We start from the raw sequence: 230,178 nt of genomic DNA, 5'->3' as shown, positions 1-230,178 counted from the left end.
CTGCTGGCCGGCTGCACCTCGTCCGGCGACGAGGAGGCCGAGGAGGCCCAGGTGGCCGAGGCCGTCACCTCGGCACCCGACGAACGGCTGACGGTCGTCGCGGACGCCGATCCGGTGGGGACGGCGGTGAGCGCGAGCCGCGCGCTGTTCGACTCCTCCGACGTCGCGGTGCTCGCGGACGAGGACGACTCGGCGGGCCTGCTGCTGGGCGCGTCGGCCGCGGTGGCGCTGGGTGTCCCACTGCTGGTCACCGGCGGCGCCGAGGCGCCGGAGCCGGTGACCGGCGAGCTGGAGCGGCTGGGCACGGGCACCGTGCTGGCCGTCGGGGACGTCGCCCTGCCGGAGGGTGCGGAGCCGGAGGTGGTGACGGTCCAGGCGGACGCCGAGGCGGTCGCCGCCGCGACCGGCGTCGACTTCGCCGAGGACGATCCCGTCCCGGCCGACGGCGAGGCCGCGGCCGTGGCGGGGCTGGACCCCGAGCAACCCGCCGCGCTGCAGCCGGAGGGCGGCAGCGGCGGGTCGGCGGGGCAGACCGCGGAGGAGACCGGTGAGGAGGGCTCCGACGCGGAGCTCCCCGAGACCGCCCGCCCCGAACCGCTCGAGGACACGGTCGTGCTCGCCTCGGGCGAGCCCGGTTCGGTGGCCGGCATCGCGACGGCCCGCGCGGCCGGTGCCCAGGTGCTGCTGACCGGGGGCACCACCGACCCCCGGGCCTCGGCCGACGTCGTAGGCGCCCTCGGCGAGGCGCAGCCCGAGGCGGTCGTCGCCCTCGGCGCGGGGTTCGCCGCCGAGGACGGCCTGGACTGGAAGGTGGAGACCGCCGCCACCGGGGTGGAGCTCCCCGGCGGCGGCCAGACGCTCTTCCCCGGCAAGCTGCTCGTGGCCCTCTACGGGCACCCCGGCACCGCAGCGCTCGGTCTCATGGGCGAGCAGCCGGTCGACGCCGCCGTCGAGCGGGCGCGGGCGCACGCGGCGCCCTACGAGCCGCTGGTCGAGGAGACGGTGGTGCCGGCCTTCGAGATCATCGCGACCATCGCCTCGGCCTCGGCCGGGCCCGACGGCGACTACTCCGCGGAGGCCGATCCGGAGTTCCTGCGGCCGTGGGTGGACGCGGCCGGTGAGGCCGGGCTGTACGTCGTCCTCGACCTGCAGCCGGGGCGCACCGACTTCGTCACCCAGGCGGAGCTCTACCGGTCGCTGCTGGAGGAGCCGCACGTCGGCCTGGCCCTGGACCCGGAGTGGCGGCTGGGCCCGAACGAGGTGCACCTGCGGCAGATCGGGTCGGTGGACGTCGAGGAGGTCAACCGGGTGGTGCACTGGCTGGCCGACCTGACCCGCGACAACCAGCTGCCGCAGAAGCTGCTGGTGCTGCACCAGTTCCGGCTGGACATGATCCCGGGCCGCGAGCGGGTGGACCTCAGCCGCGACGAGCTGGCCGTGATGGTGCACGCCGACGGCCAGGGCGGGCAGGGCGCCAAGCAGGGCACGTGGGCGACGCTGCGGCGGGACGCCCCCGAGGGCCTGTGGTGGGGCTGGAAGAACTTCTACGACGAGGACATCCCGATGCTCACGCCGGAGCAGACGATCGAGCAGGTGGAGCCCGATCCGCAGCTGATCAGTTACCAGTAGGCCGTAGACCGTTCGCTCGGCTGTCAGCACCGATCCTTAGCGTCCCCTCCCGGATCCCCTGCGCACGGTCACGGGGACCATCGATGGAGAGGAACGACCGGATGAGACGGCGGACCACGCTGTCCGTGGCGGCTGCGGCGGCGGCGCTGACCATGGCGACCATGAGCCCCGCCGCGGCGGCGCCCGGCACGGCGGACGACCTGACGCTGACCATGCTGGCCACCACCGATCTGCACGGGCGCGTGCAGAACTGGGACTACTTCGCCGACCGGCCCTACTCGGAGCGGGCCGGCTTCGAGACCGGGCTGGCGAAGGTGGCCACGGTCGTCGACTCGGTGCGCGCCGAGCGCGGCGAGGACAGCGTCTTCGTGGTCGACAACGGCGACTTCCTGCAGGGCACGCCGCTGACCTACTACTACGCCAAGCAGGAGCCGGTCACCCGGACCCGCGTCGAGCACCCGATGGCGGCCGCCTTCGACGTGATCGGCTACGACGCCCAGGTCGTCGGCAACCACGAATTCAACTACGGCCTGGACCTGCTGCGGCGCTACGTCCGCGACGTCGACCACCCGGTGCTCGGGGCCAACGTGCTGCACGAGCCGTCGCGGCAGCCCTACCTGCCGCCGTACACGATCAAGCAGATGCGCGTGCCCGGCCACAAGCCGGTCAAGGTCGGCATCATCGGCCTGACCACCCCCGGCTCGGCGATCTGGGACAAGAACAACGTCGAGGGTCGCGTGACGTTCCAGGACATGGTGGAGGCGGCGCAGTGCTGGGTCCCGGTCGTCGACCGGAAGGCCGACGTCGTCGTCGTCCTGTCGCACGCCGGGGTCGGTGGGACGTCGTCCTACGGCCCCGAGGTGCCGACCGAGAACCCTTCAGACGTCATCGCCAGGACCGTGCCGGGCATCGACGCCATGGTGGTCGGCCACACGCACCAGAACGCCCCTTCCCAGGTGGTGACGAACGAGGTCACCGGCGAGGACGTGCTGCTCACCCAGCCCTACCGCTGGGGCGCCACCGTCTCGCAGGTCGACATCGAGCTGCAGCAGGTCCGCGGGAAGTGGGACGTCGTCGGCACGTCCGCGCAGGCGCTGAGCACCGCGGGGGTCGAGGAGTCGCCCGAGGTGCTGGCCGCCACGGCGGAGGCGCACCGGAAGACGGTGGAGTACGTCAACCAGGTGGTGGCCACCTCGGCGGAGGAGCTGTCCGCGGCGACCAGCCGGTACGAGGACACCGCAATCCTGGACTTCATCCAGGACGTGCAGACCGACACCGTGGCCGCCGCCCTGGAGGGCACCGACCGGGCCGACCTTCCGGTGCTGTCGATCGCGGCGCCGTTCAGCCGGGAGGCCGTGTTCCCGGCCGGTGACGTCACCGTCCGCGACATCGCCGGGCTCTACATCTACGACAACACCCTCGAGGCCGTGGAGCTCACCGGGGCTCAGCTGAAGGAGTACCTGGAGTTCTCCGCCCGGTACTTCGAGCAGGTGCCGGCCACCGGGGACGTCGACCCGGAGACGATCACCAACGCGGTCGTGGACGGCTTCCCGAACGGGATCCCCGACTACAACTACGACGTCCTCTCCGGCGTCGACTACGACATCGACGTGTCCCAGCCGGCCGGCTCCCGCATCGTCGGGCTCTCCTACGAAGGGGCGCCGGTGGGCGACGACGACCGGTTCGTCGTGGCGGTCAACAACTACCGCCGCAGCGGGGGCGGCAACTTCCCCGCGATCAGCACCGCGCCGGTGGTCTACAACGAGCAGCTGGAGATCCGGCAGCTGCTCATCGAGCGCGCCCAGCAGGAGGGCGTGATCGACCCGGCGGAGTTCTTCGTCGAGAACTGGCAGCTCGTCCGCGACGGTGAGCCGCTGATCCCGTGACGCCCTGACACCGACCCGCCCGACCCGGGTGGGAGCGGGCGGGAGCCCCGGAGCGCTCGTCGCGCCGGGGCTCCCGTTCTGTCGGGGGGCTGTGGTGTGCTGACGCACACATCGACCCCGCGAGGAGTGACCTCCTGTGACCAGTGCCGTCATCGGCCCCGCCGACCAGCTCGACCCCAGGCTGCTCGAGCACCGCCGTGAGCTCACCGGTTACTGCTACCGGATGCTCGGCTCGGTGTTCGACGCCGAGGACGCGGTGCAGGAGACGATGGTCCGCGCCTGGCGCGGGCTCGGGGACTTCGAGGGCCGCTCGGCGGTCCGCTCGTGGCTGTACCGGATCGCGACGAACGTCTGCCTCGACGCGCTCAACGGCCGGTCGCGCCGCGCCCTGCCGATGGACCTCGCGGGGTCGCCCTATCCGCCGGTCCCGGCGTCGCTGGCGGGCCGCAAGCCGGCGTCGGCGTGGATCGAGCCGGTGCTCGACCGCCAGGTGCTCCCCGAGGACGGCGACCCGGCCGAGCAGGCCGTGGCTCGCGAGTCGGTGCGGCTGGCCTTCGTCGCCGCCCTGCAGCACCTGCCGCCCAAGCAGCGGGCGGTGCTGATCCTGCGCGAGGTGCTGCGCTGGAAGGCCGACGAGGTGGCCGAGCTGCTCGACACCACCGTGGCCTCGGTGAACAGCGCGCTGCAGCGTGCCCGGGCGACGCTCGCCGACGTGGGCGGCCGCCCGGCGCCCCGCACCCTCGACGACGAGGACCGCGCGCTGCTGGCCCGCTACCTCGACGCCTTCGAGCGCTACGACATCGACGCGTTCGTGCAGCTGCTGCACGAGGACGCCACCCAGCACATGCCGCCGTTCGAGATGTGGCTGCGCGGTCGCGACGACATCGGCACCTGGATGCTGGGGCCCGGGGCGGGGTGCAAGGGCTCGCGGCTGATCGAGACCTCGGCGAACGGCACGCCGGCGGTCGCCCAGTACCGCCCGGCCGAGGGCGGTGGGCACGTGCCGTGGGGCCTGCACGTGCTGGAGATCGAGGACGGCCGGATCGCCCACATCTCCAGCTTCCTGAACCTCGACTGCGAGCTGTTCGCCGCGCTCGGGCTGCCGACGTCCCTGTAGGCGCCGCCCCCGATCGGCTGGCCGGCTGCTGCCTAGGGGCGCGGGGTTCCGGGGGCCCGCCGGGCGGGGCGGAGTAGTTCGCGAGGCGCAGCCCGGCCAGGACGACGACGGCGGCCGCCGTGCTGATCAGCGCCGCCTGCAGCACCATGTAGGGGGTCGAGAGGTCGGCCCGGGCGAACTGGCCGTCGAAGAACCCGGAGATGGCGGAGAGGAAGGCGCCGACGAGCAGGACCGCCGAGCCGGCGACGGCCCAGCGGTGCCGGGCGAGCACGGCCAGCAGGGAGGCGACCAGCTGGACGACGACCATCGGCCAAGGTGCCGCGAGGGTTGCGGTGGCGCTCCATGCGTCGGACCAGATGTTGGCGCCGAGCTGGACGGAGACGACGCCGCCGACCGCGCTCCAGGCGAGCAGCAGGCCGGCGCCGACGGCGAGGCGACGGGCGGCGGAGGAGAGCCGGGTGGATGATCGGGGCGTGGCTCGGGTGGTGGCCATCGTGGGGCCTTCCGGTCGGGGGACGTGCACCGCCCACCGTGGCCGCCGGCCGGTCCCGGCCGCCTGAGCCGCCGGCCCCGATCCAGCCGGGACGAGGTGTCCTGCCCTCAGTCCGCGGACCGGCCCAGCCCCGCGTCGCGGGCGCGGGCGACGGCCTCGGCGCGGTCGGCGACCTGCAGCTTCACGAAGACGTTGGACACGTGGTTGCGGACGGTCTTCTCCGACAGGAACAGCCGCTGGGCGATGGCGCCGTTGGTGAGCCCGTAGGCCACCAGGTCCAGGATCTCCCGCTCCCGCTCGGTGAGCTGCGGGAACGGGGCCACGGGTCGATCGCCACCAGCGGCGAACCAGGCCAGCACGCGGGCCGCGATCTGCGCGCTGAAGATGACCTCGCCGTGGGCCACGGTCGTGACGGCTCGCCCGATCTCGTGCCGGTCGGCTCCCTTCAGCAGGTAGCCCCGAGCGCCGGCGCGCATGGCGGCGAACACCGACTCGTCCCCCTCCAGCATCGTCAGCACGAGCACCGCGGTCGTCGGGTGACGGGAGACGATCGCGCGAGTGGCCTCGATGCCGTTGACCCCGGGCAGGTTCAGGTCCATGACGACGACGTCGGGAGCCAGCTCGCCTGCCCGGTCCACCGCCTCGGCGCCGTTCCCGGCCTCGCCGACCACCTCGATCCCGGGCAGCGCGGCGAGCGCGGTGGTGAGCCCCTCCCGGTAGAGAGGGTGGTCGTCGACGACCAGGACGCGCACGGTCACGGGGCCTCCAGGGGCAGTGTCGCCGAGATCCGGGTACCCGGCCCGCCCCGCCGGGGGTCGGCGCGGAAGGTGCCGCCGAGCTCCGCGGCGCGCTGGCGCATCGAGGCCATCCCGACACCGGGGGGCGGCGCGGCGGGCAGCCCGGACCCGTCGTCCTCGACCGACAGGGACAGGTCGCCGGGCTCCCGCCGGAGCACGAGCTCGACCCGGGAGGGCCGGCCGTGGCGCACGGCGTTGGTGAGGGCCTCGGCCGCGATCCGGTAGCCGGCGACCTCGACCGCGGCGGGGAGCGGCCCGACGTCGTCGGCCCGGACGGTGACCGTGAGCCCGGGTGCGGCGAAGCGCGAGGCCAGCTCCCGTACCGCGCCGGCCAGGCCCAGCTCGTCGAGGGCGGGTGGGCGCAGGCCGCTGACGACCCCGCGCACGTCAGCGACCGCGGTCCGCAGCCGGGGGACCACCCGGTCCAGCAGCCCGGCGGCGGCCGCCGGGTCCTCGCGCACCAGGTCGCGGGCGGTCTCGGCCTGCAGCGCCAGCGCGGCCAGCGTGGGCCCCAGGCCGTCGTGCAGCTCGCGGTGCAGCCGCCGGCGCTCCTCCTCGCGGGCGGTGACGAGGAGCTCCCGGGACCGGTCCAGGTCGCGGGTGAGCAGCACGGTGTGCACCGCCACTCCCGCCTGCTCGGCGAGACCGGCGAGCACCCGCCGCTCGCGCCGGCGAAGACCACCGGGGCGGGTGGCCAGCACGAGGCGCCCCACGTCGGCCCCGCCGTAGGTCAGGGGCACCGACTCCACCGGCCCCGACGGCCGGCCGTGGACGATCACCCCGCCGTCGCCGAGCTCGACGGCGGCGTAGGGGAGGCGGAGCGCACCGGCGACCGAGCTGACCAGCTCCGGGAGCACCTCGTCGATCACGGAGGCGGCGTCCCGGGCGTCCCCGAGTCGTTGCCCCAGCCGGCCGAGCAGGGCGTACGGGTCCTCCCGGTCGCCGTAGACCAGCCGGTTCACCGCCGTCCGCAGGCGGCGCAGCAGCGGCTCGGCCAGCACGGCGGCGAGCGTGGTGACGAGGATCGGCGCGCCGGTGGTCGGGCCGATCAGGCCGCCGAGCGTGCCGACGACTGCCGCGTAGGCGCCCAGCACGCAGGCGGTGAGCGCCCCGTAGACCAGGGAGCGGCTGATGGCGACGTCGACGTCCCACATGCCGTGACGCAGGACGGCGACGACGCAGGCGGCCGGCAGCGGCACCATCGCGAGCGCGGTCACCACCGGCCCGAGGGCGAAGCCGGCCGCGAAGACGACGATCGTGACCAGCCCGCCGAACAGCACCCAGGCCACCTGGTCCCGTCCGGCGCCGGAGGCGGCGCTCCAGCGGGCGAAGGCCCCGGCGAAGGCGACCACGACGGCTCCCACCGCCAGCAGCGTGCTGGGGACGGCGACCCAGCCGCCGGTCACCCAGTCGGCGCCCAGCGGGTTGCGCGCGCCGAGCGCGGCCAAGGTCGGCGACCAGCTCTCGTAGGGGGTGAGCGCCCAGGACGCGGCCACGCTCACCACGGCGGCTGTCGACAGGGCAAGGGCAGGCCGCCAGCGAGGGGTGAGCAGCCGCCCGTCGGGGAGCAGGAGGGGGAGCACCGTGCCGATGGTCACCAGCGCGGCTGCCCAGAGCCAGTTCGCCGCCCAGAGCGCCGCCACGGCCGTGGCCCCCGCGTTGCCCCCGGCGTGCGCGGCGACGCCGTACTCGAGGGCCAGCAGCCCCGTCGCCTGGGCGGCGCCGATGCCCAGGAGCAGCCAGCCGGTCACGAGCCGGGGCCGGGCCCTCGCCAGCCATGCGCCGGTCGAGGCGTAGGACAGCGCCGCGGTGGTCTGCATCAGCCACCAGTCGGTCACCCCCGTCGCCGAGGAGCCGGTGGACAGATGGAGCGCGACCCCGGCGGCCGTGGCCAGCACCGCCAGTGACCCGACGACGACGGGCAGGCCGGCCGTCAGCGCGTTGCGGGCGGTGGCCGGCCGCACCCCCACTGCCGTGGTCATGGTGCACATCGTGGCGGGCCGAGGTCTCGGCGTCACGGGACGGCGGGGCGCTGGGGGGGGTGGTGTGGGGGGGGGGGGGGGGGGGGGGGGGGGGGGCCCGCCCCCCCCCCCCGCCCCCCCCCCCCCCCCCCCCCCCCCGCGTCCGCACCGGCTCGCGACGCCGCACCCGTGCGCCCGGGACGGTCGCCCCGAGAACCTCCGGGTGGCCCGTCCACCGATCTCCAGGAGTTCTCCGTGACCGTGCAGTCCACCCGAGCCACCTCCGCCGTTGACCAGCCCGACCTCGACCGCACGGCGGTGCGCGGTACCGCCCTCGCCCTGGGCGCCGCAGCCGCCTTCGCCGTCCTCTCCGTCGAGTCCGTCGTCCGCGGCGGTGTGGAGCACTACCGGGACGTCTTCTGGCTCGTCCCTGGGGTGCTGACCTTTGCCGCCTTCGTCCAGCTGCACCGGCTGCACTCCGGCCGGGCCGACCGCTGGGAGCAGGTCAGCTACGCGGTCACGCAGACGGCGCTCGTGGTGATCACCGTCGTGAGCGTGGCCGTGGGTCTGGGCGTCGACGCGCTGACGTTCCTGGGCTTCCCGCTCGGCGCGCTCGCCTGGATGGGCGGGCTCGTCTCCTGGGGCGCCTCGCTGATCCGGGCCGGCGTCCTCCCGCGGTACGCGGGCTGGGCGCTCATCCTGCTGGAGCCCGGATCCATCGCGGCCGGGGTGGCCCTGGCGCCGATCGCGGGGCTGTCCGACCACGGCGGCTTCTCCGGCGCGATCGCCAAGGCGGGCGCTCTCTGCGCGGTTGCGGTGGCGATGCGCGGCCTGGCCCGCGACCGGACGCCGGCGACCGGCTCCGTGCGCAGCTCGGACTGACAGGGGTCCGGGCCGGCGCGCACCGCATCCGCTTCACCGGGCCCGGTGACGGGGCCAACCTGGGGCGATGACGGTGGTCGTGCTGCCGCCGGCGGCTGGGCCGTGCGGAAGGCCGCGCGGTGGCGCTGACCGCCGCCGCGGTGGCGCTGGTGGCCGAGATCGCCGCGCTGCGGGACCACGTGGCGCGGCTCGACGGCTCCGCCGGGGTGGGACCGCCCGGCGGCGGGGCGACCGCCGGGGGCACGGTCAGGCGCCAGCGCGCACCACCGCGCGTGGCCGACCGCGTCACGCCGTCGACCGGGACCGGCCGTCCGCGGGGACGCCGTCGGTCGCGTCCCGGCCGGGGGCACGGCGGGATCCGATCAGCACCCGCCCGAGCAGCCGCGGGTGGGTGAGCGCCTGCGGTCGGGAGAGCATCCCGACGACCCGGATGAACGCCTCGGCCACCTGCGGGTCGTGATGAGCCGCCGGGAGCAGACGCTGCAAGTAGGCGGTGGTGAGCCGCCAGGACACCGGCCGTGGTCCGTCGACGTCCGGGTGCGCCAGGTCGGAGCCGGTGGCGAGGTCCCACGCGTCCTGCACCGCCCACCGCGCGGCCGACAGCGTCCGGAGGCCGACGCGGTCCAGACCGTGCGCGTCGAGGACGCGCGCCAGTTCCAGGGCCTCGATGATCGCCACGGTCATGCCCTGTCCGAAGCGGGGGTCGAAGGAGCAGACCGCGTCGCCGGCGACGAGGTAGCGCTCGGGCAGGCGGCGCAGCCGGTCGTACCGCCGCCGGGAGAAGGCGGGGAAGGCCGTTCGCACGGCGTCTCCCACCGGCTCGGCGCCGGCGACGACGTCGTGCAGGTCGGAGCTCCACAGGCTGGCCGCGTAGTCGGTGAAGCCGGCCAGGTCCGCCGGGGGACGCTCCCCGAGCATCCCGATGAGGGTGACCAGCCACCGGCCCTCCTCGACGGCGAGCGCTGCCGCGCCCCTGCGACCGCCCGGGGGGACGTCGATCAGCACGTTGCGGCCACCGCCCAGGTCGGCGGGGTCCCGGCGGAACAGCCGCGTGGTGTAGTGCACGTCGACCTTCAGCCGCTCCTCGGCGGGGAGCTCGTAGCCCAGCTCGGCGAGCCAGTGCGGCGACCGCGAGCCGCGGCCCGTGGTGTCGACCACCAGGTCGGCGTCCAGCGTCCGCTCCTCCCCGGTGTCCGCCTCCGACCGTAGCCGCACTCCCGTGACACGGGTCCGGTCCGCGTTCGTCCGCAGGCCGCGGGCGGCCCAGCCGTCGAGCATCTCGACCCCGTCGAGCGCCCGGACGCGGTCGCGGACGATGCCCTCGATCAGCGGCCGGGTCGCTCCGGTGATGCAGAGCTCCGACCCGGTGAGGTCCAGCCGGCCGCCGCCCATGTGGAAGCGCCACTCCGGCGCCGGGATGACGTGGGCTCCGCCGGCGGCGAGGTCGTCGACGATCCCGGGCAGCAGCTGCTCCAGCCGGGTCAGCCCGCCCGGGACGAGCAGGTGGATGTGCTGCCCCTGGGGTACCCCGCGGCGGTCCGCGGGACCTTCGGGCAGCACGTCCCGGTCGACCAGCGTGACGCGGTCGAAGCGCCGGGCCAGCGGCACTGCGTGCACCAGCCCGGCCATACCGGCACCGAGCACGACGGCGTGTTCTCCGAGGTGGGTCATGGACTCCTCCTAGCGGCAGCTGCGGTGGCGTCTGCTCACGCTAGGAACGGCGGCACCGGCTCGGCATCGACCAGATGGTGCAACTGGGCGGGGGCGCGCCTGCACCGATCGGTGCAGGCGCCTACACCAGGTCGTGCTCGTACGCGTACGCCGTCGCCGCGGACCGGTTGGGGAGCGCCAGCTTGGTGAAGACGTTGTGCAGGTGCCGTGCCACGGTCTTGTCGCTGATGATCAGCTGCTCGGCGATCTCCCGGTTTGTGCGCCCTGCTGCCACGAGGCGGATCACGTCGAGCTCGCGGGGCGTCAGCCCTGCCGCCGCGTCCGGCGGAGCGGCCTCCGGGTGCCCGAGGTCGGGCGCGGCGCCGACCGCCGCGAAGACGCGCATCGCCGCGGCCACCTCCACGGCGGCCGTGTCCTCGTCGCCGAGCGCCCGCAGGGCCCGGCCGATCAGGATGCGGGTCCAGGCGGCCTCGTAGGGGGCGGGGAGCACCGTCCAGGTCGACAGGGCGTCCGACAGGTCGTCCAGCGCCGGCCGGTACCCGCCCTCGGCGAGCGACACCGCTCCCCGGGCGCGCGCGGCGGTCGCCAGGAGAACGCTCGTGCGGCCGGCGTCCGCGATGCCGTCCAGTTCGACGCAGGCGCCCCGCGCCGCCTCGACGTCTCCCGCCGCCAGCATGATCTCGACGGCGGCAGCCAGCAGCTCCGCCCGCGGCCGCGACGCGCGCACCTCGACGACGACGCCCCGAGGGCCGGGGGGCGCCCGGTCGACGGCGCAGCGGATGGCGGCCACCGCCGTCCGCGTGCGTCCCTGGGAGAGCCGCAGCAGCGCCAGCCCCGGGTGCGGGTCGTAGCCCAGGGCGACCGCCTGCAGGAAGTCGGCCTCGGCGGCGGCGTGGTCGCCGCGCAGCCGGTGCAGTTCGGCGCGCTGGTAGTGCGCCATCCCGGCCGCGGGGTCCGGTGGGTCCGACAGCCAGCGGCAGGCCCGGTCGGCCTCCACGACGGCCTCGTCCCAGTCGCCCCGCCACTGGGCCAGCTCCGACCGGTGCACGAGGCACGCCCCCCGGAAGGGGACGAGACCGCCCTGTGCCGCGCACCACTCGTTCAGCGCGGCCGTCCACTGCTGGGCCCGCCGCAGGTCCAGGATCTGCTGGCAGGCCAGGATCACGGCGCAGTAGACGAGCCCGGCCGCGACCGGCGAGACGCGTCCGGCCTGGACGGCCACCATCGCCTCGTCGAGCCGGGTCAGCCCGCGGGTGGCCGCGCCGCCCCGGATCAGCGCCTGGCCCTGCCCGAGGCAACCGAGGGTCGCCAGGTCGACGTCCCCGAACCGCCGGCCGATCGAGGTGGCCCGTGCGAAGGTGCGGTGCGCCGCCGCCGGATGCCCGTCGTCCAGCTCGCGCAGCCCCTCGGGGAGCAGCAGGTAGCCCCGCTCGGCGCAGTCGCGTGGCCCGCCCTCCTCGAGCACCCGGTGGGCCCGGGCGAGCCAGCCGCTGCCGCGCGCCTCCGCGCCGCGGGCCGAGATCAGCACCAGGCCGAGCCAGAACGCGCACCGGGCCGCAGGCAGCACGTCGCCGCGGTCGGCGAACGTCTGGTACGCCCGCTCCCACGCGGCTTCGGCGACCTGGTCGCGGCGGGTCAGCTGGGCGCTGAGTGCCAGCCGCTGGAGATCCTCCGCGCCCTGGAGCCCGCCCTGCGCGTCCGCGGCGAGCAGGAGGGTGCAGGCCTCCTCCCAGGAGCGGCGATCGACGGCCGCGCGCCCCAGCACGAGCCGGTCGGCTGCGTCGTCCATGACTCCTGGCTACACCCCGGCCGGTGGTTCGGGACAGAGTCGTCCGCGCGGCGGTGCGGGCGGATGCTCGGCGGCGGCCGGCCGAGGGGATCAGGACGGGGCGGCACCTCCGGTCGGTGCCGGCGGGTAGGACCCGCCCGGTGCACCGACCGCCCCTGGAGCGCTCAGCGGTCGCCGGACGTACGCGGCCGCGACGAGTGCGCCGACCGCCAGCAGCCCGGCCAGGATGAGCATCGCGGTGCGGAAGCCGTCGGCGAAGGTCGAGGGCTCGGTGTAGTCGGCGCCGCCGAGCCCGGCCGCGACCGGGACGACCGCCACCGCGAGCAGGCCGGCGGCGCGGGCCACCGCGTTGTTGACCCCCGACGCCACGCCGGCGTGGCGGTCGGCGGCGGAGGCGAGCACGGTGGCGGTCAGCGGGGCCACGAGCAGCGTGAGGCCCGCGCCGAAGAGCGCCACGGCCGGGAGCACGTCGCGCAGGTAGGAGGCGTCCTCACCGATCCGGAGCATCAGCAGGACTCCGGCCGCCGCCACGGCCGGTCCGCCGGTGAGCAGGGCGCGCGGCCCGATCCGCTGGGCCAGCGCCCCGACGCGGGCGGAGAACAGCAGCATGAGGACGGTGACGGGCAGCAGCGCGGTGCCGGCCAGCAGGGGGCTGAAACCGGAGACCACCTGCAGCTGGAGGACGAGCAGCACGAACAGCGCACCGAGCGCCGCGTAGACGAAGAAGGTCACGGCATTGGCGGCCGTGAACTGCCGGTCGGCGAAGAGCGCCCGGGGGATCAGGGGGTGCCGCGACCGTCGCTCGACTCCGACGAACGCCACCAGGGCGAGGGCCCCGACCGCCGCCCACAGCCACACACCCGCTCCCGCACCCGCCTCCCCGGCAGCGGTGAGGGCGTAGGTCAGCGCGCCGAGCCCCGTGACGACCAGCGCCGTCCCGACCCAGTCCAGCTGCGGGGCGGCTGCCGGGTCGCGGGACTCGGGGACGTGCCGGAGGACGACGGCGATGACCACGGCCGCCACCGGCAGGTTGACGAGGAAGACGGCCCGCCAGCTCCACTCGACCAGCCAGCCGCCGACGAACGGCCCGATCGCGGCGGCGATCCCGGAGAACCCCGACCAGGCGCCGACGGCGGCGGCGCGGTCGGGGCCGGAGAAGGACGCCGAGATGATCGCCAGGCTGCCCGGCGTCAGCAGGGCCCCGCCGACACCCTGCAGGGCGCGGGCGGCGACGAGCGTGCCGACGTCCGGGGCCAGGCCGCACAGCAGCGAGGCGAGGGCGAACCAGCAGACGCCGACGACGAAGATCCGGCGCCGCCCGTACCGGTCGCTGAGCGATCCGCCCAGCAGGATCAGCGCGGCGAGGGTGAGCGTGTAGGCGTTGACCGTCCACTGCAGCCCGGCGAAATCCGCGCCCAGGTCGGCGCCGATCCGCTCGAGGGCCACGTTGACGACCGTGGCGTCCAGCATCGCCACGCCCGTGCCGAGGACGGTCGCGAGCAGCACCCAGCGCCCCTGGGCCGTGCCCATGCGCAGACCGGTCGCCGCCGCGGCAGGTGACGTCACGGGCGACTCCCTCCGCCGGCTGCGTGCTGTCCGCCGCTGTGCAACGCCGCCGCCGACCACGGATTCCCGCCCGCCGGCCGGCCTGGGGAGATGCCGCGGCGGCGCGCATGATGTCGGGCATGGCGCCCGAGACAGACCTCGTCATCGCGGCCGGCGAGGTGCCGGGCTACCTGGGTCCGACAGCGGCGCTGGTGGTCGCCGCCGCGGTGATCGGGTACCTGTCGGCCCGGGCCCGCGTCGTCCCGATCGTCGGGTTCCTCGTAGCCGGGGTCCTGATCGGCCCGGCCCAGCTGGGGGTGGTGGACAGCAGCGAGGCCGTGGAGGCCGCCGCGGACATCGGCGTCATCCTCCTGCTGTTCACCATCGGGATCGAGTTCTCGCTGGAGCGCCTGGCCCGGGTGTGGACGTGGATCGCCGTCGCCGGCGGGCTGCAGCTGGTGCTCGCCACCGGTGCCGGGCTGGGGTTGACCATGGCGCTGGGCGGGGACTGGCGCGACGGGCTGTTCACCGGCTTCCTGCTGGCGCTGTCGTCCACGGCCATCGTGCTCAAGCTGCTGGGGGAGCGGCGGGAGAGCTCCGCCGTCCGCGGCCGCCTGGCGCTGGCCGTGCTCATCGCCCAGGACCTGGCGGTGGTGGCGATGGTGCTGGTCGTGCCGCTGCTCGGCCCGACCGCGGACGGCGGCGGCTCCGCCAGCGGCTCGCTGCTGTGGGCGGTGCTCACCGCGGTCGGGGTCATCGTCGCGGTGCTCGTGCTGGCCCGCCGGGTGATGCCCGCGCTGCTGGACGTGGTAGCCCGCACCTGCTCGCCGGAGGTGTTCCTCCTCGCGATCGTCGCCCTCTGCTTCGGCACCGCCTACCTGACCGCGCTGGCCGGGGTGAGCGTGTCGCTCGGGGCGTTCCTGGCCGGCCTGGTGGTGAGCGAGAGCCGCGCCAGCACCCAGGCCCTCGCCGAGGTGCTGCCGCTGCAGATCGTGTTCAGCGCGGTCTTCTTCGTCTCAGTGGGCATGCTGCTCGACCTGGGCTTCATGCTCGCCAACCTGCCCCTCGTGCTGGGGGTGGCCGCCGGGGTGCTGGTGCTGAAGACGCTGACCACCGCCGTCGCCGCCACCGCCGTCGGCATCCGGCTGCGCACCGCGGGCGCGACCGGGCTTCTGCTGGCGCAGGTCGGGGAGTTCTCCTTCGTGCTGCTCACCGTGGGCACGGCTGCCGGGCTGGCGCCGCTCGGGCTGGCCGACGACGGCGCGCAGGTCGCCGTCGCCGCGACGGTGCTGCTCATGCTGGTCACCCCGCAGCTGGCCGCCGCGGCGGCGCGGCTGGACCGCTCGCGCGGCGCCGCGCCCGCCTCGACGGAGGAGGCGGCGCCCGACGGCGACGGCCCTCGGGACCACGTGGCGATCATCGGGTGGGGCCCCACCGCGCTGGAGCTCGCGGCCACCCTGCGCGACCGGGGGATGGGCGTGGTGATGACGACGCTCAACCCCGATGGGGCGGCGGAGGCGGAGGCCGCCGGGCACGCCGTGGTGCGCGGCGACCCGACGAAGGGGGAGGTGCTGCGGGTGGCCGGGGTCCCCGCGGCGCGCCTCGCCGTCGTCGCCGAGGACGACCCCGAGCAGGCGGTGCGGGTGGTCGCCGCTGCCCGCGCGGCCACCACCGCGCCGATCATGACGCGCCCGCTGGGTGCGGTCGACGTCGCCGAGCTGGCCGACGCCGGCGCCGACCACATCCTCGACCGGGACCGGCTCTCCGCCCAGGCGCTGCTGCGCTCGGTGCTGGCCGAGCTGGGGCACCCCGACGGTCACCCCGGTCGGGGGCGGACCGTCGTCGACACGGCCCGGGTGGTCCGCTACGCGTGGCCGGAGGGCAGCGGCTGCGACCACGGCGCGGCGTCCCGGCCGGTGCTGCCGCAGGCGCCGGGCTGCGTGGGGTGCCTGCGGGAGGGCACCGAGTGGGTGCACCTGCGCACCTGCCTGAGCTGCGGGTACGTCGGGTGCTGCGACTCGTCGCCGGGTCGGCACGCGCGGGCGCATGCGACGGGGGAGGAGCACCCGCTGGCCGCCTCGGCCGAGCCGGGGGAGAGCTGGGCGTACTGCTTCGTCGACGACGTGACGGTGCCGGCGCCGTCCGGGGCGGCCCCGGAGGTCGAGCCCTCGTCCCACTCGAACGTATAGCGCACCCCGGGGCTTGCGGCAAGACCCGGGGAGGGCCGCACACTCGCCCGCCGAGGCCGCTGACCGGGCGTAATCGCACCCGGCGGCGGCCCCGGATCGGAGCTGCTGCCGTGCCCGTGACCACCCGTGCCTTCGACCTCCCCGAGCGCCTGGCCGCCAAGGCCGATCCGGCGCTGATCGCCGCCGACGAGCGGCACTTCGCGGCCGTCGCCGAGAGCCTCGAACGGTCGATCGCCGAGCTCTCCCGGCGGCTGGCCGCCGAGCGCGCCGCCCCTGGCGGCGCCGGCCAGGCGGCGCTGGAACGCGACCTGGAGGTGCACCGGCTCGCCGCCCGCCTGCGCACCCTGCGCCGGTTCGGGCTGGACCTCTGCCTGGGGCGCGTGGTGCCCGCCGACGGCGGCGAGCCGGTGTACGTGGGCCGGCTCGGGCTCACCGACGGAGCGGGCCGCCGGTTGCTCGTCGACTGGCGGTCGCCGGCGGCAGAGCCGTTCTTCGCCGCCACCCACGCCGACCCGATGGGCCTGGCCAGCCGCCGCCGCTACCGCTGGACCCGCGGCCGGATCACCGACTACTGGGACGAGGTCTTCACCCCCGAGGGGCTCGAGGGGCACGCCGCGCTCGACGACCAGTCCGCCTTCCTCGCCGGCCTCGGCGGCACCCGGTCGGCCCGGATGCGCGACGTGCTCGCCACCATCCAGGCCGACCAGGACGCGATCGTCCGCGCCGGCTCACGCGGCGCCCTCGTCGTCGACGGCGGGCCGGGCACCGGCAAGACCGTCGTCGCCCTGCACCGCGCCGCCTACCTGCTCTACGCCGACCCGCGCGTCGGGCACCGTGGCGGCGGCGTGCTGTTCGTGGGCCCGCACGAGCCGTACCTGGCCTACGTCGCCGACGTCCTGCCCGGCCTGGGGGAGGAGGGCGTGCGGACGTGCACCCTGCGCGACCTGGTGCCCGAGGGGGCGGCCGCGGTGGCCGAGGCCGATGCGGAGGTGGCCCGGCTGAAGTCGTCGGTGGAGATGGTCGGGGCGATCGAGGCCGCCGTCCGGTTCTACGAGGAGCCGCCGGCCCGGGGGACGACGGTGACGACGCCGTGGGACGACGTCCGGCTGACCGCGGAGGACTGGGCGGAGGCGTTCGAGGCGCCCGAGCCCGGCACCCCGCACAACGAGGCGCGCGAGCAGGTGTGGGCGGCGCTGATCGAGATCGTGGTGGACGCCCACGACGCCGACGTCGACCCCTCGCTGGTCCGCGCCGCGCTGGAGGAGGACCGGGAGCTGCGGACGGTGTTCGACCGCGCCTGGCCGCTGCTCGATCCCGGCGACCTCGTCGGTGACCTGTGGTCGGTGCCGGCCTACCTGCGGCGGTGCGCCCCGGAGCTGAGCGCCGAGGAGGTGCGCCGGCTGCAGCGCCCGGACCCGCAGGCGTGGACGGGAGCCGACCTGCCGCTGCTCGACGCGGCGCGGCAGCGGCTGGGCGACCCGGGGGCGGCCCGGCGGGCGCGGCGGGAGGCCGCCGTCGTGGCGTCGGAGCGGGAGCGCATGTCAGCGGTGATCGACGAGCTGATCGCGGCCGACGACTCCGAGCTGCTCCTGATGACGAGCCTGCGGCACGGCGACCTCCGCGACGCGCTGGTCGACCAGGCCGCGCTGCCCGCGGCGGACACCGACCCGCTGGCCGGCACGTTCGCGCACGTCGTCGTCGACGAGGCGCAGGAGCTGACCGACGCGGAGTGGCAGATGCTGCTGCGCCGCTGCCCGTCCCGGAGCTTCACGGTCGTGGGGGACCGGGCACAGGCGCGGCGCGGGTTCTCCGAGTCGTGGGAGGAGCGGCTGCAGCGGGTCGGGCTGGCGGAGGTGCGCCGGATGTCGCTGACCGTGAACTACCGGACGCCAGCGGAGGTCATGGCGGAGGCCGAGCCGGTGATCCGGGCGGTGCTGCCGGACGCCAACGTGCCGACGTCGGTGCGCAGCACCGGGGTCCCGGTCGTGCACGGGTCCGTGTCGTCGCTGCCCCGGATCGTCGACGAGTGGCTGGGCGCGCACGCGGAGGGGATCGCCTGCGTGATCGGCGACCCGGCGTTCCCGGAGATGCCCCGGGTGCGGTTGCTGAGCCCGTCGCTGGCGAAGGGGCTGGAGTTCGACCTCGTCGTCCTGGTCGACCCCGAGCGGTTCGGGACGGGCGTCGGGGGAGCGGTGGACCGCTACGTCGCGATGACCCGGGCGACCCAGCAGCTCGTCGTGCTGACGAGCGCGTGAGGGTTGCGGTCGGCCAGCGCGGAGCGGGTGACCGGGATCGAACCGGCATGGCCAGCGTGGAGGGGTGGGTTCTTCGACTAGTCCTTTCTGGTCAAGGCACAATCAGTTCAAAGCCATGCCTTCGAATTGCCTCAGCGCCGCACACGCGGCGGCGGCAAGAGTGACATCTTGTTTCTGCTCCGGGCGCTGGCAGCGCCGCCGCCGCGGGCGAAGCTGCCCGAGCCGGTTCATCGATTCATTGATGGTGCCACCATGACCGGCGGTGATGGTGGCACTCGAGCCACGCAAGTCATGGAGGGGAGAGCCGGCTGCGAGTCCGGCCGCTTCCGCTGCCGGAGCCCACGCGGAGGCGAAGTTGTTGCGTCGATCGGCGCGCCATCCGGGCCGACGAAGATCAATAGTGTGCGCCCGGTTGGGCGTGCCGGCGCGGGAGAACCGGGACCTGCGCCGGGCGATCGAGATCTCAACCCCGATCCGGGGTCGAGCCGGCCTGGGCAGTGCTGAACGACGCGGCGACGACTCTGATCGAGAAGGTGCACGCCGAGCTGCATCGGTCGGGCAGCCGCTGGCCCGCTAGACGGCAGCGCCTGATGCCTGCGCCGCCTGCACGCGATCAGCGTTCCTGTGGTCCGGGAATGGGCCAGCCTGGTCATGGATGAGCAGGTCCTCACCGAGGTCTCGTTGGAGTGGTCACGAACACGCCGGCGTCGGCGGGCCGCTGCAACTCCGAGGAGGCCACAACGACGCGAAGCATGAGAGCGACGATTCCGACGCGATGGCCTTCCCTCGGCTGGTCACCGAGCTGCGTTGGGTCCCGGGAATCAGGTGAGCCACATGCACCGGAGCAGATTCAGCCGTAGCAAGATCAAGAGGCGGATTCGACTATTCGGATATCCCGCGCGGCACCGTCGCCAAGAGCCGCGAGCGCGCGTTGGTAGGCGTCGCTGCGATACGCCGCCACGGCCTGCTCGACACTGTCAAACTCGATCAAAGTGGTCCGTTCGAGCACTCCCGATTCGAAGGCCGCGGCCGGGGTGCCCCGGGCCAGGAACCGCCCGCCGCCGGCGAGCATGGCAGGGCCGGCGAGGTCGACGTAGGCGGCGAGTCTTGCAGGGTTGTTGATCGCGCGGAACGTGTTGATCCAGTACGCCTTGGTCACGGGTGTCCCTTCTCGGTGCCGCGCAGGTGCTGCACCTGTCGGAAGACGTCGGAGAACGCGGGGGCGAGCCAGGTCGCGTCCATCAGGTCGATGGCCATGGCTGAACCCTCTGCACGGACCCGGTCGGGCGAAAGGGGCAGACCTGCCGGGTTCCAAGGCGTTGCTGCCAGTGCGGCTCGGCGACCCGTCCGCCACGCGCCTGCCGATCCGAGATCTACCAGGTCGGCCGGCGCGGCGTGGACGGCGCTGCGACGGACGTGGTCCGTGCAGAACTTCGCCGGGTCGCCGTTCCTGCACCGGTCGATCCTCGCCCCGGCGAGTTCATCACCTGCACCGGCAGTGCCCTCGAACCGTTCATCGACGCGGACGACATCGCCGACCGCCGTCGCGGCACTCGCCGAAGGCGACCACGCGGGGAAGACCTACGAGTTGCCGGGCCGGCACGCCTGCGTCGCCGGTATGGCGGCATCGGTGGCGTGAGCCCGTGGCCGTCGACGTCCCGGAGTCCGAAGCCGTGTCAGGGGGCTCCTCTCCGTAGACCCGTCTCCCTGAATTCCGCGATACGCCGGTGCAGGACGGCGAGTCCGTACGCGACGCTTCCCGTGAGCGTCACGAGCGCCGTCAGGACCATCGCCGGGCAGCGGATCGCCCTGGTCGGGGAGCAGCACCCAGGTCGGCCCCTGCAGCGCGGCGGTCGTGCACCCCCCCCAGCCACGTGAGCACCCAGGCGGTGCGCGGCCGGAGAGCTCCTCGCGCCACGAGCGGAACCACCGACCCGACCAGGATCATGACGACGTTGCCGACGACCACGTGGCTGCTGTGGAGAGCTCTGCCGTCCCGGCGGAGCTCTCCACTCCGACCGTGCTCCCGGTGAGCCACAGGATCTTGAGCGTGGTGTACGGCGCGACCGCGGTCACGACCAGGCACAGGGCGATGCGTTGAGCGGGGATGCATGTCCGGCCTCGGGTTACCTGCCGAGGTGCTTGACCACGGCGCGGACGTGATCTGGCGGCCGGACAGGGGCGGGCGGAACGCGGACGATGCTGCCGTGCACTCGTCGTGGCGGACTGGCTCGGGCTTGCGGGATGACGGGGGTGCCTACAGGCTCTGCGCCGACGTTCCCCTCAGGTGCTCCCGGGTAAATCCGGCGACGACGTTCCACCATCGCGTTGTTGCGCTGACCTGGTATGCCTCCTCCACGTTGAGGCTGAAGGCCGTCCGCTCGCGTGGGTAGGCGGTGAGCACGATCCGGTGGTCGGCGTGGACGATCACCCCGCCTCGCGCCTGCACAGCGGCTCTGCCGTCACGTCGCGGCATTGAGCTCAGGAACGACGCGCACTGGCGCCAATGTGTTGCTGGGTGGCCGACGAACCAGTCGGCGGCCACCAGATCGTGAAGCTCAGATGGCCGCCATACGACCGCGTCGGCTCGGACCAGACCCGAGCGTGCCAGTCCTGCATCGAGGGCGGCCGCAATCCCGCTCGGCGAACGGCCGAGCGGGTCGGTCACTGCGACATTGCCAGTGCTCAGGTAGCTGCTGACGTCGGCGAGGCCACAGAACTCGATGCGTCGGCGCAGGTCGACCATGGACAGTCGGTTGCGAGGTGAACCGTTGATCGCCCGAAGGAGCACGGCGTACCTGGCCGCCCACGGCGTCCGGGGATGAGCCTGCGGGCTGCCGTGTTGGCCGCGTCCCGCCATGGTCCGCGCCGCGGGCCTGCCGGTCACGGGGTCGCCCCCTGTCTGCCGGGAGCGGGGCCGACCCCAGATCTGTCATCGACGAACAGTCGGCGATTTCTCGAGGATCCCTCGGCGAGGTACTGAGGTCTCATCCTCCAAGCCCGCCAGCCCCGATTAGAACGCCGGTCGCCTCATCCAATCGTCTCTGCCGCCTCTGAATGGATGCATGGTGGGCTCCCGTCCGCACGCACCCGGCGATCTCCGCGAGAGTCAGTTCATCCACGGTGAGTAGCGCGCCGCGGTTGTGACTCTGGGGAACACTGCCGCTCACCGTCGGGATCCAGCGAGCAGCACATTCGGCAACGTCGCCCATGTGTCAGCCTCCTCATCCAATATCGGCATCGAGCCCAACCTCCCGCTGGCGGGGCACGCCAGGGGCAATGGGTCCAAGGCGGAGTGCTCCCGCCCAAAATGATCGTCCCGGTCTGCTCAGGACTGCCCCAACCCGATCGCTGCCGGCAGGTCCGCTGAAAGACGCCGTCCCTTCCGGCGCACATACACGGTGCCGGGCAACGTCGCGCGCTCAGCGCGCTCCTCCAGGGTGGGCTAGCCGGTACCGCTGTGGCTCCTGGGCTTACCAGAGCCGGCAGTGCGCCGAGGCGTGGGGCCGGCGCAGGAGCCGCGGCAGGCAGAACGGAACAGTGGCACAGGTCGGCGACCAACAGGTTTCGGATGCTTCCGGCGGTGACGCCTGTGGAGGCCGACGAGTGGGTGGCTGATCGCTGTGCGCGGCTCCCGGGCGGGCGACCGGGGAGGGAGGAGCCGCTACCGCAGCGGGCGGAAGAAGGCCCGGATGTCCTCGACGAGCAGTTCGGGCGCCTCCATGGCGGCGAAGTGGCCGCCCCGGTGGAACTCCGACCAGTGCACGACCTTGTGGTCGCGCTCGGCGATCCGGCGGACGCCGGGGTCGCCGGGGAAGACGGCGACGCCGTGCGGCAGCGGCGAGTACTCGGCGGCGGTGCCCCACGACTTCTGGGTCTCCTTGTAGAGGCGGGCCGAGGAAGCCGCAGTGCCGGTGAACCAGTAGATGCTGATGTCAGTGAGCAACTGGTCGACGTCGACCGCATCCTCGGGGAGTTCTCGCGCCGGGTCGGTCCACTCCTTGAACTTCTCGGCGATCCACGCCAACTGCGCGGCGGGCGAGTCGTGCAGGCCGAACGCCACGGTCTGTGGTCGGGTCGACTGGATCACCGCGTAGCCCGCGCGGTCCTGGTCCTGGTACTGGCCGAGGCGGGCGAGTTCGGCCTCGGTGAGCCCGTCGAACTCGGCCGGGTCGCCGGTCGGGAAGCCAAGGCCGCCGTTGACGTGCACGCCCACGACGTGCGCGGCGTCGGCGCGGCCGAGCGTCGGTGAGATGACCGCGCCGCTGTCCCCACCCTGCGCGCCGTAGCGGTGGTAGCCCAGGCGCCGCATCAGCTCGGCCCACGCCCCAGCGACCCGGTTCAGATCCCAGCCGGGCTCGGTGGTCGGCCCGGAGAAGCCGAACCCGGGGATCGACGGGGCGACGACGTGGAACGCGTCGCCCGGCTCGCCGCCGTGCGCGGCAGAGTCGGCGAGCGGCCCGATGATCTTCATGAACTCGGCGACCGAGCCGGGCCAGCCGTGCGTGATGATCAGCGGCTGCGCGTCCGGCTCCGGCGAGCGGACGTGCAGGAAGTGGATGTCCTGCCCGTCGATGCGGGTCGTGAACTGGGGGAATGCGTTCAACCGCGCTTCGGCGGCGCGCCAGTCGAATCCGGTGCGCCAGTACTCGGCCAGCCGGCGCGCGTAGCCGACCGGGACGCCGTAGGACCAGCCGACGCCGGGCAGTTCGTCCGGCCAACGGGTCGCGGCGAGCCGGTGGCGCAGGTCGTCCAGCTGCGCCTGCGGGACGTCGATGCGGAACGGGCGGATCTGTGTGTCGTCGTTCATGCCGGTCACGCTAGGGACCGGTTAGGACAGGGGCAGTCCTAGGATGGTTCCCATGTTGGAAACCTCGGCCCGACTGCTGCGGCTGCTCTCGCTGCTGCAGATGCCGAGGGACTGGCCGGGGGCGGAGCTCGCCCAGCGGCTGGGCGTCTCGACCCGGACCATCCGCCGCGACGTGGACCGGCTGCGCGAGCTCGGGTACTCCGTGCACGCCACCGCCGGGTCGCCCGGGTACCGCCTCGGCGCCGGCACCGGCGTCCCGCCGCTGCTGCTCGACGACGACGAGGCCGTCGCGGTCGCCGTCGGACTCGGCACCGCCGCGGTCTCCGGCGTGGCCGGGATCGAGGAGACCTCGGTTCGCGCGCTGGTCAAACTCGAGCAGGTGCTCCCGCCCCCGCTCCGGCACCGCGTCAGCGCCCTGCGCGCGGCCACGGTCCCGCTGGCATCCCCGGCCGGCGAAGTGGACCCGGCCGCGCTCACCGCGATCGCCACGGCCGTTCGCGACCGGGAGAGCCTGCGGTTCGACTACCGTTCCCGCAACGGCGCCGAGGGCCGCCGCACCGCCGAGCCGCACCGGCTGGTGAGCTCGGGACGCCGCTGGTACCTGGTGGCCTGGGACACGAGTCGGAGTGACTGGCGCACGTTCCGCGTCGACCGGATGCGGCTGCGCACGCCGAACGGGCCGCGCTTCGCTCCCCGCGAGCCGCCAGGCGGCGACCTGACCCGCTACGTGTCGGAGCAGATCTCGATCCATCCGTACCGCTACCGCGGCCGGTTCACGGTGCACGCCCCCGCCGACGTCGTCGCCACCCGGATGCCGCCCACTGTTGCAGCGGTCGAACCGGCTGCGGACGACAGGTGCGTGCTCAACGCCGGCGCCAACTCCCTCGACGAGCTCTCGGTGTGGGTGGCCCAACTCGGCGTCCCCTTCGAGGTGCACGAGCCGCCCGAACTCATCGAACACGTTCGCGCGCTCGGCGCCCGCCTCCTCGACGCCGCACGCCACAGCCGTGACCGCTGTCGTTCCGCAAGCGGACCCCGGACTGAGACGACTACTGGACTCGAGTAGTGACCTGAGCCGTGCTACTGGCCCAGTGCCTCCAGGACGGCGGCGGCGCCGGTTGTCGTGTCCCTCAGGAGTCCGACGCGATGACCGCTCGGGCTTCGTGACGACCGGCCATCTGCGACTGACCGCGAGAGCGCCGGGTACCCGACAGGCACAAGCGGTATGGACAAGGGGAAGGACAACTTCGAAGAACTCAGCGGCCAGGGCAAGCAGGTAGTAGGCAGGACGACCGACGGCAAGGACCTGCAGGCCGGGGAAGGTCGACCAGTCCGGCGGCAACCTCAAATAGGCCGGGAGAAGATCGAGGACGTCGTCAAGTAGGCCGGGCGGCGACCGGCCGCCTGCCCCGGCGGCGTCCGGGGCGCCCCCGGGCCCGGCGCCGAGGGACCTGGAGGCGCGCCGGTCGCGGCAGGCGATGACGTGTACCGGACGGCCGACGTCGCCGTCAGCATGTGAGATCCTCCAGCCGACCATCTCCGGCGATCCGCACGCCGCACTCGCCGAAGTCGTGATCCGACAGGGAGGGCACCAGGTTGATCGCCTGCCGGTCGCGATCGGGCTCGGGTACCCCCGGTCGCACCATGCGAGTGGGCAGCAGCCGGCCCCGGACCCAGCGGCCGTCGGGGTCAGCTCGATCGACAGCACGGCCCCAATGCCCAGCGGGCCGTCGTTCGAGAGCGAGCGAGAGCCGAGGAAGTTGCCGAGGCTGTAGGCGATCAGGCGGCCGCGGTGCCACTCCATGCCGCGCAGTACGTGCGGTCCTGCACCGAGGACGACGTCGGCCCCGGCGTCGATCACCGCGTGGTAGAACGCGATCGGATCCCCGCGGTCCTCACCGAGGAACACCTCGGTGCCGGGGCGGGTGTGCTGGTGGCCGCGGCCCTCCGCACCGGCGTGGATGATGACGGTGACCAGGTCCGCTTTCGCGTCTCCCTCGCGTACGAGCTGCTCGGCGGTCTCGATGTCGAGCAGGCTCTGCGCCCACCAGTAGGGCGCGAAGCCGATGATGGCCACCCGCACGCCGTGCACCTCCTGGTACGTGATCTGCCCCGGCATGCCGGTGTGGCTCACGCCGGCCGCGGTGAGGGCCTCGCGGGTGTCAGTGAGCCCTTGCTCGCCGAAGTCACGGGTGTGGTTGTCCGCCAGGTTGACGACGGTGAACCCAGCGTCGGCGAGCACCTGTGCGTAGGCCGGCGGCGTGCGGAAGGCGAAGCAGTCGGGGCGGCCCGGCCCGCACTTCGGTGATACCGTCGCGTCCGTCAGAGCCTGGTCCAGGTTGGCGAGGACGACGTCGCCGACGAGCGGGTCATTCACCGCGGTGAACAGGCCGCGCCCGCCGTCCGGGGGGAGTCGCGGCGCTGCCCCCGTCACCACGTCGCCGACGGCCACGATCGGCGCGTCTCGCGGCGGTGCCGGCGTCGGCCTGTCCGTGGAGGAGGGCGCCCGGGTGTCCCGCCCGGTCGGCGCCCAGGCGCTCGCCGGCGGCGTAGGGGCAGCCTCCGGTCCCGCCGTCCCGCGGTCGGCTGCTCCGCAGGCGGCCGACCCAGGATGAGGAACACGGCTGCCGTCCTGTGCACCGCCTGGCTAAGAGCCCGAACGCGCCGGCGCCCGCCCGGTCGCGACCGATCCGGCGTGCGGGTGCCCCCGCATCCCAGGGCCTGGGTCTCACGATGGTGGGCGGGTGTGGGCTGGTGCGTGGTGGTCACGGTGCTGGGGTCCTTTCAGTGTCGAGGCGGCGGTACGGACGTTCCGGCGGCGCGGATGTGGGCGGTCCGGTCGTTGGCCGGTTGCGGCCGTTCGCCGAGACCTGCCATCAGGGAGCCGGGAGGTCGAGCTCAGGTCCGCCCTCGGCGACGGCGGGTCGCAGGGCGTTGCGTTCGATCGCCCCGGCGGGCGCTGCGGTGCCGGCGGTGTTGGCCTCGTCGGTCCCGACCGGGCCGGGCGGGTACCGCCACCTCGGGGATGCGGTGCCGCTCCGCGGACCGCCCGCGGGGCAGGCAGGGGCGGGTCGAGGGTGGTTCTCAGGTGAAGGGATCGAGCGCATCTGCATGCGCTCCGTGCCGCCCACCGCAGAGGGCCTCGGCGGCGGGCTAGCGCCTCAGGAGTTCAGCCGCCGGGAGAGTCATCTCCTCGATCGGACTGTCGGGAGTTCGATGTCGACGAACCCGTGGGCGATTCGCCCACGGCGGTCGCCAGGTCGCTGCGTCGTTCCTGGCGCCGGGATGCCAGGGCAGACCGTGATGGATCCGAAGGTCGCGCGCCTTCTCCCGGGTTGTGCAGTTCGGCGGTCGGGGTCACCTCGCGGATGTGCACCAGCACGTCGAACCAGGCGGACAGTGATGCGGCGGTGACGTGTGCGGCGTCGTCCCGAGTGGGGTCGTACACGCCGTTGATGACCCTCACCTTGCGGGGTTCCGCCAGCCAACGGCTGACCTGCGCGGGGGCGGGGCCGCGCAGGTCGAGGTAGAACGTCGCAGGGGTCCCATCGGCGAGGATCCCGTCGATGTAGTCGGGTGGTGGAGCAGGGACGGTGGCGCCCTGCACCTCGCCGTGGTGGAAGCCGATGGCCACGGAGACGTAGTCGCGTCCGAGGTGGCGGCGCAGGTGTCCGCCGGCGCTCGAGGGCAGTTCGTCGGCACGCCGACCGGGTGCCGTTCCGGTGGCGGCGGTGTGGACGATGCCGTCCCAGTAGACGACCCGCTGACCGGTTGTCGACTGCCACTCGAGGATCCGGGCGGCGGCCACCGCTTCCTCGTGCTCGCGGTCGAATCCGCCGCCGGCGACGCTGCGGGCGTGGAAGTCCACGATGCGCTCGGCGATCTCGAGCGCCGCGCTTCGGGCGGCGGAGTCAGGCAGCCCGCGGATCAGCCGGTGCGCCTCACGAGCGTGTTCGACGAAGGGCGTTCCCGGGTGGGTGCCCCGGTGCCGTTGGACGTGCTCGTCGAGGTCGTGAGCACTCCGAATGGTGTCGAGGTGGTGCGTGACCTGGCCGACCAGTTCCGGCGCCGTGTCGGCCACGAGTGCGCGGACGGTGTCGTAGTCCGCCGGTTGCACGACGGTGGGCTGCACACCGAGAAGCCGGATCTGGTCGTCGGGGTGGTCGAGGTTGAAGGCGCGGATCCACGTCAGGGCCTGCGTCATCTCGGCGGTCCGCCAGGGCCGCCAGGCATGGGACAGGAGCTCGGTCACATCGCCGTCGCCGGTGCGGACCCAGGCATCGAGGTCGTCGACGACCGCGGCACCGTCCTGGATGGCGAGGGTTCGGAAGCCCCTGGCCTGAACGAGCGCCCGCCAGATCCGATCCCGGAGGGTGAAGGTCTCGTGTGCGGCGCGTGTGGACTCTCCGAGCCCGACCACCCGTGCCTCCCCGATCGCGCCGACCAATCCTTCGAGACTGTCCATTCCCGCGCCGGCGTCCGTGCGTGTCACCGGACGTGCGGCGTCGCGTAACCGCGCGCGTACTGCGGTGCCGATCTCGGGCTCGACCACCGCCTCGCCCACCGTCTGGCCATCGTCGAGCGTGGAGTGCGCGCCGCTCGCTTCGTCGCCCCGCGGCACCTGGTCGTCGCTCGACCCACCGGGGAGCGTCATCCGCAACGGTGCGAGGGCCCGCGACCAGGTGACGAGCTCGTCGACGAGGGTGTCCAGGACCTGGTCGTGGTGGGGTCGGGGAGAGAACCGTCCGTCCTCGAAGTCGTCGAACAGTGACAGCGCGACCTGCGCCCGCACGTCGGCCATCTTGAGCTCGGCCGCGACGAGCCTGAGGTGCTCGACTGCCCGCACACCGCCGGCGAGGCCGTAGCCGACGAAGCCGACAGCCTTGTGGTGCCATTCCTCGTAGAGGAAGTCGATGGCGTTCTTCAAGACCCCGGTGGTGGACCGGTTGTACTCAGGTGTGACGAAGATGAAGCCGTCGAAGCCGGCGATCGTCCTGGACCACGCTCGGGTGTGCGGATGCACATGGCCGGCGCTGTGCGCTGCCGGGCGGGGCTCATCCAGGAACGGAAGCGCGTACTCCGCCAGGTCGACGATCTCGAACACTGCGCCGCCGTGGCGGCTGGCGCCGGCCTGGACCCAACGGGCAACCGTCTCGGCCTGACGTCCCGGACGGGTGCTCCCGACGACGATGGCGATCCTCATGAGTCCTCCCTCCTCTGGGCGTACGCAGATCCTGCGTCGACTGGACGGTACAACGAGCGTTGTAGTTTGTGCAACGCTCGTTGCAGAAGAGAGGATTCGTCCGTGACGAACGACGCACCTGCACCCAGAGCAGTGGACAAGCGCCAGGCGATTGTCGCCGGAGCCCTGAGAGTGTTCGGACGGGACGGCTACGCCCGCGCCAGCATGGACGCCATCGCCGCCGAAGCGGCCGTCTCCACCCGCACCATCTACAACCACTTCATCGACAAGAAGAGCCTCTTCCTCTTCGTCATCCAGGCCAGTGCCACACACGTGGCAGACGCCCAGGTGGCCCTCATGGATCGCTACCTCCACAAGATCACCGACCTCGAAGCCGACCTCGTGGAGTTCGGACTCGCGTGGGTCACCCCCATGGCCGACTTCCCTGATCACTTCGCTCTCGTGCGGCAGATGACGGCAGAAGTCGGCCATCTGCCGCACGAGCTGATCGAGAGGTGGCAGGACGCCGGCCCACGCCGAGTGATGCGCGAACTCGCCCTGCGCCTGGAAGCGCTCGCCGATCGCGGCCTTCTCCTCATCGATGACTCGGACCGGGCCGCGAACCACTTCGTACTGCTCGCCGCGTGGGACGTCACCGATCGCTCCTACTACGGCGCCATCCCACTGGAACAGGCGACTGTCGAGCGCATCGTCCGCTCGGGCGTGCACGCCTTCCTGCACGGCTACCTACCGGCCCGGTCCCACGTGCACGGTCGATGACGGAGGTCGCGTCGGCCACCCAGCGGGTCGGGGGCGGGGCTCCACCGCCTCGTGGGGCAGGTCGGCGCGAGGGTGGGTCCACCCGCGAAGCTTGTCGATGATCCAGGCGAGCTGGTCGGCGGGTGGGTCGACGAGGCCGGCGGCGAGTGCCGGACCGGGGGTGGACCGGATGGCGACGTAGCCACACTCTTCGGCCCTTAAGGCGGTTGCGCGGGCCAGCCGGTCGTACGCGAGGTCGGTGTTCGGTCTCGTCGGAGAGCCGCCACTCGCGGCTGGTGGCCGGGGACGCACCACGGGCGCACCGTCGGCTGACGCCCCTGTGGTCGCACGGGATCAGCCGGTGGTGCGGGAGCACAGTTCCGGGGCCGGTGTGGCGACGACCGGCGGATGCTGCCGGCGTTCCCGCGCTGGGCGGGTGGCGGGGCGGCGGTGCAGCCGGAGGACGCCGACGGCCAGGGAGAGCCCGAGCGTCGCCACCAGAGCCAGCGCGGTGGCCGGCGCCGGGAGCAGTGCGACCCCCGCCCCGGCGACGACGGCGCTGCCCAGCGTGGCACCCAGCGCGATGCCCAGGTTGAAGACGACGGGGACCAGCGCCCCGGCGGTGTCCCGGTGCGCGACGCCGGCCGCACGCATCATGCGGGTCTGCACCGCGGGCCCGACGGCGCCCGTGGCGATGCCCCAGACGCCGACGAGGAGGACGTCGAGGAGGGGGTGAAGGCCGAGCACAGCCACCGCGGCGAGGCTGGCGGACAGCAGTGCCCCCACCCCGACGACGGTGCCGCGGGGGAAGCGGTCGCCGGACCGGCCGGCTGCGGCGACACCGCCCACGCTCGTCGCCCCGAAGACCAGAAGCAGTGCCGAGGCGGGCATGCCGCCTGCCGGACCGTCGAGCAGTTCGGTGATGAACGTGAAGGCCGCGAAGTGGGCGGCCAGCAGCACGCCGCCCAGCGCGCCGAGGAGGGCGACCGGGCGCATCGGCGACGCGCCCGGCCGGGCCGTACCCTTGCGCGCCGCCGGGCGCCCCGCGGGCGGGAGGGCGCCCAGGACCGCCGCGGTGACCAGGAGACCGAGGACGGCGAGGGCGACGAACGGCCAGCGCCACCCCCAGGCGCCGGCCACGGCGGCCGCCGCCGGCACCGCGAGCACGGTGCCGAGGGTGCCGCCGGTCAGGACGATCGCGGTGGCCCGCCCGAGCCGGTGGTCGGGCACCATGTCGGCGACCTGGGCGTTGAGCGTCGCCCACAGCACGCCGGTAGCGGCTGCGCCGACGATGCGGGAAAGGGCTGCGACGGCGAACGCGTCGGCCGCCGCGGTGACCAGCGTGGCGACCGACACGACCAGCAGGCCCCCGGCGATGACACGGCGGCGCGGGAAGCGTGCGGTGAGCCGGGCCAGCGGGACGCTCACCACCACCACCGTTGCCGCCCAGGCCGAGACCAGCAGGCCGGCCGAGGCCACCTCGACGTCGAGGTCGGCGGCGAGGCGGGGGAGGACGGCGGTGGGCAGCATCTCGCCGGAGACGACGACGAACGTGGTGGCGGCCAGGGCCAGCAGGGCGGCCCACGAGGCGCCGGCGGGCTCGGACGGAGCGGCCGCGGTCCGGATGGGCGAACGCGGCGCGGGGCGGAGGCGTCGGTCCATGCCGTGACGCTAGAGTCTGACACTAATGTCAAGGTCAAGGGTTGAAGCGTGAGGATTGGCGAGCTCGCCCGCCGGACCGGGGTGGCTCCGCGCCTGCTGCGCTACTACGAGCAGCAGGGGCTGCTGGCGGCGGAGCGGTCGGACAACGGGTACCGCAGCTACGGCGAAGAGGCGGTCGCCCGCGTGGAGCGGGTGGCGCTGCTGGTCAGGTCCGGGGTGCCTACCCGGCTGGTGCGGGCGATCCTCGACCTGGAGGGCGTTCGGGCCCCCGAGATGGCCGAGGTCTGCTCACGGGGCCTGGCCGAGAAGCTCGCCGCCGAGCTGGCGAACCTCGACGCGCGCATCGCGTGCCTCAGCCACAGCCGGGACACCATCCGGGCGTTCCTGGCCGCGACCGAGCACCGCGACCTCCTCGGTGGCGTCGGCCGCTGAGCCCTACGCGCACGGGCACGGGCGGAGTCGCGACCGACCGCGTCCCCTGGCGGCCCAGGAGAGGCGACGTCAGGGCTGTTCCGCAATGCCACGTCGGCACTTCCCCGCGGCCGACGCGGTGCTGTGCAATAGGCCGGGCCTTTCGTCGCCGGTCGCGCCGCCGACCAGATGGCAGGCGCAGTCGTGCGTCAACCGGGGCACGAGCAGCCGTCAAGGCTGGTGGTCGGCGGTCAACCCGGACGCACGACTGAGGCATGACAGGAACGTCGACGCTCTGCCGACCTGAACGGACGCGCATACGAGCTGGTCGAAACGTGGAGCGGGTGACCGGGATCGAACCGGCATGGCCAGCTTGGAAGGCTGGGGCTCTACCATTGAGCTACACCCGCGAGACCACGTGAGTGAACGTCTGGCGACCATTCCTCACCGTGTGAGAACCAGCCGACCGAGGTCAGCGGTGGTTCCGGTCGGCAACCAGGGTAGCGCGCGCTGGATCCGGCGTGCGCGGCGGCGTCTGATGTGCTCGTGAGCCCCGTCGCGCCCAGGAGCCCGAGGCCCGCGGTCAGCAGCGCTGCGGCGCCAATTGCTCGGGGCAGGCCCCGAGGGTCGGCGCTGGGGATCGCGACCCGGCGGTAGCGCTCCGGCCCGCCGGCCCGCGCGAGGGGAGGGCCTCCGGGGGCTGGTGCTCGGCTCGGGCTACCGCCGACCGTGGCCGTGGTTCTCGGAGTTGCCATCCGCCGACGATGCGCCGCGCATCCGGTTCGACATACCCCTGGCGTTAGTACCCCCCCGGGGTATAAGTTCCCGTGCGTCGGCAGCTCGAGCGCATCGCGCGGACGGGGAGCGATCGCCCGGGTTTCCGGCAGGAGCTCGAGGCGAGAGGAGAACGTCATGTCCGATCCGTGGAGCCGTTCCGCTCACGACCACGCGCGCACCCGGGAGGGGGCCGCATCCGGGCCGACGCACGGGCAGGGGCTACCCGTCGTGGACCGGCCAGCCGGCACCGCCCCGGCGGCCGAGGACCCCCTGAGCGCGAGCCACGGGGGTGCCGACGGTCACGCCCAGGTGCTCGCCGGCCACCGCGGCGGAGCCGCGGCCGGTGGCCACGCTGCACACGGCCACCCCGGCGGGCACGGGCAGCACGCCGGGCACGGGCAGCACCCCGGGCACGCGGGTCACGGCGGCGCCGACCACGTGGCGATGTTCCGGCGGCTGTTCTGGATCACGCTGGCGCTCGCGCTGCCGACGGTGCTGCTCAGCGGGATGTTCGCCGATCTCGTCGGCTACCGGCTGCCCGACGTCCCCGGCCTGGCCTGGGTGCCGCCGGCGCTCGGCACGGTGATCTACGCCTGGGGCGGACGGCCGTTCCTCACCGGGGCGCTCGGTGAGGTCCGGGTCCGGAAGCCCGGGATGATGCTGCTGATCAGCATGGCCATCACCGTGGCCTTCCTCGCCTCCTGGGGCGCCACCCTGGGGGTCCTCTCCCACGAGCTGGACTTCTGGTGGGAGCTCGCGCTGCTCGTCGTCATCATGCTGCTGGGGCACTGGCTGGAGATGCGCTCGCTGGCCCGGACCTCCTCCGCGCTGGACTCCCTCGCCGCGCTGCTGCCCGACGAGGCCGAGAAGGTCGTCGGCGACCACGTGGTCACGGTGCCTCCGGCCGAGCTGGCCGTCGGGGACGTGGTCGTCGTCCGGCCCGGGGGCCGGGTGCCCGCCGACGGCCGGGTCGTCGACGGCACCGCCGACGTGGACGAGTCGATGATCACCGGGGAGTCCCGGCCGGTGCTCCGCGGCCCCGGTGACGACGTGGTGGCCGGCACCGTCGCCACCGACACCGCGATCCGGGTGCGGGTCACCGCGGTCGGCGACGACACGGCGCTGGCCGGCATCCAGCGGCTGGTCGCCGAGGCGCAGTCCTCGACCACCCGCGCGCAGCTGCTGGCCGACCGCGCCGCGGGCTGGCTGTTCTGGTTCGCCGTTGCCTCGGCGGCCGTCACCGCGGTCGTCTGGTCGCTGCTGGGCGCGCCCGAGTCCGCGCTGACCCGCGTGGTGACCGTCCTGGTGATCGCCTGCCCGCACGCGCTGGGCCTGGCCATCCCGCTGGTGGTGTCCATCTCCACCGAGCGCGCCGCGCGCGGCGGCGTGCTGGTCAAGGACCGCGCTGCGCTCGAGCGGATGCGGACCATCGACACCGTCCTGTTCGACAAGACCGGCACCCTGACCAGGGGTGAGCCGGCGGTGAACCGCATCGCCACCACCGGCGGAAGCGAGGATGAGGTGCTGGCGTTGGCAGCCGCCGCGGAGGCCGACAGCGAGCACCCGCTCGCCCGGGCCGTCGTCGCCGCGGCGCGTCAGCGCGGCCTGCCCGGGCGGTCGGCCGGCGACTTCCGCGCGTCCGCCGCCGTCGGCGTCACCGCCACCGTCGACGGACGCACCGTCGCCGTCGGCGGCCCGAACCTGCTGGTCGAGCACGGGCTGGCACCGCTGCCGGCCGCCCGGTCGTGGGTCGAGGAGGGGATGACGGTGCTGCACGTCCTCGTCGACGGGCGGGTCGTCGGCGCGCTGGGACTGGCCGACGAGGTCCGTCCGGAATCGCGGGAAGCCGTCGATGCGCTGCACGCTCTCGGCCTCGAGGTCGTCATGATCACCGGCGACGCCGAGCCGGTCGCCCGCGCGGTCGGCGACGAACTGGGCGTCGACCAGGTCATCGCGGGGGTGCGCCCGGAGGACAAGGCCGAGCGGGTGGCCGCGCTCCAACGACAGGGACGGGCCGTCGCCTTCACCGGGGACGGCGTGAACGATGCACCGGCCCTCGCCCAGGCCGACGTGGGGATCGCCATCGGTGCGGGCACCGACGTCGCCATCGCGTCGGCCGGGGTGATCCTCGCCTCCTCCGATCCCCGCGCCGTGCTCTCGGTGATCCGTCTTTCCCGCGCCGGGTACCGCAAGATGAAGCAGAACCTCTGGGCGGGTGCGGGCTACAACCTGCTCGCGGTGCCGTTGGCCGCCGGTGTGCTGGCCCCGGTGGGGTTCGTGCTGCCGATGGAGGTCGGCGCGCTGCTGATGTCGCTGTCCACTGTCGTGGTGGCGTCCAACGCACAGCTGCTGCGGCGGTTGGACCTGCGCCCGGAGGCGAGCGTCGCCGCGGTGTCCGCGGGGCGTGCCGTGGCCGATCGGGAACCGGCCGCTGCCGGACCCCGTTGACCATGCCGGCCGTTCCGGGCGGCCGGGCGCCGGTCGGCGCCCGGTGCGTCCGCCTGGCCTCGCGGGGGAAGGGGGTGCGGTGAGGACGCGACGGTGGACAGCGCTGGTCTTGCTGGCTGCGGTCTTCGCGCTGCACGGCGTGCAGTGCCTCGCCGGGAGCACCGACCTCCACGCCGGGCACGCCGCCGGTCCGGCGGGGGTGGCAGCGCATCCCGCCGACCAGCCCGGCGGCGCCGTCGTCACCTCAGCCGGCTCCGTGCCCGGCCATCCCGCCGCGAGCTCCGCCGCCGCCCTGGCCGGCGCCGGCCACGAGGACGCCCCGGACGGTACGGCCGGGCACCTGTGGACCGTCTGCCTGGCTGTGCTCGCCGCCGGCCTGGCCCTGCTGCACGCGGTGCTCGCCCCACGGCCGGCGCGAGTCGTCCCCCGAGGTCTGGCCCGGGCTCGGGCCCGCGCCGCCGCCGGGTCGCTCCCGCTCCGACCACCGGACCTGTCCGCGCTCTGCCTGCTGCGGATCTAGGCCGACCGCCCGACCGTCCCGCCCCGGCCACGTGGCCCCGGCGGCGGTCCGCGCACGCCTTCGATCCCACCTTCGTCAGGAGAGCACGACATGATCACCACCACCGCCCGCCGCAACGGCCTGACCGCAGCCCTGGTCGCCGGCGCCCTCGTCCTCGCCGGCTGCGGCAACGACACGGACGTCGCCGGGCACGGCTCGATGACGGGCAGCACCGCCCCCTCCGCGGGGGCCTCGGCCGGCACGCAGGACGCCTTCAACGATGCCGACGTCTCGTTCGCCGCCGGCATGATCGCGCACCACCAGCAGGCCCTCGCGATGGCGCAGCTGGCCGACGACCGGGCCGCCGACCCGCGGGTGCGGGACCTGGCCGAGCGCATCGAAGCCGCACAGGGGCCCGAGATCGAGATCCTGCGCGGCTGGCTCGACCAGTGGGGCGCCGAGCCCATGGACGGCATGGGTCACGACGGCACGGGTCGCGGCGGCATGGGTCACGACGGCATGGGCCACGGGGCGGGCGGCATGATGTCCGAGCAGGACATGCACGCGCTGATGGCGGCCACCGGTGCCGAGTTCGACCGGCTGTTCCTCGAGCAGATGGTCGTCCACCACACCGGCGCGGTGCGCATGGCCGAGACCCAGCTCGCCGAGGGTGAGAACGCCGACGCGATGGCGCTGGCCGATGCGATCCGCGACAGCCAGGCCGCCGAGATCGCCGAGATGGAGCAGCTGCTCACCGACCTGGGTGGATGACCCGGCGCCGCGGCGGGATGCGGAGCCGTGCGCCCGCTCCCGCCGCGGCCCGGAGCCCGCCGGCCCGCGTGCACGTCGTGCACCTGCGGGAGGTTCGTGAGCGTCGCACCCCACGATCTCCTCCTTCCGGCTGATCAACTCTGTGGTCCCGGCTCGTACGGTGACCGGCGTGATCGCGCTGCTGCGCTCGCTCTGGCGCGAGCCGAGGCCGCCGGACGCCCCCGCCCGGAGCCGGCGGGACTGGCCGCTGGCCGCCCTCGTCCCGGTCGCCGCCGTGCTCGAGGGGCTGCTCCGGCCCGACCTGCCCTCCCGCTGGCTGCAGGTCGCCGTCCTCTGCGCGCTCGCCCCGCTCCTGCTCTGGCGCCGCACCCAGCCGGTGCTCGTGCTCATCGCCTGGTTCGCCCTGCTGGCCGTGCTCCCCGCCGGCACCGGCGACCCCGACGGCATGTACACCGCCGCGTTCGGGCTCCTGCTGCCCTACGCCGTCGTGCGCTGGGGCTCGGGTGCCCAGGCGCTGGCCGGGCTCGCCGTCCTGCTGGCCGGCGCCGTCGTCTCGCTGGTCCTCGGCTCGGCCACACCTGGCGACGCCATCGGCGGCGCCGCCGTCCTGCTCTCCTCGCTGGCCCTCGGCGCGGCCGCGCGCTTCCGGGCGCGCGCCCGGGCCCGCGAGCTCGACCAGGTCGCCTCGCGGGAGCGGGAGCACCTCGCCCGCGATCTGCACGACACCGTCGCCCACCACGTCTCGGCGATCGCCGTCCGCGCGCAGGCCGGCCTCGCCACCGCGGCCACCCGCCCGGAGGTCGCGGTCGACGCGCTGGAGCTCATCGAGAAGGAGGCGGCCACCACCCTCGCCGAGATGCGCGGCATGGTCCGCGCGCTCCGCCGCGACGGGCCCGCCGACCTCGCGCCCACCCCGGGGTTGGCCGACCTGGCCGCCCTCGCAGGGGGTGACGGCCTGCCCGTCGACGTCCGGGTGACCGGCGATGCGGACGCCGTCGCCCCGTCCGTGGCGGCCGCCGTCTACCGCCTGGCCCAGGAGTCGGTCACCAACGCGCGCCGGCACGCCCGGCGCGCCACCCGCGTCGACCTCCGGGTGGTCGTCGACGATGCCCGGGTGGACCTCCTGGTCAGCGACGACGGCGACGGCGCGCCCGCGCCGGGCGCCCCCGGGTTCGGTCTGCGCGGCACGGCCGAGCGCGTCTCCCTGCTCGGCGGCACCTTCGACGCCGGCCCGAGGCCCGACGGCGGCTGGACCGTCCGCGCCGAGCTGCCCCGGCGGGGGCCCGCGTGACCGTGCGGGTGCTCGTCGCCGACGACCAGGAGATCGTGCGCACCGGGCTGCGGATGATCCTCGACGCCCAGCCCGGCATCGAGGTCGTCGGCGAGGCCGCGGAGGGCGCGGCGGCCGTCGACCTGGCCCGCCGGCTGCGCCCCGACGTCTGCCTGCTCGACATCCGCATGCCCGGCACCGACGGCCTCGAGGCCACCCGCCGGCTCGCCGGCCCGGACGTTCCCGATCCGATCCCCGTCGTCGTCATCACGACCTTCGACCTCGACGAGTACGTCTACGCCGCGCTGCGCGCCGGCGCCCGGGGTTTCCTGCTCAAGGACGCCGGGCCCGACCTGCTGTCCCAGGCCGTGCACGCCGCCGCCCGCGGGGACGCGCTGATCGCCCCGAGCGTCACCGCCCGGCTGCTCGACGCCTTCGCCGGCGCCGCCCCCGCAGCCTCGCCCGCCCAGCCGATCGACCCGCTCACCGACCGGGAGGAGGAGGTCCTCTCCGCCGTCGCGCGCGGCCGGTCGAACGACGAGATCGCCCGCGAGCTGCACATCACGCTGAGCACGGTGAAGACGCACGTCGGCAGCCTCATGGCGAAGCTCGGCGTCCGGAACCGGGTGGAGATCGCGATCTGGGCGTACGAGACCCGCCGCGTGGCGCCCGGCCGGTGACCGGGGCTCGTACTAAAGGACGAGCTCAGATCCGCACTTCCTCCCGATGATCGGGGGCCGCCTGCTCCCGACGATGGCTGCATGACCACAGCAGCGCCGACGACGTCCCGCCCCCGGCGGCGGTGGCTGGTGCCAGCCGCCCTGATCGCCCTGGCCCTCGTGCCACTCCTCGCCGGTGCCGCCCGGCTCATCGAGCTCTCCGGAGGTGCGGCAGCGCTCCCCGAACCGCCGCGCTCGGCGGCCGCGCCGGTGCCGCTCGTGGTGCACATCCTGAGCGCGCTGGTGTTCACCGTGGTCGGCGCCTTCCAGTTCGTGCCGGGCACGCGGGGACGCCGACCCCGCTGGCACCGGGTGACCGGGCGGATCGTCGCCCCGGTCGGCCTCGTCGCCGCACTCAGCGGGCTCTGGCTCACCGCCGTGATCACCGGCGCCGACAGCGGGCTGCTCACGGTCTTCCGTGCGGCCGCCGGGGCCGGGATGGCCGTGGCCATCGTTCTCGGTGTCACCGCCGTCCTGCGCCGCGACATCCGCCGGCACCGGGCCTGGATGCTGCGCGGCTACGCCCTCGGGCTCGGCGCCGGCACGCAGGTGTTCACCGCCGGCTTCTGGCTGGTCGTGGCCGGCGCACCGGGCCCGACGGCCGAGGCCCTCACCATGGGCGCCGGCTGGCTGATCAACCTGGCGGTCGCCGAGTGGCTGATCCGCCGTCGCCCGGCCGGCCGGCGGCTGCCCACCGCGACCGGCCTGCGGACGGCGCCGGTCGAGCAGTTCGGGTGACCGGCGGCGTCAGCCGTCTCCGCGGTCCTGGGCGGGATCGACGTCCCCGAGCAGGAGGCGCTGCCGCTCGACCTCGGCCCGCACCGCGGCCAGGTCGCCGGCCGACCGCAGCAGGTGCGTGAGCGCTCCCGCGCTGTCCGCCCGGGCCGCGCGCGCGAGGCTGTCGAGCAGCTCCTGCAGCGCGCCGCCCCGCTCGCCGTGGTGCACCAGCCGGGCGACGTCGTTGACCGTGCTGCGCACGTCCTGCACGAGCAGCGGGAGCTCGCGCACGGCGTAGCCGACCAGCACCACCAGGTCGAACGGGAGCCGCACCAGCGCCGCGGCCGCGGGCAGCACGCCGAACTCCGGCGGCGGCGGGGGAGTGGCCGGGCCGAGGCCGTCGTCGTCGATCTCCACCGCGAGGCCTCCGTCCCTGGGGCGCGCTCCGACCGCCCGTGTGCTCCCCGGCAGGCTAACGGCCGGCGACGCCTCCCGCGGATCGGACGACAGGCCGGGCGCCCGGCTCAGGACTGCGGGGCCAGCGCTTCGACGGCCGGCAGGAAGACCTGCTCGCGATGGACGTCAGCCCGAGCCGGACTGGTCGTTAGCTGGACCACCAGCAGGCCGTCCGAGGTGTCGGCGAGCGCCAGTTCGACGCGCTGCCCGAGGTCCTCCAGCTGGTAGAGGTCCCAGGTGGCGGCCTCCGTCGACAGCTGCTCGACCGGCTGGGGTGGCTGGTCGGTGCCGAGCTGAGCCGCCAACTGCTGGAGAAGCTGGTCGGCGGTCGCCCCGGGGACGACCTGCTGGGTCAGGGAGACCAGCACCGAGTCCTGCCACACACCGGGGATCACCTCGGTCCAGCCGCTCGGCCGCTGTCCGGTGAGGCCTAGCTCCTCGCTCTCGAACGACGTCATCTCGATCTGGACGTCATCCGCGGTGAAGGCCGGTGGCTCGATGTCGTCGACGCAGTCGGTCGCCGGCTCGCTGCGGGGATCGTCCAGGAACTCCTCGGCGATCTGCACCGCGCAGTCGTGGCTGGGCACCGCGCCGTGCCCGGTGAAGGGGAACCGGACGAAGACGCTGTTCGGCAGCTCCGCGGCGATCTCCTCGCCCCACCGCGGCGGCGTGATCGGGTCCAGGTCGCCGGCGAGCACCAGCGCCGGGATGTCGCTGGCCACGGACTCGTTCGCGCCGGCGCCCGGCTCGCCGGCGTCCCACGAGGCGCAGACGTCGAAGACGCCGGGGCCCAGCGTCGGCGCGCCCTCGAAGAAGCCCTCCACCAGCGGGTGCTCGGCGGCAGCCGCGGCGACCTCCTCCTCAGCGGCGAAGGCGACCCCCTCCTGGCACTGGACGGCCAGCTGCTGCCCGATGCTGACCAGCTCGAGCTGCTGGGAGAGCGCGCCGAGCAGCAGGCCGATCGTCCCGAACTCGCCGTCGTCCGCCGCGGCGATGATCTCCGGCAGGTGCGGCACCAGCTCCGTGGAGTAGAGGGTCTGGAAGAGGAAGCCGACCAGCGAGTCCCCGTCGAGCTCGTCCTCGATGCGCTGCCCGTTCGTCGGGTCGACCACGGTGATCGGGGCCGGCGCGGCGTTCAGCTCGTCGACCAGGCCCTGGAAGGTCTGCTCGAGCTCGGGGTACTGCGCGGCGCACCCGGCGTCGTCGGCGCACGTGGCGAACAGGGCCTCCATCGCCCGGACGGCGTTGCCGGGCGTCTCCTCGTAGAGGTCGGCGTCGATCGGGTAGGCGGCGTCCAGCACCACCGACCGGATGCCGTCGGGGTGGTCGCGCATCACGGTCTGGGCCAGCCGCGTGCCGTAGGAGATCCCGTAGAGGTTCCACTCGTCGTAGCCGAGAGCGAGGCGCAGGTCCTCGAGGTCGGCGGCCGAGGCGGCGCTGTTGTAGTCGGCGAAGTCGATGCCCTCGTCGACCAGGCGCTGGCGGCACTCCTCCAGGGACTCGACGGCCTGGGCCTCCAGCTCCTCCGGGGGCAGGTCGGAGCCGAGTGACTCCTGGACCCACGAGCTGTACTCGTCGCAGGCCAGCGACGGTTCGGTCAGCCCGGTGCCGCGCTGGTCGACGAGCACGAGGTCCCGGTTCGCGGTGAGCGGCTCGTAGAGCTGGCCGAACCCCTGCGGCACGAGCTCCAGCGTGCTCTGGCCAGGCCCGCCCGACAGGTAGACGACGGGGTCGTCCGCCGGGCTGGCGGAGTCGCTGCGGACGATGCCGAAGGCGAGCTGGATCTCCCCGGAGCCGGGGTCGTCGCGGTCGGCCGGGACGGGCAGCGTGCCGCAGTCGATCTCCACCCCCGCAGGCACGTCGAACTCGCAGGCGCCCATCTCGACCTCGGCGGCCGTGGTGGGGCTCGTGTCACCTCCCGCGGCGTCGTCGTCGCCGCTGCTCGTGCAGGCACCGACGGCCAGCAGTGGAACCAACAGCAGTGCTGCTCGACGACTCGTCATGGCCCTCTCCGTGTGCACCGGGGTGGTCGTGTGCCGGACGCGCACCTCATCATCGACTGCGCGAGGCGGTGCAGCACAGGCCGGTTCCATGACTCCTGCTCGACCGTCGCTACAACGTCCGTGGTCAGTCCGGCTAGCGTGCGCCGGGTGACCGACACCACGTGGCTGGACGCCACCGCGCAGGCGGAGCTGGTCCGCACCGGACAGGCCACCCCCGCCGAGCTCGTCGACGCCGCGATCGAGCGGATCGAGCGGGTGAACCCGCAGCTGGACGCCGTGATCCGCGACCGGTTCGACGCCGCCCGCGCCGAGGCGCGCGGCGAGCTCCCGGACGGCCCGTTCCGCGGTGTGCCGCTGCTGCTCAAGGACCTCGGCTGCCACGTCGCCGGCGAGGCCACGCACTACGGGACGTCGTTCCTGCGGGACGCCGACGTGCGCTGGCGCGTCGACAGCCACCTCGCGCAACGCTTCCGCGCGGCGGGCTTCGTCGTCCTCGGCCGCACCAACGTGCCCGAGTTCGGGACGACGATCACCACCGAGCCGGCCGCCAACCCACCGGCCCGCAACCCGTGGGACCCCAGCCGGTCGACCGGCGGCTCCAGCGGCGGGTCGGCCGCGGCGGTCGCCGCCGGACTGGTGCCGGTCGCCCACGCCAACGACGGCGGCGGCTCGATCCGCATCCCGGCATCGGAGTGCGGGCTGGTCGGGCTCAAGCCCACGCGGGCCCGGGTCAGCCAGGGGCCGGAGGTGGGGGAGAGCTGGGCCGGCGCCACCATCGACGGCGTCGTCACCCGCACGGTGCGGGACACCGCCGCCGTCCTCGACACGATCGCCGGGCCCATGCCCGGCGATCCGTACGCCGCCCCGCCGCTGCCCCGGCCGCTGGCCGACGAGGTGGGTGCGCCGGTGGGCCGGCTGCGGGTGGGGCTGCTCGACGCCGACCCGGGGGAGCAGTACCTCGACGACCCCGTGTGCCGGGCCGCGGTGGAGCACGCCGGCCGGCTGCTCGCGGACCTCGGCTGCGACGTCGGGCCCGGCACGCCGGGGGCGATGTTCGACCCGCAGTTCCCGCGCTTCTTCACCACCACCATCGCCGCCGACGTCGCGCTCACCCTCTCCGCGCTCGAGCGCTCGGCGCTGCGCCGGCCGATCCAGGACGACGAGCTCGAGCCGCGCAACGTCATGTACCGCGCCGTGGCCCGGAAGCTCTCCGCCGAGGACTACCTCGGCGCCCGCACCTGGCTCGGCGCCTGGACCCGCCGCATGGCCCAGTGGTGGGCGCCGCAGGAGCTGGGCGGGGAGGGCTTCGACCTCCTGGTGACGCCGACCATCGCCGCCCCGCCGCCGGAGCTCGGCTGGTTCACGGCGGCCGGGCCGAAGCAGGAGGGCCGGCGGATCAACAGCCTCATGCCGTGCACCGCGCAGTTCAACGTGACCGGTCAGCCGGCGATCAGCCTGCCCCTGCACCGCACCGACGAGGGCCTGCCGGTCGGCGTCCAGCTGGTCGCCGCCGTCGGCCGGGAGGACGTGCTGGTGCGGGTGGCCGCCGCGCTCGAGCAGGCCGCACCGTGGGCCGACCGCCGTCCTCGGGTCTCCGCCTGACCGACCAGCCCTGGCCGGCGGCCGGGCGACGCCTAGACTCGGGCGGCCACGGGGTGTGGCGCAGCTTGGTAGCGCACCTGCTTTGGGAGCAGGGGGCCGCAGGTTCAAATCCTGTCACCCCGACCGGACGAGCGCGATGCCCGCATCCCGCCACCGCGCGCGTGCCCCGGACGTCTCTAGACTCGGGGGTCGACCCGGCGCCACCGTCGTCGTGGCCGCCTGCACACCACTGTCTCACCGAGGAGCACTGCCGCTGTGAAGAGCACCATCGAGGAACTGGGCCCCACGCGGGTCCGGATGGCGATCGAGGTGCCGTGGGGGGACCTGGACCACGCCTTCGGTGAGGTCTACAAGGAGCTGGGCAAGCAGGTCCGCGTTCCCGGGTTCCGCCCCGGCAAGGTCCCCAACCGCGTGCTCGACCAGCGGCTCGGCCGGCCCGTCGTCCTGGAGCAGGTCGTCCAGCACGCCGTTCCGGAGATCTACTCCGAGGTCATCCGCGAGAACCAGGTCCGCGTCCTGGGCCAGCCCGACATCGAGGTCACCCGCCTCGACGACAACGACACCCTCGCCTTCACCGCCGAGGTCGACGTCGCCCCGCAGCTGGAACTGCCGGAGCTCGACTCCCTGGCCGTGACCGTCGACGACGTCGAGGTCACCGACGAGGAGATCGACCAGCAGGTCGACGTCATGCGCGAGCGCTTCTCGATGCTCACCGGCGTCGAGCGCCCCGCGCAGGACGGCGACTTCGTCTCCATCGACCTGGAAGCCAAGCTCGACGGCGAGGTGCTGGAGGACGGCTCCACCACCGGCATGTCCTACGAGGTCGGCTCCGGCAACCTCATGGAGGGCCTCGACGACGCCGTCCGCGGGCTGTCCGCCGACGAGTCGGCGACCTTCCAGACCGCCCTGCTGTCGGGCCCCGACGCCGGCCGGCAGGCCGACGTCACCGTCACCGTCCGCTCGGTGAAGGAGAAGGAGCTGCCCGAGCTGGACGACGAGTTCGCCCAGACCGCCAGCGAGTTCGACACCCTCGAGGAGCTGCGCGAGGACGTCCGCACCCGGCTGGCCCGCTCCAAGGTGATCCAGCAGGGCGCCCAGGCGCGCGACAAGCTCGTCGAGCACCTGGTCGAGACCATCGAGGTGCCCATCCCCGAGAACCTGGTCGAGCGCGAGGTGCAGTGGCGCAACCAGGCCTTCGAGCGGGAGCTCCAGCAGGCCGGCATGGACTGGGACGCCTTCCTGCAGATGTCGGGCGTGGAGAGCCGCGAGGACTACGAGGCCGACCAGCGGAAGAACGTCGAGCAGGCGGTCAAGACGCAGTTCATCCTCGACGCCATCGCCGACGCCCGTGAGGTCACCGTCGATAACGACGACCTCTCGGCGCAGATCATGGCGCAGGCGCAGCGCAACCGGATGAGCCCGGAGCAGTTCGCGCAGCAGCTGCAGCAGAGCGGCAACATCGCCGAGTTCGTCGCCGACGTCCGCCGAACCAAGACCCTGGCCCAGCTGCTCGAGCAGACGACGATCACCGACGAGTCCGGCCGGAACGTCGACCTGGAGGCCCTGCGGCCGAAGACGGTCCAGGCGCCCGCCGAGGAGACCCCCGCCGAGGAGGAGCCGGCCGAGGACGACGACATCGCCGTCCAGGCCGTCGCCACCGAGGCCGCCGAAGGGGCGACCGAGGACACCGAGGACGTCACCAAGGCCTGAAAGAGGACCCCCTCCTCCTCACCACGAGCACGCTCGCGGTGAGCCCCTGGAGGGGGCCGGTGCACCGACGACGCCGTTCCGCCCACCTGGGCGGGGCGGCGTCGCGGCGTTCCGGGGCCGGTCGCTGCGCCGACGGCGAACACCGCCGCCACGGGGACTGTCCCGTCGCAGGTCCGCGTTAGGGTCGAGAGGACTCAGGCGATCGCCGAGGGGTACCGCCCCCCGGAGGGCCGAACCGGGCCCGCACCGCACCGAGACCGACTTGCCACGACACGCGTCCTACGGAGGTCACCGCACCCGTGAGCACCACCGACCCGAACCTGGCCGGCGCGCCGATGCTGCGCGCCGCGGCCGGGGGGATGAACCTCAACGACTCGGTCTACGAGCGCCTGCTCCGCGAGCGCATCATCTTCCTGGGCACCCAGGTCGACGACGTCATCGCCAACCAGCTCGTCGCCCAGATGCTGCTGCTCTCCGCCGAGGACCCCAAGAGCGACATCCACCTCTACATCAACTCGCCCGGTGGCTCGGTCACCGCCGGTATGGCCATCTACGACACGATGCAGTTCATCGACTGCGACGTCGCCACCTACGGGATGGGCCTGGCCGCCTCGATGGGCCAGTTCCTCCTGACCGCCGGCACCAAGGGCAAGCGCTACGCCCTGCCGCACGCGCGGATCCTGATGCACCAGCCCTCGGCCGGCGTCGGGGGCACGGCCTCGGACATCGCCATCCAGGCCGACCTGTTCCGGCGGACCAAGCAGGAGCTGTCGGAGCTGCAGGCGCAGCTCACCGGGCAGACCGTCGAGCGGATCATCGAGGACTCCGACCGCGACCGCTGGTTCACCGCGCAGGAGGCCCTCGAGTACGGCTTCGTCGACCACGTGGTCAGCCGCGCGACGATGACCGACTCGGCCAACCCGGTCTCGGACAACTGACGGTTCGGAGGAGAACCCCATGAGCTTCCAGATGCCCTCCAGCCGTTACATCCTGCCCTCCTTCGTGGAGCGCACGAGCTACGGCATGAAGGAGTCCAACCCCTACAACAAGCTCTTCGAGGAGCGCATCATCTTCCTCGGGGTGCAGGTCGACGACGCGTCGGCCAACGACGTGATGGCGCAGCTCATCACCCTCGAGTCGGCCGACCCGGACCGCGACATCACCATCTACATCAACTCGCCCGGTGGCTCCTTCACCTCGCTGATGGCCATCTACGACACGATGATGTTCGTCCGGCCCGACATCCAGACCGTCTGCATGGGCCAGGCCGCCTCGGCCGCCGCCGTGCTGCTCGCGGCCGGGACGCCGGGCAAGCGGCTGGCGCTGCCGTACTCCCGCGTGCTGATCCACCAGCCCTCCGGCGAGGCCGGCGGCCAGGTCTCCGACCTGGAGATCCACGCCGCCGAGATCGAGCGGGTGCGCACCCAGATGGAGCAGATCCTCGCCCGGCACACCGGCCGCAGCCAGGAGCAGGTCCGCAAGGACATCGACCGGGACAAGATCCTCACGGCCGAGGAGGCCAAGGAGTACGGGATCGTCGACCAGGTGATCCAGAGCCGCAAGCTCAACGCCCTCCCCACCGCCTGATCCGGTACGGGCCGGGGACGCGCGAGGCGCGTGTTCGGCCCGTACCGTCGGAGGTCGGAGGGCACGACGGGACAGATGAGGGACGGCCACGGACGAACCGGGTGAGTCATTGCCTCACCTCGTCCGCGGCGGCAGGTACGTTCGGCGAACGCCCGATCCCCGGCCGGAAGCGCTGGGAGGAGAGCCTCGCGGGGCAGCCTGTCAGCGAGGTCGAACGGGGCAGAAATCTTCAGCAGGGTCCAACCCGCGGGTACCTGGCACCAGGACCGGCGACTGTCGAGGTGGAGGTCAGCAGGTGGCACGAATCGGTGAGAGCGGTGACCTGCTCAAGTGCTCGTTCTGCGGGAAGAGCCAGAAGCAGGTCAAGAAGCTCATCGCTGGCCCCGGGGTCTACATCTGCGACGAGTGCATCGATCTCTGCAACGAGATCATCGAGGAAGAGCTCTCGGAGTCGTCGGACCTGAAGTTCGACGAGCTGCCGAAGCCCAAGGAGATCCACGACTTCCTCGACCAGTACGTCATCGGCCAGGACAAGGCCAAGAAGACGCTCTCGGTCGCGGTCTACAACCACTACAAGCGGATCCAGGCCGGCGGTGACCGCGCCTCCCGCGAGGACGCCGTCGAGCTGGCCAAGTCCAACATCCTGCTGATCGGCCCCACCGGCTGCGGCAAGACGCACCTCGCCCAGACGCTGGCGCGGATGCTCAACGTGCCGTTCGCCATCGCGGATGCCACCGCCCTCACCGAGGCCGGCTACGTCGGCGAGGACGTCGAGAACATCCTGCTGAAGCTGATCCAGGCCGCCGACTACGACGTCAAGCGGGCAGAGACCGGCATCATCTACATCGACGAGGTCGACAAGATCGCCCGCAAGAGCGAGAACCCGTCGATCACCCGCGACGTCTCCGGCGAGGGCGTGCAGCAGGCGCTGCTGAAGATCCTCGAGGGGACGACGGCGTCGGTGCCGCCGCAGGGTGGCCGCAAGCATCCGCACCAGGAGTTCATCCAGATCGACACGACGAACGTGCTGTTCATCGTGGGCGGTGCCTTCGCCGGCCTGGAGCAGGTCATCGAGGCCCGCGCCGGCAAGCAGGGCATCGGCTTCGCCGGCGAGATCCGCGGCAAGCAGGAGATCGAGGACGCCAACGCCTTCGCCGAGGTCATGCCCGAGGACCTGCTGAAGTTCGGCATGATCCCGGAGTTCATCGGCCGGCTGCCGGTCATCACCAGCGTGCGGAAGCTGGACCGCCAGGCGCTGATCAACATCCTGACCCAGCCGAAGAACGCCCTGGTGCGCCAGTACCGGAAGCTGTTCGAGCTCGACGGCGTGGAGCTGGAGTTCACCGACGACGCGCTCGAGGCCGTCGCGGACCAGGCGATCCTCCGCGGCACCGGCGCCCGTGGGCTGCGCGCGATCATGGAGGAGGTGCTCCAGTCGGTGATGTACGACATCCCCAGCCGTGAGGACGTCGCGTCCGTGGTGATCACCAAGGAGGTCGTGCTGGAGCACGTCAACCCGACGATCGTCCCGCGCAAGCCCACCCGCGCCCCCCGCGAGAAGTCGGCCTGATCCGCAGCTGACGCCGCGAGCCCGTCCCCGACATCGGGGGCGGGCTCGTGCTGTTCTCGCCCCGTTCAGCCCTCGCCGCGGGTGTCTGCTCGCGCCGCCCCGCCGCCCCGCCGCCCTCCCGCTCGGAGCAGGGGGTGTTGTCCCGGTACCCGGCATTCCGGACGACCGGATGTCCGGTCACGGGACGACGCCGAGTCGCTGCCGGTAGATCTGAGCGATCTGCGCGCGGCAGCTGGCCGGCTCCGAGGTGGCCCGCCGGTAGCTGAACCGCAGCGTCTGCCACCCGAGCGCGGCGAGGGAAGCGTCCCGGCGGAGGTCCCGTTCGCGCGCGTCCTCCGACCCGTGGAACGCCGCCCCGTCCAGCTCGACCGCCAGCCGGACCTCGGGCCAGGCCGCGTCCAGGAGAACCGGCCCTTCCGGCAGGAGGACCCGGTGCTGGCGCCGGCACTCCGGCAGACCGGGAACGGTGAGGATGTGCTGGAGGCCGAAGATCTCCAGCTCGCTGTGGCTACCGCCCGCGACGAGCGCCAGCAGCTCGTGCAGTGCGGACCGCCCGGGCAGGTTCGGGCGACGGGCCAGCTCGCCCGTCACCTCGGCCGCATCCACGCTCCGGCGCTGCACCGCACGGAGCACCGCGGCTCTGGCGAGTCGGGGGGAGGCCCGCATCGCCGTCGCGCGATGGGCATCGCCCCAGGTGTCGACCAGAGCCCGGGGGACCGGGGTCGTCACCAAGCCGCGCGCAGCGGTCAGGCCGAGCGGTGTCCGGCTCCGGTGGACGCGCACCCACCGGGTGGTCCGGACCCTCGATCCCGCCGGCACCGTGACGTCCAGCTGCGTGTACTCCTCCCCGAGGCCGTGGACCGCGAGCGCGCTCCAGTGGCTGAGCGGCCCGCCGCAGTAGGACGTGGCGGCATGGGCGCGCACCGCCCAGTCATCGGCGAGCTGCGGGACGGTGACCCAGCCGGGGTGCAGCCGCACGAGCCGGCCGGAGGCCAGCCACCGGCTGATCGTGCGCGGGTCGACGTGCTGCGCGAGGGCCGCGGTCGAGGCCACCCGCATCGGGTCGAGCAGCCGGAGGATGTCGTGCACCGGCCCAGCCTGCTGGCCGTGGTCCTGGCGCGGGGCAGCTCCGGCGAACCTGTGGACGACGTCGGAAGCGTTGGCCCCGTGATGGGCATCGCGGCCGCCCGGATGTCCGCCGGAGGGACAACGCCCGCGGAGTCAGTCGCCGCGGACGCGGCGCCCGCTGCCTGCCGGACCGCGGCGGCGGGAGCGGTAGCGTCTCGGTGTGACCACCCGCTACGTGGCGCTGCTGCGGGCGATCAACCTGGGCGCCACGCGCCGGGTCTCGATGCCGCGGCTGCGCGAGGTCCTCACCGAACGCGGGTACGGCGCTGTCCGCACGCACCTGGCCAGTGGGAACGTCATCCTCGACAGCGCGCTGCCCGAGGCCGAGCTCGCCGCCGACCTGACCGCGGCCATCGCCCAGCACTTCGCCCTCGACGTCCCCGTGGTGGTGCGGACGGCGGACGAGCTCGCCGAGGTCCTGGCCGTCGATCCGCTGGGCCACCTCGCCGACGACCACGCCCGCTACTCGGTCACGTTCTTCCCCGAGCCGCTGGACCCCGAGCGCGTGGCGGCGGCACCCACGGCCGAGGGCGGCGAGTACGTGGTCCGCGGCCGGGAGGTCTACCTCTGGCTGCCGGAAGGCATGCAGGGCAGCGCCATGGGCGGGTGGAAGTGGGACCGCATCCTCGGCCAGGCCGGCACCAACCGGAACTGGAACACGGTGACGAAGCTGGTCGAGCTGACCCGCTGATGCGGTTGCCGATGCGCGCCGGGGGTGCGTTCCAGCCGACGGAACGCGCCCCCGCCGCACATCGCTACGACGGCCGGCGGGGTCAGGCCTCCGGGGCCGGCGCGAGGACGACGTCCACGGTGAGCTCACCCTCGCCCGGGCGCACGGTCAGCGTCTGGATCCGGCCGGCGTCGACGAGGTCCGAGCGCGCCGCCTCGAGCGCGGGCACCTGCGCGGCCGGGGCGGTGACGGTCGCCGTCTCCACCTCGGCGCGCATCGACTGCTTGGCGTCGGACTTCGCCTTGCGCACCCCGGCCAGCGCGGCCGCGGCCACCGAGACCACCGCGGGGTCGCCCCCGGTCGGCAGCTCCGTCGCGGTCGGCCACAGCGCCCGGTGCACCGAGCCGGTCTGCCACCACGACCAGACCTCCTCGGTGACGAACGGCAGCACCGGGGCGAACAGCCGCAGCTGGACGTCCAGGGCGATCGCCAGCGCCGCCTGCGCGGAGGTCGCGGCCGCATCCGACCGGTAGGCGCGGGACTTCACCAGCTCCACGTAGTCGTCGCAGAACGACCAGAAGAACGCCTCTGCGACCTCGAGGGCGCGGGTGTAGTTGAACGCCTCCATCGCCGCGGTCGCCTCGTCGACGACGCCGGCCAGCCCCGCGAGCAGCGCCCGGTCGATCGGCTCGGTGACGTCGTCGGCCGTCAGCGCCGCCGAGGCGCCCAGACCCAGGACGAACTTGCCGACGTTGAGGATCTTCATGGCCAGCCGGCGGCCGACCTTCATCTGCGCCTCGTCGAACGGCGAGTCCGCACCCGGGCGCGCCCCGGCCGCGCGCCAGCGCACCGCGTCGGTGCCGTACCGCTCCAGCACGTCGATCGGCGTCGTCGCGTTGCCCTTGGACTTCGACATCTTCTTGCGGTCGGGGTCGACCACGAAGCCGGAGATGGTGGCGTGCGTCCACGGCACCGTGCCGTGCTCGAAGTGCGCGCGGACGACGGTGGAGAACAGCCAGGTGCGGATGATGTCGTGCGCCTGCGGCCGCTGGTCCATCGGGAAGACCTTGGCGAACAGCTCCGGGTCGGTGTCCCAGCCCGACGCCACCTGCGGCGACAGCGAGGAGGTCGCCCAGGTGTCCATGACGTCGGGGTCGGCCATGAAACCGCCGGGCTGCCCGCGCTGCGCCTCGTCGAAGCCGGGCGGCACGTCGGAGGACGGGTCGACCGGCAGCGACTCCTCGGCCGCGAGGATCGGGTTCTCGAAGTCGGGCTCGCCCGCCTCGTCGAGCCGGTACCAGACCGGGAAGGGCACCCCGAAGAAGCGCTGGCGGCTGATCAGCCAGTCGCCGTTGAGGCCCTCGACCCAGTTGTCGTAGCGGTGGCGCATGTGCTCGGGCACCCACTGGATCTCCCGGCCGCGGGCGACGAGGGCGTCGCGCAGGTCGCCGTCGCGGCCGCCGTTGCGGATGTACCACTGGCGGGTGGTGACGATCTCCAGCGGGCGCTCGCCCTTCTCGAAGAACTTCACCGGGTGGGTGATCGGCTTCGGGTCGCCCTCCAGGTCGCCGGACTCCCGCAGCATCTCCACGATGCGCTGCTGCGCGCTGAAGACGGTCTTTCCGGCGAGCTCCGCGTACGGCTCCGCGGGGACGTCGGCCGGCGGCTCGGCCAGGATGCGGCCGTCCCAGCCGACGATCGCGCGGGTCGGCAGCTGCAGCTCGCGCCACCAGGTGACGTCGTTGAGGTCGCCGAAGGTGCAGATCATCGCGATGCCCGAGCCCTTGTCCGGCTCGGCGAGGCGGTGGGCGACGACCGGCACCTCGACGCCGAAGACCGGCGTCCGGACCGTCTTGCCGAACAGCGGCTGGTAGCGCTCGTCGTCGGGGTGGGCGACCAGCGCGACGCAGGCCGGCAGCAGCTCCGGGCGGGTGGTCTCGATGAACACCGGGCCCTCGGGGCCGGAGAAGGCGATCCGGTGGTAGGCGCCGGGGCGCTCCCGGTCCTCGAGCTCGGCTTGGGCGACGGCGGTGCGGAAGGTGACGTCCCAGAGGGTCGGCGCCTCCTGGGCGTAGGCCTCGCCGCGGGCGAGGTTGCGCAGGAACATCCGCTGGGCGGTGGCCCGGGAGGACTCCGAGATCGTGCGGTAGACGTTCGTCCAGTCCACCGACAGACCCACGCGGCGCCACAGCTTCTCGAACTCGGCCTCGTCCTCCTCCGTGAGCTGCATGCACAGCTCGACGAAGTTGCGCCGCGAGATCGGCACCTGGTCCTTGCCGGGCTTCGCGGGCGGCTCGAAGGACGGGTCGTAGGGCAGCGCCGGGTCGCACCGCACGCCGTAGTAGTTCTGCACCCGCCGCTCGGTGGGCAGGCCGTTGTCGTCCCAGCCCATCGGGTAGTAGACGTGCTTGCCGCGCATCCGCTGGTAGCGGGCGACGATGTCGGTGTGGGTGTAGCTGAAGACGTGGCCCACGTGCAGCGAGCCGCTGGCGGTCGGCGGCGGGGTGTCGATCGACCAGATCTGCTCGCGCGGCGCGGTCAGCGCAGCGGCGCGGTCGAAGCCGTAGGTGTCCTGCTCCGTCCAGCGGGCGATCCACTTGTCCTCGAGCCCGTCGACGGTCGGCCGGTCGGGTACGCCGACGGTCGCAGCCGGGGCAGTCGTGTCCGGGGGCGCGATGTCGGGAACCATGTCACTCATCCTAGGAACTGCACGACTGGCATCCTGAGCAGGATGAGCAACAGCAGCACCGGTGACATGGCCCGGGTGGAGAAGGAGCTGCTGGCCCGCTGGCCGGAGAGCCGCCTGGAGCCCTCGCTCACCCGCATCAACGCCCTGGTCGACCTGCTGGGATCGCCGCACCGGGCGATGCCGGTCATCCAGGTGGCGGGCACCAACGGCAAGACGACGACGGCCCGGATGATCGACGAGCTGCTGCGCGGCTTCGGCCTCCGCGTGGGCCGCTTCACCAGCCCCCACCTGGAGTCGATCCGCGAGCGGATCGTCGTCGACGGCGAGCCGGTCAGCGCCGAGCGGTTCGTCGAGACCTACGAGGACATCGCGCCCTACGTGCAGATGGTCGACGCCGCGGGCGAGGTCCCGCTGAGCTTCTTCGAGGTCATGGTCGGCATGGCCTACGCGCTGTTCGCCGACGCCCCGGTCGACGTCGCCGTCATCGAGGTCGGCATGGGCGGCACGTGGGACGCGACGAACGTCGCCGATGCCCGCGTCGCCGTCGTCACCCCGGTCGACCTCGACCACGCCGAGTACCTCGGCCCGGACGTCGCCACGATCGCGGGGGAGAAGGCGGGGATCATCAAGCCCGACGCCATCGCGGTGCTGGCCCGCCAGCAGCCCGGGGCGCTCGACACCCTGGTCCGTCGCGCCGTGGAGGTCGAGGCGGTGGTCGCCCGCGAGGGCACCGAGTTCGGCGTGCTGGAGCGCACGGTCGCCGTCGGTGGGCAGCAGGTGCGCCTGCAGGGGCTCGGCGGGGAGTACGAGGAGGTCTTCCTCCCGCTCTTCGGGGCGCACCAGGCGCAGAACGCGGTGACGGCGCTCGCCGCGGTCGAGGCGTTCCTCGGCGCGGGCGCGGCGACCGGCCCGATCGAGCAGGAGACCGTGCGCGCTGCCTTCGCCGCCGTCCGGTCACCCGGCCGGCTGGAGCGGGTGCGCACCAGCCCGACGGTGCTGGTCGACGCGGCGCACAACCCGGCCGGCATGCGCGCGACCGTCGAGGCGCTCCGGGAGTCCTTCGACTTCACCCGGCTCGTCGGCGTGGTCGGGTGCGTGCACGGCAAGGACGTCGCCGGGATGCTGGCCGCCCTGGAGGAGGTCTGCGCCGAACTGGTCGTCACCCAGAACAGCTCGCCGCGCGCCATGCCCGCCGACGAGCTCGGCGCGCTGGCCGTCGACGTCTTCGGCGCCGACCGGGTGAGCGTCCAGCCAGAGCTGGGTGAGGCGATCACCGAGGCGATCGAGCTCGCCGAGGCCGGTCCGGACGACGCCCTGGGCGGCTCCGGCGTGCTGGTCACCGGCAGCGTGATCACCGCCGGCGAGGCCCGCACGCTGATGGCCCGGGGCTCGCGGTGACCGCGGCCGACCCGCTGCGCGCGGCGAAGGCGCTGCGCGGAGCCGCGGCCGCGATCCTGGTGCTGGAAGGCATCGCCGTCCTCTTCGTGCCCCGCGGCATCGCGCAGACCGAGGAGGGGCTCGGCGCCGTCCGGTTGACCGTCCTGCTGGTCCTGGCGGTGGTGCTGATCCTCGCGTCCGGCCTGCAGCGCCGGGAGCGAGGTCTGCTGATCGGCACCGTCCTGCAGGTGCCGCTGCTGCTCACCGGCCTGCTCAACGCCGTCATGTGGTTCGTGGCGGGGGCCTTCCTGCTCATCTGGGCCTACCTGCTGCAGGTGCGCAAGGAGCTGGTGGGCACCCCGTTCGGGCCGGTCGAGGAGCCCCGGGGCACCGACGCCGACGGCGGTGGAGCGGCCACCCCGTAGGCTGCCGCCCCGTGACCGAACGCACTCTCGTCCTCGTCAAGCCCGACGGCGTCTCCCGTGGCCTGGTCGGTGAGGTGATCACGCGGCTCGAGCGCAAGGGGCTGCGCCTGGTCGCCGCCGAGCTGCGCACCCTGGACCGGGAGACCGCCGAGACCCACTACGCCGAGCACCGCGAGCGGCCGTTCTTCGCCGACCTGGTGCAGTTCATCACCAGCGGCCCGCTCATGGCGCTGGTCGTCGAGGGGCCGCGGGCCATCGAGGCGTTCCGCGCCCTGGCCGGTGCCACCGACCCGGTGAAGGCCGGCCCAGGGACCGTCCGCGGCGACTTCGCCCTCGAGGTGCAGAACAACATCGTGCACGGCTCCGACTCGCCCGAGTCCGCCGAGCGCGAGGTGAAGCTCTTCTTCCCGAACCTGAGCTGAGATCTCTCCTCGTCGCCGAGATCCCGTGATCTCGGCGCGCAGATGCGCCTGATGTGCCGAGATCGCGTGATCTCGGCACATCAGGGGGCGGGTCAGGAGTCGGCGTCGGCCGGCTCCTCGGGGGCGGTCCAGGCCAGGTGCCAGTAGGACAGCAACCCGGCGGAGAACCAGAGCAGGAAGCCCAGGCACAGCGCGAGGTCCACGTGCTCGGTGAGCGCGACGAGCGTGACGGCACCGAACCAGGCGGCGAAGTGCAGGGCGGTGCTCGGCCAGCCCACTGCGCTGTACGACCGCTCGCGCACCCGCTGCTGATGCTCGTCGAGCGACCGGGTGCTGCGGTCGAAGACGCCGCGGATGCCCAGGTTGAGCAGTGAGTGCAGCGGGATGAACGCCAGCATCCCGGCCGTCCACGCGGCGAAGAACCACGTCGACCATCCGGTGCCGCTGATCGCGGCGGTGAGGGTGGCCGCGATCAGCGCCACCAGGAGGACGGCCTCGGCGACGACGGCGCGGCGGCGGTTCGTCAGCGAACGGGCCCAGGCGTATCGCCCGTCCTCGAACGTGCGGGCGAGATAGGTCTGCTCGGGGGAGATGGTCACGACGTCCTCCTGAGGAGTTCCTGGCTGAGCGAGGGCAGCGGGTCGAGGGAGAAGATCGCCTCTACCGGCAGGTCGAAGTAGCGGGCGATGCGCAGGGCCAGGGCCAGCGACGGGCTGTACTCGCCGCGCTCCACGTAGCCGATCGTCTGCGGATGGACGCCGACGGCGTCCGCGAGTTCCTTCCGGCTCACGCCACGGTCGGCCCTGAGCACGGCGATGCGGTCGTGGACCTTGTCCGCCTCACCCTTCGGCTGTCTTCCCATGCGACAAACCGTAGCATAAATACAGCGGGACGGCGCAAGGGTCGTTGTCCTGGCTCACCGTGTGGGGTCCTGGCTCACGGTCGACGCTGAGCCAGGACCCCTAACGATCAGGTCACCTGATCAACACGGGCCCGGCGAGGCGGCGGCTACCCTGGACCGGTCATGACTGCAGAGCTCCGCACCACCGCCGGCGAGTCGCTGTACCCGCGACTCGAGCCGCTGCTGGCCCAGATCCAGAAGCCCATCCAGTACGTGGGTGGTGAGCTCAACGCCCAGACCAAGCCGTGGGAGTCCGCGGACGTGCACTGGGCGCTCATGTACCCCGACGCCTACGAGGTGGGGCTGCCCAACCAGGGGCTGATGATCCTGTACGAGGTGCTCAACGAGCGCCCCGACGCCCTGGCCGAGCGCACCTACGCCGTCTGGCCCGACCTCGCCGCGCTGATGCGCGAGCACGGGGTCCCGCAGTTCACCGTCGACGGCCACCGCTCCGTGCGCGACTTCGACCTCCTGGGCGTCAGCTTCGCCACCGAGCTGGGCTACACCAACCTGCTCGAGGCCCTCGACCTCGCCGGGGTCCCGCTCCACGCCGTCGACCGCGACGAGACCCACCCGGTCGTCGTCGCCGGCGGGCATGCCGCCTTCAACCCCGAGCCGGTCGCCGACTTCGTCGACTGCGCGGTCCTGGGCGACGGCGAGCAGGCCGTCGGCGACATCACCGACGTCGTCAAGGCGTGGAAGGCGCAGGGGCGCCCGGGCGGCCGCGACGAGCTGCTGGTCCGCCTGGCCCGCGTCGACGGCGTCTACGTGCCGCGCTTCTACGCGTTCTCCTACGGCCCCGACGGCACGATCGCCGCGGTGACCCCGACGCGCGACGACGTCCCGGCGAAGGTCGGCAAGCGCACCGTCATGGACCTCGACGAGTGGCCCTACCCGAAGCAGCCGCTGGTGCCGCTCGCCGAGAGCGTGCACGAGCGGATGAGCGTGGAAATCTTCCGCGGCTGCACCCGCGGTTGCCGGTTCTGCCAGGCCGGGATGATCACCCGCCCGGTGCGCGAGCGGACGATCACCGGCATCGGCTCCATGGTCGAGCAGGGGCTGAAGGCCACCGGCTACGAGGAGGTCGGCCTGCTCAGCCTCTCCAGCGCCGACCACTCCGAGATCGGCCAGGTGGCCAAGCAGCTCGCCGACCGCTACGAGGGCACCAACACCAGCCTCAGCCTGCCCAGCACCCGCGTGGACGCCTTCAACGTCACGCTGGCCAACGAGCTCTCCCGCAACGGCCGGCGGAGCGGGCTGACCTTCGCCCCCGAGGGCGGCAGCGAGCGCATCCGCCGGGTCATCAACAAGACGGTGTCCAAGGAGGACCTCGTCCGCACGGTGACGACGGCGTACGCCAACGGCTGGACGCAGGTGAAGCTCTACTTCATGTGCGGGCTGCCGACCGAGACCGACGAGGACGTGCTGGAGATCGCCGAGCTCGCGGTCGAGGTGATCCGCGCCGGCCGCGAGGCGAGCGGCCGCAAGGACATCCGCTGCACCGTCTCCATCGGTGGCTTCGTGCCCAAGCCGCACACGCCGTTCCAGTGGGCGGCCCAGGCGAGCGCCGAGACCATCGACCACCGGCTGCGGGTGCTGCGCCAGGCCATCAACGCCGACCGCCGCATCGGCCGCTCCATCGGCCTGCGCTACCACGACGGCAAGCCCGGCGTGATCGAAGGCCTGCTCTCCCGGGGCGACCGCCGGGTGGGCCGGGTCATCGAGCGGGTGTGGCGCGAGGGCGGCAAGTTCGACGGTTGGAGCGAGCACTTCTCCTACGAGCGCTGGACCCAGGCCGCCGCCGAGGAGCTGGCCGCCTTCGGGGTCGACCTCGACTGGTTCACCACCCGCGAGCGCACCGAGCACGAAATCCTGCCCTGGGACCACCTGGACTCCGGCCTGGACAAGGAGTGGCTCTGGGAGGACTGGCAGGAGGCCCTGTCGGAGGAGGAGGTCGCCGACTGCCGGTGGACCCCCTGCTACGACTGCGGGGTCTGTCCCACCATGGGTACCGAGATCCAGATCGGGCCGACGGGGCGCAGCCTGCTGCCGCTCACCGTCGTCTGAGCGGGGGAGACCACATGGCTCGCCAGCCCGAGGGCCCGCCGCCGCCGCCCACCGTGCAGAAGCTGCGGATCCGCTACGCCAAGCGGGGCCGGCTCCGCTTCGCCTCCCACCGCGACCTCGCCCGGGCCCTGGAGCGGGCGCTGCGCCGGGCCCAGGTGCCGATGGCGTTCTCCGCCGGGTTCAGCCCGCACCCGAAGATCTCCTACATCGGGGCCGCGCCGACCGGGTCGGCCAGCGAGGCGGAGTACCTGGAGATCGGGGTGGCGATCCGCTGCGACCCCGAGGCGGTGCGGGTCGCGCTCGACACCGCGCTGCCGCCGGACATCGCCGTCCTGGAGGTCGTCGAGGCGCAGGAGGGGACCGGGTCGCTGGCCGACCGCATCGACACCTCCGTCTGGCGCGTGGAACTGCCCGGCGTGCGCCTGGAGGAGCTCGCCCCGGCGGTCGAGAAGTTCCTCGCGGCCGACGTCGTCACCGTCGCCAAGCGGACCAAGAACGGCCTCAAGGACGTGGACGCGCGCCCCGCCGTGGCCAGCGCGTCAGCGTCGGAGGAGGCAGGTTGTGCCATACTGCACATGGTCGTCCGGCAGGTGACGCCCGCTGTACGACCCGACGACGTGTTGGCCGCCCTGGCTGCCGTCGCCGACCTGCGCCCGCCGTTGCCCCCCCGGGCCGTGCGTGAGGCGCAGGGCCGGCTCGACGACACCGGGACCGTGGCCGATCCGTTCGGTCCTGACCGTGCGGCGCGCACCCGCTGCCAGGGGGAGCACGCGACGGTCTGACCGGCGGACGCCCGGAGACCGCGCGCTGTCGAGCGCCACGGCTGCCAGACGTGACGCGCCCGTTCCAGGCCACCCGGCCCGGATGCCCAGACCACCGCAGGACCCGCACCACCACCCCCGGCGTCACCGGAGGTGCGCACCACCACATCCGGCTCCCCGCCGCGGCAACCGTCGCGCGGGAGCCGCCCACAGACTTCGCAGGGCGAGCCAGTCCGCCGTACCCCGCGCGGCGGCCCGCCCCGCCCAACCCGTGCTCCTGCGCGGCCGCCAGTCCTCTCGATCGGCGCCCGGGAGCAGCACAGGAGGCGAGAGCCCTCGTGGCTGACACCGACCACCCGACCACCGAGAACGACGACACCCAGGAGACCGGGGTCCCGCCGGGCACACCGCAGCCCGCCGAGGCGGAGGTCACCGGCACGCCGGCCACCCCCGACGAAGGGGCGCCGGACGCCGAGGACGCCGACGAGACGGCGGCCGCCGACGACACCGCGGATGCCCCGGACGGCGCCGCGGCCGAGACGCCCGAGCCCGAACCGGCCGGACCGCGGTTCGGCGCCCAGTTCAGCTCACCGGAGCCCACGGCCGTCGTGGCCCGCCCCCGCCGCCGGGCCACCCGGCCGGCCGCCGCGGCCGACCCCGACCACGTCGAGGCCGTCCGACCCGTCGCGGCCGCGCCGATCCCCGCGTTCGTGAGCTTCGTGGCGCCGCCCGACGACGCACCGCCCGCGCCCCGCCGGCGCAGCCGCCGTCCGGCGGAGTCCCCCGAACCCGACGTCGACGCCGCGGGCGACCAGGACGGTGAGGACGCGACCGCCGACGAGGCGCCCCGCTCCCGCCGCAGCCGGTCCCGCCGCCGCCCCGCGGAGGAGGAGCCGGAGCAGGCGGAGGCCGACACCGAGGACGAGCAGGCCGAGGACACCGACGACCGCGACGAGTCCGGCGAGGACCGCGACGAGTCCGGCGAGGACCGCGACGAGGGTGGTTCGTCGGCGAGCCGGCGTCGCCGCCGGGGCCGGCGCGGCCGCGGGCGGGGCCGCAGCGGCGAGGACTCCTCGGACGCCGACTCCGACGAGGACGGCGGCGACGAGCGACCGCAGGCCGACGACACCGAGGACGACGAGACCTCCGGTGCCGCGACCGACACCGACGAGGACGAGGGCGAGGACGAGGGGTCGACCGGGTCGGGCACCCGCCGCCGGCGGCGCCGCCGTCGCCGTGGCGGGAGCTCCGGCGCGGACGAGTCCTCCGACGACACCGACGACGATGACCGTCCCGAGCGGGCCGGGCGCAACGGCCGCAGCACCAGCGACGACGACGTCCGCGGCATCGCCGGTTCCACCCGGCTCGAGGCCAAGCGCCAGCGCCGCCGGGACGGCCGGGACACCGGGCGCCGTCGCCAGCCGATCCTGACCGAGTCGGAGTTCCTCGCCCGCCGCGAGGCCGTCGACCGGAAGATGGTGATCCGCCAGCGCGGCGAGCGGACGCAGATCGCCGTGCTCGAGGACGACGTCCTCGTCGAGCACTACGTCACCCAGGCCTCCGCGACGTCCTTCGCGGGCAACGTCTACCTGGGCCGGGTGCAGAACGTGCTGCCCAGCATGGAGGCGGCGTTCGTCGACATCGGCAAGGGTCGCAACGCCGTCGTCTACGCCGGTGAGGTGAACTGGGACGCCGTCGGGCTCTCGGGCAAGCAGCGCTCGATCGAGCAGGCGTTCAAGTCCGGCGACAAGATCCTGGTGCAGGTCACCAAGGACCCGATCGGCCACAAGGGCGCCCGGCTGACCCAGCAGATCAACCTGCCCGGTCGCTTCCTCGTCTACGTGCCCGGCGGCTCGATGACCGGGATCAGCCGCAAGCTGCCCGACACCGAGCGCCAGCGGCTCAAGGACATCCTCAAGCGGATCGTCCCCGAGGACGCCGGCGTGATCATCCGGACCGCCGCCGAGGGCGCCTCGGAGGAGGAGCTCACCCGCGACGTCAACCGGCTGAAGGCGCAGTGGGACGTCATCAAGCAGAAGTCCGAGTCGACGTCGAACGCGCCGACGCTGCTCTACGGCGAGCCCGACCTGGCGATCCGGGTGATCCGCGACGTCTTCAACGAGGACTTCAAGGAGCTCGTGGTCCAGGGCGACGACGCCTGGGACACCGTCGAGGCCTACGTCGCGCACGTGAGCCCCGAGCTCACCGCGCGGCTGACCCGCTACACCGGCCAGGGCGACGTCTTCCACGACCTGCGGATCGACGAGCAGCTGACGAAGGCGCTGGACCGCAAGGTCTGGCTGCCGTCGGGCGGCTCGCTGGTGATCGACCGCACCGAGGCGATGACTGTCGTCGACGTCAACACCGGGAAGTTCACCGGCTCGGGCGGCAACCTCGAGCAGACCGTGACGCGCAACAACATGGAGGCGGCCGAGGAGATCGTCCGCCAGCTCCGGCTGCGCGACATCGGCGGCATCATCGTCATCGACTTCATCGACATGGTGCTCGAGAGCAACCGTGATCTCGTGCTGCGCCGGCTCACCGAGTGCCTGGGCCGCGACCGCACCAAGCACCAGGTCGCCGAGGTGACCTCGCTGGGCCTGGTGCAGATGACCCGCAAGCGCGTGGGCCAGGGCCTGCTGGAGGTCTTCTCCGAATCCTGCGAGCACTGCCGCGGGCGCGGCATCGTCGTGCACCTCGACCCGGTGGACGAGAAGCGCCGGGGCGGTGGCAACGGCGGCGGGAGCAACTCCGGCGGCGGCAAGGACTCCGGCCGGGACTCCGGCGGCAAGGACTCCGGCGGCAAGGACTCCGGCGGCAAGGACTCCGGCGGCAAGGACTCCGGCGGCAAGGACTCCGGCGGCAAGGACGCCGGTGGCAAGGAGTCCGGGCGCAGCCGCGGCGGCAAGGACGCCGTCGCGAAGGAGGCCGAGGAGGTCGAGGCGACCGGCGCGGGCGGGGCCGAGGCGCCCGCCGGTGACGGCGAGGCCGCCGAGGGCGGCCGCAGCGGCGGACGTCGCAGCCGCGGCCGGCGCAACCGCGGGCAGTCGGGGGAGGAGCGCGCGGCCGAGGACGCCGCCGTGCTCGCCGGCACCCGCGCCGACGACGGGACCCCCGCCGGTGAGCCCGTGGCCGACGGCTCGGCCGAGACGGTCGAGGACGTCGACCCGGTCGTCCCGGCCCCGGTCGCCGGTTCGCCGGAGCCCGGGCGGACCGGCCCGGACGACGCGCCGGCAGGCCCGGAGGCGCCGGTGGTCGTGCCGCCCGCACAGCGGGTCGACGCGCGGGTGACGACGGTCCAGCCGCTGCCCGAGACCGCGCCCGTCCCGGTGCCGGTCGCGGAGACCGAGGCCGAGGACGTGCTCCCGGCCGGTGAGGTCGGCGCCGTCGAGGCGCCGGCCGAGTCCGCGCAGCCGATCACCCCGGCGACGACGACGGCCGACGTCGTCCCCGGCGGGGTGGCGCACGCCGTCGACGCCGGGGCCGAGACCCCGGCAGCACCGGCCGAGCCGGCCGCCGGCGACGGCGAGGCGCCGGCCGCGGCTGCCCGGCCGCGCCGCCGCCGGGCGGCCAGCCGGCCGGCCGGTCCGCCGGTGTCCTAGTCCCTGGCAGTGCCCCGCGGCCCCGTCCGGCGGCCCCGGACGGGGGCGCGGGCCCGGGGGAGCGGGGTCGCCAGGGCCACAGCCGGGGCGTGTCGACCGGTGCGGGCAGCCTCGGGTACGCTGGTCGGGTTGCTGCGCCACCGCGCAGGCGCCTCCGGGTGCCGCCGGGACGGCGTGCGCAGCCGTCCAAGCACCCGGCGCCCCCCGGTCGTGCGCGCCGGACACAGAGCTCGACGTGAAGAAGCTAACGAGGAGTCAGTGGTGTACGCAGTGGTGAAGGCCGGCGGGAGCCAGCACAAGGTGGCCGTGGGCGACACGTTCACGATCAACCGCCTGCAGGGCGCGGCGGGCGACACCGTCGCCCTCCCGGCCATCCTGCTGGTCGACGGCGACACCGTCACCAGCGACGCGGCGGCCCTGGCGAAGGTGACCGTGACCGGTGAGATCCTCGAGCACGGCAAGGGCCCGAAGATCCACATCCACAAGTTCAAGAACAAGACCGGCTACCACAAGCGGCAGGGGCACCGTCAGCCCCTGACCAGCGTCGTGGTCCGCGACATCTCGAAGGGCTGACGCCGACATGGCACACAAGAAGGGCGCCTCGTCCTCCCGCAACGGCCGCGACTCGAACGCGCAGCGCCTCGGCGTCAAGCGTTTCGGTGGCCAGGTCGTGAAGGCCGGCGAGATCATCGTCCGCCAGCGCGGAACCCACTTCCACCCGGGCCTCGGCGTCGGCCGCGGCGGCGACGACACGCTGTTCGCGCTCGCGCCGGGTTCGGTCACCTTCGGCACGCGACGGGGACGCAAGACCGTCTCCATCACTGCGGTCGAGGCCTGAAAGAGGACCCCGTCCTCCTCTGGACGGGGCCGACAAGCAGTTCGCTTCGCGACGAGCGCACGGGCCGACCGGCCCGTGCGCTCGTCGCGCTTGACAGGTAGGTAGGAGGCGGCGCGGACTCGTCCGCTCGACACCCATGGCCGCTTTCGTCGATCGGGTCACCATCCACGTCGCTGCCGGCAACGGCGGGCACGGCGTCTCCTCGGTGCACCGCGAGAAGTTCAAGCCGCTCGGTGGGCCCGACGGGGGCAACGGCGGGGACGGCGGCGACGTCGTCCTCGAGGTCGACCCGAACGTGCACACCCTGCTGGACTTCCACCACCGACCCCACCAGAAGGCGGCCAACGGCCGCCCCGGTGCGGGCAGCAACCGGCACGGCGCCCGGGGCGAGGACCGCGTGCTGCGGGTGCCCGAGGGCACCGTGGTCAGCACCCCCGACGGCCGCGTGCTCGCCGACCTGGTGGGCGCCGGCACCCGCGTGGTGCTCGCCCACGGCGGCAAGGGCGGGCTGGGCAACGCCGCGCTGGCCAACCCCCGCCGCAAGGCGCCGGGGTTCGCGCTGCTCGGTGAGCCGGGCGAGGCGTTCGACGCGGTGCTGGAGCTCAAGAGCATCGCCGACGTCGGCCTCGTCGGGTACCCGTCGGCCGGCAAGTCCTCGCTGGTCGCCGCCATGTCCGCGGCCCGGCCGAAGATCGCCGACTACCCGTTCACCACGCTGGTGCCCAACCTCGGCGTGGTCCGCTCCGGCGACACCGTCTACACGATGGCCGACGTGCCCGGCCTGATCCCGGGCGCCTCGGCCGGCAAGGGGCTGGGCCTGCAGTTCCTCCGGCACGTCGAGCGCTGCGCCGTCCTGGTGCACGTCATCGACATGGCGACCATGGAGTCCGGCCGCGACCCCGAGACCGACATCGACGCGCTGGAGCGCGAGCTCGCGGAGTACGGCGGGGAGGAGCTCGACCTCGTCGGCCGGCTCCGGATCGCCGTGCTCAACAAGATCGACGTCCCCGACGGCCGCGAGCTGGTCGACCTGGTCCGCCCCGCCCTCGAGGAGCGCGGCCTGCAGGTGTTCCCGATCAGCGCCGTCACCGGCGAGGGGCTGGCGGCCTTCGGGTACGCGCTGGCCGCGGCCGTCGAGGAGCACCGTGCCTCGCTCCCGGCGCCCGAGCCGGTGCGGGTGACGCTGACCCCGCGCGCGGTCGACGACTCCGGCTTCACCGTGGAGCGCGACCCTGCCGACCCGGAGGCGTTCGTCGTCCGCGGCGTCAAGCCCGAGCGGTGGGTCCGGCAGACCGACTTCACCAACGACGAGGCCGTCGGCTACCTCGCCGACCGGCTCAACCGCCTCGGGGTGGAGGAGCAGCTGGCCCGTGCCGGCGCCCGCGAGGGCGACGCCGTGACCATCGGCGACGTCACCTTCGACTGGGCGCCGACGCTTCCGGCGGGCACGCTCACCGCCGAGGAGTCCGCGGGCCTGGGTGGCCGCGGGACCGACAACCGGCTCGAGGTCACCGAGCGCATCGGGGCGGCCGAGCGACTGGCGGCCAAGCGCGCCCGCCGGGTGCCCTTCGAGGTCACCGAGGACGGCTGGACCGACGAGGACCTCGAGGGGATGGACGACGACCTGCCCGGGAAGGACCCCCGGTGACCCGCGCGGCCGCCGAGACCGCGGCCCGGCCCTCGATCGCCGGCGCGGGCCGGGTCGTGGTCAAGGTCGGCTCCTCGTCGCTGACCACGCTGCCCGGGGGCCTGGACGTCGCACGCCTCACCGCGCTGGTCGACGCCCTCGCCGCCGTCCGGGCGTCGGGCCGGGAGGTGGTCCTGGTCTCCTCGGGCGCGATCGCCGCGGGGCTGGCGCCGCTCGGCCTCGACGGGCGCCCTCGTGACCTCGCCACCGCGCAGGCGGCGGCGAGCGTCGGGCAGCTGCGCCTGGTGCAGACCTACGCCGACGCGTTCGCCCGGCACGGGATCACCGTCGGCCAGGTGCTGCTCACCTCCGACGACCTGACCCGGCGCAGCCACTACCGCAACGCGCAGCAGACGGTCGACAAGCTGCTCAGCCTCGGCGTCCTCCCGGTGGTCAACGAGAACGACACCGTGGCCACCGAGGAGATCCGCTTCGGGGACAACGACCGGCTGGCCGCGCTCGTCGCCCACGTCGCGCGGGCCGACGCGCTGGTCCTGCTCTCCGACGTCGACGGCGTCTACGACGGCGACCCGCGCATCGGCCCGGCGCAGCTGGTCGACACCGTGCGCCACCCGGCGGACCTCGCCGCCGTCGCCCTCGGCTCGGCCAGCCGCAACGGCGTGGGCACCGGCGGCATGGCGACCAAGGTGGAGGCGGCCTTCATCGCCGCGCACGCCGGCGTCCCGGTCGTCGTGACCTCCACGCCCCAGGCCGCCCCCGCGCTCGGTGGGAACCGGGTGGGCACGCTGTTTGCCCCCATGGGCAAGCGGCCCAGCGCCCGCCAGTTCTGGCTGCGCTACGCCAGCCGCCCCCGCGGCCGCCTGGTCCTCGACGACGGCGCGGTGGCCGCTCTCCGGGAGCGGCACGCCTCGCTGCTGGCTGCGGGAATCACCGGCGTCGTGGGGGAGTTCCTCGCCGACGACCCGGTGGAGCTGGTCGGGCCGGACGGCGTGGTCGTCGCCCGCGGGCTGGTCGCCTACGACGCCCGCGAGCTGCCGTCGCTCCTCGGGCGCAAGACCGGCGACCTGCCGCCCGAGCACCGCCGGGAGGTCGTGCACCGCGACGAGATGGTCCTGGTCGGACGCCTGCGCTGAGGGCTGCAGCCCGGCTGAGAGACTGCCCGGGTGACCATCCGCCCCATCCGCGAACTCGGTGACCCGGTGCTGCGCACCCCCTCCGACCCGGTCCGGGCCTTCGACGGCTGGCTGGCCGCGTTGATCCGCGACCTCGAGGACACCGTCGACCACCCCGGCCGGGCCGGGGTGGCGGCTCCCCAGATCGGCGTAGGCGTCCGCGCGTTCTCCTACAACATCGACGGGGTCATCGGGCACATGGTGAACCCGGTCATCGTCGAGCGGTCCGAGGAGATCCAGGACGGCGACGAGGGCTGCCTGTCCGTGCCGGGGATCTGGGCGCCGACCGTGCGCGCGATGCGCTGCGTCGCCGAGGGCTTCGACGTCGACGGCAAGCCGCTGCGGCTGGAGGGCGAAGGGCTGATGGCCCGCTGCCTCCAGCACGAGGTGGACCACCTCGACGGCAAGGTGTTCCTCGACCGGCTCACCGGCGACGCCCGGAAGGCCGCGCTGCGGGCCCTGCGCGACCGCTGATCCGGCGCGGTCCGACGGGTCGAGCGCAGGGGGCTCAGCCGCCGGACGACGCGCAGTCGGCGCAGGTCCCGAACACCTCGAGATCGTGCTGCACGTCGGCGAAGCCGTGCTCCGCGGCGATGCGGGCGGCCCAGCGCTCGACCGGGGGGTCGGCGACCTCCACCGTCATGCCGCACGAGCGGCACACGAGGTGGTGGTGGTGGCTGGGGGAGCAGCGGCGGTAGGCCGCCTCACCGTCGGGGCTGCGCAGCACGTCGAGCTGGCCGTCGTCCACGAGGGCCTGCAGTGCCCGGTAGACCGTCGCCAGCCCGACCGAGTCACCGCGCTCGCGCAGCAGCGCGTGCAGGTCCTGGGCGCTGCGGAAGCCGTCGAGCTCCTCCAGCAGCGCGAGGACCGCGCTGCGCTGGCGGCTCGGCCGCCGGGCGCTGCCGTCGGTCTGGTCGGCTGTGCTCACCGTGCACCTCCCGTCCCGGGCCCGCCGGGGACCGTCGCCGTGCCGTGCTCGTCGTAGTGGACTCCCGCGCCGGTCAGGTGGGGGGCGTGCAGGTGGCCGTCGTGGTCGTAGTCGACGTGGTCGCCGTGCGGTACCGGCCGGTGGCCGCACCCCTCGCCGTGCTCGTGCGGATGGGCGCCGTGGACCGGGCCGCGCCGCCGGTGCCGACGGCGCGCGGTGGCCTCCCGCAGCGCCACCGCGCTGGACACGACGAGGAAGACCGCGATCGCCAGCAGCACGATCGTCCCGCCCGAGGGGGTGCCGGTGTAGTACGACGCCGTCGTCCCGGAGACGCTGACCACCAGGCCGATGCCGCACGCCAGGTAGAGCGCCTGCCGGAAGCTGCGCGCCAGCAGCTGCGCCACCGCGCTGGGCACGATCATCAGCGCGCTGATCAGGAGCAGGCCGACGATGCGCATGGAGAGCACCACGGTGGCGGCGACCAGGGCGGCGAGGACGACGTTCAGGGCGAGGACCGGGAGGCCGACGGCCCGGGCGTACTCCTCGTCGTCGCTCACCGCGTAGAGCCGCTGGCCCAGCAGGGCGACGGCGGCGAGCACGGTGAGCGCGATGACCGCGAAGACGACCAGGTCGCCGGCGCCGGTGGTGGTGATGGCGCCGAAGAGGTAGGCGTCGAGGTTCGTGGCCTGGCCCCTCGGCGCAAGGCTGAGCAGCACCACGCCACCGGCGATGCCGCCGTAGAAGAGGACGGCGAGCGCGACGTCGCCGCTGGTGCGGCCGCGGGCGCGGACCAGTTCGATGAGCACCGCGCCCAGGACGGCCGCGACCAGGGCCGCGCCCACCGGGGCGGTGGAGGTGAGCACCCCGATCGCCACCCCGGTCAGGGCGACGTGCCCGAGACCGTCGCCGAGCAGCGAGAGCCGGCGCTGGACGAGGAAGACCCCCACCGCCGGCGCGACCAGCCCCACCATCAGCGAGGCGAGCAGGGCGCGCTGCATGAACCCGTACTCGAGGACCTCCACGTCAGCGGCTCCCCTTCGCCGTCCGCGCCGTCACGGTCGGCTGGTCGAGCCGGTACCCCGGCCGTTCCGGCTCCGCCGCTTCCCCGCAGTGGTGATCGTGGCCCGTGGCCGGCTCCGCGCCGGTCAGCGGCCCGTCGTAGGCGATCCGCCCGTGGTCGACCACGACCGCGCGGGTGAGCACGCCGGCCAGCGGCGCGGTCTCGTGGGTGACCACGAGCAGGGTGGTGCCGGTCCCCGACACGCGGCCGAGCACCTCGGCCAGCGCGTGCTGGCTGGCGGCATCCACCCCGGCGGTCGGTTCGTCCATGATCAGCAGCTCGGGCTGGGCGGCCAGCGCCCGGGCCACCAGGACGCGGCGCTGCTGGCCGCCGGAGAGGGAGGCGACCGGCTCCTCCATGCGGTCCGCGAGCCCGACGGCGGCGACGGCCTCGCCGACCGCCACGCGGTCGGCCGCTCCGAGCCGCCGGAACAGGCCCAGCCTGGCCAGCCGGCCGACCGACACGACCTCGCGGACGGTGGCGGGTACCGCTCCGCTGACCGTGTGCCGCTGCGGCACGTAGCCGATCCGCCCGCGTTCGCGCAGCCGGCCCACCGGCGCGCCGAGGACCTCGACCTCTCCGTCGAGCACGGTGGCCAGGCCCAGCAGCCCTCGGGCGAGGGTCGTCTTCCCCGAACCGTTCGACCCGAGGATCGCCACCGCCTCGCCGTGCCGCACCGTCAGCCCGACGCCCGTCACGATCGGCACGTCGTCGTAGCCGATGCTGGCGTCGCGCAGCCGGACGGCGGCGCCGGAGCGTGCGGTCATGAACAGGACTGGCCTTCCTGCAGCGTGGCGAGGTTGGCGCGCATCACCTGCAGGTAGTCCTCGCCCGCGGACTCGTCGGTGAGCCCCTCGATCGGGTCGAGCACGGCGACCTGCGCACCCGCCTCCTCCGCGACCGTCTCGGCGACCGCGGGGTCGACCAGGGTCTCGGTGTAGACGGTCGTGATCCCGTGCTCCCGGACCAGGTCCGCGATCTCGGCCTGCTGCGCAGGGCTGGGCTCCTGGGACGGGCTCAGCCCGCTGATGCCGACCACCTCCAGACCGTAGCGCTCGCCGAGGTAGCCGAAGGCGTCGTGGCTGGTGACCAGGGTGTCGACGGCGCAGTCGGCGAGCCCGGCCTGCATCTCCTCGTCGAGCGACTCCAGGTCCGCCCGCAGGGCGGCGGCGTTCTCCTCGTAGGTCGACGCGCCGTCGGGGTCCAGCTCGGCCAGCCGCTCGGCCAGGGCGTCGCCCACGGCGGCCAGCCGGGTCGGGTCCAGCCAGAAGTGCGGGTCGGTCGACTCGTCGCCGTGGGAGTGCTCCTCCTCGGCGTGCTCCTCGGCGGCGTGCTCGTCGTCCGCGTGCTCGTCCTCGGCGTGCGCTTCGTCGGCGTGCTCCGCGTGCTCGCCCTCGACGAGGTCCGCGGCCTGGCCGGCGTCCCAGGCGGCGTCGCCGGCCTCGGAGGCGGCAGCCTCGTCCAGCGCCGGCTGGAAGCCCTCCAGGTACACGAGCAGGTCCGCCTCCCCGACGGCGGCGACGTCGCGCGGGGTCAGTTCGAGGTCGTGCGCCTCGGCTCCCGACGGCGTCAGCGAGGAGACGGAGACGCGCTCCCCGCCGACGCGGGCCGCGGCCCACTCCAGCGGGTAGAAGCCCGCGACCACGGAGACCTCGTCGCCGCTCGCACCGCCCCCGCCGTCGGATGCGCACCCGGCGGCGAGGAGCACGCCGGTGGTGGCGAGAGCGGTGAGGGCGGCCCGGGAGGCGGCAATGCGCATGAGAATCATTCTCGCACGTCGGGTACGTGGGCGGTCCAGGGGCCCGGACGGAGGTGGGGCGGGGGCGCCCGCCGCGTACCCTCACGGGCGTGTCCGACGTCTCCGGCCTGCCCTTGATCGGTGCCGCCGCGCTGCGCGCGAAGGCCGCCTCCCGCGTGCTGCGCACCCTGCCGACCGACGCCAAGGACGCCGCGCTGACGGCGATGGCGGACGCGCTGGTCGAGCGCACCGACGAGATCCTGACCGCCAACGCGGCCGATGTCGCCGCCGCGCGGGCCGACGGCACGCCGGAGGCGATCGTCGACCGGCTGCGCCTGGACGCCGGCCGCGTCGCCGGCGTCGCCGACGCGCTGCGCCAGCTGGTCGCGCTGCCCGACCCGGTGGGCGACGTGGTGCGCGGCTCCCGGCTGCCCAACGGGCTGGAGCTGAAGCAGGTCCGCGTCCCGCTCGGCGTGGTCGGGATCGTCTACGAGGCGCGCCCGAACGTCACCGTCGATGCCGCGGGCCTGTGCCTCAAGAGCGGCAACGCGGCGCTGCTGCGCGGGTCGGCGTCGGCATTCGGCACCAACGCCGCGCTGCTCGCCGTCCTCACCGAGGCCGGGGAGAAGGCCGGGCTGCCCGCCGGGTTCGTCGAGCTGCTCCCGGCCGACCGCGCGTCGGTGGGGGAGCTGCTGAACGCCCGCGGTCTGGTCGACGTGGTGATCCCGCGCGGCGGCGCCTCGCTGATCCAGCGGGTGGTGCGCGAGTCGCGGGTGCCGGTCATCGAGACCGGGGAGGGCAACTGCCACGTGTACGTCGACGCCTCCGCCGATCCGGAGATCGCCGAGGCGGTGGTGCTCAACTCCAAGACCCACCGGGTGAGCGTCTGCAACTCCGCGGAGACGCTGCTGGTGCACCGCGACGTCGCGTTCCTGCCCCGGTTGCTCGCCGCGCTCGCCGGCGCCGGCGTCACGCTGCACGGTGACGACGCCGCCCGGTCCGCGCACGACGGCGTCGTCCCCGCCACCGACGAGGACTGGGGCACCGAGTACCTCTCGATGGACATGGCGGTGCGGATCGTCGACGACCTGCCGCAGGCCCTGGAGCACATCGCGCGGTGGAGCACCGGCCACACCGAGGCCATCGTGGCCGACTCGGCCCGCGCCATCGCCGACTTCACCGCCGGGGTCGACGCTGCCGCCGTGCTGGTCAACGCCTCCACCCGGTTCACCGACGGCGGCGAGTTCGGCTTCGGCGCCGAGATCGGCATCTCCACCCAGAAGCTGCACGCCCGGGGCCCGCTCGGCCTGCCCGAGCTGACCTCCACCACGTACGTCGTCACGGGGTCCGGCCACACGCGCTGACCCTGCCGCCTCCCGAGGAGCCGCATGCCCCGCCCGCCGTCGCAGTCCCCCCACTTCTCGTCGGTCGCGGACGTCAGCAAGCGGCTGTCCACCGCCGGCTACCTGCCCGACGCGCAGATCGCGACGACGGTCTTCCTCGCCGACCGCCTCGGCAAGCCGCTGCTGGTCGAGGGACCGGCGGGCACCGGCAAGACGGAGCTGGCCAAGGCGCTCGCCGCGGCCACCGGGTCGGAGCTGATCCGCCTGCAGTGCTACGAGGGCCTGGACGAGGCACGCGCGCTGTACGAGTGGAACTACAAGAAGCAGCTGCTGCGCATCCAGGCGTCCCAGGCCGAGGGCGGCGCCGACTGGGACACCGTGCACGACGACATCTTCGGCGAGGAATTCCTGCTCTCCCGGCCGCTGCTGACCGCGATCCGCCGCACCGAGCCGACCGTGCTGCTCGTCGACGAGACCGACAAGGCCGACGTCGAGGTCGAGGGGCTGCTGCTCGAGGTGCTCAGCGACTTCCAGGTCACCATCCCGGAGCTCGGCACCATCGCGGCCACCCGCCGGCCGACCGTCGTCCTCACCTCCAACGCCACCCGCGAGCTCTCCGAGGCCCTCAAGCGGCGCTGCCTGTACCTGGCGCTGGACTACCCGTCGGCCGAGCGGGAGCGGGAGATCGTGCTGTCCCGCGTGCCCGACCTCGCCGCGGGGCTGGCCGACCAGCTGGTGGCCACCGTGCGGGCGCTGCGCGGGCTGGAGCTGAAGAAGTCGCCGTCGATCTCGGAGACCCTCGACTGGGCGCAGACCCTGCTGGAGCTCGGGCTGGACACCCTCGACGAGCCGGCGATGGCCGCGACGCTCGGCGTCGTGCTCAAGCACGCCAGCGACCAGACGCGGGCCGCGGCCGAGCTGCGGCTGAACTGATGGGGCAGCCGGTCGCGCCGGTCCGGGAGCCCGGGGGGCTCGCCGGGCACCTGGACGGGTTCGTGCGGGCGGTCCGCGAGGCCGGCATCCCGGTCGGGATCAGCCAGGCGGTCGACGCCGCGGAGATCCTCACCGTCGTCGACCTGCTCGACCGCGAGCAGCTTCGCCACGGGCTCGCGGCCGTGCTGCTGCAGCGCGCCGCCCAGCGCCCGACCTACGACGTCCTGTTCGACCTGTGGTGGCCGCTCGGCGACCGCCCGGCGCCCGACGCGGGGGACGGCGACGGCCCGGGCGAGCCGGGGGAGTCCACCCTCGACGTCCCCGACGACGCCGCGCTCGCCGCGCAGATGCGGGACGAGCTGCTCCAGCTGCTGCAGGACGGCGACCCCGAGGCCCTGCGCCGGTTCGCCCGCGAAGCAGTCGACCTCCTGGGGCAGGGGCAGCCCACCCCGTCGGGGCAGTCGTACTTCAGCTACCGGGTGATGCGGGCGCTCTCGCCGGACACGCTCGTGGCCCAGCTGCTCGCCGGGCTGCTCGGGGAGTCCGGCCGTGGCGGCCTGGCCGAGCAGGTGGCGCGGCAGACGGTGCGCGACCGGCTGGCGGCCTTCCGGACCGCGGTCGAGGCGGAGGTCCGCCGGCGGACGGCGGCGGAGAAGGGCCGCGACCGGGTCGCGAAGAACGCCGTGCGGCCGCTCGCCGACCAGGTCGACTTCCTCCGCGCCCAGTCGGCCGACCTCGCCGAGCTGCGCCGGGCGGTGGCCCCGCTGGCCCGCCGGCTCGCCGTCCGGCTCTCCGCCCGCCGGCGCCTCGGGCGTCAGGGCCGGCTGGACTTCCGCAAGACCGTGCGGGCCTCGCTCGGCACCGGCGGGGTCCCGGTGGTCACCCACCACCGGCCGCGCAAGGTGCACAAGCCCGAGCTCGTGGTGCTCTGCGACGTCAGCGGCTCGGTGGCCGGGTTCAGCCACTTCACGCTGATGCTCACCCAGGCGCTGCGGGAGCACTTCACCGGGGTGCGGGCGTTCGCGTTCGTCGACTCCACCGACGAGGTCACCCGGTTCTTCCGGCCGGGTGTGGACGTCGCCGACGCCATCGCCCGGATCGGCCGCGAGGCCCAGGTCGTGGGCTTCGACGGGCACAGCGACTACGGCACCGCGTTCGACGTGTTCGCCGACCGCTGGGCCTCGGCCATCGGTCCCAAGACGTCGCTGCTCGTGCTCGGCGACGGGCGGACCAACTACCGGCAGCCGGGTGTCCCGGTGCTGGCCGGCCTGGTGTCGAAGGCCCGCTCGGCGCACTGGCTGAACCCCGAGCCGCGCCGGCTCTGGGGGAGCGGTGACTCCGCCGCCGACCGGTACGGCGAGGTCATCGACATGGTCGAGTGCCGCAACGCCGCTCAGCTCGCCGACTTCGTCACCACCCTCTGAGAAGGGACCGACGTGCCGGTGCGCCGGCGGCCCCGAGGTGCTTCCGGGTCGGTGCGTAACCGGACGCTGCCGGCTCCGTTGGACAACGCGGTGCCGACGTGTCGTCACCCGCCGGGGGGGGGGGGGGGGGGGGGGGGGGGGGGGGGGGGTGGGGGGGGGGGGGGGGCCGGGGGCCCGGCGGCCCCCCCCCCCCCCCCCCCCCCCCCCCCCCCCCCCCCCCCCCCCCCCCCCCCCCCCCCCCCGCCCGGGGGGGCGGGGGGCGCGGGCGGGGGGGGGGGGGGGGGGGGGGCGGGGGGGGCCCCCGCCCCGCCCCCCACCCTGGTCGTCGTCGACCACGACCTGGAGGCGTGGCTACCGCTCGTCGACCGGGTCGTGGAGCTGCTGCCGGGCGGCGGGCTGACCGAGCACGCCGCCGGCTGGACGCCGCCGCCGCTGCGGTTCCCGGCGCGCCGAGCCGACCCACCGGCCGGCGAGGCGCTCGTGCGTGCCGAGGCCGTCAGCTACACCCACCGCGGGTCCGACCGCCCGGCGCTCGCGCCGACCGACGCGGTTCTCCTCGCCGGCCGGACGCTCGCCGTGACGGGACCGAACGGCACCGGCAAGTCCACGCTGGCCCTGCTGCTCGCCGGGCTGCGCGCGCCGACCGGCGGGCAGGTCAGGGTCGGGCCGACCCTGCGCACCGGGCTGCGCCGACCCGACCGGCCGCCGGCGCGGTGGCGGGCGGCCGAGCTGGTCGAGCGGATCGGCACGGTGTTCCAGCAGCCCGAGCACCAGTTCCTGACCGGACGGGTGCGCGACGAGCTCTCCCTGGGACCGTTGCGGGCCGGGGCCGACCGGACGGCGGCCGGCCGGCGCGCCGACGAGCTGCTCGAGCGGCTGGGGCTGGCCCCGCTCGCCGAGGCCAACCCCTTCACCCTCTCCGGTGGCCAGCAGCGCCGGCTGTCGGTGGCGACCGCGCTGGCGACCCGGCCGCCGGTGCTGGTGCTGGACGAGCCGACCTTCGGCCAGGACCGCGACACCTGGGCCGAGCTGACCGCGCTGCTGGCCGAGCAGCAGGGCGAGGGCCGTGCGCTGTGCCTGGTCACCCACGACACGGCCGTCGTCCGCGCGCTGGCCGACGACGTGCTCCGCCTCGGCGACCCGGTGCCGGCACCGTGAGCGCCCCCCTCACGCTCGGCCCGGCCCGGACCGTCCCGCTGTCGGCGATCAATCCCGTCGCCCAGCTCTCGGCGATCGTCGTCCTCACCGTCGTCCTGCTCGTCAGCGGTGACTGGGTGACGCCGTCGGTGGTCCTCGCCGCGGAGCTGGCGCTGCTGCCCGCGGCGGGCCTGACCACGCCGCGGTCGGTCCTGCGCCGCACGTGGCCCCTGCTGCTGAGCGCGGCCGGTGTCGCCTGGGTCAACGTCGCGTTCGGCACACTCGACGGCGCAGCGGCGTGGCTGAGCGGGGCCACCTGGGGGCTGCGGGTGATCGCGTTGGCCCTGCCCGGCGTCCTGCTGGTCTCCTCCACCGACCCGGTGCGGCTGGCCGACGCGCTCACCCTGCACTGGCGCGTCCCCACCCGCTTCGCCTACGGGGCGCTCGCCGCCCTGCGGCTGGTGCCGCTGCTGGCCACCGAGTGGCAGACCATCCGCCTCGCCCGCCGCGCCCGGGGCGTCGACGCCGGTGCCAGCCCGGTCGCCCACGTCCGCCTGTTCGCCGGCACCGCGTTCGCACTGCTCGTCGGCGCGATCCGGCGGGGGAGCCGGCTGGCGACGGCGATGGACGCCCGCGGCTTCGACTCCGGGATCTCCCGCAGCAACGCGCGGGGCTCCACGCTGCACCGGCGCGATGCCTGGTTCGTCGCCGCCGCCGTCGCGGTGTGCGTGCTCGCCGTGGCCGCGAGCGTCCGATCCGGATACTGGTCGCCGGTGTTCGTCGGCTGATGGTGTGATCCGCACGACATCAGGTTTGACGCCCGGGGCCACGACCCATAGGTGATGGTTAGGCCAGCACGCGGCAGCAGCGGGCCTCGACGGAGGAGAGCACAGGCGTGACAGGGCAGGCGGCCGGCACGATCTGGCCCTCGGCGTACCCGCCTGCGGCCGAGCCCGTCCTCGTCTGGGACCTGCACGACGTCGCCGAGCTCCCGGGTGTGCGCGCGCAGGTCCGCCACCGGGTGACCGGCCCGGGGATCGGTGACCTGCTCGACCGGCTCGTGCTCGCCCTGGACGAGATGGCGTCGAACGCGCTGCGCCACGGTGGCGGTGAGGTGCGGGCGGCCCTCCGCACCACCGGCGCCGCCTACCTCGTCGAGGTGACCGACCAGGCGCCGCACCGCCCGCCGGCACCGGCCGTCGGCCGCGACCCGAGCCTGGGGGGACTGGGCCTCTACCTGATCGCCGAACTGGCCGCCGCGCACGGCTGGTACGTCGCCGCGGGGCGCAAGCACGTCTGGGCGATGCTGGGCCGCTGAGCGGCCGTCAGCCGTGGGGGTGCAGCCGGACCGCCACGAGCGCGACGTCGTCCTGCAGCGCCTCGGCGGGGCGCAGCCGGTCGAGGACGGCGTCGCAGAGCTCCGGCAGCGGCCGGCCACCGAGGTCGGCCAGCGCCGCGCGCAGCCGGGCGGTGCCCTCGTCGAGCGAGAGGTCGCGCCCCTCGACCAGGCCGTCGGTGTAGAGCAGCACGGTCGTCCCGCGGGGCACCGTCACCACCGTCTCCGTGCGCCGCGTCTCCGGGTCGACCCCGAGCATCAGCTCGGCCCGTTCCCCCGCCAGCTCCTCGATCCGCCCGTCCGGCCACAGGACCAGCGGCGGCGGGTGGCCGGCGTTGGACCAGCGCAGCCGGGTCATGCCGGCGGCGCGCTCCTCGGCCGTCTGCTCGACGCGCACGACCGCCGCGGTGGCCAGCGTGCCCACGTGCAGGCCGCGGATGGCGGCGTCGAGGTCGGTGAGCACCTCTGCGGGGCCGATGTCGCGGTAGGCGATGCCGCGCAGCATGCCGCGGAGCTGCCCCATCGCCGCGGCCGCCTCGGTGTCGTGCCCGACGACGTCGCCGATGACCAGCACGGTCGCGTCCGAGGGCTGCTGGAAGGCGTCGTACCAGTCGCCACCGACCTCCGCCACCGCCATCGCCGGCTGGTAGCGCGCCACGATCTCGGCGGAATCGGGCTGCGGCGGTGCGGTGAGCAGGCTGCGCTGCAGACCTTCGGCCAGCCGGCGCTGCTGCTCGTAGAGCCGGGCGTTGTCCAGCGCCAGCGCCACCCGGCCGGCGACGTCGCGCACAGTGGCGACGTCCTCCTCGTCCGGCAGCGGGCGGTCGGCGGACCGGTAGGCGCTGAGCGCCCCGAGCGTCCGGCCCCGGGCGGCCAGCGCCATCGTCACCGCCGACTGCGGCGCCAACCGCCAGAAGGCGTCGCTGACGTCGCCCGGTGGCAGGGTCTGCCCCACGGCCACCCCGACGTCGGGGACGACCAGGACCTGCCCGGAGGCGAGCGCCCGCATGATGGGGGCGTCGGGGGGCAGAGCGGCCAGCCGCAGCGCGGCGTAGCGGCGGACGGCGTCCCGGTACTCCGGGTCGCGGTGCCAGCTGGCGACGTCCCGCATCCGGCCTTCCTCGTCGGCGAGGCTCAGGATCGCCCAGTCGCCGAGCTCGGGCACGAGCAGCTCGGCGACCCGCTGCAGCGCCTCCTCCTCCCGCTGCCGGGTGTTCAGCGACGCCGACACGGCCGTGGTGGCGTGCGCGACCAGCGCGAGCCGGGCGGCGCTCCGCCGGGCCTTCTCCTCGGCCGCCCGGCGCTCGGTCACGTCGAGGAAGGACACCGACAGACCGTCGGGCGTGGGCCAGGCGCGCACCTCGAACCACGCGGCCAGCGGCGGCGGGTAGTAGGCCTCGAACAGCTGCTCCTGCCCGGTCGACACCGCCGTCCGGTAGTGCCGTTCGAAGTCGCTGTCCACGGCCGCCGGGAACCGGTCCCAGACGACCTGCCCGATCAGCTCCTCGCGCGAGGCGCCCAGCACCCGCTCGGCCTCGGTGTTGACGTAGGTGAAGCGCCACTCCCGGTCCAGCGAGAAGAACGAGGCCTTCATCGCCTCCAGCAGGCGGGCGAGGCGGACGTCCTCCTGCCGCTGCGGCGTCGTGTCGTAGGCGGCGCCGAGCAGCCGCACCGCGGTACCCCTGTCGTCGGAGACCGCCCGGCCCCGGCCCCGCACCCAGCGGGTCAGCCCTGTCGGCAGCACGACCCGGAACTCGGCCTCGTAGTCGCCGCGCCCCTCGATGGCCGTCTGCAGGGCCTCGGTCGTCCGCTCCCGGTCGTCGGGGTGCACCCGGGCGACGAAGGAGTCGATCCTCTCGTCGAACCCCGCTCGCTCGTAGCCGAAGAGGGCCAGCATCCGGTCGTCCCAGAGCAGCCGGCCCGTGACCAGGTTCCAGTCGAAGCTGCCGATGCCGGCGGCGTCGATGGCCAGCTCGAAGCGCAGCCGGTGCGCCTCGTACTCCGCCGTGAGCGCCATGAGCTGGAGCTCGGTGCTGACCGAGTCGGCGAGCTGGCGGAGCAGGGTCACGTCCCGCTCTGTCCAGGCCCGTGCCCGGGGCTCGTACGCGCACAGCGCACCGAGCGGGTCCCCACCCGTGGCCCGCAGGGGGATGCCGAGGAAGGCGCCGACCTGCCCGGACCGGACGGGGTCGCGGTCGGCCACCCGCTCGTCGCGGGCTGCGTCCGGCACGACGAGGGGGCCGTCGGCCGTCGCGGCGACGGCGCACAGCGAGGAGGCCAGCGGCAGCCGGGCCCCGATGCCGCCGGGTGGCAGGCCGGTGCCGGCCACCGCGGTCTGCACCTCGCCGACGAGGGAGACGTCGACGGACTCGCAGTCCAGCAGCCGGGTGGCCAGGTCGGTGAGCCGCTGCAGGCTGCGGTTGCCGAGGGCCTCGCCGGCCAGCCGGCGCACCGCCTCGGCGCGGTCGGCGATGCCCGTCGCCGAGCGTTCGGCAGCGCCCCGGGGGGCCGGCCCGTCAGGGAGCTCGGCGGCGGTCACGTGGGTTTCCCTCCCCAGACGGTCCGCGGGTGGCCGGCGGCACGGCTGCTCCGTTTGCGCGGCGAGAGGTGCAGAGCCTGTCACACCGGTCGGCCGGGCGCGCGGATCGCGTCTGCGAGGGGACCGGGAGGAGGGCGGGAGAGGGCGGGTGGGGGGTTCGGTAGCCGGGGCGGGCGCCCGGGCGGGGACCGGACCGGCGAGTGGTCCGGCCCGCCGTCGGCGGGCGCCCGCCGACGGCGGGAGGAAGCGGACGGGATGCCCGTCCACCGGCACGTGCCACGAGCTCCGCGACGTCGTCCGACGCCTCGTCCCGGAGCACCGCGCCGGGACGTCGGACCGCGGCCCCGGGCGGCGTCGGGACCCTGCCGGTCGGTGGACCGGTGGCCCCTCCGCCGCAGCCGGCCAGGCGCCGCCGGTCGGAGACCCGGGCGGTCGCGAGGGGGATCGCGCCGCCGGGCACCGGCAGGGGCCTGTCGTCCACCCCGCCGGACGGTTCCGGGCCCGCGTTGCCCGCCGTCCGCGATCCGTGCCTCCCTGGAGGGTCCGCGCGCTGCGTGCTGGGCAGCAGCCGGGCGGGGGGACGAGGCCGGATTCGTGGAGCGGCGAGGTCTGCGGGCGCCCGGAGGGCACCGTCGGGGGTGGGCCAGGTGCGGCCGAGGTCGGCCGAGGGGGACGCGCTCGCGGGACCGAGTCGACGATCCGCGACAACCCGGGGAAGAGGGAGGTCGGGGCCGGCGTGCTCGACGGGAGAGCGGTGGACGGCTGCCGCGGCTGGATGCCGTGGTCGCGCTGCAGGATCAGCCGGGCGCGGGAGGCGCCGGGCGGGGGTGCGCCGAGGGTGCCCGCACGGTGAACGGCGAGGGGAAGGTGCCGTTCGCGGGCCCGGTTCGTCGCGGCGGGGGCGGAGACCCGCGGACCGGGCACCCCGCCGGGTCGCCGCGGGCCCCGGCTCCACCGGATCCCTGCGGGGACCGCGGTGCCGGTACCCGGGGGGTGCGGCCCGCCGGGCCGGGGGTGCGGACCGGGAGGAACGGCGGCGTGGACCGCGCCCCGTACCGACCCGAGGACGGCCAGTCCCCCGGTGGACGCCAGCCGGCCGATGGCCGGCTCCGTACCGAGGGTTCCGTGGAACTCGGGTGGGTGGTGGGGCGAGCGGTCGCGTCAGGTGCGGCCGTACCGGTTCGCGACCCCGGCGACGAGGCCGGTCCCGCGGGAAGGAGCGCCGCGGCGGGGGAAGGCGCCACGGGCTGGACGGAGGGGGTGCTGGGCATCTCGCGCAGCACCACGGGGGGATCGAGGTCGCGCAGCACCGGGGACGCGGGGCGGCCCCAGGCGAGGTGCCGGCCCTGCTCGCCGGCGCCCCACAGCGCCATCCGGCGGGTGAACCCGCGCAGCGCCGCACGGCGCCGACCGGGCACCGGGGCGGGAGGCGCGGCGGTGCGCCACGCCAGGTTCTGACCCTGCTCGCCGGCACCCCACAGCGCCATCCGGCGGGTGAACCCGCGCACCCCGCCCAGGGGCTCGCGGACCCGCTCGGGGACCACGGTCACCCGAGGACTGAACACCGGCGGAGCGGGCACGTGCGGGGCACGGGCTGCAGGCGCCGGCTGGACCGACCGCAGCGGGACGGGCCGGGCCGCCGCGCGGTGCGTGGCCGGCCGGGGGCGCGGGCGCGGACGGACCTCGTCCGCCCGGTCCAGGACGTCGATGAGACCCACCAACGCGCTGGCCGGCTCGCGCGGGGAACGGTCGGCGCGCGCCGCTGAGTCCGCCGGCCTGACGGCCTGCCGGCTGCTGCTCATGTCGCCTCCCGAAGTCGTGTCCGCAGCAGGGGAAGGTGCCGCGGACAAGGAGAAACGTATGGATCGGCGGGCCCGGCAGCCGGTTCCTCCGACGCCTCGCCGGAACCGCGTGACCCAACCGTTGCCCAACCCCTGCGCACCGGTCGGTGACCCCTCGCCCGGCGCATGCCCTTGTCGATTCGACGGCCCTCCGCGAGCGTGGACGGGCCGATCCGGGCCGTCGGTCACTTCCGGACGGCTCCGGCACGCCCGGCGTGTCGGCACCGGCCGGAGCGCGGCCGGCCCGTGCGGACCGGCCGGACCGGGGCGGGCCCGTGCGGACCGGCTTGCGAGGATGCGGCGGTGACCGAGCGCACCCCCCTGGTGATCGACACCGACCCCGGCATCGACGACGCCCTCGCCATCCTGCTGGCCCTGGCCAGCCCGGAGGTGGACCTGCGGCTGGTCACCACGGTGCACGGCAACGTGGAACTGGCGCAGGTCACCGAGAACGCCCTGCGGGTGCTGCGCCTGGCCGGGCGTTCCGACGTGCCGGTGGCCGCGGGCGCCCGCGCCTCGCTGGTCCACCCTCAGCCGGAGCGGGCCGGCCACGTGCACGGCGACGCCGGGCTCGGCGGCGTCGAGCTGCCGCCCTCCCCTGCGGCCGTCGACCCCCGCCCCGCGGTCGTCGCCCTGGCCGAGACGCTGCTGGCCGAGAGCACGCCGGTGACGGTGGCCGCGATCGGCCCGCTCACGAACATCGCGCTGCTGCTGGCCGTGTACCCGGAGGCCGCGGAGCGCATCGGGCGGCTCGTCGTCATGGGCGGTTCCGCCTCCCGCGGGGGCAACGTCACCGCCGCCGCGGAGTTCAACATCTGGTCCGACCCGGAGGCGGCGCAGGCCGTCCTCTGCTCCTCGGTGCCCGCCGTCCTGGTCGGCCTGGACGTCACGCTGCCCACCGTGCTCACCGAGGAGGGGATCGCCCGCTTCGCCGGTGCGGGCCCGGTCGGCCGCAGCGCGGCGGCGATCCTGCAGCAGTACGTGGACCACGCCCGGGACGCGTACGGCACCGCGGGCGTCGTCGTGCACGACGCCCTGGCGCTCACCGAGGCCATCGCCCCGGGCACCCTCGGCACCGTCCGGCGCGACGTCGTCGTCGACACCACGCTGGGCGCCGGCCGTGGGCAGACCCTGGTGGACCGCCGGGCGGTCTCGAGGTCCGCGACGGCGGTCGAGGTGGCCGAGACGGTCGACAGCGCCGCCGCCGTCGAGTTCCTGGTCTCCCGGCTGGCGCGGCTGGACGGCTGACTAGCGGCGCGCCTGCGTGCCCGTGACGATGCCGGCGGCGATGTCGCGGAGCTTGCGGTTGTAGCGCTGCGATGCCTGGCGCAGCACCTCGAAGGCCCGATCGGCGTCGATCCCCTGCTGGGCCATCAGCACGCCCTTGGCCTGCTCGATGACCGCGCGCGACTCCATGGCGATCCGCATGTTGCGGGCCTGCTCGGTCATCTGCGCGTGCGCGTCGGCATTGGCGACGGCGACCGCGATGCTCTCGGCCACCCCGAGGGCGGCGGCCAGCGACCCGGGGTGGGCGAACGCCGCGGGCCGGGTCGAGTACGCGTTCAGGGCGCCGATGCTCGACCCCTGGTAAGGCAGCGGCACCGACAGCGAGCTGCGGACAGGGGTCGCGCGCACGCGGGCCACGTAGGCGGGCCACCGCTCCTCGGTGCGCACGTCGTCGATCCGCAGGACGACGCCGCCACGGCCGGCGTCCAGGCAGGGACCGCTGTCCTCGGCGTACTGCAGCTCGTCGGCCGCCAGCGCCATCTCGCCGCGGTAGCCGGCCGTGAAGGCCTTGTCGCCGCGGACCAGCGTCGTGGACACGGCGTCGGCGCCGGGGACGGCCCGGGCCGCGATCGTGGTGATCTCGGTGAGCACCTCGGTCAGCTCTCGGCCGCCCAGGGTCACCCGGGCGAGCTCGCGAAGGACGTCGTCCACCGGCACAGTCTGCCCGGCGGGACCCGCACCGGTCGCCCCCCTTCGCGCGTGGCGTCCCCATCGGTCAGGATGGTGCGATCCGGGCCGGGTCCCGGGGTACCCGCGGAGCAGACGCGAGAGGACGAGATGGCCGACGAGCTGGCCCCCGACGCGTGGCCGACCGCGCCCGTCCCCTCCGTCCCCGGTGACGTCTGGCACTGGCAGCTGGAAGCCATGCACGTGGTGTCCCGCGTGCGCACCGATCTGCGCGCGCGGATCGCCCACCCGTCGGTCTCCGCCGCCTCGACCGAGGACGCCCGGGACGGGCTGCTCCTGGTGTTCGAGGAGCTGGCGTCCAACGCGCTGCGGCACGGCGGGGGCGACGTGCGGGCCCTGGTCGTCGCCGGCCCCGCCGGCTGGCTGCTCGACCTCAGCGACGAGGCACCCGACCGCCCGCCCGTGCCGGCCGTCGACCGGGACCCGGCGCTGGGCGGGATGGGCCTGCACCTCGTCGCGCAGCTCTCCACCGCCTACGGCTGGGAGGAGCGGCCGGGCCGCAAGCACGTCTGGGCGCTGCTGCCCTCGGGGCGGGAGGCCGTCGAGGGGCTGCGCGACCGGCTGCCCGAGCAGCGCTCACCCGGCCTCCACCGGGACTGACGGAGGACCCCCTCCTCCTCACCCCTCGCACGCTCGGGGCGAGCCTCCGGAGGGGGCCGTCCCAGCACCTCACCAGGCGGGGTCGGGCCGGTGCACCGTCCCTGCAGCCGTGCCATGCCGCGGCTGTTCGTCCGGCGGTCCGGCTGGACCCGGGGAGCCCCGCCCCAGCGCATCACCGCGCGGCGCGGGTCACCGCCGCGCAGAACCGGGCGGCATCGGCGTGCACCGCGGCCATCGGTGCCAGCAGCTCCTCCTCCGCCACCGCGCGCACGGCCGCGCGCAACCGGCGGTCGGCCGCTCGCCCCCGTCGTCGCGCCCGCATCGCCACGAACGGGCGGCACACCAGGGCGAACAGCAGGCCGGCGAGCAGCCCACCGCCCAGCAGCAGCGTGGGCAGCGGCAGCCCTTCGACCCGGGGCAGCGGGACGACGCCGTCGAGCTGGAGGAACCCGAGCGCGACCAGGGCCAGCAGCCACAGCGCACCCACCAGGGCGGTGGCGAGGAGGAGCCACTGCAGCCCCGCGGCGGCCCGCTGCCAGAGCGGCACCCGGTCGGGCCCCAGATCGGCCCCGCCGACCGCCCGGTCCAGCGCGTCGGCCAGCCGGTCCTCGGAGACCTCGGCGGTGCGCCGCAGCTCCTCGCGCCACGCCGGCGCCAGCCCCTCTCCGACGGCGTCGCGCGCCTCGCGGACGGCGGTCGCCATGCGGGCCCGTTCCACCGCGCCGGCCGGGGGCAGCGACGTGCGGGCCCGCTCGTCCCCCAGGTGCAGCCGCCCCAGCGGATCGGGGCGCAGGCTGCGTGTCCAGCGCAGCAGGGGCCAGCCGGTGCGCCCGGCGCCCTCCCGCCGGGTCGACCGCTCGACGGCGGCGGTCACGGTGGGCACCCCGGCCGCGCGGGCCAGCGCGTCGGTGAGGCCGTCGGTCGGCTCCCGGGCCGGGTCGTCGGCGGCACCGGCCCGCCCCCACCACCGCAACCCACCGGCCGGGGTGGGCGGGCAGTGCGCCGCGAGCTCCGCGGCGCTGCCGCGGACGTCGGCGAGCAGCCGCTCCCCGGCCGCCCGGCGGGCACCCACCCGTCGGGCCAGCTCACCGCGCAGCTCGGCCAGCCCCGCTCCCGTGCGACCGGACACCGCCAGCAGGGGGGTCGCGGCCAGCCCTTCGCGGTCGAGCAGGCCGCGCAGGTCGGCCAGGCAGGCGCGGGCCGCGGCGTCGTCGAGCCGGTCGACCTGGTTAAGCACGACGAGCAGCACGCCCGCGTGGCCCGCCAGCGGCGCCAGGTACCGCTCGTGCACGGCGGCATCGGCGTACTTCTGCGGGTCGAGCACCCAGACGAGGACGTCGACCAGCTCCACCAGCCGGTCGACCTCCAGCCGGTGCTCCAGCCGCACGCTGTCGTGGTCGGGGAGGTCGAGCAGGACCAGCCCGTCGAGCGCCGGCTCGGGCTCGTGGCGGTGCCGCCGCGGCACCTCGAGCCAGTCGAGCAGCCGGTCGGCGCCGTCGTCGGCCGCGCCCCACACGGTGGCGTGCGCGACGCCGGTCGTGGGACGCCGCACCCCCGGGGTGCTCACCTCGCTGCCGGACAGCGCGTTGAACAGGGTGGACTTGCCGCTGCCCGTCGCCCCGGCCAGCGCGACCACGGTGGCGTCCCCGAGCGCCTCGCGCGCCCCGGCCTTGGCCAGCACCGCCCTGGCCCGCGCCACCTCCGGCACCGCCAGCTGCCCGTCGGCCACCTCGACCGCCTCACGCAGCGCGGCCAGCCGGTCGGCCAGCGCTCCTCCCGCACCCCTCATGCCCGGCGTGCCTCGACGAGGGCACCGGCAGCCAGCCGCAGGTCGTCGGCGGCCTGCGGCGCCGGCGCCGCCGCGTCCAGGAGGCCGTCGAAGCGGTCCTGCTCGTACCGCAGCAGCGCCTCGGCCCGCTCCTCCAGGTCGGCCCGCGCCCGCTCCGCCAGCGACCGCACCGCGGCGTCGCCGAACACCGCCTCCAGCACGCGCTGGCCGACCGCGGTGGTGCCGCCGGCGACCGCCACCTCCCCGCCGAGGAGCCCACCGGTCTGGGCGAAGACCGCCACCATCACCACCGCGCCGGTCCCGCTGACGCCCCAGGAGAGCAGCCGGGCCCGCGAACGCTTGTCGGCGCCCTCGTCGCGCACCAGGTCCAGCACCGTGCCCTGCCAGTCGCGCACCTGCGCCGCGGCGGCCTCCGGGAAGTCGGGCGACGCGGCGGCGAGCTCCTGCTCCCGGTCGCCCAGCAGCCCTGGTCCGGCCGGGAGCGCACGCCACGCCGTGACCGTCCGCTCCGCGGCCCGGTCCGCCTCGGCCCGCAGCAGGTGCTCGACGCTGCTCTCCAGCGCGCCCTGCAGGCTCTCGGCCGGGGCCGGGCGCCCGGTCAGCGCCGCGGTGACGCGGTCGCGCACCCGGCCGACGCGGTTCTGCAGCGTGCGCATCCACTCCCCCGTGCCGACGAACTCCTGCCAGCGGGCCAGCACCTCGCCGCGCAGCAGGCTGCCGCTGCGGACCCCCTGGTCGATCCCGTCGCGCGCCCCGTCGTACGCGGCCGTGGCCGCTCCGTGCAGCGCCCCGGCCGCGGCCAGCTGCTCCTCCACGGCCAGGGCCACGGTGGCGGTGCGCTCCTGCAGGCTGTCCAGCGCCCCGGCGAGGGTCTGCCGGACGACGGCCGCCCGCTGCTCCTGGTCGGCGGCCAGCCCGTGCAGCCAGCTCCGCAGCGGCGCCACCTGCTCCTCGGGCAGCCGGCCGTCCTGCAGCGGCCGCTCCTCGACCACGAACAGCCGGGCGGCGGCGAGGCCGGCGCCCCGCAGCATCGCCGCGAGGTCGTCGGCGACCTCGGTGGCGGCCTCCGGCGGCACCCGGTCCAGCACGACGGCCAGCGCCGTCCCCCGCTGCTCGGCGGTGCGCAGCAGGTCCCACGGCACGGCGTCGGCGTAGCGGGCCGCGGTGGTCACGAAGACCCAGAGGTCGGCGGCGGCCAGCAGCTGGCCGGCGAGGTCGCGGTTGCTCGCCACCACCGAGTCGACGTCGGGGGCGTCGAGCACGGCCAGCCCCGCCGGCACGTCGTCACGGGGGACCAGCTGCAGCGTCCCGGGGCCGCCGCTCCCGCCGGTGACCCGCGCCAGCCCCGGCAACACCCGGTCACCGGAGAAGCTCCCGGCGTCGGCGCGGGCGCAGACGAGCACCGGGGCGCGGGTGGTGGGGCGCAGCACGCCGGCGGTGGTGACCGGAGCGCCGACCAGGCTGTTGACCAGCGTGGACTTGCCGGCGCCGGTGGAGCCGCCGACGACGACGAGCAGCGGGGCGTCCAGGTCGCGCAACCGGGGCAGCAGGTAGTCGTCGATCTGGTCGGTGATGCCCCGGGCGGTCCGGACGGCCTCGTCGCGGCTCGCCGTCGCCAGGGCCAGCGGTGCGGCGGCCACCCGGTCGCGGAGCACCGTGAGGGCCTCGGTCAGACGCGGCGGCGACGGGATCACGCCTGCTGCTCTGCCCCGGGAGGCGGCCGGCTACCCGCCGGTTTCCCCCCGGGTCACTCCGCCATCCGCGCACGCTCCTCGCGCAGCGCCTGGAACACCCGCCGCCGGACCCGGTCCTGCTCCTTCTCGGCGATGTCGACGAACCGGATGCTCATCACCCAGCGCGCCCCCCGGGCCTGGATGCGGATGATCTCGCCGCGCGACACCAGCGGACCGTCCTCGAGGCGGACGGTCAGCCCCATCGTCGTCCCGGCGTCCGGCACCACGCCGAAGCCCTCGAAGTGGACGCGCATGCCGGCCTCGCTGAGGTCCAGCGTCTCGCCCGTGAGGTCCAGCCCGCCGAGAGCACCCTCCACCGGCACCGTCACGCGGCCGCGCACCGCCGCCCGCCGCTGGCTGTGCTCGGCGGGCCCGGTCGTCGTGAGCCGCCAGCGCACGACCGCGCCCGTCTGGACGTCCAGCACCTCGGCCGGCAGCATGCGGTGGCCGCTCTCGGTGCGCCAGTAGACCTCGACGACGTCGCCGGGGTTCACGACCGTGCCCTCCACGAACTCGCTCGCCGACGGCCGGACGGAGAGCACGCCGGCGTGGACCACCTCCACCCGGGCGCTGACGGCGACGTTGGTGCCGGCCAGCCGCACCTCGGCCTCGCTCTGCTCCGCCGGGTGGTCGACGCCGGGAACGCTGGTCATGGTCCTCTTTCGATCATCCGGTGCTCGGCCGGCGACCTCCCGGTCGCCCGTCCGCGCGGGAACGGTAACCGCCGACGGGGGGCGCCGGGCGGCAGGGGAGCGTGACGCGCCGGGATGGACCGGTCCCGCTCAGCGGGCCGGTTGCGGCTCGGTCGCCCCGGGCGGCGCGAGCCCGGCCCCGACGGCGTTCCGGGTGGTCTTGGCCCGGTAGAGCTGCTCGTCCGCCCGGGACATCAGCTCGAGGGGGTAGGCGTCGTCGCCGGCCGCTGAGGCCACCCCGAGGGAGAGGCTGAGCTCCGCGGCGTCGAAGCCGGCGGGCTGCAGCAGCCGGGCCTCGCGCCGGAGCTGCTCGGCCAGCGCGGTCGCGCGCGCCTGGTCCGCCCCCGGCATGAGGACGGCGAGCTCGTCACCACCGAGCCGGGCGACCAGGTCCCCACCGCGCACGCGGGCCGACAGCAGCCCGGCGACCGCGCGCAGCGCGTCGTCCCCTCCGCCGTGCCCGTACCGGTCGTTGACCTCCTTGAAGTGGTCCAGGTCGACCAGCACCACGCTGAGCACGTCTCCCCGCTGGCGGGCGCGGGCGCACAGTTCCCCCAGCTCGGCGTCCCACCGGCGGCGGTTGGCCAGGCCGGTGAGGGGGTCCTCGTGGCTGAGCCGCTCCAGCTGGGCCAGCAGCACCCCGGTCCGCTGCTGCTCACGCTCCAGCCGGACCCGGGTGTGCAGCTCCCGGCTGTCCAGCGCGTAGCGCCGCAGGTGGGCGAGCACCGCGATCAGCGAGGCGCTGGCGAGGTAGACGGTCACCGCGAGCAGGTCGCCGGGCGACAGCCCGTCCTCGACGGTGACCGAGGCGAGCCCGAGGGCGGCCCAGGAGACGGCGACCAGCGCGACGGTCCAGCGCGGGCGGGCGACCAGGACGCAGCCGCTGCCGTAGATCGCGAGGGTGAAGCCGAGCAGGTGGTACCGGGGGTCGTCCGAGCGCGTGACCATCCAGGCGACCTCGGCCTGCACGACCGCCAGGACGAGGAACGTCAGCAGCTCGGGACGCCGGCGGCCCAGCGGGAGCCGCCACAGCGCGAGCAGGGCGAGCAGCATCGGGATCTCGCAGAGCAGCCGGACCGTGAGGAAGGTGCCGGCGCTGCTGCCCTCGGTCACCAGGTCGACCAGCGACCACAGGGGCACGACGACCACGGCCACCCAGCCGACGAGCAGCCCGGCGGTGCGAGCCCGTTCCGCGCGCTCCTCGGCCAGTCCGGGGATCGCCCGTGCCAGCTGCGACGCCGACGCCACCCGGCGCCGTCCCGCCCCGCCCTCGGCACCGGCGGCGGACGCCGGCGAGGGCAGCACGTCGCCTCGGCGGAGCATGGCCACCAGGCGCTCGGTCAGGGAGAACGGCACTGTTCTGCGATCGGCACGGCGAGCCGTTTCCTGAACGGCTCGCACCCGGTTCACCCCCGCGGGTGAACCGGGCAGGGGCAGCGAGCCCGGGCGGCGGTCAGCCGCGGCGCGCGGTGAACCCGGCGACGAAGTCCCGGAGGCTGCGGGTCGGCCGCAGCCAGGCACCGTCCGGCGGGAGCGCGTCCAGGCGGACCCGGTCGAGGGGCTCGACGAACGCCCCCGGCACGTCCTCGATGTCGATGAACTCCAGCAGGTCCGAGCCGATCGCGTAACCGGCCACCTCGCTGAAGGCGACGACGACGACCTGCGTCCCCTGGCGGGCGAGGTCCTCCAGCGGCTCGGCGAAGTTCCGGCCGTCACCGGAGAAGACCACCAGCCGCCGCAGCTGGTGGCTGTGCCGGCGGACGGCGATGTGGTCGAGCATGTCCTGGTCGATGTCGTCGTCCGGCTGGGTCTTCGGCCGGGCGAACACCGAGTAGCCGAATCCGCGCAGCGCCTCCACCCAGCGCTGCAGCGATCCCGGCTGCGGGGGGATGTTGGCGAAGACGCACGCCTCGACATCGGAGGAGTCCGGCGCACCCGGATCGCCGGCGCCCTCGACGAACCAGGCCGCGATCGCGTCGAACCGCGGCCGCGAGGCCGCCGTCGGGCGGGCACCGATCACCGTCGACAGGGTCATGTCGATGTTCGGGGCGTCCCAGATCAGCAGGTCCAGGGCGGGACGCGACCGGCCGTCGTCGACGGGGCCGGCCGGCTGCTCGGCGGACGCGGGCACGGCCTCGGAGGTGTCCAGCACGGGGACAGTCTGCCCGGGCCCGGCGACGGGCGTCGCCTGGGGCGGCGCCTGGAGCGTTCCGGCGGCGGGTGGCGGACCGGCCGGCGCCGTCGCCCGGCGGCCGGGACGGCGGAGGTTCACCCGGGCGCGGGGACGGCGTGGCCGGCGATCGCCAGGGCGCACAGGTCCCCTCCGGCCTGCTGCACCTCGCGCACCCAGCCGGGCAGCCGGTCGGCGGGCATCGGGTGGCCCAGCAGCCAGCCCTGCGCCAGGTCGCAGCCGGCCTCGCGCACCATCCGCAGGTGCTCGGGGGTCTCGATCCCCTCGGCCACGGAGCTGATGCCGAGCGTGCGGGTGAGCCCGACGATGGCCGCGAGCACCGCACCGGTGTCGCCGGCCGCCACCCGCTCGGCGGCGGCGAGCAGCGAGCGGTCGATCTTGAGCGTGCCGATGGGGAGCGCGAACAGCTGGGCCAGGGAGGACCACCCGGTGCCGAAGTCGTCGATCGCCACGCGGACGCCGAAGCCGCGCAGCACCGACAGCTGGTCCTCCGCCCGCGTCGGGTCCTCGGCCACGCTCGTCTCGGTGAGCTCCAGCACCAGCTGGTCGGCCGGGAGGCCGGAGCTCTGCAGGGCCAGCCGCACGTCGCGCACCAGCGTCTCGGCGGAGAAGTGCCGGGCGCTGACGTTCACCGACATGCGCAGGGAGAGCCCCTCGGCGGCCCACTCCGCCGCCTTGCGGGTGGTCTCGCGGAGCAGCCAGCGGGTGATCGGGATGATCTGCCCGGTCTCCTCGGCCACGGACAGGAAGGTGTCCGGCGACAGCAGCCCGCGCTCGGGGTGCTGCCAGCGGACCAGCGCCTCGACGCCCTCGATCTGCCCGGTGTCCAGCCGGACGACGGGCTGGTAGTGCACCACCAGCTGGTCGATGGCGTCACCCCGCAGCCGGGTGGCCACCTCCAGCCGCCACCGGGCCGCCTCCCGCAACGCGGGGGAGAACAGGTGCACCCGGTCCCGCCCCGAGCTCTTGGCGGCGAACATCGCGGCGTCCGCATCGCTGAGCAGGTGGTGCGCGTCGCGGACCTCCTGCCGGGCCACCGCCACGCCGACGCTGGCGCTGAGCGGCACGGAGATCTCCCCGGCGAGGAAGGGCCGGCCGAACGCGGTCTGCAGCCGGAAGGCCAGGGCAGCGGCCTCCGAGGCGTCGCACCCGCGCGCCAGGACCACGAACTGGTCGGCGCCCAGGCGGGCCACGGCGTCGCCCGGGCGGAGCTGCTCGGAGAGCCGGCCGCCCACCTGGCGCAGCAGCTCGTCACCGATCTGGTGGCCCAGGGAGTCGTTGACGGTCTTGAAGGCGTCGAGGTCGATGACGAGCAGTGCGACTCCGGCCTGGTGGTCGGCGGCCAGCGCCTCGCCGGTGAGCTCGAGCAGCCGGGAGCGGTTGGGCAGCCCGGTGAGGTCGTCGTGCTGCGCCTTCCACAGCAGGTCCTGCCGGGCGCGCACCTGGTCGGTGACGTCGTTGTGGGTGATGACGACCCGGCCCTCGCGGTCGACCCGCGTCGCCTGCAGGTGGAACCAGGCGTCACCGCGCCGCGTCTGGCAGGAGTAGTCGTAGGAGAACGTGCGCCCGTCCGACCGCGCGGCGTCGGTCATCAGCGCCCGCAGCCCCTCGGCCAGCCCGGCGTGCTCCCGGGGCCCCAGCCCGCGCGTCATGACCGTCAGGTAGTCCTCGCCCTCCCGGCCCGGCCACGAGACCGCCGGGAGCAGCTCCTCGCTGCTGCGCGCCCACGCCTTGTTCGTGGACAGGATCCGCCCGTCCGGCCCGATCAGGACGGTGGGCGAGGGCAGGGCCTCCAGCACCGCGGTGAGGCCGCGGATCTGGGCGTCGCGTTGCTGGTCGGTGCGGCGGCGGACGTCGATGTCGCGGAAGAGGACGGCGGCGCCGGCCGGATCGGGGAACATCCGGACCTCGTACCAGCGCCCCGTCGGCTCGTAGAAGAAGTGGAACTCCCGTGGCCGGCCGTCCGCGAGGAGCTGGCGGTACTGCTCCTCGGCGAGCGAGCCGCGCAGGGCCGGGAAGGCGTCGCGGGCGTCCTGGCCGAGCAGTTCGTCGGCCCGGCGCCCGAGGAGCCGCTCGGCCGCCTCGTTGAGGTAGGCGAAGCATCCCCGCGTGTCCAGGCGGTAGACCGCGTCGGGCACGCCGCTCAACGGGTCGGGCCGGATCCCGAGGGACCGGTCGTCGCCTGGTTGCACGCTGCCCGCTCTCGTCCAGTGGTCGTCCGGTCCGCTTCCGCAGACGCCGGGGACACGGACCGCTCGCGAAGAACACGGGCAGCACGTGAGCCGTCCCCGAGGGTAATAGCCCGGAGCCCGCCTCAGGGAGCCGCGACCTCGGATCGCCGGACGATCTCGGCGACGGCGGTACCGGCGGGCAGGGTGCCGAGGACCGCGCCGGCCTCTCCGCCCAGGCGAGAGGCGCAGAAGGCGTCCGCGACCGGGGCCGGTGCGTGGCGCAGCAGCAGCGAGCCCTGCAGGCAGAGCGCCAGCGACCCGGCGATCCGCCGGGCACGGAAGGGCAGCCCGTCCCGGTCACCCAGCTCGGCCGACAGCCGCTTGACCGCGTCGTCGTACCGGCGGTCCGCTCCCCGGGCCAGCTCCAGCTCCGCGGTGACGGCGGCCAGCGACTCCGAGGAGCGCCCCAGCGCCCGCAGGACGTCGAGGGCGATGACGTTGCCCGAGCCCTCCCAGATGGAGTTCAGCGGCGCCTGCCGGTAGAGGCGGGGCAACCCGGACTCCTCCACGTAGCCGTTGCCGCCCAGCACCTCCATCGCCTCCGCGACCACCCCCGGGGTGCGCTTGCACACCCAGTACTTGGCGGCCGCCCCCGCCAGCCGCAGGAAGGCCGCCTCGCCGGCGTCCACCGCGGCGGCCAGCCGGATGGCCAGCGCCGTGGCGGCCTCGCTCTCGAGCGCGAGGTCGGCGAGCACGTTCTGCATCAGCGGCTGGTCGGCCAGCAGCGCGCCGAACGCGTGCCGGTGCCGGGCGTGGTGACCCGCCTGCGTCAGCGCCCCCCGGATCGTGGCCGCCGAGCCGGGCACGCAGTCCAGCCGGGTCATGTTGACCATCTCGATGATCGCCGGGACACCCCGCCCGGGCTCGCCGACCAGCCACCCGGTCGTCCCGTCGAACTCCACCTCGCTGGAGGCGTTGGCGCGGTCGCCCAGCTTGTCCTTGAGCCGCTGCAGCCGGAAGACGTTGCGGGTGCCGTCGGGGAGCACGCGGGGGACGAGGAAGCAGGAGACCCCCTCCTCGAGCTGGGCGAGGACGAGGAACAGGTCGCTCATCGGCGCGCTGGTGAACCACTTGTGCCCGGTGAGCCGGTAGCTGCCGTCGGGCTGGGCGACGGCACCGTGATCCGGTCCGGCACGGGATCGTGCTCCCCGTTCCGCCGGCGAGCTGCTCGAGCGTGCAGGCGGCGGGCCGGCGGCGCGTACGGCGTCAGACCGCCGGGCCGCCCAGCAGCAGCCGGCGGAGCAGGTGCAGCGCCATGGTGACGGAGCGTTCCCGCACGGCCGATCGGCCGCCCGGCAGCGCGAGGGAGCGCGCCTCCACCCCCTCGGGGCCGACGACGCACAGGTGGACCGTCCCGACGGGCTTGGTCTCCGTGCCACCTCCGGGGCCGGCGATGCCGGTGATGCCCACCCCGATGTCGGCGCCGAAGCGCCCGCGGGCTCCGTCGGCGAGGGCACGCGCCACCTGCGGGCTGACCGCGCCGTGCTCGGCCAGCAGCGCGCCGGGAACCCCGAGGAGCGCCTCCTTCGCCCCGTCGGCGTAGGCCGTCACCCCGCCCAGCACGGCGGCGGAGGCGCCGGGCCGCTCGGTGAGGCGGGCGACGAGCAGCCCGCCGGTGCAGGACTCCGCGGTGGCGATCGTCAAGCCCCGCTCGGTGAGCGCGGTGGCCACCAGCTCGTCGAGGGTGGGGCCGGTGGAGAACAGCGTGTCGGCGTAGCGCTCGCCCAGCCGGGCCGCGAACCGGTCGTAGGCCGGCTGCGCCGCGGCGGGGAAGCGGGTGACGATCTCCAGCTCCCCGTCCCGGAGGCACGTGGTGATCTCCAGGCCGCCCAGCTCGGTTTCGAGCTCGCGCAGCGTGGCGGCCAGCTGGGCCTCGAGCGTGCCCCACAGCCGCAGGGTCTCCTGCCGCAGCTCCGCGGCGCCCGCCAGCGCCGCCCGGGTCGGAGCCGCGGCGACGGCCGCGGGCCACATGCCCCGAAGCTCGCCCGGGGGTCCGGGCAGCACGACCACCGGCGGCCCGGTCCGGCCCGGCGCGGGCGGGACGACCAGGCCCGGCGCGGTTCCCACCGGCTCCAGCACGGTGGCCCCTTCGGGGACCAGGGCCTGCTTGCGCACCCCCGCTGCGGTGGACGCCGGGTCGGCGCGCCAGCCCCGGCGGGCCATCAGCCGCTCGACGATCCGGCCGATCCGCTGCTCCAGCGCGGCGTCCACCGCCGAGGCGCGGCCCTGGAAGCCACCCACCACCTGGGCGGTCAGGTCGTCGGCGGTGGGCCCCAGCCCGCCGGTGGTGATGAGCAGGTCGGCGCCGGTGCCGGCCAGGAAGGACAGCGCGGCCACGAGGTCCTCGGAGCGGTCGCCGACCACGACGACGTGCCCGACGTCGACGCCGAGCCGGCGCAGCTGCTCGGCCAGCCAGGGACCGTTGCGATCGGCCACCCGTCCGGTGAGCACCTCGGTCCCCGTGACGACGATCCCAGCGCGCGTGACCACGGATCGACCCTAGGCGCGCCGGACCGCTCCGGCAGGTGCGGCCCGTTCCCCGGGTGGCGCGCGGACGGGCCGGCCGGGCGGCGCTAGCGTGCGGGACGACCGCACCGACCGGTGGTCCCGCCGGAGCCGACCTGGAGGCACCCGTGAGCACGCCGTCCGAACCGCAGTCCCCCACCGCGGGCACCGGTCCCGCCCAGTCGTCGACCCAGGAGATCCCGGTGGTCACGCCGGCGTCCGGCACGCCGACGACGGTGCAGCAGCTCCCGCCCCCCTCGGCTCCCGTCCACCCGCCCGCGGCGCCGAGCGGACCGCCCACCACGCCGACCGCCGCGCCGGCCGGGGAGGCCCAGCCCACCGGCCCGGTCGACTTCGTCCCCGGTCTGCCCGGCGTCGGCGCCCCGCCTCCCCCGGCGGCCGGCGCCGCCACCGAGCTCCCCCGTGCCCCCCGTGACCGGACGGCGCTCGTCGGCGCCGGGCTGGTGGCGCTGTCCCTGGTGCTGCTCCAGCTCGCCCTGTTCCTACGCTTCGGCACGGAGCCGGCCTGGTCCGCCATCCCGCTGTGGTCGGCCTTCGCCACGGTCTGCGTCGTGCTGGGGCTGGCCGCGTTCGCCGGTCTGCTGCCCGTCGGCCGGCGGCTGGACCACCGGACCGGGTGGCGGGTGGCCGCCGGCGGCCTCGGCGGCCTGGCGGTCTTCTGGGTGCTGGTGGTGCTGCCCGACGCGGGCACCGACCGGGGTTTCCTGCACACGGCCGCGCTCGGCGCTCTCGGCGGGGCGCTGTGGCTGGCCGCGGGCCAGGAGCACCGGCCGACCGAGGACGCGGCGCCGGCCCGCGGCTGATCCGCTAGCCGCGGCCCCGGCCGTTGCCGCCCGCATTGCCGTTGCCGCCCGCGTTGCCGTTCCCGCCCGCGTTGCCGTTGCCGTTCGCGTTGCCGTTGCCGTTCGCGTTGCCGTTCCCGCCCGCATTGCCGTTCCCGCCCGCGCTGCCGTTCCCGCCGGCCTCGGCGGGCGCGCCGTCGGCCCCGGCCCCGACCGGCACCGGGGCGGGGACCACGGGGCCCGGGTCGGCCGGTGCCGGGGCGGGCTGTGGCTCGGGGCCCGGCTCGGGTTCCGGTGGCGCGACCGCGTAGGTGACCGTGACGACGGTGCCCGGGGCGACCGCACCCACCGGCGCGAGGGCCAGCACGTGGTCAGGGGGGACGGCGGCGCTCTCCCGGCCGACGAGGTGGACGCCCAGGCCCGCGGCGGCCAGTTCCCCCTCCACCTCGGCGACCGGCCGGCCGACGAAGTCGGCGGCGGCGAGCAGGACCGGCTCCGCGGCGTCGCTGGTACCCGTACCGGGATCCGCCGGGGCGTCACCCCACACCTGCAGGGCGGCGATGGCCAGGCCGGCGCCGAGCACCAGCGCGGTCAGAGGCGTGAGGAGGCGCCGCAGCGGCCGCGGTGCGACCGCCCGCGCGGCCAGGGGCCGCGTGCCGGACGGCGGAGCGACCGGCGGAGCGACCGGCGGCAGCGGCCGGCCGGCCCGCACGTCGTCGACGGCGTCCCGGAACGCGGCCCCGTCGGGGAACCGCTCGGCCGGGTCCTTCAGCAGCGCACGGTCGATGAGCGTGCGCACCGCGTCGGGCACGTCGGCGGGCAACGGGGGCGGCGGCTCCCGGAGCTGGCGTAGCGCGATCTGCACCGGGTTGTCGCCGTCGAAGGCGCGGTGCCCGGCCAGGCACTCGTACCCGATCATGCCCAGCGCGTAGACGTCGCTGGGCGGGCCGGCCTGGCTGCCACCGGCCTGCTCCGGGGAGAGGTAGTGGGCGGTGCCGACCACCTGCCCGGTCTGGGTGAGCGGTGCGCTGGCCGCGGACCAGGCGATGCCGAAGTCGGTGATCCGCACGATCCCGTCGGCACCGACCAGCACGTTGCCCGGTTTGACGTCCCGGTGCACCAGGCCTGCCGCGTGCGCCGCGGCCAGGCCGGCCGCCGCCTGGCGCAGCACGTCGAGCGTGCGGTCGACCGCGAGCCGTCCCTCCCGCGCGAGCACCGCGGCCAGCGACTCGCCCTCGACCAGTTCCATGACGAGGAAGGCCAGCGCCTCGCCGTCGGTGTCGGTGGACTCCCCGTAGTCGAACAGGGCCGCGACGTTGCGGTGGGTCAGCAGGGCGCTGTGCCGGGCCTCCGCGCGGAACCGGGCCAGGAACGTGGGGTCGCCGGTGTACTCGCTGCGCAGCACCTTCACCGCCACGGGCCGGTCGAGGACGACGTCCCGCCCGCGCCAGACCTGACCCATGCCGCCGGTCGCGAGCAGCGAGAGCAGCTCGTAGCGGCCACCGAGGAGGCGCGGGGACAGCGGCCGCTGCTGCGGGGTCACGGTTCCGGGGACGGGCTCGTCGAGGTGGGGGTGGGGGACCCGCTCGTCTGGCTGGGCGACGACGTCGTGGGCGTCGTCGTCGTCGGCGTCGGCGTCTGCGTCGTCGTCGGCGTGGTGCTCGTCTCCTCCGGCTGTCCGGTGGTCGTGGTGGGCGACGCCGGGAGCGGAGGCGTCGTCGTCACCGTCGGCGCCGAGGTGCTGGCCGGAGGTGTCGTCGGCTCCGTGCGCGACGTGCTCGGCGGGACGACGCGGTCGACGGCGGCGCCGGTCACCACCGGCTCGCGCGGCCGCTCGCCCTGCTCCGGGGCGGTGGCGTACCGCACGACCACCTGGTCGCCGGCACGGAGCGGGCGGCCGGCGGGCTCCACGCCGGTCACCCGGCCCGCGCGGACGTCGTCGCGCGTCTCGGCTCGGACGGTGACCGTCAGCCCGAGGTCGGCCAGCCGCTCGGCGACCTCGCCCACCGGCCGGCCCAGGTAGTCCTCCAGGGCCAGCACGATGCTGCCGGCGATGCGCTCCTCGGCCGCCGCGGCCGTGCTCGGCGAGCTGCCCTGGGTCAGCGTCTGCAGCAGGGTGGCGGTGATCCCCGCGCCGGCCAGCAGCCCGATGAGCGGCAGCAGCACGACCGCCAGCCGGCCGCGCCGCCGCGCCACCGCCGGGCGGGTGGCCCGCGGGCCGGTGGTCGACCCCCCGGCGCGGCGAGCCGGCGCCGCCCGGCGACGTCGCGGCACCACGCCGACCTCGACCGTGCCCGGGTCCGGTTGCCGACCGGCGCGGACCTCGGCGACGGCCGCGGCGAAGCTGGCGCCGTCGGGGAAGCGCGCCTCGGGATCCTTGACCAGCGCCCGGCCGATCAGCGTCCGGACGCCGGGGGGCAGCGCCCCGGACAGGGGCTCCGGCTCCTGCTGCACCTGCTTGAGGGCGATCGTGACGGCGTTGTCGCCGTCGAAGGCCGGGTGCCCGGTCAGGCACTCGTAACCGATCAGGCCGAGGGCGTAGACGTCGCTGGCCGGGGTCGCGTGCCGGCCCTCGGCCTGCTCGGGGGAGAGGTACTGCGGCGTGCCGATGACCTGCCCGGTGCGGGTCAGCGCGACGCTGCGCGCGGACCAGGCGATGCCGAAGTCGGTGATCTTCACCGTCCCGTCCGGGCGGACGAGGATGTTGCCGGGCTTGACGTCACGGTGCACGAGGCCACGACGGTGCGCCTCCGCCAGCGCCGCCGCGGTCTGCCCGAGCAGTGCCAGCGTCGTCTCGGCGTCCAGCGCGCCCTCCCGGCGCAGCAACGCCGAGAGCGGCTCCCCCTCCACCAGCTCCATCACCAGGTAGGCGAGGGTCTCCCCCGATCCGTCCCGGGCGGTCTCCTCGCCGTAGTCGAAGACGGCGGCGATGTTGGGGTGGTTCAGCGCGGCGGCGTGCTGGGCCTCCGCGCGGAACCGGGCGACGAAGGTGGGGTCGCCGGTGTACTCGCTGCGCAGGACCTTCACGGCGACCGGGCGGTGCAGGGCGACGTCGAGCCCCCGCCAGACCTGGCCCATCCCACCGGTGGCGATCAGCTGCTGCAGTTCGTAGCGGTCACCCAGGCACCGGCGTCCTGGTTCCACCACGGGGGTCACTCCTCGTCCGTCCGGCCCGTGCGCACGGGCCGTGGCGTCGCCGCACGGGGCCGGCGCGCCGCCCGCGCCCGCCTGTCCGCTCCACGACCCGCCTGGCGCGTCGCGGAACGCGCATCATCGTCCACCACCCGACCCGCGGCGCCGCATCCGCCCCTCCCGCACCACCCGTCTCGTCGGCGCGCCGGTTGCATGGCGTGCACGAGGCACCACGCATCCCCCGGCGCCGGGTCCGGGCCGGGGGACTGCCTCCCGCTGCCCGCGGCCTGGCAAGGTGACCGGCGACAGGGCCGCGCCGCGGCCGACCGCGAACCGGAAGGCGGGCGACGATGTCCGACACCGTGACCCGGGAGGACGCCGACGGCGTCGCCACCCTCACCCTGCTCCGCCCGGGGCTGACCCACGCCTCCCGCCGCGACCTCCTGGCCGCTGTGCAGGACGTCGCGGCGGACGACTCGGTGCGCGCCGTGCTGCTCACCGGCACGGGACGGGCGTTCTGCGTCGGGCAGGACCTCGGGGAGCACCTCGCGGAGATGCAGGGGGGCGCCGAGGCGCCGCTGTCGGTGGTGGAGCGGGAGTACAACCCGCTGGTGCTGGCGCTGGCCGGCCTGCGCGTGCCCGTCGTCGTCGGGATCAACGGCGCCTGCGCCGGGGCGGGCCTGGGCCTGGCCCTCGCCGGCGACCTCCGGGTGGCCGCTGCCGGCGCCAAGTTCACCACCGCGTTCACGGGGATCGGGCTGTCCAGCGACTCGGCGCTGGCGGCGCGGCTGGTGCACAGCGTGGGCGGCTCGCGCGCCGCGGAGCTGCTGCTGCTGCCGGAGCCGTTCCTGGCCGAGAGCGCCGCGGAGTGGGGGCTGGTGCACCGCGTCGTCGCACCGGAGCAGGTGCTGCCGGAGGCCCAGCAGCTGGCGGCCCGGCTGGCCGCCGGCCCGACCGCGGCCTACCGCGCGGTGAAGACGGTGCTGGCCACCGCCGCCACCGACTCGCTGGAGGAGACGCTGGCCCTGGAGGGCCGGCTGCAGAACGAGGTGGGGCAGTCCGCCGACCACCGCGAGGCCGTCGAGGCGTTCCTGGCCAAGCGGGCGCCGCGGTTCACCGGCCGCTGAGGCGGCCGGCCCGCGGGAGGAGTGCACCTGCCGCCGGGCGGGCGGGCCGGGCCGGCGGCAGGGCGTCAGGGGGCCGCCGTTCCCGGCGACGGGGTCACCGGGCGAGCGTGGCGCAGGCGGGGCAGACGTCGGAGGCCCGCAGCGGCCACTGCTGCTCGGGGGTGACCCGGGCCAGCGAGCCGCAGACGGTGAGCTCGCAGGCGCTGTCGACCTCGGCCGGCGGCCGGTGCAGCTCCACGGCGTGCCACAGCGCGGCGGTGGGACCGTGCGCGCGGCTGCGGGCGGCGGCGAACGCGGTGGTCGTCAGCATCATGCTGAGGAGGTCGGCAGGTGCGCGGGCGCGGGCGACGGGTGCGGCGCGGTTCCTCACCCCGAAGGGTGAGCCGCAGGAGCCGGGTGCAGGATCAGGTCATGGAGCTCACCAAGCACGGGCATGCCTGCGTGGTCCTCTCCGACGGCGACCGGCGGCTGGTCATCGACCCGGGTGCCTTCACCGACCCGGTCGCCCTCGACGGTGCGACGGCGGTGCTGGTCACCCACGAGCACCCCGACCACTTCGTCGCCGACAGGCTGCGGGCGGCCTTGGACGCCACCCCGTCGCTCGAGGTGTGGACCAACCGGGCGGTGGCGGCCGCGCTCGAGGGCGCCGGCGACCGCGTGCACGTGGTCGGGGCCGGCGACGCGGTCACGGTCGCCGGGTTCGAGGTGCAGGTGCACGGCGAGCTGCACGCCGAGATCCACCCGGACCTGCCCCGGGTGGCCAATGTCGGATTCCTCGTCGACGGGCAGGTCTTCCACCCCGGCGACGCCTTCACCGTGCCGGGCACGGCCGTCCCCACGCTGCTCCTGCCGCTGCACGCGCCCTGGTCGCGCACGGCCGAGGTGATCGACTACCTGCGGGAGGTGCGGGCCGACCAGGCCTACGCCGTGCACGACGGGCTGCTCAACGACACCGGGATCGGTGTGGTGAGCGGGCTGCTCGGGGAGCGGGGTCCGGGGACCCCCACGCCGGTGGCCCGGCTGACCCCCGGGGAGACGGTCGAGGTCTGAACCCGACCGCCTCCGCCGGAGACGGCGGTCAGGTCAGCGGACGGCGCGGTCGTTGCGCCCGGTGAGCGTGGACGCCGCCACCACCAGCACCGCCGCCAGGACGATGGAGATGATCCACCGCAGCCAGTCGATGCCGGCGGTGTCCTCGACGCCCAGCAGACCGCTCACCCAGTAGCCGAGGAGCACACCGCCGACGCCGCACAGCAGCGTGAGCCAGATGGGCGTGTTGTCCCGGGTGCTGGGGGCGACGAACTTCCCCAGCAGGCCGATGATGAGCCCGGCGATGATCAGACCGATGATTTCCACAGCAAGCTCCTCAGTTCGCTCGACCGGCGAGCACGGTTCTCCCGGCACGGTGCCGAGCGTGCCGCCGGTGCACGACAAGGCCCTGTACCCCGGTTGATCACGACGATGCGTGATTCCCCCGAACGAGCGGCACGGCTTCCCCGGTCAGGAGCCCGCGGCCGCCTGAGCCACGTGCGCGGGCACTTTGGCCAGCTCGGCGTCGACCGTCCGCTGCACCAGCCGGCGCACGGCGGTGCGGGTCAGCCGGCGGACCAGCCGGCTGCCCCCGGTGGGCTCGTGACCGATCGTGATCGAGACACGCGTGCCGCCGGCGGCGGTGTCGGAGAGCTCGATCTCCGTCGTCCACGTCTCCGGGGTGAGCTCCAGGCGCGTGGTCACCCGGCGGAGCGGCTCCCACACGACGATCTCCCCGCGTGGCGCGCCCGATCGCGGAGCGTCGCCGTCGAGCTGCCCGGGCGAGCAGACGAACGTCGTGCCGACCCCGGGGGACCCGGTGCCGGCGAGCACGTAGGAGACGTCGCAGACGGCGCAGTAGGGCTCCAGCACCGCCAGCGCGCGCCAGACCTCCGCGCGGGGCTGCGGCACCTCCCGGGTGCCCGTCGCGGTCGTCGGCACGTCAGCGGCCGCCCACGGAGACCTCGAACTCGACCTGGCTGACGTCGGGTCGCAGTCGGGAGAAGCTGTGCACCTGCGGGCGCCCCTCGCCGTCCCGCACGGTGGTCCGGACGACCAGCAGCGGGGAGCCGGCGACCACGCCGAGCGCCTCGGCCTCGTCGGGGGCGGCGGTGCCGACGTCCACGACGATGCGGGCGTGGGCGAGGTCGGCCGCGTACTCCCGGCGCAGGTAGTCGTAGAGGGAGCCCTCGCTGAAGTCGGCGTCCACCGCGCCGGGGTACGCGGCGGCCGGCAGGAAGCTGTGCGCGACGTGGTTGGGCGTGCCGTCGACGCTGCGCAGCCGCACCAGCTCCACCACCTCCGACCCCGGCTCCAGCTTCAGCTCGGTCGCCACGGGGACGGGCACCGGCACGACCCGCTGGACGAGCACGGTCGTGCCGACCTGCGCCCCCTGCTCGGTCATGACCGAGTTGAAGCCCGCGATGCGGTGCACGAAGCTCTCGCGGTACTCGTGCCGGATGGCCGGGCGGGTCACGTAGGTGCCCCGGCCCTGCTCACGCACGAGGTGGCCGTCGGCCACGAGCCCGTCGACCGCGCGCCGCAGCGTGATGCGGCTGACGCCGTACTCGGCGCAGAGGACCGGCTCGGGGGGCAGCAGCGTGAGCTCGGGCAGCGCGGCGACCCGGCGGCGCAGGTGCTCGCGGACCGACAGGTACTTGGGACCTGCTACGGGGCTGACCACGGGACAAAGGTACTGCCCGAGGAGACGTCTGGTCGTCATGTCGTATGAGACGTCACATCGATCGTGTCGTGGCGTGCGTCACGTGGCCGGCCGGATGACGCCCGGTACGGCGGGGCTGGCAGCCAACCGGGTGACCGGTCGATGATCACCGCGTGACGGACTCACCCGACTGGCGCAGGCGCAGGTGGGGGGCCACCCACCTGCGCATCTACGAGGTGGCGCTCCGGCTGTTCGAGGACGAGGGCTACGACCAGGTGCCGATCGCCCGCATCGCGTCCGCCGCCGGCGTGTCGGTGCCCACCTTCTACGCGCACTACCCGAGCAAGGAGCACCTGATCATGGCCCTCCTCGCGCCGCACCAGGTGGCCGAGCTCATCGCCGCCCAGCCGGCCGACCAGCCGCTGGGGCTGCGGATCCGGCAGGCGGCGGTGAACTCGCTGACCAGCTTCGACGACGGGGAGCGGGCCCAGCTGCTCGCGCGCTGGCGGATCATCGCCGGCAGCCCCGCGCTGCGGTACCGGGCCGGGGAGTTCGACCGGATGACGGCCACGATGGTCGCCGAGGCCAGCGCCGGCGATCAGCCCGTCCGGTCGTCGGACCTGGTGATCGCCAGTGCCCACCTCGCCGCGTTCACCACCGGGATGCTCGTGTGGGCCGACAGCGACGGGGAGCGGGAACTCGGGGGGTGCCTGACCGAGGCCTTCGACGCCCTCTCCGGGGCCTGACCCCGTTCGGCATGGGTCGAGCCGCTGCACCCGACGTTCCGCCGCGTCACGGCGCGGCTGGACACCCGACGGCGCGGCTCGACATGCCCGCCGCACCCACCGAACCGGGGGCTCGGCGCCGGCTCAGCGGCCCGGTGCCCGCAGCTCCACGACCGTGACCTCCGGCCGGGCGCCGATGCGCATCGGCGGGCCCCAGTAGCCCGCCCCCGAGGAGACGTACAGCTGGGTGTCGCCGTGCCGGGACCAGCCCTCCACGGAGGGCTGGTCGAGCCGCACGGCGTAGTCGAACGGCCAGAGCTGCCCGCCGTGGGTGTGCCCGGACAGCTGCAGGTCGACGCCGGCCGCGGCCGCCTGCTCCACCATCACCGGCTGGTGCGCGAGCAGGACCACCGGGGTGGCGTCGTCGCGCCCGTCCAGCGCGGCGTCCAGGTCCGCGCCGTGGCCGGGCACACCTGACGCCGCCGCGATGCGGTCGTCGATCCCGGCCAGGTCGAAGGAGGCGCCGCCCCGGCGGATCGCCACCCGCTCGTTGCGCAGCACGTCCACGCCCAGGGTCGGCAGGTGCCGCATCCAGGCCCGGATGTCGACGAAGTACTCGTGGTTCCCGGTGACGAAGTAGACGCCCTGCTCGCTGACCAGGTCCGCCAGCGGGGCCACGTCCTCCCGCAGCTCGTCGACGTCGCCGTCGACCAGGTCGCCGACGATGGCCACCACGTCGGGCCGCTGCTCGTTGACCAGCTCCACGACCCGTTCGAACCGCCGTCCGCCGTAGGTGGCCGACAGGTGGCCGTCGGAGAAGGTGACGATCCGCAGCCCGTCGAGCGCCGGGTCCAGCCCCCGCAGGGTGACCGGGACCCGCCGCACCACCGGCGCGGAGTTGGCGAACCAGGCGCCCGTGCCGGCGGTGCCCAGCGCGACCGCTCCGGCGGTCACCGCGAGGCCGCGGGCCAGGAAGAGCCGCCGCCCCATGCCGTCGGCAGGGGCGTCGGCCGGAGCATCGGCGGGGGCGTCGGCCGGAGCATCGGCGGGGGCGTCGGCGAGGAGGTCGCCGTCCGCCCGGACGGCACCGCGGCCAGGTGGCGTCCCCCGGTCGGACGGAGCCGCTGCGTCGTCCCTCTGCGGAGCGCTCCGCGCCCCACTCGGGACGACCTGGCGCACAACTCCCCCGCTACGCCTGCTGATCAGCGCGTTCCCGACCAGCCGCACCGGTTCGAGGACGAGCAGCGCGAGCACGGCGTAGAGGGCGATGCCGAGCCAGCTGTAGCCGATCCAGCTCAGCGGGGTGCCGGCGTCCAGCGGCAGCACGCCGCGCGACAGCAGCGCCGCCACCGGCAACACCGCCAGGAGGACGGTGAGCAGGGTGAGCCGGCGGCGCAGGCGGCCGGGCTCGGTGGTGCTCCGGACCAGCCGGAGCCACAGGTAGGCGTGCAGCAACCCCACGGCCAGCAGGACGACCGTCCCGAAGCCCAGCAGACCGATGAGGGACAGGGCGGACCTCCGGCGGGATCGGGGAGCACGGCGGGACCGGGTCGATGCACGCCGGTGCAGAGGATGGACGACGGAGGGCGCCGGGGTGTTCCCGGAGCGGGATCAGCCGGTGCCGTCGAGCCGGGAGGAGAGCGCGGAGGCCAGCTTCGACGCCCGCGGGGAGGGGCGGGCGCCGGCGGCGACGAGCACGTCGCCCACCGCGGCCAGGATCGGCTCGGAGCCGTCGACGAGCTCGACCTCCAGCTCGCGCCAGCTGCGCACCTCGGGGACGTCGCCGGGAGCGGTCGCGGCCACCGTCGCGGTCACCGTGTCGTCGGCGAGCTCGGCCAGCACCCGGCCGGCCGCGTCCCGCAGCGCGGTGACCACCCGCCGGGTGCGCATCGTCACGACCGGCCCGGGCACCTCCCCGGCCAGGAGCCCGGTGATCACCTCCAGGAGCTCGGCCGGTGCCACGTCGGTGCCGTGCGCCAGCGGCGCGTGCAGCTCCCGGCGGGCCCCGTCCGCCGGGAGCTTGAGGTGCCAGCCCTCGTCCGGCCCCCCGGTGCGGCGGCGCAGCGTCACCCGGGCGCGCACGAGCCGGAGGTCCGGGGTGTCGTGGTAGACCGCCGCCAGCTGGTGGAGCACCGGGGCGTCCACCACCGCGACGCCGGGGACCGCGTCCAGGGACGGCGGCACGAACGCCTCGTCCACGTCGAACTTCCGCTCGATCTCGAGCTGCTCGGCGACCACGGCCCGACCGTAGGGCACCGACCGGGGGCGGCCCACCGGCGCCCTGGCTAGCGTGACCGCCATGGCCCGGACCGACCCCGATCCCCGGTGGGCCGTCGCGGCCGCCACGCCGTGGGCGGTGTGGGCGGTGCTGCGCCGCACCGGCGCCGAGCGGGGCTTCCCGCTGGTGCCCGCGCTGGCGTTCACCCCCTACGCGGCCGCCGCCGCCGTCGTCCCCCTGGTCGCGGCCGTGCGGGCCCGGTCACGGGCGGGCACCCTGCTCGCCGCGGCGGCGGGCGCCACGCTCGGTGCCGCCGTGCGCTCGCACCGGGGCAGGCCGCCCGCCGGCGCCCCGCCGACGGGGCGGCGGGTGCGCATCGCCACGGTGAGCCTGCGCCGGGGGCTGGTCCCCGCCGAGCCGGTCGTCGAGCTCGTCCGCCGGCACGGGGTCGACGTCCTGGCGGTGCAGGAGCTCACCCCGGAGGCAGAGGGGCGGCTGACCGCCGCCGGGCTGGCGGACCTGCTGCCGCACGCCCACGTCGTCCCCGCCCGGCCGGGCAGCGTCGCCTCGGCGTCCGGTGGCATCTGGAGCCGGTTGCCGATCGACGGCCGCGGAGCCGTGCCGGGCGGCTTCGAGCAGCCGACGGTGCGGCTGCCGCTCCGCGCCGGGCCCGCGCTCGAGGTCACCGCGGTGCACGCCTTCCCCCCGGCGACGTCACCGGCCGCCGTCCGCGCCTGGACCGCCGACCTCGCCGCCCTGCCGGCGCCCGATCCGGCGGTGCTGCGGGTGCTGGCCGGTGACTTCAACGCCACGCTCGACCACGCGGCGCTGCGCGCGGTCCTGCGCCTGGGCTACCTGCACGCCGCCCGCGCCGTCGGCGTGGGGCACGCCTGGACCTGGCGGCCGCTGCGGCTCCCGGCCCCCCGGCTGGGCCTCGACCACGTGCTGGTCGATCCGCGGCTCGCCGTCGCCGGCTGCGGCTTCGTCCCGGTGCGGGGCAGCGATCACCGGTCCGTGGTGGTCGACCTGGTGGTGCCGGGCGGCTGAGGCGCGGCAGCCGATGTTCACCGACCCCGCCCGGTGGGCAGCCTTGTACGGCGGGACGCGCGACCGGGCGCGCCGCATGGAGGGAGCCGACCCATGTTGAGCGAGCACCAGGTCGCGGAAGCGATCGGCAGCACCGCCTACGGCGACGGTGGCGACAAACTGGGCACCGTCGAACACTTCTTCGTCGACGACCGGACCGGTGAGCCGACCTGGGTGGCGGTGACCACCGGCCTGTTCGGCACCCGGCACTCGATCGTGCCCGCCCGCGAGGCCTCCTGGGAAGACGGCCGGCTGCGGCTGCCGGTCACCGCGGAGGCGGTGACGAGCGCCCCGGCCGTCGGCGGGAACCACCTCGACCCGGGCGAGGAGGCCGAGCTGCGGCGCCACTACGGCATCGACGAGGCGCGGGGCGCAGGAAGCGGCGGTGGGCGCCACCGGGAACCCGACGACGCCGCGACCCCGACCGACGGCGCCATGACGCGGAGCGAGGAACGGCTGCGGGTCGACACCGAGCGGGTCGCTGCCCGGCGGGTCCGCCTGGTCAAGTACGTCGTCACCGAGGAGGTGCAGGTGACGGTGCCCATCCGGCGCGAGGAGATCCGCCTGGAGGAGATCCCGCTGGACGGCACCGCGGCGGCCGGGGACGCCGCCCACTCCGGTGAGTCGCACTCCGGTGAGTCGCACTCCGGTGAGTCGCTGGTGCCCGAGGACACCGCCGCGACGGGCCTGCCGGACGAGATCGTGCTGCACGCCGAGCGTCCTGTGTTCGGTGTCGAGGTGGTGCCCGTGGAGCGGGTGCGGCTGCGCACGGAGGTGGTGGAGGGCCGGGAGACGGTCACCGAGCAGGTGCTGCGCGAGCAGATCACCGTCGACCAGGACGGCACGCCCCGGAGCTGACGGCCGCCGGCCTCTCAGCCGCGCCGGTCGGGGAGGAAGCGCAGCCGGTCGCGGGTGGCCGCCACCTCGGCGGCGTCGACGTCGGCGAGCACGAGGGTCTCGGTCCCGGCGGCGGTGGCCAGCAGCTCGCCCATGGGGTTCACGATCCGGCTGTCGCCCGTGTGCTCGGTGCCGTCCCCGGCGGTGCCCACCCGGTTGCACCCCACGACGTAGGCCTGGTTCTCGATCGCCCGGGCCTGCAGCAGCGTCTGCCAGTGCAGGCGCCGGGCGGCCGGCCAGTTGGCCACCACCACGTAGAGGTCGGTCTCCAGGGCGGCGCGCCAGAAGACGTCGGCGAAGCGCAGGTCGTAGCAGATGAACGGGGTGATCCTGAGCCCCCCGATGGTCACCGTGAGCGGCCCGTCGCCGGCGCGGAACCGCTCGTGCTCGCCGCCGTGGGTGAACGGGTGCAGCTTGCGGTAGCGGTGCGTCCCGCCGTCCGGCCCGGCCAGGACGAAGGAGTTGTAGGGCAGCTGCTCCCCCGGGGCGATCTCCGGGCAGCTGCCGCCCACCCACACGCCGTGCTCGGCGGCCTGCGCGGCGAGGAACGCCGCCGACGGCCCGTCCTCGGGCTCCCCGATGCCCGGCGTCATCGAGAACCCGGTGGAGAAGGTCTCGGTGAGCAGCACCAGCTCGGCGCCGGCGGCGGCCGCCCGGGCCACCTGCGGGGCGAGCCGGGCGAAGTTCGCCTCCCGGTCCTCCCAGGCGATGTCGTGCTGCACCGCTGCGACCCTCATGCCAGCCTCCTCAACCGCTCGACCGCCTCGCCGAGCACGTCATCCCTCTTGCAGAACGCGAACCGCACCAGGTGCCGCCCGAGGGCGGCGTGCTCGGGCGTGTAGAAGACCACGGTCGGGACGGCGACCACGCCCGCCCGCTCCGGCAGCGCCCGGCAGAAGGCGAGCCCGTCGCCGTCGGGCTGCACCCCGCGGACGTCGACGGTGGCGAAGTAGGTCGCCTGCGGGCTGATCACCGGCAGCCCGGCCTCGCGCAGCCCCGCCACCAGGACGTCGCGGCGGTACTGCAGGTCGCGGGCGATACCGGTGAAGTACGCCTCCGGCAGCCGCAGCCCCGCGGCGACCGCGGGCTGGAACGGCCCGCCGTTGACGTAGGTGAGGAACTGCTTGGCGGTGCGGACGGCGGCCACCAGCGAAGCCGGGCCGCAGACCCACCCGACCTTCCAGCCGGTCACGTTGAACGTCTTGCCGCCGCTGGAGACGACGAGCGTCCGCTCGCGCATGCCGGGCAGCGTGGCGAGGGAGACGTGCTCCGCGCCGTCGAACACCAGGTGCTCGTAGACCTCGTCGGTGACGACCGTGAGGTCGTGCGTGGTGGCGAGCTCGGCCAGCACGGCCAGCTCGTCGCGGGTGAGCACCGTGCCGGTCGGGTTGTGCGGGGAGTTGACCAGCAGCAGCCGGGTGCGCGGCGTGATCGCGGCGCGCAGCTCCGCCTCGTCGAACCCCCAGGGGCCCGAGCCGTCCGCGGGCGGGTGCAGCGGGACGGGGCGCACCACGCCGCCGGCCATGGCGACCGAGGCGCTGTAGCTGTCGTAGATGGGCTCGAAGAGGACCACCTCGTCGCCGGGCTCCAGCAGGGCGAGCATCGCCGCCGCCAGCGCCTCGGTCGCGCCGGCGGTGACCAGCACCTCGGTGTCGGGATCGTAGGTGCCACCCGAGAACCGCTGCCGGTGCTCGGCGACGGCGGAGCGCAGCTCGGGGATGCCCGGGCCGGGCGGGTACTGGTCGGCGCCGGTGCCGATGGCGGCGCGGGCGGCGTCGAGCACCTCCGGCGGTCCGGGGTAGTCGGGGAAGCCCTGGCCCAGGTTGATCGATCCGGTGGCGACGGCGAGCGCGCTCATCTCGGCGAAGATCGTCGTCCCGAAACCGCGCAGCCGGGACGCCAGCGGTGCGGTCATGCGGCTCCTTTCCCGGGTCGGTTCCACGCGGCCCCCTGCAGGGTCCCGCGGCGAGCCTGCGAGTCGCGGGGGCAGGGGGTCCTTCTTCAGGCGATGCGGACGTCCTCGTGGCCTTCGATCGCCACCACGTCGCCGGAGCGCAGCTGCCGGCCGCGCCGGTCCTCCGGCTCACCGTTCACCGTCACCGCGCCGGAGAGCAGCACGTCCTTGACCTGGGCGCCGGTGGGGACGGCGTCGACCAGCTTGAGCAGCTGGCCGAGCCGGATGCTGTCCTCGCCGGGACGCAGATCGACGGTGCGCACGGTCGTCAGTCTGCCGCCCGGCGCAGCTCGTCGCCGACCCGGACCTGCCCGGGTGCGAGGACAGCGGCCCGCACGGCGAGCAGCCCCTCCCGCTCGCGGTGCACCGTCTTGAGCACCGAGGTGTCGCGCGGGATGCCGCCGGGCTGCGGGCGGGTGGTCATCACGCACCGCGGGATGCCGGTGCCGAACCGCAACCGCGCGCTGCCCAGGTCGGCCTCCGTGCCGCGCAGCGCGTCCTCCCCGGCGCCGTCCAGCACGACGTTGGCCCGGAAGCGGCGGCGGTCCCAGGTGCCCAGCGTGCCGGTGGAGACCAGGGAGAGCCGGATGCGCGGGCTGTCGTGGAACGGGCCGGGGGCGCCCTCCCACTGCCGCCACTCGTTCGGATCGGGCTCGTCGTCGCCCACGGCCGACTCGTAGGTCGGGACGGTGTCGTCGTCCCCGGCTGCCCGCAGCTCCACCCGGCGGCCGAGCCAGTCCGAGAGCACGGCCTCGTCCGTGGTGACCGTTCCGTCGGGGAGCACCACCTCGACCCCGCCGTCCGGGCGCACGCGGGCCGCGCCGAACAGCAGCTCGGGGACCCGGCGGGCGGTGAGCCCGAAGCCGGTGTCGCGGTCGAACAGCGCCCACCGCCGGTCACCGATGATGCCGAGCGGGCCGAGCTCCGCCTCGGCCAGCCGCTCGCCCTGCAGCGACTTCACCGGGTAGCGCCAGAGCTCCGCGACGCGCATCTCAGCCCGCCGGCGTCCAGGCGAGGGACCAGGTGCCGGCCCACTCCGCGCCCGGCTCGAGCACGTGCAGGTCGACGTCGTCGGCGAGCGCGTTGGGCGGGCAGGTCATCGGCTCGACGGCGAGGCTGCGCCGCCACTGGCCCTCGGGCAGGGTGTCGCCGCTGTAGACCTGCAGCCACGGCCAGGCGGCGTCGGCCGAGAGCACCAGCTCCCCCGCGCCGCCGCGCAGCCGCACGTGCCACCACCCCTGGTCGTCCCGGTCGAGGTCGGTGAGCGGGACGTCGAGCGCCCGGTCGCCGATCCGGCCGACGGCGCCGTCGAACGGCCGCCGCTCGCCCGTCGGCAGGCCGCCGTCCAGCACCAGCTCGGTGCGGGCCGGGAGCTCCACCTCCGCGTCGCCGATGCCGCCGTCCTGGGTAACCCCGACGGAGAGGTAGGGGTGGAAACCGGCGCCGAACGGCGCCGGCCGGTCGCCGGTGTTGCGGACGCGGAGCGTGCAGGTGAGCCGGTCGGCGTCGAGCGCGTGGTCCACCGCGACGGCGAGGCGGAACGGATAGCCGGGGTGCGGCTCCACCGTCGTCCCGACCGTGACGGACCGGTCCGCTTCCGCCAGCACCGTCCACGGCTGCCAGGCAACCAGGCCGTGGATGGCGTGCGGCTCATCGGGGGAGCGGACGTCGAGCTGGAGCTCCTCGCCGCGCCAGCTCCACCGGCCGTGCCGCAGCCGGTTCGGCCAGGGCACGAGGGTCGCGCCGCGCCAGCCGGGCAGCACCTGCCCGGCCGGGTAGCCGTCGAGGACCTCCCAGTCCCCGACCGCGAGCCGGCGAAGGGTCCCGCCGCGGAGGTCCAGGGCGAGGCGGGCGTCGCCGGCGGTGAGCTCCACCTCGGTGCGGTCGCTGGTGGGCCAGGTGTCGGGCATGCGCTCAGCTCACCACATCGCCGCCCCGCTGCCCCGGCGAGATCTGCACACTCGCCCCCATCGGGCCGTCGACGGGGGCCGGTGTGCAGATCTCGCGGGCTCAGGGGTGGTAGGTGACCTGCTCGGCGAACTCCAGCACCTGCTCCTGGGTGAACGCGTCGGGCACCTGGAGGGTGAAGGTCGTCCCGTCCTCGAACTGCGCCTGCAGGAACCAGCCCCGGTCCCTGGGCCCGTTGTCGACCCGGACCAGAGCTGCCGGCCGGCCCTGCACCACCACCTCCAGCTGCGGCCCCACCGGACCCATGAGGTTCGCGCGCACCTCGGCGAGCGGCGACACGTCCTCCGGCAGCGGCACGTGCACCGTGATCGTCTGCTGCTCGTAGGCGTCGTTCACCAGGGTGAGGACCCGCCCCATCTTGTAGAACTGCACCGACCAGCCCAGCGGTGCGAGCTCGGCGGCGAGCGTGGCCCGCTGCGGCCGATCGACCAGCGACTCGGCGACCGCGACCAGGTCGGCGGTCGCGCTGTACCGGCCCTCGCCGGTCATCGTCACCCACTGGTCGTCCCTGCGTTCCCAGAGGAGCTCGGCGAAGCGCTCCCGCCCACAGACCGTCAGGCCGTCGTCGCAGTACACGTCCCGGGTCCCGTGGACCAGGTCGGCGGACACCCCGTCGACGCTGATTTGCGAGCGCTCCGTGACGTCGACGTGCTCGAAGGAGTCCTCCCACCCGTCGGGCTCGTCCCCGTGCACGCCCACGGTGAACCGGTCGGCCCCGTCCGCGGAGTCGTACTCGGCGAAGCCGGCGGACTCCCCGTCCCCGGTGAACCCGGGCCGCATCCCCACGGGCTCGGGCTCCAGCGACAGCGGGAAGGTCGGCATCCGGAAGTCCACCAGGGTCACGCTCTCTGCCGGGGTCCCCGGCCCGTCGGGCGCGGCGATGACGACGGCGGCGGCCCAGGCCGCCGCCACCGTGACGGCGGCCAGCCCGATGCGCAGGGTGGCCTTACGGCTCGGCCGGCGCGCCCGCCGGGGAGCCGGGCCCTCGATCTCGGCGAGCAGCGCGGCGCGGGCGGCCGAGCGGGCGGCGGGGGAGAGCGGCGGCGCCGCGGGGCCCGCCTCGCGGAGCAGCGTGAGGTCGTTCATCGGTCCCCCTCCTCGGAGGTCGGGTCGAGCGGGAGGACGCCGCCGAGCGCGGCGCGGGTCTGGCGGCGAGCGCGGTGCAGCCGGGAGCGCACCGTGCCGACGGGGACGTCGAGGACGGCGGCGATCTCCTCGTAGCCGAGCTGGCCCCAGGCGAGCAGCAGCAGGGCGTCGCGGTCGCGGGGCTTCAGGCCGGCGAGCGCCGCGGCGAGCGGGCCGCGCAGCGCCTGGGCGTCGAGCCGGCCGGCGGTGTCCCCTGGGTCGTCGCCGGGCCGCTCGGGCTCGGCGGCCGCGCGGGCCAGCGCCTTGTAGCGGCGCTGCTCGGTGCGCACGTGCCCGTGGACGACGTTCGTCGCGATGCCCAGCAGCCACGGCCGGACCTCGACGTGGTCGGCCCGGTAGGCCGCCCGGCGCCGGAAGGCGATGAGGAACGTCTCGCTGAGCAGGTCGTCGGCCAGCTCCCCCACCCGGCGGCCCAGGTAGCGGTGCACCGTGGCAGCGTGCCGGTCGAACAGCGGGGCGAACTCCGCCGGGTCGTCGACCGACCGGGCGATCAGCTCCGCGTCGCTGGGGAGCGAGTCGGGCAGGGCGCGCAGCCGCGGGGGTTCGGCGGGTGGACCGGCGGACCGGTGCAGCGCCGTCGGGGTCACGGCCGGTGGTGATCCGGCCGCGATCGGTGAAGTGGTCACATCCCTTGATGTCCGGAGCGGCGGATCCGGTTCACGGCTTCCTCCCGGGAGACCGCGGTCGCCTCCCCGCCGCCGGGAACGCCGGCGATCCCGCGGGAACGTCGCCGACGCTCAGCCCTGGCAGTACTCGTCGCCGTAGGCGCTGACGGTGTCCGCCGCGGCGAGGAACTCCGTCAGCTCCTCCTCGCCCAGCTGCCCCTCCACGACCGCGCTGTCCAGGTCGCCAGCGGCAGGGAAGTTCTCGGCCATGTACCGGGCGGCCTCCTGCACCTCGTCCACCTCGTCGGGAACGCTGTCGGCCAGGTCCTCGAGCACCTCCCGGGCCTCCTCCCCGTCCTCCGGCTCGATCTCGGCGGTCGCCCGGTACTGGTCGCAGAAGTCCTCGACGCTGGAGCCACCGCAGGCGGTGAGGCCGAGCGGAGCGGTCGCCACGGCGGCGAGCAGGACGAGCTCCCGGATGCGCATGGCTCCACCCTCACACAGCGCGGCCACGAGGAAGGGGACCGGCCGGTATCCGAACGGCCTCAGGTCGCGTCGAGCTCCTTGGCGAAGAACAGCGAGTCCACCGCGTCCGGGTCGCCCACGTAGTCCCCGAACGCGCCGATCGGTCGGTACCCGGCGCCCGAGTAGAGGCCGATCGCCTCCGGCTGGAGCGGGCCCGTCTCCAGCCGCAGGCTGGTCCACCCCCGGGCGCGTGCGGCGTCCTCCAGCCCGGCGAGCACCGCCTTCGACACCCCGCGGCCCCGTGCCGCCGGCACCACGTACATGCGCTTCACCTCGGCCACGCCGTCGCCGAGTGCCCGGAGCGCCCCGCAACCCAGCGGCGTCCCGTCGTCGTCGCGGGCGAGCAGCACCACGGCGACGTCGGCCGCGGAGGGGTGGGTGCCCGGCTCCTCCTTGCCGCCGTAGCGGGCGCGGACCTCCGTCTGCTGGTCGGTGGTCAGCCGTCGCACGTCGGCGTCGTCCCACGTCGCTTCCTCCACCCGCACGGCGGAGATCATCACAGGGTGATGCCGTGCAGCAGCAGGGCGGCCAGCTCACGGTAGGCCGTCGCGTCGTCCAGGCCGGTCGCGCGCCCGGTGTCGCCGCGGCCGATGCGCAGCATCAGCGTGGTCACCGTGTCGGCAACCAGCGCCGGGTGCACCTCGCGGAACCGGCCCTGGGCGACACCCTCGGCGATCAGCTCGCGCACCCGCCCGGCCGCCAGGGCGGTGTTGCGCTCGTAGATCTCCCGCCCCGGGGGAAAGGTGTCCAGGTCGCGGTGGAAGGCCGGCCCCGCGGGGGCGAGGGCGGCGGCGACCGCGGTCAGGTAGGCGGTCACCCGCCGGGCGGGGTCGGCCTCGGTGACGGTGCGCGCCTCGACCGCCGCCGTCGCCTTGCGGAAGAAGTGCCGGATCACCCGGAGCGCCAGCTGCTCCTTGCTCCCGGCCAGCGCGTAGAGCGTGCTCTTCGAGCAGCGCAGCCGGACGGCGAGGTCCTCGAGCGTGAACCCGGCGAAGCCCTCGGCGAGGAACACCTCCTCGAGCTGGTCGAGCAGCTCGGCCTGGCGACGGGTCAGCCGCCCCTCAGCGGTCTCCATGCCACCTCCTCCCGGCGGGCCAGCATGGACCTGGTCGCAGAACAGTACTGCGGTACGGTCAGCAGTACTGTTCCCCGACCTTCCGGAGGAGATCCGTGGCCGTCGAGCGCGAGCTGCCCACGCCCGAGGCCGAGGACCTGCTGGCCCTCACCCGGGAGATCGCCGACGCGGAGCTCGCGCCGAAGGCGGCGGCCTACGAGCGGGAGGAGCGCTTCCCCCGCGAGGTCTTCCGGCTGCTGGGTGACGCCGGCCTGATGGGCCTGCCGTTCCCCGAGGAGGTCGGGGGCGGCGGACAGCCCTACGCCGTCTACCTGCAGGTGCTCGAGGAGCTGGCGGCCCGCTGGGCGAGCGTCGCCCTCGGCATCAGCGTGCACACGCTCGCCTGCTCCCCCATCGCGAACTTCGGCACCGAGGCGCAGCGCCGGGACCTGCTGCCCGAGATGGTCGGCGGCGGCCTGCTGGGCGCCTACTCGCTCTCGGAGGCGCACGCCGGCTCCGACGTCGCCGCGATGCGCGCCACCGCCACCGCCACCGACGACGGCTGGGTCGCCCGCGGCGAGAAGGCGTGGGTCACCCACGGCGGGCACGCCGACTTCTACTCGACGTTCCTGCGCACGCCCGCGGACGGGCCCCGGGGCATCTCCTGCTTCCACCTGACGCCCGACCTGCCCGGGTTCAGCGCCGCGAAGCCCGAGGAGAAGATGGGCCTGACCGGCTCCACCACCGCGGCGATCCGCCTGGACGACGTGCCGATCCCCGCCGACCGGCTGGTCGGCGAGCCCGGGCGGGGCATGGCGATCGCCCTCGGGGCGCTGGACTCCGGCCGGCTGGGCATCAGCGCCGTCGCCGTCGGGCTGGCGCAGTCGGCCCTCGACGTCGCCGTCGCCTACGCGGTCGAGCGGGAAGCGTTCGGCCGGCCGATCGCCGAGCACCAGGGCGTGGCCTTCCTGCTGGCCGACATGGCGGCGGCCGTGGAGTCCGCCCGCGCCACCTACCTGGTCGCCGCCCGCCGCAAGGACGCCGGCAAGCCGTTCTCCCGGCAGGCCAGCATCGCCAAGCTGGTCGCCACCGACGCCGCGATGAAGGTGACCACCGACGCCGTCCAGGTGCTGGGCGGAGCCGGCTACACCCGTGACCACCCGGCCGAGCGGTACATGCGCGAGGCGAAGGTCATGCAGATCTTCGAGGGCACCAACCAGATCCAGCGCATGGTCATCGGTCGCCACCTCACCGCCCAGGCGGCCCCGCCGGCGGGCTGACCCGCGCGTCCACGCAGCTGACGGGTTCCACGTGGAACCGGTGACAGCTGTCAGTGGTCCGCGGCCGCCCCGCCGGACCAGACTGGTGTCCCCGAGCGAGGAGAGCACCGTGCCCGAGCCCCACCTGCGCGCCGCCGACTCCGACCGCGCCGCCGTCGCTACCGCGCTCGGGCACGCCATGTCGGAGGGCCGGCTCACCGTCGCCGAGTACGACGAGCGCCTCGCCCGCGCCTACACCGCTCGCACCTTCGGTGAGCTGGCCGAGCTCACCGCCGACCTGCCGGCCGCGCCCGCCCGGCCCGCACCGGCACCGGTTCCCGCGGGCACGAGCCCCTGCACGCCCGGCGCCACGCGCCACGGGTTCTCACACGGCCGGCAGGCCTGGGGATCGTGGTCGAGCACGGCGCTGCTCGTGCTGGCGATCTGGGCGGTGACCTCGATCGCCGCAGGCGAGTTCCTGTACTTCTGGCCGTTCTGGGTGATCGTCCCCTGGGGTGCCTTCCTGCTGATGGGCCACCTGGGGGAGCGGGGACGCCGTCGGCTCCCCGGCTGACCGGCGGCCGTCACACCTCGCGGTACAGCTCCGTGAAGGTCGTCCCGCCGTCGGTGGAGACGAGGACCGCGCCCGGCACGGCCACGTGGATGCGCCCTCCCTCGCCGGTCAGCGCCTCCGGAGGGCCGCCGACGTGCCCGCGCTGCGACCAGGTCCGGCCACCGTCGGCACTGGTGAACACCGTGCCGTCGGGCGCGACGCCGACCCCCGACCCGTTGTCGGCGACGTCGACCAGCACGAGCTGCGGCGCGTCGGGGACCGCGCCGAAGCGCGATCCGCCGTCCTCCGACACCCGGAGGCCGTCCTGCGTGGTGGCCAGGACCCGCTGCGGGTCGGCCGGGTCGACGGCCAGGTCGGCAACCCGCATCGCGCCCCGGTCGGCCCACTCGACGCCGTCCTGGCTGACCAGGAGCCGACCACCGCTGTAGCCGTAGATCGTGCCGCCCGCGGCGTCGAGGGCGTGGAAGTCGGCCTCGCCCGCCAGCGACAGCGTCGTCCAGGACTCCCCGCCGTCGGTGGTCTCGAGCAGGCCGAGGTCGCCGGGACCGTCCTGGCCCGGCCCCGGGTGGCCGCTGGCCAGGTAGTGGCCGGGCCCCACGACGGTGAAGCCCATGAAGTCCTGCACCCGGTCGGCGATGCGGACCGGCTCGCCGTCGGCGGAGATCCGCACCAGCCCGTGGTGGGTCCCCGCGTAGAGCGAGTCGTCGGCCGGGTCGACACCGAGGCCGTGCACGTGCTCGAGGACGACCTCCGCGCCGGCGCCGTGGGCACCGTCCGCATGACCGTGCGGCGCGCCGGCCGGGGCCTCCTGGTCACCGGTCCCGCCGTCGCTGCCACAGCCGGCGAGGAGCGCCGGCACGGCGGCCAGCGCCACCCACCGGCTCCCCGCTCGGACCCGTCCGGACCAGCGCACCGCCACCTCCGCATCCGTCCGGCACGACCCGAGGTCGCGCACCGGTGGCCACCGTCGGTGACGGGCCGCCCGCCACGGTACGAGGCAAGCTCCGCCGGGCGGCGCCTGCAGTCGTCGGAACGACGACGTCCCGGGCCACCTGAGGTGACCCGGGACGTCGGAGTGCTGGTGGGCAAGGGGGGAGTTGAACCCCCACGTCCTTTCGGACACACGGACCTGAACCGTGCGCGTCTGCCATTCCGCCACTTGCCCTGGCGAGGCAAGACAGTATCAGCTGGCACGCCCACCGCCGCCGGGGGGTTCCGAGACCGCTCGCCCCGCGGACGACGTGCGGGGCGTCGCGTCTTCCTGGGCGGTCATGCGCGCCCGGCCCGGCTACGATCACGGGTGGCAGAGTGGGACGTCCGGCGAGCGCAAGGGAGCGACTGTGGGTGTGCTGCAGCGCTTCGAGCGCCGGCTCGAGGGGATGGTCGGCCTCGCCTTCGCGCGCCTCTTCAAGGGCAAGGTCCACCCCGCCGAGATCGCCAAGGCGCTCCAGCGCGAGGCCGACGAGCAGCGCTCCATCCTCGGCGAGGGCCGGGTGCTGGCGCCCAACGTCTACGTCGTCCGCCTCGGGGAGACCGACTTCGAGCACCTGGGCCAGTGGTCCGACCAGCTGGCCGGCGAGCTTGCCGACATGGTCACCGAGCACATCGAGGACGAGGGCTACCAGGTCTTCGACAAGGTCACCGTCGCGCTGGAGCGGGACGACGAGCTGACCACCGGCGTCTTCGAGGTCAGCTCGCAGGTCGCCGACCCCGCGCGCCCACCGGTCCGGGCCGACGCGCCGCCGCTGGCCTCCGCCCCGGTCGCCGGCCACCCCCCGCTGCCTCCGCTCCCGCCGCTGCGCGGGCGGATGGCCACCGACACCGGGAAGCAGAACCCCTCGGTACTCGGCCGCGCGGGCTCCCGGACGACGATGACCCACGTGCTGGTCGTCGACGGCCCGGGCACGCGGCACGAGCTCTCCACCGGCCGCAACGTCATCGGCCGGGGCACCGAGGCAGACATTCGCATCCCCGACACCGGCGTCAGCCGCAAGCACGTCGACGTCGTCCTCGACGGCGACGTCGCCACGGTGGAGGACCTCGGGTCGACCAACGGCACGCTGGTCAACGGCCGGCGCGTCAGCCGCCAGCCGCTCAGCGACGGCGACGTCATCCGTATCGGTCACTCCGTCCTCGTCTACCGGCAGGACGGGGCGTGACCGGCTCCGTGCGGTCAGGAGAATCCGGCATCCGGGAACAGACCTCCCGCCGCGATGCCGGGCAGGTGTCTGCCGGGGTGCGGCCGTGACTGAACTCGTCGTGCAGATCTTCCGCTTCGGCTTCCTCCTGCTGCTGTGGCTGTTCATCTTCGCCGCGTTCCGCGTGGTGCGCGCCGACCTGTTCGGCGGGCGTCCGGGTCGCGTCGCCACCGTGCCGCCCCGCTCGGCCACGCCGAAGAAGCGCGGCCACCGCGGTCCCAAGTCCCTGGTGGTCACCGCCGGGCCGCTCACCGGCACCAAGATCACCCTCGGTGACCAACCCATCCTCATCGGCCGGGCCGACGACTCGACCCTGGTCCTCACCGACGACTTCGCCAGCTCCCGGCACGCCCGCCTGACCAACCGGGGCGGCCAGTGGTACGTCGAGGACCTGGGTTCGACCAACGGCACCTACCTGGACCAGCAGCGCGTGCAGGGCCCGCTGCAGGTCGCCCCCGGCCAGCCGATCCGCATCGGCCAGACCGCACTGGAGCTGCGTTCGTGACGTTGGTCCTCCGCTACGCCGCGCGCTCCGACCGCGGCCTCATCCGCGGCAACAACCAGGACTCGGTCTACGCCGGGCCCCGGCTGCTGGCCGTGGCCGACGGCATGGGCGGCCACGCCGCCGGCGACGTCGCCAGCAAGGTGGTGATCGCCGCCCTCGAGCACCTCGACGAGGACACGCCGAGCGGCGACATGCTGCAGTCGATGCGGTCCGCCGTGCACGAGGGCAGCGAGCACCTGCGCGAGGTCATCCGCGAGTCGCCGCAGCTCGAGGGCATGGGCACCACGCTCACCGCCATCCTGTTCGCCGGCGGCCGGCTCGCCCTGTGCCACGTCGGTGACACCCGGGCCTACCTGCTGCGCGACGGTGAGTTCACCCAGATCACCCACGACGACACCTTCGTGCAGAGCCTGATCGACGACGGCCGGATCACCGAGGAGGAGGCGAGCACGCACCCGCAGCGGTCCCTCCTGCTGCGCGCCCTCAACGGCCAGGAGGTCGAGCCCGACCTCTCGATGCGCGAGGCGCGCGCGGGTGACCGCTACCTGCTGTGCTCCGACGGCCTGTCCGGCGTCGTCAGCGAGGAGACCCTGGCCGAGGCGCTCAAGGACCCCGACCCGGAGGCCACCGCCGACCGGCTGATCGAGCTGGCCCTGCGCAGCGGCGGCCCGGACAACATCACCGTGATCGTCGCCGACGTCCTCGAGGACACCGGTGGCAACGGCCGGTTCGACCCGGTCGTGGACGGCGCGGCCGGCGACAACATCGGCCAGCGCGAGGTGGACCCGCGCTCGGCCGCCGGCCGGGCCGCGCTCGCCGACCAGGCCGCTGCTCCCCCGCCGCCGCCCACACTGCCGACGGGCGGCGGCCCCTCCGCCCGCCGCCGCCCGATGCGCATCCTCCTGGTGGCGGGGGCCCTTCTCACCGTGCTGGTGGCCGGGGCGATCGGTACGTACGTGTGGGCGCTCAACCACTGGTTCGTGGGCGTGAACGGCTCCGGTGACGACCGGCAGGTGGCCGTCTTCCGCGGGCTGGACGCCTCGCTGCTCGGGATGGATCTCTCCCGCCTGGACCGGGGCACCGACCTCGCGCTCAGCGACCTGACCCCGGCCGCGCGCAACCGCGTCCTCGACACCATCACCGCCGACGACTCCGAGGACGCCGAGCGGATCGTCTCCGCGCTGACCGACCAGCGGCTGCCGCTGTGCCGCACCGCCGACAGCGGCACCGCCTCGCCCACGGAGGAGCCGGCGGTGCCGCCGGCCGCCGCACCGACGACCGCCCAGGAACCGGCGCCCGGGGAGCCCGCCCTCCCCGAGGCACCCGCGGAGGAGCCGACGAGCGTGCCGTCGCCGGCGCGGACGACGACGTCGCCCGTGCCGGGGGTGGACTGCCGGGAGGCCGACTGATGCCCGGACCCGTCACCGACCCGCGTACCGCCGCGGCCGAGACGCCCACCCGGCGGGGCACCGAGGCGTTGCTGCTCGCCTTCGCCGTCCTCATCACCGTCGCGGCGCAGGCGATCGTCGACCTCACGGTCACCGGCGAACTGCGCCCGGAGATGGCCGGCTTCAGCGTGTGGATCACCGCGCTGTGGGTGGTCGCGCACCTCGTCGTCCGCCGGTGGGCGGCCTACGCCGATCCGCTGCTGCTCCCGGCCGTCGCCCTGCTCGTGGGCCTCGGCCTGGCCGTGATCCACCGCCTCGACCTGGCGGCCGGACAGGTCGGCAGCACGATCACCCGCGAGGACGCACCCGTGCAGCTGGTGTGGGCGACCCTGGGCGTCGCGCTCTTCGTGGCCGTCCTCGTCGTCGTCCGCGACCACCGGATCCTCTCCCGGTTCGCCTACACGCTGGCGCTGATCGGACTGGTGCTGCTGGCCATCCCGGCCGTGCTGCCGGCGTCGATCTCGGAGGTCAACGGCGCCAAGATCTGGATCCGGGTGGCCGGCTTCTCCATCCAGCCGGGCGAGTTCGCCAAGATCTGCCTCGTCGTCTTCTTCGCCGCCTACCTGGTGGACAAGCGCGACGTGCTGGCGCTGGCCAGCCGCAAGGTCGCCGGTATCGAACTGCCCCGCGGCCGCGACCTGGGCCCGGTGCTGCTCGCCTGGATCGTCTCCATCCTGGTGCTCGTCTTCGAGCGCGACCTGGGCAGCTCGCTGCTGCTGTTCGGCATCTTCGTGGTGATGCTCTACGTCGCCACCGAGCGCGCCAGCTGGCTGTTCATCGGCCTGGGCCTGTTCGCCGGCGGCGCGTTCATCGCCTACCAGATCTTCAGCCACGTGCAGGCCCGCGTGAACACCTGGCTGGACCCGTCCGCCCACTACGACGGCGCCGGGTACCAGCTGATGCAGTCGTTGTTCGGCCTCGGCACGGGGGGGCTGTTCGGCGCCGGCCTCGGCGGCGGGCGCCCCGACCAGGTGCCGGTGGCCAAGAGCGACTTCATCGCCGCCGCCGTCGGCGAGGAGCTCGGCCTCTTCGGGCTGGTCGCCGTCATCGTGGTGTACCTGATCCTGGTCGAGCGCGGCCTGCGCACCTCGCTCGTCGTCCGCGACGCCTTCGGCAAGCTGCTGGCCACCGGGCTGGCGTTCGCCATCGCCTGGCAGGTGTTCGTCGTGCTGGGCGGGGTCACCGGGCTGCTCCCGCTGACCGGGCTCACCACGCCGTTCCTGGCCTACGGCGGATCGTCGCTCGTGGCGAACTTCGTGCTCGTCGCGCTGCTGGTCCGGATCAGCGACGCCGCGCGCCGCCCGGCGACGCAGCACGCCGCCCCGGTGCGGCTCGGGGACGCCCCGACCGAGGTGGTGACCCCGTGAACGCGCCGCTGCGGCGGGTGGCGATCAGCGTGCTGGTGCTGTTCACGCTGCTGATCGTCAACGTCAACGTCATCCAGGTGGTCCGCTCGGACGATCTCCGGAGCGACACCCGCAACACCCGGGTGATCGCCGAGTCCTACGACCGGGAACGCGGTTCGATCATCGTGGCGGGCACCGAGGTCGCGATGTCCGTGCCCACCGACGGCCGGCTGGAGTACCTGCGCACCTATCCGCAGGGGCCGATGTACGCGCCGGTCACCGGGTACCACTCGCTGGTGTACGGCAACCGGTACCTGGAGAAGGTCATGAACGACGTGCTCTCCGGGGAGGACGACCGGCTGTTCGTCCGGCGCATCGCCGACCTGTTCACCGGGCGCGACCCGGCCGGCGGCGACGTCGTCCTCACCCTCGACCCCGCCGTCCAGGCGGCTGCCATGGCAGGCCTGGAGGGTGTCACCGGTGGTGTCGTCGCCCTCGACCCGCGGACCGGCGCGATCCTCGGGATGGCGAGCACGCCCACCTACGACCCCGGCCTGGTGTCCGGCCACGATCCCCAGGCCATCCGCGAGAACATGGAGGCCATCACCTCGCAGGATCCGGACCCCCGGGTGAACCGCTCGATCGCGGACAACTACCCGCCCGGGTCGCTGTTCAAGGTGATCGTCGCGGCGGCCGCCCTGCAGGAGGGGCTGGCCCCCGAGTCCGTCGTGCCGGCCCCCCGCGAGCTGCCCCTCCCGAACAGCACCCGGGTGATCCCCAACTTCGGCGGCTCGGCGTGCAGCCCCAGTGGCGAGCAGTCGCTCACCGATGCGCTGACGATCTCCTGCAACACCGCCTTCGCCCAGCTCGGCCTCGATCTCGGCGAGGAGCAGGTGCGCGAGATGGCGGAGGCGTTCGGGCTGGACGACCAGGGCCTGCAGATCCCCCTGGAGGTCGCGGCGAGCACCGTCGGTGAGATCCCCGACGACGCCGCCCTGGCCCAGGCGTCCATCGGCCAGCGCAACGTGCGCATGACCGTGCTCCAGGCGGCCATGCTGGCAGCGACCGTGGCCAACGACGGCGTGCAGATGAAGCCCTACCTGATCGACGAGCTGCGCGCGCCCGACCTCACCGTCATCGACTCGACCGACCCGGAGGAGCTCCGCGAGCCCATCTCGGCGACCGTCGCCGACCAGCTCACCGAGATGATGGTCAGCGTCGTCGCCCGCGGCTCGGGGCGGGCCGCCCGCCTCTCCGGCATCGAGGTCGCCGGCAAGACCGGCACCGCGCAGGTGCGCGAGGGCGTGCCCGACCACAACTGGTTCATGGGCTTCGCGCCCGCCGACGACCCGCAGATCGCCGTCGCCGTGTTCGTGGCCAACGGCGGCGGTACCGGCGGCGACGTCTCCGCCCCCATCGCCCGCGACGTCATGGCCGCCTGGTTCGAGGGGCGGGGCTGATGGCACTCGGCATCGGGAGCCTGCTGGCCGGTCGCTACGAGATCACCGCGCCCATCGCCACCGGCGGCATGGGGGAGGTGTGGAAGGCCCGCGACCAGGTGCTCGACCGCATCGTGGCCGCCAAGGTGCTCAAGAGCGAGTACACCAACGACCCGAGCTTCCTGGCCCGCTTCCGCAACGAGGCTCGGCACACCGCGGCCCTGTCCCACCCCAACATCGCCTCGGTCTACGACTACGGCGAGACCACCGACGACAGCGGCGTGCAGACCCTGGCGTTCCTGGTCATGGAGTACGTCGAGGGCCAGCCCCTGGTGACGATCCTCCACGAGGAGGGCCGGCTGCCCGTCGACTGGACGCTGCACGTGCTCGGCCAGGCCGCGGACGGCCTCTCCGCCGCCCACCGGGCCGGCGTGGTGCACCGCGACATCAAGCCCGGCAACCTGATCGTCCGGCCCGACGGCGTGGTGAAGCTGACCGACTTCGGCATCGCCCAGGCCCGGGACGCCGCACCGCTCACCCGCACCGGCATGGTGGTCGGCACCGCGCAGTACCTCTCCCCCGAGCAGGCCCAGGGCATGGAGGTGACCGCCGCCTCCGACGTCTACTCGCTCGGCGTCGTCGGCTTCGAGTGCCTCTCCGGCGCCCGGCCGTTCGACGGCGCCTCCCAGGTGGCGATCGCGCTGGCGCACATCAACCGGCCGCCGCCCCCGCTGCCGGGGGACATCCCCCCGGCGGTCCGCCTGCTCGTCGAGCGGGCCCTGGCGAAGGACCCGGCCGACCGGTTCACCGACGGCGGCGCGTTCGCCGAGGCGGTCCGCCGCGTCGCCGCCGGCGACTCCCTCGCCGCCTCCGTGGTCGCCCCGGCGACCGCCCCGACGCAGATCGTGGACGTCGGCGACGGACACACCCAGGTCTTCGCCACGCCGGCCGCCGGCATGCCCGCGGTGTCGCCGGCCACCGCTGGCCGTCCGATGCCGCCCCTGCACGCTGCTCCGGACGACGACGACGACTGGACGGCCGGCGACGGACCTCCCGCCCGGGGCGGCAATCGGCGCTGGGCCTGGCTGGCCGCGGCCGTCGTGGCCCTGCTGCTGGTGGCCGGCACCACGTTCGTGCTGCTGTCCCGTACGGGAGCCGATCCCGGCAACGAGGACGCCGCCCCCACCACCGGCGCACCGACCACCAGCGCCGAGCCCGCCGGGATCCTGCTGGACCCGGCCCGGTACATCGGCCGGGACGCCGACGAGGTGGAGGAGGAGCTGCGGGAGGCCGGATTCACGTCGGTCTCGCAGCAGGAGGCCAGCGCGGGGCTGCTGGCCGCCCTCGGCCAGGCCCTGGACGAGGGCGACGTCGCGGCCATCGATCCGTCCGGCGTCGAGGCGACCCCGGACACCCCGGTCACGCTCTACTACTCCCCCGACGAGTACGACCCCGCCGCCGGGGAGGGCAACGAGGGCGACGAGGCCGACGAGGGCGACGAGGGCGACGAGGGCGAGGAGACGGCGACCCCGACGACCACGGCGCCGCCGACCACCACGGCCCCGACGGGGACGACCGATCCTGCGGAGGAGACATCGACGAGCGCGACGAGCTCGTCGACGACCACGACGCCCCCCGCCGGCGGCACGCCTGCTCCGACGACCACGGCACCCCCGCCGCCGACGACCACCGAACCGCCCGCGCCGGAGACCGACGCCGGAGCGAGCGCCGCGCCGACCCAGGGTGACGGACAGTGACCAGCTCGGCACTCGGATCCCGGATCGCGGGGCGTTCTGCGGTTAGGCTCGCCGACGGCCAGCAGTCCGCGGCGCAGATCGCCGCGGGCACGCTCCGCACCACCGGGCCGCGCAGGCCGCACGGAACCGCCCGAGAGGACCGTCGATGACCACGCCGCAGGTGCTCGGTGAGCGCTACGAGATCGGCGGAGTCCTGGGCCGCGGTGGCATGGCCGAGGTGCACCACGGCCGCGACCTGCGCCTCGGCCGCGAGGTGGCGGTCAAGGTGCTGCGCCACGACCTGGCCCGCGACCCCTCGTTCCAGGTGCGTTTCCGCCGCGAGGCCCAGGCCTCGGCCTCCCTCAACCACCCGGCGATCGTCGCCGTCTACGACACCGGCGAGGACCGCACGCCCAGCGGCGCCACCCCGTACATCGTCATGGAGTACGTGGAGGGCGAGACCCTGCGCGACGTCCTCCGGCGGGAGGGCCGGCTGCCGATCGAGCGGGCCATGAGCCTCGCCGCGGACATCAGCGGCGCACTGGACTTCAGCCACCGCAACGGCATCGTGCACCGGGACGTGAAACCCGGGAACGTCATGATCACCCCGCAGGGCACGGTCAAGGTCATGGACTTCGGCATCGCCCGGGCGGTGTCGGACTCCGCGGCCACGATGACCTCCACGGCTGCGGTGATAGGGACCGCCCAGTACCTCTCCCCCGAGCAGGCGCGCGGCGAGGGCGTGGACGCCCGGTCCGACGTCTACTCGCTGGGCTGCCTCCTCTACGAGCTCGTCACCGGGGCACCGCCGTTCACCGGTGACTCGCCGGTGTCGGTGGCCTACCAGCACGTGCGCGAGGACCCCCGCCTGCCGTCGTCGATCAACCCCGACGTGCCCCCGGAGCTGGACGCGATCCTGCTCAAGGCGATGAGCAAGAACCCGGCCAACCGGTACCAGTCGGCCGCCGAGATGCGCAACGACCTGCTCCGGGCGCTCGCCGGACAGCGGGTCGAGGCGACGCCGGTCATGGGCGACGCCGAGAAGACCGCCATCATCGGCGCACCCGTGGGCGCCTACGCCAGCGGCCACGGCGACGACGACTGGGACGACGACGGCGATCGGCGCCGCAAGCGCCGGATCATCGCGATCGTCTCGGTGCTCGCCGTGCTCCTTCTCGGTGGCGTGATCGCCGCGGCCGTGGCCCTGACCCAGGACGACGAGGCGCCGCCGGTCGCGCAGGTGACCGTGCCCGCGTTCGCCGGGCTGGACCAGGTCACGGCCGAACAGCGGATCACCGAGGCCGGGCTCGCCGTCGGCGACGTCACGACCGAGGCGAGCGCCACCGTTCCCGAAGGGCAGGTCGTGTCGAGCACCCCGCCCAGCGGTGCGCGGGTGGATGCGGAGACCCCGGTCAACCTGGTCGTCAGCGCCGGGCCCGACACCATCCTCGTGCCGAACGTCGTCGGCCTCACCGAGGACCAGGCGCGCGCCAACCTGGAGCAGGCCGGGTTCACCAACATCTCCAGCCGGCAGGTCGACTCCATCGAGTACGACGAGGGCCGGGTGGCCGCGGTGAGCCCCGCCGAGTCCAGCCAGGCGAACCCGGATGCCGTCATCACGCTGAGCGTCTCCACCGGCACCATCGAGCTGCCCGACGTCGTCAACCGGACCGAGACGCAGGCGCGGGCCCTCCTGCAGGAGGCCGGCTTCAGCGCCGGGCAGATCGAGATCCAGAACGTCGAGCGCGACGACGTCCCGCAGGGCACCGTCGTCGAGACCGACCCGTCGGCCGGGCAGGACGTCGGCTCGGGGGACACCATCACGCTCCGCGTGGCCGTCCCCACGCCGCCGGAGCAGCCGGCCACGCCCACCACGACCACCCCGTCCGTTCCGCCCACACAGCCGGAGACGCCGGACACGCAGGACCCGGAGGACGACGAGACCGGCGGCTAGCGCGACCAGCCTCCCGGACGCCGAGCAGGGCCCCTCCCACCGGGAGGGGCCCTGCTCGCGTACGTGGCTCAGGCGGTGGCGGAGCTCAGCCGCTCGGCGCGCGCCGTGGCGGCGGCCACCACGTCCTCCTCGGGCGCCAGACCGCAGGCGGCGAGCCATGTCGCGAGCATCCGGTGCCCCCCCTCGGTGAGCACCGACTCGGGGTGGAACTGGACGCCCTCGATGGGCAGCTCCCGGTGCCGCAGCGCCATCACCAGGCCCGACGGCGTGTGCCCGGTGACCTCCAGCTCGTCCGGCACCGTGGCGGGGTCGACGGCCAGGGAGTGGTACCGGGTCGCGGTGAACGGCGACGGCAGACCGGCGAGGACGCCGTGGCCCTCGTGCACCACCTGGCTGGTCTTGCCGTGCAGCAGCTCCGGGGCCCGCACGATCTCCGCACCGAACGCCTCGGCGATGGCCTGGTGCCCGAGACAGACCCCGAGGACGGGGGTGCCCTGCTCGGCGGCGGCCCGAACCATCGGCACGGTCACGCCGGCATCGACCGGGGCGCCGGGGCCTGGGGAGAGGAGCACACCCGCGATGTCCAGGTCGGGCAGCTCGTCGACGGTCACCGCGTCGTTGCGCCGCACCACGCAGCGCACACCGAGCTGCCCGAGGTACTGCACGAGGTTGTAGACGAAACTGTCGAAGTTGTCGACGACGAGGACCGGACGGTCGGCGGCGGTCATCGCGGTCGGGCTCCTCGCTGGGCGGTCGGCGGCACGGGACAGCGGCAGTACGGCAGCCGGTTCAGTCGGCGGTGGCGTACTGCAGCGTGAGGCCGCCATCGTAGGCGGGCACCGTCACCTGGGGCCGCTCGCGTACCTCGAACGTGAGGCCGAAGGCCGCGACCGCCTGCTCGAAGACCGCGACCTGCGGCGAGGCGTCCAGCGCCGACTCCACGGCGGTGGCGTCGACGACGGCGGTGACCACGAACGGCGGGGAGTAGGTGCGTCCGCGCAGCAGCAGGGTGTTCCCCACGCAGCGCACGGCGCTCGTGGAGATGAGCCGCTGGTCCATGATCGCCACCCCGTCGGCGCCGGCCGCCCAGACGGCGTTCACGACCGCCTGCACGTCGCTCTGGTGGATGACCAGGTCGTCGGGGCGGGCGCCGCTGGGCAGGGTGCCGTCGGACCGCTGCGGCGCGTCGTCGAGGGTGATGACCACCCCCGCGCCCGCGACCGGTGTCAGGCCCGCGGCCTCGGCGCCGGCCTCGCCGCGGGCCTGAGCCTCGGCGACGGCGCCGTCCCGGCTCGCGACCTGCTCGGTGAGCCGCTGCACCTGCTCCTGCAGCTCGGCCAGCTGGCGTTCCTGCCGGGCCACCGCGGCGTCGCGCTCCTCCACCAGCTGGGAGAGCTGGGTGACCTCACCGGCGCGCAGGTCGTTGCCCTGAGCGGTCCGGCCCGACGTGGCGAAGAGCAGCCCGGCCGCGAGAGCGACCACGGGCACGAGCGCGCCCCAGGGCGACACGCGGTGTCCGGACGACGACCAGCGGGCCACGGGCACCTCCTCCAGCCGGGACCGACGTCGGCGCGTACGGGTGAGGCACCGGTGCCGACGTCGTTCCGAAGTTTAGTCTGGGTGACAGTTTCCGGTCGGGGAGGACGAGCCCGGCCCCCGGGAGGGAGTAGGCACGTGCCCAAGTCGAAGGTGCGCAAGAAGTCGGTGTACACGCCGCCGGAGGACGTGCTCCGTTCCCGGGGCACGCAGTCGAAGGCGTTGCAGCCCAGCCCGCGCTGGTACGCGCCGGTGATGGTGACCCTCATGCTGCTGGGGCTGCTCTGGATCGTCGTCTACTACGTGGCCGGCGACCGGATCCCCCTGATGGTCTCGCTGTCGGCGTGGAACTTCGCCATCGGCTTCGGCGTCATGGTGGCCGGTCTGATCATGTCGATGCGCTGGCGATAGCGGACCGACCGGTCCCGCGCCCGCGAGGCCCCGTTCGAGGCCCCCGTCCCCCACCAGGGACGGGGGCCTCGGTCGTCGTGGAGCACTTCCGGCCGCCATGTGGACGCTGTGCACAGCCATCGGCTCCGTCCACAGGTCGACATGGCGCCCCGCCCCCAGGGTTGTCCACCGAGTGTGGAGGGAGCGCGCGGGCGGGAACGCGCCTGGCCTGCGGTTTCTCTGCCGATGGTGCTCCTGTGACAGGACGTCCAACGGCGTAACTACAGACGTGTGAGTCTGTCCCCAGCTGTGTACTCAGCTGTGGACGAGTCGACATGTCCGTGCGTCACCGACGCCGACCGTGCGGCGGTCGTACCCGCCCTGACCTGCGCATACACCCGGTCGGGGCGCTCTCTGGACGGACCCGTCCGGGTCACCGGACGTCACCGGCCGAGCACGGACAGCGGTCCCGGCGGTGGACGACCACCAGCCCGGGACGACGCCAGCCCCCAGCCGGAGGGCCGGGGGCTGGCGCGGAGGCACCGGGATCGGTGCAGAGGTGGGACCGGTCAGGCGTCGAGCAGCTCCAGGATCGTCGCGTTGGCCGTGCCGCCGCCCTCGCACATCGTCTGCAGGCCGTAGCGGGTGCCCGTGGCCTGCATGTGGTGGACGAGCGTGGTCATGATGCGGGCGCCCGAGCCACCCAGCGGGTGGCCCAGCGCGATCGCACCACCGAGGGGGTTCAGCCGGCCGGCGTCGGCCCCGGTGTCGGCCATCCAGGCCAGGGGGACCGGGGCGAACGCCTCGTTGACCTCGAACACGCCGATGTCGTCGACCGACAGGCCGGAGCGCGCCAGCACCTTCTGCGTCGCCGGGATCGGCGCGGTCAGCATGATCACCGGGTCGTCACCGGCCATCACCGTCGTGTGGATGCGCACAAGGGGCCGCAGCCCCAGCTCGCGCGCCTTCTCGCTGGTGGTCACCAGCAGTGCCGCCGAGCCGTCGGAGATCTGGCTGGCGTTGCCGGCGCTGATCACCCCGTCCTCCTTGAACGGGGTCTTCAGCGAGGCCAGCTTCTCCAGGGTGCCGCCGGGCCGGATGCCCTCGTCGGCGCTGACCACCGTGCCGTCGTCGAGGGTGACCGGGGCGATCTCCTCGTCGAAGGCGCCGTCGGCCTGCGCCTTCGCCGCCTTCTCGTGGGAGGCCAGGGCGAACTCGTCGAGCTGGGTGCGGGAGAAGCCCCAGCGCTCGGCGATCATCTCGGCGCCGATGCCCTGGTTGGGGTAGACGCCGTCGTACCGCTCGAGGAAGCGCGGGCCCAGTGGCTTGCCAGCGATGCCGTCCGCCCGGGCCGACCCCATGGGCACCCGGCTCATCGACTCCACGCCGCCGGCGACGACGACGTCGGCCTGGCCGCTGATGACCGTGGCCGCGGCGAAGGCGACGGCCTGCTGCGAGGACCCGCACTGCCGGTCGATCGTGGTGCCGGGCACCGACTCGGGCCAGCCGGCGGCCAGGGGTGCGTTGCGGCCGATGTTGAACGTCTGCTCCCCGACCTGGCTCACGCAGCCCCAGAAGACGTCCTCGACGACGGCCGGGTCGATCCCCGAGCGCTCGGCGAGTGCGTTGAGCACGTGCGCGGAGAGGTCGACCGCGTGCACGCCGGACAGCCCTCCCCCGCGCTTCCCCACCGGTGTACGGACGGCGGCACAGATGACGGCATCACGCATGGACCCACTCCTCGTCGACGACGATCCGGCGCGGCCGGGACCGGCCACCCCGTCGCGATCGTATGTTCCACGTCACCCCTGGCAGGCTGGCGGCGTGCACTGGTCCCCTCCGGCCTACGTCCCGGCGGTCCTCGCGGCATGCGCCGCGCTGCTCGGGGCGGCCACCCTGCTGCTGGATGCGCCCGGCCGGCTGCTGGTGGGCGGCGCGGCCCTGCTGCTGCTCGGGCTCGCCGCTCGCGAGGCGCTGCTGCGGCCTCGGCTGGCCACCGGCCCCGACGGCGTGACGGTGCGCACGCTGACCGGCACCCGCGTGCTCCCGTGGGGGCTGCTGCGCGTGCACGTGCGCAGCGCCCGCCGCTGGGGGACGACGGTGCGCACCCTGGAGCTGGAGGCGCCTGCCGCGGGCGACGACGACGGGGTGCTCGTCATCCTGGGCCGGTGGGACCTGGGCGCGGACCCCGCGACGGTGGCCGGCGAGCTGGCGCAGCTGCACCCGCGGAGCGGCCCGGCGACGTGATCTCGCGGACCGCCGGGCCGCCGGGCCGCCGCTGCGCCGGCACCGTCGTGGTCAGGCCGCCCCGACGTGGGAGACGCCGAGGGCCAGCGCGACCAGGAGCACCGCCAGCAGCCCGATGCCGATCGCCTGGACCGCCGTCCTCCGCCGTGTGCCGACGAACAGGGCGGCGACGGCCGCGCCGGTGACGAGGCCGCCCAGGTGGCCCAGGAGCGAGACCCCGGGCAGGAAGCTGATGAAGATGTTGATCCCCAGCAGCACGAGGATGCCGCGCACGTCCTGCCGACGCAGCACCATGAGGACGCCCAGGGCCCCCAGGAGGCCGTAGATGGCCGTCGAGGCGCCTGCGACCGGCCGGGTGAAGTCCCCGAACAGCTGGATGGCCGTGGAGCCGCCCAGCGCCGACACGAAATAGAGCGCCAGGAACCGCAGGCGGCCGAGCTGGCGCTCCAGCTCGGAGCCGAAGATCAGCAGGGCCAGCATGTTGAGCACCAGGTGCACCAGGCCGATGTGCAGGAAGGTGGCCGTCAGCAGCCGCCACGGCTCCCCGAGCTCCACCAGCAGCGGGTACTGGGACAGGGCGGTGAACACCGGGGAGCGGTAGTTCTCCAGCGGGGCGTTGCCGACCAGGCCGGCCGAGACCGCCGTCACCAGGAACATGACGACGTTGACCGCGATCAGCGTCAGCGTGACGCTGCCCCAGCGCGACGCCGCGGCGGAGACGCCGGAGGTGCGCCGGGGGGCGCGGACCGAGGCAGCGCCCGCGCGCACGCACTCCGGGCACTGGAAGCCCACCGACGCCGGGATCATGCAGTCGGGGCAGATGGGCCGGCCGCACCGCGCGCACGAGATGCCCGTGGGCCGCTCGGGATGGCGGTAGCAGGCCGGCGGCGGGGGCGGCGGCTGGTCGGCCGCCCCCCCGCCGTGCGGTTCCGTGCTCAGCTGCGCTGCACCTCGACGGACTGGATCACCACGTCCTCGACGGGGCGGTCGTTGCGGCCGGTGGGCACGGCGGCGATCCGGTCGACGACCTCGCGGCTGGGCTGGTCGGCGACCTCACCGAAGATCGTGTGCTTGCCGGTCAGCCACGTGGTGGGGGCGACGGTGATGAAGAACTGCGAGCCGTTCGTGCCCGGGCCCGCGTTGGCCATGGCCAGCAGGTAGGGCTTGGTGAAGGCCAGGTCGGGGTGGATCTCGTCGCCGAACTGGTAGCCCGGACCGCCGATGCCCTGACCGAGCGGGTCGCCGCCCTGGATCATGAAGCCGGGGATGATCCGGTGGAAGATCGTGCCGTCGTAGAGCTTGTCCGTCGTCTTCTCGCGGGTCGCGGGGTGCGTCCACTCGCGGGCGCCCTCGGCGAGGTCGGCGAAGTTGGCGACCGTCTTGGGCGCGTGGTCGGGGAACAGGTCCACGGTGATGTCGCCGTGGTTGGTGTGCAGGACCGCGCGGCGGGCGGGAGTCGATTCAGTCACGGCTCCACTCTCCCACCGCCGTGCCGACCGGGCGTCGCGGGGCCGGTTTCACGTGGAGCCGGGACGCCGGGCGGGCGCCGGGGGTGGAGACGAGGGGAATCGAACCCCTAACCCCCGCCTTGCAAAGGCGGTGCTCTGCCAATTGAGCTACGTCCCCGGGCGGCCGTGGTCGGCCGGTGGTTCAGCGGGTGGGCGTGCTGACCGCGCCCGGACCGCTCGTCGCTTCGCGCCAGAGGTCGGCCTCGGTGCGGCCGGCCGACCGCTTCCGGACGGCGACGAGTGCACCGGCCGCAGCGGCGGCGAGCGCCAGCTTCTTCAGCACGCGGAGAACCTCCTCGGGCGCTTCGCTCGCCGCGGGGGCGACGTGCGGGTCACTCGGAACCGTGAGGCTCCGGTGCACGGGTGGGCCTGGGAGGACTTGAACCTCCGGCCTCATCCTTATCAGGGATGCGCTCTAACCGCCTGAGCTACAGGCCCGTGAACCTCGAAAAGCGTACCTGACCCCTGGAGCGCTCCCTGCAGGGGGCCCACTCGCACGGAGTGCTCCCCCGTCCGCGCCGGCTCACGGGTCCGCCTTCGGCGAACTCGGGCCCTGCGCCGGCCCCTGGACCCCCGCTTCCCCCGCGCCGGCCCGCGCTCTGGGGGTGTTGTCCGTGCTCCCGGGACCCTGCAGGCCCACCAGAGCGCAAGATGAACCCCTACAGCGCCTGCCCGGTCGTCCCGAATAGGCCCGGAGGGTCCGCGCAGGGACGACGGACACGCTCCGCCCGACCGGGGACGGCACCTGGCCGCCGCGTCCTCCGGAGGAGGACGGAGTGCTCAGTCGCGCTCGGAGAGCGTGACCTCGAGCCCCCCGACCAGGTCGGAGCAGAGGTTGTAGATGAACGTGCCGACGGTGCACAGCGCAGTGAGCAGGACGACGTTGATGGCGCCGATGAGCGCCGCGCCCCAGAACACGACTCCGATCGTCACGACGTCCCCGGAGGACGCGTTCCCCGAGGCGCTGCCGATCTGCCCGAAGAGGTCGTTCACCGCGTCGAAGACGCCGAGCCCGCCGAGCACCATGTAGAGCAGGCCGACCGCCACCATCCAGATGAAGAAGAGGGCGATCGACAGCATCAGCGAGATCTTCAGCGCCGACCAGGTGTCGATGTGGCGGATCTGCAGCCGGGCCCGGCGGGGGCCACGGCCGGCCTTGCCCCGACCGGAGCGGGCACCCCCGACGCTGACGCCGACCGGACCGGCTGCGCCGTCCGGGGTGCCCGCGGACTGCTCCGCGCCGGGAGCCTGCGCCTGCGGCGTCGAGCCCTGCGGCGCCGGACCCTGCTGTGTCGCAGCCTGCTGCGTCGAGGCCTGCGGCGCCGAGCCCTGCTGAGTCGAACCGGGCTGCGCCGGGGAGGAACCGGTGTCCGGGGCCAGCGGCTGCGGGACCACCGGGGCCGCCCCGGTGCCAGGGGACTGGACCCGCTGACTGCCGGTCGCGGGGATGGACTGCGTGGGGGCGGGGTTGCCGTGGGTGGGCGTGCCCTCCGCCGCGCTTCCGTCCCCGGCCCGGGAGTCGGTGCGCACCGAACCGTCCGTCCGGTCGCTCATGCCTGTCTCCCGTTCCGCAGCGGCTGTGCCGCTCCTTCGGTCCCGGGCTCCGCGACGGCTCGTGACCGCCGCGGAGCCGCAGTCTCCTGCGTGCCTAGCTACTCACCCTAGGCGGAGGGCTCGTCGTTGTCCGTCGTACGCGCGATCGCCACGATGGAGACGTCCTCCGGCAAGTTCATCAGCTTGACACCCATCGTGGCCCGATCCTTGTTGTGGCGCACGCCGTTGACCGGCGTCCGGATCACGCCACCCCCGGAGGTGATCGCGTACAGCTCGTCGCCGAGGGTCACGGCCAGCGCCCCCACCAGGGCCCCCTTGCGGGCCTTCGGGTCGGCGGTGAGCACGCCCTTGCCGCCCCGGCCCTGGTTCGGGTAGTTCTCGATGCCGGTGCGCTTGGCGAAGCCGCGCTCCGTGGCGACGAGGACGTCCACCCCCTCCTGCGCGACGATCATCGACAGCAGCCGGTCGTCGTCGGCCAGCGAGATGCCGCGCACGCCCTCGGTCGCCCGGCCCATCGGACGCAGCGCGGCGTCGTCGGCCTTGAAGCGGATCGACATCGCCTTGCGGGTGACCAGCAGCAGGTCCTGGTCGGGGCCGATCAGCGCGGCGCCGACCAGTTCGTCGCCGTCGCGCAGGTTGATGGCGATCACGCCACCCTGGCGCGGGGAGTCGAAGTCGGTCAGCCGGGTCTTCTTGACCTGGCCCTTCGCGGTGGCGAGCACCAGGTACGGCGCGACCGTGTAGTCCTTGATCTGCATGACCTGGGCGATCTTCTCGTCCGGCTGGAACGCGAGGATGTTCGCCACGTGCGCACCGCGGGCGGTCCGGTTGGCCTCCGGCAGCTCGTAGGCCTTCGCCCGGTAGACCCGGCCCTTGTTCGTGAAGAACAGGATCCAGTCGTGGGTGGAGCCGACGAAGAAGTGGTCGACGATGTCGTCCTGCTTCAGCTGCGCTCCCATGACGCCCTTGCCGCCCCGGCGCTGCGACCGGTAGAGGTCGCTCTTCGTGCGCTTGGCGTACCCGGTGCGGGTGATGGTGACGACGACCTCCTCCTCGGCGATGAGGTCCTCCATCGAGACGTCACCCTCGTTGGCGACGAACTGGGTGCGCCGGTCGTCGCCGTACTTCTCGACGATCTCGGCCAGCTCGTCACGGACGATCTGCCGCTGCCGCTCGGGGGACTCGAGGATGGCCTGCAGGTCGGCGATCCGGGCCTCGATCTCGGCGAGCTCGTCGAGGATCCGCTGCCGCTCCAGCGCGGCGAGCCGGCGCAGCTGCAGGTCGAGGATCGAGACGGCCTGGATCTCGTCGACGTCGAGCAGCTCCATCAGGCCGGTGCGCGCGGCGTCGGCCGACTCGCTGCTCCGGATGAGGGCGATGACGGCGTCCAGCTGGTCCAGCGCCTTGGCGTAACCGCGCAGGATGTGCGCGCGCTCCTCGGCCTTGCGCAGCCGGTAGCGGGTGCGCCGCTGGATGACCTCGATCTGGTGCAGCACCCAGTTGCGCACCAGCTCGTCGAGGCGCAGCGTGCGCGGGACGCCGTCGACGATGGAGAGCATGTTGCAGCCGAAGGACGTCTGCAGCTGGGTGTGCTTGTAGAGGTTGTTCAGCACGACCTTGGCGACGGCGTCGCGGCGCAGCGTGATGACGAGCCGGCGGCCGACCCGGTCGCTGGACTCGTCGGCGATCTCGCTGATGCCCTGCAGGCGGCCTTCGCGGACGCCCTCGGCGATCGCCTCGGCGAGGTTGTCGGGGTTGACCTGGTAGGGCAGCTCGGTGACGACCAGCTGCACCCGCCCGCGGCTGTCCTCCTCGACGGTGACGACGGCGCGCATCCGCACGGAGCCGCGGCCGGTGCGGTACGCGTCCTCGATGCCCTCGCGGCCGACGATCAGGCCGTGGGTCGGGAAGTCGGGGCCCTTGATCCGCTCCATGCACGCGGTCAGGGCCTCCTCGGCCTCCGCCTCGGGGTGGTCGAGCATCCAGAAGACCGCCTGGGCCACCTCGCGCAGGTTGTGCGGGGGCATGTTGGTGGCCATGCCGACCGCGATCCCGGCCGAGCCGTTGATCAGCAGGTTCGGGATGCGCGAGGGCAGGACGACGGGCTCTTCGGTGCGGCCGTCGTAGTTGCCCTGGAAGTCGACGGTCTCCTCGTCGATGCCGGCCAGCATCTCCATCGCCAGCGGCGTGAGCCGGCACTCGGTGTACCGCATCGCGGCCGCCGGGTCGTTGCCCGGGGAGCCGAAGTTGCCCTGCCCGTCGATCAGCGGGTAGCGCATCGACCAGGGCTGGGCCAGCCGCACGAGGGCGTCGTAGATCGCCGAGTCACCGTGCGGGTGGTAGTTACCCATCACCTCGGCGACGGGGCGGGCGCACTTGACGTACCCGCGGTCGGGGCGGAAGCCCTGGTCGTACATGGCGAACAGCACGCGCCGGTGCACCGGCTTGAGGCCGTCGCGCACCTCGGGCAGTGCGCGGCCCACGATCACGCTCATCGCGTAGTCGATGTAGCTGCGCTGCATCTCCTGCTGGAGGTCGACCGCTTCGACGCGGTCGCGGGGTGGGGTCTCCGTCACGGTTCAGATCTCCACAGGTCGGTGCACAGGGGTGGACAAAAGGCCAAGTCGACCGTTAAAGGACCCCGTCCTCCCACCCTTCGCGAGCTCAGGGCGGGACCCGGGACGGGGCCTCAGACGTCGAGGAAGCGGACGTCCTTGGCGTTGCGGGTGATGAAGCTGCGCCGCGCCTCGACGTCCTCGCCCATGAGCACGCTGAAGATCTCGTCCGCGGCTGCGGCGTCCTCGAGGGTGACCTGGCGGAGGATCCGGGTCTCGGGGTTCATCGTGGTCTCCCAGAGCTCGCTGGCGTTCATCTCACCGAGCCCCTTGAACCGCTGGATCATCTCGTCCTTGATCTTGCGGCCGCTCTCGACGCCGGCCTTCACGACCGCGTCGCGCTCCTTGTCGCTGTAGGCGTACTCGTCGCCGATCTTGCCGCCCCACTTGATCTTGTAGAGCGGGGGCTTGGCCAGGTAGACGTACTGGCCCTCGACCAGCGGCCGCATGAAGCGGAACAGCAGCGTCAGCAGCAGGGTGCTGATGTGCTGGCCGTCGACGTCGGCGTCGGCCATCAGCACGATCTTGTGGTAGCGCAGCTTCGAGATGTCGAACTCGTCGTGGATGCCGGTGCCGAACGCGGTGATCATCGACTGGACCTCGGTGTTCTTCAGCACCCGGTCGATGCGCGCCTTCTCGACGTTGATGATCTTGCCGCGGATGGGCAGGATCGCCTGGTACATCGAGTCGCGGCCGGACTTCGCCGAGCCGCCGGCGGAGTCGCCCTCGACGATGTAGACCTCGGAGTTGCGCGGGTCGGTGGAGCGGCAGTCGGCCAGCTTGCCGGGCAGCCCGCTCACCGACAGCAGGCTCTTGCGAGCCAGCTTGCGGGCGTCCTGCGCCGCGCGGCGGGCGCGAGCCGCGGAGGCCGCCTTGGTGATGATCGTCTTGGCCTCGGTCGGGTTGGCCTCGAACCAGTGGCCGATCTGCTCGTTGCACACCCGCTGCACGAAGCCCTTGACCTCGGTGTTCCCGAGCTTGGTCTTCGTCTGGCCCTCGAACTGCGGGTCGCCGAGCTTGACCGAGACGATCGCCGCCAGGCCCTCGCGGATGTCGTCCCCGGTGAGCTTGTCGTCCTTCTCCTTGAGGAGCTTCTTCTCCACCGCGTACCGGTTCACGATGGAGGTGAGCGCCGCGCGGAAACCCTCCTCGTGGGTGCCGCCCTCGTGGGTGTTGATGATGTTCGCGAAGGTGTGCACCGACTCGGAGTAGGCGTCGGACCACTGCATCGCGATCTCCACCGACATCGCGGTGTCGTTCTTGCCCACGCCGTCGGCGGAGAAGCCGATGACCGACTTGTGGATCGGCGTCTTGCGCCGGTTGATGTAGGCCACGTAGTCGACCAGGCCGCCGTCGTACCGGTAGGTGACCTCGGTCGGCTCGAACGCCTCCTCCTCGCCCGCGACCGGCGCGGCCGCCTCGGCCAGCGACTCCTCGCCGATGCCGGTCTCGGCCTTGCCGTGACCGGGGCGCTCGTCGCGCACCACGATGGTCAGGCCCTTGTTCAGGAAGGCCATCTCCTGCAGGCGCCGGCTGATCGTGTCGAACGAGTACGTCGTCGTCTCGAAGATCGTCGGGTCGGCCCAGAAGGTGATCGCGGTGCCGCGCTTCTTGGTGGGACCGATCTCCTGCAGCGGACCGGGCTTGGCCTCCGCGTACTCCTGGAACCACTCCTTGCCGTGGGTCCAGACACGCACGTCGAGCCTCGTGGACAGCGCGTTGACGACGGTGACGCCGACGCCGTGCAGACCACCGGAGACGCCGTAGCTCTTCCCGTCGAACTTCCCGCCCGCGTGCAGGACGGTCATGATCACCTCGACGGTGGGCCGCTTCTCGACCGGGTGCATGTCCACCGGGATGCCGCGGCCGTTGTCCTCGACCCGGACGCCGCCGTCGGCCAGCAGGGTCACCCGGACGGTGTCGCAGTAGCCGGCCAGGGCCTCGTCGACGGCGTTGTCCACGACCTCCCACACCATGTGGTGCAGGCCGCGCTCGCCGGTCGAGCCGATGTACATGCCGGGGCGCTTGCGCACCGCCTCGAGACCCTCGAGGACGGTGATGGAGCTGCCCGAGTATGCGGACTCGGTCTGGGGTGCTGCGACCACGTGGGGCCTTCCTCTCGAGCAACCGGCGCATCGCGGCCCCAGCCGGTGCGGGGGGCTCGACGGCGCAGGCGGGCGCTCAGCCGGTTGCTGGCGGTTTTCGTCTCCCACGATACCGCGAGGTGTGACAGGAACAGCGTCGTGCACGCCCTCACGCCGTGTCTGCGCCTCTCGCGGGAGCTCCGCCACCATCCTGCTTGGCCCCCACCCCGACACGCCGTCAGGGCGACGCTGGCCGGTTCCGCGGCGCGCGCGGCCGTCGGAGGGGCCGCAGACTCGGCCGTATGGCACCCCCGGCCGCCGCCCCCGGCAACGACCAGTCCGGCCCGCCCCTCACCTGCCTCGTCACCGGAGCCACGGGCTACGTGGGGGGTCGTCTCGTGCCCGCGCTCCTCGCCGCCGGCCACCGCGTGCGGGTCATGAGCCGCTCGCCGGAGCGGCTGCAGGACCACCCGTGGGCGGGGGACGTGGAGATCGTGCGCGCCGACGCGGGGGACGCGCCGTCGGTCGCAGCGGCGTGCGCCGGGGTCGACGTCGTCTACTACCTGATCCACGCGCTGGGGACCGGGCCGGAGTTCGAGGCGGCCGACCGGCACACCGCGACGGTGATGGCCGCGGCGGTGCGGGCGGCCGGCGCCGGCCGGCTGGTCTACCTGGGCGGGATGGCGCCGGCTGACGAGGAGCTCTCCCCGCACCTGCGCTCCCGGGCCGAGGTCGCGGCGATCCTGCTCGGTTCCGGCGTGCCGACGGTGGTGCTGCGCGCCGCCGTCGTCCTGGGCTCGGGGTCGGCGTCCTTCGAGATGCTGCGGCACCTGACCGAGCGGTTGCCGGTGATGGTCACGCCCCGGTGGGTGCACAGCCGGATCCAGCCGATCGCGATCCGCGACGTGCTGCGGTACCTCGTCGCCTGCGCCCGGCTGCCGGCCGACGTGCACCGCTGCTTCGACATCGGCGGCCCCGACGTCATGGACTACGCCATGATGATGCGTCGCTACGCCCGGGTCGCGGGGCTGCCGCGGCGGCGCATCCTGCCGGTGCCGATCTTCACCCCGTCGCTGTCCAGCCACTGGGTCGGCCTCATCACGCCGGTGCCCGCGTCCATCGCGCGCCCGCTGGTCGAGTCGCTGCGCAACACCGTCGTCGCGACCGAGCACGACATCGCCCGCTACGTGCCCGATCCGCCGGAGGGGCTGCTCGGCTTCGACGAGGCGGTGCGGCTGGCCATCCAGCGGGTGCACGACTCCGACGTCGTGACCCGCTGGGCGTCGGCGTCGGTCCCGGCGCGCCCTCCGACCCGCTGCCGACCGACCCGGACTGGGCGGGGGGCAGCCTCTACGTCGACGAGCGGGTGCGGCCCACGACCGCTCCGGCCGAGACCGTGTGGCAGGTGGTGGAGGGCATCGGCGGGGACGCCGGCTGGTACTCCTGGCCGCTGGCCTGGCGGGTCCGCGGCTGGCTGGACCGGGCGGTCGGTGGGGTGGGTCTGCGGCGGGGACGGCGCGACCCCGACGAGCTCTACGTCGGCGATGCGCTGGACTTCTGGCGGGTCGAGGAGCGCGAGGAGGGCCGGCTGCTCCGGCTGCGCGCCGAGATGCGGCTGCCCGGGCTCGCCTGGCTGGAGTTCCACGTGGAACACGACCCGGCCGCGGGCGGTACGACCCTGCGCCAGCGGGCGACCTTCGCCCCGCGCGGGCTGGCCGGGCACCTGTACTGGTGGGCGGTCGCCCTCTTCCACGGCTTCGTCTTCGGCGGCATGCTGCGCGGCATCACCCGGGCGGCCGAGCAACGCAGCGGACGGGCAGACGCGCCGTCCTGGCTCACCACGCGGGGTCCTGGCTCAGCGTCGACGGTGAGCCAGGACCCCTGACGATCAGGTGACCTGATCATCAGCGGACTCAGACGAGCAGCTGGGCGGCGGCGAGCTCCCGGTAGAGCGGGCTCGTGCCGACCAGCTCGTCGTGGGTGCCGCGGGCGACCACCCGGCCCTCGTCGAGCACCACGATCTGGTCGCTGTCGAGGACGGTGGACAGCCGGTGGGCGACGACGAGCAGCGCCCGGCCCGCCGACGCCGCCGCCAGCGTCGTGCGCAGCAGGCCCTCGTTCCGCGCGTCCAGGCTCGCCGTCGGCTCGTCGAGCAGCAGCAGCTCCGGCCGGGCGAGCAGGGAGCGGGCGATGGCCAGGCGCTGCCGCTCACCCCCGGAGAGCAGCACGCCCTCGTCGCCGACCAGCACGTCCAGGCCGCGCGGGGACCGGCGCACCACCTCGGTCAGGCCCACGTCGGCGAGCACCGCCCACAGCTCGGGATCGGTCGCGTCGGGCCGGGTGAGCAGCAGGTTGTCGCGCACCGACCCCGCCAGGACCGGCGCCTCCTGCTCCACGTAGCCGAGCCGGGCGCGCAGGGCCGCCCGGGGCAGGTCGCGGACGTCGGTGCCCGCCCACCGGATCGCCCCGCCGGAGAGCGGGTAGAAGCCCTCGATCAGCGCCAGGACCGTCGACTTGCCCGCACCCGACGGGCCGACCAGCGCGACCCGGCTGCCGGCCGGGACCTGGAGGGACACCCCGTGCAGCACGGGGGTGCCGTCGGGGTAGGCGAACGACACGTCGTCGAGCTCCAGCAGCGGTGCGCCGGCGACCGGCGCCACTGATCCCGACCCGGTGCGCTGCGGGCGCTCGTCGTCCTCCGGCGCGAGGGCGAGCACCTCCTGGATCCGGGCGAGCGCGCCCAGGCCGGTCTGCAGCTGGGTCCACGCGCTGATCGCCTGCCCCAGGGGCATGACCAGCAGGAACAGGTACAGGATGAAGGCGACCAGGGACGCCACGGTGATCGAGCCGCTCGCCACCCGGTAGCCGCCGACGCCGAGCACCGCCAGGAAGGCCCCCTGGACGGCGATCGAGCCGGCCGGCGAGACCAGCGCCTCCAGCCGGGCCACCTGCACGCCGGCCGCGTAGGCGCGGCGGGCACTGGCGCCCACGGCCGCGACCTCCCGCGTCGTGGCCCCGCTGGCCCGGATGGTGCGGACCGCCGACAGCGCCCGCTCGACCGCCGCCGTCATCGCCCCGACCTCCTCCTGGGCGCGCTGCGACAGCCGGCGCACGCCGCGGGAGGCGAGGACGGCGGCGACCGCACCGACGGCGACGGCCAGCACCGTGACGAGCAGCAGCCAGACGTCGACCACGGCCATGGCCACCAGGGCGCCCACCCCGACGACCACCGAGCCGGCGACCTCGACCACGCCGGCGGTCACGGTGGCGCGCAGCAGCGTGGTGTCCGAGCCCACCCGGGACATCAGGTCGCCGGTGCGGCGGCGGTCGTACTCCGCCACGGGGAGCCGCAGCAACCGGTCGACCAGGGTCAGCCGGGTGGTGAGCACGAACCCCTCGGCCGTGCGCTGCAGGACGAACTGCTGCACCGCCGAGAGGGCCGACGCGGCCACCAGCACGACCACGAGCAGCCCGACCGCGGGAAGCAGCGGGTCGCCGGCACCCACCACGTCGATGACCCGCGCCACGAGAGCCGGCTGGGCGAGCGCAGCGGCCGCGCCGACCAGCGACAGCCCGGCGGCCAGCAGGAGCTGGCGGCGGTGCGGGCGCAGGAGCGGCAGCAGGTCGGCCAGCCGCGCGGCCGGGGCAGGGCCGTCCGCCGGAGCTGTCACCGCGGGCGACGCCGTCAGGCGCCGGCGGTGAGGCCGGCGGTGATCGCCGTCAGCAGCCGCGTGTGGTGCTCCAGCAACTGCGGCCGGTGCCCGTCGGGCCGGACCGCCGCCACGTGCCCCGCAGCCGACCAGAACTCGTCGCCGTCGTCGCTGCCGAGCAGCAGCGCGTGCACGGCCGGGTCCTGGGCCAGGCGGCGCAGCCGCGGGTCGTCCTCGGCGGCCAGCAGCAGCCAGCGGGCGTCGAAGGCCTCGTCGCCGCTGGGCATCGGCACGAGGCCGCCGGTCCGGTGCCGCCAGAAGCGGGCCGGGCTCAGCCGGAAGCCCGGCACGCTGCCCAGCATCGGGACGGCGGTGACCGCGTACTCCGGCACGAGGTAGCGGCCCGACGCGTAGACGACGTCGAACGCGACCAGCTCGAGCGTGCCCGCCCGGCCGCGCAGCACGTTCCCCGCCCGGTGGTCCTTGGTGGCGCGCACGGGAGCGCTGGCGATCAGGTCGGCGAGGGGGGCGTCCTCCGGAGCGGTGCCGTCGGACACCGTCCAGCCGTTCTGCAGCGCCCATCCCTGGGCGCCCACCAGGTCGCCCTCGTAGCGGAACACCTGCTCGACGGCGCCCGGCGTGCGCCGGCGGCGGCCGAACAGCCCCCGTCGCGCCGGCTGCTCCGGCGGCGGGAACTCCTGGGGCGGGAACTGCTGCTGGGGGTGCTGCTCCTGCGGGGGCTGTGCCTGCGGGTACTGCGGGCCCTGCGGCGGCGGGTAGCCCGCCGGCGGCACGTCCTCCCGGGGCGGCGCCGGGCGCTCGGGCTCCGCGGCGGGCAGGTCCCACCCCGGGGGCTGCCAGGGCTGGTTCGCGGGCGGCTCGTCGCGGGGCGTCCTCCGCCGGTCGGCGAAGTTGGGGCGGTCCTCGTCCTCGGCCCCGCCGCCGCCGAGGTGCGGCGGCTCGCGCCAGCCGCGGCCGTCGCCGTCGTCGAAGCCGTCCCGGTCACCGTCGCGGGGGGTGCTCATACCTGCATCGTCCTCCCCGGCGCCGGCCCGTCGGGCGGGCGCCTCATCCGTAGGTGTCGCGCGGCCCCCGGCCGCGCACCGAGCGCGGACCCTTCTTCCAGCTCGGGGCTGTCGGTCCGACAACGCGCAACCGGGTCACGACGTCCCCGCCCACCTGCGCGCGCAGCTTGCCGAGGATGGACGGCGCCAGCAGCCGCAGCTGCGTGGCCCACGCCGTGGACTCGGCGACGACCAGCAGCTCGCCCTCGCTGAGGGTCTGCGGCCGGCAGTGCGCGGCGATGTCGGGGCCGACGATCGCGTCCCACCGGCCGAACACCGAGCCCACCTTCGTCCGGGCCGACCAGTCCTGCTGGTTGACCAGGGCGTCGACCAGGTTGCCGAGCGGCTGGGGGTCGTCGGCGCCCGGGCGCGGCCCGGTCCAGGTGCGGCGCGGCCCGGCGATCCGGCGACGGGTGGGCCGCGGCCGGGCCGCCGAGGCGGCCCGCGCCGCCTCGAGCGCGGCTCGCGCGATGTCGCTGGGCCGCGCCGGCCGGTCCTCGCTCACCGGGCTCCTCCCTCACCGGCCGGGACGGCGTCCTTCACCACGAGCGCCAGGCCACCGCCCACCTCGACCCGGGTGCCGCGCAGCTCCGTGGGCACGTCGTCGACGACGGCCGCGGTGATCAGCGTCTGCTCGGCCGACCGTGCGACCTGGGCGAGGGCCGCCCGCCGCTCGGCGTCGAGCGTGGCGAACACGTCGTCGAGGATCAGGATGGGGTCCTCGCCCTCGCTCCGGAGCACGGCGAAGGTGGCCAGCTTGAGCGCCAGGGCCAGCGACCAGCTCTCCCCGTGGCTGGCGAAGCCCTTCGCGGGGGCGGGGCCGAGGTGGATCACCAGGTCGTCGCGGTGCGGCCCCACCAGCGTCATGCCGCGGTCGAGCTCGTCGCCGCGGCGCTCGGCGACCCGCGCCCGCATCGCCTCGGTGAGCTCCGCCCCGGAGGGCAGCTCGTCGTCGGCCCGCAGGGCGGCGCCGTCCCCGGCCAGCGGCACCGTCGAGCTGTAGCCCAGGCCCGCGGTCGCGGCGCCGTCCCCGGCGACGCCGGCGTAGGACTCGGCGACGTGCGGCGCCAGGTCGGCGACCAGCCGTAGGCGGGCGGCCAGCAGCTGACCGCCGAGGTCGGTGAGGTGCCCGTCCCAGACGTCGAGGGTCTCCATCGCCTTGCCGCGCGCCAGGCGGGCGGTCTTCAGCAGTGCGTTGCGCTGCTTGAGCACGCGCTCGTAGTCGCTGCGCACGCCGGCCAGGCGGGGCGTCCGGGTGGCGAGCAGCTCGTCGAGGAAGCGACGCCGCTCGGTGGGGTCGCCACGGATCAGCAAGAGGTCCTCGGGCGCGAACAGCACCGTGCGCACCAGGCCCAGCACCTCGCGGGGGCGGGGCAGGGCGGCCCGGTTCACCCGCACCCGGTTCGCCTTGCCCGGGTTGATCTCGATCTCGACGAGCAGCTCCCGGTCACCGCGGCGCAGCGCCGCGCGGACCACCGCCTGGGCCGCTCCGTGACCGACCAGCGGAGCGTCACCGGAGACCCGGTGGCTGCTCATGGTCGCGAGGTAGCCCACCGCCTCGACGAGGTTGGTCTTGCCCTCGCCGTTGCGCCCGACGAACACGGTCGGCCCCGGCCCCAGGGCCAGGTCCACCCGGTCCCAGCTGCGGAAGGAGCCGACCTGCAGGTGCCTCAGGTACACCTCAGGCCCTCCCCGGTCACGCGGGCCGCTCGGCCTCCTGCGCCTGGACGGCGCGCACCGAGTGCCCGCCGAACTGGTTGCGCAGCGCGGCGACCGCCTTCATGGTCGGCGAGTCCTCCTGGCGGGAGGAGAAGCGGGCGAACAGCGAGGCCGCGATCGTCGGCACGGGGACGGCGTTCTCGATCGCCTGCTCGACGGTCCAGCGACCCTCGCCGGAGTCCTCGGCGTAGCCGCTGATCTCCTCGAGCGCCGGGTCCTCCTCCAGCGCGCGGACCAGCAGGTCCAGCAGCCAGGAGCGGATGACGGTGCCCTGCGTCCAGGACGCGATGACGCCCGGGACGTCCTCGACGAGGTCGACGGCGGCCAGCAGCTCGTAGCCCTCGCCGTAGGCCTGCATCAGCGCGTACTCGATGCCGTTGTGGACCATCTTGCTGAAGTGGCCGGCGCCCACCGGGCCGGCGTGCACGAACCCGGCGCCGGGCATTTCCTGCCCGGACTCGTCGTGCGGTGCCGGCGGCTTGAGCGCGTCGAAGATCGGCTGCGCCTTGGCGACGTCCTCCTTGGTGCCACCGACCATCAGCGCGTAGCCGTTCTCCAGGCCCCAGACGCCACCGGAGACGCCGGCGTCGATGTAGCCGATGCCCTTCTCGCGCATCATGACGTCGTGCACCTGGTCGTCGGTGTACTTCGAGTTTCCGCCGTCGATCACGACGTCGCCGGGGCTGAGCAGCTCGCCCAGCTCCTTGATCGTCGCCTTCGTCGGCTCACCCGCGGGCACCATCACCCACACCACGCGAGGCGTTGTGAGCGCCTCCACCAGTGCGGGCAGGCTGTCGACGTCGCGCTTGCCGGGAGCACGGTCGTATCCCACGACCTCGTGCCCGGCGCGTCGCAGCCGCTCGGCCATGTTGCCGCCCATCTTGCCCAGCCCGATCAGCCCCAGCTGCACGGTCCCGCCTCTCTTCGCCGTCGTGGTCGCGATCCATCGTGCTCGTGCCGGGCGGCTCCCGCCCGGCGGCCGACCCCGGGCCCGCGCAGGGGCCCAGGGCGGAAGTGGCTCAGCCCGGCAGCCGCACCGGCATGATCAGGTACCGGTAGCTCCCGGGACGCTCGACCGGCGCCGGCTTGTCGTCGTCGGCCGCCGGCTCCTCGACGCCGGACAGCACGGCCGGCTTCAGCGGGCTGGTGAAGTCCATCCGCGCGCGCTCGGTGTGCACGGCGGCCAGGCCATCGAGCAGGAACGTCGGGTTGAACCCGATGGTCAGCGGCTCGCCGTCGAACTCGACGTCACAGCGCTCCTCCGCCTGCCCCTCGTCGTCGCTGCCCCCGGCCCGCAGGGTGACCTGCCCCGGCGTGAACTCGCAGCGCAGCGGCGTCCCCCGCTCGGCGACCAGGGCCACCCGCTTCGCTGCGTCGGTGAACAGGCCCACCGGCAGGGTGGCGTTGGCCAGCGACTCGTTGGGCATGATCGCGCGGTACTTCACGAACTCGGCGTCGAGCAGCCGGGTGGTGGTCTGCCGGTCCTTGCCCGAGAGGCCGAGGATGCCCTCGCCCGAGCTGCCCGAGGACAGCGAGAGCGTGATCTCCGGGCCGCTGGTCAGCGTCTTGGCCGCCTCGGCGAGCGTGCGCGCCGGAACCAGCACCGCGGCCGAGAGCCCGGAGGTCTGCGGGCGCCAGGCGAACTCGCGCACGGCGAGGCGGTAGCGGTCGGTGGCGGCGAGGGTGATCTGGTCGTCGTCGATCTCCAGCCGGACACCGGTGAGCATCGGCAGCGTGTCGTCCCGCCCGGCTGCGACCGCGACCTGGGCGACGGCCTCGGCGAAGACGTCGCTGTCGACGTTCCCGGCGGCCGAGGGCATGGAGGGCAGCGACGGGTAGTCCTCGACCGGCAGCGTCGGCAGGCTGAACCGGGCGTTGCTGCAGGTGATCGCCAGGCGCGGGCCCTCGGCGCTGATCTCGACCGGGTGCGGGGGCAGCGCGCGGGTGATCTCGGCGAGCAGCCGCCCCGGGACGAGGACGCGGCCGCTCTCACTGGTCTGCACGTCGACCTCGGAGCGGGCCGACACCTCGTAGTCGAAGCCGGAGACCGACAGCTGGTTCCCCTCGGCCTCGAGCAGGATGCCCGCCAGCACCGGTACCGACGGCCGCGGCGGCAGGCTGCGCGCCGTCCAGGCGACGGCGTCGGCGAGCACCTCACGTGCCACCCGGAACTTCATCTCTCGACCCACCCATGTTCGGTCCGGCCCTGCGGCCACCGGGAGGGCGGACGGCACGGGCACGGAGCTCGTCGTTCGTACTGCTGCGAGGCCAGGGCTCCGCTGCGGTGCTCATCGTGCCTGTTGCAGCCCCCGGTGGGGAAACCCCGGTCCCTCGATGGGCTGCTGATCCGGATCCTGCCGCTGCGCTCCGGGGAGCCTCGCAGCGCAGCGTCCCCACCCAGAGTGTGGTTCGAGAATTCTCCGGGATAACTCCTTCATCCTCGTCATCACTGGTGTGGAAGCTGGGGATCGAGGCCCTTCCCGCAGGTCAGCGGCCGATCGGGGGTGTTGGCCGACTGTGGGTGGTCGGCGTCCTCCTGTTGTCGACACGTGGACAGATCGACGGTTGTGCACCGTGACCCGCGGCGGTCCACCTGCTGTCCCCTGCGTCTCCCCGGTCCGTCCCCAGGTCCTGTGCGGGGCGTGCGGTGGGCGTCCGGGGCGGAGTGAGCCCGGCGTCGCCCGGCACGGTGTTCTCCCAGGTCAGGCGCTCGCTGAGCGGGCGGAGCCGGCGGGACCGGGCGCCGGCGGCGGTGTCCCGTGACGGCGGGGAACGACGTCGTCGCGGTTTCCCCCAGTCTGTGCACATTCCTGGGGACAACTTCTCGACGAGTCGACGTCCTCCGGCGCCCTTGCGCGGGTCATCGCGCCCAGAACCTGCGGATCCGTCGTCCCCAGGGATCCACACAGGTGTGGACAACCACTTGTCGACCACCACGGGACGGTGGCCGGTAGCTGTCCGGACGGTGACCGTTCCGGCCGCGCGCCGTCACCGCCGGCGTCCCCGGACCAGGCCTCCACGATGTTGATCAGGTGACCTGATCGTTCTGGGTCCTGGCTCACGATCGGTGGTGAGCCAGGACCCCACCAGGTGAGCCAGGACCCCCGCCAGGTGAGCCGGGGAAGGCCACGAGCGGGCGCGTGAGGGGTCCCCGAGGTGGACGGACCGCGCGCAACCGGCGAGCGGCTGGCGGGCGCGGAGTGCTCCGGGGAGCCGGTTGTGGGCGCGGTGCGGTCCGTCCGGCCCCTCCGAAGGCTCGCCACGAGCGAGCGAGTCGGGAGAGGGAGGGGTCCTCTTACTGCCGGGCGCGGCTCTTGATGCGGGCGGTGAGCTCGGTGACCTGGGTGTAGGTGGCCCGCCGCTCGCTCATCAGGTTGGTGATCTTCTTGACGGCGTGCATGACCGTGGTGTGGTCCTTGCCGCCGAACGAGGCACCGATCCGCGGCAGGGAGAGCTCGGTCAGCTCACGGCAGAGGTACATCGCGATCTGCCGGGCGTTGACCAGCGTGCGGCTGCGGTTGGTGCCCTGCAGCTCCTCCATCGTCACGGAGAAGTACTCCGCCGTGGCGGCCATGATGATCGCCGCGGTGATCTGCGGGCCCTGCTCGTCGCTGATCAGGTCCTTGAGCACCAGCTCGGCCAACGGCAGGTCGACCTGCTGCTTGTTCAGCGACGCGAACGCGGTGACCCGGATGAGCGCGCCCTCGAGCTCGCGGATGTTGGTCTGCACCTTGCTCGCGATGAACTCCAGCACCTGGTCGGGCACCTGGAGCCGCTCGCCCCACGCCTTCTTGCGGAGGATCGCGATACGGGTCTCGAGGTCCGGCGCCTGGACGTCGGTGATCAGCCCCCACTCGAAGCGGGTGCGCAGCCGGTCCTCCAGCGTGGTCAGCTTCTTCGGCGGCCGGTCGGAGGTGATCACGATCTGCTTGCTGGCGTTGTGCAGCGTGTTGAAGGTGTGGAAGAACTCCTCCTGCGTGCGCTCGGCCCGCTCGAGGAACTGGATGTCGTCGATCAGCAGGAAGTCGATGTCCCGGAAGCGGCGCCGGAACTCCTCGGCCCGGCCGGAGTGCACCAGGTTGATGAACTCGTTGGTGAACTCCTCGGTGCTCACGTACCGGACGCGGACGTTGGGGAACATCCGGGCGGCGTAGTGGCCGATGGCGTGCAGCAGGTGGGTCTTGCCCAGCCCCGACTCGCCGTAGATGAACAGCGGGTTGTACGCCCGGGCGGGGGCCTCGGCGACGGCGACCGCGGCGGCGTGCGCGAAGCGGTTGCTGTTCCCGATGACGAAGGAGTCGAAGACGTACTTCGGGTTGAGGCCGGGATCCAGCCCGCCCGGTCGGCCCGACTCGGCGCGCCGGGGGCGGGCTGCCGAGCCGCCACCGGAACGGCGCGGCTCCCCCGCCGGTGCGTCGACGTCGAAGGGGAGCACGTCGGCGGTCCGCTCGTCCTCGCCGCCCCAGTCCCGGCTGCCGGAGTCGGGGGCGGGCCCGGTCGGGCCCCACGTCGTGGTGCTCCAGTCCTCCGGAGCGCCACGGTCGGCCGGCGGACGCTGCGGGCCGTCGGCCGGGTGGAGCTCGCGGACCTCGGGGAACTCGGGGGTGGCCGACCGGTCGGCGGATGCGGACCGGTCCCAGGGGGCGGCGGTGCCGACGACGTCGGTCCGTACGCCGAACGCGCTGCGTCCGTCGTCGGCACGGTCGCGGGTCGCCTGGTCCTCCTCGGCCCGCTGTGCCTCCACGGCCGACCACGGTCGCCGGGTCGGCTCGGGCTCGGCGGGCGGCGGAGGAGGAGCCGGGGAGTCCTCCACCTGGACGGCGACGCGGATGTCGCGGCCGTAGGTCTGGGACAGCGCCTCGGCGAGCACCCGGCGCATGCGGGACTCGAGCACCGTCTGGGTGAATTCGTTCGGGGCCTCCAGGACGGCGGTGTCCTCGAACAGCCCGACGGGTCGCGTCAGGTTCAGCATCGCGTTCTGCTGCGGGGAGAGGCTGGTCGCCAGTCGCTCCCGGATCTGGTCCCAGACCGTCGCCAGGTCCAGCGTGGCATCGGCCATGCCGTCTCGTCCTCCCCTGCTGTCCACCCCGCGGCCGTCCCCGGTTGCGTCCGTCCCGGCCCACCTGGCCTCCGCGAACCGCGGACCGTCCACCGGTGGGGTGCCCCGGTTGTGGACATCCGAACGCATGTGGTCCACATCGGTGTCCACAGGCTGTGCACGGCCGGCAGAGGTGCTGCGCCGGCTCCGCACGGGACGACGGCCGGTGCAGCATATTCGCTGGTCACGGCCCGGATCGGGCGGCTGGAGGAGTGGCTCGGCGGTCGGTCGACCGACGGGGTCGGCCCGCGCGTCGTGACCCTGACGCCCGACGCGGAGCGACGGCGACGCTAACAGCCCCGTCCACAGCCCGGCAACGCTGCGGGGCCGGAACCGCCGGTTCCCCGCGGCGCGAGCGTGTCGGGCCCGGGCGGAGCTCCCCGGCGCGCCGCGGACTTCCGCCCGGGCCGCTCGGGCCACCATGGGCGGTCGGTCACCGGCACCCGCCGGTCCTCGGCTATGCTGGCCGGAGTCTGTGGACGGGTCTGCCCGTGTCCCGGCCACGCCAGTCTGCGCGGTCGGGCCTGGGTGCGCCGGTCCGCAGTGCCAGCTTCCAGGGCTCCGGGGACGGTCACCGTGCCGCTCCGACGCCCTGCGCGCGTCCGTCCACCGACGGGAGCGCACCGCCGATGTCGTGTAGTGGGAGTACCTCGTGAGCAAGCGCACCTTCCAGCCGAACAACCGCCGCCGGTCCAAGACCCACGGCTTCCGGCTGCGGATGCGGACCCGCGCGGGCCGGGCGATCCTCGCCACCCGTCGGCGCAAGGGCCGCGAGAAGCTCTCCGCCTGACGTGCTGCCTGCGCAGGCACGCCTGCGCCGGCGCCCGGAGTTCAGCGCGGTCGTCCGATCCGGCCGGCGCGCCGGGCGGCCGACCATGGTGCTGCACTACCTCCCCGAACGGCCCGAGCAGCCGGCCGGCGACCCCGCGTCGCCGCCGGCCGCGCGGGCCGGTTTCGTGGTGGGGAAGAGCGTGGGCAACTCGGTGGTCCGACACCGGGTGACCCGTCGCCTGCGTGCGGTCGTGCGAGCCGAGCTCGACCGCCTGCCCGCCGGTGCGGATCTGGTGGTCCGCGCCCGCCCCGAAGCAGCCGACGCCGACTCGGCGGTGCTGCACCGGGACCTGGTCTCGGGCCTGGACCGGCTCCTCGGCGACCGGGCCTCCCGGCGATGAGCGCGCCGGCCGGGGCGAGCCCGCGGCGCTCCGCCGTCGCGCGGCTGCTGCTGCGCGCCGTCGGCTTCTACTCCCGGGCGATCAGCCCGGCGCTGCCGCCGCGCTGCCGGTTCCACCCGACCTGCAGCGCGTACGCCGCCGAGGCGGTCGGCACGCACGGAGCGGCTCGCGGCAGCTGGCTGGCGCTGGTCCGGCTGGCCAAGTGCGCGCCGTGGCACCCGGGCGGCGTGGATCTCGTCCCGCCGGCGCGTGGAACCGGGACGGGTGCCCGCTCGTCCAGCACAGCGGCACGTCCTCCCGGCGCGCCGTCCGATGACCCCGGCCGCGAGGCCACCCCGCCGGCCGCGTGCCGGACCCCGCAGGAGGAGTCCTCCGTTGCTTGACTGGCTGTACACCGCCATCTCCTGGGTCATGGCCCGGTGGCACTCGCTCTGGAACTGGATCTTCGGCGACCCGCCCGCCGAGTCCGGTCTCTCCGGCCTCAGCTGGGTCCTGGCGATCGTCTTCCTGGTCGTCACCATCCGGCTGATCCTCTTCCCGCTGTTCGTCAAGCAGGTGAAGTCGCAGCGGGCGATGCAGGAGCTGCAGCCGGAGATGGCGAAGCTGCGCAAGCAGTACGGCAGCGACCGCCAGGGCATGGCCCAGGCGCAGCAGAAGCTGTTCAAGGAGCGCGGGGTCAACCCGCTGGCCGGGTGCCTGCCGATCCTGCCGCAGATCCCGGTCTTCCTGTCGCTGTTCCACGTCCTGCGCCGGCTGGCCCCGGACAAGCAGGGCCTCTACTCGTGGACCGACGAGCTCACCGACCAGGCGGCACGCGCCAAGCTCTTCGGTGCGCCGATCTCCGCGTCGTTCAACATGAGCGGCGCCAAGGAGCAGGCGATCCTGGACATCGCCAGCTACACCACCATCCGGATCGTCGCCTTCGCGCTGATCGTCGTGATGTGCTTCACGACGTACTTCACGCAGAAGCAGATCATGGCGCGCTCGGGCCCCGTCGAGGGTCAGGCAGCGATGGTGCAGAAGCTGATGCTCTACGGCGTGCCGCTGAGCCTCTTCGTCTCCGGCTTCATCTTCCCCATCGGTGTCCTCATCTACTGGATGACGAACAACCTGTGGACGATGGGCCAGCAGTTCTTCATCCTCCGCAAGCTGCCGCCGCCCGGCTCCGACGCCGGGAAGGCGAAGGCGGATGCGGACAAGCCGGCCGTCGACCCGAAGACGCTCGCCCCGAAGCCGGGCGCGAAGCCGGTGCGACCCAAGCAGGGGCGCCCCGCCTCCACCACGGCCGCGCCGTCGAGCACCGTGGACGGCGACGGTCGCGTCGGCGACGACCCGACGTCCGACGGGTCCACAGGGAACGGGTCCACGGGGAACGGGTCCACGGGGAACGGGTCCACGGCCACCGGGTCCACGGCCACCGGGTCCACCGGCTCGCGCAGCGCGGGGTCCGGCGCCGGCCGGAACTCCCGCTCCGGAGCGGGCCAGGGGCCGGCCAACCGCGGGAAGCGGAAGCGTCGCTGACCCTCGCCCGACCGCTTTCCAGCCGGCCCGCCCGGCACACAGTCCACCGGGGCCACCCGGCCGCCGCACCGAACTGGGAGGAACACCCGTGAGTGCTCCGCAGCAGCCCGTGACAGACAACCCGCCCGCTCTGCCCGACGCGGACGCCGCCAGCGACGACGCCGTCGTGGAGCCCGTCGATGTCGAGACCGCCGAGACGGGTGGGGCCGGTGGGACCGCTGACGACCTGCTGGTCCGCGAGGGCGACGTCGCCGGGGACTACCTCGAGCGGCTCCTCGACATCCTCGACGTGGACGGCGACATCGACCTCGACGTGGAAGGGGACCGGGCGTCGGTCGCGATCGTCGGCGGCCGGCTGGACGACCTGATCGGTCCCGACGGCGCCACGCTGGAGGCGCTCCAGGAGCTCACCCGCCTCGCCGTCGCCCAGTCCACGGGTGTGCGCAGCCGGCTGATGCTCGACGTGGGTGGCTACCGGGCCAAGCGCCGGGCGGACCTCACCTCGCTGGCCGGCGAGACCGCGCGCCGGGTCTCCGCCAGCGGCCAGCCGGAGCGGCTCAGCCCGATGAACCCCTTCGAGCGCAAGGTCGTGCACGACGTCATCGCCTCGGTGGCCGGCGTGCACAGCGAGTCGGAGGGCGAGGAGCCCCGCCGCCGCGTCGTGGTCCTGCCCGACAGGTGAGCGACGGAGGTCCCGGGCCCGACGCCCCGGCCGCCCCCGAGGTGCCCGCGCCGCCGGCGGCCGTCGCCGTCTTCGGCGACGCCCTGCCCGCGGCGCAGCGGTACGTGGCCAAGCTGGCCTCCGATGGGGTGACGCGCGGCCTGATCGGCCCCCGCGAGGTCCCGCGGCTGTGGGAGCGGCACGTCCTCAACAGCGCGGCAGTGGCCGAGGCCGTCCCCCGGGACGCCCGGGTGGTCGACGTCGGCAGCGGCGCGGGCCTCCCCGGCATCCCGCTCGGGCTGGCCCGCCCGGACATCGCCCTCACCCTGGTCGAGCCGATGGCCCGGCGGGTCGAGTTCCTGGAGGAGGCGGTCGCCGACCTGGCGGGTCCGTCCGCCACCTGGCGCGTGGTGCGCGGACGGGCCGAGGACCGGTCGGTGGTGACCGCCGTCGGCCGGGTCGACGTGGTCACCGCACGGGCGGTCGCCCCACTCCCCCGGCTCGTCGGCTGGTGCCGCGGCCTGCTCCGGCCAGGCACCCAGCTGGTGGCCCTGGTCGGCGCCCGCGCGCTGGCCGAGCTGCCGGCCTTCCTGCCCGAACTCCACGCCGCCGGCATGCGCGACATCGAACCGCGTGCCGTCGGTGCATCCCTGGGAGACGCTGCCACTACCGTGGTGGTCATGACGCGGGGAGACCGGTGAGGCTGCCGGTCGGCGCTCCCGCGTCCTGTTCCACGTGGAACAGGCACTGCTACCCGATCCGTTCCACGTGAAACGGCGCCAGAGGAAGGACCTGCGATGACCGACCCGGGCGAGCGGCTGCGCAGCAGCCTCGCCGCTGACCAGTCGTCGACCGCATCGTCCTCCGGTGGGCTCGCGGACTTCGACAGCCCCATCGCCATGGAGGCCCTGCGTGCCACGCGTGTCCTGCACGCCGCCGAGCAGGAGCCCTTCCCGGCGCCCGGGCGCATCCGGGTCATCACGATCGCGAACCAGAAGGGTGGGGTCGGGAAGACGACGTCGACGGTGAACCTCGGCGTCGCGCTCGCCCTCTACGGGCTGCGCACCCTGGTGATCGACCTCGACCCGCAGGGCAACGCGAGCACGGCCCTCGGCGTCGAGCACACGGTCGGCACGCCGTCGATCTACGACGCCCTCGTCGGTGACAGCACCCTCTCCGAGGTGGTGCACGCGACGACCGCCAGCCCGAACCTGCTCTGCGTCCCGGCGACCATCGACCTGGCCGGCGCCGAGATCGAGCTGGTCTCCGTCGTCGCCCGGGAGCACCGGCTGCGCCGGGCCATCGAGGCGTACGTGGCGGCGCTGCCGCGGGAACGGCGCCCGCACTACGTGCTCATCGACTGCCCGCCCTCGCTCGGCCTGCTGACGTTGAACGCGCTGGTGGCCGGCGACGAGGTGCTCATCCCCATCCAGTGCGAGTACTACGCGCTGGAGGGGTTGGGGCAGCTGCTCAACAACATCGACCTGGTCCGCCAGCACCTCAACCCGGGGATCGCCGTGCGGACCATCCTGCTCACCATGTACGACGGGCGGACGAAGCTCGCCGACCAGGTCGCCGACGAGGTCCGCAACCACTTCGGGGACCTCGTGCTGAACGCCGTGATCCCCCGCAACGTGCGGGTCTCCGAGGCGCCGGGCTACGGGCAGTCGGTGCTGACCTACGACCCGGGCTCGCGCGGCTCGACCAGCTACGTGGAGGCCGCCCGCGAGCTGGCCCAGCGCGGGGTGGCCCTCGAGCCCCTCGATGCGTCCACCGGCAGCAACGGGGCCACCCCGGTCGGCGCGCTCGCCTTCGGGGAGACGTCGGTGCCGTTCGGCGGCCAGGACTCCCAGTGACCACCCCTGCCAGCGAGGAGCTGTCATGACGAAGCGAGGCGGCCTCGGACGCGGGCTGGCGGCGCTCATCCCGACCGGGCCGGCGCCCACGCCTCCCCCGGTCGCGCCCACCACCCCGGCGCCGGGCACGGAGCGGGACGAGCAGTCGGCTCCGCGCTCCGGGACCGGACCGGACGGCGCCTCGCCGGTCGCGGAGGCGACCGAGCCGTCGCGTGCGCCGGTCAGCCTGGTGCCCTCCCCGGCGCCGTCCCCGGCCGCGGAGACCGACGCGGTGGGCGTCCCGGGCGCGCAGCTGCGCGAGGTCGGGGTCGAGGACGTCGTGCCGAACCCGAAGCAGCCGCGGCAGGTCTTCGACGACGAGGCCCTGGAGGAGCTGACCCACAGCGTCAGGGAGTTCGGGCTCCTCCAGCCGATCGTCGTGCGCGAGTCCGACGGTGGGCGCTACGAGCTCATCATGGGCGAGCGGCGGCTGCGCGCCGCGCGAGCGGCCGGGCTCGGCACCGTGCCGGCGATCGTGCGCGACACCACCGACGACGCGATGCTGCGCGACGCGCTGCTCGAGAACATCCACCGGGTCCAGCTGAACCCGCTGGAGGAGGCCGCCGCCTACCAGCAGCTGCTGGAGGAGTTCGGGGCCACGCACGAGGAACTCGCGCAGCGGATCGGGCGCAGCCGCTCGCAGGTCACCAACACCATCCGGCTGATGAAGCTGCCGGTGAAGGTGCAGACCCGGGTCGCCGCCGGCGTCATCTCCGCCGGGCACGCCCGCGCGCTGCTCGGACTGCAGGATCCGGTGGCCCAGGACGCGCTGGCCACCCGGATCGTCGCCGAGGGCCTCTCGGTGCGGGCCACCGAGGAGGCCGTCGCGCTGGCGGCCGCCGAGGAGCCCGTGGCCAAGCGACGTACCCGGCGGATCTCCGCACCCGGGGTGGAGGAGCTGGGCTCCCGGCTGTCGGACATGTTCGAGACCAAGGTGAAGATCCAGATCGGCCGGTCGAAGGGCAAGATCGTCGTCGAGTTCGGTTCGGTGGACGACCTGCAGCGGATCATCGGTGTCATGGCCCCGGACATCACCGGGCGTCGTCCCGACGCCTGATCCACCACCGGGAACGACAGAGGCCGCCTTCCGTCACTGACGGAAGGCGGCCTCTGTCGGCTGCGCCACGTTCAGCGCGGGTTCTCCGCGCACCGGGCGAGCAGGCGGGCCAGCACCGCGCCCAGGTCGTAGCCGGCCGCCTCGACCGCCATGGGGAACATGGAGGTCTCGGTCAGCCCCGGGGAGACGTTCACCTCGAGGAAGTGCACCTCGCCGTCGGGGGTCACGATCGCGTCGGTCCGGGAGAGGTCGGCCAGCCCCAGCACCTCGTGCACCCGGACGGCGACCTCGGCGGCGCGGGCCGCCGCCTCGTCCGGGATGCGGGCGGGCGCGTGGTACTCGGTGAGCCCCGGTGAGTAGCGGGACGCGTAGTCGAAGACCCCGGATTCGGGCTCGATCTCAACGGCCGGCAGGGCGACCGGCCCGTCGCCCAGGTCGACGACGGCGAGCGCGACCTCGACCCCCTCGACGTAGCGCTCCACCATCACGGTGTCGCCGTAGGCGAAGCAGCTGACCATCGCGGCCGGGAGGTCCTCGACCCGGCTGATCTTCTGCACGCCCAGGGCCGAGCCGCCCGACGCCGGCTTGACCATCAGGGGCAGCCCCAGCCGGGCCACCATCAGGTCCAGCACCGCACCGGCACCCAGTTCGCGGAAGGTGCTGTGCGGGAGCGCCACCCAGTCCGGCGTGGTCAGCCCGGCGGTGCGGACCACGGACTTCGCGGCCGGCTTGTCCCAGGCCAGCCGGCACGCGGCCGCGGGCGACCCCACGTACGGCACCCCGGCCAGGTCGAGGACCGCACGGAGGGCACCGTCCTCGCCGGTGGCGCCGTGCAGCGCGATGAAGACCGCGTCGGCCGGGGCCGCGGCCAGGCCGGGCAGCAGCTCGGCATCGGCGTCGCGCAGCTCGGCGTCCAGGCCGGCGCGGGTGAGCTCCTCGACCACCTGGGTGCCGGAGGAGAGGCTGACCTCGCGTTCGAAGGTGAGCCCGCCGGCGAGGACGACGGCCCGCAGCGGGTGTCGCTCCTCGGGCGCGGCGGGCACTGCGGCGGGCGCGGTCTCGCTCATCGGCCGTCCTCGTACGTGTCGCTGTTCGCCGGCCCCACCATCGACTCGGCGTCGTGGCCGGAGCCCGGCCGGATCGCCCGGAAGGTACCGGTGTCGACCTTGTCGAAGGTGGAGTGCAGGTCCAGTTCCGCCTCGACGACGCGGGACAGCCGGCGGACCCCCTCCCGGATCTGATCCGGCTCGGGGTAGCAGTACGACAGGCGCATGTACTCCTGGCCGCTGCCGTCGGCGTAGAAGCCGATGCCCGGGACGTAGGCGACGTGCGCGCCGACGGCGCGGGGCTGCATGAGCTTCGCGTCCAGCCCGGCGGGCAGCTTGAGCCACACGTAGAAGCCGCCGTCGGGGCGGGTCCAGGTGGTGCCCGCCGGCATGAGCGCCTGCAGGGACTCCAGCGTGGCGTCGCGGCGCTCCCGGTAGAGCTCGGTGAACAGCTTGATCTGCTCGCGCCAGGGCTGGGTGTCCAGGTACCGGGCGACGGCGTACTGGGTGAGCGACGGCGGGCAGAGCACCTGCGCCTCGGTGGCCAGCACGAGCTTCTCCCGGACCGCCAGCGGCGCGAGCACCCAGCCCACCCGCAGGCCCGGGGAGAACGTCTTGGAGAAGGAGCCCAGGTAGATCACCCGGTGGGCGTCCCGGGCGCGCAGTGCCCGCATCGGCTCGCGGTCGAAGCCCAGCAGGCCGTAGGGGTTGTCCTCGATGATCAGCAGGTCCCAGCGCTCGGCGATCGCCATGATCTCCTCGCGGCGCGGCTCGGAGAGGGTCACGCCGGCCGGGTTGTGGAAGTTCGGCACGGTGTAGAGGAACTTCACCCGGTCGCCGTCGGCGCGGCACGCGGCCAGGGCCTGCTCCAGCGCCTCCGGGATCAGCCCGTCGTCGTCCATGGCGACGTGCCGCACCCGGGCCTGGGCGGACTGGAAGACGCCGAGCGCGCCGACGTAGGACGGCGCCTCGGCGAGGATCACGTCACCGGGGTCGACGAAGACGCGGGTGACCAGGTCCAGCCCCTGCTGCGAGCCGACCGTGACCACGACCTCGCTCGGCGAGGCGTCGGTGATGCCCTCGAGCGCCATGACGTCGCAGATCCGCTCCCGCAGCCGCGGGTCGCCCTGACCCGATCCGTACTGGAGCGTCTGCGCGCCCATGCCCGAGACCAGGTCACCGATCATCGAGCCCACCGCGTCCAGCGGGAGCGCGGTGACGGCAGGCATGCCACCGGCCAGGGAGACCACCTCGGGCCGGCTGACCACGGAGAAGAGCGCCCGGATCTCCGAGCTCTTCATCCCGTGGGTGCGGGCTGCGTAGCGGTCGGCCAGCGGGTCGAGCCGCGGATGACGCGGCGCGGGATGGGGGTGCGCACCCAGGTGCGCCCCCTGCTGTCCGGAACCGGCAGGCGTGCCGGGCGGGATGGTGGCCACCTCAGGAGTGTAGGCGCGGTCGGATGGACGCCTGGTGGGACCACCGGTGCCAGGTGGACCGTTCGGGCCCGGCCGGGGCCTGGGGGCGAGTGGCCGGCTACGCCTTCCCGGGGAGGACGAAGGTGCCGGTCGGTGGGTCGGACTCGGCCGGGAGGTAGAGCCGCTGCACAGCGGCCAGGACGCCGTGGGCGATGGAGCTGCGCACCCGCGCGTCGAGCAGCAGCTGCCGGTCGACCGGGTGGGAGAGGTAGCCGCAGTCCAGCCGGACCGCCGGCATGCGCGTCATGCGCAGCAGCTCCCACGTCTTGGGGTGCGAGCCGAGGTCGAGCATCCCGGTGCGGGCGACGACCTCGCGGCGGGCGAGGTTGGCGAACTGCTCCCCCACCGTGGACGAGGCACCCGATCCGGTGCCGTAGTAGTAGGCGGCGACCCCCCGGGCGTGCTCGGACGGGTGTGCATCCAGGTGCAGGGCGATGAAGAGGTCGGCCCGGGCGTCGTTGGCGAAGGCGGTGCGCTCGGCGGGCGTCGGGTTCTGCTCGCGGCCGCGGGTGAGGTACACGGTGGCGCCGGCGGCGGCCAGCCCGCCCTCGATCCGGGACGCCAGGTCGAAGGCCAGGTCCGCCTCGGTCGTCTCGCCCACGGTGAAGCCGGTGTCCGGACCGCCGTGGCCGGCGTCGACGACGATCCGGCGTCCGATCAGGTGCGGGCCGCTCTCCACGAAGGAGGCGCTCTGCCGCAGCAGCTGGGGACGGCCACCGGTCACCTTGCGTCCCAGCTGGCGCAGGGCGCGCAGCGTCGCCGGGCCGCAGGTGCCGTCCGAGGTCAGCCCGTAGTCGCGCTGGAAGGCGCGCAGGCCGACCTCGGTCTCCGGGCCGAGGATGCCGTCGGCCCGGCCGGCGTCGTAGCCGAGCTCCAGCAGGCGTTCCTGCAGGTTCGTCACGTCGTCGCCGCGCATCGGCCGTTCCGGGTCGTAGCGCAGCAGCCGGTCACCCAGCGACCAGCGGGCCTCGGTGAGGGCCCGGTAGGTCTCCTCCCCGACCCGCCCGTCGACCGAGAGGCCGCGGACCTGCTGGAAGTGGCGGACGGCCAGCTCGGTGCCGGCGTCGTACTCCGCCGACTCCAGACCCGGTTCGTTCCCGTTCTCGGCAGCGGGGAGGAGGCCCAGGCTGCGGAGGGCGGCGTGCACGTCGGCGACGGCCGGCCCGCGGTCCCCCCGCCCCAGAGGCTGCATGCGGCTGTCGGTTCCCATGGTGTGACCGATTGTGGTCCCTCCCGCCGGGGACGGCGCACCGGGGGCGGACCAGCCTCCCCCCCGTACGACGCAGGCCCACCCGTCCGGAGGGACGGGTGGGCCCGGTGACGTGCTGGAACGGCCGCCCTTCAGGGTCCCGCGCCGAGCGTGCGAGGCGTGGGGGGAAGGGTGGTCCTTCTACAGGTAGTCGGCGAGGTCGCTCAGGATGGCGCCCTTGGGCTTGGCGCCGATGATGCTCTTGACCGGCTTGCCGCCCTGGAAGACCGTCATGGTCGGGATCGACATGACCTGGTAGTCGCGGGCGATCTGCGGGTTCTCGTCGATGTTCAGCTTCGCGATGGTGAGCTTGTCGCCGTGCTCGGCGGCGATCTCCTCCAGCACGGGGGCGACCATCTTGCACGGGCCGCACCACTCCGCCCAGAAGTCGACGAGCACGGGCTTGTCGCTGCCCAGCACATCGGTGGCGAAGCTGGAGTCGGTCACCGTCACGGTGTTGCCTGCCATGGTCGTTCTCCCTCTCGGTCGACTGGCTCGTTGCATGCGCTGACGAGGTGTGCCTGCCCGGACAACCGGCCGGACGGGTCGGTTATGCCCGGATCCGGCCGTTGCCCGGCAGGCCCGCGGTCAGCGCTCGTCGAAGGTCTCGGCGAGCCACCGCTCGGCGTCGATGGCGGCGGCGGCACCCGTGCCGGCCGACGTGATCGCCTGGCGGTAGATGTGGTCGACGACGTCGCCGCAGGCGAAGACGCCGTCGATGTTGGTGCGGGTGGTCGGGTGGTCCACCTGGATGTAGCCCTCGTCGTCGAGCTTCAGCTGGCCGACGAACAGCTCGCTGCGCGGGTCGTGCCCGATGGCGAGGAACATGCCGGTCACCGGCATCGTCTCGGTGGCCCCGGTGGCGAGGTCGGTCAGCTGGACGGCGGAGACGGTGCTCTCGCCCAGGACGTCGGTGACCTGCTTGCCGAGGGCCCAGCGGATCTTCTCGTTGTCCTGCGCCCGCTTCTGCATGATCTTCGAGGCGCGCAGCTCCTCGCGGCGGTGGACCACGGTGACGCTCTTGGCGAACCGGGTGAGGAAGGTGGCCTCCTCCATCGCCGAGTCGCCGCCGCCGACGACCACGATGTCCTGGTCGCGGAAGAAGAACCCGTCGCAGGTGGCGCAGGCCGAGACGCCGCGGCCGAGCAGCCGCTGCTCGTTGTCCAGGCCCAGGTACCGGTACTTCGACCCGGTGGCCACGATGACCGCGTGGGCCCGGTGTACCTGGTCGCCGACCTTCACGATCTTCGGCTCGGCGGTGAGGTCGACCTCGGTCACGTCCGACGGCACGAGCTCCGCGCCGAAGCGCTCGGCCTGGGTGCGCATGTCGTCCATCAGCTGGGGCCCCTGGATGCCCTCGGGGAAGCCGGGGAAGTTCTCGACCTCGGTGGTGGTCATGAGGGCGCCGCCGAACTGCGAGCCCTCGAACACCAGGGGGTGCAGGTTCGCCCGGGCGGCGTAGGTGGCCGCGGTGTAGCCGGCGGGCCCGGATCCGATGATGATCAGGTCGCGGATGCCGTCGTGCTCCGCCGGGGGGATGACCGGCTGCTCGATCTCGCCGGTGGTCACGGCGGGCCCCGGCGTCGGCTGGTTCTCGGTGCTCGCGCTCACGGTCGCCACAACGACGATCCTAGGGGGCCCATTCCCGGCCGGGCCCGTCCCGTGCCCCGGTGGGGTGGGGGACGGCGTCCGTCCTCAGCCGGCGGTGCGGATCTCCACCTCGGCCAGCTGTGCGGAGAAGCCGTCCGGGCTGTCGACCAGGCCGGTGAGCCACACGAGTACGTAGCGGGCGGTCACCGGGTCGTCGAACGCGAGGTCGGTGGTCTGCTCCAGGGTGCCGTTCGCAGCCACGGCGAAGTCGTCGAGAGCGCCCCCGGCCGTCTCCGCGGTGCGGACCTCGACGGTGGCACCGGGCAGTGCCGTCTGGATGGTGACGCCGGAGAGGTCCTCGGCGCCCCCGAGGTCGTAGAGCACGCCGACGCCGGGCTTGAGGTTCCCGAACGCCGGGGAGCCGCGGTAGTTGAGGGTGGACCAGTTGGTGGCGGGGTCGCCGTCGTAGGACAGCGGGACCGCGCGGTCGTTCTCCGGCTCGCCGTCGCCGAAGGGGTCGAACACCTGGGCGGCGGCGATGGTGGCCACCGGGCCGGGTGCGCTCCCCGGGTCGTCGCCCTCCGCACCGCCGTCCGCGACAGGGGCGCTGGCCGGGGGCGTGGTCCCGTCGATCTCGGACTCCACCGAGTCGGTCACCGACAGGACGCTCGACCCGAACCACCACGCCAGGGCGATGACCACCAGCAGGGCGAGCAGCGGCAGGCCCACGACGACCAGCCGGTGCTTGCGGGCGTCGTCCTCGTCGTCGTCGAGGTCGACCGGGTCGGCGTACGGGTCCTGGCCCGACATCACGTCCGGGTCCAGCACCCCGAAGGGCTCGTCGGCACCGGCCGACGGGGCGGGAGGCAGGGCCCGGCCGGCCACGATGGTGTCCCGGCTCGGGTTGACCGCCCGCACCGGCTCGTCCTCGCCGGTCGGGCGCACCGGGGGCACGGGGGGCAGGGTGCCGGGCTCCAGCCGCACCGGCGCCGCGTTGTCGCCGCCGCGGTCCCGCGAGCGGCGGAGCCGTCCGCCGTCGGCGTCCTCGCCTCGGTACGACGCCAGCGCCTGGTTGGGGCCGGTGCGGGGCCGCTCGGCGAGCAGCGCGGCCATGGCGGCGACGCTGGACATCCCCTGGCCCGGCTCGGTCGAGCGCGCCCGGCGGGCGAGCGCCACCAGGTCGGACGGGCCGGACGCCGGTCGAGCGCCGGGGCCGATGCCGGTGAGGCAGGCCTCCAGCAGCTCGCCGAGCGCGGTGATGTCGCCCTGGACGGTGCCCGAGGCCGCGGGCACGGCCCGCAGCCCGACCAGCCCGTTGGGCCGGAGGACGACGTTCTCCAGCGTCAGGCCGCCGACCGCCAGCCCGACCCGGTGCGCCTCGGCCACGCCCTCGGCGAGCCGGCGGAGGACCAGCCGCACCTCCCGCTCCGGCATCGGGCCCGAGCGCAACCGGTCGGCGAGGGTCTCGCCGTCGATCCACTCGTTGACGACGTACGCCGCGCCGCCCGGTGCCTGCGGGTCGCCGCTGCCCTCGGAGGCGTCGTAGACCATCGCCAGCGCCGGGGTGGCCAGCCCGCCCGCGGTGAGCGCGCGGGTGATCCAGGCGTGGGCGGCGGGGCCGGCCGGCACGTGCACCCGGACGGCGACGTCGCGGTTGAGCACCCGGTCCTTGGCGCGCCAGCTCTGGATGACGCCGGTGGGGGTGGTCTCGTCCGGACCGATCTGGTCGAGGGGCCGGTAACGCTCGGGCAGGCCGGTGGTCGTGGACGCCATCGACACTGTCGACTCCCTGTGCTGCTCCGGCCGCCGAGGCGGACGCTCCGGCACGGTCGGCCCCAGCGGCCGGCCCTCGGTCACCTGCGTCCCAGCCGGGCCCTGACCGCAGCCAGGGGCTCTCGGAGCTCCGGAACGCGGGCCACCACCAGACCGACCAGTGCGACGCCGCCGACGACCACGGTACCGAGGACGACTTCGACGAGCGAGCCTGCCATGGAGCGTTCGCCCAGGTCGCCGGTCACGATCCGGACAAGACCGCCGACGAGACCGGCCACGACCGAGACGGCGGCGATCCGGGCGAGGGGGGTGAAGGTCTCGCGGGTGCGCAGCCCGCCGAACCGGCGGCGCAGCGCGAGGTCGCCGATGACCCACCCGGCGACGTAGGTGAGGCTCGTGACGAGCATCAGCCCGGCCACGACGAGCTCCGGCTCGACCACCACGGGAACCAGCACGAGCAGCGGCACCCGGACGGCCACCATGCCGATCTGGATGAGCGTGGGGGTGCGGGCGTCCTTCATGGCGTAGAAGACCCGCAGCTGCAGGAGCGTGACCGCCATCGGCAGCAACCCGAACGCGCCGACGGCGAGCGCGGTGCCGATGGCCTGCGCCTCGTCCACCGACGTGTTGCCGCGCGCGAAGGCGAGCACGCCCAGCGGCGGGCCGAGCACGGTGAGGACGGCGGTGACCGGCAGGAGGCCCAGGGCCGAGAGGCGGGTGCCGAGCGAGAGGTCCTCGACCACACCCGGCACGTCCCGACGCGCGGCGGCCCGGCTCATCCGGGGCACCAGCGCGGTGAGCAGCGCGACACCGATGATCCCGTAGGGCATCTGGAAGAGGAGGCTGGCGTACTGGAACGCGGTGGAGCCCAGGCCGCCCGCGCGCTGCGCCGCGTTGGCGATCCGCAGCGCCACCACGACGCCGATCTGGCTCACGGCCACGTAGCCGATGACCCACAGGCCCAGGGTCCCGGCCTCGCGCAGGCCCGTCTCCCGCAGCCCCCACCGGGGCCGGAGCGGGATGCCGGCCTTGCGCAGCAGCGGGACGAGCACGACGGCCTGCACCGCGATGCCGAGCACCGTGCCGATGCCGAGGAGCCACACCAGCCCGGGGGCGATGGTGGCCGGCTCGAGCTCGCCGGGGCCGGCCGCCGCGAGGAACACCAGACCCGTGGCGATCACCACGAGGTTGTTGAGCACCGGTGCCCAGGCGGGTGGCCCGAAGACGCCCCGCGAGTTGAGGATCGCCTGGGCGAACGCGCCGAGCCCGTAGAAGACGATCTCGATCAGCAGCATCCGGGCCAGCCAGTTGGCCACGCGGTACTGCGCCGGGTTCTCGTCGAGGCCCAGCAACGAGGTCAGCAGCGGTGCGGCGAGCATGGCGAGCGCGGTCATGACCAGCAGGCCGGTCAGGGCGATGGTGGCCAGTCGCTGCGCGTAGGCGACACCGTCGTCCCGGTCGCGTTCCTGCGCGTGCACCAGCAGCGGGACGATCACCGAGGTCAGGACGCCGCCGAGGAGCAGCTCGTAGACGATGTTGGGCAGCGTGTTGACGGTGTTGTAGGCGTCGGCGAACAACCCGACGCCCAGGGCGGCGGCGAGCACCATCGTGCGCAGCAGACCGGTGATCCGGGAGACCAGCGTCGCGACCGCCATCGTGCCGGCCGCCCGCAGGATGCCGCCGCTGGCGCCGGGCGCGCCCTCGCGCCGCTCGACGTCCTCGTCGGTCTCCTGCTCGGCGCGCGGTACCGGCGGCAGCACCGGCATGGGGAAGACCTGGGTGTCGTCCGCTGCCGGCACCCAGCGGTGCCGCAGCGGCGGCAGCGGCGGCACTGGCGTGGCCGGTCGTCCCGGCCGGGCGGGCGAGACGGGTGGCAACCGGGGTGGCGACGGCGGCCGGGCCGCGCCGTCCACGACGGCCTCCGCGGGGCCGCCGTCGGTGGTGGGCGGCGCGGCGAAGACCGCGTCGCTCGGCGGGGTCGCCAGGTAGGGGGCCGGTGGCAGCGGTGCGGGAGAGCCCCAGCTGCGGCGGCCCGGTGCCGGCCGGGCGGGTGCCGACGGCGGGGGCAGCGGGAGCGCGCGGGGGCGGTCGCCGCCCTGCGCGCCGTCGACGGCGTCGGGGGGGTTCCCCGGGGATCCGGGTCGCTCGCTCACACCGGGCTCCGCGTGGGGGCGGCGGACAGCCCCGGGGACCCGGGTCCGGCGCCGCCGTCACCCGGAACGGCGCCCCGGCGCCGCCGGAGCACGAAGCGCACGAGGCGCCGCAGGAACAGCAGGCCGAGGAGTGCGGCGGCACCGATGGTGATGGACAGGGAGATCGGGCCGTAGGCGGTGCTCTTGACCTGCATCTCCACCGGGTCGCCCAACGGGCTCCCGGACGGCGTCGTCACCTGCGCGGTGACGGTGAAGCCGCCGGACCGGCGCAGCTCGGTGGGCACCTGCAGGGTCGTGCGCTGCTCGGGCGCCAGGGTCTGCACGCCGATGTCCCCGATGGCCAGACCGCCGCTGGCCGGCGGCTCCACGTGCAGCCTGACGTCGACCGGGAAAGGCAGTGGGTTGTCCACGGTCAGGACCAGCGGCGCGTCGCTGGAGGCGAGGCTGTAGGTGCCGTCGGCCGGGGCGACGACGGTGACGCGCTCCATCACGCCGCCGAGCGTGCCTCGCGCGTCGGCGGCGGCGGCCACGAACTCCTCGGGGTCGTCGCGGCGGAGCACCGAGGCGGCACGGGCGATGCCGGCGTCGTAGGACCGCAGGGCCAGGTCGGCGTTCCCGGGGATCGCCTCGGCGAGTTCTTCCCGGGCGGCCACGGCCTCGGCGAGGACCGCCATCCCGGCCGGGTCGAGGGCGGTGTCCGTGCTCGGTGCGGTGAGCGTGCCGGCGTCGGCTGCCGGTGCGTCGCCGATCGCGGCCACGCTGCCGGCTTGCAGCCAGGGCAGGCCGGCGGTGTCGGAGATCATCGCGCCGGCGCCCTCGACACCGGCATCGAGATCGCGCGGCGGGGCGACGAGCACCGTCTGCTCGCTCCCAGGTGGGGCCTGCAGGTTGAGCGCGGCCAGCTCCGCCAGGTAGCGCTGCTCGGCGATGCGGGGACCGCCCTGCGTCACCTCGGCGGTGCCGACCACGGCGCTCAGCGTGGGGTCGGCGACCAGCACGTCCAGCGCCCCCGCGCCGAACGGCACCGAGCTGCGGGCGATCGCGTCCGATCCGTCCAGACCGACCGCGGAGTCCCCGTCGGTGAGCGCGCCGCTGCCCAGCACCACCTGGTCGATCCCGCCGGCGCGCAGCGTGTCCAGCGTGGCGGGGGCGTAGGACCCGTCGGGGGCCCAGGCCAGGTCGGTGATCGGCGTGACGTCCAGGACGTCGGTGAGGATCGCCGTCCCCGCGCCGGTGTCGGATGCCTCGGCCGGCTCCGCGGGCGGCGCGCCCCCGTCGACGGCGGGGTCCTCGGTCACCGGCGGTGGGCCGGGAGGGTCCTGCGCGGTGCCCTCCGGGGTGCCCGGCAGGCTGCGGGTGACGACCATCGGGAGCCCGGCGGCCTGCAGCCCGTCGGCGTCGACGTCGCCGTAGGGCAGCGCCACGACCGGACGGGTGGCCACCACCGCGCGCAGCCGTTCGAGGAACGACCGGGCCGCGTCGGTGCCGGTGCCGGCGCCGGCCACTCCGTCGACGGCGTAGGGACCGTCGGCCATGAGCGCCAGCTCCTCCACGAGGGCGGGGTCGAGCGCGAGGGTGACCGGCAGGGGTGCGGCGGGCTCGGTGGCGGGCGGGCCGCCGGGCAGCCGCTCGATCACGGTCAGGGCGCGGTCCAGCCGACCGCCGGTGCCCACGGCCTCGGCGAGCCCGTCGTCGACGAAGTTCCCGGAGGCGTCGCGGTGGCTGGGCTCGGACAGGGGCCACAGCCAGGCCACCGTGGTCCGCGAGGAGGGCACGACGGGCTGCTGGACGAGGAAGGTCGACAGCTCGCCGACCCGGCGTTCCTGGTCGCCGTCGACGGTGCCGTTGACGTTGAACAGGACGGGGTAGACGCCGTCCTGGTCCAGCCGGAGCTCGGCGGAGTCGAGCGGGTAGCTGAACTCCACGCTGCTCCCGGGGGCGAGCTCGCCCGGCAGCGGGGTGAACGCCGGCTGCACGGTGGTCGCAGGGTCGGGATCGCTGACCGCCTCGGAGAGCTCGGGCCGGTCGGTGCGGACGTCGCCGCGCTGCAGTCGCGCGGTCAGCCCGGTGATCGGTTCCGCCCCGGTGTTGGTCAACGTGCCGCTGAGGGTGATCAGCGCGCCCGGGGTCACCGTGCGGGGCTCGAAGCGGGCGACGTCGATGCGGACGGGCCGGTCGGCGGACGCGGCCTCGTCCGGGGCGCTGGGGGCCGGTGCTGCCACTGCCGGGGGCAGGCCGGTCGCCGGCGCGAGGAGGGGGGCGCCGAGCACGAGCGCGCCCGACAGCAGCGGGGCGAGCGCGGCCGCACGCCGGACGGCACCCGGCCGGGCGGGAGCGACGGCGGGGCGGCCACCGGCGCGGGTGGCAGCCGGCCGGGTCACGCGCTGTCGGCCAGGAGTCCGGGGGCGCGCTCGACCAGGGCACGCTCGTCGGCGTAGGCCAGCCGGGTGCTGAGCTCCTCCAACGGGACCCAGGCGACCTCGGTGACCTCGACGTCGGCGTCGGAGAGGGCGCCGCCGACCGCGCGCAGGAGGAAGTGATGCACCGTCTTGTGCACCCGGCGGCCCTCGGCGACGAACCAGAAGTCGATGATCCCCAGCGGCGCGACGACCTCGCCGATGATGCCGGTCTCCTCGGCGACCTCGCGGACGGCGGTGTCCTCGGGGGTCTCCCCTGCCTCGATGTGCCCCTTGGGCAGCGACCAGAGGAGGCGGCCACGGCGGTCGGTGCGGCCGATCAGGGCGGCACGGGGCCCGGTCACGCCGTCGTCGGCCACCACCAGGCCCCCGGCGGAGGTCTCGTCGACCCGGCGCAGCCGGCGGCCCGGGCGTCCTCGCCCGCCCGTCCCAGCCATGTCAGGAGGGTAGCGCGCGTCCGGCGACAGCTCCGGGAGCATCGCAGCGAGCAGAAGGACCACGCTGCCCCCCACCGCTCGCGAGCTCGCGGCGGGACCCTGCAGCGGGGCCACGATCATCGGTCGACCGCGCGGAGCCGGACCGGTGTTCTCGTCGGCGACAGCTCCGGGAGCATCGCAGCGAGCAGAAGGACCACGCTGCCCCCCACCGCCCGCGAGCTCGCGGCGGGACCCTGCAGCGGGGCCACGATCATCGGTCGACCGCGCGGAGCCGGCTGGGGCGTTTCCGGGCCCGCACTACGCTGGCTCGTCGTGTCCGCCACCCCGCCGAGCCGCCCCGAGCCCGAACCGGTGCCCCCGGCCGTCCAGGAGACCGTCCGCACCCTCGTGGACCTCTCCCCCGTGCTCATCGAGCTCGGGCAGCGCTTCGCCGCCGCCGGCTTCGAGGCGCACCTGGTCGGCGGCTCGGTGCGCGACGCCCTGCTGGCCGCTGGTACTGGCAGCGCCGGTGAGGTCGGTACGGGCCAAGGTGATCTCGACGTCACCACCGACGCGCGTCCGGAACAGATCCTCGAGCTGCTGCGCGGGTGGGCTCGTTCCACGTGGAACACCGGCATCGCCTTCGGGACCGTGGGCGCCGACATCGGCGGGGTCCGGGTGGAGATCACCACCTACCGCGCGGACCGGTACGACCGGACGTCACGCAACCCGGAGGTCGCCTGGGGGAACTCGCTCACCGACGACCTGGCGCGGCGGGACTTCACGGTGAACGCGATGGCCGTCTCGCTCGGCCCGGACCGGACGGTGACCGATCCCTTCGGCGGCCTGGGTGACCTGCTGGCGAAGCGGCTGCGCACGCCCGGCGCCGCCACCGAGTCGTTCGCCGACGACCCGCTGCGCATGCTGCGGGCCGTCCGGTTCGTGGCCCAGCTGGGGCTGGCCCCCGACGAGGAGGTCGTCGCGGCGATGACCTCGCTGGCCGGCGAGCTCGCCCGGATCACCCCCGAGCGCGTGCAGGCCGAGCTCTCCAAGACGCTGCTGCAGGACGCCCCGCGCGCCGCCCTGGAGCTGTTCGTCGCCGCGGGCCTGGCCGACGTCGTCCTGCCGGAGCTCTCCGCCCTGCGGATGGAGATCGACGAGCACCACCAGCACAAGGACGTCTACACCCACTCGCTGACCGTCCTGGACCAGGCGATCGCTCTGGAGCTCGCCGACGAGGCGCACGAGTCCCCCGACCTGGTGCTGCGGCTGGCCGCCCTGCTGCACGACATCGGCAAGCCGGCCACCCGCCGGCACGAGGACCGCGGCCGCGTCTCCTTCCACCACCACGAAGTGGTCGGCGCCAAGCTGGTCCGCAAGCGGCTGACCGCGCTCCGGTACCCCAAGGACGTCGTCGAGGCCGTCGCCCGGCTCACCTTCCTGCACCTGCGCTTCCACGGGTACGGCGACGGCCAGTGGACCGACTCGGCCGTCCGCCGGTACGTCACCGACGCCGGAGAGCTCCTGCCCCGGCTGCACAAGCTCGTGCGGTCGGACTCGACCACCCGCAACAAGCGGCGGGCCGCGGCGCTGTCGGCGACCTACGACTCGCTGGAGCAGCGGATCGCCGAACTGGCCGCGCAGGAGGACCTGGCGCGGGTACGTCCCGACCTCGACGGCAACGCCATCATGGAGCTCCTCGGCCTGGGGCCGGGTCCCGAGGTGGGGGCGGCCTGGCGCTTCCTCAAGGACCTGCGGCTCGAGCGGGGACCGTTGGACCGCGAGGAGGCCGAGGAGGCGCTCCGGGCGTGGTGGGCCGCACGCCAGCGCTGACCCCCCGGACTGGGCGGGCCGGCTCCAGGAGGGTCGCGACGGTGCCGACATGAGCGGTGTGCACCCCGAGCACCCCGACGACGACGCCCGGCTGCCGGCCTCCGCGACCGGCCGGACGCCGCAGTGGGTCCTCGACGAGCTGGCCGGCCCGGCCCCCGCGCCCCCTCCGGCGCCCCGCCGGCGACGCCGGGGCCGGTGGGCCGTGCCGTTCGTCGCCGTCGCCGTGGCGACGGGGATCGCCCTGACCGATCCTCCGGCGTGGCCCTGGGCGGCGGACGGTCTCCCCGCGCCGGGGACGGCCGCCCCCGCCGTCCCCGCGCGGCCGACCGACCGCCCTACGCCGTCCGGGGCTACGACGCCGTTGGGTAGTCCGCCGGCACCGCCGGCAGCGGGCGGGGCGCACGCCTACGCGGCGCTGCAGGAGGACGGGGTGACGCCGGTCGCCTACGACCCCTGCCGCGAGATCCACTACGTCCTGCGCCCGGCCGCAGCGCCGCCGGGCACCGAGGAGCTGGTGCACGACGCCGTCACCGGGATCAGCGAGGTCACCGGTCTGCGGTTCGTCTTCGACAGCTACACCGACGAGCCGATGGGCGGGCAGCGGGCGCCCTTCCAGCCCGACCGCTACGGGGACCGCTGGGCGCCGGTGCTGATCGGCTGGCAGACCGAGGCAGAGGACCCCACCCTCGCCGGCGACGTGGTCGGAGCCGCCGGGAGCACCGCGGTCTCCCTCGGCGACGGACCCCGGGTGTACGTCACCGGCACCGTGAGCCTGGACGCCGGCCAGGCACCGCGCCTGCTGGCCGAACCGGGGGGCGCCGCCGCCGTCCGGTCGGTGGTGCTGCACGAGCTGGGGCACCTGGTGGGGCTCTCCCACGTGGACGACGACCGGGAACTCATGTACCCCGAGGCCCGGCGCGCGGTGGCCGAGTTCGCCGACGGGGACCGCACCGGCCTGGCCGCGCTCGGCCGGGGACCGTGCGTGCCCGAGCTCTGAGCGACGGGCGGGTCAGCGCCGGACCATGCGCGCGTGCAGCAGGGCGGTGGCGACGTAGCCCGCGCCGATGACGCCGAGCAGCGGAGGAGAGACGCCGGACGCCGGGAGGGTGAACGCCCCCGCCAGCAGCGCGGCGACGTAGCTGACGTTGAACACGGTGTCGTAGACGGAGAAGACCCGTCCCCGGTGGTCGTCGTCGATCGACTCCTGCAGCGTCGTGTCGACGCAGATCTTCACCCCCTGACCCAGGAGGCCCAGGACGAACCCGGCCGCCACGGCGGCCGGGGGCTGCACCAGCAGGCCCAGGCCGACCTGGAGTGCTCCGCCGACGGTCAGCAGGAGCCCGATCCACCGGTGCTTGCCGATGCGCCGCACGGCGGACGGCGTCACGGCTGCGGCGGTGAGCGTGCCCACGGCGATCGCGGCGACGACCTGCCCGAGCCCCACCAGGCCGCCGGGGAAGGCGCCGGCCTCGCCGACGAAGGTGTTCCGGTAGAGCAGCAGGGCCATCAGCGTCAGCAGGCCGAACCAGACGCGGTGCAGGCCGATCGCGGTGAGCGCGGCGGCGGCCGGGCGGTGCCGCCAGGCGTGCCGGGCGCCGGCGACCATGCCGGCCAGCACCTGCGCCGCGGACAGCCGGGCCGAACGCGCCATGTGGTCGGGCCCCAGGTACCCCCGCCGGAAGCCGGCGACGACGGTCGCTGCCGCGAGGTAGGGCAGGGCCGCCGACAGGGCCACCGTGGCGTACCCGGCGTCGTCGGAGCCGGTCAGCTGGAGGAGGACGAGGGCCGCCCCGCCCCCGACCACCGTGGCCACGGCGCCCGACGTCGTCGAGAGGGCGTTGGCCGGAACCAGCGACGTGTCGTCGACCGTGTGCGGGAGCCCGGCCGAGAGCGCCGCGAGCACGAACCGGTTGACCGAGAAGACGGCGAGCCCGGCCACGTAGAAGCCCGTTCCCTGGACGCCGGCGACCACCAGCGCGGCCACCACCGCCACGAGGCCCGCCCGCAGCACGTTGGCGAGGAGGAGGACCTGGCGCCGGCTCCAGCGGTCCAGCCAGACACCGGCGAACGGCCCGACGAAGGAGTACGGCAGCAGGAGGACGGCGAAGCCGGCGGCGATGTCGACCGGGTCGGCGGCGCGCTGGGGGTTGAACAGCACCGTGCCGGCGAGGGCGGCCTGGAAGACGCCGTCCCCGAACTGCGAGAGCAACCGTGTGCCCAGGAGTCTCCGGAAGTCGCGGCGCGCCAGGATGCCCCGCACGGTCGTCCCCGCCTCCGCCACCCGGCCACCCTAGGCACAGGACCCCGTCCCCCTCCCCGCTCGCAGGCTCGCGGCGAGCCTCTGGACGGGGCCGCCTGCCCCCCGCCCCTCGCAGGCTCGCGGCGGGACCCTGCAGGGGGCCGCCGTCCTCCTCCCTGCTCGCAGGCTCGCGGCGAGCCTCTGGACGGGGCCGCCTGCTCCCCGCTCCTCGCAGGCAAGCGGGGCCGGCCGGTCCCCTGCCATCCGCGCGGCCGGGAAGCGACCGTCGGCGTCGAGGTGGGGCACACTGGGGAGGATGTCGCCGGTGCCTCCCCCGCCCGAGCCCGAGTCCGGTCCGCCCTCGCGGCCCGCGACCGGTCGCCGTCGTGCCGCTGCGGTCCCCCAGCTGTCGGTCGGCTGCCTGGACGACGTCCGGGCGGGCGCCCTCCTGGTGGCGATGCCGGCGTTGACCGAACCCACGTTCGCCGGCTCGGTCGTCTACGTCCTCGACCACTCCGACACCGGCACGCTCGGTGTCGTCCTGGGGCAGCCCAGCCAGGTGGAGATCCGCGACGTGCTGCCGGGCTGGTGCGATCTCGCCGTCCCCCCCGGGGTCTTCCACGTGGGCGGGCCGTGCGAAACCGACACGGCGCTGTGCCTGGCGACCGCGGCCGCCGACGTGGTGGCGCCCGCCCTGCGTCCCGTGGCGGGTGACGTGCACCTCGTCGACCTCGACACCGACCCCGAGGAGCTCGTCGGCCGGCTGCGTGGGCTGCGGGTCTTCGCCGGCTATGCGGGCTGGTCACCCGGTCAGCTGGCCGACGAGATCGCCGAGGGAGCGTGGGCCTGCGTCCCGAGCCGGCCCGGTGACGTGCTCAGCGACCTCTCGGGCCCGCAGCTCTGGCGCCGGGTGGTGGGACGGCAGACCGGTCGCCTCGCGGTGCTCTCGTCGGCGACGCCGGATCCCACCGTCAACTGACGCCCCACCTGCCACGCACCGGCAGCGCGATCAGCCGCCGTCTGGTAGGAAGGGACCCGGGAAGGGGCGGTCTGGGGAAGAGGCCGCCCCTTCCCGCTGTCTTCCGACGGTGACGATCCCCGCCCCGGCCGGCCCGGTCAGATGCCGAACGCCTCGGCGATCTCCGGGTGGTCCGCCGCGGCTGCCGTCTCCCCCGCCGTGGGCAGCGCCAGCCGGCGGGTCCCGTGCTCCGCGAGCGTGACGGTCACCTCCATGCTGCCGTCGGCCAGCGGCGTCCGGTACTGCACGAGCGTCCGGTCGGAGTCGTCGACCGCGACGGTGCGCTCGTCCCGGAGCCGGTACACCGTGGTCGGCCGGCCGTCGATCGCCTGCTCCCCGTGCCACTGGTACGGGCCGGTCAGGAAGTCCTCGGGCTCGTCGGGGCGCTCCGCGGAGAGGTTCTGCAGCACCCGGATGACCACGTCGAGCAGCGGCGGTTCCGCCTGCTCCGTCGACAGGGGCCGGCGCAGGTAGGTCGCGGCCGGCGCGCCGTCGGCGGCGAGCGCCTCGGTCAGCCCCGGCACGTCACCGGACCAGAGGTGGTCGCGGTCGAAGAAGAGGGTGCGGGTGTCCCGGTCCTCGCTGTCGACCTCGGTCACCGCCTGCACCTGGCCGACCGCGCGCTGGAAGTCGATCTGGCCGGTCAGCGTGAGCACCGCGTCATCGGAGAACGGCACCGTCACGACGAAATCCGCGCCGCCCTCCTCGTGGTTGCGGTGCAGCAGCTCCGCCAGCACGGCGGCGTCCTCCTCGGTGACCGGCTCACCGGCCTGACGCGGCTCGGTCGTGCACCCGGCGAGGATCAGGAGTGCCAGCCCCGCCGCGCTCGCTCGGGGGACGAGGCGGGGGCGGGCAGGCATGGCGGAAGCGTAGTGAAGGGACCGCCCTGCCCCCGCCACTCGCAGGCTCGCGGCGGGTCCCTGCAGGGCGGCCACCCATCCCCCGGCAGGAAACGCGACAGGGCCCGCATCCCCGGAGGGATGCGGGCCCGGTGACCGTATGGAACGGCCTCCCTGCAGGGCCCCGCCGTGAGCGGAGCGAGCGGGGGGTCCTTACGCGACGTCGCCGCGGATGAAGGCCTCGACGGCGTCCCGGGCCTCGCTGTCGCTGTACTGCACCGGCGGGCTCTTCATGAAGTAGGAGGACGCCGACAGGATCGGGCCGCCGATGCCGCGGTCCTTGGCGATCTTCGCGGCGCGGACGGCGTCGATGATGATGCCGGCCGAGTTCGGGGAGTCCCAGACCTCGAGCTTGTACTCCAGGTTCAGCGGGACGTCGCCGAACGCGCGGCCCTCGAGGCGGACGTAGGCCCACTTGCGGTCGCTCAGCCACGGCACGTGGTCCGACGGGCCGATGTGCACGTTGCCCACGCCCATGTCCCGGTCGACCTGGCTGGTCACGGCCTGGGTCTTGGAGATCTTCTTGGACTCCAGGCGCTCGCGCTCGAGCATGTTCTTGAAGTCCATGTTGCCGCCGACGTTGAGCTGCATCGTGCGGTCCAGCTGCACGCCGCGGTCCTCGAACAGCTTGGCGAGCACCCGGTGGGTGATGGTGGCGCCGACCTGGCTCTTGATGTCGTCGCCGACGATCGGCACACCGGCGGCGGTGAACTTGTCCGCCCACTCCTTCGTGCCGGCGATGAAGACCGGCAGGGCGTTGACGAACGCGACGCCGGCGTCGAGCGCGGCCTGCGCGTAGAACTCGGCGGCCTGCTGCGACCCGACGGGGAGGTAGCAGACGAGCACGTCCGCGCCGGACTCGCGCAGGGCGGCGACGACGTCGACCGGCTGCTCGTCGGACTCCTCGACCATCTCGCGGTAGTACTTGCCGAGCCCGTCGAGGGTGGTCCCGCGCTGCACGGTCACGCCCAGCGGCGGGACGTCGCAGATCTTGATCGTGTTGTTCTCGCTGGCGACGATGGCCTCGGAGAGGTCGCGGCCGACCTTCTTGGCGTCGACGTCGAACGCGGCCACGAACTCGACGTCGGAGACGTGGTACTCACCGAAACGGACGTGCATCAGGCCCGGGACGGACGTGGTCTCGTCGGCGTCGCGGTAGTAGTGCACGCCCTGCACCAGCGAGGCGGCGCAGTTACCGACGCCGACGATGGCGACCTTGACTGACCCCATGACTCTCCTTACTCCTGGACCGTGGTGGTCCCCTGGGCGCGGACCGGGTGTGGTCCGTTGCTGTCTAGGCGGGCTGGCCCGCCGATAGGTGCTGGGTGGTGCGGTGACCGTTGCTAGGTCGGGACGTGCTCCGCAGCGGCCGGCCCGTCGTCCTCGCCCGCGCGGTGCACCGGCCGGTCGCCGGATTCCGCCCGTTCGCTGTCGATGAGCTCGGAGAGCCAGCGGACCTCCCGGTCCACCGACTCCAGACCGTGGCGCTGCAGCTCGAGCGTGTAGCGGTCGAGCCGTTCGCGGGTCCGGGCCAACGAGGCCCGCAACCCTTCCCGCTGCCGCTCCACGGTGCGCCGGCGGCCTTCGAGGATCCGCAGCCGGACGTCGCGCGCCGTGTGGCGGAAGAAGGCCAGGCGGACGCCGAAGAGACCACCGTCGTCGTAGGCCTCCGGGCCGGTCTGGCTGACCAGCTCGTGGAAGCGCTCCTTGCCTTCCGCGGTGATCGTGTAGACCACCTTCCCGCGCCGGCCGGTCAGCGGCGGTGCGTCGGCCGGCAGCAGGGCACGCGGCGTGGGCTCGTCGGTGGAGATCAGCCCGGCCGCCTGCATCCGCCGCAGCGCGGGGTACAGCGAGCCGTAGGAGATGCTGCGCAGCCCGCCGAGCACCGCGGCGAGCTGCTTGCGCAGCTCGTACCCGTGCATCGGGGCCTGGTGCAGCAGGCCGAGGATGGCGAACTCGAGCACGTCGCCCTCCCCGGTCGCGCCTTCAGTCGATGTATCGGCACGATACATCGGGCGTTCCTGCTGCTCCACCCCGGAGCCGTGGGGCGCGTGTGTCACCCGAGGTGAGACCCGTGTTCGGCAGTCCCACGGACGCGGGGCCGGTGCGTACATTGGCCGCCGTGCCCGGACGTCGTTCCGTCGTGGACTACTCGCTGCAGCGGCGAGCCGTCCTCGCGGGAGTACATGCGGGCCGTACCGGGTTGTTCGAGGTGTGCGACGCCAGTCCGTACCTCTCGCGGGCGGCGAAGTACCACGGAGAGCCGACCGACACCGCCTGCCCGGTGTGCCGACGGGAACGTCTCACCCTGGTGAACTACGTGTACGGCGAGCACCTCGGGCCGGTGGCCGGCCAGGCCAAGACCGAGGTCGAGCTCGCCCGCATGGACGCCGCCCAGGACGAGTTCTCGGTGTACCGGGTCGAGGTGTGCCGCGGCTGCGGCTGGAACCACCTGGACTGCTCGTACGTCCTCGGAGCTGAGCCCGAGCCGGGCCGTCGGCCCCGCCGCGGCCGGCGCCGGGCGGCACCCGAGCAGTGACGGGCCGGTCGGCAGGACCCCCGTCCCACGTGCTCCACCTGGCCCGCAACGCGGCGGGCCTGCTCCGCTGCCACAGCTGAAGACGAACCGCTGCGTCCGGGCAGGTGCCCGGCGTCGCCCACCACAGTCCAGGAAGGGGTGCGCTCGTGCCCAGCCACGACGAGACCTCGCCCGTCGCACCGCGGGCCGGCTCGGTGCGCCGGCCGCCGGCCGCCCGTACCCGCAGCACCGGCGGGGGTGGCGGTTCCGGCCGACCGCCTGCGGGAAGACGTCCTCCAGCGTCGCGGGGTGGCACCAGCTCCTCGCGCGGTGCGACCGGGTCCTCGCGCGGTGGCTCGGGCCGCCCCCCGGGCCGTCCGGCCGCCAAGGGCAAGGCGGGCCGTAGCACGAAGCAGCGCCGCACGCGCCGGCTGAAGATCACCGCCGCAGTGATGGGTGGGCTCCTCGCGCTGCTCTGCGTCTTCGTCGGCGTCGTCTACGCCAGCACCGAGGTGCCCAGCCCCGACTCCGTCTCCACGAAGCAGACCACGGTCATCCACTACGCCGACGGTGTCACGGAGATGGCGCGGCTGGGCGACGAGAACCGCACCAACGTGCCGCTGGACCAGATCTCCGAGCCCGCTCAGCGCGCCGTGCTCGCCGCGGAGAACCGGAGTTTCTACACCGACCCGGGCATCTCCTTCACCGGCATCGTCCGCGCGGCGTGGAACAACCTCACCGGGGGCTCCACGCAGGGTGGCTCGACGATCACCCAGCAGTACGTGAAGAACGCCTTCCTGACCTCCGACCAGACGTTCAGCCGCAAGTTCCAGGAGCTGTTCCTGGCGATCAAGCTGGACAACAACTTCTCGAAGGAGCAGATCCTCGAGAACTACCTCAACACCATCTACTACGGCCGCGGCGCCTACGGCATCGAGGCCGCGGCGAACACCTACTTCGGCGTCTCGGCGGCCGAGCTGACCCCGCAGCAGGGCGCCGTGCTCGCCGTCCTGATCCGCAGCCCTTCCGGCAACGACCCCGAGACGAACCCCGAGGGCGCGCAGAAGCGCTGGGGCCTGGTGCTCGACGCGATGGTCGAGGAGGGCTGGCTGACGGCCGAGGAGCGGGCGGCCTCGGTCTACCCCGAGGTGCTGCCCCGGGGCGACTCCCCGCTCGGCACCCCGGAGGGCCCGGAGGGCCACATCGTCAAGGAGGTGCGGCGGGAGCTCCAGGCGCGCGGTTACGACGAGCAGGAGATCAACGCCGGCGGTCTGCAGATCACGACCACGATCAGCAAGCCGGCGCAGGATGCCGCCGTCGCGAGTGCGCGGGCGGCGCTGGACGGTCAGCCGGACAACCTCCGGACGGCCCTCGTGTCCGTCGACCCGCGCACCGGTGGGGTCATCGCCTACTACGGGGGCGAGAACGGCGTCGGCACGGACTACGCGCAGGCGCAGCGGCAGCCGGGCTCGTCGGTGAAGCCCTACGTCCTCGCCACGGCGCTGGAGCAGGGCATCGGCGTCCGCGCGCGGCGCGACGGCAGCTCGCCGCAGACCTTCCCGGATCGTCCGAACCAACCGGTGACCAACTCCGGCGGCACCAGCTGCGCGGCCTGCACGCTGACCGAGGCGATCACCCGCTCGCTCAACACCACCTTCTACGGTCTCGCCTACGAGGTCGGCCCGGAGAACGTTCGGGAGACGATCCGCGCGGCCACGGGCCTCCCCGATACCTGGGAGAGCGGCAACCTCGAGGGCTACACGACGCTGGCCAACGCCGACGGCCTCACCGGCTCCTCGATCGGCATCGGAGAGTACGAGATGCGTCCGATCGACCAGGCCCAGGGCTTCGCCACGCTGGCGGCGGGTGGCGTCTTCCGCGACGCGCACTTCGTCTCCCGGGTCACCGACAGCGAGGGAACCGTGCTCCTGGAAAACGCCCCACCGCCCGGCGAGCAGGTGCTGCCGGCCGACGTCGTCAACGACGTCACCGTCGCGCTGAAGGACGTCGCCTCCTACTCCCGCCGGTCGCTCGACGGCGGCCGGGAGGTGGCCAGCAAGACCGGTACGCAGGGGCTGAACCGCGAGGACAACTCCGACGCCTGGATGGTCGGCTACACCCCGTCGGTGTCCACCGCGGTCTGGATGGGCGCGGATGTCCTGGAGCCGATCAGGACCTCCAGCGGTCAGATCATCTACGGCGCGGGGCTGCCCGGTGCCATCTGGCAGGACTACATGAACGCGGTGCACGCCGGCACCCCGGAGGAGGACCTGCCCGACCGGCCGCTCATCACCGGCGACACCGGTCAGGGCGTTCCCGAGCCGACGACCGAGGCGCCCGCGCCGGTGGACACCCCTGCGGCCCCGCCGTCCACGTCGACCCCGAGCGCACCGACCTCGAGCGCCCCGGCCACCACGACGCCGAGTACCGGCGGCACCGGTGGCACGGACGGCACCGGTGACACGGACGGCACCGGTGACACGGACGGCACCGGCGACACGGACGGCACCGGGGGAACCGGCGGCACGGGTGGGACCGGCGGCACCGGGGGAACCGGCGGCACCGGCGGCACCGGGGGAACGGGCGGCACCGGGGGCACCGGGGGAACCGGCGGGACCGGCGGCACCGGGGAAGGCACGCCCGGCCCCGTCGTCCCGCCGCCGGTCGACTGACCGATCACGCACACTGCTGCCATGCGCAGCACGCCCACGGGCCCGTCCGCCACCGCGGACGGGCCCGTGCTCGTTCCACGTGGAACTCCGCGCGGGTCAGCGCCGGATCGCGTGGTGCCCTCCTGGACCGATCCGGTGGTCCGGCAGGCCAGCGAAGCCGTCGGGGGCCCGTGGGGCCGCTTCGCCCTCACCGGCCGTGCGCTCTTCTGGACGCCGCTGCGCGTGTGCCTGCTGTTCGCCACGCTCGCGCTGGCCGTGGCCTGGGTGAAGCAGGCACCGTGCGCCGACGGCGACTGGTCGGGCTCCGTCCAGTACACGCACTTCTGCTACTCGGACACGGTGCCGCTGTTCGGGCTGCACGGGCTCGGCGACGGCGCCCTGCCCTACCTGGACTCCGCCGTCGAGTACCCCGTGCTCACCGGTGGGTTCATGGCGCTGGGCGCCACCGTCGCCGCCGGCTACGACCGGGCCGCGGCGGCGTCCGGGCTGCTGCCCGCCGTCCCCCCGGTGCAGAGCTACTACGTGGTCACCTGTCTGCTGCTGACCGCGTGTGCCCTGCTCGTGGTGCGGGCCACTCTGGCGCTGGCCGGCCGCCGGCCGTGGGACGCGGCGATGATCGGGCTGTCCCCGCTGCTGGTGGTGCATGCCTTCACCAACTGGGACCTGTTCGCGGTCGCGCTGGCCACTCTGGGGATGTGGGCCTGGGCCCGGCGCCGCCCGGTGCTCGCCGGCGTCCTCCTCGGCCTGGGTGCCGCCGCCAAGCTCTACCCGGCCTTCCTGCTGGCAGTCCTCTTCCTGCTCTGCCTGCGGTCGGGGCGGCTGCGGGTATGGCTGCGCACCGCGGTGGCTGCCGTACTCGCCTGGGCGGTGGTCAACGTGCCGATCGCGATGCTGGCGCCGGAGAACTGGTCGCGCTTCTTCCGGCTGAACAGCACGCGGCCGGCCGATCCCGACTCCCTGTGGAACCTGGCGCTGCACGTCGCCGGCGACCAGCTGCTCGACGGCCCGCTGGCCGAGGGGCAGACCCCGACGGTGCTCAACGCTGCCGTCGCGGTGGCGCTGCTGGCCGGGCTCGCGGCCGTCGCATGGCTGACCTTGGCCGCGCCGGTGCGACCGCGGGTCGCCCAGATCGCCTTCCTGCTGGTCGCGGTCTTCCTGCTCACCAACAAGGTGTGGAGCCCGCAGTACTCCCTGTGGCTGCTCCCCCTGGCCGTGCTCGCCCGGCCCCGATGGCGCTCGCTGCTGGCCTGGCAGGCCACCGAGGCGCTGCTCTGGGTGCCCCGGCTGCTCTGGTACCTGGGCACGGAGAACCGGGGGATCGACGTCGAGTGGTTCCTCCTCGCGGTGACCGTCCGCGACGCGGCCGTCGTCGTCCTCATGGCGCTGGTCGTGCGGGACGTGCTGGATCCGGACCGGGACGTCGTGCGCACCAGCTGGCCCGGGGTGGACGACCCGGCCGGTGGGCCGCTGGAGCACGCTCCCGACCGGTTCGTGCTGCGCCGGTCAGACCAGCGCGTCGCGTAGCAGCGCGATTTCGGCCGCGTGCGCCGCAGCGTCGCCCGGGGTTTCCAGGATCACCGGGCAGCCGGCAGCGCGCGCCACCTCCACCAGCACCTCGCGGGAGATCTCCCCGCCGTCGAGCGGTGCGTGGCGGTCGCGTCCGGAGCCCGCGGCGTCCCGGCTGTTGTTCAGGTGGACCAGGTCGATCCGGCCCGTCACCGCGCGGACGGCGTCGACGGCCGCGCCGAGGTCCCAGCCGGCGGCCCAGCCGTGGCAGGTGTCCAGGACGAAGCCGGCCCCGTACTCGCCGACGGCCTCCCACAGCCGGCCGAGCGCGTCCAGGTCGCGGGCCATCGCGTTGCCGCCCCCGGCGGTGTTCTCGATCAGCACGGGCACGGGGAAGCCGCCCTGCTCGGCCTGACGGGCGAACGTCTTGCGCCAGTTGTCGACGCCCACCGCCGGGTCGTCGCCGGCCAGCACGTGCCCGCCGTGGACCACGAGGCCGCGCGCGCCGACCTCCGCCGCGGCCTGGGCGTGCTTGCCCAGCAGCGTCCGGCTGGGGATGCGGATGCGGTTGTTCGTCGTCGCCACGTTGAGCACGTAGGGGGCGTGGACGAACAGCGCGAGGCCGGACTCGCGCAGCTGCGCGGCATCGGGGCGGGGAGGCGGCGCCTTCCACCCCTGGGGATCGGCGAGGAAGACCTGCACCGCGTCGGCGCCGACCTCCGCCGCCCGGGGCAGCGGACCGGGGACGGGTGCGTCGTCCGCCCCAGCGCCCACGTGTACGCCGATCGGGTGCACGGCCATGCTGATCTCCGGTTTCTCGACGAGATGCGGGTTCACCCGTATCGCGCACGTCACATCATCGTCGAGGCTGTGACCGGGGTGATCCGCCGGTCGTGGTGTCGCCTCGACGTGGAGGTAGCAGAACATGGCAACGGGTCGCCTTCGTCGCTCGGCCCGCCGGGGTCTCGGCGTGGCCGCCCCCAGCTCGCGAGGGGTGGGGAGGGACGGGGTCCTCCACCTGTGGACAGCGCCTGGCCCGCCCTGCTCCGCCGCTGGTAGCCTGGGTGCGCGCGTTCCGGCTCCTGCCGGGGCGCGCGACGCGTGTACGACCCTCCTGCTGCAGATTCCCTGCAGCCGCGAAGACCAGAGGAGGTGGGGTTCTCCGTGCGTCACTACGAACTGATGGTCATTCTCGACCCCGACCTGGAGGAGCGCACGATCGCTCCCTCGCTCGACCGGTTCCTGACCGTCGTCACCAACTCCGGTGGCACCGTCAAGACCGAGATCTGGGGCCGTCGCCGCATGGCCTACGAGATCAAGAAGCACGTCGAGGGCATCTACGCGGTCGTGGACATCCAGGCCGAGCCGGCCGCGGTGGCCGAGCTCGACCGGCAGCTGAACCTCAACGAGTCGGTCCTGCGCACGAAGCTGATGCGGCCCGAGGTCCACTGACCATGGCCGGCGAGACCGTCATCACCGTCATCGGCAACCTCACCGCCGATCCGGAGCTGCGCTTCACGCCGTCGGGCGCTGCCGTCGCCAACTTCACCGTGGCCTCGACGCCGCGGACCTTCGACCGCCAGTCGCAGGAGTGGAAGGACGGCGAGGCGCTGTTCCTCCGCTGCAACGTGTGGCGGCAGGCCGCGGAGAACGTGGCCGAGTCGCTGACCCGTGGATCGCGGGTCATCGTCAGCGGTCGCCTCAAGCAGCGCTCGTTCGAGACGAAGGAAGGCGAGAAGCGCACCGTCGTCGAGCTCGAGGTCGACGAGATCGGCCCCTCCCTGCGCTACGCCACCGCCAAGGTCACCCGCGCCTCGCGCGGTGAGGGCGGCGGCGGCTTCAGCGGCGGCGGTGGCGGCGGCGGTGGTGGTTTCGGCGGTGGCGGCGGGGCGAGCGACCCGTGGTCGACGCCCGCCGGGCCGTCGGACGAGCCGCCCTTCTAAGAGGACCCTCCTGCCCCCCACGCCTCGCTCCGCTCGGCGTGGGCCCCTGCAGGAGGGCCACCCCAGGTCACCCACGCACTTCCCTCACTGGAGATATCAGTGCCCAAGCCCCCTGTTCGCAAGCCCAAGAAGAAGGTCTGCCAGTTCTGCAAGGACAAGGCGACCTACATCGACTACAAGGACACGACCCTGCTGCGGAAGTTCATCTCCGACCGCGGCAAGATCCGTGCCCGCCGCGTCAGCGGCAACTGCAGCCAGCACCAGCGGGACGTCGCCACGGCCGTGAAGAACAGCCGTGAGATGGCCCTGCTGCCCTACACCTCGACGGCGCGCTGATCATGAGCACGATGAAGCTGATCCTCACGCAGGAGGTCACCGGTCTCGGGTCCTCCGGCGACACCGTCGAGGTCAAGGGCGGCTACGGCCGCAACTACCTCCTGCCCCGCGGGCTGGCCATCGTCGCCACCCGGGGTGCGGAGAAGCAGGTCGAGTCGCTGCGCCGGGCGCGTGCCACCCGCGACGTCCGGTCGCTCGAGGAGGCGCAGGCCGTGGCCGGTCGCCTGTCCGGGCTGACCGTCCAGGTGCCGGCGCGCGCCGGTGACGGTGGCCGGCTGTTCGGCCGGGTCACCACCGCCGACGTCGCCGCTGCCGTGACCGCCGCCGGTGGCCCGGAGCTCGACCGTCGCCGGATCGAGCTGCCCAGCAGCATCAAGACCACGGGCCAGCACACCGTCACCGTGCGGGTGCACCCGGAGGTCAACGCTCAGCTGACCATCGAGGTCGTCGCCAGCTGATCGAGGCCCCTCTGCCGCCCGCCGCTCGCGACGGGACCGGGCAGAGGGGCGCCCCGTCCGCGCTCTCCCCGTGCTCGCTCGGGGTGAGCCATCGGACGAAGGCACCTCCCACGAGGGGCGTCGGACGCAGGTCCGGCGCCCCTCGTGGCGTCTGCGGGGCCTGGTCCCCTGACGCCTCCGCCGTGCCCCTGCCGGACCCCCCTGCTCGGCGTGGCCGGCCCGCCGGGTGCCCTGAGGACCGCTCTCGCGCCGTCCGACCGGGGCAGGGTGCCTGGGAGGGCGGGGATCAGCCGGCGCCCGCCACGGGGGCGCTGGGGCGGTCATCGCGCGCCGTCCACGAGGTGGCCGGCCGGTCACGACGCCACGTCCGGAAGGTGGCCGGCCGACCTCGCGGAGGGGACCGGTGCACCGGTGTGGCTCCTGGTACGACACCTCGGATTTTCTTCCTGGGTTTTCTCCGTCCACACCCGGTGGGCAGCGTCCCTGCAGGTCAGCTGGCGGATGACCGCCGGCGCGGAGCGGCTGTCCCCGTACTCCTCCACATGTCGACATGCGTCCGTCCACCGACTTGTCCACAAGTTGTGCAGATCGGTGTGCACACCGGTGGTGGACGTGGCCCGCGCTGCTTCCTAACGTCCTCTCCGGCCACCGAGCGGACGTGACTGTCAGTCCCCTCCGGTAGGCAGGAGCCGAACACGTGTTCGGCATGGCGCCGTCCGCCGAGCTCGCGTACTTCCCCTGCGCGTGGTGGTGATGCGGGCGCGCCCGCAAGGAGATGGAGGTACCCCCGTGGCGGTGGCCGACGAGTTCAGCCGACCGTCCGCGACAGCGCCGGCGTACGACCGGCAGCCGCCGCAGGACGTCGCGGCGGAGCAGTCGGTGCTCGGCGGCATGCTGCTGAGCAAGGACGCGATCGCAGACGTCGTGGAGGTGCTGCACGGCAACGACTTCTACCGGCCGGCGCACCAGGTGATCTTCGACTGCATCCTCGACCTGTACGGGCGGGGTGAGCCGGCCGACGCGATCACCGTGGCCGCGGAGCTCAACCGCACCGACCAGCTGTCGAAGATGGGCGGCGCGGTCTACCTGCACACGCTCATCCAGTCCACGCCGACGGCGGCCAACGCCGGCTACTACGCCGCGATCGTCGCCGAGCAGGCGGTGCTGCGACGGCTGGTGGAGGCCGGTACCCGGGTCGTCCAGCTGGGCTACGGCGCAGCCGGTGGGAAGGGCGACGTCGACGACATCGTCGACCGGGCCCAGCAGGAGATCTACGACGTCACCGAGAAACGCATGAGCGAGGACTACTCGCGCCTCGAGGACGTCCTCCAGCCGACGATGGACGAGCTGGACGCCATCGCCTCCCGCGGCGGCACGGCCCGCGGTGTGCCCACGGGCATCCGCGACCTCGACGAGCTGACCAACGGCCTGCAGGCGGGCCAGATGGTCGTCATCGCGGCCCGTCCCGGCGTGGGCAAGTCGACCCTGGGGCTGGACATCGCCCGGTCGGCGACGGTGAAGCACGGGCTGCCCGCGGTCATCTTCTCGCTGGAGATGAGCAAGCACGAGATCACCATGCGTCTGCTGTCGGCGGAGGCGAAGGTGCCGCTGCACCACATGCGCGCCGGCTCCCTCTCCGACGAGGACTGGGCCAAGCTCGCGCGCCGGATGGGGGAGGTCGCCGACGCCCCGCTCTACATCGACGACTCGCCGAACATGACGATGATGGAGATCCGGGCGAAGGCGCGGCGGCTCAAGCAGCGCAACGACCTCAAGCTCGTGGTCATCGACTACCTGCAGCTGATGACGTCGGGCAAGCGCGTCGAGAGCCGCCAGCAGGAGGTCTCGGAGTTCTCCCGTGCGCTCAAGCTGCTGGCCAAGGAGCTCGAGGTCCCGGTGATCGCGATGTCGCAGCTGAACCGTGGGTCGGAGCAGCGCCAGGACAAGAAGCCGATGCTCTCGGACCTCCGCGAGTCCGGCTCGATCGAGCAGGACGCCGACATGGTGATGATGATCCACCGCGAGGACATGTACGAGAAGGAGTCCCCGCGGGCCGGCGAGGCCGACATCATGCTGGTCAAGCACCGCAACGGCCCGACCGCCAACGTCACGGTCGCCTTCCAGGGCCACTACAGCCGCTTCGTGGACATGGCGAACTGAGCCGACCGGCTGTACGGCTGGGCGGGGCCCGGGACCGGTCGGTCCCGGGCCCCGCGGCATCTGGGGGGCACGGGGTCCGGTCGTGCTCGGCAATCCGTGCTGGTAGCCCCCGTGATGGGCTGCGAGCACCGTGCACGAACCCATCCGCGCAGCGCAGCGCCACGGTCTGCACCGATGCAGCCGGCAACCATTGTGGCCCGTGTCACCAGTGGGTTAGGAAGAGGTCCCCTCAGGCATAGGAGACCCGTTGTCCTCACATCCCTGGCGCCGGACGACCGCGTCGGTCATCAGCGCCCTGGCTGCGGCGGTGACCGTCACGGCCACCGCCTCCCCCGCGCTCGCCGCCCCCGCACCGGCCCAGCCGGTATCGGTCTTCCCCACGAACGACCTGACCGTTCCCGACCGGCAGCAGCTCACCGGCCTGCGGGTCGCCCTGCCGACGGAGAACTGCGGCACCGTCGTCACCTGCGGTCTCGTCGAGCGGCTCAACCAGCTCGACGGCTTCGACCTCGACCCGCGCATCGCCGTCCGCTTCAGCGCCCCGGTCGACCCGGCCCAGGTCGCCGAGCGGATCACCGTGCGGCAGGAGCGCGGCGGGTGGCGCACCGGCGTCGACCGCGTCGTCTGGGACCCGGCCACCAACACGCTGTACGCCCACCCCGTGGAGCAGCTCGCACCGGGCACCACGTACCGCATCGACGTGCAGGCCGGGCCGGCGAACTCGGCCACCACCGAGACCTTCACGACGCTGAGCGCCACCGACGGACTGCTCGACCTGAACCGGCAGATCCAGTCGAACCGCGCGCTGCGCGAGCTCGGGATCGCGCGCCCCGGGCTGGAGATCGACGGCGTCGTCCCGGTGACGGGCTCGACGGTCACCTTCGTCCCCGACCGGCCGGCTCCCGGCACGCCGGGGGGCACCCCGGCCGGGCCGAGCGTCCAGCCGATCAACCTCCTGCCCGCCGGCAGCACGCTGGTGTTCGGTTCCTACCAGGCACCGTCCTGGCTCACCCCCGACGGCACCATCACCCAGACGCCGACCCGGGACGACGGTCCGGCGCCGGTCGAGGCCGACCGCCTGCCCTTCGTCGCCGTCCTCCCGCCCGGCCCCGCGCCGGACGGCGGCTGGCCTACCGCAGTCTTCGGGCACGGCTTCACCGGCTCGACGACCAGCGTGTTCCTCGCCGCCCTCACCAACTCCCGCAGCGGCATCGCGACCATCGGGACCAACGTGGTCGGGCACGGGTACGGCCCGGAGAGCACCTGGCAGATCACCACGGCAGCGGGCGAGACCCGGACGTTCCCGAGCTACGGCCGGGGCGTCGACCAGGACGGTGACGGGCTCTTCGGCAGCACCGAGGGCTCCTCGGCCACGGGCGCAGCCGGTGCGGTCTCGTCCCGGGACGCGCTCCGCCAGACCGCGGCCGACATCATGACGCTGGTCCGCTCGCTGGGCGGAACGGACGTCGACGGCGACCGGCGCGGCGACCTGTCCGGCGCGCGGGTCACCTACTTCGGGCAGAGCTTCGGTGGCATCTACGGCACCATGCTCGCCGGCGCCGACCGGGCGATTGCCCGCTCGGTGCTCAACGTGCCCGGGGGCCCGATCAGCGAGATCTCGCGCCTCTCGCCGGCCTTCCGGCCGCTCACCTTCCAGGCGCTCCAGGCCGCGGGTCTGGCGCCCAACAGCCCCGACGCCAGCCGCTGGTTCTTCGAGGAGCAGCTGCCGCTGCGCGGTGAGGGCCCGGTGACCGCGACCGCGCCCGGTGCCCTGGCCATCCAGGACTACCTGGCCAAGGCGACGTGGCTGACCCGGCCCGGCAGCCCGGAGACGTTCGCGCCGCTGATCCGGCACGACCGGGTGCTGGTCCAGGTCGCGTTCGGTGACCAGACGGTGCCGAACCCGACGTCCTACACGCTGGTCGACGCCGGTGACCTGTGGTCGCGGACGAGCCTCTTCCGCAACGACGAGGCCACCACCGCCGCGCTCAACCCGCACGGCTTCCTGCTGGACGTCGCGCGGTTCCCGGTGGCCGCGATGCAGGCCCAGGGGCAGGTCGCGGCATTCCTCGGCCGCGGGGAGGTCGTCGACCCCGATCTCGACGGCCCGGTGTGGGAGGTGCCGATCAGCGACCCGACGTTGCTGTGGTCGCTGAACTTCCCCGGCCAGGGCTGATGCCCTGAGCGCCGGGGGGCGTTGCACGCGAGAGGCCCAGGACCACGACGGTCCTGGGCCTCTCCCGTTCACGGCCCTGCCCCGAGGCTCACCCTGAGCGAGCGAAGGGTGAGGTGGGCGGGGTCCTTTCTCAGGCGGCGGCGCGCATCAGCTCGCGGCGGACCTTGGGCCCGCCGGTGGTCATCTTGTACAGCTTGGCCAGCTGCGCCGGGGCGTTCTTCGGCGTCGTCTCGGCGAGCCAGCCGTTGGGCAGCGAGAGCCGGATGACCTTGTGCCACGCGCTCGCGACCTGCTTGTACAGCGGGGCGGAGTGGTAGGTCAGGTCGTAGCGGTCGAAGATCTCCTTCACCCGCGGGGCGATCTCGGCGTACCGGTTGCTCGGGAGGTCGGGGAACAGGTGGTGCTCCACCTGGTGCGACAGGTTCCCGGTCATGATGTGCATGGCCTTGCTGCCGGAGATGTTCGCCGAGCCCAGCATCTGGCGGAGGTACCACTCGCCGCGGGTCTCCCCCTCGATCGAGGTCTTCTCGAAGGTCTCGACGCCCTCGGGGAAGTGGCCGCACATGATGACCGAGTGCGACCACAGGTTCCGCACGACGTTGGCGGTGAAGTTCGCGGCCAGCGTCGGCAGGAACGACGGGCCCGACAGCAGCGGGTGGACGACGTAGTCCTTGGCGGCCTGGTTGCGGATCTTCTTCAGCACCTGCTTGGCGGCAGCCCGGAACTTCGGGTCGTTGCGCCGCTTCTTGGTCGCCAGGTTCTTGCCCAGCTCCAGGTCGTACGCGGCGATCCCGTACTCGAAGAAGCAGGCGTTGATGAAGTTCCACAGCGGCTGCGCCAGGTACAACGGGTGCCACTTCTGGTCCTCGTCGACGCGCATGATGCCGTAGCCGAGGTCGTTGTCCTTGCCGACGACGTTCGTGTACGTGTGGTGCAGCTCGTTGTGCGAGTGCTTCCACTGCGCGGCCGGGCTGGCCATGTCCCACTCCCACGTCGTGGAGTGGATCTTCGGGTCGCGCATCCAGTCCCACTGGCCGTGCAGGATGTTGTGCCCGATCTCCATGTTCTCGAGGATCTTGGCGATCGAGAGGCCGGCGGTGCCGAGCACCCACGCCGGGGGGAACTTGGAGAACAGCAGGACGGCGCGGCTGCCCAGCTCGAGCTTGCGCTGCACGTCGATGACCGTGCGGATGTACTTCGCGTCGTCCTCACCGAGGCTGTCGCGCACCTCCTGCCGGATGGTGTCGAGCTCCTTGCCGATGAGCTCGATGTCCTCGGCGGTCAGGTGGGCGATCGGGTTCTCGGGCTTCTTCTGCAGAACGGTCATGTGTCCGGCTCCTCGGTTCGGCTGGATCAGTGGTCGATGGCGCAGGCGCCGGCGGGGGCGCTGATGCAGGTCTGGACGAGGACGCCGTCGCCGACGTCCTCCGCGGTGGTGATCTCCCCGTTGCGCAGGTCGCGGACCGCGCCCTCGCGCAGGGGGAGCACGCAGCCGTAGCAGATGCCCATCCGGCAGCCGCTCGGCATGAGGACGCCGGCCTCCTCGGCGGCGTCGAGGATGGGGGTCGCGCCGTCGGCCTCGACGCTCGCGCCGTTCCTGGTGAAGGTGACGGTGCCGCCCTCGCCGGTGACGGCGATCCGCGGCCGGAAGCGCTCGGTGTAGAGCCGGTCGGCGATGCCGACCGAGGCCCAGTGCTCCTCCAGCGCCTCGAGCATGCCGACGGGGCCGCAGGCCCAGGTGGCGCGCTCGTGCAGGTCGGGCACCAGTTCGGCGATCGACCGCGCGTCGAGCATGCCGGCGCTGTCGGTGTGCTGCTCGATGAGCCGGATCCGGCCCTCGGCGGCCATCTGCCGCAGCTCGTCGCCGAAGACGACGTCGTCGGCGGTGGGCGCCGAGTGGACCAACACGGTGTCGGCCAGGGAGTCGGCGTGGTTGCGCAGGATGCCCATGACCGGCGTGATGCCGGACCCGGCGGTGACGAACAGCGCCTTGGCCGGCACCTGCTCGGGCAGGCAGAACTCCCCGGTGGCCTGGTCGAGCTGGACGATCGTGCCCGGCTGCACGCGGTGCACCAGGTAGTTGCTGACCTTGCCGTCGGGGATGGCCTTCACCGTGATGGTGAAGCAGCCGTCGGCCCGGCCGAGGACCGAGGTGATCGAGTAGGCGCGCCACTGGCGGACCCCGTCGATGTCGACGCCGATGCGGACGTACTGGCCGGGCGTGTGCGGCAGCCAGTCGCGGCCGGGGCGGATCACGATGCTCGCCGCGTCCCGGGTCTCCCGCTGCACGGCCTCGATCCGACCGCGCAGAGCCGCACCCGAGCGGAGCGGGTCGAACAGGTCGAGGTAGTCGACCGGCAGCAGCGGGGTGGTCACCAGCTCGGCGAGCCTGAACACCCGGTCGCGCAGCGCGCTCCGCGTCGGCGGGCGAGCCGCAGCGGGGCGAGGGGCGGTTGCTGTCATGTACTCAGCTTTCCCAGTCCGAGCACCAGATACCTGTGCTCCGGATGTGAATCCAGCGGTAGCTTCTGTTCCGGCTGAACAAAGGAGACCCGATGTCCCCGGACCCGGCACCGTTCCCGGAGACCGTCGCGGAGGCGATGCGCGCCGAGCTGACGGCTGTCGCCGAGCGGGCGGTGGAGGAGATCATCGTGGGCGTCCCCAGCTACGCGGACGCGTTCGCCGGCCCGATGGGTCGCAAGATCTCCGCCGCCGTCGAGATGGCGTTGCGGGGCTTCCTGCAGGTCGCCGCCGCCGGGGGCAACGTGGACGCCGGCACCCCCGGGGGCCCGGTCGTCGAGGCCGCGTACGCCCTGGGCCGCGGTGAGGCGCGCAGCGGCCGCTCGATGGACGCGCTGCTGGCCGCCTACCGGGTGGGTGCGCGGGTGTCGTGGCGGGACATGAGCGCCACCGCCGTCCGCACGGGAATGGACCCCGAGTCGCTCGCCCGGTTCGCCGAGCTGGTGTTCGCCTACATCGACCGGCTCTCCGCGGCGAGCGTCGCCGGGCACGCCGACGAGCTGGCCTCCAGCGGGCGCGCGCGCCAGCGCCTGCTCGAGCGGCTGGCGCGCGGGCTGCTGACCGGCAGTCCGCACACGGAGCTCACCGAGCTGGCGCAGCGGGCCGACTGGACACCGCCGCGCACGCTGACCGTCGCGCTGCTCCCCGAGGGGCGGGTCCGCGGCGCGATGGTCTCCCTCGATCCGCGCACCCTCGTCGCGACCGAGGACCTGCCCGGGCTGGACCCGGCCGGGGAGACCGCGGTGCTGCTCGTGCCGGACGCCGACGGCGCCCGACGCGGCGCCCTGCTGCGCGGCCTGGCGGGCCGCCGGGCCGTGGTCGGGCCGGCGCGCCCGTGGTGGAGCGCGCAGGCGTCCTACGGCCGCGCGGTGCGTGCCCTGCGGCTGGGCATGGCCGGGGCGGAGGACGGGCCCGTGGACACCGATGCCCGGCTGGCCGAGCTGCTGCTGCGCGCCGACGAGGAGGCGCTGGCGGATCTGCGGGCCCGGGTCCTGGCCCCGCTGGAGGCGGTGGGCGAGGCCGCGCGGGAGAAGCTCACCGAGACGCTGCGCTGCTGGCTGCTGCACCACGGCCGGCGCGACCAGGTCGCCGCGGCGCTGTTCGTGCACCCGCAGACGGTCCGCTACCGGATGACGCAGCTACGTCAGCTCTACGGGCGCGGCCTGGAGGACCCGCAGACGGTGCTGGAGCTGACGATCGCGCTCGGTATCCCGCTGGCACCACCAGCGGGTGGGGCGCCGTCCCGCGGGCCCGGTGGGCCCGGGTGACCCTCCCGCCGGGCGCGGCCCGGCTGGTCGACGAGGTGGGGACGGCGATCGGCGCCGCATGGGACGTCGGCGTTCCACTGGTGCGCGCACGCACGGGGCTGGCCGGCCCCCTGGACGTCCCGGGGCTCGCGATCGGTGCGGTCGCCGCGCAGCTGCTCGCCGCCCGTGACGTCGGCGAGGTGGCGGAACGACCGCTCCACCTCGACGCGGGGCACGTGGCCGCATCCTTCGCCGGCGAACGGCACGTGAGGTTTCACGGGAAACCAGCCGGCGGCGGGTTCGCCCCGCTGTCCCGCTTCTGGCGGACCGCCGACGGCTGGGTCCGGCTCCACGGCAACTACCCGCAGCACCGCGCTGCCGCGACGGCGGTGCTGGGTGAGGACATGGCGTCCGCCGCGCTCCGGTGGCGTGCCGAGGAGCTGGAGACGGCGGTGGTCGAGGCAGGTGGGGCGGCGGCGGCCGTCCGCAGCGAAGCCGTCTGGGCGGCGCACCCCCAGGCGGCGGCGGTGCGCGAGCAGCCCCTCGTCGCGGTGACCCACGTCGCCGAGCATCCGGGGCGCTGCGTCGCGCTGCGCGGGATGCGCGTGCTCGACCTGACGCGGGTCATCGCCGGCCCGGTGGCCACCCGGGCGCTCGCGGCGCACGGAGCCGACGTCCTGCGGGTCGACTCCCCGCAGGCGCCCGACGACCTCGGTCTGCTGCGCGACACCGGCGCGGGGAAGCGGCACGTGCTGCTCGACCTGGCCGACCGGCACGACCGCACCCGGGTGGAGGAACTGGTCGCCGGAGCCGACGTCGTCGTCCAGGGCTACCGGCCGGGGGCGCTCGACGGCCACGGCCTCGATCCCGGGTCACTGGCCGAGCGGCACCCGCACCTCGTCGTGGCCCGGCTGTCGTCGTGGGGCACGCGCGGCCCGTGGGGGAGCCGCCGGGGCTTCGACTCGCTGGTCCAGGCGGCGACCGGCATCGCGACGGCATACGGCGAGGGCGACGTGCCGGGCGCGCTGCCGGTGCAGGCGCTCGACCACGCGACCGGCCACCTGGCCGCAGCCGCCGTCCTGGGGCTGCTCGGCCGCCAGCGCACCGAGGGCGGCGGCTGGTGCGCGGACCTCTCGCTCGCCGCGACGGCCCACTGGCTGCTGGACGCCCGCCCCGGGGACGAGCGGCCGGGACCCCCGATCGATCCCGGGCCATGGTTGGTCGAGCTGCCGTCGCCGGCCGGGCCCGTCACGGTCGTCGCCCCGCCGGGGCGTCCTCCGTGGACGACGGGAGCGCTGCTGCCGCCGAGCACCCGGCCTCAGTGGCTGCCCCGCTGACACCGTCCGACCCGTGGGACGAGCGGCACGACGGCGCCCGGGCGGCTGCTCAGGCGGGACGCAGCACGGCCACCAGGAAGTCGGAGTCGGGGGTGAACGGCCGCAGGTCCCACGTGGACAGCAGCAGGTCCGGCTCCCAACCCGCCGCACGGGCGTCGGCGAGGAAGTCGTCGAACGCGTAGCCGCGGCCCGCGCCGAAGCCGATGACGGCCCGGCCGTCCGGCGCGATGTGGGCGCGCAGCCGGCGCAGCACCGCGCCGCGGGTGGACGGCGCGAGGAACGCCATCACGTTCCCGGCGCTCACGATGGCGTCGAAGGGCTCGTCGATGCCCTGCTGCGCGGGGAGGTCCAGCTCGGCGAGGTCGCCGACCAGCCACCGCGGACCCGGGTGGTCCTCCTCGGCCGCGGCGATCAGCACCGGGTCGACGTCGACGCCCACCACCTGGTGTCCAACCTCGTGCAGGTGGGCGCCGACCCGTCCGGGGCCGCAGCCTGCGTCCAGGACCCGCGATCCGCGCGGCAGCATCGCGTCCACGAGCCGCGCCTCCCCCACCAGGTCCATCCCCTGCTCCGCGAGGGTGCGGAACCGCTGGACGTACGCGGCGGAGTGCTCGGGGTCCTCCTGGGTCATGCGGGTCCAGGCGCTGGGTTCGGGACGACCGGTCATGGAGCCGTTCTACACGGGCGCCGGCCGCACCCGGAGCGCGCCGCCCGTCGCGGTCAGCCGGGTGCCCTCCAGTCGGGTGGCTCGGCGGGGTGCAGTGCCGGGTCGTCGGCGGCCAGCGTGCGCACCGGGCCCGGCGGCGTCAACGGGCCCTCGAACCGCACCGTCACCCGGCCCAGCCCGCGGCCCCACACCCAGCCGGCCCCCAGCTCCTCGTGCCGCACGTCCTGCCCCGGCCACCAGCGCTTCTCGACCGGCAGCTCCGGCTCCGCGGCCGCCTCCGGCTCGGGCGCCGGGGCCTCGTCGGGCGCGTCGTCCTCGGTCGCGAACAGGTCGCCCTGCGCGTAGAGGGACAGCCCCGACACACCCACCCCGAGCAGGCGCAGGCCCCCACCGGTCCCCGCCTCGGTGAGCAGGCGGCGGGCCGTGGCGGCGATCAGCCGGGCGTCGTCGGTGGGCTGGGCCAGGGTCTGGGACCGGGTGATCGTGGTGAAGTCGTACCGGCGCAGCTTGAGGGTCACGGTGCGGCCGGAGTGCGCCGAGGCGCGCAACCGGCTGCCGACCCGCGCCGCCATCGAGTCGATCTCCCGATTCAGCACGGCGAGGTCGGTGAGGTCGCGCTCGAACGTCTCCTCGTGCGACACCGATTTCACCCCCCGGTCGGGGACGACGGCGCGGTCGTCCTCGGCGCGGGCCAGGGCGTGCAAGCCGGCGCCGTGGGCGCGGCCGGCGAGCGCCACGAGGTCGGGCAGCGACTTGGCGGCCAGGTCGCCGACCGTGCGCACGCCGACCTGGTGCAGCCGCTCCGCCGTCGCCGGGCCGACGCCACCGAGCCGCGTGACCGGCAGCGGGTGCAGGAGGTCGAGCTCGCCGCCCGGCGGGACGACGACGAGGCCGTCGGGCTTCTGCAGGTCCGAGCCGATCTTCGCCATCAGCTTCGAGCTGCCCACGCCGACCGACCCGGTGACGCCCCCCGTGGCAACGGCGATGCGCTCCTTGAGCCCCCTGGCTAGTTCCGTCACACCGGAAACGGAGAGGTCGTGCCCGGGCCCGGCGGCGAGGTCGACGTACGCCTCGTCGATCGAGACGGGTTCCACCAACGGGGAGAGCTCGCGGAGCAGGTCCATGACGACGTCGGAGGTGCGGCGGTAGGCGGGGAACCGGCCACCGAGGAACGCCGTCCCCGGAGGGCACCGCCGGCGCGCCTCCGCGGTGGACATCGCCGACCGCGCCCCGTACGCCCGGGCCTCGTAGGAGGCGGTGGCGACGACGCCGCGACCGCCGACGCCACCGACCACGACCGGCCGGCCGCGCAGCGAGGGCTTGTCGCGCTGTTCGACGGCGGCGAAGAAGGCGTCGAGGTCCAGGTGCAGGATGCTCGCCTCCCGCCTCATGCCCCCGATGATCGCCCGCCCCGCGCAGGCGGGGGTCGCCGGGCTCCCCCGGGCGAGCGACTTCCTTGCCCGGGCGGTCACGGAACTGCCAGGCTCCCCGACGACGACACGCGGAGGGAGCTGGCTGGACACGACGACGGTGACGTTCCTCGTCGTCGGCGCGCTCGGCCTCGTCGTGCTGCTGCTGGCGACGGTCGTGGGGGAGATCGGCGACCTCGGCGGCGACGTCGACGGTCCCTTCTCGGTCCCGGCCATCGCCGCACTGCTGGGCGGCATCGGTTTCGGCGGCGCCGCCGCGACCGCGCTGCTGCCCGCCGGGCTCCCGACCGGCGTCACCGCCCTGTTCGCCGCCGTGGCCGGGCTGGTGGTCGCCCTGCCCCTGGCCTGGGGCGCGGTGCGCCTGTCCCGGGCGCTGCGCGACATGCCGACGCAGGAGACGCTGACCCGCCACCACCTCGCCGGGGCGCAGGGCGTCGTCGTCTCGGCCGTCCCCGCCGGCGGCTTCGGCGAGGTCCGGCTGGCGCTGGCCGGCCAGCCCCTCAAGTTCTCCGCCCGCAGCGACACCTCGCTGCCGGCCGGCACCCCCGTCTACGTCGTCGAGGCACTCAGCGAGACCGCCGTCCAGGTCGTCTCCACCGCGACGGACCCCCTCACCGAGCCCGGAGGCACCCACCCGTGACGCTGCTCTACGCGATCGGCGGCATCGTCGCCCTGATCATCCTGCTCGTCCTGCTGGTGCTGTCCCGGATCAAGGTGGCCGGCCCCAACCAGGCGTTCATCGTCACCGGGCGCCAGGGTCGCCAGGTCACCGACACCAGCGGCGTCGTCTCCCGCGACCAGTCCGGCCAGAAGGTCGTGATGGGCGCGAGCGTCTTCGTGCTCCCGGTCGTGCAGAAGCTGCACACGATGGACCTCTCCAGCCGCCGGATCCCGGTCGGTATCCGCGGTGCGGTCAGCAAGCAGGGCGTGAAGTGCGACCTCGAGGGCGTCGCCATCGTGAAGGTCGGCGGCACCGAGAGCTCGATCCGCGCGGCCGCCCAGCGCTTCCTCAACCAGCAGGAGGGCATCGACACCTTCACGTCGGAGGTGCTCGCCGGTGCGCTGCGCTCGATCGTCGGCCGGCTGACCATCGAGGAGATCATCCGCGACCGGGCCGCCTTCGCCTCCGCCGTCGCCGAAGAGGCCGAGTCCTCGCTCACCGGCCAGGGTCTCGTCCTGGACACCTTCCAGCTGCAGGACATCCAGGCGGAGGGGTCCTACCTGGCCGACCTGGGCCGCCCGGAGGCCGCCCGGGTGCTCAAGGAGGCGAGCATCGCCGAGGCGCGCGCCCGGCAGGCCGCGCAGCAGGAGCAGTTGCTGGCCGACGAGGCGATCGCGATCGCCCAGCGCCAGCTGGCGCTCAAGCAGGCGGAGATCACCGCCGAGACCGACGCCGCGAAGGCCCGCGCGGCGGCCGCCGGGCCGCTGGCGCAGGCCGCGCAGGACCAGGCGGTCCTCATGGAGCAGGAGAAGGTCGCCGAGCGGACGGCGGCGCTGACCGAGCGCCAGCTCGACACCCAGGTCCGCCGCCCGGCCGACGCCGAGCGCTACCGGGTCGAGCAGGAGGCCGAGGGGCGCAAGAACTCCGCCATCCTCACCGCCGAGGCGGAGCGCCAGGCCACCATCGCCGCCGCCCAGGCGGAAGCGATCGAGGGCGCCAAGCGCGGTGAGGCCGAGAAGCAGCGCCGCCAGGCGATCGCCGACGCCGTCGAGCGCGAGGGCGCCGCCGAGGCGGCCGCGATCCTCGCCCGCGGTCAGGCCGAGGCCGAGGCGCTCGACGCGCGCTCCGACGCCTTCGCCAAGTACGGCGAGGCGGCGATCCTGGAGATGCTGGTCAAGGTTCTGCCCGAGGTCGTGGGTGCGGCGGCCGCCCCGCTGTCCAGTGTGGAGAAGATGACCGTCATCTCAGCCGACGGGGCGGGCTCGCTGGGGAAGTCGGTCGCGGCGAACGTCGCCCAGGGGCTGCAGCTGTCCGGTGACCTCACCGGCATCGACGTGGCGGCGCTGCTGCGCCGGCTCAGCGGCTCGGCGGCGCAGGGCGGCGTGACCACCGTGCCGATCTCGTCGGACGGGGACGGCGCCTCCCGGGGCTGACGCCGATCAGATCGCGACGGCCCACGCCTCGCCGGCGTGGGCCGCGCGCCAGAACTCCAGCTCGTACCGGGTGGCGATGGCGAACGCGGTGAGCATGGCGGCCTCCTGGTCGGGCGCGGTGCGCGCCGCGGCGTCGGTCAGCCGTCGGGCGGCGGCCGCGGCCTCCTGGAACGGGGCGGCGTCGTAGGTGGCCACCCACCGGCGGTACGGGTGGTCGGCGGCGGCCCGCGCGGCGGGGGCCAGCCGGGCGCCGACGTCGGCGTACACCCAGTAGCAGGGGAGGACGGCCGCGGCGGCGACGGGGTACGGCGCGGTCGCCGCCGTCGCCACGAGGTAGGAGCTGTACGCCAGGCAGGTCGGCGACGGCTCCGGCGGGGCGCCGGCCTCCCCTAGCAGCTCCGAGCCGAGCAGGTCGGCGTGCAGCTGCGTCTCCACGACCGCGCAGTTCTGCGCCGAGCCGGCCCAGAACGCGGCCGCCTCCGGGTCCGGGGCGCGGGCCGCAAGCAGCGCCAGCGCGCGGGCGTAGCCGCCCAGGTACAGGGTGTCCTGCTCCAGGTAGTGGCGGAACGTCTCGGGTGCCAGGGTGCCGGCGGCCAGCTCGGCGAGGAAGGGCAGCTCGTCGATCGCCCGGCGGAGGTCGGCGGTCGCCGCCCAGGCCCGGTCGCCGAACCCGCTCACGCGGGCCAGATCCCGGCGAAGTGGTGCACCGGGCCGTGGCCGGACCCGATCCCCAGCGCGCCGCCCCCGGCCAGGGCCCGCTGCAGGTAGTCGCGGGCGGGCTCCACCAGGGCTGCCCAGTCCGGGGGCGCACCGGCGCGGGCCGCCAGCGCGGTCAACGCCGACGAGAGGGTGCAGCCGGTCCCGTGCGTCGCCGTCGTGGTCACCCGGGGGCGGCGGGTCTCCGTCGTCCCGGCGGACGTGGCCAGCACGTCGACGCTGTCGGGGCCGCCGAGGTGGCCGCCCTTCAGCAGCACCGCGCCGGGCCCGAGGTCGAGCAGTGCCCGCGCCTGCTCGTGCAGCCCGTCCACGTCGGTGGCCGGCTCGCCGTCGAGCAGCGCGGCGGCTTCGGGCACGTTCGGGGTGATCAGGTCCGCGAGCGGCAGCAGCTCGGTGCGGACGGCGGCCACCGCGTCGTCGTCGATGAGCCGGTGCCCGCTGGTCGCCACCATCACCGGGTCGCAGACGACCGGGCCGGGGCGCCGCTCGGCCAGCACGCCCGCCACCGCCCGCACCACGTCGGCGCTGCCCAGCATGCCGAGCTTGGTGGCGTGCACGTCGACGTCGTCGAGCAGGGTGTGCAGCTGCTGGGCGACGAAGGCGGCGGGCACCGGGTGGACCCCGGTGACTCCCCGGGTGTTCTGCGCGGTGAGCGCGGTGAGCACCGCCGTGCCGTACGCGCCGAGCGCGCTGAAGGTCTTCAGGTCGGCCTGGATGCCCGCTCCGCCGCTGGGGTCGCTGCCCGCCACGGTGAGCGCCGTGGGCGTCATCGCGCACCCACCGGGGCGAGCTCGGCACGGAGCGCCGCGGCCGCAGCGCGTGGGTCGGGGGCGGCGCAGACCGCGGAGACCACGCAGACGCCGTCCACCCCGGTGGCGGCCACGGCGGCGGCCCGGGCGGCGTCGATGCCGCCGATCGCCACGGCCGGCAACCCGCCCGCGTGTGCCGCGCCCGTCAGCTCCCGCACCGCGTCGAGGCCCAGCCCGGGGCCCGCCTCCGGCTTCGTCGGCGTCGCCCACACCGGGCTCAGGCCCACGTGGTCGACGGTGCCCGACGGCAGCCGCAGGGCGGCGGTCAGGTCGGCGGTGCTCTCCACGGAGAGGCCGAGCAGCCGGTCGGGTCCGAGCGCCGCCCGCACCTCGGCCGCCGGCAGGTCCTCCTGCCCGATGTGCACGCCGGAGGCGCCGGCCAGCAGGGCGACGTCGAGGGCGTCGTTCACCAGCACGGCCACGTCCGGCCGGTCGGCGAGCGCGGCCTGCACCGAGCGGGTCAGCGCCAGCAGGTCCCGGCGGGAGGCGTGCTTGTCGCGCACCTGGACGGCGGTGACCCCACCGGCCACCGCCGCGCGGACCACGTCGGCCACCGACCGTGGCCGGCACAGCTCCGTGTCGGTGACCAGGTAGAGCGTCGGGTCGAACGGCGGTCGCATCAGGCGCTCCGCACGTCCGCGCCCGCGAGGTCGTCGGGGCCGACGGCGTCCAGGGCGTCGAGCCAGGCGGGCGCGAACGTGCCAGGCCCCGTGGCGGTCTCGGCGGCCCGCTCCGCGGCGAGCGCGACGTGCGCGTGCCCCGCCACCGCACCGGTCAGGGCGTCGCCGGTCGCGGCGACGTAGGCCGCCACCAGGGCGCCGAGCGCGCACCCGGCACCCGTGGTGCGGGTCAGCAGCGGTGAGCCGCCGCCCACCCGGATGGTCCGCGCGCCGTCGGTGATCAGGTCCACCGCGCCGCTGACGGCCACCACACCCCCGGTGCGTGCCGCGAGCTGTGCGGCGGCGGTCGCTGCGTCATCGGCGCCGGCGGTGCTGTCGACCCCGCGGCCGCCGGCGCCGGCGCCGGCCAGCGCCATGACCTCCGAGGCGTTGCCGCGCACCACGGCCGGCGAGAGCTCGACCAGCTCGCCGGCGAGCGCCGTGCGGTAGGCCAGCGGACCCACGGCCACCGGGTCGAGCACCCAGGGGGTGCCCGCCGCGCCGGCCGAGCGGGCGGCCAGCCGCATCGCCGCGGCGGTGCGCTGGTGCACGGTGCCCACGTTGACCAGGACGGCGGAGGCGACGGCGGCGAAGTCCTCGGCCTCCTCCGGGGCGTCGACCATCGCCGGCGCCGCGCCGACGGCCAGCAGGGCATTGGCGGTGAGCGTCTGCACCACCGTGTTGGTCAGGCAGTGGACGAGCGGTGCGTTCTCGCGCAGCGCCGCGCGGGCGGCGCGCAGGTCGACGACTTCCACAGCATCGGACATGCCGGTGACATCCCTTCGCCAGTGCGAACTGGAGCAGGTTCGGCGGGTGTGTTCTCAGTCCCGGGCGGGACACCCCGTGCCACGTACGGGCTCGAACCTAGCGCAGCGGGCCGGGGGCCGTCACCGCCGACCTCGTCGACGGACGGGCGGGTGCCCTACGGTCGGCCCGTGGACCACCACCTGGCCCAGGTCAACGTCTCCCGCCTGCTCGCCCCGCTCGACAGCCCCGTGCTGGCCGACTTCATGGCCGCCCTGGACGAGGTCAACGCCGAGGCCGACCGGGCGCCCGGCTTCGTCTGGCGGCTGCAGACCGAGGACGGCAACGCCACCTCGGTGCAGGCGTTCGGCTGGGACGCCGCCGGCAGCCACGGCGTGATCGTGAACCTCACCGTCTGGCGGGACGTCGAGTCGCTGGCCGCCTACGTCTTCGGCGGGCGGCACGTGCAGATCATGCGGCGGCGCCGGGAGTGGTTCTCCCGCGCCGCCGAGGCGACGACCGCGCTGTGGTGGATCCCGGCGGGCACCCTGCCGACCACCGACGACGCGGAGGCGCGCATCCGGCACCTGCGAGCGCACGGCCCGACCCCCGAGGCGTTCACCTTCCGCACGCACTTCCCGCCGCTGGAGGGAGCCGTGGCGCCGTCGTCGGACGACTGGCTCTGCCCGGCATGAGGCTGCTGCTCACCTCCGCCGGCCTCTGCGACCCGACGCTGGTCGCGGCGACGGAGGAGCTGGCCGGACGCCCGCTGAGCGGGCTGCGGGCCGCCGTCGTCCCCACGGCGGCCAACGTCATCGCGGGCGACAAGGGCTGGCTGATCGCCGACTTCGTGAACCTGCAGCGCGCCGGGTTCGCCGAGGTCGACATCGTCGACGTCTCGGCGCTGGAGGCCGAGGTGTGGGAGCCGCGACTGGAGGCGGCCGACGTCCTGGTGCTCACCGGTGGGGACACCACGCACCTGCTGCGGTGGCTGCGCCGCTCGGGGCTGGCCGACCGGCTGCCCGATCTGCTCGGTGAGCGGCTGCTGATCGGGATCAGCGCCGGCAGCATGGTGCTCGGGCCGCACCTCGCGCTGAGCCAGTCGGAGCAGCCGCGACCGGAGGACACCGTGGGCCTGGGCCTGGTCGACGTCCTGGTCGTGCCGCACCTGGGCTCGCCGTACTTCCCGAATGCGTCGGAGGAGGCCCTCCGGGAAGCGGCGCGCGACCTGGGGCACCGCGTGTTCGGGCTGGCGGACGGCACCGCGCTGGCCGTCGACGGCGACCGCGTGGTGGTCGTCGGCGCGGGCCCGCACCTGGAGCTCGAGCCGGCCGCGCCGCGATGAGCGCAGCCGCCACGGAGCCCGCCCGCGCGGTGCGTCGCGGTCTGCCGGATCGGGTCGGCGGTGGTCGCTTGCCCGCTCGACGGTCGCCCGCCACGCTGGGCGGATGGTGCAGAGCGGAACGAGCGTGGGCACGGTGGTCCGGTGGGACGGCGACGAGGGTGGCGGCCTCGTCGAGTCGCCGGACCTCCCCGGCCACTGCTGGGTCGAGGTGGGAGCGCTGCATCCCAGCGCCCGTGGCTCCCTTCGCGCGGGGCAGATCGTGGAGGTCTCCTGGACCGAGACGGGCGTCGGCGACCATCCCGTCCGGGCCGACCTGGTGACGCCTCGCGACGACCTGCAGGCCACGCCGGGAGCCTGAGCCCGGTGGAGCTCAGGCCTCGGTGAGGGCGGTGCTGGGCAGCCAGTCGGCGTCGAGCAGCTCGGCGATCTCCCGCAGCGCCGAGGTGTCCGCCCCGGCCGTGGAGCCGCTGACCGCCAGCCGCTCGACCATCACCCGGGCCACCTGCTCCTCGACCGTGTCGGCCGCGAACGCCACCCGCCACGGAGAGGCCTTCCCGTCGCGGTGGGTGCGCCCGGTGACCTGCCGGGCCTGGATGCCGGAGAACCGCGGCTGGTGGAACAACCCCACGCGGGGCGCCTCCGACGCCGTCGCCCCGTCGGGCAGCAGCTCGCCGGCGTGCAGGCTGATCGACGCGGTCACCGTGAAAACGCACACCGCCGCGTCGCCGCGCTGGAACCGCAGCCGCTCGGCCTCGACGTCGAAGCGGTCGCGCCCGTAGACGCCGGCCACCGGGATGCCGGCGTCCAGCAGCGCCTCGCGGATCGGATCGGCCGCCGTCTCCACGAACTCGACCGAGACCGCGACCTGCCGCTCCGCCTCCACCTGCGCCTTGATCCAGTCGACCGTCGCCTGCACGCGGATCAGCCCGGCCTTCTGCCGGAACCGCAGCAGGGCCGCGCGGCCGCGGGCGGACTGCCGGCCGCGCCGGGCCAGTTGCATCTCTGCGCGGAACTCCGACCACTCGGCCTCGTACTGCGCCCGCTCGGCCGGGCTGAGCAGCACCGGCGTCCCCGTCACCGACACCGGTCCCCACGGGGCCGGGCGGTGCAGCGTCGCCGGTGGATCGGCGTCGGCGAGCCAGGACTGCAACCGGGCGAGGTCGGCCCGGCGCTCGTCGGCGTCCTCGGTCCACTGCCAGCCGTAGCGGCCACGTTCCACGTGGAACGTGTGCCGCTCGAGCGCCTTCGGCAGGTCGGCCCAGTCCTTGATCGACTCCTCGTGCCGGGCGGCGAACTCCGGCGCCAGGTAGGGCAGCTCCAGGGGGGTGTGCGCCGGCGTCGCGGTCGCGGCCAGGACGTACGGGGTGTCCTTGACCCGCGCGGCGCCGGAGACGGCCTTCCAGTGCTTCCACCGCTGCGTCGTCGTGTGCCGCACCATGTGCGCCTCGTCGGCGACGACGACGTCGAAGCGCAGCTTCGCCACCTTGCCCAGCCGGTCCCAGGTGGTCACGCACCAGCGCAGGCCACCGTCGCCGAAGCCGGCGATCGAGCGCGCCCAGTGCGGGATGGTGATGGCGGCCGGCCGGTCGGCGATGACCAGCACGGTGCGGACGTCGCGCTGCTCGGCGATCGCTTTGACCGCCAGGATCGCGGTTCCGGTCTTGCCGACGCCGGGATCGTCACCGAGGAGGAAGACCCTGCCCCCGGCGGCCGCATGGGCCGCCACCACGTCGGCGCCGTCGCACTGCTGGTCCCGTGGCGTGAGCGGCCGGGCCTCGGGAAGGGGGCGGGGCGCCTCGTTGAGCTCGTCCTCGAGGAAACGCTCGAGGCTGTAGGGCGGCGGGTCGTAGGGCGCGAGCTCGGGCGGCAGTGACCGGCCCACCCACACGTGCGCCTGCAGGCCCGGGTGCCAGACCGCTCCCGGCGCGGGCGCGCGGAACGGCACGGCCAGCACCCACACCCTCTCCTCCGGGCCCGCGCTGGGCAGCTCGGGCGCGGCCTTCTTCGGCGTGGGCTTCCGCGCTGCCGGCTTCCGTGGCGCGGCCTTCCTCGTGGTCCCCGTCGACCGTCGAGTGCTGGTCGCGCTCCGGCGTCGTCCTGGCATCTGCTCCCCCTCGTGGACCTCCCGGCACGGTAGAGGCGGGAAGCGACGCCGCCCCGCAGGAGCCGAGCGCGCCGCCGTCGGATCGTCGTGGACGTGTCGTCCCCGGATGGCGACCCCGCCACGTCGACGGCGGGTGCCTCGCGCTGGACGGCGACACCGGCGAGACGGAGGTGGTGCTGGACTGAGCGGGGCGCGGCGCCGGGCGTCTGGTGGAATCGCCGGGTGACGTTGAACCCCGAGGAGGCCCTCGCCGCCCGGACGCTGGGCGAGGCGGGACCGCGCGTCGTCTTCGTGCACGGGCTCTTCGGCCAGGGGAAGAACTGGACGACGATCGCCAGGGGGCTGGCCGACGACCACCGGGTGACCCTGCTCGACCTGCCCAACCACGGTCACTCGCCGTGGACCGAGCGTGTCGACTACGTGGACATGGCCGAGATGGTCGCCGCCGAGCTGGAGTCCTTCGGCGAGCCGGCCACCCTCGTCGGTCACTCCATGGGCGGCAAGGTCGCGATGCAGCTGGCGCTGCGCCGGCCGGAGCTGCTGCGCGCACTCGTGGTCGTCGACATCGCCCCGGTCGAGTACCCGCTGCAGGGTGGGCGGACCGAGGACCCCGACGAGGAGGCCTCGCCGTTCGCGGCCTTCATCGCCGCGATGCGGGCGATCGACCTGGGTGCGCTGGAGTCCCGTTCGGACGCCGAGGCCGCCCTCCGCACCGCCGTGCCCAGCCGGATGGTGCGCAGCTTCCTGCTGCAGAGCCTCGGCCGGGAGGAGTCGGGGGACGGCTGGCAGTGGCGGCTGAACCTGGAGTTGCTCGAGCGAGACCTCGGCGAGCTGCGCGGCTTCCCCGATCCCCCGCCCGGTGCCGTGTTCGACGGGCCGGTGCTGTGGATCGCGGGGGCGAACTCCCACTACGTGCTCCCCGAGGACCGGCCGCACATGGACGCGCTCTTCCCGTCGACCCGGCTGGTGCGGATCAAGAACGCCGGCCACTGGGTGCACTCGGAGCAGCCCGAGGTCTTCCTGGAGACCCTCCGCCGGTTCCTGGCGGCCGTCGAGTGACCGTCGCCCGGTCACTGGCGCTCTTCGCCCTCGCGGCGCTCGCCGAGATCGGCGGCGCCTGGCTGGTGTGGCAGGGGGTCCGGGAGCACCGCGGCTGGGCCTGGATCGGCGCCGGCGTCATCGCCCTCGGGCTGTACGGGTTCGCCGCCACGCTGCAGCCGGACGCGAACTTCGGCCGGATCCTGGCCGCCTACGGCGGTGTCTTCGTCGCGGGGTCGCTGGCCTGGGGCATGGTCGTCGACGGCTTCCGGCCGGACCGGTACGACGTCGCCGGCGCGCTGATCTGCCTCGTCGGCGTCGCGGTGATCATGTACGCCCCGCGCGGGGTGTGAGCCGGTCGGCGTCGCCGCAGCGGTCACGGCCCGGCGCGGCTCAGGACCTCCGTGCCGTCGGACCGGTAGGTGCGCCAGCGGCCGGTGCCGGGATCTCGTCGAATCGTGAACCCGCCCTCGTGGCAGGACGTGTGGTGCCGCTCGCAGAGCAGGGCGCCGTTGTCGCAGCTCGTCGGCCCGCCGTGTGCCCAGTGCACGACGTGGTGGACGTTGAGCTCGGGCGGGGCGTCGCAGCCGGCGAACGGAAGGACCCCTCCGCCCCCCACCGCTCGCACGCTCGGCGGGGCCCTGCGGAGGGGCCGACGGCCGACGTCCAGCGGGAGCCCGTCCGGACCGGTGATGATCCGCGCCACGCTCGCGTCGCAGGCCAGCCGCCGCGCCGTCTCCGGGTTGATCGGTCCTGCCCAGCCCAGCGAACCGCCCGCGACACCAGGGGCGCCGCGCTCGGCGCACAGCGCGAACCAGTCGATCGTCACGCGCACGTGCGGCCGCTCGCCGCGCACATCGGGGAGCGAGCCCCCGTCCAGGGCTCCGCGGGCCAGCACGACCAGCGCGTCGGCCTGCCGCTCGGCGTGCGAGCGCAGGTCGCCCGCCGGGCGGTCGCCGTTCATGAGGGCGCCGAGGGCGGTGTGCAGGTACTCACCGCCGGCGGCATCCAGTTCGCCCCGCAGGTGCACCCGGCCGTCGAGCCCGGACGCCATGGTGAACCGGCGGCGCACGTCGGCGGCGTCGTCCAAGGTCCCGTCGGGGTCCACTCCGGCGACCCACTCCTTCACGCCCCGCGCGGTCTCGTGCGGGGCTGTGGCCCGGGCCAGGTCGGCCAGGATGCCGTCGGTCTCGCCGAGGTCGATACCGATCTCGGCGGCCTTGGCGATCCGGCCGGGCGTCATGGCCTTCGTGATGACCCGTGCGTGCGCGGCACTGATCGCCCCGGCGGCGAAGGCCGCCGCTGTTTCCGGGAGCTGCTCGAGCCGCCGGCCGGTGGAGACCGTCGCGGTGGCCTGCTCGGGCGCCATGCGGCAGCTGCCCCGCAGCCAGGCCTTCATGGAGACGGCGCCGTCGCGGCGGTAGGCATCCCGGCGGTCGGCCGCCCGCACCGCGGTGGTGAGCGCGGCGGCCACCCGGTTCGCGGTGGTGCTCAGCTCGCCCACGAGCTCGAGCAGGGCGTCGTCCGACAGCTCGCCGAGGTCGACGGCGGCCAGCTCGTCGAGGGCGGAGCGCAGCTCGGACACGTGCCGCCTCCCTCCCGCGAGACCTCGACCGACACCCCGACACTAGGGCCGGGGTACGACAGAATCCGCAGGTCAGAGGGATGTAGCTTGGTTCTTCACCCTGACGCTCCTCGGGTTCGCGGCCGCCGGCTCCTGAGCTCCCTGGGGTGCCGCGCCGGCGGCCTTGGAGTCCCGCGCTCGTCGCTGCGATCCTGGCCGGGTGCGGCAGGAGTCGGTGGTGCACCGCCCGCACCCGGCGCTGCGCCGGTACGTCGCGGCGGCCCTGGGCTACCGGCACGAGGGGTTCCCGCCCGGCGAGCACCTGGGCCTGCCCTCCCCCTGGCTGACCGTCGTCCTCACCCTGGAGGACCCGCTGGAGATGGCCGCCCACCCCGACCCCGCCCAGTCCCCCGGCCGGTTCGACGCGCTCGTCGGCGGCCTGCACACCCGTCCGGCGCGGATCGTGCACCCCGGTCGGCAGGCCGGCATCCAGCTCTCGCTCACGCCGCTGGGGGCGCGCGCCCTGCTGGGCCTGCCCGCCGGCGAGCTGGCGTCGCTGGACGTGCCGCTGACCGACCTGCTGGGCCCGGCCGGCACCGAGCTGGTGGACGGGCTGCGGACCGCCGCGGGGTGGCCCGCACGGTTCGCCGCGCTGGACGCGGCGCTGCTGCGCCGACTCCGGGACGTCGACGGCGTCCCGGCGGAGGTCGCGGAGGCCTGGCGGCTGACGACGGCGGCCGGGGGGCGGCTGCGGGTGTCCCAGCTGGCCGCCCGGGTCGGCTGGTCCACCCGGCACCTCGAGCAGCGGTTCCGCGCCGAGACGGGTCTCGGGCCCAAGGAGGCCGCCCGGGTCGTGCGCTTCGACCGGGCCCGGCGGGCGCTGGCGGCGCGGGTGGCCACCGGTGGTGCGCCGGACCTCGCCGCCCTCGCCGCCGGCACCGGCTTCGCCGACCAGGCGCACCTCACGAGGGAGTGGCGGGCGTTCGCCGGTCTGCCGCCCACCCGCTGGCTGGCGGCGGAGTTCGGATACGTACAAGACACCGCCGCGCTCGCCACGGCACTGTCGTCGCCATGACGACGACGCAGCAGACCGACCAGCAGCAGACCACGCCGGCCCCCGTGGTCTGGCCGGCCTTCCGGGCCCGGGACGCCCGCGGGCTCATCCGGTTCCTCGTGGACGTCCTCGGCTTCGAGGAGACCGCCGTGTACGGCGAGGGCGACCGGGTCGACCACGCCCAGCTCGACTGGCCCGAGGGCGGCGGGGTCATGCTCGGCTCCGTCCGGGACGACGGCGGCCAGTGGCCGGTGGAGGCGACCGGCTGCTACGTCGTCACGGACGACCCGGACGCCGTGCACGCCCGGGCCGTCGCCGCCGGCGCGGAGGTCGTGCGGGCGCCGTACACCACCGACTACGGCTCCCGGGACGTCACCATCCGCGATCCCGAGGGCAACGTCTGGCAGTTCGGCACCTACCGCGGCGAGCCGCGCCGGTCGCGCTGACCGGAGCGCACATCTCGCGCGGGCCCGTCGGGCAGGCCAAGATCAACCACATGAGCGACGCCCGCGCCGGACAGCCCGCCCAGCCCGCCGACCTGATCGACGTCGCCTCGCTGGTCAGCGCGTACTACACCGTCGAGCCGGACCCGGCCGAGCCCACGCAGCAGGTCGCGTTCGGCACCTCGGGCCACCGCGGCTCGGCGTTCGACGCGGCGTTCAACGAGGCGCACATCCTCGCCACGACGCAGGCCATCTGCGAGTACCGCGCCGAGCAGGGGTACGACGGGCCGCTCTTCCTCGGCCGGGACACCCACGCGCTCTCCGAGCCGGCCTGGGCGACGGCGCTGGAGGTCCTGGTGGCCAACGACGTCACCGTTCTGGTCGACGCCGGCGAGCGCTACACCCCCACCCCGGCGATCAGCCACGCGATCCTGCGGGCCAACCAGGGGAAGCGGACGGGGCTCGCGGACGGCATCGTCGTCACCCCGTCGCACAACCCGCCGCGCGACGGCGGCTTCAAGTACAACCCGCCCTCCGGTGGGCCCGCCGACACCGACGCCACGGGGTGGATCGCCGGGCGGGCCAACGACCTGCTGCGGGCCGGGCTCTCCGGCGTCCGCCGGGTACCGGTGGAGCAGGCGCGCGGGGCGGCGCAGGCCTACGACTTCCTGGGCACCTACGTCGACGACCTGCCGCAGGTCATCGACCTCGACGCGATCCGCGACGCGGGCGTGCGCATCGGCGCCGACCCCCTCGGTGGTGCCAGCGTCGACTACTGGGCGGCCATCGCCGAGCGCCACCGGCTCGACCTCACCGTGGTCAACCCGCTGGTCGACCCGACGTGGCGGTTCATGACGCTGGACTGGGACGGCAAGATCCGGATGGACTGCTCCTCCCCCGCGGCGATGGCCTCGCTGGTCGACCGCCGGAACGAGTTCCAGATCGCCACCGGCAACGACGCCGACGCCGACCGGCACGGCATCGTCACCCCCGACGCCGGGCTGATGAACCCCAACCACTTCCTCGCCGTCGCGATCGCCTACCTGCTCAGCCACCGGCCCGGGTGGGCCAAGGACGTCGCCGTCGGCAAGACGCTGGTGTCCAGCTCGCTGATCGACCGGGTCGTCGCCGACCTGGACCGAAAGCTGGTCGAGGTCCCGGTCGGCTTCAAGTGGTTCGTGCCGGGGCTGCTGGACGGGTCGGTCGGCTTCGGTGGCGAGGAGTCCGCCGGCGCCTCGTTCCTGCGCCGGGACGGCGGTGTCTGGACGACGGACAAGGACGGCCTCCTGCTCGCGCTGCTGGCCGCCGAGATCCAGGCCGTGACGGGCCGGTCCCCCTCGAAGCTGCACAAGCAGCTCACCGACCACTTCGGCGAGTCCGCCTACGCCCGGATCGACGCGCCGGCGACCCGCGCGGAGAAGGCGGCGCTGGGCAAGCTCTCCCCCGAGGACGTCGCCGCCACCGAGCTGGCCGGGGAGCCGATCACCGCGAAGCTCACCCGCGCCCCCGGCAACGACGCCCCGATCGGCGGGCTGAAGGTGACCACGGAGAACGCCTGGTTCGCCGCCCGCCCCTCGGGGACCGAGGACGTCTACAAGATCTACGCCGAGTCCTTCCGCGGGCCGGAGCACCTCGCGCAGGTGCAGGAGGAGGCGCGCGCCGTCGTCGCCACCGCGCTCGGCAGCTGACGCCTCCGCCGCGGTCAGCGGGCGAGCAACCCGCCCACGGCCATGGCGGCGAGCATCAGGAACGGGAGGCCGAACAGGACGACGCCCGCCCACCGCGGGAGCGGCACCATCTCGGCACCGGTCCGCGGGTCGACGACCTTGTCCCCGGAGGCGTCGTGCCGGACGATCCGGGCGACGCAGGCGGCGAGCACGAGCGCGGCGACCACGCAGACGGCCCACGCGGGCAGGTCGAGCACGGAGGTCTCCCCGGCACCGAGGGCCCACAGGGAGTCGGCGAGGAGGAAGCAGGCCAGCCCGATGGACGCCGCCGTTCCCAGGTCCCGCCAGGTCAGCCCCCGCAGCGTGTCCCGCCAGCCGCGGCTGGGGGCGGCCCCGAGCACGTCGGCGACCCGGTCGGCGTACTCCGTGGCCGGGCCGAACGCCTCCCGCGGGTGCTCCCCGGTCTCGGCGACGTGGCTCTGCACCTCCGCGAGCACCTCGCCGATCCGGGCACCGGGGACGTCGCGCATCCGCAGGCGCAGCAGGAGGGCGTCGTGCCAGGCCTGCTCGCTGCTGTTCAGGACCTTCCCCATGGTGGGCTCCTCAGGCGGGGACGGACGGGGACGAGAGCAGGCCGGCGGCCCGCTCGGTGAACGTGCGCCACTGGTCGGCGCGCTCGCGCAGCGCCTGCTCGCCGGCGGTGGTCAGGGTGAAGAATTTGCGGCCCGGCCCGCCGTCGCCGGCCTCCCAGGACGAGGAGACCAGCCCCTCGGTCTCCAGCCGGGTCAGGATCGGGTACAGCGTGCCGCCCTTCACCGAACCGAGGCCGGCCTCGGCCAGCCGGGCGGCGATCGCGTAGCCGTACGTCGGGCCGTCGGCCACCACGCGGAGCACGCACAGCGAGAGCACGCCGCGCATCCACTCCCCGGGCCAGCGGTCCTCCGTCACGGGCTAGACAGTACGGCTGACTAGTCAGGCGCACAACCTACTGAGAGGCCCGTCCCCCTCGGCCCCGTCCGGAGGCTCGCCCCAAGCCTGCGACGGGGCCGAGGAGGGCGGGGTCCTTCCTCAGCTGACGTCCTCGTCGACCCAGTCCAGCGACTTGGTCACCGCCTTCTGCCAGTTGCGGTAGTTGCGCTCCCGCTCCTCGGCAGGCATCTGCGGCTCCCAGCGCTTGTCCTCGGCCCACTTGGCGGTCAGCTCGTCGAGGTCGGACCAGAAGCCGACGGCCAGGCCGGCGGCGTAGGCGGCGCCCAGCGCGGTGGTCTCGGCGATCTTCGGCCGGATCACCGGGACGTCGAGCAGGTCGGCCTGGAACTGCATGAGCAGCTCGTTGCCGACCATGCCGCCGTCGACCCGCAGCTCGGTCAGGTCGACGCCGGAGTCGGCGTTCATCGCGTCCAGCACCTCGCGGGTCTGGTAGGCGGTCGCCTCCAGCACGGCCCGGGCCAGGTGCCCCTTGTTGACGTACCGGGTCAGCCCGACGACGGCGCCGCGGGCGTCGGCGCGCCAGTGCGGCGCGAACAGCCCGGAGAACGCCGGGACGAAGTACGCCCCGCCGTTGTCGTCGACCGAGCGGGCCAGGTCCTCGATCTCCGGGGCGCTCTTGATCATGCCGAGGTTGTCCCGGACCCACTGCACCAGCGAGCCGGTGACGGCGATCGACCCCTCCAGGGCGTACACCGGCTTGGCGTCGCCGAGCTGGTAGCACAGCGTGGTGAGCAGGCCGTTCTCCGAGGGGACGGCCTCCTCCCCGGTGTTGAGCAGCATGAAGTTGCCGGTGCCGTAGGTGTTCTTGGCCATCCCGCGCTCGAAGCAGACCTGGCCGAAGGTCGCCGCCTGCTGGTCGCCGAGCGAGCCGGCGATCGGCACGCCGCCCAGGAAGCCGGCCTTGCGGCCCCTGCCGTACTCCTCGGAGTTGGAGCGGATCTCCGGGAGCATGGACGTCGGGATGCCCATCTCCTCGGCGATGGACTCGTCCCAGGCGAGCGTCCGGTAGTCCATGAGCATCGTGCGCGAGGCGTTGGAGACGTCCGTGAGGTGCTGGCCGCCGTCGGCCCCGCCGGTCATGTTCCAGATCAGCCAGGAGTCGATGGTGCCCATGAGCAGCTCGCCGCGCTCGGCCCGCTCCCGGGCGCCGTCGACGTTGTCGAGGATCCAGCGCACCTTCGGGCCGGCGAAGTAGGTGGCCAGCGGCAGCCCGACCTTGTCCTTGTACCGGTCGGCGCCGCCGCCGAGCGCGCCGAGCTCGTCGATGATCTTCGTCGTGCGGGTGTCCTGCCAGACGATGGCGTTGTAGACCGGCTGCCCGGTCGCCCGGTCCCAGACGACGGCGGTCTCGCGCTGGTTGGTGATCCCGATGGCGACGATGTCGGAGGCGCCCGCGTCGCTGCGCGCTATCGCCTGCCCGACCACCTCGCGGGTGTTCCGCCAGATCTCCAGCGCGTCGTGCTCGACCCACCCGGCCCGCGGGAAGATCTGCTGGTGCTCCTTCTGCCCGACCGACACCACCGCGCCGTCGTGGTCGAAGATCATGCAGCGGGTGCTGGTGGTGCCCTGGTCGATGGCTACGACGTACTGCGGCATGGGGAGTTCCTCTCGATCGGAAGTGGTCAGAGCGGGACGTGCGACAGGCCGCCGGCGAGGACGGCACCGAGGAGCGGGCCGACGATCGGGACCCAGGCGTACCCCCAGTTGCTGTCCCCCTTGCCCCGGATCGGCAGGACGGCGTGGGCGATGCGGGGCCCGAGGTCGCGGGCGGGGTTGATGGCGTAGCCGGTGGGGCCGCCGAGGGAGGCGCCGATGCCGACGACCAGCAGGGCGACGGCCAGCGGGCCGAGCTGGGTGGGCGTGTCCCCGAACCGCAGGATGATGTAGACGAGCACGAACGTGCCCACCATCTCGCTGATCACGTTGTCCTTGACCGTGCCGGTGGCCGGCCCGGTCGCGAAGGTGCCCAGCTGGGTGCCGGCGGCCTCGGGGTCGTTGTAGTGCCCGTAGTACGCCAGGTAGGCCACGACCGCGCCGAGGAAGGCCCCGACCAGCTGCCCGGCGAAGTAGGTGAACGTGGTGGCGACGGTGACGGGGACGCCGATGGCGTACGTGTCGGTCCCGCTGACCAGCAGGCCGACGGTGACGGCCGGGTTGATGTGGGCACCGGAGCTCGCTCCGGCGAAGACGCCGGCGAAGACGGCGAGGCCCCAGCCGAAGATGATGACGATCCAGCCGCCGCCGTTGCCGAACGTCTTGGGCAGGGCGACGTTGGCGACCACCCCGACGCCGAGCAGCAACAGGATGCCGGTGCCGAGTACTTCACTCCCGAAGATGGTCCAGAGACCGAGGGTGTCCACGTGTAGGCGCTCCTCGAGGCGGGCCCGCCGTACAGCGGACCGTGGATGTCGGGGACGCGGCGGTGATCACCACCGCCGAGCCCGTTCTGCGGACCGTAGGAGGGCTCCTGTGACCTGGACAACAGTCGCGGTTCGACATCATCGGACGGTGACGATCACGGCGCGCCCCACGCGATGCTGAGCTGCACCGCGCGCTCCCAGCGCGGGTACTCCGCGGTCAGCGCCTGCGCCCGCCCGGGCGACGGCGTCCACTGCGCCGCGCGGTGCCAGTTGCGGCGCAGCGCGGCGACGTCGGACCAGACCCCGACCGCCAGACCCGCGGCGTACGCGGCACCGAGCGACACGGTCTCCCCGACCATCGGGCGCACCACCGGGGTGTCCAGCACGTCGGCGATGAACTGCATCAGCAGGTTGTTGGTGGTCATCCCGCCGTCCACCCGCAGCGCCGGCAGCGACAGCCCCGAGTCGGCCGCCATCGCCTGGATCACGTCCCGGGTCTGCCAGCCGGTGGCCTCCAGCACCGCCCGGGCCAGGTGCCCCTTGGTGACGTAGGAGGTCAGCCCGGCCACCAGCCCGCGGGCCTCGCCCCGCCAGTGCGGGGCCAGCAGGCCGGAGAACGCGGGGACGACGTAGCAGCCGCCGTTGTCCTCCACCGTGCGGGCCAGCGTCTCGACCTCCGGCGCGGTGCCGATCAGCCCGAGCCCGTCGCGCAGCCACTGCACCAGCGCGCCGGCGACGGCCACCGATCCCTCCAGCGCGTACCGGGGCGGCTCCCCGGCCAACTGGTACGCCACCGTGCTGATCGAGCCCGAGCGCGTGCGCACCAGTTCGGTGCCGGTGTTCTGCAGCAGGAAGCTCCCGGTGCCGTAGGTGCACTTGGCCTCCCCCGGCGCGAAGCACGCCTGCCCGAACAGCGCCGCCTGCTGGTCGCCGAGCGCCCCGGCGATGGGCAACGGCTGCGCGAGCGCGGTCGCCGGGCCCAGCACGCCGACCGAGGGCCGGATCTCCGGGAGCATCGGGGCGGGGATGCCGAAGAAGTCCAGCAGGTCCGGGTCCCAGCGGCAGGCGCGGACGTCCATCAGCAGGGTGCGGCTGGCATTGGTCACGTCGGTGACGTGCAGGCCACCGTCCGGCCCGCCGGTGAGGTTCCAGATGAGCCAGGTTTCCATCGTCCCGAACAGCAGTTCCCCGCGCTCCGCCCGTTCCCGGGCGCGGGGCACGTGCTCGAGGATCCAGCGCAGCCGCGGCCCGGAGAAGTAGCCGGCGATCGCCATGCCGCTGCGCTCGGGCACCAGCGGTGCCTCCGGGCGCGCGCCGAGCTCGGCGACCAGGTCCGCCGTCCGGGTGTCCTGCCAGACCAGGGCCCGCAGCACGGGCCGGCCAGTGGCCCGGTCCCAGACGACGGTGGTCTCCCGCTGGTTGGCGATGCCGAGGGCGACCACGGTGCCCGCACCACCGACGTCGGCCAGCACCTGGTCGGCGGTCCACCGGGTGTTCGCCCAGATCTCCATCGGGTCGTGCTCGACCCATCCCGGGCGGGGGAAGTACTGCCGGTGCTCCCGCTGCCGGACGGCGACCATGCGGCCACCGCGGTCGAAGACAAGGGAGCGGGTCGACGTCGTCCCCTGGTCCACGGCGAGGACGTACCGGTCAGGCACCGCCGTACCCCAGCTCCCGGGAGACGGCGGCGGCCGCATCGGTGACCATGCCGAGGAGCAGGCTCCGGGGCGCGCCACGGCCGTCGAACAACGAGGTCACGGGGCCGTTCACGCCCAGCGCGGCCACGACCGGCCCGCCGGGCCCCCGGACGGGGGCGGCGATGCACCCGCGGCCGGGCTCGTGCTCCCCCCGGTCGGCCGCCCAGCCGCGGACCCGCACCTCGGCCAGCCCGGCGGCGCGGTTCCCGGTGGCGGTCGCGGTCCGCGCCGGCCGGGGCTCGAGCGCGTGCGCCAGGAGGACCTTGCCCAGTCCCGTCGTCCGCGCGGGCAGCGCGACCCCCACCTCGAGCACCTGGGCCGAGTCGTCGGGCCGGAAGACGTGGTGGACGACGACCACCTGGTCCTCGCCGGCGAGCGTGGCCAGCCGCACCGTGTGCCCGCTGCGGGCGGCGAGTGCGTCGGCCCAGTTCGATGCGCGCGCGCGGAGCTCGTTGACGTCCAGGGAACTCCCCAGCCGCAGCAGGCCCGGGCCGATGCTGTACCGGCCGGTCGCCCGGTCCTGCGCCACGAACCCCACGTGCAGCAACGTGCGCAGCAGGCCGTGGGTGGTGGTCTTGGCCAGCCCGACGGTCTCGGCGATCTCGGTGACCCCGAGTGCGTTCCGCGCCCCGGCGATCACCTGCAGGATCGCCGCGGCCCGCTCGATGGACTGCACGGTGCCCGGCATGGCGCCCGACGGTAGGGCATCCGGGACGCTGTCGTTCCCTCTTCCGGTGCGACGATGTAGGACGCCGCACGTCGACGGGCGTCCGGGGTCGACCTACCGTGGCCGGTAGCCGGGGGTGGCGGAGGACGCCTGCCCCGCGGCGGAGAGCAGTGACACGGAGGTGCACCGGTGCCCCGGGCACCTCCCCAGCGCGTTCCCGTCCGGTGGGCGGGCATCCCCCGGGGAGTGCAGATGACGGCAGTACGCCCGCTCGGGCCGGAGCAGCGCGCCCAGGCCTGGGCCGAGCTCGCGGAGGAGGGCTTCGAGGTCCTCGTCGTCGGCGGCGGGGTGACCGGGGCCGGGGTGGCGCTGGACGCCGCCACCCGCGGTCTGCGCACGGCCCTGGTCGAGGCCCGCGACTTCGCCAGCGGCACCTCCTCCCGCTCCTCGAAGCTGTTCCACGGGGGTCTGCGCTACCTGGAACAGCTCGACTTCGGCCTGGTCCGGGAGGCGTTGCACGAGCGTGACCTGTCGGTCAACCGGCTCGCCCCGCACCTGGTCCGGCCGGTGCCCTTCCTGTACCCGCTGACCCACCACTGGGAGCGGCCCTACGTCGCGGCGGGGCTGACCCTCTACGACGGGCTGGCCCGGCTCGGCGCGCTCGCCGACCCGATGCCGGCGCAGAAGCACCTCACCCGCACCGGCGCCCGGCGGCTGTTCCCGGCGCTCAAGCCGGACTACCTCGTCGGCGCCATCCGCTACTTCGACGCCCAGGCCGACGACGCCCGGCACACGCTCACCGTGGCCCGCACCGCGGGGGCGTACGGGGCCACCGTGCTGAACTCCGCCGAGGTGGTCTCCTTCGCCCACGCCGGCGGCCGGGTCGTGGGGGCCCGGGTGCGGGACGTGGAGACCGGCCGGGAGGTCGACGTCCGGAGCGAGGTGGTGGTCAACGCCACCGGCGTGTGGACCGACGACATCCAGACGCTGGTCGGCGGGCGCGGGCGGTTCCACGTGCGGGCCAGCAAGGGCGTGCACGTCGTCGTCCCCCGCGACCGGATCAACGGGGAGACCGGGCTGATCCTGCGCACGGAGAAGTCGGTGCTCTTCGTCATCCCCTGGGGCAGCCACTGGATCATCGGGACGACCGACACCGACTGGGCGCTGGACAAGGCGCACCCGGCGGCCAGCAAGGCCGACATCGACTACATCCTCGAGCGGGTCAACGAGGTGCTGGCGGTGCCGATCACCCACGACGACATCACCGGCGTCTACGCCGGCCTGCGCCCGTTGCTGTCCGGCGAGAGCGAGTCGACCAGCCAGCTCTCCCGCGAGCACGCCGTCGCCCGCCCGATGCCCGGCGTGATCGCCGTGGCCGGCGGCAAGTACACGACGTACCGCCCGATGGCCGCGGACGCGGTGGACGCCGTGGCCGTGGACGTGAGCCGCACCGTGCCCCCGAGCGTCACGGAGAACATCCCCCTGGTGGGCGCCGAGGGGTACGCGGCGATGCTGAACTCCCTCGACGGCCTCTCCCGGCGGTGGGACATCCCCCGGTTCCGCGCCGAGCACCTGCTGAAGCGGTTCGGGTCCCTGACCCCCGACGTCCTCGCGCTGGCCGAGGGGCGACCCGAGCTGCTGGACCCGGTGCCCGGGGCCGAGGAGTACCTCATGGTCGAGATGGTGTGGGCGGCCGCGCACGAGGCGGCGCTGCACCTGGACGACCTGCTGGCCCGCCGGACGCGCATCTCCATCGAGACCGCCCACCGCGGTGTGGTGTGCGCCGAGCCGGTCGCCCGCGCGGTCGCCGACGTGCTGGGCTGGGACGAGCAGCGGATCGCCAACGAGGTGGCCAGCTACACCGCACGGGTGGAGGCCGAGCGCCGCTCGCAGACCGAACTGGGCGACCAGGAGGCCGACGCTGCCCGGGTGGCCGCGCCGGACACCCGCGCCATCGCGGTGGGCCGCGCCCTCGGCTGACCGCAGCCCGCCGCGGCCCTGCTCCGCGGAGGCGGGTCAGCGGCGGCGGCCGGCCCGGCGGCGGCGCGCCTTGTCGGCGTACATGTCGTCGTCGGCGGCCCGCACGACCCGCTCGTAGACCTCTTCCGGCTCCTCGCCGCCCCTGGCCGTGCCGATGCCGATGCTGATCCCCACGGGCACCCGGGTGCCGTCGAGGTCGAGCGGCTCGGTGACCGTGGTGCGCAGCCGGTCGGCCAGGGCCTCGGCGTCGCGGCGCTCGGTGTTCTCGCAGACGATGCTGAACTCGTCCCCGCCCAGGCGGGCCGCGGTGTCGCTGGCCCGCAGGACCGAGCGGAGCCGGTCGGCGAAGGAGACGAGGACCAGGTCACCCATCGGGTGGCCGAGCTCGTCGTTGATCGCCTTGAAGCCGTCGAGGTCGATGATCAGCACGCAGGTGGGGGTCTTCTCGCGACGGCCCCGGTCGAGCGCGTGCCGCAGCCGGTCCTGGAAGAGCAGCCGGTTGGGCAGGCCGGTGAGGGGGTCGTGCAGCGAGCGGTGCACCAGCTGCGCCTCGAGCGCCTTGCGCTCGGTGATGTCTTCCACGATCAGGACCAGGTGCGCCGCCTGCCCGTCGGGCGTCTCGGGCACCCAGGACGCGGTGATCTGCACCGGGATGTGCGAGCCGTCGGCCCGGGTGAGCCGGGTCTCGTGCCGCATCGCTCGGCCGGGCTCGGCGGTGAGGACGCCGTGCGCCTCCTGAGCAGCCGCGACGGCGTCGGGGTGGATCAGGTCCATCACCGAGCGCCCGTGCAGCTCCTCGGCGGAGCGGCCGACCATCTCCGCCAGTGCGGGGTTGACGTCGACGAGGAGGCCGCCAGGGGTCGTCAAGGCGATCCCCATCGGCGCGTTGGCGAAGACACTCCGCCGATCCGCCGGGGGCAGCGCGTCCGCCACCTCGCCCACTGCACACCTCCAGTGCCACCTCCATCTTGCGCGACGGGGACGACGGTTCGCTGGCCGGGCCGCCTGTCGCCGTTCCGAGACGCCTGATCGGGGGAACGACAGGGCGGAGGGGGAGGATGCGGGGGGACAACGTTGCCGGTGCCGAGGAGACGCAGATGAACGAGTTCGACCTGGTGCTGCCCAGCTCGGTCGACGTCCGCGAGGTGGGCATGCGCGACGGGCTGCAGCTGGAGGCACCCGTGCCGCTGGCCGGCAAGCTGGCGATGCTGGAGGCGCTGGTCGCCACCGGCGTCCGCCGGATCGAGGCGACGTCGTTCGTGTCCCCGAAGGCCGTGCCCGCGCTCGCCGACGCCGATCAGGTCGCCGCCGAGCTGGCGCGGTGGCCGGAGGTGCACTGGTCGGCCCTGGTCGCCAACCCGCGCGGTGCCGTCCGGGCGGTGGACGCCGGCGTCGCCGACCTCGAGTACGTCGTCTCGGCCTCCGACGGCCACAGCCGCGCCAACGCCGGGCGCGGCACCGCCGAGGCCGTCGCCGCGGTGGGCGAGATCGCCGCGCTGGCCCATGGCGCCGGTGGCTCGCTCGAGGTCATCATCGCCACCGCCTGGGACTGCCCGTTCGACGGCCGCACCCCCGTGGCCCGCACTGTCGACGTCGCCCGCGCCGCCGTCACCGCCGGCGCCGACCAGCTCTGCCTCGGTGACACCATCGGGACGACGACGCCGCTGCGGGTGGTCACCCTCCTCGACGCGGTCCGCCGGGCCTGCCCGGGCGTCCCCGTCGGCGTGCACTTCCACGACACCCGGGGTACCGGCCAGGCCAACGCGCTGGCCGCCGTGCAGGCCGGGGTCACCCAGCTGGACGCGTCGGTCGGCGGGCTGGGCGGCTGCCCGTTCGCCCCGGGCGCCAGCGGCAACATCGCGACCGAGGAGCTGGTCTACATGCTGGAGGAGTCCGGGGTGCGCACCGGCCTGGACCTCGACGCGCTGCTGGACGCTGCCCGGGTCACCGAGCAGGCCGTGGGCCACGAGCTGCCGAGCTCGCTGTACCGCGCCGGCGGCCGGTCGGTCCCGCGCTCCGGCGGAGCCCGCTGATGCCGGCCGACGCGGTCTCCGAGCCGCCGCGGATCGTCGATCCCCGGGTGATGCGGGACGTGCTCGGGCACTTCGCCTCCGGGGTCACCGTGGTCACCGCGGACACCCCCGACGGGCCGATCGGCTTCACCTGCCAGTCGTTCAGCTCGCTGTCACTGGACCCGCCGCTCGTTGCCCTCGCCCCGGCCCGCACCTCGCGCACCTGGGCCCGGCTGCGGGAGATCGGCCGGTTCTGCGTGAACGTGCTGGCCGAGGGGCAGGACGCCGTCTCGCAGAACTTCGCCCGGTCCAGCGCCGACAAGTTCGCCGGGGTCCCGTGGACGCCCAGCCCGCAGGGCTCGCCGGTGCTCGACGACGTCGTGGCCTGGATCGACGGGGAGCTGTGGGCCGAGTACGACGGCGGCGACCACACGATCGCCGTCGCCCGGGTGCTCGACCTGGGTGCGGCGCCCGACCGCCGTCCGCTGCTCTTCCACCGTGGCGCCTACGGCCTGCTGCGCAGCGACGGGGACTGACCGCGGTTCCCGTGCCGGCTCGGCGGTGACCTCCGAGCCGACCCGCCGGTCACCGGGCCGGCCGTCGGCGCCGCGCCAGCAGCGCCAGCCCGAGGACGGGCAGCACGAGCGGCACGTAGCCGTAGCCCCGGCCGTAGCCGGACCACACCGTCTCGTCGGGGAAGGCCGCTGGGTCGGCCACCGACAGGGTGCCCACGACCAGGACGCCGACCAGCTCGACGACGATGGCGGCCAGCGCGGTCCGTCGGCCGCCGCGCCCCCCGCGGGCCAGGCCCACGGTGGCCACCACGTAGACCGCCGCCGCGAACGCCGACAGCAGGTACGCCAGGGGAGCCTCGTCGAACCGGGTGGCCAGCTGCACGCCGGCGCGGGCCCCGGCCGCGAGGGCGAAGATCCCGTAGACCAGCACCAGCACGCGCGCCGGTCCGGCGGTGGTCCCCGTCGCGGCCGGCTCCGCGGGGCGGCCGAGCCCGCGCTCACGCACCGGTGGCCTCCCACAGCTGCAGCAGGCGCCAGAGCATGACGGCGACGGCGGCCGCCGCGACCGCCAGGACGGTGCCCGCCCAGCGGGTGCGCTCCGCCTGTGCCCACAGCACGCCGGCGACGGGGATGAGCAGCACGCCGAACAGGTAGCCCAGGAACGTCGGGGTGTCGGCAGGCGTGCCGTCCTCCATCCGCGCGAACGCGAGCACGGCCTGCACCACGAGCAGCGCCTCCAGCAGGCCCGCCCCGGCCAGGTGCAGGACGCCGATCCGCCGGCCGGCGGCGCTGGAAGCGAGTCCCAGCACGACCACGACCACGGCGACGACGGTGGCGGCGACGACGAGGACGGGCGTCACCGCAGCCCTCCGCGGGAGAGATCGGGTGCCGGCACGGGGTTCATCCTCCCGCCGGGCCGTCCGTACCCCGGGATCGGGGGCCCGTGTGCCCCCCGCTGGTGACTATCCGGGACCGGTATGACACCTTAGGCCCGCCTAACTAAGGCGTGCCTGACCTTTGTCGTGATCGGAGACCCATGCGTACCAGCGCCCGGCCGCTCGCCGCCCTCGCCCTGCCCCTCTCCGCCGTCCTGGCGCTGTCGGCCTGCGGCGGCGACGACACCGAGGCCGAGACCGCGTCGACCGGGGGCTCCGCCGAGGTCACGGTCACCCACGCGCAGGGCGAGACCACCGTGCCGGTCGACCCCGAGACGGTCGTGGTGTTCGACCTGGGCAGCCTGGCCACGCTGGACAGCCTCGGCGTCGAGGTCGACGGCGTGCCGGAGGCCGCCTACCCCGAGTCCCTGAGCCAGTACGGGGGCGACGAGTACGCGAAGGTCGGCTCGCTGTTCGAGCCCGACTACGAGGCCGTCAACGCCCTCGAGCCCGACCTGATCATCGTCGGTGGCCGGTCGGCCGCGGTGTACCCCGAGCTCGAGCAGATCGCGCCGACCATCGATCTCAGCGTGGACAACACGAACTTCCTGGAGTCCTTCACCGAGCGCACCACCGCCCTCGCCGAGGTCTTCGGCGAGGAGGACGCGGTGGCCGAGCGCCTCGAGGCGCTCGACGCGCGGACGGCCGAGGTCGCCGAGGCGGCCGAGGGCGCGGGCACGGGCCTGATCGTCCTCACCACCGCCGGCGAGGTCAGCGCCTACGGCCCCGGCTCGCGGTTCGGTGGGCTGATCCACGACGTCCTGGGCGTGGCCCCGGCCGACGCGAACGTCAGCGACGCCACCCACGGTGACGCGATCTCCTTCGAGTTCATCGCCGAGACCAACCCGGACATCCTCTACGTCATCGACCGGGACGCCGCCATCGGCGAGGCCGGCGAGGCGGCCGAGCAGGTGCTGGACAACGACCTGGTCCGCAGCACGACGGCGTGGCAGGACGACGCCGTCTACTACCTCGACTCGACCGACTGGTACCTCACGCCGAACGGGCTGCCGTCGGTGGAGGCGATGGTCGAGGAGATCGCGGCCAGCGTCGAGTGACGCGACGAGCATGACCGGCACGCTCTCTCCGCGCGGCGCCGCACCTGCCTCCTCCGGGGCGGTGCGGCGCCGCCGCGGCGTGCAACGGTGGCACATCGCGGTGGCGCTCCTGCTGCTGGCCGCCGCCTCGTTCGGCTCGCTGTTCATCGGGGTCAGCGACCTCACGCCGCTGGACCTCCTCGACCCCGACGAGGCGCAGGTGCGGGTGTTCCTCACCAGCCGGGTGCCCCGGCTGCTGGCGATCCTGCTGGCCGGCTCGGCGACGGCGGTGGCGGGCCTGGTCATGATGTCGCTGACCCGCAACCGGTTCGTCTCGCCGCAGACCGCCGGCACCACCGAGTGGGTGGGGCTGGGGCTGGTCGTCGCCACGCTGTGGTTCGGCGGCGCCTCGCTGCTCGGCAAGATGACGATCGCGACGGTGTTCTCGCTGGCCGGCACCTTCTTCTTCGTCTGGCTGCTGCGCCGCATGGTGCTCACCGACATCCTCGTGGTGCCGCTCGTCGGCATCCTGCTCGGTGGCGTGGTCAGCGCCGCCGCGGCCTTCCTCGCGTACCGGTTCGACCTGCTGCAGTCCATCGACGCCTGGATGAACGGCGACTTCTCCGGCGTGCTGTCGGGCCGCTACGAGCTGCTGTACCTGGTGCTGGCCGCGACCGTGGTGGCCTACCTCTTCGCCGACCGGTTCTCCGCGGCCGGCATGGGCGAGAACTTCGCGATCAACCTGGGCGTCTCGTACACGAAGGTGGTCACGACCGGGCTGGCCATCGCCTCGGTGGTGACCGCCATCGTGGTGGTGACCGTGGGCAACATCCCGTTCCTGGGCCTCGTCGTCCCCAACATCGTCACGCTGGCGATGGGGGACAACCTGCGCCGCGTGCTGCCGGTGACGGCCCTGACGGGAGCGGCCTTCGTGCTGGTCTGCGACGTCCTCGGCCGGATCATCCGCTACCCCTACGAGGTCCCCGTCGGCATGGTCGGCGGGGTCATCGGCGGGGTGCTGTTCATCGCGCTGCTGCTGCGGGCGCGCAGCCGGGGGGTCTCGTGAGCGTCCTGGACCGCACCGGGTCACCGACCGCGGCGCAGCAGGCGACCCGCCGGCGTCGCACGCTGGTCGTGCTGGCGGTGCTCGCCGTCGTCGCCGTCGCCGCCTTCCTGACCGTCGGGGTGAGCGGGTCCTGGAGCTTCGCGCTGCAGATGCGCGGCCGGCGGGTCGCGGCGATGGTCGTGGTCGGGGTGGCGATCGCGGTGTCGACCGTGCTGTTCCAGACGGTCGCGAACAACCGGATCCTCACCCCCGAGATCATGGGGTTCGACCGGCTCTTCGTGCTGATCCAGACCCTCGGCGTCTTCCTGCTCGGCGCCTCGACGGTCACCTCGACCGACCCGCGGCTGCGGTTCCTGGTCGAGGTCGTCGTGCTGGTCGCCTTCGGCGCGGGCCTCTACCGCCTCCTGTTCGGGCGCACCGCGCGCGACGTGTACGTCCTGGTGCTGCTCGGCGTGGTGCTCGGCGGCCTCTTCCTCAGCCTCACGCTGCTGGTCTCCCGGCTCATCGACCCCAACGAGTTCCTCACGCTGCAGGACCTGATGTTCGCCAGCTTCAACTCCGTCGACGTGCGGCTGCTGACGCTGTCGGCGGTGGTCGTCGGGCTGGTCACGGTCGCGGTGTGGCGGCTGCTCCCCCGGCTGGACGTCGTCGCGCTCGGCCGGGACACCGCGATCGGCCTGGGCGTCGAGCACCGGCGGGTGGTCAACCGGGCGCTGCTGGCGGTGGCGGTGCTCGTGGGCGTCGCCACGGCGCTCGTCGGCCCGGTGACGTTCCTGGGGCTGCTCGTGGCGAACCTCGCCCGCCAGCTGCTGGGCACCCACCGGCACGCCTGGGTGCTGCCCGGGGCGGCGCTGCTCGCGGTGCTCGCCCTGGTGGGCGGCCAGCTGGTGCTCGAGCGGGTGTTCGGTTTCAACTCGGCGCTGAGCATCGTCATCAACTTCGTGGGCGGGATCGTCTTCATCGCCCTCCTCGTCCGGGAGCCCCGTCAGTGAGGGAGCACGGCCAGTGATCGAGATCGAGAGCGTCTGCAAGTCCTACGGCGGCACCCGTGTGGTCGACGACGTCTCGCTGACCGTCCCCGCCGGCGGCATCACCTCGCTGATCGGCGCCAACGGCGCGGGCAAGTCGACGCTGCTGTCGGTCGCGGCGCGGCTGCTGCCCCCCGACAGCGGCCGGGTGCTCGTCGACGGCATGGACGTCGCCCGGACGCCGGGTCCGGTGCTGGCCCGCCGGCTGGCGGTGCTGCGCCAGGAGAACTCGATGACCGTGCGGCTGACCGTCCGCGAGCTCGTGGCCTTCGGCCGCTTCCCGCACTCGGGTGGGCGGCTGACCGCCGAGGACCGCGCGCGCATCGACGAGGCGCTGGACTGGTTCGAGCTCGGCCCGTTGGCCGATCGGCACCTGGACCAGCTCTCCGGTGGGCAGCGCCAGCGCGCGTACGTCGCGATGGTGATGTGCCAGGGCACCGACTACGTGCTGCTCGACGAGCCGCTGAACAACCTGGACATGCGGCACGCCGTCCAGATGATGCGGATGCTCCGGGGCATGGCCGACGAGCTGGGCCGCACCGTCGTCCTCGTGGTGCACGACGTGAACGTCGCCTCGGCCTACTCCGATCGCATCGTCGCGATGCGCGACGGCCACCTCGTCGCCGCCGGGCCCACCGCCGAGCTGATGACCCCGGAGCTGCTGCGGAAGGTGTTCGACGTCGAGGTGGACGTCCACGACCTCGGTGGGCGGCGGGTCGCGGTCCCGTGGAGTTGAGCCCACCGTCGCCGGGATCGCCGCCCCCGCTGTTGATCAGGTGACCTGATCGTCCGGGGTCCTGGCTCACGGTGGACGGTGAGCCAGGACCCCGTCAGGTGAGCCAGGATGCGGCGGGTCGGGACGGCGGCCCCTGCTTCGTCGTTCCACGTGGAACCGCGCGTGAGGTGCGCCACGACCGCCCCGCCCGGGGGAATCTCGACGAGCGGATTGCCGCCGAGAGGGGTTAGATCATCTTGCATGTGCGGCCTCAGTGGCGAGATCACGTTCGACGGTTCGATGGCCGACACGACAGCGGTCACCCGCATGGTCGAGTCCCTGGTCCCCCGCGGTCCGGACGGCCAGGGCTTCTGGAGCAACGGGCGGATCACCTTCGGGCACCGCCGGCTCTCGGTCATCGACCTCACCACCTGCGGGTCCCAGCCGATGGTCGACAACGAGCTGGGCCTGACCGCGGTCTTCAACGGCTGCATCTACGACTACCAGGAGCTGCGGGCCGAGCTCGAGGGCCACGGCTACCGGTTCTTCTCGCACAGCGACACCGAGGTGATCCTCAAGGGCTACCACCACTGGGGCACCGACGTCGTCTCGCACCTGCACGGCATGTTCGCCTTCGTCATCGCCGAGCGGGACACCGGCCGGGTGGTCATGGCGCGCGACCGGCTGGGCATCAAGCCCCTGTACCTCTCCGAGACGCCGGGCAAGCGGCTGCGGTTCGCCTCCACCCTCCCGGCCCTGCTGCGCGCCGGTGAGGTCGACACCTCCGTCGACCCGGTCGCCCTGCACCACTACCTGACCTGGCACGCCGTGGTCCCCGCGCCCCGGACGATCCTCAACGGCGTGCGCAAGCTGCCGCCGGCCACCGTCCGGGTCATCGAGCCCGACGGCACCAGCCGCGAGCACCGCTACTGGGAGGCCACCTACGAGCGCCGTCCCGAGCACGCGAACTGGTCCGCTCGCGACTGGGAGGACGCGATCGAGGAGGCGCTGCGGGTCGCCGTCCGGCGCCGCCTGGTCGCGGACATCCCGGTCGGCGTGCTGCTCTCCGGCGGGCTGGACTCGAGCCTGATCGTCGGCCTGCTGGCCCAGGAGGGCCAGACCGGGCTGGCCACCTACTCCATCGGCTTCGAGTCCGTCGGTGGCCGCGAGGGCGACGAGTTCCAGTACTCCGACGTCATCGCCGAGCGCTTCGCCACCGATCACCACCGCATCCGCGTCGGCTCCGACGAACTGGCCGGCTCGCTCGGGCACGCCATCGGTGCCATGGCCGAGCCGATGGTCAGCCACGACGTCGTCGCCTTCGACCTCCTCTCGGAACGGGTCAGCCAGTCGATCCGGGTGGTGCAGTCGGGCCAGGGTGCCGACGAGGTCTTCGCCGGTTACCACTGGTACCCGCCGCTGGCCGGCGTGGACCGCGACGAGGCGGTGCGCACCTACGCGAAGGCCTTCTTCGACCGCGACCACGCGCAGATGCGGCACGTGGTCTCCGGCCGGTACGCGCTCGACCAGGACCCGAGCCTGGCCTTCGTGCGCGAGCACATGTCCGCGCCCGGGGCCGAGACGGCCGTCGACGCCGCGCTGCGGCTGGACAGCGAGGTCATGCTCGTCGACGACCCGGTGAAGCGGGTGGACAACATGTCCATGGCCTGGGGCCTGGAGGCCCGGGTGCCGTTCCTCGACCACGACCTCGTGGAGCTCGCGGCCCTCTGCCCGCCGGAGCTGAAGCTGGCCGACGGCGGCAAGGGCATCCTCAAGGCCATCGGACGGCGCATCATCCCGCCGGAGGTCATCGACCGGCCCAAGGGCTACTTCCCCGTGCCCGCGATCACCCACCTGCAGGGCAAGGTGCTGGACCTGGTGCGGGACGCCCTCTCCAGCGATGCGGCCCGGGACCGCGGGCTGTTCCGTCCCGAGTACGTGCGGGAGCTGCTCGCCGACCCGAACGGCGAGCTGACGCCGTTGCGCGGGAACAAGCTCTGGCAGCTGGGCCTGCTGGAGCTGTGGCTGCAGACGCACTCGGTCTGAGGGAGATGACCATGGCACCCCGGCTCGCCGGCCACCGACGCCGGACTGCGGTGGCCAGCACGCCCGCGCTGACCGACCACTCGTGGCGGGAGCCGTCGGAGCACCAGCTGCAGGGCATGCAATCCGACGTCGTGCTCGACATGGGGTGGGGGCGGCTGGTCTACGGCCAGACCTTCTCCGACCTGGAGGGCATCGTCGACGCGCTGCGCGCCGAGGAGACCGGCGAGCGCGACATCTGCATCTACCCTCGGGACCCGCACGTGCTGGTGGGGCTCGCACCCGACGAGCTGTTCATCGACCCGAGCTACACCTACCGGCTGGACCTGCACCGCTACCGGGCGCGGCACGAGCTGATCCGGGGGGTGTTCGTCCGCACCGCGACCTCGCGCGCGGACATGGACCGGATCAACGAGATCTACGCGCTCAACGGCATGGTCGTGGGCGACGCCGACGTCATGTGGCGCAACCACCGCACGCGCTGCTTCACGTACCTGGTGGCCGAGGACCGGCGGACGGGCGCCATCGTCGGCACGGTCACCGGGGTCGACCACGTCCTGGCCTTCGACGACCCCGAGGGCGGCACCAGCCTGTGGTGCCTGGCCGTGCACAACCAGGACGCCCCGCCCGGGACGGGTGAGGCGCTGGTGCGGGTGCTCGCCGAGCGCTACGTCGGCCGTGGCCGTTCCTACCTCGACCTCTCCGTCATGCACGACAACAGCGGCGCCATCGCGCTGTACCGCAAGCTCGGGTTCACCCGGGTGTCGGCGGTCTGCGTCAAGCGGAAGAACCCGATCAACACGCCGCTGTTCGCCGCCCGGCCGCCCGGCCTGGAGAACCTGAACCCCTACGCGCTGATCATCGCCGAGGAGGCGCTGCGCCGGGGCATCCGGGTGGAGGTCACCGACGCCGAGTGGGGCGAGATGCGGCTGTCGGTCGGTGGCCGGACCGTGCTCACCCGCGAGTCGCTCTCGGAGTTCACCACCGCGGTCGCGATGAGCCGCTGCGACGACAAGCGCGTCACCCGCCGCATCATGGAGCGGGCGGGGGTCCGGGTGGCCCGGGGCGCCCGCGCCACCGCGGAGGACCTGGCGGCCGCCTCCGCCCTGCTGCGCGAGGTGGACGCCGTCGTCGTCAAGCCCGCGCGGGGAGAGCAGGGCAAGGGCATCACCGTCGGGGTCAAGGGGGACGCCGCCCTGCAGCGCGCCGTCCACCACGCGGCCCAGTTCTGCCCCGACGTCCTCGTGGAGGAGCTGGTGCCCGGCCAGGACCTGCGGGTGGTCGTCATCGACCGGGAGGTGGTCGCGGCCGCGGTCCGGCGGCCCGCGGAGATCATCGGCGACGGCCGGAGCACCGTCGCCGACCTGGTCCGCTCCACCAGCCGCCGCCGGGAGCGGGCGACCGGTGGCGAGTCACGGATCCCGCTGGACGACACCACCGTCGAGGTCATCGCCGCGGCCGGCTACGACATGGACGACGTCCCGCGCAACGGCGAGCGGATCCAGGTGCGGCGGACGGCGAACCTGCACACCGGGGGCACGATCGAGGACGTCACCGACCGGCTGCACCCGGAGATCGCCGATGCCGCGGTGCGCGCCGCCACGGCGCTGGACATCCCGGTGACGGGGATCGACTTCCTCGTGCCCGACGTCGGCGGGCCCGACTACGTGTTCATCGAGGCCAACGAACGGCCGGGGCTGGCCAACCACGAGCCCCAGCCGACCGCGGAGCGCTTCGTCGACCTGCTCTTCCCGGAGACCCGCCGCCGCGGCTGACGCCCGGGCCGGGATCAGACCCGGCGCCGCCGCACGCGCTCGGCGGCGAGGGCCAGGGTCGGCCCCGGGTCGCGGGCGTCCCAGACGCTGGAGACGGCGCCCGGGAACCAGCGCAGGACCGAGGCGCCGTCGGCGAGCAGTCCACCCCGGCGCTCGGCCGCGGCCCGCCGCAAGTCGCCCGCCGTCCAGAGGTAGCGCACCCCGGCGGTCCCGTCGGGCAGCGGCGGCAGCGGCAGCCCGAGCGCCTGCCGTGCCCAGGCGTCCGGGAGGTTGGGCCCGGCCGCGGTCGACAGGGCCATCGACCCGAAGAACCGGCCGTTGAGGTCGATCAGCCGCAGGCCACCGTCATCGTCGCGCAGGAACTGCAGCTGCACGAGCCCCGACCAGCCCAGCCCGGTCAGCAGCCGGGTCGCACCGGCGGCGAGCTCCTCGTCGACCGGCACGGTGACGGCGCGGCTGGTGACCCCGCTCGGCGTCGGCCACAGCCGCAGCGCGCGTTGCTGAACGCGCCCGTGGAGCCGGCCCTCGTGCAGCAGCCCGACCAGCGCCTCCAGCTCCCCGTCGACGGGTTCCTGCAGCAGCGCCTCGAAGCCCGCGTCCTGCAGGAGCCGGACCCGGGGCCGTGCCTGCTCGACATCGGGGTAGCGGCGCGCCTCGATGCGCAGCCGCTGCCGCAGACCCGGCTGCCAGTGGGCGCGGCACTTCACCACGACCGGTCCGGTCCAGCCGGCGAGCGCGGCCGGGGTCGCCAGCTCCGTGCGGGGGGAGGGCAGCCCCGCGTCGGTGGCGCGCTGCGCCAGCTCGGCCTTGTCGAGCGCGGCCAGGGCGACCTCGGCCGGCGGGTGGACGACCACTGCGGGCACCGATCCCGCGCTGACCGCCAGGGCCGCCATCCAGTCATCGCCGCTGCCGAAGACGACGTCGTACCCGCCCCCGGCGACGGCGCGCCGGACCGCCGCCACGAAGTCGTCCATGTGCCCGCGCGGGCGGGGTACGTGGTGGGTCCGCCGGCTGGAGCGGGAGGCGGCGACCATGCCACCCGCGTCGGGCGACCCGACGCCGACGTGCCAGCCGGCCCGGTCGAGCGCGCGGACGGCCGCCAGCGCCCCGCGGTCCCGGCTCGACGTGAGCACGAGCGCGCGACCGGCAGAAGGCATCGCGCAACCCTATGAGGTCGGGTCGGGCTGCGGGTGGGTGCCCCGTCCCGCCCGCCCGCACGGGGGAGGTCGGTGGGCGGCTCAGGAGACCGGGCGCCGCAGACGGCGGCGTGCGAGGTCGCGCAGCTCGCCCAGCTCCGGCCCGCGCAACGCGGCCAGGGCGGCGGCGTAGACGGCGGCCCCCACGAGGCCTCCCGAGACGATCTGACCGGCCGCGGTCAGCGTGTCCGCCGGCTCGCCCGCCCACCCCGAGAGCACGGCCGTGGCGGCGAGCCCCCCGGCGGCTGCCGCCGCGGAGGTGCGCGCGACCGTCCCCACCAGTGCCCGCGGGGTGACAGCGGCGTGCCGGCGCGCGAGGAGGGCCACGGCGAGCGCCGCCGCCAGCAGCAGGGACAGGCTCGTCGACGCCGCCAGGCCCGCGATGCCGAAGGCGACCCCCAGGGTGAGGTCGCCGACGACGTTGACGACCATGGCGGCCACGGCGACGACCGTGGGGGTCCGGCTGTCCCCGACCGCCAGGCTGGCCCGAGCGGTGGTGGACCGGAGCGCGATGCCGAGGACCGCCGCGGCCGAGAAGGCGACGGCGGTGGCCGTCGCCGTCACCGCGGCCTGGTCGAAGTCGCCCCGGCCGTACAGGAACTGGACGACCGGCCGGGCCAGCACGACCAGCGCGGCGACCACGGGGACCAGCAGGGCGACGAGCAGCCGTGACGTGCGGTCCACGAGGGCGCGCAGGTCGGCCCGGCGGTCGGGTGCGCCCACGGCGCTGAACGTCGGGTACAGCGCGGCCACGACCGTCGCGACGAGCAGCGCGTCGACGAGGTGGATCACGCGGAAGCCGAGGCTCAGCGCGGTGATGACGCCCTCCCCCTGCGCCGAGCCGACGGCCCGGTCCACGAGCGTGTTGACGTTGAGGACCGCGCTGCCGACCAGCAGGGGCGGGGTCAGCCGGAGGACCTCGCGGACGTCCGGATCGCGCAGGGCCAGCCGGGGCCGCAGCCGCATGCCGGCGGCGCGGACGGCAGGGAGCTGGACGAGCATGCGGACGGCGGAGCCGACGACGAAGCCGACCGCGAGCGCCTCGATCCCGAAACGCGCGCCCGCCCAGAGCGCCGCGCCGATCATGACGAGGTTGAAGGGGACGCCCTGCAGCCCGGAGGCGAAGAAGCGGCCGTGGGCCTGGCAGGCGGCCGCGAGGATGTCCGTGGCGGCGATGAAGACGGCGGCGACGAGCACGATGCGGGTGAGCTCGACGGTCAGCGCTGCTGTCGCCTCGTCGAAGCCGGGGGCCAGCACCGCGACCACCTGCTCGGCGGCCAGGAACATCAGCACCGAACCGGCGACGAGCACCAGCGTGCCGAGGGTCAGCACCGTGCGCACCGTGCGATCGGCCCGCGGGCCGTCGTCCGCGGCCACCGCACGGGCGACGGGGGGCACCACTGCCCGCGCCAGCGCGCCGGCGACCAGCGCGAGCACCAGGTTCATGACGCCCTGGGCGACGAGGTAGGCGTCGAGCGCCGCGCCGGCACCGAAGACGGCGGCGATGACGGCGTCCCGGACGAACCCGAGGAGCTGGCTGACGGCGGTGAGGGAGATCAGGAGCGTCGCCGCGCGTGCCACTCCCCCGCGCCGGGGCCCGCGCCGGGCGTCCCCGGATGGGGGTCCCCCGTCACGCGTCACGGGGTCCGATCATGACGGTCGACCGGGCCGGGGCTGCACCGGACCCGCCGCCACCCTCGACCTCATCGGTGATCAGGTGACCTGATCGCCGGGGGGGGGGGGGGGGGGGGGGGGGGGGGGGGGGGGGGGGGGGCGGGGGGGGGGGGGGGGGGGGGGGGGGGGTCGGCGTCTTGGGGGGGGGT

The 230,178-nt window shown here is 74.4% G+C and carries 204 protein-coding genes, 5 tRNA genes, 3 pseudogenes and 1 riboswitch (1 of these 213 only partly in view); of the genes and pseudogenes, 103 read left to right on the top strand and 109 right to left on the bottom strand.

The features are described 5' to 3' along the window. From ACI8AG_RS04715 to ACI8AG_RS04705, 3 genes are all read left to right on the top strand, one after another. A protein-coding gene (locus ACI8AG_RS04715; RefSeq protein WP_456596112.1) for a hypothetical protein crosses the window boundary here: on the top strand, positions 1-1,629 show its 3' portion. 39 nt of this gene lie to the left of the window's left edge; only the last 1,629 of its 1,668 coding nucleotides appear in the window; its start codon lies off the left edge, out of view; it ends in the stop codon at positions 1,627-1,629. A 101-nt stretch (positions 1,630-1,730) separates the two neighbouring features. Beyond that, entirely contained in the window at positions 1,731-3,515 is a 1,785-nt protein-coding gene (locus ACI8AG_RS04710; protein ID WP_456596111.1) for a bifunctional metallophosphatase/5'-nucleotidase, read from the top strand. Between the two features lie 136 nt (positions 3,516-3,651). Then, positions 3,652-4,632: a sigma-70 family RNA polymerase sigma factor gene (locus tag ACI8AG_RS04705; RefSeq protein WP_456596110.1), complete on the top strand. Its 981-nt coding sequence runs from the start codon at positions 3,652-3,654 to the stop codon at positions 4,630-4,632. Positions 4,633-5,232: 600 nt separating this feature from the next. On the opposite strand, the gene ACI8AG_RS04700 is transcribed toward ACI8AG_RS04705, so the two are convergent. Both ACI8AG_RS04700 and ACI8AG_RS04695 read right to left on the bottom strand, forming a co-directional pair. Next, a complete protein-coding gene (locus tag ACI8AG_RS04700; RefSeq protein ID WP_456596109.1) occupies positions 5,233-5,883 on the bottom strand; it encodes a response regulator in 651 nt (216 codons plus the stop codon). Beyond that, a complete protein-coding gene (locus ACI8AG_RS04695; RefSeq protein WP_456596108.1) occupies positions 5,880-7,904 on the bottom strand; it encodes a sensor histidine kinase in 2,025 nt (674 codons plus the stop codon). Before ACI8AG_RS04695 ends, ACI8AG_RS04700 begins: the two co-directional genes overlap by 4 nt. 234 nt (positions 7,905-8,138) lie before the next feature. Between ACI8AG_RS04695 and ACI8AG_RS04690 the strand changes: the two genes are divergently transcribed. After that, positions 8,139-8,765: a hypothetical protein gene (locus ACI8AG_RS04690; RefSeq protein WP_456596107.1), complete on the top strand. Its 627-nt coding sequence runs from the start codon at positions 8,139-8,141 to the stop codon at positions 8,763-8,765. A gap of 285 nt (positions 8,766-9,050) precedes the next feature. Here the strand turns inward: ACI8AG_RS04690 and ACI8AG_RS04685 are convergent, their stop codons facing one another. The 3 genes from ACI8AG_RS04685 to ACI8AG_RS04675 form a co-directional block, all read right to left on the bottom strand. Beyond that, positions 9,051-10,436, bottom strand: coding sequence for an FAD-dependent oxidoreductase (locus tag ACI8AG_RS04685; protein WP_456596106.1), 1,386 nt, complete (start codon positions 10,434-10,436; stop codon positions 9,051-9,053). Positions 10,437-10,557: 121 nt separating this feature from the next. Then, positions 10,558-12,225: a LuxR C-terminal-related transcriptional regulator gene (locus ACI8AG_RS04680; protein ID WP_456596105.1), complete on the bottom strand. Its 1,668-nt coding sequence runs from the start codon at positions 12,223-12,225 to the stop codon at positions 10,558-10,560. A gap of 90 nt (positions 12,226-12,315) precedes the next feature. Further along, positions 12,316-13,791, bottom strand: a complete 1,476-nt coding sequence (locus tag ACI8AG_RS04675) for an MFS transporter (RefSeq protein ID WP_456596104.1) — start codon at positions 13,789-13,791, stop codon at positions 12,316-12,318. 119 nt (positions 13,792-13,910) lie between these two features. Here ACI8AG_RS04675 and ACI8AG_RS04670 point away from each other — a divergent pair, with 119 nt between their 5' ends. Both ACI8AG_RS04670 and helR read left to right on the top strand, forming a co-directional pair. Beyond that, complete coding sequence (locus ACI8AG_RS04670) at positions 13,911-15,959, top strand: cation:proton antiporter domain-containing protein (RefSeq protein ID WP_456596103.1); 2,049 nt, start codon at positions 13,911-13,913, stop codon at positions 15,957-15,959. 110 nt (positions 15,960-16,069) lie between these two features. Beyond that, on the top strand, positions 16,070-18,214 hold the full coding sequence (helR, locus tag ACI8AG_RS04665) for an RNA polymerase recycling motor ATPase HelR (protein WP_456596102.1): 2,145 nt from the start codon (positions 16,070-16,072) through the stop codon (positions 18,212-18,214). Positions 18,215-19,079: 865 nt separating this feature from the next. Here helR and ACI8AG_RS04660 read toward each other — a convergent pair. Next, positions 19,080-19,373 (bottom strand): DUF1330 domain-containing protein, encoded by a 294-nt coding sequence (locus tag ACI8AG_RS04660; RefSeq protein WP_456596101.1) that lies wholly within the window; start codon positions 19,371-19,373, stop codon positions 19,080-19,082. Between the two features lie 264 nt (positions 19,374-19,637). Here ACI8AG_RS04660 and ACI8AG_RS04655 point away from each other — a divergent pair, with 264 nt between their 5' ends. Next, entirely contained in the window at positions 19,638-19,853 is a 216-nt protein-coding gene (locus tag ACI8AG_RS04655) for a hypothetical protein (RefSeq protein WP_456596100.1), read from the top strand. A gap of 618 nt (positions 19,854-20,471) precedes the next feature. On the opposite strand, the gene ACI8AG_RS04650 is transcribed toward ACI8AG_RS04655, so the two are convergent. After that, positions 20,472-21,074, bottom strand: a complete 603-nt coding sequence (locus ACI8AG_RS04650; RefSeq protein WP_456596164.1) for a DUF1697 domain-containing protein — start codon at positions 21,072-21,074, stop codon at positions 20,472-20,474. Positions 21,075-21,878: 804 nt separating this feature from the next. Continuing rightward, positions 21,879-23,024 carry an epoxide hydrolase family protein gene (locus ACI8AG_RS04645; protein ID WP_456596099.1) on the bottom strand — a complete coding sequence of 382 codons (1,146 nt, stop codon included), beginning with the start codon at positions 23,022-23,024 and terminating at the stop codon, positions 21,879-21,881. A 52-nt stretch (positions 23,025-23,076) separates the two neighbouring features. Between ACI8AG_RS04645 and ACI8AG_RS04640 the strand changes: the two genes are divergently transcribed. Continuing rightward, a complete protein-coding gene (locus ACI8AG_RS04640) occupies positions 23,077-24,090 on the top strand; it encodes a helix-turn-helix transcriptional regulator (RefSeq protein ID WP_456596098.1) in 1,014 nt (337 codons plus the stop codon). Between the two features lie 159 nt (positions 24,091-24,249). Further along, entirely contained in the window at positions 24,250-24,408 is a 159-nt protein-coding gene (locus ACI8AG_RS04635) for a CsbD family protein (protein ID WP_456596097.1), read from the top strand. A 429-nt stretch (positions 24,409-24,837) separates the two neighbouring features. Here ACI8AG_RS04635 and ACI8AG_RS04630 read toward each other — a convergent pair. Both ACI8AG_RS04630 and ACI8AG_RS04625 read right to left on the bottom strand, forming a co-directional pair. Then, positions 24,838-25,458 (bottom strand): annotated as a pseudogene (locus ACI8AG_RS04630) (CapA family protein); the annotation flags it as partial. 735 nt (positions 25,459-26,193) lie between these two features. After that, positions 26,194-28,227, bottom strand: coding sequence for an erythromycin esterase family protein (locus ACI8AG_RS04625; protein WP_456596096.1), 2,034 nt, complete (start codon positions 28,225-28,227; stop codon positions 26,194-26,196). A 102-nt stretch (positions 28,228-28,329) separates the two neighbouring features. On the opposite strand from ACI8AG_RS04625, the gene ACI8AG_RS04620 reads away from it, so the two are divergent. Further along, the gene (locus ACI8AG_RS04620) at positions 28,330-28,986 is read left to right on the top strand and encodes a TetR/AcrR family transcriptional regulator (protein ID WP_456596095.1); all 657 of its coding nucleotides are present in this window, start codon (positions 28,330-28,332) and stop codon (positions 28,984-28,986) included. A gap of 333 nt (positions 28,987-29,319) precedes the next feature. Here the strand turns inward: ACI8AG_RS04620 and ACI8AG_RS04615 are convergent, their stop codons facing one another. Further along, the gene (locus ACI8AG_RS04615; RefSeq protein WP_456596094.1) at positions 29,320-30,627 is read right to left on the bottom strand and encodes an MFS transporter; all 1,308 of its coding nucleotides are present in this window, start codon (positions 30,625-30,627) and stop codon (positions 29,320-29,322) included. A 48-nt stretch (positions 30,628-30,675) separates the two neighbouring features. Here ACI8AG_RS04615 and ACI8AG_RS04610 point away from each other — a divergent pair, with 48 nt between their 5' ends. After that, positions 30,676-31,059, top strand: a complete 384-nt coding sequence (locus ACI8AG_RS04610) for a MerR family transcriptional regulator (RefSeq protein WP_456596093.1) — start codon at positions 30,676-30,678, stop codon at positions 31,057-31,059. A 315-nt stretch (positions 31,060-31,374) separates the two neighbouring features. Here the strand turns inward: ACI8AG_RS04610 and ACI8AG_RS04605 are convergent. Then, positions 31,375-31,448, bottom strand: a tRNA-Gly gene (locus ACI8AG_RS04605). Positions 31,449-32,034: 586 nt separating this feature from the next. Further along, entirely contained in the window at positions 32,035-32,253 is a 219-nt protein-coding gene (locus ACI8AG_RS04600; RefSeq protein WP_456596092.1) for a hypothetical protein, read from the bottom strand. Positions 32,254-32,259: 6 nt separating this feature from the next. On the opposite strand from ACI8AG_RS04600, the gene ACI8AG_RS04595 reads away from it, so the two are divergent. The 6 genes from ACI8AG_RS04595 to ACI8AG_RS04570 all read left to right on the top strand — a co-directional run bounded on the left by ACI8AG_RS04595 (position 32,260) and on the right by ACI8AG_RS04570 (position 38,260). Then, positions 32,260-34,263, top strand: a complete 2,004-nt coding sequence (locus ACI8AG_RS04595; RefSeq protein WP_456596091.1) for a heavy metal translocating P-type ATPase — start codon at positions 32,260-32,262, stop codon at positions 34,261-34,263. Between the two features lie 79 nt (positions 34,264-34,342). Next, on the top strand, positions 34,343-34,783 hold the full coding sequence (locus tag ACI8AG_RS04590; RefSeq protein ID WP_456596090.1) for a DUF6153 family protein: 441 nt from the start codon (positions 34,343-34,345) through the stop codon (positions 34,781-34,783). Positions 34,784-34,873: 90 nt separating this feature from the next. Continuing rightward, on the top strand, positions 34,874-35,533 hold the full coding sequence (locus ACI8AG_RS04585; protein ID WP_456596089.1) for a DUF305 domain-containing protein: 660 nt from the start codon (positions 34,874-34,876) through the stop codon (positions 35,531-35,533). Positions 35,534-35,702: 169 nt separating this feature from the next. After that, a complete protein-coding gene (locus ACI8AG_RS04580) occupies positions 35,703-36,824 on the top strand; it encodes a sensor histidine kinase (RefSeq protein WP_456596088.1) in 1,122 nt (373 codons plus the stop codon). Then, complete coding sequence (locus ACI8AG_RS04575) at positions 36,821-37,483, top strand: response regulator (RefSeq protein ID WP_456596087.1); 663 nt, start codon at positions 36,821-36,823, stop codon at positions 37,481-37,483. The genes ACI8AG_RS04580 and ACI8AG_RS04575 overlap by 4 nt, the downstream gene beginning before the upstream one ends. Positions 37,484-37,564: 81 nt before the next feature. Continuing rightward, positions 37,565-38,260: a DUF2306 domain-containing protein gene (locus ACI8AG_RS04570; protein ID WP_456596086.1), complete on the top strand. Its 696-nt coding sequence runs from the start codon at positions 37,565-37,567 to the stop codon at positions 38,258-38,260. A gap of 9 nt (positions 38,261-38,269) precedes the next feature. Here ACI8AG_RS04570 and ACI8AG_RS04565 read toward each other — a convergent pair whose 3' ends face one another. Together ACI8AG_RS04565 and ACI8AG_RS04560 are read right to left on the bottom strand one after the other, a co-directional pair. Then, complete coding sequence (locus ACI8AG_RS04565) at positions 38,270-38,656, bottom strand: hypothetical protein (RefSeq protein ID WP_456596085.1); 387 nt, start codon at positions 38,654-38,656, stop codon at positions 38,270-38,272. A gap of 107 nt (positions 38,657-38,763) precedes the next feature. After that, positions 38,764-40,698, bottom strand: a complete 1,935-nt coding sequence (locus ACI8AG_RS04560) for an alpha/beta hydrolase (protein WP_456596084.1) — start codon at positions 40,696-40,698, stop codon at positions 38,764-38,766. 147 nt (positions 40,699-40,845) lie between these two features. On the opposite strand from ACI8AG_RS04560, the gene ACI8AG_RS04555 reads away from it, so the two are divergent. From ACI8AG_RS04555 to clpX, 6 genes are all read left to right on the top strand, one after another. Further along, complete coding sequence (locus ACI8AG_RS04555) at positions 40,846-42,300, top strand: amidase (RefSeq protein WP_456596083.1); 1,455 nt, start codon at positions 40,846-40,848, stop codon at positions 42,298-42,300. A gap of 49 nt (positions 42,301-42,349) precedes the next feature. Further along, a tRNA-Pro gene (locus ACI8AG_RS04550) sits at positions 42,350-42,423 on the top strand. Positions 42,424-42,555: 132 nt separating this feature from the next. Next, positions 42,556-44,010: a trigger factor gene (gene tig / locus ACI8AG_RS04545; protein WP_456587613.1), complete on the top strand. Its 1,455-nt coding sequence runs from the start codon at positions 42,556-42,558 to the stop codon at positions 44,008-44,010. A 299-nt stretch (positions 44,011-44,309) separates the two neighbouring features. Continuing rightward, complete coding sequence (locus ACI8AG_RS04540; RefSeq protein WP_456587612.1) at positions 44,310-44,948, top strand: ATP-dependent Clp protease proteolytic subunit; 639 nt, start codon at positions 44,310-44,312, stop codon at positions 44,946-44,948. A 19-nt stretch (positions 44,949-44,967) separates the two neighbouring features. Then, complete coding sequence (locus tag ACI8AG_RS04535; protein WP_456587611.1) at positions 44,968-45,597, top strand: ATP-dependent Clp protease proteolytic subunit; 630 nt, start codon at positions 44,968-44,970, stop codon at positions 45,595-45,597. Positions 45,598-45,892: 295 nt separating this feature from the next. Beyond that, the gene (gene clpX, locus ACI8AG_RS04530) at positions 45,893-47,167 is read left to right on the top strand and encodes an ATP-dependent Clp protease ATP-binding subunit ClpX (RefSeq protein WP_091935355.1); all 1,275 of its coding nucleotides are present in this window, start codon (positions 45,893-45,895) and stop codon (positions 47,165-47,167) included. A 177-nt stretch (positions 47,168-47,344) separates the two neighbouring features. Here clpX and ACI8AG_RS04525 read toward each other — a convergent pair whose 3' ends face one another. Beyond that, a complete protein-coding gene (locus tag ACI8AG_RS04525; RefSeq protein ID WP_456596082.1) occupies positions 47,345-48,256 on the bottom strand; it encodes a DUF559 domain-containing protein in 912 nt (303 codons plus the stop codon). A gap of 199 nt (positions 48,257-48,455) precedes the next feature. Here ACI8AG_RS04525 and ACI8AG_RS04520 point away from each other — a divergent pair, with 199 nt between their 5' ends. Next, complete coding sequence (locus ACI8AG_RS04520) at positions 48,456-48,986, top strand: DUF1697 domain-containing protein (protein WP_456596081.1); 531 nt, start codon at positions 48,456-48,458, stop codon at positions 48,984-48,986. Between the two features lie 82 nt (positions 48,987-49,068). Here ACI8AG_RS04520 and valS read toward each other — a convergent pair whose 3' ends face one another. Continuing rightward, on the bottom strand, positions 49,069-51,654 hold the full coding sequence (gene valS, locus ACI8AG_RS04515; protein WP_456596080.1) for a valine--tRNA ligase: 2,586 nt from the start codon (positions 51,652-51,654) through the stop codon (positions 49,069-49,071). Positions 51,655-51,696: 42 nt separating this feature from the next. On the opposite strand from valS, the gene ACI8AG_RS04510 reads away from it, so the two are divergent. Genes ACI8AG_RS04510 through ndk form a run of 3 tightly spaced genes read left to right on the top strand, consistent with a single transcriptional unit; the run spans position 51,697 to position 53,878 of the window. After that, positions 51,697-53,052, top strand: coding sequence for a bifunctional folylpolyglutamate synthase/dihydrofolate synthase (locus ACI8AG_RS04510; RefSeq protein WP_456596079.1), 1,356 nt, complete (start codon positions 51,697-51,699; stop codon positions 53,050-53,052). Beyond that, the gene (locus ACI8AG_RS04505; protein WP_456596078.1) at positions 53,049-53,456 is read left to right on the top strand and encodes a DUF4233 domain-containing protein; all 408 of its coding nucleotides are present in this window, start codon (positions 53,049-53,051) and stop codon (positions 53,454-53,456) included. The genes ACI8AG_RS04510 and ACI8AG_RS04505 overlap by 4 nt, the downstream gene beginning before the upstream one ends. 11 nt (positions 53,457-53,467) lie before the next feature. Continuing rightward, positions 53,468-53,878 (top strand): nucleoside-diphosphate kinase, encoded by a 411-nt coding sequence (gene ndk, locus ACI8AG_RS04500; RefSeq protein ID WP_456596077.1) that lies wholly within the window; start codon positions 53,468-53,470, stop codon positions 53,876-53,878. A gap of 92 nt (positions 53,879-53,970) precedes the next feature. On the opposite strand, the gene ACI8AG_RS04495 is transcribed toward ndk, so the two are convergent. Both ACI8AG_RS04495 and ACI8AG_RS04490 read right to left on the bottom strand, forming a co-directional pair. Next, a complete protein-coding gene (locus ACI8AG_RS04495; protein WP_456596076.1) occupies positions 53,971-54,477 on the bottom strand; it encodes a hypothetical protein in 507 nt (168 codons plus the stop codon). Further along, complete coding sequence (locus ACI8AG_RS04490; RefSeq protein WP_456587602.1) at positions 54,474-54,740, bottom strand: helix-turn-helix transcriptional regulator; 267 nt, start codon at positions 54,738-54,740, stop codon at positions 54,474-54,476. Before ACI8AG_RS04490 ends, ACI8AG_RS04495 begins: the two co-directional genes overlap by 4 nt. Before the next feature lie 162 nt (positions 54,741-54,902). Here ACI8AG_RS04490 and ACI8AG_RS04485 point away from each other — a divergent pair, with 162 nt between their 5' ends. The 8 genes from ACI8AG_RS04485 (at position 54,903) to ACI8AG_RS04450 (ending at position 65,341) form a co-directional block, all read left to right on the top strand. Next, positions 54,903-56,846 carry a TIGR03960 family B12-binding radical SAM protein gene (locus ACI8AG_RS04485; RefSeq protein ID WP_456596075.1) on the top strand — a complete coding sequence of 648 codons (1,944 nt, stop codon included), beginning with the start codon at positions 54,903-54,905 and terminating at the stop codon, positions 56,844-56,846. A 14-nt stretch (positions 56,847-56,860) separates the two neighbouring features. After that, positions 56,861-57,628 carry a TIGR03936 family radical SAM-associated protein gene (locus tag ACI8AG_RS04480; RefSeq protein WP_456596074.1) on the top strand — a complete coding sequence of 256 codons (768 nt, stop codon included), beginning with the start codon at positions 56,861-56,863 and terminating at the stop codon, positions 57,626-57,628. Positions 57,629-57,945: 317 nt separating this feature from the next. Further along, positions 57,946-61,209, top strand: coding sequence for an Rne/Rng family ribonuclease (locus tag ACI8AG_RS04475; RefSeq protein WP_456596073.1), 3,264 nt, complete (start codon positions 57,946-57,948; stop codon positions 61,207-61,209). Positions 61,210-61,470: 261 nt separating this feature from the next. After that, positions 61,471-61,782 (top strand): 50S ribosomal protein L21, encoded by a 312-nt coding sequence (rplU, locus tag ACI8AG_RS04470; protein ID WP_092195728.1) that lies wholly within the window; start codon positions 61,471-61,473, stop codon positions 61,780-61,782. Positions 61,783-61,789: 7 nt separating this feature from the next. Beyond that, on the top strand, positions 61,790-62,047 hold the full coding sequence (rpmA, locus tag ACI8AG_RS04465; protein WP_014375373.1) for a 50S ribosomal protein L27: 258 nt from the start codon (positions 61,790-61,792) through the stop codon (positions 62,045-62,047). Between the two features lie 136 nt (positions 62,048-62,183). Continuing rightward, positions 62,184-63,695 (top strand): GTPase ObgE, encoded by a 1,512-nt coding sequence (gene obgE / locus ACI8AG_RS04460; protein ID WP_456596072.1) that lies wholly within the window; start codon positions 62,184-62,186, stop codon positions 63,693-63,695. Continuing rightward, positions 63,692-64,828 carry a glutamate 5-kinase gene (gene proB / locus ACI8AG_RS04455; RefSeq protein ID WP_456587597.1) on the top strand — a complete coding sequence of 379 codons (1,137 nt, stop codon included), beginning with the start codon at positions 63,692-63,694 and terminating at the stop codon, positions 64,826-64,828. Before obgE ends, proB begins: the two co-directional genes overlap by 4 nt. Positions 64,829-64,858: 30 nt before the next feature. Next, the gene (locus ACI8AG_RS04450; protein WP_456587596.1) at positions 64,859-65,341 is read left to right on the top strand and encodes a peptide deformylase; all 483 of its coding nucleotides are present in this window, start codon (positions 64,859-64,861) and stop codon (positions 65,339-65,341) included. 34 nt (positions 65,342-65,375) lie between these two features. On the opposite strand, the gene ACI8AG_RS04445 is transcribed toward ACI8AG_RS04450, so the two are convergent. From ACI8AG_RS04445 to ACI8AG_RS04430, 4 genes are read right to left on the bottom strand one after another with little or no spacing between them, the layout of a single operon-like run. Beyond that, on the bottom strand, positions 65,376-65,795 hold the full coding sequence (locus ACI8AG_RS04445; RefSeq protein ID WP_456596071.1) for a Fur family transcriptional regulator: 420 nt from the start codon (positions 65,793-65,795) through the stop codon (positions 65,376-65,378). Further along, positions 65,792-66,817, bottom strand: a complete 1,026-nt coding sequence (locus ACI8AG_RS04440) for an iron chelate uptake ABC transporter family permease subunit (protein ID WP_456596070.1) — start codon at positions 66,815-66,817, stop codon at positions 65,792-65,794. Before ACI8AG_RS04440 ends, ACI8AG_RS04445 begins: the two co-directional genes overlap by 4 nt. Before the next feature lies 1 nt (position 66,818). Beyond that, complete coding sequence (locus tag ACI8AG_RS04435) at positions 66,819-67,622, bottom strand: metal ABC transporter ATP-binding protein (protein ID WP_456596069.1); 804 nt, start codon at positions 67,620-67,622, stop codon at positions 66,819-66,821. Then, a complete protein-coding gene (locus ACI8AG_RS04430; RefSeq protein WP_456596068.1) occupies positions 67,619-68,614 on the bottom strand; it encodes a metal ABC transporter substrate-binding protein in 996 nt (331 codons plus the stop codon). Before ACI8AG_RS04430 ends, ACI8AG_RS04435 begins: the two co-directional genes overlap by 4 nt. Positions 68,615-68,703: 89 nt before the next feature. On the opposite strand from ACI8AG_RS04430, the gene ACI8AG_RS04425 reads away from it, so the two are divergent. The 6 genes from ACI8AG_RS04425 to ACI8AG_RS04400 all read left to right on the top strand — a co-directional run bounded on the left by ACI8AG_RS04425 (position 68,704) and on the right by ACI8AG_RS04400 (position 74,748). Next, the gene (locus ACI8AG_RS04425) at positions 68,704-69,957 is read left to right on the top strand and encodes a glutamate-5-semialdehyde dehydrogenase (protein WP_456596067.1); all 1,254 of its coding nucleotides are present in this window, start codon (positions 68,704-68,706) and stop codon (positions 69,955-69,957) included. A gap of 24 nt (positions 69,958-69,981) precedes the next feature. Beyond that, positions 69,982-70,869, top strand: coding sequence for an AAA family ATPase (locus ACI8AG_RS04420; RefSeq protein WP_456587590.1), 888 nt, complete (start codon positions 69,982-69,984; stop codon positions 70,867-70,869). Continuing rightward, positions 70,869-72,293: a vWA domain-containing protein gene (locus ACI8AG_RS04415; RefSeq protein ID WP_456596066.1), complete on the top strand. Its 1,425-nt coding sequence runs from the start codon at positions 70,869-70,871 to the stop codon at positions 72,291-72,293. The genes ACI8AG_RS04420 and ACI8AG_RS04415 overlap by 1 nt, the downstream gene beginning before the upstream one ends. 372 nt (positions 72,294-72,665) lie before the next feature. Then, a complete protein-coding gene (locus ACI8AG_RS04410; protein WP_456596065.1) occupies positions 72,666-73,451 on the top strand; it encodes an ABC transporter ATP-binding protein in 786 nt (261 codons plus the stop codon). Next, positions 73,448-74,218: an energy-coupling factor transporter transmembrane component T family protein gene (locus ACI8AG_RS04405; protein ID WP_456596064.1), complete on the top strand. Its 771-nt coding sequence runs from the start codon at positions 73,448-73,450 to the stop codon at positions 74,216-74,218. The genes ACI8AG_RS04410 and ACI8AG_RS04405 overlap by 4 nt, the downstream gene beginning before the upstream one ends. Positions 74,219-74,325: 107 nt before the next feature. After that, positions 74,326-74,748: an ATP-binding protein gene (locus ACI8AG_RS04400; protein WP_456589833.1), complete on the top strand. Its 423-nt coding sequence runs from the start codon at positions 74,326-74,328 to the stop codon at positions 74,746-74,748. A gap of 7 nt (positions 74,749-74,755) precedes the next feature. On the opposite strand, the gene ACI8AG_RS04395 is transcribed toward ACI8AG_RS04400, so the two are convergent. Next, positions 74,756-77,305 carry a SpoIIE family protein phosphatase gene (locus tag ACI8AG_RS04395; protein WP_456596063.1) on the bottom strand — a complete coding sequence of 850 codons (2,550 nt, stop codon included), beginning with the start codon at positions 77,303-77,305 and terminating at the stop codon, positions 74,756-74,758. Positions 77,306-79,449: 2,144 nt separating this feature from the next. Here ACI8AG_RS04395 and ACI8AG_RS04390 point away from each other — a divergent pair. Beyond that, positions 79,450-80,394, top strand: coding sequence for a nucleoside hydrolase (locus ACI8AG_RS04390; RefSeq protein ID WP_456596062.1), 945 nt, complete (start codon positions 79,450-79,452; stop codon positions 80,392-80,394). Here the strand turns inward: ACI8AG_RS04390 and ACI8AG_RS04385 are convergent, their stop codons facing one another. Next, positions 80,395-81,084 carry an ANTAR domain-containing protein gene (locus ACI8AG_RS04385; protein ID WP_456596061.1) on the bottom strand — a complete coding sequence of 230 codons (690 nt, stop codon included), beginning with the start codon at positions 81,082-81,084 and terminating at the stop codon, positions 80,395-80,397. A gap of 126 nt (positions 81,085-81,210) precedes the next feature. Between ACI8AG_RS04385 and ACI8AG_RS04380 the strand changes: the two genes are divergently transcribed. Beyond that, the gene (locus tag ACI8AG_RS04380) at positions 81,211-81,720 is read left to right on the top strand and encodes an ATP-binding protein (RefSeq protein WP_456589837.1); all 510 of its coding nucleotides are present in this window, start codon (positions 81,211-81,213) and stop codon (positions 81,718-81,720) included. Between the two features lie 172 nt (positions 81,721-81,892). Here ACI8AG_RS04380 and ACI8AG_RS04375 read toward each other — a convergent pair whose 3' ends face one another. The 9 genes and pseudogenes from ACI8AG_RS04375 to ACI8AG_RS04335 form a co-directional block, all read right to left on the bottom strand. After that, positions 81,893-83,509 carry a GTPase gene (locus ACI8AG_RS04375; RefSeq protein WP_456596060.1) on the bottom strand — a complete coding sequence of 539 codons (1,617 nt, stop codon included), beginning with the start codon at positions 83,507-83,509 and terminating at the stop codon, positions 81,893-81,895. Then, positions 83,506-85,203: an ABC transporter gene (locus ACI8AG_RS04370; protein ID WP_456596059.1), complete on the bottom strand. Its 1,698-nt coding sequence runs from the start codon at positions 85,201-85,203 to the stop codon at positions 83,506-83,508. Before ACI8AG_RS04370 ends, ACI8AG_RS04375 begins: the two co-directional genes overlap by 4 nt. Positions 85,204-85,256: 53 nt before the next feature. Continuing rightward, the gene (locus ACI8AG_RS04365; protein ID WP_456596058.1) at positions 85,257-85,895 is read right to left on the bottom strand and encodes a PilZ domain-containing protein; all 639 of its coding nucleotides are present in this window, start codon (positions 85,893-85,895) and stop codon (positions 85,257-85,259) included. Between the two features lie 129 nt (positions 85,896-86,024). Next, entirely contained in the window at positions 86,025-87,290 is a 1,266-nt protein-coding gene (locus ACI8AG_RS04360) for a diguanylate cyclase (protein WP_456596057.1), read from the bottom strand. Positions 87,291-87,387: 97 nt separating this feature from the next. Next, entirely contained in the window at positions 87,388-88,086 is a 699-nt protein-coding gene (locus ACI8AG_RS04355) for an NYN domain-containing protein (RefSeq protein ID WP_456596056.1), read from the bottom strand. 116 nt (positions 88,087-88,202) lie between these two features. After that, positions 88,203-90,263, bottom strand: a complete 2,061-nt coding sequence (locus ACI8AG_RS04350; protein WP_456596055.1) for a putative bifunctional diguanylate cyclase/phosphodiesterase — start codon at positions 90,261-90,263, stop codon at positions 88,203-88,205. Between the two features lie 176 nt (positions 90,264-90,439). Further along, a complete protein-coding gene (locus ACI8AG_RS04345) occupies positions 90,440-91,258 on the bottom strand; it encodes an acyl-CoA dehydrogenase family protein (RefSeq protein ID WP_456596163.1) in 819 nt (272 codons plus the stop codon). Then, positions 91,256-91,459 (bottom strand): annotated as a pseudogene (locus ACI8AG_RS04340) (acyl-CoA dehydrogenase family protein); the annotation flags it as partial. The gene ACI8AG_RS04345 and the pseudogene ACI8AG_RS04340, both read right to left, overlap by 3 nt. A 103-nt stretch (positions 91,460-91,562) precedes the next feature. After that, complete coding sequence (locus ACI8AG_RS04335) at positions 91,563-92,846, bottom strand: competence/damage-inducible protein A (RefSeq protein WP_456596054.1); 1,284 nt, start codon at positions 92,844-92,846, stop codon at positions 91,563-91,565. Between the two features lie 143 nt (positions 92,847-92,989). On the opposite strand from ACI8AG_RS04335, the gene ACI8AG_RS04330 reads away from it, so the two are divergent. Next, positions 92,990-93,685 (top strand): hypothetical protein, encoded by a 696-nt coding sequence (locus ACI8AG_RS04330; RefSeq protein WP_456596053.1) that lies wholly within the window; start codon positions 92,990-92,992, stop codon positions 93,683-93,685. Between the two features lie 4 nt (positions 93,686-93,689). On the opposite strand, the gene ACI8AG_RS04325 is transcribed toward ACI8AG_RS04330, so the two are convergent. Next, positions 93,690-95,207, bottom strand: coding sequence for a protein kinase domain-containing protein (locus ACI8AG_RS04325; protein ID WP_456596052.1), 1,518 nt, complete (start codon positions 95,205-95,207; stop codon positions 93,690-93,692). Then, complete coding sequence (locus ACI8AG_RS04320; RefSeq protein ID WP_456596051.1) at positions 95,204-96,811, bottom strand: protein kinase domain-containing protein; 1,608 nt, start codon at positions 96,809-96,811, stop codon at positions 95,204-95,206. Before ACI8AG_RS04320 ends, ACI8AG_RS04325 begins: the two co-directional genes overlap by 4 nt. Before the next feature lie 335 nt (positions 96,812-97,146). Here ACI8AG_RS04320 and ACI8AG_RS04315 point away from each other — a divergent pair, with 335 nt between their 5' ends. Next, positions 97,147-97,923, top strand: a complete 777-nt coding sequence (locus ACI8AG_RS04315) for an enoyl-CoA hydratase-related protein (protein ID WP_456589849.1) — start codon at positions 97,147-97,149, stop codon at positions 97,921-97,923. A 94-nt stretch (positions 97,924-98,017) separates the two neighbouring features. Here ACI8AG_RS04315 and ACI8AG_RS04310 read toward each other — a convergent pair whose 3' ends face one another. Beyond that, on the bottom strand, positions 98,018-98,236 hold the full coding sequence (locus tag ACI8AG_RS04310; protein ID WP_456589850.1) for a hypothetical protein: 219 nt from the start codon (positions 98,234-98,236) through the stop codon (positions 98,018-98,020). Between the two features lie 98 nt (positions 98,237-98,334). Here ACI8AG_RS04310 and ACI8AG_RS04305 point away from each other — a divergent pair, with 98 nt between their 5' ends. Next, positions 98,335-98,973: an MBL fold metallo-hydrolase gene (locus ACI8AG_RS04305; protein ID WP_456596050.1), complete on the top strand. Its 639-nt coding sequence runs from the start codon at positions 98,335-98,337 to the stop codon at positions 98,971-98,973. Between the two features lie 33 nt (positions 98,974-99,006). Here ACI8AG_RS04305 and ACI8AG_RS04300 read toward each other — a convergent pair whose 3' ends face one another. The 3 genes from ACI8AG_RS04300 to ACI8AG_RS04290 form a co-directional block, all read right to left on the bottom strand. Continuing rightward, positions 99,007-99,279, bottom strand: a complete 273-nt coding sequence (locus ACI8AG_RS04300) for a GlsB/YeaQ/YmgE family stress response membrane protein (RefSeq protein ID WP_347058774.1) — start codon at positions 99,277-99,279, stop codon at positions 99,007-99,009. 144 nt (positions 99,280-99,423) lie between these two features. After that, the gene (locus ACI8AG_RS04295; RefSeq protein ID WP_456596049.1) at positions 99,424-99,864 is read right to left on the bottom strand and encodes an SRPBCC family protein; all 441 of its coding nucleotides are present in this window, start codon (positions 99,862-99,864) and stop codon (positions 99,424-99,426) included. A gap of 31 nt (positions 99,865-99,895) precedes the next feature. Further along, positions 99,896-100,636 carry a GntR family transcriptional regulator gene (locus tag ACI8AG_RS04290; protein ID WP_456596048.1) on the bottom strand — a complete coding sequence of 247 codons (741 nt, stop codon included), beginning with the start codon at positions 100,634-100,636 and terminating at the stop codon, positions 99,896-99,898. Positions 100,637-100,788: 152 nt separating this feature from the next. Between ACI8AG_RS04290 and ACI8AG_RS04285 the strand changes: the two genes are divergently transcribed. Further along, complete coding sequence (locus tag ACI8AG_RS04285; protein ID WP_456596047.1) at positions 100,789-101,361, top strand: TetR/AcrR family transcriptional regulator; 573 nt, start codon at positions 100,789-100,791, stop codon at positions 101,359-101,361. A gap of 123 nt (positions 101,362-101,484) precedes the next feature. Here the strand turns inward: ACI8AG_RS04285 and ACI8AG_RS04280 are convergent, their stop codons facing one another. Together ACI8AG_RS04280 and ACI8AG_RS04275 are read right to left on the bottom strand one after the other, a co-directional pair. Then, a complete protein-coding gene (locus tag ACI8AG_RS04280) occupies positions 101,485-102,801 on the bottom strand; it encodes a metallophosphoesterase (RefSeq protein ID WP_456596046.1) in 1,317 nt (438 codons plus the stop codon). 150 nt (positions 102,802-102,951) lie between these two features. Beyond that, the gene (locus ACI8AG_RS04275; RefSeq protein WP_456596045.1) at positions 102,952-103,578 is read right to left on the bottom strand and encodes a CYTH domain-containing protein; all 627 of its coding nucleotides are present in this window, start codon (positions 103,576-103,578) and stop codon (positions 102,952-102,954) included. 61 nt (positions 103,579-103,639) lie between these two features. On the opposite strand from ACI8AG_RS04275, the gene ACI8AG_RS04270 reads away from it, so the two are divergent. Both ACI8AG_RS04270 and ACI8AG_RS04265 read left to right on the top strand, forming a co-directional pair. Beyond that, the gene (locus ACI8AG_RS04270; RefSeq protein ID WP_456596044.1) at positions 103,640-104,605 is read left to right on the top strand and encodes an endonuclease/exonuclease/phosphatase family protein; all 966 of its coding nucleotides are present in this window, start codon (positions 103,640-103,642) and stop codon (positions 104,603-104,605) included. Positions 104,606-104,698: 93 nt separating this feature from the next. Next, positions 104,699-105,502, top strand: coding sequence for a DUF2382 domain-containing protein (locus ACI8AG_RS04265; RefSeq protein WP_456596043.1), 804 nt, complete (start codon positions 104,699-104,701; stop codon positions 105,500-105,502). Between the two features lie 14 nt (positions 105,503-105,516). Here ACI8AG_RS04265 and ACI8AG_RS04260 read toward each other — a convergent pair whose 3' ends face one another. The 10 genes from ACI8AG_RS04260 to ACI8AG_RS04215 form a co-directional block, all read right to left on the bottom strand. After that, positions 105,517-106,278 (bottom strand): nitrilase-related carbon-nitrogen hydrolase, encoded by a 762-nt coding sequence (locus ACI8AG_RS04260; RefSeq protein WP_456596042.1) that lies wholly within the window; start codon positions 106,276-106,278, stop codon positions 105,517-105,519. Continuing rightward, on the bottom strand, positions 106,275-107,456 hold the full coding sequence (locus ACI8AG_RS04255; RefSeq protein WP_456596041.1) for a pyridoxal phosphate-dependent aminotransferase: 1,182 nt from the start codon (positions 107,454-107,456) through the stop codon (positions 106,275-106,277). Before ACI8AG_RS04255 ends, ACI8AG_RS04260 begins: the two co-directional genes overlap by 4 nt. 86 nt (positions 107,457-107,542) lie before the next feature. After that, complete coding sequence (locus ACI8AG_RS04250) at positions 107,543-107,758, bottom strand: RNA-binding S4 domain-containing protein (RefSeq protein WP_456596040.1); 216 nt, start codon at positions 107,756-107,758, stop codon at positions 107,543-107,545. Positions 107,759-107,763: 5 nt separating this feature from the next. Further along, positions 107,764-108,486 (bottom strand): MOSC domain-containing protein, encoded by a 723-nt coding sequence (locus ACI8AG_RS04245; protein WP_456596039.1) that lies wholly within the window; start codon positions 108,484-108,486, stop codon positions 107,764-107,766. 1 nt (position 108,487) lies between these two features. Next, positions 108,488-109,405, bottom strand: coding sequence for an aldose 1-epimerase family protein (locus ACI8AG_RS04240; RefSeq protein WP_456596038.1), 918 nt, complete (start codon positions 109,403-109,405; stop codon positions 108,488-108,490). Between the two features lie 100 nt (positions 109,406-109,505). Then, on the bottom strand, positions 109,506-110,549 hold the full coding sequence (locus ACI8AG_RS04235) for a hypothetical protein (protein WP_456596037.1): 1,044 nt from the start codon (positions 110,547-110,549) through the stop codon (positions 109,506-109,508). Then, a complete protein-coding gene (locus ACI8AG_RS04230; protein ID WP_456596036.1) occupies positions 110,546-111,235 on the bottom strand; it encodes an RNA polymerase sigma factor in 690 nt (229 codons plus the stop codon). The genes ACI8AG_RS04235 and ACI8AG_RS04230 overlap by 4 nt, the downstream gene beginning before the upstream one ends. Positions 111,236-111,346: 111 nt before the next feature. Then, positions 111,347-111,700, bottom strand: a complete 354-nt coding sequence (locus ACI8AG_RS04225; RefSeq protein WP_456596035.1) for a hypothetical protein — start codon at positions 111,698-111,700, stop codon at positions 111,347-111,349. Between the two features lie 59 nt (positions 111,701-111,759). Beyond that, positions 111,760-112,236: a GNAT family N-acetyltransferase gene (locus ACI8AG_RS04220; RefSeq protein ID WP_456596034.1), complete on the bottom strand. Its 477-nt coding sequence runs from the start codon at positions 112,234-112,236 to the stop codon at positions 111,760-111,762. Continuing rightward, the gene (locus tag ACI8AG_RS04215; protein WP_456596033.1) at positions 112,236-112,814 is read right to left on the bottom strand and encodes a TetR/AcrR family transcriptional regulator; all 579 of its coding nucleotides are present in this window, start codon (positions 112,812-112,814) and stop codon (positions 112,236-112,238) included. The genes ACI8AG_RS04220 and ACI8AG_RS04215 overlap by 1 nt, the downstream gene beginning before the upstream one ends. A gap of 95 nt (positions 112,815-112,909) precedes the next feature. Between ACI8AG_RS04215 and ACI8AG_RS04210 the strand changes: the two genes are divergently transcribed. Together ACI8AG_RS04210 and ACI8AG_RS04205 are read left to right on the top strand one after the other, a co-directional pair. After that, on the top strand, positions 112,910-114,073 hold the full coding sequence (locus ACI8AG_RS04210; RefSeq protein ID WP_456596032.1) for an acyl-CoA dehydrogenase family protein: 1,164 nt from the start codon (positions 112,910-112,912) through the stop codon (positions 114,071-114,073). 109 nt (positions 114,074-114,182) lie between these two features. Then, the gene (locus tag ACI8AG_RS04205; protein WP_456596031.1) at positions 114,183-114,626 is read left to right on the top strand and encodes a DUF1707 SHOCT-like domain-containing protein; all 444 of its coding nucleotides are present in this window, start codon (positions 114,183-114,185) and stop codon (positions 114,624-114,626) included. 10 nt (positions 114,627-114,636) lie between these two features. On the opposite strand, the gene ACI8AG_RS04200 is transcribed toward ACI8AG_RS04205, so the two are convergent. Further along, positions 114,637-115,500: a F510_1955 family glycosylhydrolase gene (locus ACI8AG_RS04200; RefSeq protein WP_456596030.1), complete on the bottom strand. Its 864-nt coding sequence runs from the start codon at positions 115,498-115,500 to the stop codon at positions 114,637-114,639. Between the two features lie 205 nt (positions 115,501-115,705). Then, positions 115,706-115,791 (bottom strand) — tRNA-Leu (locus ACI8AG_RS04195). Between the two features lie 175 nt (positions 115,792-115,966). Between ACI8AG_RS04195 and ACI8AG_RS04190 the strand changes: the two genes are divergently transcribed. The 7 genes from ACI8AG_RS04190 (at position 115,967) to pknB (ending at position 125,252) form a co-directional block, all read left to right on the top strand. Further along, the gene (locus ACI8AG_RS04190) at positions 115,967-116,785 is read left to right on the top strand and encodes an FhaA domain-containing protein (protein ID WP_456589566.1); all 819 of its coding nucleotides are present in this window, start codon (positions 115,967-115,969) and stop codon (positions 116,783-116,785) included. A gap of 85 nt (positions 116,786-116,870) precedes the next feature. Then, positions 116,871-117,329 carry an FHA domain-containing protein FhaB/FipA gene (locus ACI8AG_RS04185; RefSeq protein WP_456589567.1) on the top strand — a complete coding sequence of 153 codons (459 nt, stop codon included), beginning with the start codon at positions 116,871-116,873 and terminating at the stop codon, positions 117,327-117,329. Then, on the top strand, positions 117,326-118,738 hold the full coding sequence (locus ACI8AG_RS04180; RefSeq protein WP_456589568.1) for a PP2C family protein-serine/threonine phosphatase: 1,413 nt from the start codon (positions 117,326-117,328) through the stop codon (positions 118,736-118,738). The genes ACI8AG_RS04185 and ACI8AG_RS04180 overlap by 4 nt, the downstream gene beginning before the upstream one ends. Next, positions 118,738-120,144: an FtsW/RodA/SpoVE family cell cycle protein gene (locus tag ACI8AG_RS04175; RefSeq protein WP_456596029.1), complete on the top strand. Its 1,407-nt coding sequence runs from the start codon at positions 118,738-118,740 to the stop codon at positions 120,142-120,144. Before ACI8AG_RS04180 ends, ACI8AG_RS04175 begins: the two co-directional genes overlap by 1 nt. Continuing rightward, positions 120,141-121,583, top strand: coding sequence for a peptidoglycan D,D-transpeptidase FtsI family protein (locus ACI8AG_RS04170; RefSeq protein WP_456589570.1), 1,443 nt, complete (start codon positions 120,141-120,143; stop codon positions 121,581-121,583). The genes ACI8AG_RS04175 and ACI8AG_RS04170 overlap by 4 nt, the downstream gene beginning before the upstream one ends. After that, complete coding sequence (locus ACI8AG_RS04165; protein ID WP_456596028.1) at positions 121,583-123,319, top strand: protein kinase domain-containing protein; 1,737 nt, start codon at positions 121,583-121,585, stop codon at positions 123,317-123,319. The genes ACI8AG_RS04170 and ACI8AG_RS04165 overlap by 1 nt, the downstream gene beginning before the upstream one ends. Before the next feature lie 145 nt (positions 123,320-123,464). Next, positions 123,465-125,252, top strand: a complete 1,788-nt coding sequence (pknB, locus tag ACI8AG_RS04160; protein WP_456596027.1) for a Stk1 family PASTA domain-containing Ser/Thr kinase — start codon at positions 123,465-123,467, stop codon at positions 125,250-125,252. Positions 125,253-125,320: 68 nt separating this feature from the next. On the opposite strand, the gene ACI8AG_RS04155 is transcribed toward pknB, so the two are convergent. Together ACI8AG_RS04155 and ACI8AG_RS04150 are read right to left on the bottom strand one after the other, a co-directional pair. Beyond that, a complete protein-coding gene (locus ACI8AG_RS04155) occupies positions 125,321-125,980 on the bottom strand; it encodes an aminodeoxychorismate/anthranilate synthase component II (protein WP_456596026.1) in 660 nt (219 codons plus the stop codon). Between the two features lie 61 nt (positions 125,981-126,041). After that, the gene (locus ACI8AG_RS04150; RefSeq protein ID WP_456596025.1) at positions 126,042-126,761 is read right to left on the bottom strand and encodes a DUF881 domain-containing protein; all 720 of its coding nucleotides are present in this window, start codon (positions 126,759-126,761) and stop codon (positions 126,042-126,044) included. A 165-nt stretch (positions 126,762-126,926) separates the two neighbouring features. Between ACI8AG_RS04150 and crgA the strand changes: the two genes are divergently transcribed. After that, the gene (gene crgA, locus ACI8AG_RS04145; protein ID WP_456589575.1) at positions 126,927-127,199 is read left to right on the top strand and encodes a cell division protein CrgA; all 273 of its coding nucleotides are present in this window, start codon (positions 126,927-126,929) and stop codon (positions 127,197-127,199) included. 548 nt (positions 127,200-127,747) lie between these two features. Here crgA and ACI8AG_RS04140 read toward each other — a convergent pair. Then, entirely contained in the window at positions 127,748-128,908 is a 1,161-nt protein-coding gene (locus ACI8AG_RS04140; protein ID WP_456596024.1) for a thiolase family protein, read from the bottom strand. A 94-nt stretch (positions 128,909-129,002) separates the two neighbouring features. Here ACI8AG_RS04140 and ACI8AG_RS04135 point away from each other — a divergent pair, with 94 nt between their 5' ends. Further along, complete coding sequence (locus ACI8AG_RS04135) at positions 129,003-129,425, top strand: PH domain-containing protein (RefSeq protein ID WP_456596023.1); 423 nt, start codon at positions 129,003-129,005, stop codon at positions 129,423-129,425. A 51-nt stretch (positions 129,426-129,476) separates the two neighbouring features. Here the strand turns inward: ACI8AG_RS04135 and ACI8AG_RS04130 are convergent, their stop codons facing one another. The 8 genes from ACI8AG_RS04130 to gyrB all read right to left on the bottom strand — a co-directional run bounded on the left by ACI8AG_RS04130 (position 129,477) and on the right by gyrB (position 137,207). Next, complete coding sequence (locus ACI8AG_RS04130; RefSeq protein WP_456589578.1) at positions 129,477-130,232, bottom strand: rhomboid family intramembrane serine protease; 756 nt, start codon at positions 130,230-130,232, stop codon at positions 129,477-129,479. A gap of 128 nt (positions 130,233-130,360) precedes the next feature. After that, positions 130,361-130,894: a peptidylprolyl isomerase gene (locus tag ACI8AG_RS04125; protein ID WP_456596022.1), complete on the bottom strand. Its 534-nt coding sequence runs from the start codon at positions 130,892-130,894 to the stop codon at positions 130,361-130,363. 84 nt (positions 130,895-130,978) lie between these two features. Then, positions 130,979-131,051, bottom strand: a tRNA-Ala gene (locus tag ACI8AG_RS04120). Between the two features lie 24 nt (positions 131,052-131,075). After that, positions 131,076-131,216 (bottom strand): DLW-39 family protein, encoded by a 141-nt coding sequence (locus ACI8AG_RS04115; protein ID WP_456596021.1) that lies wholly within the window; start codon positions 131,214-131,216, stop codon positions 131,076-131,078. Positions 131,217-131,297: 81 nt separating this feature from the next. Then, positions 131,298-131,371 (bottom strand) — tRNA-Ile (locus tag ACI8AG_RS04110). Positions 131,372-131,713: 342 nt separating this feature from the next. Beyond that, on the bottom strand, positions 131,714-132,487 hold the full coding sequence (locus tag ACI8AG_RS04105) for a DUF3566 domain-containing protein (protein ID WP_456596020.1): 774 nt from the start codon (positions 132,485-132,487) through the stop codon (positions 131,714-131,716). A gap of 107 nt (positions 132,488-132,594) precedes the next feature. Continuing rightward, complete coding sequence (gyrA, locus tag ACI8AG_RS04100) at positions 132,595-135,063, bottom strand: DNA gyrase subunit A (protein WP_456589582.1); 2,469 nt, start codon at positions 135,061-135,063, stop codon at positions 132,595-132,597. 113 nt (positions 135,064-135,176) lie between these two features. Beyond that, positions 135,177-137,207: a DNA topoisomerase (ATP-hydrolyzing) subunit B gene (gyrB, locus tag ACI8AG_RS04095; protein WP_456596019.1), complete on the bottom strand. Its 2,031-nt coding sequence runs from the start codon at positions 137,205-137,207 to the stop codon at positions 135,177-135,179. A gap of 281 nt (positions 137,208-137,488) precedes the next feature. Here gyrB and ACI8AG_RS04090 point away from each other — a divergent pair. After that, positions 137,489-137,845 (top strand): annotated as a pseudogene (locus tag ACI8AG_RS04090) (NAD(P)H-binding protein); the annotation flags it as partial. Between the two features lie 8 nt (positions 137,846-137,853). Here ACI8AG_RS04090 and ACI8AG_RS04085 read toward each other — a convergent pair. Together ACI8AG_RS04085 and ACI8AG_RS04080 are read right to left on the bottom strand one after the other, a co-directional pair. Next, positions 137,854-138,171, bottom strand: a complete 318-nt coding sequence (locus ACI8AG_RS04085) for a hypothetical protein (RefSeq protein ID WP_456596018.1) — start codon at positions 138,169-138,171, stop codon at positions 137,854-137,856. A gap of 24 nt (positions 138,172-138,195) precedes the next feature. Then, a complete protein-coding gene (locus ACI8AG_RS04080; protein WP_456596017.1) occupies positions 138,196-138,363 on the bottom strand; it encodes a hypothetical protein in 168 nt (55 codons plus the stop codon). Positions 138,364-138,552: 189 nt separating this feature from the next. Here ACI8AG_RS04080 and ACI8AG_RS04075 point away from each other — a divergent pair, with 189 nt between their 5' ends. Next, positions 138,553-139,071 carry a DUF2867 domain-containing protein gene (locus tag ACI8AG_RS04075; RefSeq protein WP_456596016.1) on the top strand — a complete coding sequence of 173 codons (519 nt, stop codon included), beginning with the start codon at positions 138,553-138,555 and terminating at the stop codon, positions 139,069-139,071. 28 nt (positions 139,072-139,099) lie between these two features. Here the strand turns inward: ACI8AG_RS04075 and ACI8AG_RS04070 are convergent, their stop codons facing one another. From ACI8AG_RS04070 to dnaA, 7 genes are all read right to left on the bottom strand, one after another. Beyond that, complete coding sequence (locus ACI8AG_RS04070) at positions 139,100-140,857, bottom strand: ABC transporter ATP-binding protein (protein ID WP_456596015.1); 1,758 nt, start codon at positions 140,855-140,857, stop codon at positions 139,100-139,102. Between the two features lie 14 nt (positions 140,858-140,871). Beyond that, on the bottom strand, positions 140,872-141,861 hold the full coding sequence (locus tag ACI8AG_RS04065) for a hypothetical protein (RefSeq protein ID WP_456596014.1): 990 nt from the start codon (positions 141,859-141,861) through the stop codon (positions 140,872-140,874). Between the two features lie 43 nt (positions 141,862-141,904). After that, entirely contained in the window at positions 141,905-142,405 is a 501-nt protein-coding gene (locus ACI8AG_RS04060; RefSeq protein ID WP_456589587.1) for a DUF721 domain-containing protein, read from the bottom strand. Next, a complete protein-coding gene (gene recF, locus ACI8AG_RS04055; protein ID WP_456596013.1) occupies positions 142,402-143,580 on the bottom strand; it encodes a DNA replication/repair protein RecF in 1,179 nt (392 codons plus the stop codon). The genes ACI8AG_RS04060 and recF overlap by 4 nt, the downstream gene beginning before the upstream one ends. Positions 143,581-143,596: 16 nt before the next feature. Continuing rightward, positions 143,597-144,529 (bottom strand): phosphogluconate dehydrogenase (NAD(+)-dependent, decarboxylating), encoded by a 933-nt coding sequence (gene gnd / locus ACI8AG_RS04050; protein WP_456596012.1) that lies wholly within the window; start codon positions 144,527-144,529, stop codon positions 143,597-143,599. Between the two features lie 109 nt (positions 144,530-144,638). Continuing rightward, positions 144,639-145,796: a DNA polymerase III subunit beta gene (dnaN, locus tag ACI8AG_RS04045; protein WP_456589590.1), complete on the bottom strand. Its 1,158-nt coding sequence runs from the start codon at positions 145,794-145,796 to the stop codon at positions 144,639-144,641. Between the two features lie 1,118 nt (positions 145,797-146,914). After that, entirely contained in the window at positions 146,915-148,678 is a 1,764-nt protein-coding gene (gene dnaA, locus ACI8AG_RS04040) for a chromosomal replication initiator protein DnaA (RefSeq protein WP_456589591.1), read from the bottom strand. 691 nt (positions 148,679-149,369) lie between these two features. Between dnaA and rpmH the strand changes: the two genes are divergently transcribed. From rpmH to ACI8AG_RS04000, 8 genes are all read left to right on the top strand, one after another. Next, on the top strand, positions 149,370-149,507 hold the full coding sequence (gene rpmH, locus ACI8AG_RS04035; RefSeq protein WP_091930872.1) for a 50S ribosomal protein L34: 138 nt from the start codon (positions 149,370-149,372) through the stop codon (positions 149,505-149,507). Position 149,508: 1 nt separating this feature from the next. Continuing rightward, complete coding sequence (rnpA, locus tag ACI8AG_RS04030) at positions 149,509-149,889, top strand: ribonuclease P protein component (protein WP_456596011.1); 381 nt, start codon at positions 149,509-149,511, stop codon at positions 149,887-149,889. Next, positions 149,886-150,272, top strand: a complete 387-nt coding sequence (yidD, locus tag ACI8AG_RS04025; protein WP_456589593.1) for a membrane protein insertion efficiency factor YidD — start codon at positions 149,886-149,888, stop codon at positions 150,270-150,272. Before rnpA ends, yidD begins: the two co-directional genes overlap by 4 nt. Further along, entirely contained in the window at positions 150,265-151,410 is a 1,146-nt protein-coding gene (gene yidC / locus ACI8AG_RS04020; RefSeq protein ID WP_456596010.1) for a membrane protein insertase YidC, read from the top strand. The genes yidD and yidC overlap by 8 nt, the downstream gene beginning before the upstream one ends. Positions 151,411-151,519: 109 nt before the next feature. Beyond that, positions 151,520-152,092 (top strand): Jag family protein, encoded by a 573-nt coding sequence (locus tag ACI8AG_RS04015; protein ID WP_456596009.1) that lies wholly within the window; start codon positions 151,520-151,522, stop codon positions 152,090-152,092. Continuing rightward, positions 152,089-152,772, top strand: a complete 684-nt coding sequence (gene rsmG / locus ACI8AG_RS04010; protein ID WP_456596008.1) for a 16S rRNA (guanine(527)-N(7))-methyltransferase RsmG — start codon at positions 152,089-152,091, stop codon at positions 152,770-152,772. The genes ACI8AG_RS04015 and rsmG overlap by 4 nt, the downstream gene beginning before the upstream one ends. A 96-nt stretch (positions 152,773-152,868) precedes the next feature. Further along, entirely contained in the window at positions 152,869-153,927 is a 1,059-nt protein-coding gene (locus tag ACI8AG_RS04005) for a ParA family protein (RefSeq protein WP_456596007.1), read from the top strand. 25 nt (positions 153,928-153,952) lie between these two features. Continuing rightward, on the top strand, positions 153,953-155,023 hold the full coding sequence (locus tag ACI8AG_RS04000; protein WP_456596006.1) for a ParB/RepB/Spo0J family partition protein: 1,071 nt from the start codon (positions 153,953-153,955) through the stop codon (positions 155,021-155,023). Positions 155,024-155,094: 71 nt separating this feature from the next. On the opposite strand, the gene ACI8AG_RS03995 is transcribed toward ACI8AG_RS04000, so the two are convergent. The 9 genes from ACI8AG_RS03995 to ACI8AG_RS03955 all read right to left on the bottom strand — a co-directional run bounded on the left by ACI8AG_RS03995 (position 155,095) and on the right by ACI8AG_RS03955 (position 167,163). Next, positions 155,095-156,090, bottom strand: coding sequence for a D-alanine--D-alanine ligase family protein (locus ACI8AG_RS03995; RefSeq protein WP_456596005.1), 996 nt, complete (start codon positions 156,088-156,090; stop codon positions 155,095-155,097). Next, positions 156,087-157,505, bottom strand: a complete 1,419-nt coding sequence (locus ACI8AG_RS03990) for an aminotransferase-like domain-containing protein (RefSeq protein ID WP_456589600.1) — start codon at positions 157,503-157,505, stop codon at positions 156,087-156,089. The genes ACI8AG_RS03995 and ACI8AG_RS03990 overlap by 4 nt, the downstream gene beginning before the upstream one ends. Before the next feature lie 97 nt (positions 157,506-157,602). Further along, on the bottom strand, positions 157,603-158,754 hold the full coding sequence (locus tag ACI8AG_RS03985) for an N-acetylmuramoyl-L-alanine amidase (RefSeq protein ID WP_456596004.1): 1,152 nt from the start codon (positions 158,752-158,754) through the stop codon (positions 157,603-157,605). A 180-nt stretch (positions 158,755-158,934) separates the two neighbouring features. Beyond that, on the bottom strand, positions 158,935-159,261 hold the full coding sequence (trxA, locus tag ACI8AG_RS03980; RefSeq protein ID WP_456563417.1) for a thioredoxin: 327 nt from the start codon (positions 159,259-159,261) through the stop codon (positions 158,935-158,937). Between the two features lie 120 nt (positions 159,262-159,381). Continuing rightward, positions 159,382-160,413, bottom strand: coding sequence for a thioredoxin-disulfide reductase (gene trxB / locus ACI8AG_RS03975; RefSeq protein ID WP_456596003.1), 1,032 nt, complete (start codon positions 160,411-160,413; stop codon positions 159,382-159,384). Positions 160,414-160,488: 75 nt separating this feature from the next. Then, the gene (locus ACI8AG_RS03970) at positions 160,489-162,156 is read right to left on the bottom strand and encodes a hypothetical protein (protein ID WP_456596162.1); all 1,668 of its coding nucleotides are present in this window, start codon (positions 162,154-162,156) and stop codon (positions 160,489-160,491) included. 80 nt (positions 162,157-162,236) lie between these two features. Continuing rightward, positions 162,237-164,309, bottom strand: coding sequence for a murein biosynthesis integral membrane protein MurJ (gene murJ / locus ACI8AG_RS03965; RefSeq protein ID WP_456596002.1), 2,073 nt, complete (start codon positions 164,307-164,309; stop codon positions 162,237-162,239). Next, entirely contained in the window at positions 164,306-166,690 is a 2,385-nt protein-coding gene (locus ACI8AG_RS03960; RefSeq protein ID WP_456596001.1) for a DUF6049 family protein, read from the bottom strand. Before ACI8AG_RS03960 ends, murJ (ACI8AG_RS03965) begins: the two co-directional genes overlap by 4 nt. Then, positions 166,687-167,163 (bottom strand): NUDIX hydrolase, encoded by a 477-nt coding sequence (locus ACI8AG_RS03955; RefSeq protein WP_091930860.1) that lies wholly within the window; start codon positions 167,161-167,163, stop codon positions 166,687-166,689. The genes ACI8AG_RS03960 and ACI8AG_RS03955 overlap by 4 nt, the downstream gene beginning before the upstream one ends. 312 nt (positions 167,164-167,475) lie before the next feature. On the opposite strand from ACI8AG_RS03955, the gene ACI8AG_RS03950 reads away from it, so the two are divergent. Then, positions 167,476-168,975 carry a CCA tRNA nucleotidyltransferase gene (locus ACI8AG_RS03950; RefSeq protein WP_456596000.1) on the top strand — a complete coding sequence of 500 codons (1,500 nt, stop codon included), beginning with the start codon at positions 167,476-167,478 and terminating at the stop codon, positions 168,973-168,975. 49 nt (positions 168,976-169,024) lie between these two features. Further along, the gene (locus tag ACI8AG_RS03945) at positions 169,025-169,972 is read left to right on the top strand and encodes a matrixin family metalloprotease (protein WP_456595999.1); all 948 of its coding nucleotides are present in this window, start codon (positions 169,025-169,027) and stop codon (positions 169,970-169,972) included. 12 nt (positions 169,973-169,984) lie between these two features. Here ACI8AG_RS03945 and ACI8AG_RS03940 read toward each other — a convergent pair whose 3' ends face one another. Continuing rightward, positions 169,985-171,256: an MFS transporter gene (locus ACI8AG_RS03940; protein ID WP_456595998.1), complete on the bottom strand. Its 1,272-nt coding sequence runs from the start codon at positions 171,254-171,256 to the stop codon at positions 169,985-169,987. Positions 171,257-171,539: 283 nt separating this feature from the next. Between ACI8AG_RS03940 and ACI8AG_RS03935 the strand changes: the two genes are divergently transcribed. Continuing rightward, positions 171,540-172,193, top strand: a complete 654-nt coding sequence (locus tag ACI8AG_RS03935) for a YqgE/AlgH family protein (protein WP_456595997.1) — start codon at positions 171,540-171,542, stop codon at positions 172,191-172,193. Positions 172,194-172,330: 137 nt separating this feature from the next. Here ACI8AG_RS03935 and ACI8AG_RS03930 read toward each other — a convergent pair whose 3' ends face one another. The 3 genes from ACI8AG_RS03930 to ACI8AG_RS03920 form a co-directional block, all read right to left on the bottom strand. Next, positions 172,331-173,092: a hypothetical protein gene (locus ACI8AG_RS03930; protein ID WP_456595996.1), complete on the bottom strand. Its 762-nt coding sequence runs from the start codon at positions 173,090-173,092 to the stop codon at positions 172,331-172,333. 192 nt (positions 173,093-173,284) lie between these two features. Next, on the bottom strand, positions 173,285-174,361 hold the full coding sequence (locus ACI8AG_RS03925) for an inositol-3-phosphate synthase (RefSeq protein WP_456595995.1): 1,077 nt from the start codon (positions 174,359-174,361) through the stop codon (positions 173,285-173,287). Between the two features lie 113 nt (positions 174,362-174,474). Continuing rightward, on the bottom strand, positions 174,475-175,095 hold the full coding sequence (locus tag ACI8AG_RS03920; RefSeq protein WP_456595994.1) for a PadR family transcriptional regulator: 621 nt from the start codon (positions 175,093-175,095) through the stop codon (positions 174,475-174,477). A 158-nt stretch (positions 175,096-175,253) separates the two neighbouring features. Between ACI8AG_RS03920 and ACI8AG_RS03915 the strand changes: the two genes are divergently transcribed. From ACI8AG_RS03915 to ACI8AG_RS03905, 3 genes are all read left to right on the top strand, one after another. Then, positions 175,254-175,670 (top strand): DUF5318 family protein, encoded by a 417-nt coding sequence (locus ACI8AG_RS03915; protein ID WP_456589613.1) that lies wholly within the window; start codon positions 175,254-175,256, stop codon positions 175,668-175,670. A gap of 431 nt (positions 175,671-176,101) precedes the next feature. Next, complete coding sequence (locus tag ACI8AG_RS03910; RefSeq protein ID WP_456595993.1) at positions 176,102-178,321, top strand: transglycosylase domain-containing protein; 2,220 nt, start codon at positions 176,102-176,104, stop codon at positions 178,319-178,321. Positions 178,322-178,435: 114 nt separating this feature from the next. Beyond that, entirely contained in the window at positions 178,436-179,845 is a 1,410-nt protein-coding gene (locus ACI8AG_RS03905; protein WP_456595992.1) for a glycosyltransferase family 87 protein, read from the top strand. Here the strand turns inward: ACI8AG_RS03905 and ACI8AG_RS03900 are convergent. Then, the gene (locus tag ACI8AG_RS03900; RefSeq protein WP_456595991.1) at positions 179,825-180,628 is read right to left on the bottom strand and encodes a deoxyribonuclease IV; all 804 of its coding nucleotides are present in this window, start codon (positions 180,626-180,628) and stop codon (positions 179,825-179,827) included. The two genes, ACI8AG_RS03905 and ACI8AG_RS03900, sit on opposite strands and share 21 nt — an antisense overlap. Before the next feature lie 363 nt (positions 180,629-180,991). Between ACI8AG_RS03900 and rpsF the strand changes: the two genes are divergently transcribed. The 6 genes from rpsF to ACI8AG_RS03870 all read left to right on the top strand — a co-directional run bounded on the left by rpsF (position 180,992) and on the right by ACI8AG_RS03870 (position 186,900). Beyond that, complete coding sequence (gene rpsF, locus ACI8AG_RS03895; RefSeq protein WP_236826531.1) at positions 180,992-181,279, top strand: 30S ribosomal protein S6; 288 nt, start codon at positions 180,992-180,994, stop codon at positions 181,277-181,279. A gap of 2 nt (positions 181,280-181,281) precedes the next feature. Continuing rightward, positions 181,282-181,770 carry a single-stranded DNA-binding protein gene (locus ACI8AG_RS03890; protein ID WP_456589617.1) on the top strand — a complete coding sequence of 163 codons (489 nt, stop codon included), beginning with the start codon at positions 181,282-181,284 and terminating at the stop codon, positions 181,768-181,770. Positions 181,771-181,869: 99 nt separating this feature from the next. After that, complete coding sequence (gene rpsR, locus ACI8AG_RS03885) at positions 181,870-182,106, top strand: 30S ribosomal protein S18 (protein ID WP_073422051.1); 237 nt, start codon at positions 181,870-181,872, stop codon at positions 182,104-182,106. An 11-nt stretch (positions 182,107-182,117) separates the two neighbouring features. Beyond that, positions 182,118-182,564: a 50S ribosomal protein L9 gene (gene rplI / locus ACI8AG_RS03880; RefSeq protein WP_456589618.1), complete on the top strand. Its 447-nt coding sequence runs from the start codon at positions 182,118-182,120 to the stop codon at positions 182,562-182,564. Positions 182,565-183,353: 789 nt separating this feature from the next. Next, positions 183,354-184,724, top strand: coding sequence for a replicative DNA helicase (dnaB, locus tag ACI8AG_RS03875; RefSeq protein WP_456589619.1), 1,371 nt, complete (start codon positions 183,354-183,356; stop codon positions 184,722-184,724). Between the two features lie 247 nt (positions 184,725-184,971). Then, on the top strand, positions 184,972-186,900 hold the full coding sequence (locus tag ACI8AG_RS03870; RefSeq protein WP_456595990.1) for an Ig-like domain-containing protein: 1,929 nt from the start codon (positions 184,972-184,974) through the stop codon (positions 186,898-186,900). A gap of 130 nt (positions 186,901-187,030) precedes the next feature. On the opposite strand, the gene ACI8AG_RS03865 is transcribed toward ACI8AG_RS03870, so the two are convergent. Beyond that, positions 187,031-188,227, bottom strand: coding sequence for a fatty acid desaturase family protein (locus tag ACI8AG_RS03865; RefSeq protein ID WP_456589621.1), 1,197 nt, complete (start codon positions 188,225-188,227; stop codon positions 187,031-187,033). 26 nt (positions 188,228-188,253) lie between these two features. Beyond that, positions 188,254-189,363 carry a ferredoxin reductase gene (locus tag ACI8AG_RS03860; protein ID WP_456595989.1) on the bottom strand — a complete coding sequence of 370 codons (1,110 nt, stop codon included), beginning with the start codon at positions 189,361-189,363 and terminating at the stop codon, positions 188,254-188,256. 92 nt (positions 189,364-189,455) lie between these two features. On the opposite strand from ACI8AG_RS03860, the gene ACI8AG_RS03855 reads away from it, so the two are divergent. Further along, positions 189,456-190,688, top strand: a complete 1,233-nt coding sequence (locus tag ACI8AG_RS03855; protein ID WP_456589623.1) for a PucR family transcriptional regulator — start codon at positions 189,456-189,458, stop codon at positions 190,686-190,688. Beyond that, on the top strand, positions 190,685-192,004 hold the full coding sequence (locus ACI8AG_RS03850; protein ID WP_456595988.1) for a CoA transferase: 1,320 nt from the start codon (positions 190,685-190,687) through the stop codon (positions 192,002-192,004). Before ACI8AG_RS03855 ends, ACI8AG_RS03850 begins: the two co-directional genes overlap by 4 nt. Before the next feature lie 49 nt (positions 192,005-192,053). Here ACI8AG_RS03850 and ACI8AG_RS03845 read toward each other — a convergent pair whose 3' ends face one another. Further along, the gene (locus ACI8AG_RS03845) at positions 192,054-192,671 is read right to left on the bottom strand and encodes a class I SAM-dependent methyltransferase (protein ID WP_456589625.1); all 618 of its coding nucleotides are present in this window, start codon (positions 192,669-192,671) and stop codon (positions 192,054-192,056) included. A gap of 53 nt (positions 192,672-192,724) precedes the next feature. Next, positions 192,725-194,062: a DNA polymerase IV gene (locus tag ACI8AG_RS03840; protein WP_456595987.1), complete on the bottom strand. Its 1,338-nt coding sequence runs from the start codon at positions 194,060-194,062 to the stop codon at positions 192,725-192,727. On the opposite strand from ACI8AG_RS03840, the gene ACI8AG_RS03835 reads away from it, so the two are divergent. Further along, entirely contained in the window at positions 194,043-194,741 is a 699-nt protein-coding gene (locus ACI8AG_RS03835; RefSeq protein WP_456595986.1) for an NfeD family protein, read from the top strand. The two genes, ACI8AG_RS03840 and ACI8AG_RS03835, sit on opposite strands and share 20 nt — an antisense overlap. Next, positions 194,738-196,195 carry a flotillin family protein gene (locus ACI8AG_RS03830; RefSeq protein ID WP_456595985.1) on the top strand — a complete coding sequence of 486 codons (1,458 nt, stop codon included), beginning with the start codon at positions 194,738-194,740 and terminating at the stop codon, positions 196,193-196,195. The genes ACI8AG_RS03835 and ACI8AG_RS03830 overlap by 4 nt, the downstream gene beginning before the upstream one ends. 6 nt (positions 196,196-196,201) lie before the next feature. On the opposite strand, the gene ACI8AG_RS03825 is transcribed toward ACI8AG_RS03830, so the two are convergent. The 4 genes from ACI8AG_RS03825 to thiM form a co-directional block, all read right to left on the bottom strand. After that, positions 196,202-196,873 carry a TenA family protein gene (locus ACI8AG_RS03825; protein WP_456595984.1) on the bottom strand — a complete coding sequence of 224 codons (672 nt, stop codon included), beginning with the start codon at positions 196,871-196,873 and terminating at the stop codon, positions 196,202-196,204. Continuing rightward, positions 196,870-197,682: a bifunctional hydroxymethylpyrimidine kinase/phosphomethylpyrimidine kinase gene (gene thiD, locus ACI8AG_RS03820; RefSeq protein WP_456595983.1), complete on the bottom strand. Its 813-nt coding sequence runs from the start codon at positions 197,680-197,682 to the stop codon at positions 196,870-196,872. Before thiD ends, ACI8AG_RS03825 begins: the two co-directional genes overlap by 4 nt. After that, positions 197,679-198,341 carry a thiamine phosphate synthase gene (gene thiE, locus ACI8AG_RS03815; protein WP_456595982.1) on the bottom strand — a complete coding sequence of 221 codons (663 nt, stop codon included), beginning with the start codon at positions 198,339-198,341 and terminating at the stop codon, positions 197,679-197,681. The genes thiD and thiE overlap by 4 nt, the downstream gene beginning before the upstream one ends. Next, positions 198,341-199,147, bottom strand: a complete 807-nt coding sequence (gene thiM / locus ACI8AG_RS03810) for a hydroxyethylthiazole kinase (protein ID WP_456595981.1) — start codon at positions 199,145-199,147, stop codon at positions 198,341-198,343. Before thiM ends, thiE begins: the two co-directional genes overlap by 1 nt. After that, positions 199,141-199,234: riboswitch (TPP riboswitch) on the bottom strand. It overlaps the preceding gene by 7 nt. Before the next feature lie 81 nt (positions 199,235-199,315). On the opposite strand from thiM, the gene ACI8AG_RS03805 reads away from it, so the two are divergent. The 3 genes from ACI8AG_RS03805 (at position 199,316) to ACI8AG_RS03795 (ending at position 200,827) form a co-directional block, all read left to right on the top strand. Further along, on the top strand, positions 199,316-199,819 hold the full coding sequence (locus ACI8AG_RS03805; RefSeq protein WP_456589633.1) for a DUF3291 domain-containing protein: 504 nt from the start codon (positions 199,316-199,318) through the stop codon (positions 199,817-199,819). Beyond that, on the top strand, positions 199,816-200,469 hold the full coding sequence (locus ACI8AG_RS03800) for a Type 1 glutamine amidotransferase-like domain-containing protein (protein WP_456595980.1): 654 nt from the start codon (positions 199,816-199,818) through the stop codon (positions 200,467-200,469). The genes ACI8AG_RS03805 and ACI8AG_RS03800 overlap by 4 nt, the downstream gene beginning before the upstream one ends. 103 nt (positions 200,470-200,572) lie before the next feature. Next, positions 200,573-200,827, top strand: coding sequence for a hypothetical protein (locus tag ACI8AG_RS03795; RefSeq protein ID WP_456595979.1), 255 nt, complete (start codon positions 200,573-200,575; stop codon positions 200,825-200,827). Positions 200,828-200,839: 12 nt separating this feature from the next. On the opposite strand, the gene ACI8AG_RS03790 is transcribed toward ACI8AG_RS03795, so the two are convergent. Continuing rightward, a complete protein-coding gene (locus ACI8AG_RS03790) occupies positions 200,840-202,423 on the bottom strand; it encodes a helicase (RefSeq protein ID WP_456595978.1) in 1,584 nt (527 codons plus the stop codon). A gap of 372 nt (positions 202,424-202,795) precedes the next feature. On the opposite strand from ACI8AG_RS03790, the gene ACI8AG_RS03785 reads away from it, so the two are divergent. Continuing rightward, positions 202,796-203,632, top strand: a complete 837-nt coding sequence (locus ACI8AG_RS03785) for an alpha/beta fold hydrolase (RefSeq protein ID WP_456595977.1) — start codon at positions 202,796-202,798, stop codon at positions 203,630-203,632. Further along, positions 203,629-203,964, top strand: coding sequence for a YnfA family protein (locus ACI8AG_RS03780; protein WP_456595976.1), 336 nt, complete (start codon positions 203,629-203,631; stop codon positions 203,962-203,964). Before ACI8AG_RS03785 ends, ACI8AG_RS03780 begins: the two co-directional genes overlap by 4 nt. A gap of 23 nt (positions 203,965-203,987) precedes the next feature. Here the strand turns inward: ACI8AG_RS03780 and ACI8AG_RS03775 are convergent, their stop codons facing one another. Beyond that, on the bottom strand, positions 203,988-205,196 hold the full coding sequence (locus ACI8AG_RS03775; protein WP_456595975.1) for a DUF222 domain-containing protein: 1,209 nt from the start codon (positions 205,194-205,196) through the stop codon (positions 203,988-203,990). A gap of 199 nt (positions 205,197-205,395) precedes the next feature. On the opposite strand from ACI8AG_RS03775, the gene ACI8AG_RS03770 reads away from it, so the two are divergent. Genes ACI8AG_RS03770 through pgm form a run of 3 tightly spaced genes read left to right on the top strand, consistent with a single transcriptional unit; the run spans position 205,396 to position 208,360 of the window. Then, on the top strand, positions 205,396-206,250 hold the full coding sequence (locus tag ACI8AG_RS03770; protein ID WP_456595974.1) for a helix-turn-helix domain-containing protein: 855 nt from the start codon (positions 205,396-205,398) through the stop codon (positions 206,248-206,250). After that, on the top strand, positions 206,247-206,675 hold the full coding sequence (locus ACI8AG_RS03765) for a VOC family protein (RefSeq protein WP_456595973.1): 429 nt from the start codon (positions 206,247-206,249) through the stop codon (positions 206,673-206,675). The genes ACI8AG_RS03770 and ACI8AG_RS03765 overlap by 4 nt, the downstream gene beginning before the upstream one ends. Positions 206,676-206,725: 50 nt before the next feature. Continuing rightward, positions 206,726-208,360: a phosphoglucomutase (alpha-D-glucose-1,6-bisphosphate-dependent) gene (gene pgm, locus ACI8AG_RS03760; RefSeq protein WP_456595972.1), complete on the top strand. Its 1,635-nt coding sequence runs from the start codon at positions 206,726-206,728 to the stop codon at positions 208,358-208,360. A 14-nt stretch (positions 208,361-208,374) separates the two neighbouring features. Here pgm and ACI8AG_RS03755 read toward each other — a convergent pair whose 3' ends face one another. From ACI8AG_RS03755 to ACI8AG_RS03730, 6 genes are all read right to left on the bottom strand, one after another. Continuing rightward, positions 208,375-208,932, bottom strand: a complete 558-nt coding sequence (locus ACI8AG_RS03755; protein ID WP_456595971.1) for a hypothetical protein — start codon at positions 208,930-208,932, stop codon at positions 208,375-208,377. Positions 208,933-208,942: 10 nt separating this feature from the next. Beyond that, the gene (locus tag ACI8AG_RS03750) at positions 208,943-209,287 is read right to left on the bottom strand and encodes a PadR family transcriptional regulator (protein WP_456595970.1); all 345 of its coding nucleotides are present in this window, start codon (positions 209,285-209,287) and stop codon (positions 208,943-208,945) included. Between the two features lie 120 nt (positions 209,288-209,407). Further along, a complete protein-coding gene (glpK, locus tag ACI8AG_RS03745; RefSeq protein ID WP_456595969.1) occupies positions 209,408-210,925 on the bottom strand; it encodes a glycerol kinase GlpK in 1,518 nt (505 codons plus the stop codon). Between the two features lie 26 nt (positions 210,926-210,951). Then, positions 210,952-211,689, bottom strand: a complete 738-nt coding sequence (locus tag ACI8AG_RS03740; protein ID WP_456595968.1) for an MIP/aquaporin family protein — start codon at positions 211,687-211,689, stop codon at positions 210,952-210,954. A gap of 155 nt (positions 211,690-211,844) precedes the next feature. Further along, positions 211,845-213,347 (bottom strand): glycerol kinase GlpK, encoded by a 1,503-nt coding sequence (glpK, locus tag ACI8AG_RS03735; RefSeq protein ID WP_456589648.1) that lies wholly within the window; start codon positions 213,345-213,347, stop codon positions 211,845-211,847. Further along, positions 213,340-214,074 carry an IclR family transcriptional regulator gene (locus ACI8AG_RS03730; protein ID WP_456595967.1) on the bottom strand — a complete coding sequence of 245 codons (735 nt, stop codon included), beginning with the start codon at positions 214,072-214,074 and terminating at the stop codon, positions 213,340-213,342. The genes glpK (ACI8AG_RS03735) and ACI8AG_RS03730 overlap by 8 nt, the downstream gene beginning before the upstream one ends. Positions 214,075-214,305: 231 nt before the next feature. Here ACI8AG_RS03730 and ACI8AG_RS03725 point away from each other — a divergent pair, with 231 nt between their 5' ends. After that, positions 214,306-216,033: a glycerol-3-phosphate dehydrogenase/oxidase gene (locus tag ACI8AG_RS03725; RefSeq protein WP_456595966.1), complete on the top strand. Its 1,728-nt coding sequence runs from the start codon at positions 214,306-214,308 to the stop codon at positions 216,031-216,033. A gap of 36 nt (positions 216,034-216,069) precedes the next feature. Here ACI8AG_RS03725 and ACI8AG_RS03720 read toward each other — a convergent pair whose 3' ends face one another. Next, positions 216,070-216,975 (bottom strand): GGDEF domain-containing protein, encoded by a 906-nt coding sequence (locus ACI8AG_RS03720; RefSeq protein ID WP_456595965.1) that lies wholly within the window; start codon positions 216,973-216,975, stop codon positions 216,070-216,072. 155 nt (positions 216,976-217,130) lie between these two features. On the opposite strand from ACI8AG_RS03720, the gene ACI8AG_RS03715 reads away from it, so the two are divergent. Together ACI8AG_RS03715 and ACI8AG_RS03710 are read left to right on the top strand one after the other, a co-directional pair. Continuing rightward, positions 217,131-218,066: a hydroxymethylglutaryl-CoA lyase gene (locus tag ACI8AG_RS03715; protein WP_456595964.1), complete on the top strand. Its 936-nt coding sequence runs from the start codon at positions 217,131-217,133 to the stop codon at positions 218,064-218,066. Further along, complete coding sequence (locus ACI8AG_RS03710; RefSeq protein ID WP_456595963.1) at positions 218,066-218,581, top strand: flavin reductase family protein; 516 nt, start codon at positions 218,066-218,068, stop codon at positions 218,579-218,581. Before ACI8AG_RS03715 ends, ACI8AG_RS03710 begins: the two co-directional genes overlap by 1 nt. A gap of 49 nt (positions 218,582-218,630) precedes the next feature. On the opposite strand, the gene ACI8AG_RS03705 is transcribed toward ACI8AG_RS03710, so the two are convergent. Both ACI8AG_RS03705 and ACI8AG_RS03700 read right to left on the bottom strand, forming a co-directional pair. Next, positions 218,631-219,065 (bottom strand): hypothetical protein, encoded by a 435-nt coding sequence (locus ACI8AG_RS03705; RefSeq protein WP_456595962.1) that lies wholly within the window; start codon positions 219,063-219,065, stop codon positions 218,631-218,633. After that, positions 219,058-219,420: a hypothetical protein gene (locus ACI8AG_RS03700; protein ID WP_456595961.1), complete on the bottom strand. Its 363-nt coding sequence runs from the start codon at positions 219,418-219,420 to the stop codon at positions 219,058-219,060. The genes ACI8AG_RS03705 and ACI8AG_RS03700 overlap by 8 nt, the downstream gene beginning before the upstream one ends. Before the next feature lie 176 nt (positions 219,421-219,596). Here ACI8AG_RS03700 and ACI8AG_RS03695 point away from each other — a divergent pair, with 176 nt between their 5' ends. From ACI8AG_RS03695 to ngg, 6 genes are all read left to right on the top strand, one after another. Beyond that, a complete protein-coding gene (locus ACI8AG_RS03695; protein ID WP_456595960.1) occupies positions 219,597-220,553 on the top strand; it encodes a siderophore ABC transporter substrate-binding protein in 957 nt (318 codons plus the stop codon). 10 nt (positions 220,554-220,563) lie between these two features. Then, complete coding sequence (locus tag ACI8AG_RS03690) at positions 220,564-221,598, top strand: ABC transporter permease (protein ID WP_456595959.1); 1,035 nt, start codon at positions 220,564-220,566, stop codon at positions 221,596-221,598. Continuing rightward, entirely contained in the window at positions 221,595-222,590 is a 996-nt protein-coding gene (locus ACI8AG_RS03685; RefSeq protein WP_456595958.1) for an iron chelate uptake ABC transporter family permease subunit, read from the top strand. The genes ACI8AG_RS03690 and ACI8AG_RS03685 overlap by 4 nt, the downstream gene beginning before the upstream one ends. Positions 222,591-222,603: 13 nt before the next feature. Next, complete coding sequence (locus ACI8AG_RS03680; RefSeq protein ID WP_456589659.1) at positions 222,604-223,362, top strand: iron ABC transporter ATP-binding protein; 759 nt, start codon at positions 222,604-222,606, stop codon at positions 223,360-223,362. A gap of 240 nt (positions 223,363-223,602) precedes the next feature. After that, positions 223,603-225,387, top strand: coding sequence for an N-acetylglutaminylglutamine amidotransferase (locus tag ACI8AG_RS03675; protein WP_456590143.1), 1,785 nt, complete (start codon positions 223,603-223,605; stop codon positions 225,385-225,387). Positions 225,388-225,398: 11 nt separating this feature from the next. After that, positions 225,399-227,159, top strand: a complete 1,761-nt coding sequence (gene ngg / locus ACI8AG_RS03670; RefSeq protein ID WP_456590144.1) for an N-acetylglutaminylglutamine synthetase — start codon at positions 225,399-225,401, stop codon at positions 227,157-227,159. Positions 227,160-227,173: 14 nt separating this feature from the next. Here the strand turns inward: ngg and ACI8AG_RS03665 are convergent, their stop codons facing one another. Together ACI8AG_RS03665 and murJ (ACI8AG_RS03660) are read right to left on the bottom strand one after the other, a co-directional pair. Further along, positions 227,174-228,316, bottom strand: coding sequence for an ATP-grasp domain-containing protein (locus ACI8AG_RS03665; RefSeq protein ID WP_456595957.1), 1,143 nt, complete (start codon positions 228,314-228,316; stop codon positions 227,174-227,176). 81 nt (positions 228,317-228,397) lie between these two features. Next, positions 228,398-229,936: a murein biosynthesis integral membrane protein MurJ gene (murJ, locus tag ACI8AG_RS03660; RefSeq protein WP_456595956.1), complete on the bottom strand. Its 1,539-nt coding sequence runs from the start codon at positions 229,934-229,936 to the stop codon at positions 228,398-228,400. Positions 229,937-230,178: the final 242 nt, after the last annotated feature.

It is taken from the genome of Blastococcus sp. SYSU DS0552, assembly GCF_054050815.1.
Note: the sequence above shows the minus strand (reverse complement) of the source record. Positions and strands in the feature narration are given on the sequence as shown.

Bases quoted from the DNA above. Each gene is read 5' to 3' on its own strand.
- ACI8AG_RS03695 (WP_456595960.1), top strand. From the start codon at position 219,597: ATGCGTACCAGCGCCCGGCCGCTCGCCGCCCTCGCCCTGCCCCTCTCC.
- ACI8AG_RS04560 (WP_456596084.1), bottom strand. From the start codon at position 40,698: ATGACGAGTCGTCGAGCAGCACTGCTGTTGGTTCCACTGCTGGCCGTC.
- ACI8AG_RS03925 (WP_456595995.1), bottom strand. From the start codon at position 174,361: ATGGGGTCAGTCAAGGTCGCCATCGTCGGCGTCGGTAACTGCGCCGCC.
- ACI8AG_RS04420 (WP_456587590.1), top strand. From the start codon at position 69,982: ATGCCCCGCCCGCCGTCGCAGTCCCCCCACTTCTCGTCGGTCGCGGAC.
- ACI8AG_RS04375 (WP_456596060.1), bottom strand. From the start codon at position 83,509: ATGAGGGGTGCGGGAGGAGCGCTGGCCGACCGGCTGGCCGCGCTGCGT.
- glpK (WP_456595969.1), bottom strand. From the start codon at position 210,925: ATGCCGCAGTACGTCGTAGCCATCGACCAGGGCACCACCAGCACCCGC.
- ACI8AG_RS04670 (WP_456596103.1), top strand. From the start codon at position 13,911: ATGGCGCCCGAGACAGACCTCGTCATCGCGGCCGGCGAGGTGCCGGGC.
- ACI8AG_RS04235 (WP_456596037.1), bottom strand. From the start codon at position 110,549: ATGAACGACCTCACGCTGCTCCGCGAGGCGGGCCCCGCGGCGCCGCCG.
- ACI8AG_RS04255 (WP_456596041.1), bottom strand. From the start codon at position 107,456: ATGACCGCACCGCTGGCGTCCCGGCTGCGCGGTTTCGGGACGACGATC.
- ACI8AG_RS03795 (WP_456595979.1), top strand. From the start codon at position 200,573: ATGGTGCAGAGCGGAACGAGCGTGGGCACGGTGGTCCGGTGGGACGGC.
- ACI8AG_RS04080 (WP_456596017.1), bottom strand. From the start codon at position 138,363: ATGTCGTGCTCGGTCGCGACGACGGTGTTGCGCAGCGACTCGACCAGC.
- thiE (WP_456595982.1), bottom strand. From the start codon at position 198,341: ATGCGACCGCCGTTCGACCCGACGCTCTACCTGGTCACCGACACGGAG.
- ACI8AG_RS04380 (WP_456589837.1), top strand. From the start codon at position 81,211: ATGGCCGACGAGCTGGCCCCCGACGCGTGGCCGACCGCGCCCGTCCCC.
- ACI8AG_RS03665 (WP_456595957.1), bottom strand. From the start codon at position 228,316: ATGCCTTCTGCCGGTCGCGCGCTCGTGCTCACGTCGAGCCGGGACCGC.
- ACI8AG_RS04000 (WP_456596006.1), top strand. From the start codon at position 153,953: ATGACGAAGCGAGGCGGCCTCGGACGCGGGCTGGCGGCGCTCATCCCG.
- ACI8AG_RS04225 (WP_456596035.1), bottom strand. From the start codon at position 111,700: ATGCGCATCCGGGAGCTCGTCCTGCTCGCCGCCGTGGCGACCGCTCCG.
- ACI8AG_RS04510 (WP_456596079.1), top strand. From the start codon at position 51,697: ATGAGCAACAGCAGCACCGGTGACATGGCCCGGGTGGAGAAGGAGCTG.
- dnaA (WP_456589591.1), bottom strand. From the start codon at position 148,678: ATGGCCGATGCCACGCTGGACCTGGCGACGGTCTGGGACCAGATCCGG.
- ACI8AG_RS04175 (WP_456596029.1), top strand. From the start codon at position 118,738: ATGCCCGGACCCGTCACCGACCCGCGTACCGCCGCGGCCGAGACGCCC.
- ACI8AG_RS04480 (WP_456596074.1), top strand. From the start codon at position 56,861: ATGGCTCGCCAGCCCGAGGGCCCGCCGCCGCCGCCCACCGTGCAGAAG.
- ACI8AG_RS04270 (WP_456596044.1), top strand. From the start codon at position 103,640: ATGGCCCGGACCGACCCCGATCCCCGGTGGGCCGTCGCGGCCGCCACG.
- ACI8AG_RS03725 (WP_456595966.1), top strand. From the start codon at position 214,306: ATGACGGCAGTACGCCCGCTCGGGCCGGAGCAGCGCGCCCAGGCCTGG.
- ACI8AG_RS04680 (WP_456596105.1), bottom strand. From the start codon at position 12,225: ATGGACGACGCAGCCGACCGGCTCGTGCTGGGGCGCGCGGCCGTCGAT.
- ACI8AG_RS04265 (WP_456596043.1), top strand. From the start codon at position 104,699: ATGTTGAGCGAGCACCAGGTCGCGGAAGCGATCGGCAGCACCGCCTAC.
- ACI8AG_RS03765 (WP_456595973.1), top strand. From the start codon at position 206,247: ATGACGACGACGCAGCAGACCGACCAGCAGCAGACCACGCCGGCCCCC.
- ACI8AG_RS04310 (WP_456589850.1), bottom strand. From the start codon at position 98,236: ATGATGCTGACGACCACCGCGTTCGCCGCCGCCCGCAGCCGCGCGCAC.
- ACI8AG_RS03715 (WP_456595964.1), top strand. From the start codon at position 217,131: ATGAACGAGTTCGACCTGGTGCTGCCCAGCTCGGTCGACGTCCGCGAG.
- ACI8AG_RS04650 (WP_456596164.1), bottom strand. From the start codon at position 21,074: ATGGCGGGACGCGGCCAACACGGCAGCCCGCAGGCTCATCCCCGGACG.
- ACI8AG_RS03910 (WP_456595993.1), top strand. From the start codon at position 176,102: ATGGGTGGGCTCCTCGCGCTGCTCTGCGTCTTCGTCGGCGTCGTCTAC.
- ACI8AG_RS04585 (WP_456596089.1), top strand. From the start codon at position 34,874: ATGATCACCACCACCGCCCGCCGCAACGGCCTGACCGCAGCCCTGGTC.
- valS (WP_456596080.1), bottom strand. From the start codon at position 51,654: ATGGTTCCCGACATCGCGCCCCCGGACACGACTGCCCCGGCTGCGACC.
- ACI8AG_RS04570 (WP_456596086.1), top strand. From the start codon at position 37,565: ATGACCACAGCAGCGCCGACGACGTCCCGCCCCCGGCGGCGGTGGCTG.
- ACI8AG_RS04415 (WP_456596066.1), top strand. From the start codon at position 70,869: ATGGGGCAGCCGGTCGCGCCGGTCCGGGAGCCCGGGGGGCTCGCCGGG.
- rplI (WP_456589618.1), top strand. From the start codon at position 182,118: ATGAAGCTGATCCTCACGCAGGAGGTCACCGGTCTCGGGTCCTCCGGC.
- ACI8AG_RS04365 (WP_456596058.1), bottom strand. From the start codon at position 85,895: ATGACCAGCGTTCCCGGCGTCGACCACCCGGCGGAGCAGAGCGAGGCC.
- ngg (WP_456590144.1), top strand. From the start codon at position 225,399: ATGGCACCCCGGCTCGCCGGCCACCGACGCCGGACTGCGGTGGCCAGC.
- ACI8AG_RS04220 (WP_456596034.1), bottom strand. From the start codon at position 112,236: ATGATCTCCGCCGTGCGGGTGGAGGAAGCGACGTGGGACGACGCCGAC.
- ACI8AG_RS04535 (WP_456587611.1), top strand. From the start codon at position 44,968: ATGAGCTTCCAGATGCCCTCCAGCCGTTACATCCTGCCCTCCTTCGTG.
- obgE (WP_456596072.1), top strand. From the start codon at position 62,184: ATGGCCGCTTTCGTCGATCGGGTCACCATCCACGTCGCTGCCGGCAAC.
- ACI8AG_RS04710 (WP_456596111.1), top strand. From the start codon at position 1,731: ATGAGACGGCGGACCACGCTGTCCGTGGCGGCTGCGGCGGCGGCGCTG.
- ACI8AG_RS03835 (WP_456595986.1), top strand. From the start codon at position 194,043: ATGCTCGCCTCCCGCCTCATGCCCCCGATGATCGCCCGCCCCGCGCAG.
- ACI8AG_RS03710 (WP_456595963.1), top strand. From the start codon at position 218,066: ATGCCGGCCGACGCGGTCTCCGAGCCGCCGCGGATCGTCGATCCCCGG.
- pgm (WP_456595972.1), top strand. From the start codon at position 206,726: ATGAGCGACGCCCGCGCCGGACAGCCCGCCCAGCCCGCCGACCTGATC.
- ACI8AG_RS03930 (WP_456595996.1), bottom strand. From the start codon at position 173,092: ATGCCTGCCCGCCCCCGCCTCGTCCCCCGAGCGAGCGCGGCGGGGCTG.
- ACI8AG_RS04155 (WP_456596026.1), bottom strand. From the start codon at position 125,980: ATGACCGCCGCCGACCGTCCGGTCCTCGTCGTCGACAACTTCGACAGT.
- ACI8AG_RS03675 (WP_456590143.1), top strand. From the start codon at position 223,603: ATGTGCGGCCTCAGTGGCGAGATCACGTTCGACGGTTCGATGGCCGAC.
- ACI8AG_RS04140 (WP_456596024.1), bottom strand. From the start codon at position 128,908: ATGCGTGATGCCGTCATCTGTGCCGCCGTCCGTACACCGGTGGGGAAG.
- ACI8AG_RS04490 (WP_456587602.1), bottom strand. From the start codon at position 54,740: ATGGGAAGACAGCCGAAGGGTGAGGCGGACAAGGTCCACGACCGCATC.
- ACI8AG_RS04260 (WP_456596042.1), bottom strand. From the start codon at position 106,278: ATGAGGGTCGCAGCGGTGCAGCACGACATCGCCTGGGAGGACCGGGAG.
- ACI8AG_RS03845 (WP_456589625.1), bottom strand. From the start codon at position 192,671: ATGACCGGTCGTCCCGAACCCAGCGCCTGGACCCGCATGACCCAGGAG.
- ACI8AG_RS03955 (WP_091930860.1), bottom strand. From the start codon at position 167,163: ATGGCTGGGACGGGCGGGCGAGGACGCCCGGGCCGCCGGCTGCGCCGG.
- ACI8AG_RS04430 (WP_456596068.1), bottom strand. From the start codon at position 68,614: ATGCGCATTGCCGCCTCCCGGGCCGCCCTCACCGCTCTCGCCACCACC.
- ACI8AG_RS04105 (WP_456596020.1), bottom strand. From the start codon at position 132,487: ATGAGCGACCGGACGGACGGTTCGGTGCGCACCGACTCCCGGGCCGGG.
- ACI8AG_RS03800 (WP_456595980.1), top strand. From the start codon at position 199,816: ATGAGGCTGCTGCTCACCTCCGCCGGCCTCTGCGACCCGACGCTGGTC.
- ACI8AG_RS03860 (WP_456595989.1), bottom strand. From the start codon at position 189,363: ATGACAGCAACCGCCCCTCGCCCCGCTGCGGCTCGCCCGCCGACGCGG.
- ACI8AG_RS03890 (WP_456589617.1), top strand. From the start codon at position 181,282: ATGGCCGGCGAGACCGTCATCACCGTCATCGGCAACCTCACCGCCGAT.
- ACI8AG_RS04485 (WP_456596075.1), top strand. From the start codon at position 54,903: ATGACTGCAGAGCTCCGCACCACCGCCGGCGAGTCGCTGTACCCGCGA.
- ACI8AG_RS04685 (WP_456596106.1), bottom strand. From the start codon at position 10,436: ATGACCCACCTCGGAGAACACGCCGTCGTGCTCGGTGCCGGTATGGCC.
- ACI8AG_RS03970 (WP_456596162.1), bottom strand. From the start codon at position 162,156: ATGGCGTCCACGACCACCGGCCTGCCCGAGCGTTACCGGCCCCTCGAC.
- ACI8AG_RS04085 (WP_456596018.1), bottom strand. From the start codon at position 138,171: ATGACGTCGGGGCCGCCGATGTCGAAGCAGCGGTGCACGTCGGCCGGC.
- ACI8AG_RS03985 (WP_456596004.1), bottom strand. From the start codon at position 158,754: ATGGGAACCGACAGCCGCATGCAGCCTCTGGGGCGGGGGGACCGCGGG.
- ACI8AG_RS03730 (WP_456595967.1), bottom strand. From the start codon at position 214,074: ATGCCGGGCACCGTGCAGTCCATCGAGCGGGCCGCGGCGATCCTGCAG.
- ACI8AG_RS04245 (WP_456596039.1), bottom strand. From the start codon at position 108,486: ATGCGCGTCGCGGAGCTCTGGCGCTACCCGGTGAAGTCGCTGCAGGGC.
- ACI8AG_RS04130 (WP_456589578.1), bottom strand. From the start codon at position 130,232: ATGATCCCGGCGTCGGTGGGCTTCCAGTGCCCGGAGTGCGTGCGCGCG.
- ACI8AG_RS04165 (WP_456596028.1), top strand. From the start codon at position 121,583: ATGGCACTCGGCATCGGGAGCCTGCTGGCCGGTCGCTACGAGATCACC.
- trxA (WP_456563417.1), bottom strand. From the start codon at position 159,261: ATGGCAGGCAACACCGTGACGGTGACCGACTCCAGCTTCGCCACCGAT.
- ACI8AG_RS04215 (WP_456596033.1), bottom strand. From the start codon at position 112,814: ATGGAGACCGCTGAGGGGCGGCTGACCCGTCGCCAGGCCGAGCTGCTC.
- ACI8AG_RS03840 (WP_456595987.1), bottom strand. From the start codon at position 194,062: ATGAGGCGGGAGGCGAGCATCCTGCACCTGGACCTCGACGCCTTCTTC.
- ACI8AG_RS03995 (WP_456596005.1), bottom strand. From the start codon at position 156,090: ATGAGCGAGACCGCGCCCGCCGCAGTGCCCGCCGCGCCCGAGGAGCGA.
- ACI8AG_RS03900 (WP_456595991.1), bottom strand. From the start codon at position 180,628: ATGGCCGTGCACCCGATCGGCGTACACGTGGGCGCTGGGGCGGACGAC.
- ACI8AG_RS04065 (WP_456596014.1), bottom strand. From the start codon at position 141,861: ATGAGCACCCCCCGCGACGGTGACCGGGACGGCTTCGACGACGGCGAC.
- ACI8AG_RS04635 (WP_456596097.1), top strand. From the start codon at position 24,250: ATGGACAAGGGGAAGGACAACTTCGAAGAACTCAGCGGCCAGGGCAAG.
- ACI8AG_RS03945 (WP_456595999.1), top strand. From the start codon at position 169,025: ATGAGCGGTGTGCACCCCGAGCACCCCGACGACGACGCCCGGCTGCCG.
- ACI8AG_RS04005 (WP_456596007.1), top strand. From the start codon at position 152,869: ATGACCGACCCGGGCGAGCGGCTGCGCAGCAGCCTCGCCGCTGACCAG.
- ACI8AG_RS03690 (WP_456595959.1), top strand. From the start codon at position 220,564: ATGACCGGCACGCTCTCTCCGCGCGGCGCCGCACCTGCCTCCTCCGGG.
- ACI8AG_RS04315 (WP_456589849.1), top strand. From the start codon at position 97,147: ATGTCCGACACCGTGACCCGGGAGGACGCCGACGGCGTCGCCACCCTC.
- rpmA (WP_014375373.1), top strand. From the start codon at position 61,790: ATGGCACACAAGAAGGGCGCCTCGTCCTCCCGCAACGGCCGCGACTCG.
- ACI8AG_RS04695 (WP_456596108.1), bottom strand. From the start codon at position 7,904: ATGACCACGGCAGTGGGGGTGCGGCCGGCCACCGCCCGCAACGCGCTG.
- ACI8AG_RS03855 (WP_456589623.1), top strand. From the start codon at position 189,456: ATGTCCCCGGACCCGGCACCGTTCCCGGAGACCGTCGCGGAGGCGATG.
- ACI8AG_RS04625 (WP_456596096.1), bottom strand. From the start codon at position 28,227: ATGAGGATCGCCATCGTCGTCGGGAGCACCCGTCCGGGACGTCAGGCC.
- thiD (WP_456595983.1), bottom strand. From the start codon at position 197,682: ATGACGCCCACGGCGCTCACCGTGGCGGGCAGCGACCCCAGCGGCGGA.
- ACI8AG_RS04305 (WP_456596050.1), top strand. From the start codon at position 98,335: ATGGAGCTCACCAAGCACGGGCATGCCTGCGTGGTCCTCTCCGACGGC.
- ACI8AG_RS04435 (WP_456596069.1), bottom strand. From the start codon at position 67,622: ATGACCGCACGCTCCGGCGCCGCCGTCCGGCTGCGCGACGCCAGCATC.
- dnaN (WP_456589590.1), bottom strand. From the start codon at position 145,796: ATGAAGTTCCGGGTGGCACGTGAGGTGCTCGCCGACGCCGTCGCCTGG.
- ACI8AG_RS04595 (WP_456596091.1), top strand. From the start codon at position 32,260: ATGTTCCGGCGGCTGTTCTGGATCACGCTGGCGCTCGCGCTGCCGACG.
- pknB (WP_456596027.1), top strand. From the start codon at position 123,465: ATGACCACGCCGCAGGTGCTCGGTGAGCGCTACGAGATCGGCGGAGTC.
- thiM (WP_456595981.1), bottom strand. From the start codon at position 199,147: ATGTCCGATGCTGTGGAAGTCGTCGACCTGCGCGCCGCCCGCGCGGCG.
- ACI8AG_RS04615 (WP_456596094.1), bottom strand. From the start codon at position 30,627: ATGGACCGACGCCTCCGCCCCGCGCCGCGTTCGCCCATCCGGACCGCG.
- ACI8AG_RS04645 (WP_456596099.1), bottom strand. From the start codon at position 23,024: ATGAACGACGACACACAGATCCGCCCGTTCCGCATCGACGTCCCGCAG.
- ACI8AG_RS03755 (WP_456595971.1), bottom strand. From the start codon at position 208,932: ATGGGGAAGGTCCTGAACAGCAGCGAGCAGGCCTGGCACGACGCCCTC.
- ACI8AG_RS03865 (WP_456589621.1), bottom strand. From the start codon at position 188,227: ATGACCGTTCTGCAGAAGAAGCCCGAGAACCCGATCGCCCACCTGACC.
- yidD (WP_456589593.1), top strand. From the start codon at position 149,886: ATGAGCGCGCCGGCCGGGGCGAGCCCGCGGCGCTCCGCCGTCGCGCGG.
- ACI8AG_RS04240 (WP_456596038.1), bottom strand. From the start codon at position 109,405: ATGCCCGACACCTGGCCCACCAGCGACCGCACCGAGGTGGAGCTCACC.
- ACI8AG_RS04640 (WP_456596098.1), top strand. From the start codon at position 23,077: ATGTTGGAAACCTCGGCCCGACTGCTGCGGCTGCTCTCGCTGCTGCAG.